The organism is Lentzea fradiae, assembly GCF_900100955.1.
Classification (GTDB): domain Bacteria; phylum Actinomycetota; class Actinomycetes; order Mycobacteriales; family Pseudonocardiaceae; genus Lentzea; species Lentzea fradiae.
In genome coordinates this window covers 1-230,686 of the sequence record NZ_FNCC01000012.1, presented here as the reverse complement: position 1 = coordinate 230,686, position 230,686 = coordinate 1, and the positions used below count along the sequence as shown (strand labels likewise).

The window sequence follows — 230,686 nt, the reverse complement described above, 5'->3', positions numbered from 1 at the left end:
CACCAAGCTCGCGGGCGCGAACGTGCTCCGCGTCCTGCGCGACGCCGACTGAGGCCGGTGCGCCCCGCGTGCGGGGAAGTGGAGGGCGGGCTCAGGGCTGGCGCTGGCCGAACATGGTCACGCCGACCGGCGGCAGGCCCACGGCGGTCGCCATCAGCTCGTAGAACGCGGTGCCGTGCTCGGCCAGCTCCCCGTCGAGCGCGGTCCACGACGCCCGCAGCTCCAGGTCGTCGGTGCGCGCCGGTCCCGCTATGTCGCCGAACCGCGCCGACGACGTCTGCGTCACGGTGCCGCCCAGCGCGGTGAACTCCGCCCCGGACTGCTCCAGCGCCTCGGTGAGCCACGACCACCCGACCTCGGGCAGCAGCGGGTCGGACGCGAGCTCGTGGTCCAGTTCGACGCGCACGTACGCCACGACGCGCAGGACACCGCCCCACGCCTCGTCGCCGTCCGGGTCGTGCAGCAGCACGAGCCGCCCGGTCGACAGCTCGTCCGACGGACCGGTGACCTCCGCCGTCAGCGCGTAGGCCCACGGGGCCAGCCGCTGCGGTGGGCGAACCTCGGTGAGTTCGATCTCGGGCCGGTGGCGAACCGACTTGAGCGTCCCCACCGCCCGGCGGAAGATTTCCGGCTCGGTCACGCAACTGACTGTATGCCTCGCAATCCGGCCGAGTGACGGCGGCACGCCGGGACGTGGGACCATGAAAGAGATATGAGTGCACAAGCCCCCCTCCTCGTGGCCGCAAGTGGCGGCACCCCGTCGCACACGCCCGTCTGGTTCATGAGGCAGGCGGGCCGGTCCCTGCCCGAGTACCGGGCGCTCCGCCAGGGCACCGCGATGCTCGACGCGTGCCTGGACCCGGAGATGGTCTGCGAGATCACGATGCAGCCGGTCCGCCGCCACGGCGTCGACGGCGCGATCCTCTTCTCCGACATCGTCGTGCCGCTCAAGGCAGCCGGTGTCGACCTCGACATCGTCGCGGGCACCGGCCCGGTCGTCGCGAACCCGGTGCGGACGCTCGCCGACGTCGAGGCGCTGCCCGAGCTGCACGCCGCGCAGGTCCAGCCGGTGGCGGACGCGATCGGGCTCCTGCTCAAGGAGCTCCCGCAGGACGTCGCCCTGATCGGGTTCGCGGGTGCGCCGTTCACGCTGGCCTCGTACCTGGTCGAGGGCGGGCCGAGCAAGAACCACGAGCGCACCAAGGCGCTCATGCACGGCAACCCCGAGCTGTGGCACGCGCTGCTCGCCAAGATCGCGGACGTCACGGCGGCGTTCCTGCACGCCCAGCTCGACGCGGGCGTGCAGGCGGTGCAGCTGTTCGACTCGTGGGCGGGCGCGCTGTCCGAACGCGACTACCGCGAGTTCGTCCTGCCGCACTCCAAGCGCGTGCTGGAGACGATCACGACGGTGCCGCGGATCCACTTCGGCGTCGGCACCGGCGAGCTGCTGCCCGCGATGCGCGAGGCCGGGGCGGACGTCGTCGGCGTCGACTGGCGCATCCCCCTCGACGTCGCGGTCGAGCGGCTTCAGAAGGCCGCTCCGCAGCTGCCGAAGCCGGTCGTGCAGGGCAACCTCGACCCGGCGCTGTTCTTCGCGGGCTTCGAGGCCGTCGAACGCGAGGTGCGCCGCATCCACGCCGAGGGCAAGGCGGCCGCCGGCCACATCTTCAACCTGGGCCACGGCGTCCTGCCCGACACCGATCCGGAGATCATCACCCGGACCGTCGAACTGATCCACAGCTTGTAATGCACGACAGAGCGCCGCACATCGCCATCGTCGGGGGAGGTGTCTCCGGGCTCGCCGCCGCGCACCGGTTGCGGGTGCTGCTCGGCCAGGAGGCCAGGATCACCGTCGTCGAGCAGTCCGACCGGCTCGGCGGCAAGCTGCGCACGACCGAGCTGGCCGGGGTGCCGTTCGACGTGGGCGCGGAGGCGTTCCTGCACCGCAAGCCCGAGGCGAAGGAACTGATCGACGAGGTCGGTCTGACCGGCGACGTCGTGCACCCGACCGGAGCCAAGGCGAGCGTGCACGCCGCCGGGCACACCCACCAGTTGCCGTCGCACACGTTCATGGGCGTGCCCGCGAACGTCGAGGCGGTCAAGCACCTGCTGTCCTCCGAGGGCGCGCTGCGGGTCGAGATGGAGCCCACGCTGCCGCCCGTAAGGCTGGACGGCGCGGACGTCTCGGTCGGCGCGCTGGTCAAGGACAGGTTCGGCCAGGAGGTCGCCGACCGGCTGGTCGGGCCGCTGCTCGGCGGCGTCTACGCGGGCAGGGCCGACGAGCTCGGCCTGCGCGCCACGATGCCGCAGCTCGCGACCCTGCTGGACAAGGGCGTCGGCTCGCTGCTCGCGGCCGCCGCGACGATCATGCCCGTCCCGCCGCAGGCGCGGGCCACGCGGCCACCGGTGTTCGCGACGCTGCGCACCGGCGTCCAGTCGCTCGTCGACCGGCTCGCCGAGGTGGCGCGGCCCGAGGTCCGGCTGGGCCTGCCGGTGCGGGTGCTGTCGTGGCTCGGCGACGGCTGGCGGCTGGAGATCGGCTCGGCCGCGACCCCGGAGTACCTGGAGTGCGACGGCGTCGTGCTCGCGGTCCCGGCGCCGTCCGCGCGCAAGCTGCTGCACGAGATCGCGCCGCAGGTGTCCGCCGCCTACGGCAAGGTCGAGGTCGCCTCGATGGCCGTCGTGGCGCTCGCGCTGCCGCCGGGCACCGAGCTGCCGGACCGCTCCGGCATCCTCATCGCGGAGGGGGAGAGGTACTCGGACCGGATCACCCCGTTCACCGCCAAGGCGTTCACGTTCTCCAGCCGCAAGTGGTCCCACCACGGCGAGCCGGTGCTGCTGCGCGGCTCGGTCGGGCGGCACGGCGAGACGGCGCTGCTGCAACGCAGCGACGCCGACCTGGTGAAGGCCGTGCGCAACGACCTGTACGAGCTGACCGGCGTCAAGGCCGAGCCGATCGACTACGCGGTGCAGCGCTGGGGCGGCGGGCTGCCGCAGTACGGCGTCGGCCACGTCGACCTGGTGGACACGATCGAGCGCGGCATCGCCGACGTGCCGGGCCTCGCGGTGGCCGGCGCCACGCTGCACGGCGTGGGCGTGCCCGCCTGCATCGCGACCGCCGACGAGGCCGCGGCCCGTGTCGCAGCCCACCTGCTGGGCCGCGTTCGCCGCTGAGAGGCCCGTGCCAAGATGGACGTATGGCGCGCCTGAACTACAACGAGCTCAACGACACCATCCGCTACACCATGTGGTCGGTGTTCAAGGTCGAACCCGGCAAGCTGCCGGAGGACCGCGGCGCGGCCGCGAGCGAGACCCAGGACTACCTGGACGCGTTGGAGGGCAAGGGGGTCGTCGTCCGCGGCGTCTACGACGTGGCCGGGCTGCGCGCCGACGCGGACTTCATGATCTGGTGGCACGCCGAGGAGATCGAGCAGGTGCAGGCCGCCTACACCGGCTTCCGCCGCACCCCGCTCGGCCAGGTCTCCACGCCGGTCTGGTCGCAGGTCGCCCTGCACCGGCCCGCCGAGTTCAACCGCAGCCACATCCCCGCGTTCCTCGCGGGTGAGGAGGCGCGCAAGTACGTGTGCGTCTACCCGTTCGTGCGGTCCTACGAGTGGTACCTGCTGCCGGAGGAGGACCGCCGCAAGATGCTGGCGGACCACGGCAAGGAGGCCCGCGACTTCCCGGACGTGCGGGCCAACACGGTCGCGTCGTTCGCGCTGGGCGACTACGAGTGGATGCTCGCGTTCGAGGCGGACGAGCTGCACCGCATCGTCGACCTCATGCGGCACCTGCGCGGCACCGAGGCGCGGCTGCACGTGCGCGAGGAGGTCCCGTTCTACACGGGCACCCGCGTCCCGGCGTCCGAGCTCGTCCTGAACCTGCCGTAGAGCGGAGGGGCCGCCGGGTGCGGCCCCTCCCGTCACGGTGTCAGCCCACCTTGTGGGCGTGGATCACCGTCACCTCGGCCGTGTTGCCCTTGGCGTCCGTCGCGGTGGCCCTCAGCGAGGCCCACCGCGCGTCCGCCGGGTGGTAGATCAGCGCGCTGTCGCCGACGACGCCCGCACGGCGCCACGTCTTGCCGTCGTCGTGCGAGTACTCGACGCCGGTGACGCGCACCTTGCCGGTGTCGCCCTGCGACTGGACGGACAGCCCGACCCGTTGCAACGTGCCCGCGGGCACCGAGCCCTTCGCGTCGAGCTTCGGCGCGAACCGCACCACCGAGAGCGGCAGCGTGTCCGCCCTGCCCTCCGCGCCGTCGGACTTGAACGTCCACGCCGCCGACACCTCGGTGCTGAACTCGAACTGCGATCTCCTGTCGACGCTCATCTCGGCGCGGAAGTCACCCCGCGCCATCGGCAGGCCGATGAACGTCCCGCTGGTCAGGGGAACTTCCCCGACCAGGGTCCCGTTGCGGTACAGGGCGGTGCGCGCGCTGTCGATCGTGGACGCGCCGGAGCCGTTGGTCGCGTCGGCCACCATCGGCACGAAGAGGTTGATCGCGTGGCCGTAGCGCTCGCCGTAGCGGTCCGACGACGGGGGCAGGCCCGGTGAGAAGACCGGCTGGACCTCGGCCTCCCGGTAGGTCTTGCCCGCCTCGTAGCGGCGCCACGCCGAGCTGGCCTGCTGGATGGCGCCGTTGGGGTAGGTGACCGTCGCGTACGACTGCCAGCTCACGTCCTCGGTCGTCACCAGGTCGACGGTCTTGTTGCCGGAGCCCACGGGGTAGATCGCCGCGCCGGACGTCAGGCCGTGCACCGAGGTCGACACCTCGCCCTTCCCGATGGTGCTGCCCGGTTCGAGGGTGCCGACGGTGGACTCGACGCGGGCCAGGTCCTCCAGCCGCGGCGCGCTGGTCAGCCCGTCGGGCAGGCCGCCGCCGAACGGGTAGGCCAGCCGGAAGTAGGTGTTCTCCTCCTCCGCGGCGTTGGCGTGCAACGTCACCAGCGACGACATCTCCTCCGGCGGCAGCTTGCCGCCGGACTGGGCGATCAGGAACCCGTCGAGGCCCCCGAACCTGACCATCGTCGACTGGTGGGCGCGGTCGCCGGACGAGCGCCGCCAGACGACCTCGCCGACGACCAGGTCGCCGACGGGCAGCGGGGCCGTGATCGAGATCGGTTTGGCGAGCCTGGCGTCCTGCTGGACGGTCTGGTCGCTGGTCAGCACGACGTTCGGCGCGATCACCGTCACCGTGCCCGCGGAGGTCCCGATCGACGAGTCGACGATGTACGTGCCCCTGGGCAGGCGCAGCTTCGAGTCGCCCTCGCCGAAGACGATCTCCAGCAGGTCGTTGTCGAGGCCGTCGATGAACGTGAGGGAGACCCCGGGGTCCTGCCCCTCGCGGTCGGTCATGTCGAGCGCGAGGGTGTAGCTCTCGCCCTCGCGCTCGAACCCGACGAGGGTGCGGACTGTCTGCGAGCCGGACGTCGCGACGACCTCACCGGAGTGGGTGCCCTCGCGGGTGGTGGCGCGCGTGTCGGCGATGACGTCGACGGACGCGGAGCCCTTGGCGGGGACGAAGAGCTTGTCGGCGCTGACGGTGAAGGAGCCCCGCGGGACGTCACCGCTGAACTTGATGTCCAGCAGGGCGGTCTCGTCGGTGGGGTTGAAGTACGTGAGCCGCTTGGTCACCGGTTCGTTGTCGTCGTGCGGCCACTCGAACCGGCCGAAGTTCAGCGTGACGGCGTCGGCGGTCAGCACCTGGTCGGATGCCTTCGCGACGTCGACGCGCCCGGCGCCCTGGTCGAACGCGCTGACGTCGGCCGTGGGCTTGGCCGTGGAGGCCAGTGCCGACTTGAGCTGCGCCGGGGTCCAGTCCGGGTGCTGCTGGAGCAGCAGTGCCGCGGCGCCCGCCACGTGCGGCGCCGCCATGGACGTGCCGTCCGACGCGATGTGGTCGCCGTTCGTGCCCGCGGCCGCCGCGACGATCCCGACGCCGGGCGCTGTCACCTCGGGTTTGAGGCCGCTGTCCCCGACGCGCGGGCCGCGGCTGGAGAACCAGGCGAGGCTGTCGTCGCGGTCGACGGCGCCCACCGTCAGCGCGGCGTCCGCCGAGCCGGGTGAGTTGACCGAGCCGGTGGAGCCGTCGTTGCCCGAAGCGATGACGAACAACACGCCGAACTCCGCGGTGAGGTCGTCGACGGCCTGTTCCAGCGGGTCGACCTCCGGGAAGTCGGTGCCGCCGAGGCTCAGGTTGATGACCTGGGCGCCCTGCTCCGCCGCCCAGCGCATCCCTTCGAGGATCCACGAGTCCTGGCAGCCGTTCAGCGAGCAGACCTTGGCGTCGATCAGCTGGACGCCGGGGGCGACACCGCCGTACTGCGCGCCGTGGCTCGCGACGGTCGCGCCGACGTGCGTGCCGTGCCCGTAGCGGTCGACGGTGTCGGGGTCGTCGGTGAAGTTCTTCTCGGCGATCTGCTGGCCGACCAGGTCGGGGTGGTTCTCGTCGACACCGGTGTCGACGATGGCGACCTTGACGCCCTTGCCGGTGATGCCGCGCTCGTGGACGGCCGGAGCGCCGATCTGGGCGACCGACCGGTCCAGGACCGGCTTGCGGAGACCGTCGAGCCAGATCTTGTCCCCGGAGGCTTTCAGCGCGGACCAGTCGCCGGTGTTCCGCGCGGCCAGTCTGGCTCTGCCGTCCACGATCAGCGGCATGCGGTCCCGGTAGCCGAACTCCAGCAGCGTCGTGACGTCGAAGAGCCTGCGGTCGAGCCGGCCCGCCGCCAGGGGCCCGAACGCGTCCTCCGGGACGACCATCGTGTGCCCGCCGGCACCGCGGTGCGTCTTGAACGTCAAGGTGCCGCGGCCCTCACCGGGCTCGATGGCGACGATCTGTTCGTCGGGGCCGAGCAGGACCTTGTCCCCGGTGACGAGGGTGACCTGGTCGACCGCCTGCCGTGCCGGAGGTGCGGCCGTCGCGACCGCTCCGGGTAACGCCGTCAGGGCGAGCGCCGTGACGGCGCCCAGTGCCGTTGTTTTTCCGCGCATTCGAATCCCCTCGTGGGTCGAATTGTCTGCGCGCTGTGGTCCGCGCAGGCCGGATGGCCTCTCGCGGGTTATGCGAAGGCATTGCAAAAAGACCCCCGACGCCTGTGAACGTATCGACGGCGGCCGGGGCACACAGGGGCTGAACGGAGGATTTGAGCTGATGAGACGCTCGTCCGTCAGTTCGGCCGCCAGAACTTCCAGCGCGCCTTGCGGCCGGTCGGGAGCTCTCCGGCGGCACGGCACCATTCGGCGAACGCGGCGGCGTCCTCGCGTGCGCGCGAGCCCGTGCGGCGGGGGTTTTCGGCGGCGTAGACGTCGAAGAGCGGCTGAAACCGGTCGCCGAGGGTGTCGGCGATGTCGGGACCGAGCATCCGCACGATGCCGCGCCGCTTCGCGAGCAGGGCGCGGCGCTCGACGTCGATCCGTCGTTCGTCGAACCCGTCCGGAGCCGGTCCGTTCGCCAGCAATGCGTTCAGCAGCGCCGCCTGTTGAGACGCGAGCTTTTCTCTCGCGGTCGGAGTGCCGCTCATTTCAGTCACGCTTTTTGTCGACGACGGCGCGGATCGCGGCCAGCTCGGACGCGATTTCGGTGTCGGACGGGTAGTTGTCGTCGCGCTCCAGCAGAACACCGGGCGGATTAACACGTGAACACAGTTCGTCGAGTAGTTCGAGCACTTCCGGGAGCACCGCGTGCGCGTGCGTGTCGTGGTAGACCTCGCCGTGCTCGACACCGCCCGCCACGTGCACGTACGCCAGGCGCTCCAGCGGGATCTCGTCGAGGAACCGCCCGGGGTCCGTGCCGATGTTGCGGGCGTTGGCGTAGAGGTTCGCGACGTCGACGAGCAGCCAGCAGTCCGTGCGTTCGACCAGCTCGGCCAGGAACTGACCCTCGGTCAGCTCGCCGTCGGGCCACTCCAGCAGCGCGGCGACGTTCTCCAGGGCGAGCGGCACCGGCAGGTTCCGCTGGGCGGTCCTGACGTTCGCGACGAGCACGTCGAGCGCGTCCCTGGTGCGCGGCACCGGCATGAGGTGGCCCGAGTCGAGGCCGCCCGCGCGGACGAAGCACACGTGGTCGCTCACCAGCGGCGCCCCGACCGCCTCCGCGACCGCGCCGAGGTGCTCGACCCTGGCCAGGTCGACCTCCTCGGCGCCGCCCAGCGACAGCGACACGGCGTGGGGGAGCACCGGCACGCCGCGGTCCAGCAGCAGCGTCACCGACTCCGGCAGGTGTCCGATGTGGAGGTTCTCGGCGACGACCTCGACGAAGTCCACGCCGGGCAGCCGTTCCACGGTCAGGTCGATCTCCGGGCGCCAGCCGATGCCGACGCCGAGGTCCGCGATGCCCGCCATCAGTCGCCCCCTCCACCGCCGCAGCCACCGCCGCCACCGCAGCTGCTCCCGCCACCGCTGTCGCTGTTGCTGTCGGACGACCAGCTGCCGCCACAACCGCCGCCGCAGCTCGATCCGCCGGAACCACCGGTGCGGCGGCGCTTGGCGGGCTTTCGCTGTCCGGAAGCGGTCTTGACGACGCCCTTCGGCAGCTCGAAGAGCTCGTGGACGCTCTGCCCGGCGACGGTGCCGAAGAAGCCGTACCGCGCGACCGCGAAGACCCGGTCGCTCGCCGGTGTGCCGGAGACCGCGGCCTTGCCCGCCCGCGTGAGCGGACGGCGGCCCCGCAGGTACAGCCCGGCCCAGAGGAAGGCGAACGCGCCGAAGAGCAACGCCGGCATCAGGAGGCTGAGCAGGCCCAGCAGCACGCCGATGGCCACCAGCAGCCACCACACGACGATCCGCTTGCGGCTGCGGCGCAGGAGCTTCGCTTCCAGCAACCGGCGGTGGAGGGCCTGCGTCTCCTGGTCCTTCGCCGCGTTCTTCACGACCTTGTGGAACCAGACGGGCGTCCGCACCTGCTTGAGGACGCGTGCTTCGAGGCTCGTCGTCGCGCCGTGGCCGTTCTGGTGCACGGCGGACACCCTGCCGTCGCGCGCCACCCTGACCAGTTCGGCGTCGAGGAGCCGTGCCAGCGCGGTCTCGGCGGCTCTGCCCGGTCCGCCGGCCAGGAAGCCGATCTCCTCCGGGGAGAGCTGTGCGCCCTGGGTGCTCGTCGGTGTGGCCATCGTCCCCTCTCAGTCGCTGGAGCTGCTGCTGCCGCAGCTACTGCTGCTACAGCTCGAACTGCTACTGCTGCTACAGCTCGAACTGCTGCCGCAACTGCTGCTGGAACAGCTCGACGAACTGCCGCAGTTGCTGCTGTGGTCGAAGTAGTCGTGGGTGCCGCCGCTGTAGCCGGTGGCGTGGTGCGAACCGGACCCCCTGGAACGGTGCCCGCCCCGGTTGAGCCCGCGGAACGCCGCGCTGTCGCGCTGGTTCCGGAAGGAGTACAGCAGAACGCGTTTGCCGTCCGGCGTGAGCCTGCCCTTGTCGCGCAGCAGGACGACGACAACGACCAACGCCAGGGCCAGCAGGATGATCCAGCCGTTGAACGCGATGGCGCCGATCGCCGCGACGATCGCGAGTAGGACCAGCAGCACTCGTACGGCGCGAACACCACCGCGAGGCTGTCCCCACTGCGGACGCACCATCCCGCGGGCCACGAGGCTTTGGTGCAGCGCGGCCATCTCGTGGCTCGCCGCGGCGACCTGGACCACCTGCGGGAGTGGACGTGCGGCGCCGTGGAGTCCGGAGAGGACGAACGCCTCGATCGGCGTCGTCGCGCCATAACCGTTCTGGTGGACGGCGGTCACGAGGCCCTCGCGGGAAACGCGCACGAGACCGCCTTCCACCAGCCGGGCCAGAGCCGCCTCCGCCGCTCTGCCCGGCCCCTTCGCCAGGAACGCGATCTCCTCCGCGGACCAGTTCGCCTGGTGCGGTGTCGAGAACGTGGCCATCAGCACCTCCCCCTCACCGAGCCGATGCCTCTTCGACGTGAGATCCACCCCCGGGTTCCTGGTGTTACGGAAAAGAACCGATCAGCCGCCGCCGCAGCCACCACCACAGCCGCCGCCCCCGCCGCAGCTGCTCCCGCTCGAACACGAAGAAGAACCGGCCGAACACGAGCTGTAGGTGGAGCCGGACGTGGCGGCGGACCCGGACGACGCCAGCAACGAGCTGCGCACCTCCAGGTCCGGGTGGACGGCGAGACCGCCGAAGACGACGAGTCCCGCCGCGCCCGCGTAGAGCGCCTCGTCCGGCGCGCCCGCGCGCAGGCCCCCGCCACGTGCCTCGTCCAGCACCCGGTTCCCCTTGCCGGTGCGGACGTGCTTGGAGCGCCGCGTGAGCAGCAGGAGCAGCAGGCCGGTGAGCACGAGCTGCATCGTCAGCCAGCCGACGGGCGCGTCGATCGCGACGCCGTTGACCCAGCGCGCCACCCCGATCACGAGCAGTGCCCACAACGGCAGAGTTCCCTTGCGCAGCGCGCTCTTCGCGACAGCGGGGTCGACGACGAGGCCCATCGCCTCCAGCCGCCGCCCGATCGCGGTGACGGCCTCTCCGGCGGCGACGGCCGGGATCATCAGGTTGACGGTGCGGTTGGTGTAGCGGCGGCAGTCGTCGACCACCGCGCGGTCCACCGGGTTCCGCGGGCTCGTGGTGGTCGTGGTGGACACCGCGCCACGCCGTGAAGTGCGGATCTCACCCGCGGTGAGAAGTCGCGCGACGGCCGTCTCGACCACGCGCCTCGGACCGCCCGCGAGATAGGCGAGCTCGTCCATGTCCAGGGAGCGCACGGGCTGGTCTCCCCGACCAGCTCGCACGCGTACCCGGACCACGACCGCGACCAGCACCGCCAGTGCCAGTCCGATCCAGTACAGCTGGAGGAACTCCGGTCCGGACAACCCCCACGGCCTCAGCATGCGACCCACCCCCTGACTGCCCCGAAGTCACTTCGGTGACGTTCATGGTGTGGTGCAGGCCACATGCCCACAAGACTTGTTGACGAAGCCTTAGGGTTGCCCGTCCCCGGTCAGCTCGACGAGCCGCCGTCGACTCCGCCGGAGCCTTCGCCATCGGTGCCGAAGAAGTTCATGGTGCCTCCCAGGGTCGATCCGGTCCGTGGTGACCGGACTCACGACCAGTCTCCTATTCGGACGGAACGAGTTTCAAGGAAACGGAGTTGATGCAGTACCGCTGGTCCGTGGGGGTGGGGTAGCCCTCACCCTCGAAAACGTGTCCGAGGTGGCTGTGGCACGTGGCGCACAGCACTTCCACGCGCTTCATCCCGAGCGTCCGGTCCTCGCGCAGCAGGACCGCGTCGCCCGCGAGCGGGGAGAAGAACGACGGCCAGCCGCAGTGCGAGTCGAACTTGGTGTCACTGCGGAACAGCTCCGCGCCGCACGCACGGCATTCGTAGACGCCCTCGGTCTTGGTCTCGGTGTACTCGCCCGTCCAGGGACGCTCGGTGCCGGCCTGGCGCAGCACCGCGTACTCGGCGGGGTTGAGCTGGGCGCGCCATTCCTCTTCGGAACGCACGACTTTCGGGGTGGCGCCGACAACAGGTTCCATGTCTCTTTATAACGCCGCGGGTGCCGTGAGGCTTCCCGGTGGCAGAGGCGCGCGAGAGCCGTAAGACCTCGACAAGGGTCAGAAGATGATGGTGATGATGTCACCGAGCGCGAACCAGATCGTGAGGATCACACCGAGCAGGATCAGGCCCACGACGACGACGGCCAGCATCCGCCGGTGCCCGGTCGTGCGGTTCGCCGAGTCGGCGAAGTCCCGGACGCCGTCCAGGTAGCCCTCGACCGTGAAGCCGGGGCGTTCCCGCTTCATCCGGTCGAGGTGCTCGGCGAACGCCTTCGTCTCGGGGTCGTGCGGATCGAGACCGATCAGTTCCTCCTGGAACTTCTCGCGCTCGTCCTTCGGCTCGCCCATGAGCCCCAGTTTAGTGGCTCAGCGCTCCCGGAGCCGCCGTGACGGGCGTCAGCTGGCCACGGCGAGTGACGGCCTGACGGCGCCGACGGCACGCCCGTGACCGAGAACCGGCACCGTCGCGAGGTCCTCCAGTCCGCTCACGTCCACGCCGAGCCGCCTCAGCACCGCGACCATCACCACCGCGCGGGCGCGCGACGACCCGTCCGCGATCTTCAGCGCGACGCCCTCGCCGGTGGGCAGGCCCACCGCGTAGACGCCCTCGGCGCCGTCCTTGGCGATGACCCCGGGGAGTGCCCTCATCAGCGCGGTGACGTCCCTGCCGGTGCCGCCGACCCACTCGGGGTGGGTGTTCATGGCGGTGGTCACGCGGTGTTCCAGCGTGCCGGGGGCGGCGCTGGCCAGCCGGCCGAACGCCCTGGCGAGACCGGTGAGGCTGATGGCGAAGATCGGGGCGCCGCACCCGTCGACACCGACCTGCGCGACGGGCTCGCCCGCCACGTCCTCGATGGTGGCGCGCGTCGCGACCTGCAACGGGTGCGTGGGGTCGAGGTAGGTCTCGGTGGACCAGCCGTTGGCGACGCAGGTGGCGAGCATGGCGGCGTGCTTGCCGGAGCAGTTCATGTACTTCGGGGCGGCACCGAGGCCGCGGGCGAGGTGCTGGGCGCGGGCCTGCTCGCCGATCGGGAGGTCCGGCGTGCAGCGCAGCGCCTCCTCGCCGAGACCGGCGGACGCGAGGATGCGCAGAGCGCCCTCGACGTGGAAGTCCTCGCCCGAGTGCGAGGCACAGGCCAGGGCGAGCAGCTCGCCGTCGAGGTCGAGGCCGCCGCGCAGCATCGCGAGGGCCTGCAAGGGCTTGTTCGACGACCGCGGGAACGTGACGTCACCCGGCCGTCCGACGGACAGCACGGGGGAGCCGGACGGATCGGTCGCCACGACGCTGCCGTGGTGCACCGACTCCAGGAAGTCGCCCCGCCAGACCTCGGCCACAACCTCGTGTCCCACCGTCACCCTCCTCCGGACGCAGACTGCCAACTGTCGACAGTTGACATGTTCGCTAGTTTAACGACCGGACAGCCGCCGCCGTCCAGATCAGGAGACGAAGGTGACACCCCCTCTGCACCTCAGCCTCGCCGGGCAGGCCGTGGACGTGCTGCGCGAGCAGGTGCTCACGGGCAAGATCCCGCCCGGCTCCCGGGTCAACGAGGTCGAGGTGGCGCAGCAGCTCGGCATCAGCCGCGGCCCGTTGCGCGAGGCGATCCGGCACCTGGCGTCCGAGCGGCTGCTCGTCCTGGTGCCGCACCGGGGCGCGTTCGTGCCCGACGCCGGTGCGGACGACGTCCGCGCGTTGTTCGAGCTGCGCACCGCGCTCGAATGCGCCGCCGCGGAACTGGCGGCGTCCCGCCGGACCGACGTGGACCTGGTGCGGCTGCGCGAGGTCTGCGCGGAGAGCCGCCGCAACTACCGGGCGGGGCAGCCGTTCCCGTACCGGCTGGACCTCGCGTTCCACCAGGCGCTGCTGGACGCGGCGCGCAGTCCGCACATCGCCGAGCAGGTCCGGCTCGTGCAGCAACGCGTGGTGCTGCTGCGCAGCGGGCTGGAGGACGACCCGTCGCACCAGCAGGCGTCGATGGAGGACCACGACGAGCTCGTGCGGGCGGTCGAGGACGGTGACGCGGCGAGGGCGTCGGCCGTGATGCGCCGGCACCTGTCGCGCGTCTGCGCGCAGATGCTGGCGAGCCTGGGGCGTTAGCGCAGCACGGTGCTCAGGAACGCGTCCGCGTCGAACCGCTCGGTTCCGGCGGGAACGAGCCGGTAGGTGGCGGCGAGGAACTTCTTCAGCGTGCTGGCCGGGAAGCGGAACACCGTGACGTGCTGCTCGGAGACGAGTTCGAGCACGGCTGTGCGGCCGGAGTGCGGCCTGACCCTGACGTCGCCGTCGCCCGCGGGCTTCGAGAGGCCCTCGGCGAGCAGGTCCCTGCCCATGATCCAGGTCGCCACGGACCCGCCGGAGTGGAACTTCATGGTCACCGCGAACGGGTCGTCGGCCTGGTAGATCAGTTCGGTCTCGACCGGGGCGGTGGTGCCGTTCAGCCGGACGAAGTCGAAGACGGTGCGTGACGCGACCCGCATCGGGACTCCCTGTGGTGTTCGTCTGTGTTCACAAGAGGTCACGTATTCCGCACCGGGTTGGTTCAGATTTCGTTGCTGTCATTGCCAATTGAAGCACCGGACGGTACAAGCGCTCACTCTGCGCGCGGCAGCAGTCCCAGCAGCGAGGTGAGGACCGCGAGCCGCAGGGCGGGCCGCAGCTCGACGCGGTGCACCGCCAGTTCCGGCTCCGACTCGTAGACCGCGAGCAAGCTCGGCGGCGGGGCCGAGTACCCGGACAGCGCGCCCGCGATCAGCAAGGCGTGCAGGCAGAACACCTCGGCGTGCTCGCCGATCTCGGGCAGGTGGCGCCGGAAGAGCTTTCCCATCACCGCGAGGTTCGCGAGCGACGTCCGCTTGTGCCGGCGGACCGACTCGACGGAGACGTTGTGCTCCAGCACCCCGCCCTGTGCGCCGAAGAGGTCGCACAGCACGGTCCTGGCCGCGAGCGACCGGCTGAGCACCTCGGCGGTCTGCTCGGCCCGCACCGCCATCGGCCCGTCCGGCGCGACGCCCTCGGCCAGTTCCCGCTCCAGCTCGGTGAGCCAGGACGCGGTGCGGTCGTCCAGCAGGTCGAGCAGCACGGCCTCGCGTGACTCGAAGTAGCGCAGCACCGCGGTCTTGGCCAGGCCGACCCGCCGGCTCAGCTCGTTGAGCGTCACCTCGGCCACCGGCATCTCGTCGAGCATCGCGGAGGCCGTGTCCAGGATCGCCCGGCGCCGGACCTCGCGCTGCTCCTCGGTGCGCGCCCGCTGGAACGTCATGCGGCCGATTTTAGGGTACCGCCGGTCCCTTGACACGGTACCGGCGGTACATTAGCGTTCCGAGCATAAGTTACCGGTGGTACCTAAGGAGACCGAGATGAAGTGGACCGAGCAGCAGATCCCGCGCCAGGACGGCCGCGTGGCCGTGGTGACCGGCGCGAACACCGGTCTGGGCTTCGAGACCGCCCGGCGGCTCGCTGAGCGCGGCGCGTCCGTCGTGCTGGCCGTGCGCGACGCCGAGAAGGGCAAGCAGGCCGCGGCGCGGATCAGCGGCGACGTCTCCGTGCAGGAGCTGGACCTGACGTCGCTGGCGTCGGTGCGCGCCGCGGCGGCGGACCTGCGCGCCGCCCACCCCAAGATCGACCTGCTGATCAACAACGCCGGTGTCATGTACACGCCCAAGCAGACCACCCAGGACGGCTTCGAGCTGCAGTTCGGCACCAACCACCTGGGGCATTTCGCGCTCACCGGGCTGCTGCTCGACCTGATGCTGCCCGTGCCCGGCTCCAGGGTGGTCACGGTCAGCAGCACGGGACACCGCATCCGCGCGGACATCCACTTCGACGACCTGCAGTGGGAGCGCTCCTACGACCGCGCCGCCGCCTACGGCCAGTCGAAGCTCGCCAACCTGATGTTCACCTACGAGCTGCAGCGCCGGCTCGCCCCGCACGGCACCACCATCGCGACGGCCGCGCACCCCGGGATCGCCAACACCGAGCTGGCCCGCAACAGCCCCGCCGTTGCCCGCGGACTGATCACCCTGCTCGCTCCGCTGCTCACCCAGCCCGCGGCGGACGGCGCGCTGCCAACCCTGCGGGCCGCCACCGACCCGGCCGTGCTCGGCGGGCAGTACTACGGCCCGGACGGAGTGGCGGAGGGACGTGGCCGTCCCAAGCTCGTCACGTCGAGCCCCGCGTCCTACGACATGGCCGTGCAGCAACGGCTCTGGGACGTCTCCGAGGACCTCACCGGGGTGCGGTTCCCGGTGTGCCAGGCCGTCAGCGCGGCGTGAGCACGACCCGGCCGACGAGCACCTGCCTGCCGTCCACGGACGTGCGGAACTCGCCGGTCGGCCAGTGCTCGACCCGGAGCTCGTCGCCGGGGAGCACGGGAGCGGTGAACCGGGCGTGCAGCTCGGTGAAGTCCTTGTCCCGCACGGTGATACCGAGCGTGGAGAGGCCGTGCAGGATCGGCCGCGGGAACCCGGCGCGGCGCGCGAACTCCGGGTCGTGGTGCATCGGGTTCACGTCACCGGTCTCGCGGTAGCGCACGGCCTGGTCCGGGCTGGTGAGGTAGAAGCTCGTCTCCGGTGCGGTGTCCGGCACCGCGAACGTGCGGGTCTCGCCGCGTTCGCCGCCGAAACCGCCTTCCCCCTTGAGGAAGCACGACGAGCGCGTCGTCGCGTGCTCCGACTCCCAGCGGCTCACGACGAGAGCGCCGGAACCCTTGTCGTGGATGTGTTCCACCGTCTTGGTGACGAGTGTGGAACCGGCCTCCGGCAACGGTCCGTGCAACCACAGCGACTGCTCGGCGTGCAGGACCTGCGTCATGTCCGCGCCGATCAGCCCGATCTGCGGTCCGCCTTGTTGCAGCAGGGGAATGGCGAACGCGGGGGAGAAGCCGCCGACCGCCGACGCGTACACCTCGGCGTCGCCGGACGACCAGGTGCGTACCTGTCGTTCGACGACGCCGAGGATGCGGTGGTCGAGCACTTAACCGAGGGTGCCACGCACGCTCGCGTGGCCCTTGAGCAGGTTCCGCGCGATCGTGCGGCGCTGGATCTCGTCGGTGCCCTCGTAGATGCGCAGCAGGCGCAGCTCGCGGTACCAACGCTCGATCGGCAGCTCACGGGTGTAGCCCATGCCGCCGTGGATCTGCAGCACGCGGTCGACGATCTCGTTGGCCTTGATGCCGCCGTAGAGCTTCGCGATCGACTGCGCCTGGCGCGAGTCCTGCTTCTGGTCGACGAGCCACGCGGCGTGCAGCACGAGCCAGCGCAGCGCCTCGATCTCGACGGCGGAGTCCGCGATCATCCACTGGATGGCCTGGTACTCGGCGATGGGCTTGCCGAACGTGACGCGGTTGCGGGCCTGCTCGACGGCCATCTCCACCAGCCGCTCGACGCTGCCGAGCGCACGGGCGGGCAGCAGGTAGCGGCCCTGGCCGATCCACTGCATCGCGAGGTGGAAGCCCTTGCCGACCTCGCCGAGGACGTTCTTCTCCGGCACCCGCACGTTGTCGAACACGAGCGCGGCGGGACCCCACTGGCCCATCGTGGGGATGGGCTCGGACTTCCAGCCCATGTCGCGGTCGACGAGGAAGCACGTGACGCCGCCGTCGGCGCCCTTCTCCTTGTCCGTCACGGCGAACACCATGACGAAGTCGGCCTCGTTGCCCTGGGTGATGAACGTCTTCTCGCCGTTGATCACCCACTCGTTGCCGTCCTTGACGGCGGACGTGCGGATGGCCTTGGCGTCACTGCCCGCGCCCGGCTCGGTGATCGCGAAGCACGACACCCGCTCGCCGGAGATCGTCGGCAGCAGGTAGCGCTGCTTCTGCTCCTCGTTGCCGTGGAACAGGATGTTGTCCGCGTAGCCGCCGAACCGGAACGGCACGAAGCTGCGGCCGAGCTCGGCCTCGATGAGGGCGGTCATCATCGCGCCGAGCCCCATGCCGCCGTACTCCTGCGGCGTGAGGACGCCGAAGAACCCGGCCTGCTTCGCCTTGTCCTGCAACGCCTTCAGCTCACCCTTGGCGAGACCGGGCTCCCCGGCGCGCTCCCGGCGCAGCACCTCCGGCTCCAGCGGGATGATCTCCTTGCGCACGAAGGTCCGCACCCACTCGCGGATCTCCTTCTGCTCCTCGTCGAGCGTGAAGTCCATTGCTCCCCTTTTCAGATGAACGCGTTCACGCCCGTGAGCGCGCGACCGATCAGCAGTTTCTGGATCTGGCTGGTGCCCTCGTAGAGGGTGGTGACGCGGGCGTCCCGCAGGTACTTGCCCACCGGGTACTCGTCGACGTAGCCGTAGCCGCCGAACACCTGGATCGCGTTGTTGGCGACCCGCACGGCCGCCTCGCTGGCGTACAGCTTGGCCATCGACGCCTCGGTGCCGAACGGCTCACCGCGGTCGGCGAGGTCGGCCACCCGCCACGTGAGCAGGCGCGCGGCGTCGGTCTCCACGGCCATGTCCGCGAGCAGCTCCTGCACGAGCTGGAAGCCCGCGATGGGCTTGCCGAACTGCTCGCGTTCCTTCGCGTACCTCAGCGCGGCTTCGAGCGCGCCCCGTGCGGCGCCGACGCACCCGGCGGCGACGGACATCCGGCCCTTGTCGAGCGCGCCCATCGCGACCTTGAAGCCCTGCTCGCTCAGCAGGGCGTCGTCCGGCACCTCGACGTCGTCCAGGGTGATCTCGGCGGTCGCCTGGCCGCGCATGCCGAGCTTGCCCTTGACCTCGGTGGCGGTGAAGCCCGGGGTGTCGGTGGGCACGAGGAACGCGGAGATGCCCTTCGGGCCGGGACCGCCGGTCCTGGCGAACACCAGCGCGACGTCCGCCCACGTGCCGTTGGTGATGAAGATCTTGCGGCCGCTGATGACGTACCCGCCGGCCGTCTTCGCGGCCTTGGTGACGAGGCTCCCGGCGTCGCTGCCGGTGCCGGGTTCGGTGAGCGCGAAGCAGCCGACCCGCGTGCCGGCCGTCAGCCCCGGCAGCCAGCGCTGCTTCTGCTCCTCGGTGCCGTGCTGGGCGATCGACTTCGCGACCAGGCCGAGCGAGACGGAGATGATGCCCCGGACGGCGCTGTCACCTCGGGCGATCTCTTCGAGCACCAGGCAGTAGGCGAGGTTGTCGCCGCCCGACCCGCCGTAGCGCTCGTCGACGCCCAGCCCCAGGAACCCGACCTCGCCGAGAGCGGGCACCAGGTCCCTGTCGATCGCCTCCTCGCGGTCCCACCGCGTGGCGTGCGGGACGATGCGGTCGTCGGTGAACCGCCGCGCCAGCTCCCTGAGCTGCCGGTGTTCCTCCGAAAGCGCCAGATCCACGACCCCTCCCGATTAACCGAACAGTGTTAGGTTAACTCACATGCCCCGGCCGAGCACCCCTCTTCTGAGCGCCGACCGCATCCGGTCGGCGGCACTGGCCATCATCGACCGCGACGGCCTGGACGGCCTGTCCATGCGCAAGCTCGCCGCGGAGCTGGGCGTGCAGGCCGCGTCGCTCTACGGCCACGTCCGCACGAAGGACCAGCTGCTGAACGACATCGCGGCGTCGATCCTCCAGCCGGTCGACATGTCGGGCTTCGACGTCGACTGGCGCGAGGGCCTCGTCCGGTGCGCCCGCTCCTACCGCGAGGCCCTGTCCGCCCACCCGAACATCGTCCCGTTCCTCGCCTACGGCCCGGCGGGCCGCGAGGAGTCGTTGCGCCGCCTGGACATCCTCAACGGCGCACTGGTGAACGCGGGCTGGTCCCGCCGCGAGGCCACGATGATCGTCGCCGGCCTGATGTTCATCGTGTTCGGCGCCGCGCTCAGCTCGTTCTCCAACGGCTTCTCCGCCGACCCGGCCGACTACGGAGACCGGTTCCCGAACCTCGACCGCGCCCACCTGCTGCCCGCCGTGGCCGCCGAGCTCGACCGCGACAGCTTCGAGCTCACGCTCGCGGCGTTCGTGCGGGGGCTCTAGTGTGCTGGCGTGGCTGCTGCGAAGTCGAAGGCGATCGAGCTCCAGGTCGGTGACCAGCTCGTCCGGGTGTCCAACCCGGACAAGCCGTACTTCCCCGAACGGGGCATCACCAAGGGCCAGGTGGTCGAGTACTACCGCACGGTCGCACCCGTCCTGCTGACCGTGCTGCGCGACCGCCCGGTGGTGCTCAAGCGGTTCGTCGACGGCGTCGAGGGCGAGGCGTTCTACCAGAAACGCGTCCCCAAAGGCGCCCCCGACTACGTCGAGACGGTCCAGGTGAAGTTCCCGTCCGGCCGCCCGGCCGACGAGATCTGCCCGACCTCCGAAGCCGTGGTCGTGTGGGCCGCGAACCTCGGGACGTTCGACTTCCACCCCTGGCCCGTCCGCCGCCCCGACGTGGACCACCCCGACGAGCTGCGCATCGACCTCGACCCGCAACCGGGCACCGACTTCTCCGACGCCGCCCGCGTCGCCGCCGTGCTGCGCGAGGTCCTCGCCGACGCGGGCCTGACGGGCTACCCGAAGACGTCCGGCGGACGCGGCATCCACGTGGCCGTGCGGATCAGGCCGGAGTGGGACTTCGTCGACGTCCGGCACGCCGTGATCGCACTGGCCCGCGAGGTGGAGAAGCGCGCGCCCTCGCTCGCGACCTCGGCCTGGTGGAAGGAAGAACGCGGTTCTCGCGTGTTCATCGACTTCAACCAGGCGGCGCGGGACCGCACGATCGCCTCCGCCTGGTCGGTGCGCGGCACCCCGCGTGCCACCGTGTCCACCCCGGTCACGTGGGATGAGCTGTCCACTGTGGACCCCGACGACTTCGATGTGCTCACTGTGCCTTCTTATCTGGCGGAGCGCGGTGACCCGCACGCCGGGCTGGACTCCGAGGCGTTCGGGATCGAGAAGCTGCTGGAGTGGTACGAGGCCGATCCCCGCGGGGAGATGCCTTACCCGCCGGACTACCCGAAGATGCCGGGGGAGCCGATGCGGGTGCAGCCGTCGCGGGCGAAGCGCTAGATCTGGGGCAACGTGTAGAACTCACGCACTGTGCGATCCAGCGTGGTGCCTGCTCGCCGGACATCTGGATGGATGACTGAGCGGCTCGCGGATCTTGCCGTGTCCTTCCGTCGTGAGCTGCGTGCCGCGGGCAAGGCCGAGCGCACGATCTGCGGGCAGTCGATCCGGTTCGTCCGATCAGGTGTTGTCACAGCCTGTGGGTTTGGCCCAGCGCGATTTTGAGCATCAAGGGATGCGCAGGGACCGGGGGGCCTGTCTGGGGAAGTATTTCACTGAGGGGACAAGATTTGTCACGCACTTCACCAGTGCGCCGCTTCATGCTGCGCGCTTTATCCCTGAGTGTGGCCGTCGTTCTGACCGCTGCGGTTCCTGCTGTTCTTCCGACGTCCACTGCGTCGGCGGCACCGGTTGTCGAGCAGGGATGGACGCCGGGCGAGGCGAATCGGACCGTGGTGGGAGGGGCGCCGCCTGCGGGCCGGGCCCGGCCCGCTGCGGATCAGCCCGGTACGGCCGGGGTTCAAAGCTTGTCGTGCCGGTCCTCGGCCTGGGGGGTGCTGCCGGACTATCCGATCGAACGGTTCCAGGTCAGTGATCGTCTTCAGTTCGGTGTGAACCTGTCCAACGGCAACCTCTGGATCGACCACCGCGACCTCACGATCCGCGGCACCGGGATCGACCTGACGCTGCGTCACTCCTACGGCTACGACGACGAGTGGTACATCAACGCCGCGGCGGGCACGAACCCGTTCCGCTGCGTCGGCGGCTACACCCTCAAAGGCGGCCTGACGCTGTTCGGCCACCGCTACTACAACTCCTCGTGGGGCCGCTTCACCGCACCGGACCCGACCCAGCAGGAGCGCAACCTGTACGCGTACGCCCAGTCCGACCCGATCAACAACACCGACCCGACCGGCGCCTACAGCGTGGACGACTTCAAGTCCGACATGGGCACGATCGCCGACACTGTGGCCGTCGTCGGCGTCGCAGGCGGTATCGGCGGGTGTGCTCTCACCGTAGCGGCCGGATGTCTGGCGGGAGCCGCCTCCGGTGCCTTCTACGGTGGCGTGGTTGGCCTTGGGCTCGGCATCGGAATCGTGATTTTCGGCTGATCTGGCAAGCGAAGGGACGATCTTCGTGCTGAAAGGCAAGCCGCAGGCGGCAGCAGTACTCGGTCTGGTGGTGATCGGAATTGTCGTAGGCGCCGTCGTGACAGTTCTCGACGTGCAGAAGCCGTGGACCTATGTGGTGATGGTGGTACTCGGCGTTGCCGCCGTGGCGTTCATGAGGTGGCGTTTCGATCGCTGAACGTGGCCCCGGACGTCGTCTCGCAGGGCATCTTCTGACTGAGGCCCGCGGCCGTTGTCAACCTTCGCGCCGTCCAGCCGTGCGCCGGCGTCGCGGGCGAACGCCGTTGAACGCCAACGAAAGCGCCGGAACGGTGATGGCGTACACGGTGCACGTCCACGCTGACTTGGTTCCTGGGGCGGATGCCGGAGGCACGCACGTTCGGCGAACCGGCCGCCCGGTGGTTCGGCGGGTGAGCCGACCGCCGGTGCGCCAACCGGTTGTACCCGGCTTGGATACCGCGAACCACCTCGTAGAATGGGAAGAACGCGAGAGGAGGTTCGCCGTGACGCAGCCTTATGTCGTGCGGTACGTCGGCGGTCCCCTCGACGGCCGTGTCGACTCACTGCCGGCCACGCCGGAGGTGCCCAGGCAGGTCGTGACGTACGTGCACCTGCATGCCGGGCCCAAGATCGTGCACATCTACGAGTTGTCGTACGCGGTCGAGTACGGCTGTGAGTACGTGCTGCGCGTCGAAGACGAGTGAGTCAGCGGGTGTGGTCGTCGTGCAACGTTGTGCGCAAGGCCAAAGAAGCCAGGTTGACCTGCCATGCGTGGCGCCAGCAGTCGGTGTCGTCGGTGCCGCACTCTGTGTAAGCCTCGCGTGACTGCAGGACTTTCACGATGCCTGCCAGCGTTCTGCTGTAGCGGCTGGAGTCCTCGCGCGACCGCAGTGCGGCGCTGAGGGCGGACACCAGGTCGGCCTGGGCGGAGATCCAGTCGGCGCATTCCGGTGAACGCGCTGTCGCCGGGCCGCACGGGTGTGGCGTGCGTTGTGCCGCGTCGAACCTGCGGTCCCACTCGTCGGCGGGGAACTCCACGGAGGTCGTGACGCGGGGGACGGGCGGGGGTTCGGGGGTGGTGCAGCCTGTCAGGACCGTGACAACAGCGAGAAGCGTCAGGCGCATCGTGGCCTCGCTCGGCGTCGGAGGGCTCGCCTCCAGTCCTACCACGCTGTGATGATCTTGAAATCGACCCTGTGCTCAGAATTGTCGGGGGTGTAGGGCATGCTGGGGCACAGGTGTTCGAGTGGTGGGGAGGGCAGCGCGATGGCGAAGAAGAGCGGGTTGTCGGCGGAGGACGTCGGCAGCCTGCGCTCGCAGCTCGACGAAGGCGCCCAGCCGATGGTGTGGTTCACGGCGGCTGCGGTGGGCATGGAGGAGGGGAGGTCGGCGAAGCTGCTCGCGGTCACCGATCCTCCCGAGGGCGACTTCATCCAGGTCCGGCCCACGGGCTCGAAGGACGAGATGTCCTTCTCCCCGGCCGAGCTGACGCTGGAGAAGCCCCCGCCGCGCAAAAAGCCGGCGACGCCGCCTCCGCCGCCGCCGGAGCCGCCGCGCACGACCGAGGTCATCCACCCCTACGTCCCGGAGGCGCCGGTGAAGCCCGCGGCCCCGAAGCCGAAGCCCGCGGCCGAGCAGGCGGCGCCCGCGAAGCCCGCGCGCAAGCCTGCGGCCAAGAACTCGGTCCCCGAGGTCACCGTCACGCTGGTGACGGCGGGGGAGGGCGAGTGGGTCGTCGAGGTCATGCAGGGCACCCGCAAGACGGTCCGCCCGACCCCGGTGGCACCGGCCGCCGTGGCGCAGGCCGCGAAGCTGCTCACGCCCGAGGTGGCCGAGATCGTCGAGGGCGTGCTGAACGCGGCGCGTGCCCAGCAGCTGGCCCGGGTGGAGCAGTTGCGCGCCGAGTTGGAGGCAGCGCAGAAGGCTCTCGAGGAGCTGGGCGCCTAGTTCGGTCACGGCCAGCGAGGTCTGGGGTGGTTGTCCCCTCGCGTTCGGGTGAGGGGCCTTCCCAGGGCTGGTGCCGGGGCGGACCGTGGAAAGCGCGGAGGTCCCGCGCAGAGGTCCGGCTTGGAGTTGGGGAGGCCCTGATGGGTACGTGTGGGTGCTGTTCCGGGTGCACGGGTCCCGGCTGCGGCTGTTGTTCCGGCTGCTGACACGAAGATTCGGCGGGGGCCTCTCGCACCACCGGTGCGGGAGGCCCCTGTGCCGTGAGTCAGAAGACCTTGTGCCCCAACAGGATCAGGGCGGGCAGACGGTGCCGTTCGACGGCACCTTCGCGTCGATCAGGTAGTCCCGCACCGCCGTGGTGGCGCACCCGGACAGGCCCAGCGCGCCGTGCCCGCTGCCCTGCCAGCCGATGAGCGCCGACCCCGGCAGCCGCTGCGCCGCGTGCTCGGTGCCCGATGCGGGCGTCTCCGGGTCGTGGGCGGTGCTCAGCACGACGATCGGCGGCGCGCTCTTCAGCGGGTCGAGCTTCTCCGCCTTGGGCGGCGGGAACGGGTTGCAGTGCAGCAGCCGGCGCGCGTGCAGGGCGCCGAACATCGAGTACTTGCCCTGCCAGTCGGCGCTCAGCGCTTTCACCCGGTCGGGTGGGATTCGGGTGGCGGTGTCGTTGCAGCCGATGATCAGGCCCGCGTCGAAGCGCGGCGGGTTCTCCTCCAGGTCGTTCACGACCGGGTTGAGGATCGCGAACAGGCCGCTCGCGTCGCCGCCGCGGGCCTTCACGATGGCGTCGCTCAGCGCGGGCCAGCGGCTGCGGTCGGTCAGGCCGGTGGTGATCGCGGTCAGGGCCGAGCCGGGGGTGAGGTCGATGTACTCGCCGCGGATGCGCTCCGTGCGCAGCTGGGTGAGCAGAGCCTGCACGTCCTCGCGCGGGTTCGCCAGGGCGCAGCCGCGGATCTGGCAGTCGCGGGCGAACGCGTCGAACGTCTCCTCCGCGGCCTTGGCGCGCGACTCCAGGACGCCGACCTGGTCGAGCGTCGGGTCGGGGGCGCCGTCGAGCACGGTGCGGCCGATGCGGCTCGGATAGCGCTGCGCGTAGGTGGTGATGACGCGCGAGCCCTCGCCCAGGCCGAGCGCGTTGAGGCGGGTCATGCCGAGGAAGTCGCGCAGGCGGTCCAGGTCGGCGGCGGCGCGCCACGAGTCGAACGCCGTCAGCCTGCCTTCGAGGTCGAGCACGCACTCCTGCGACGCCTCACCGGCGGCGACGACGAGGTCCGCCTGTTCGGAGTCGGCCGGGTCGAACTCCACCAGCTCGGCGCGCGTCGTCTGCGGCACGCACGCCAGCCCGTCCGAACGGCCCGTGCCGCGGCGGTCCACGCCGATGAGCGTGTACGTGCTGAGGATCTCCTCCGGCAACGTCGCCGCGAGCTTCGCCGCCTTCACGGTGCCGGGCTCGCCACCGGGGTCGGTCACCACGACCAGCGCGCTGTTGCCGGTGCCGACGCGCATCAGCGTGATGCCGATCGTGCCGCGTCCGGGACGTCCCGGCGGGTCTAGGACGGACGGCATGCGGGCGCACTCGTACGTCTGGTCACCCTCGGGGGCCTCGGTGCCGAGGCGGTCCTTCATCTGCTCGTTGCACGGCGACCAGGCCAGCGAGTCCTTCCGGTACTCGCCGACCGGCGGCACCGGCTGCGGCCCGGCGAGCGTGCTCTGGTCAGCCGGTCCGCTGTCCTCGCCCTTGACGGCGATCACCGGCCGGGTCGAGGGGCCCGCGCTGCACGCCGTCAGCACGCTCACTGCCAGTAGGGCCAAGGCAGCGCGACGCACAGAATTCCTCGCTCTCGTTCACACTCCGGGACGTTCACCCTCGCACGCCGAAGGTGAATTGAGGGTGAGACAGGATGGGGGCATGTCCCACTCCGATCGGCTGACCGTCACCAGGCTCGTGGACGGCATCCCGCCGACGGCGCTCGTGCTGCTCGGAGTCGTCAGCGTCCAGGTGGGAGCGGCGGTCGCGAAGCAGCTGTTCGCCACGGCCGGTGCGATCGGCACGGTCACGTTGCGCCTGGTCTTGGCCGCGGTCGTGCTCCTCGCGATCTGGCGCCCGTCGCTGCGGCTCGACCGTCGCACGCTGACGGTCGTCGTCACCTACGGCGTGGTGCTGGCGGCGATGAACCTGTGCTTCTACGCGGCGATCGAACGCATCCCGCTCGGCGCGGCGGTGACCATCGAGTTCCTCGGCCCGCTCGCGGTGGCCGTGGCGGGCTCGCGGCGCTGGCTCGACGGGCTGTGGGTGCTGCTCGCGGGCACCGGTGTGGTGCTGCTCACCCGCGTGGAGGGCGGTCTGTTGTGGACGGGCGTGCTCTTCGCGCTGGCCGCGGGCGCGTTGTGGGCGGCGTACATCTTCGTGACGGCCAAGCTCGGCACCGCAACGAACGACGGCAAGGGGCTCGCGCTCGCGATGGTGGTGGGCGCTGCGGTCGCGTTGCCTTTCGGCGTCACGTCGGCGGGCACGGCACTGCTGGACCCGGTCGTGCTGGCCGCGGCGGCAGCGGTCGCGTTGCTGTCGTCGGTGGTGCCGTACTCGCTGGAGCTGGAGGCGTTGCGGCGCATGCCGCCGCACGTGTTCGGCATCCTCATGTCACTCGAACCGGCGGTGGCGGCGCTGGCCGGTCTGCTCCTGCTCGGTGAGCACCTCTCGCTGGCGCAATGGTTCGCGATCTGCTGCGTCGTCGTGGCGTCCGTCGGCGCGACGAGATCGGCGAAGCGCTAAGCGTGCTTGCAAAAGCACTGTCCGTAACGCCGCACCCCGTTCGCAACTCTCTTTCGTGTTTCCCGCCGGGTACGCGGGGGCCCTACGTTCCGTCCAATAGGACGCGGGGGCCCCGCGTCCTACAGCCACGTCACGCGGAGGCGTTGGTGAACACTGGTGGGTGGCACACGGGCGGGTGTGGTGGGCGAAGGCGGAAGGAACTTCTGGCGCGGCGCTAGCGGGGCCGCAGCTCGCCTTTCAGCACCGACGCCACGTCGTAGCGGGCCGGGACCTCCAGCTGGTCGTAGCGGCACGACAACGGCTCGCGGTCCGGGCGCCACCGGGCGAACTGGCCGTTGTGCCGCAGCCGCACGGGCTGGTCGCCCTCGGTCTGCGTGTAGTGGATCTCCAGGACCCGTTCGGGCCGCAACGCCACGTACTCGGCCTGCTTGCCGCGCCACCGGTTGATCTCGCCGGGAATCCGCTGGCCCGGCCGCGGGGCCGCCCACGGGTGGTCGTCCGACTCGGTGATCAGCGGAGCCAGCTCGGCGGCCAGCTCGCGGCGTTCGGCGGCCTTGAACGACCCGCACACGCCGATGTGGTGCAGCACGTCCGCGTCGTCGTACACGCCGAGCAGCAACGAGCCGACGGCCGTGCCCGGCTCGGTGTCCTTGTGCCAGCGCAGCCCGGCCAGGACCACGTCGGCGGTCCGCGCGTGCTTCACCTTGATCATCGACCGCTTGCCCGGCGTGTACGGGCCGTCGGCGGGCTTGCCCATCACGCCGTCCAGGCCGGCGCCCTCGAACAGCGTGAACCACTGCCGGGCCGTCTCGACGGACGTGGTCGCGGGCGTGATGTTGAGCCCTGGCAGCTCCAGCAACGCCTCGCGGCGCGCCACCGTCGGCTCCTCCAGCAGCTCACGCGACCCCAGCGCGAGCAGGTCGAACGCGACGAACGTGGCGGGCGACGTCTCCGACAGCATCGACACGCGTGACGCCGCCGGGTGGATGCGCTCGGCCAGCGCGTCGAAGTCCAGCTCGTCGTTCCTCGCCACGACCAGCTCGCCGTCGATCACGACCCGTTCCGGCAGCACGTCCAGCATCGACGCGACGACCTCGGGGAAGTACCGGTTGAGCGGCTTGCCGCTGCGCGACTGCAGCACGACCTCGTCGCCCGCGCGGAACACGACGCAGCGGAACCCGTCCCACTTCGGTTCGAACACCAGGTCCGCGGAGTCGGGGATGCCGTCGACCGCGGTGGCGAGCATCGGCTGCAGCGGCGGTGTCAGCGGTAGGTCCACGCGGACATCCTGCCCCTTCAGCTGGAGCCGCGCCGCCGGTATCGCAGCATCAGCACGTCGTCCTCACGCAGGACGGACGCCAGTTCGAGGTCCACCGGCGGCACCACGGGACCGGTCGCGATCCGGTCGGCGTCCCCGGCGGTCAGCAGCGGCGCGACGGTCAGGTTCAGCCCGTCGACCAGGCCACGCGCGAGCATCGCCCCGAACAGCCGCGGCCCGCCCTCCAGGTCGATCTTGTGCAGGCCCCGCGCAGCCAGCTCGGACACCGCGAGACCCAGGTCGACCTCGGTCTCACCGGCGACGACCACGTCCGCGGGCAGGTCCGGCAGACGAGCGGCGGCACAGGTGATCACGATCGGCGGCACCTTCGTGTCCGTGAACAGCGGCAGGTCCGGCGACAGCGCCCCGCGCCCGGTCACGACGGCGATCGGCAACGGCCGCTCGCGGCGCGCGCCCCGGTACCCCTCCGCCCGCGCCGTCCCGGCACCGACCAGCACGACGTCGGCCAGCTCCCGGCCGAGCAGGAAGATCCGCTTGTCGGCGGGGGAGCCCAGGCCGGCCGAGCGCCCGTCGACCGACACCGCGCCGTCCACGCTGGACACGAAGTTCGCGGTCACCCACGTGCGGCCCGGCGGGTAGTCGTACAGCGCCGCCAGCTCTGTGTCGGTCATCTCACCGCCCGGTGAGGGCCACAACATCTGCACGAGCCCATCCCACCACGCCGATAGGCTGCGGACATGCGCTTGTCCGACCGGGACCCCCAGATCGGTGCCGACGAACTGATCGAGGGCCTGGTTCCTCCTCCGCGGTTCGACACCGTCAGCTTCGACTCCTACCTCCCCAACCCGGACGAGCCCAGCCAGTCCGCCGCCGTCGAGGCCGGCCGCCTGTTCGCGGCACGGGTGAGCACGCGGCGCGGCAAGAAGTGGTCGCTGTTCGGCTCGAAGGGCGACGACGAGGGCAAGCTCGGCCTCTACCTCGACGGCGGCTTCGGCGTCGGCAAGACCCACCTGCTGGCGAGCCTCTGGCACGCCGTGCCGGGCCCGAAGGCGTACGGCACGTTCGTCGAGCTGACGAACCTGGTCGGCGTGCTGACGTTCCCCGAGGCGGTCAAGCGGCTCAGCGGCCACAAGCTGCTCGCCATCGACGAGTTCGAGCTCGACGACCCCGGCGACACCATGCTCGTCACACGCCTGATCAAGGAGCTGACCGCCCAGGGCGTGTTCGTCGCGGCCACCTCGAACACGCTGCCGGACAAGCTCGGCGAGGGCCGCTTCGCCGCCGCCGACTTCCTGCGCGAGATCCAGTCGATGTCCTCGAAGTTCGACGTCGTGCGCGTCGACGGCCCCGACTACCGCCACCGCGGCCTGCCCGACGCGCCGCCGCCGATGTCCTCCGCCGAGCTGGAGGAGAGGGCCGCGGGCACCGAGGGCTCGACGATCGATGACTTCGACGACCTGTGCAAGGCGCTCGCCCGCATCCACCCGTCGAAGTACGGCAGGCTGCTCGACGGCGTCACCGCCGTGCACCTCAAGGACGTCAAACCGGCACCGGACCAGAGCGTCGGGCTGCGGCTCGTCGCTCTCGGTGACCGCCTCTACGACCGCGACATCCCGGTCGCCGTGTCGGGCCGCCCGCTGTCGGAGCTCTTCACCGGCGAGATGCTCAACGGCGGCTACCGGAAGAAGTACCTGCGCGCTGTCAGCCGATTGGTCGCACTCTCCAGGGTTTGACTCCGGCGGCGTTCGAGTATCCACTGGTGACGAGTGGGAATGATGACGTCCCGACGTCCTCCCGGAGGCACCCATGCTGAGTGAAGCCGAGCGTCGCTCCCTCGCAGAGATCGAGCAGCGGCTGTTGGCGGACGAACCAAGACTGGCCCGCACCCTGAGCCGCGGTGTGCGGCCGTGGCTGCTCTACTCGCTCCTGCTCGTCTTCGGCGGCCTCACGGTGCTGCTGACGGTGATCGGGGCGTTCGGCGCCGCCTTCCAGTGCCTGCTGGTGACAGGCGCGGTCCTGGTGTTCAAGAGGTACCCGCTGCGCCTGAAGTAGCTCCGAAACTCACTGGCGCCGGGCCGGGCAGTGCACGGACGATCTCGGGCGTGGGTTATCTGGAGGCGAACGGCCTCGCGTACGCACTGCCCGACGGCAGGGAGCTGTTCCGCGACGTCTCGTTCAAGGTGAGCGGCGGGACCGTCGTCGCACTCGTCGGCGCGAACGGTGTGGGCAAGACGACGTTGCAGCGCATCCTGTCGGGCGAGCTCGCGCCGAAACAGGGCAGCGTGCACGTGCAGGGCGGGCTGGCGGTGATGCCGCAGTTCATCGGCTCGGTCAGGGACGACTCACTCGTGCGCGACCTCCTGCTGTCGGTCGCGCCCGCCGCGTTGCGGGCCGCCGCGCAGGAGCTGGACGACGCCGAGCTGGCGCTGATGGACACCGACGACGAAGCCGCCCAGATGCGCTACGCCAACGCTCTGACCAGCTACGGCGAGGCGGGCGGCTACGACGTCGAGGTGCTCTGGGACACCGTCACGGTCGCGGCGCTGGGCCTGCCGTACGACCGGGCGCGGTTCCGCGAGGTGCGCACGCTCTCCGGCGGCGAGCAGAAACGGCTGGTTCTGGAGACGCTGCTGCGCGGCCACGAGCAGGTCCTGCTGCTCGACGAGCCGGACAACTACCTCGACGTTCCCGGCAAGCGCTGGCTGGAGGAGCGGCTGAGGACCACCGACAAGGCCGTGCTCGTCGTGAGCCACGACCGCGAGCTGCTCGCCACCGCCGCCACGCACGTCGTGACGGTCGAGGCGCACTCCGCGTGGACGCACGCCGGTTCGTTCGGCACCTGGCACGCCGCCCGCGCCAAACGCATCGAGAAGCTCCGCGAGGAGCACCGCCGGTGGAACGAGGAGCACGAACGCCTCAAGGAACTCGTGCACACCCTCCAGCAGCAGGGCAAGTTCTCCGAGGCGATGGCCCAGAAGTACCGCGTGATGGCCGCACGGCTGAAGCGGTACGAGGAGGCCGGACCTCCTCCGGAGATCCCATCGGACGAGAAGGTCACCCCTCGCCTCAAAGGCGGACGCACGGCCGTACGCGCGATCACGTGCGAACAGCTGGAGCTGACCGGGTTGATGAAGCCGTTCTCGCAGGAGATCTTCTTCGGCGACCGGGTGGCGGTCCTCGGCTCGAACGGCTCCGGCAAGAGCCACTTCCTGCGCCTGCTCGGCGGCGACGACGTCCGCACCACGGGCGCGTGGAAGCTCGGCGCGCGCGTAGTGCCGGGTTTGTTCGCGCAGACGCACGAGCACCCGGAGTGGCTTGGCCGCACGCTCGTCGACATCCTCTGGCACGGCGAGGGCCAGCGCGCCGGTCGTGACCGGGGCGCCGCGATGTCCGTGCTCAGCCGCTACGGCCTCGACAAGGCCGGTGACCAGCGGTTCGAGAACCTGTCGGGCGGCCAGCAGGCGCGGTTCCAGATCCTGCTGCTGGAGCTGTCCGGGTCGACGCTGCTGCTGCTCGACGAGCCCACCGACAACCTCGACCTCGCCTCGGCGGAGGCGCTGCAGAACGCGCTGAACGACTTCGAGGGCACGGTCGTCGCCGTCACGCACGACCGCTGGTTCGCCAAGTCGTTCGACCGCTTCCTGCACTTCCGCGCTGACGGCCACGTGTCCGAAGTGGACGAACCGGTGTGGACCTGAACGCGGTCAGGAGCCCAGGGCTGTGAGGATGCGGCGCGCCGTCCGGTCGTTCTGGTGGAAGAACGGCGCGTCGCGGCACGGCCGGGAGAACGCGCCCAGCGCCCCGCCGCCCGCGAAGAGGCCCATCGCGAGCCGACGCGGGTGCCCGAGGACCTCGAACGTGTCCGGATCAACGGGCACGCGGGTCTGTTCTCTGGTGAGAGGCTTGAGCAACGGGTGGGCGCGCGCGTCGGGGTCGGGCAGGCGCGCCTCGACGAAGTGGCGTGCGGTCACCGGAGCCGGTAGCGACGCCGTGCGGGCGCTGAAAACGTCCGCGGTGCGTTCGACGCGCAGTTCGGCGCCCAGGAAGTGCAGCACCCCCGCGCGGGAGAGGGCTTGGAGCTCCTCCAACCGGTGCGGGGGAGGACCGGAGCCCACGTAGGAGGCGAAGCTCGACAGGACCGCGGCGGTCCGGGCGGTCACCGGGCTCGGCGGTGCCTGTTCCATCACCTCGCTGACGGCCAGCAGGCCGTGCAGCACGGCCGCGTGCGCGCTGTGCCGGGGACTGGTCGCGCGGGCCACGGTGCGGTTGATGTGGTCGCGCATCCACGTGCCCAGCTCCGCCTGGCTGTCGAACCGGCCGTTCAGCGGGGAACGCAGGAAGCTCAGGTCGGCGCGGTCGTCTTCCCGCGGGACCGCCTGGGCGACCAGGTCTCCCAAAGCGGGGTCGGTCACCGGGACGGCGGCGAACCCCGCGGCGAAGTCGTGCCACGCCATGCGGGTGCGGTCGCGGTGCGCGCTGAACAGCTCGCGGTAGTGCGCCCACACCATCTCCCGGCACGCGGTGCCGACCAGCTGACCCGGCGTCGTGGCCTCGGCGACGGCGTCGGGGGTGAAGAAGCGGGGTGACGGGTCGCTCAACGGGGGCAGCAACGGCTTGGGCAGGTACGGCACGCCACGGCGCGATCCCGCGTGCAGCACCGGTTCCCGGCCGCTCGGGTGGTAGGTCAGGACGCCGTCCTCGCGCGTGAACCGGCCGCCGCGGCCTTCGGTGAGCAGCACCACGAGGTCCACGAACGCCAGGCCCAGCCCGGACACCAGCACGGGTTCGCCCGCGGGCAGCACGTCCAGGTCCTCGTCGCCGGGACAGGACGGGCCGAGGTACGTGCCGCCGATCCGCGTGGCGAACTCCTCGTGCGCGAGCTGGTCCTCGGTGCGGTGTCCGCCGACGTTCCCCTGTGCCATCACGACGAGATCGGCGACCACGCGCGAGCCGTCGGCCAGCGTGACGGTGTCGCCGGACAGGTCGACGGCGCTCGTCCGGTGCACGACGACCCGGACATCGCGGGGGAAAGCACCTACCGCGCGGTCGAAGCACCAGCGCAGGTACTCCCCGCCTTGCCGACGTGTGGGGAAGGCGTTGCCGTCCAGCCCGGCCCACTCGGCGAGCGTCGGTCCCGGCGTGATCGGGCCGGCGCAGCGCACGCTCGCGTCGGTGAACATCGTGACGTCGGACGCGCGGGAGTTCATCAGCAGCAACGGTGACTGGTCCGGCCGCCACACCCGGCCCGCTCCCGCCGGGTGCGGGTCGATCACGTGGACCTCGAACCCGGAGGGCAGCAGGTCGGCGTTGGCGGACAGGCGTTCCAGCAGGCCGGTGCCGCGCGGCCCCGCGCCGATGATGGCCAGCACGGCGGTCATACGAGCACCGCCGGTTCCTCGGCGGGCTCCGGCTTGCGGCTGACCACGACCGCCCGCACCAGGGGCACGCAGCCCACGAGCGCGAGCCCGGCGCACGCCCACACCGTCGGCCGCAGACCGATCGCGTCGGCGATCAGGCCGCCGCCGAGAGCGCCGAGGATCTGCGCCATCGTGGCGACCGTGCGCAGGCTCGCGATGGCACGGCCGAGCGCGTTCTCCGGCACCAGTTCGGTCAGCGCGCCGCTCAGGCCGACGTTGGCGATCGCGCCGAACACCGTCGGCAACGCGAGGCCCAGCACGGCGATCGCGATGGCGACCGGCAGCGGGCCGCCGGCCGACGGGAGCACGAACGCGGCGGCGACGGTGCCCGCGCTGCCCAGCACGGCCAGGGAGTTCAGGCTCATCCGCTCGGCCAGCCGTCCCGCGGCGAGCGACCCGGTGAGCCCGGCCAGGCCGCTGACCGCGAACAGCGCGCCGTACAGGCTGAGCGGCACCGACAGCTCACGCAGTAGGAACGGCGCCGCGACGGTGGACAGCGCGCCGATGCTCATCGACCGCACCGCCGTGAACACGCCGAACGTGCGCAGGAACGGGTACTTCGCGACTTGGCGGAAGCCTTCGCCGATCTCCTGCCGGAACGAGCCCGGAGTCTCGTCCTCACGCGGCGCGCCCTGGTCGGGGGCGGTGATGCGGGTCAGCAGCACGAGGCTGACGAGATAGGTCATCGCGTCGATCACCAGCGCGACGGCGCCGCCCAGCGTGGCGATCAGGACACCCGCCAGCGCCTGGCCCGCGGTGCGGGCGCCGTACTCACCCGTCTGCAACCGGGCCCTGCCCGCCGTCAGCTGGTCGGGCGGCACGAGGCTGCGCAGGTGGGTGAAGTAGACGGTCTCGACGACGGTCGCGACGCAGCCGAGCACGAAGCACAGCGCGGCGAGCCACCAGATCGTCGCCACGCCGGTCCCGATGCCGAGCGCGACGAACAGCACCAGTGCCGCACCAGCGGCGTTGCAGCCGATCAGCACCCGGCGCGGTCTGCGCAGGCGGTCACCGATGACGCCGGCCAGCAGGCCGAACACGCAGGCGGGCAGCACCGCGGCCGCGCTGACGAAGCCGAGCTCGCTCGGGCTCGCGTTGAACGCGATGACCCCGAGCGTGGCGATCGCCATCGAGGTGAAGGTCGCCCCGAACGTCGTGCTGACCTCGGCCGACCAGTAGTAGCGGAAATCGCGGTTCACGGGCGTTCCTCCTGCGGTGCAGAAGAGTTCTCGCGGGGAAAAAGGCATCGGGGCGGAGAGCGGGGAAATCCCGCTCCCGCCCCGCGGCGTTGCGTGAAGACCAGATCAGCAGACGATGCTGGCGGTGCTCTTGCCCGGCGCGACGACGCCGAGCTCACGGTCGAAGCCCGGCTCCGCGGACTCGTCGTCGGCGAGGTTCTGGAGCTCGTTGATGTCAGACATGGCTGTCTCCTTCGGTGTCAGAAACGCTTGGTGTGCTGGGGGAAGAGCAGGTGGAGCCAGATCAGCAGACGATGCTGGCGGTGCTCTTGTCGGGGGCGACGACGCTGCCGTGCTCGGTGAAGCCCGGCTCCGAGGACTCGTCGTCGGCGAGGTTCTGGAGCTCGTTGATGTCCGACATGGTGTTCTCCTTCTCTCGTGCTACCGCCCGGCCGGGTGGCCGGGGGCGAACAGGCGGTCCGGGTGGTCGCCGAGCACCGCGGCGAGCGTCGTCAGCACCCCGGCGGACCCGAACCACAGGTCTCCGCTCAGGCGCAGGGCGTGCTCGCCGGGCACGTACGTCCCGGTCCGGTGGGGCACGGCGTAGAGGAAAAGCCGCTGTGCCAACGTCTTCGCACGGTCCAGGCTCTCCTGGTCGCCGTGCCTGCGGCCGTGGTCGTGCAGGGCGAGGCTCAGCCCCGCCATGCCGTCGAACAGGCCGCCGTAGTGCGTGAAGGAACAGTTCAGGCCGGTCAACAACCCCGGGATCACGGCGGCGACGCGGTCGTCGCCCGTGGTGGCCAGGTAGCGGCTCGCCACCATCAGCACACCGGCCGTTCCCGTGCTGAGGTACGGCATCTGGCGGCGGTCGCGGTCCGAGACGGGGAACAGCAGCCCGCCTTCGGACAGCTCGGCGCGGTCCAGCTCCGCGACCAGCAGGCCGAGTCCCCTGGCGAGGTGGTCCTCGCTCAGCAGACCGAGCTCGTGGAGGAACAACGCGAGCCCAGCCCGTCCGTCGACCAGGCCGACGGCGTTGTTCCAGCCGAGGCGCTGCGTCAGCTCCTCGCCGTGCGGGATCTGCCCGGCGTGCCGGACGGCCTGGTCCAGGTGCGCGCTGTCGCCGGTGTGCCGGTACAGCGCGAGGTGGGCGAGGCCGACGCCGGCGGACCCGAAACCGAGGGTCGCCGAGCCGTGCAGCAACGGGTGTTCGTCCGCCCGTGCCAGGAGTTCCTGTGCGGCGGCGATGTCGCCGTGCTCCGCGAGCACCCTCGCGATCCCGGCCTGGCCCGCGACGAGTCCCGGTGGCAGGTCGTCCGCTTCCGCGAGGGCGCGGGTGCGGAGCCGGTCCAGCAGCTCCTCCGACGGTGCGCCGGCCACGTGCAGGGCGTGCACGACACCGGCCAGGCCGTGGCCGAAGCCGAGCTTGTTCGTGGCGTACGAGCGGGGGCCCAGCGGCACTACGCCGTCCGGGTGGCCGGTGTCGCGCAGACCGGCGATCAGGCCGTCCCGCAACGCTTCCAGCGCACCGGCCGGGTCCGCGGCGACCTCGCCGGGAGTCGGCACGGGGGCAACCTCGCCGCGCACCTTCGTCGCCAGCTCCCACAACCGTCGCGGCACCAGGCCGTTCGGGTCGAGCTGCGCCTTGAAGTGCGCGAGCACGCCGTGGTTCAGGTCGGCCGTCGTGTTGATGGGCGCGATCAACGCCAGCGCGATCGAGGAGAGCGCGTAGTCGTCGTAGCGCACCGGGTCGTCGGCGAACGCCAGCGGGTCGGCGGGAAAGAACCCCGGGGTGCCGATCGGCGTCAGCGGTCCGTCCAGGCGGGCGGCCGTCTCGAAGTCGATGAGCCGGATCCGGTCGTCCTCGTCCACGAGCACGTTGTCCGGGCTCAGGTCGATGAACGCGTAACCGAAGCCGTGCAACCGTTCCAGCAGCGCGGTCAGCTCGTCCACGATCCTCACGGCACGCGCGTAGTAGGCGCGGAAGTCCGCGTCGGTGGCGGTGGACCAGATGATCGGGTTGTGCTCGACCCACCACGAGCGCAGCGAGCGGCCCTGGACGAACTCGGTGACCAGGAACTCGTTCTCCAGGTGGCGGAAGTACCGCACCGGTTCGGGGGCGAAGCCGGAACCGTTGCGGTGCAGCTCCCGCAGCACCTCGTACTCGTTGCGCAGCCGGTCCTGGCTCGCACTGGTGGGGCTCACCAGGCCGTGGTGGCCCCGGCTCTCCTTGATGAACACCGTGCGCCCGGTCTCGACGTCGGTGCCGCGGTAGGCACCCCCGCCGTTGCTGTGGCGCAACGCCTTCTCGAACCGCACTCCGCTGAACTCCGGCGCTCCGGCACGAGCCGGTGCGTCCACAGAGGACTCGACGAACGGGTCCGTGATGCCCGAGGGCGTGCTGAACTTCGTGCCGCGCACGTCCGGAACGCTCTGGCCGGCCGCGTCGAGCACCAGCAGCTCGTGCCAGCCCTGCGGGGTGAGCCTGCGCCGGGCGACGAACGCGCCGTAGCGGTAGTGCACGACCCGCGAGTCGCCGAAGCGGCGGTCGCTGAGCACGAACGGCCCTTCCTCACCGGCGAATGCGGCGGCGAGGTCGCGCATGAGCGCCTCGGCGGTCGCGGTGTCCGGCGGGTAGGCGGCGCAGAACTTGCCCGACTGGCTGCGTTCGGCGTGCTTGTGGTGCGTGACCACGAAGTACAGCGAGCAGCTGAGGTGCTTGAACCCCACGCCGTGCGCCACGAAGATCGGCGCGGCGACGTCCAGCACGTGCTGGGCGCGGTCGGCGCGGGCCGACAGGTGGATCTTCCAGCCGTCGGTGACCCCGCCCAGCTTGTGCGGTGGGTACCAGGCCGTCCACACGTCCTGGTGGTGCTCGCTCCAGTCCGCCGGCATGTCCGACGCCGTGAACTCGGTGCCGCGGCGGGAGGAACGGCTGAGCGGGGCGTAGAAGTCCGGATCGGCGTGCACGAGAGAGATGCTCATTTCTCGGTCCCCTTCCCGGATTCTTTGGCGCTTTTCCCTTGCTCTGGAAACAATTCTGCTGCGCGGCCGCCAGGTTCGGAAGGTCGTGACGCGTCAGCTTCCGGACCGCTCGCGGGCAACAAGATGACCCCTTTGCGGGCTAACGAAAAGGGCGGGCACCCGTGGGGTGCCCGCCCTGGTCCTCGCCGACCGTCAGTCCCAGCCGAACGCGCCGATCACGTCGTCGTCCTCGCCGATTCCGTTGGTGCTCGCCTTGTGGAACATGTTTCCTCCTGAACAGTGTCACCGCTATTTCAGGTAAACGTGGTCTCAGATCCAGCCGCGCCTGGCCGCCGCCATGCCGGCCTGGAACCGGCTGTCCGCGCCGAGCTCGTCCATCAGCCGCGCGATCCGGCGGCGCAGGTGCCGCACGGACACGCCGATCTGCCGGGCGACGAGCTCGTCGGTCAGGCCGGAGGCGAGCATCCGCAGCACGGACCGGTCGTCCTCGGACGGCATGTCGGGGGGATCGGCCGCGAAGTCGCGGGCGCCCTCCCACAGCTGCCGGAACCGTGCGACGAGCTCGCTCACGATGCCCGGCTGGTGCACCACCAGCGCGCCCGAGCTGGTGTCGGCGGGGTCGGACGTGACGATCGCGATCCGTTCGTCCAGCACGATCAGCCGGGCGAGCGGGCCCGGCAGGAACCGGATCTGCGCACCGGACGCCGTGCGCTCGCCGAGCCGTGCACGGGTGCGTTCACCGCGCAGCAGCCGCTCGTCGTAGATGATCCGCATCGTCACCCCGCGGCCCAGGCTGCGGTTGTCGAGCCGGGCGGCCTCCGCGCGCGCCGCCTCGCTCGACGCCCGCGCCGGCTGCACGGCGAACACGCTGGACCGGGTGAAGAAGCACAGCTCGGCCAGGCGCTCGCGAATCCGTTCGGGCTCGGTGATGTGCTCCACCTCGACCTTGCGCGCGTCGTGCCGGAACCCCGCCGCGAGTCCCGCCAGCTCCGCCCGCGTGCCGCCGATCTTCTGCTGGCGGCGCAACGTCTCCTGCTCCAGCCGCTCGATCAGGTCGCCGATCACGACCTCCGGGTCGCCGGGCGTGTACCCGCACGGAGCGGTGGCGTCGATCTCCACCACTCCCAAGGTGAGGAGACCGGCCAGTGCCTCGCGAACGGCGCGGTCGTCGGTGAGGGTCAGCGAGGCGAGGGTTCCGGTGTCCCGCCTCGGGTCGGCGAGCAGGCTCCGGTAGACGCTCTCCTGGATCGTGTCGAAGCCGAGGTCACTCAGCGACATGTCACCACCCCGATCAGTTCCATCGCTGTCCGAGAGTCTGCGTCACCTATTTACGTAGTTGCATGGGTAGTGGGTCCCCATATTCACGCGCGGGGTGGGGGTGGCCTGCTCCACCTGCGCGAAAGCCCGGTCCCGCACGTGCGGGACCGGGCTTTTCCTTGCGGTGAACGGACTACTCGACGACCCAGGGACCGAACGCCTGCAAGGGTTCCTCGCACTTGGTCGCGTCGCCGATGACGACGGCGGCGAGCAGCTTGGGGGCCAGCAGGTGCACCCCCACGTGGTAGATGTCGGACGCGGTCACCTCGGCGAAGAGGTCGGGGCTGCGGCGGATCCAGTCGAGGTCCAGGCCGACCCCGAGCAGCGTCACCAGGGTCGTGGCGAGCCCGGACCGGGTGGCGACCGACATGGCGAGGTTGCCCGCCGCGAACTGCCGGACGTCGCGCAGCTCCTGGGGGCTGGGCCGCAGGGTCGACAGCCTGCCCAGCTCGTACCACATCTCCAGCAGCGCGGGCGCCGTCACCTCCGTGGCGACGTCCGCCTCGATCACGAGCGTCGACCCCGCCCCGCTGTGCATGATCCGGCTGCGCGGCGTGTACGTGTATCCCTTGTCCTCACGGATGTTCGCCACCAAACGGGACGAGAAGTAGCCGCCGTAGATGAGGTTCGCGAGGTGCAGCGCGGGGAACAACGGGTCGTCGCGGGGCAGTGCCGGTCCACCGATGCGGATCGACGACTGCACCGAGCCGGGCCGGTGGAAGAGCCTGGACGCGCCCGCGGGGGCCTCGTCGGGCAACGGCGGCAGGTCCGGCACCGGCAGCAGTCCCGGCCGCCAGTCCGCGAAGTGCCGCCGCATCGTCGCGACCGCCTCGTCCGGGTCGACCAGGCCGACGACGATCAGCACCGCGTGGTCGGGCACGACCCGTTCCGCGTGCAGCGCGCGCAGCTGCCCGGCGTCGACCGCGTCGATCTCCGCGCCGGTCGGCATGCTCGCGCCGTACGGGTGGTCGCCGTAGAGGTGCCGGTGCAGGATCTCCCTGGCCCGCACGGCCGCCTGCGACCGGGCCGCGGTCAGCCGCGCCGCCAGCCGCTTGCGCTCGGCCAGCACCTCCCGGTCGGGGAACGTCGCCTCGCGGACGACCTCGGAGAGCACGGCCAGCAGCTCCTCGAACCGGTCGGCCAGCACGGTGCCGCTGAACAGCAGCCGGTCGTGGTCGACCTCGGCGCGCAGGCTCGCCCCCAGTTCACCGATGCGTTCGGCGAGCCCGATCCTGCCGGTCGCCACCGTTCCGGCGAGCACCGTCTCCGACAGCAGCCACGCACGGGCCAGGTGTCCCGGCGTCAGCGAGGCGAACGGGATGCTGAGCCGGATCTCGGCCAGCGGCGCCCCCTGCCGTCGCAACGCCAGCAGCCGCAACCCGTTGGCGCACCGGTCTTCCGTGACGTCCGGGGACACGATCTCCGGCCACGGCCCCAACGCGGGGACCACGCTCGCCGTCATGCCGCCTTCTCCTGCCGGTACGAGGCGGGCAGCAGCTCCACCACTGCCCGGCGGTCGGGGGTGATGCGCGCCGCCGCGGCCGCCACCTGCTCGGGGGTGACGGAGGTGAGCAGGGCGGGCAGCTCGCCGAGCAGCTCGGCACGGCCGTGCCGCAGCTCCAGCGACGCCAGCGCCTGCGTGCGCGCCAGCACCCCGTCGACCTCGACGAGCAGCCGGGTGCTCATCCTGGTCGCGATCCTGCTCAGCTCCCGCTCGGTGGGACCCTCGCTCGCCACCAGCGCGAACTCCTCGGCGATCGCGTCCAGCACCTGGTTCGCGCCGGTGCCGGGGGTCTGCCGCGCGGTGCACACCAGCGCCGTCGGATGCCCCGTGTCGAGCGGGTCGCCGAGCATCCCCAGGTAGCTGCGGTGGCTCGTGGCGAGGCCGTCCTGGCGCACCAGCCTGCGGTGCAGGCGGCACGCGGGGCCGTCGTCCGACATCACGTCGGCGAGCAGCAGGTACGGCAGGTACTCGTCCCACTCCGCGACCGGGTCGGGCACCCGCCAGCCCGCCGCCACCGCGGGCAGGGGGGCGTGCGGGTCGTACCTCGTCGTACGCCGTTCGCCGACGAACTCGGGTTCCGCGAAGTCCGGCCGGGGAGGCTTGGGGCGGAACGGGATCGGGCCGAAGTGGCGTTCGACCATCGCGAGCGCCTCGTCGGGGTCGAAGTCACCGGACAACGTCAGCAGCGCGTTCGCCGGCGCGTAGTAGCGGTCGAAGAACTGGCGCGCGTCCTCGACGGTCGCGGACTCCAGGTCGTCGAACGACCCGTAGCCGTCGTGCGAGTTCGCGAAGCTGTCGAAGAGCACACCCGGCAGCGTCACCCACGGGAAGCAGCCGTACGGCTTGTTGGTGACGTTGGCCCGGATCTCCTCCTTGACGACGTCGATCTGCACGCGCAGGTTCTCCGCGTTCAGGTTCGGCGCCCTCATCCGGTCGGCTTCGAGGAACAGCGCGCGTTCCAAGGCGTTGCTGGGCAACACGTTGTGGTACTGCGTGTAGTCGAGGTGGGTGCTGCCGTTGAACACCCCGCCCGACGCCTGCACGTAGTGCGCGTGGTCGAGCTTCGGCAACAGCTCCGAACCTTGGAACATCAGGTGTTCGAAGAGGTGCGCGAACCCGGTGCGGCCCTCGGGCTCGGAGCGCATGCCGACGTCGTAGTGCACCGCCACGGCGACGACCGGCACGGAGCGGTCGGGTGCGAGCAGCACGCGCAGCCCGTTGGCCAGCCGGGTGCGGACCAGGTGCTGATGAGGTCTGTGCACGGCCGTCTCCTTCCGGTGCACTGTTTGCTTCTAGCGGAACGGGACGCAGAGGCCCGGAGAAGTCAGGTCCTCGTCGGCTTCGAGCAGTTCGATGTAGTTCGGCGCCGAGGGCGTCTCGTCGTCCTGGGGTTCGGGAGTGGTCATGACCGTGTCACCTCCTTCTGTGCGCCGGCCCGGATGAGGTCGAGCACTCCGGCGTCCAGCGCGTCGGAGAACGCCCGCGTGTGGGGGAGCTCGCCACCGCAGCGCCGCCAGCGCTCGTGGGAGGACTCGTGGTAGCCCGTGTCCAGGCCGCCGACCGCGAGTTCCTCCTCGCCGACGGCGTCCCAGCAGCTGAACAACGTGCCGTCCGCGCTCACCACGGCGCCCAGCCGTCCGTCGGTCTCGGAGCAGAAGTCGCAGTGCTCGTCCCGCGGCCGGACCAGCCGGAAGCCCATCTCGGACGCCTTGGCACAGGCGTCCAATGCTTGGCGCGCGGCCCGTGCGTCCGGTGCCGGGACGCCGGCGCCGTAGTCGAGCACGGGTGCGATCGCGAGGTTCGTGCCGGGAACGTCGACGACCTCGGCGATCTGGTCGAGCAGCCTCGTGAGCCCCGGCAGCACGGCCGGTATCACGTTGACGCGCAAGGTGAAGCGCAGCCGGGTGTGCTTCTGGGCGGCGGCCACGTTCGCCAGGATCACGTCGAACGTGGGCTTGCCGTTGAGCGGGATGCGCGAGGTGTCGTGCAGCTCGCGCGCCCCGTCGAGCGTGACCTGGACGTGCCCGAGCCCTGCCTCAGCAAGCCTGACGGCCATGCGCCGCGTGAGCAGCACCCCGTTGCTGATCATGCCGGCGGTGACCTGCATCCGCGCACCGAACGCCCGCAGCAACTGCAGACACCCGGCGGGGTTGAGCAGGGGTTCACCACCGAACAACAGCAGTTCGAGCTTCGTCACCCCGAGCGCCGCCATGCGCTCCTCGGCGAAGTCCAGGCACTTCTCGACGTTCCCGGCGTCGATCCGCGCGGGAGCGATGCGCCGCCGCCCGTCGGGGGAGTTCTGGAAGCAGTAGGAACACCCGAGGTTGCAGCCGGTGGACGTGACAACCGTGAGGCTGTAGTGGTCCGGCTCCGGCACGACGTCCACCCCGGCGGCCCTGACCTGGCTCAGACCTTCCGGCGTGAGCTTCCCGCCCGCCACCAGCCCTTCCGGCAGCAGTGCCGTGGCAGACCGCCCGATGCACCACCACCCGTGCGCGCCCCTCACCAGTCGCATGTCCCGCACCTCCCTCCCCGGCGCTCCGGCGTGCGGCCTGGCAACGCCAGGCCGCAGGCGGTGAATCAGATCCCGTAGTAGTCGCCGAGGTCGTGGTAGCCACCGGTGCCGACGCAGCGCACGTCCTGGTCGCCGTACTCGTCACCGAAATCCGGAGTCTTGAGCATCTGATCCACCTCCTTCCCGCGTGATTGACTCAACTCTCGCCCGGCGCGAGGACGGATGACACCCGGTCACACGGCAGGTACAGGACGTGCGGGTGGCAGCAAGGTGACCCGCCCACCCAGATGGTTTTCACCCGAACGAGCAGGTTCTAGGAGCGACTTCAATCCATAGCGTCGGCGGAATGACCCTCTCCACCGCGTACAGCAGGGACCTCGGCGACGAGCTGCGGCGCCTGCGCGAGTCCTGCACCGGACTCACCGGCCGCGCGCTCGCCGTGCAGCTCGGCTGGGACCCCAGCAAGGTCTCCAACATCGAGCACGGCAGGGCCCGCGCCAGCGAGATCGACCTGGTGCAGTTCCTGACGGTGTGCGGCAAGGACCTCGGCTTCTTCGAGGACTTCCGCCGCCGCTACAGGCACGCGTTCGATCTCTACCTCGTGCAGGTGCCCGACGAGCTGCGCACCCTCGCCATGACGGAGTCGCTCGCGTCGAAGATCACCACCTACGACGTCCTGACGATCACGGGGCTGCTGCAGACGGTCCCGTACGCGCAGGCGCTGTTCGACGAGCGGGCCATCGAGACGCCCGAGAACGTCAGGAAGGGCATCGACCTGCGCATCGAGCGGCAGACGATCATGAGGCGGCCGAACCGGCCACAGTGCGTGTTCTACCTGCACGAACTGGCCCTGCGGGTGCGGCTTGGGTCGGCACAGGTGATGGAGGAGCAGTACCGGCGCCTGCTCTTCCGCACCCATGAGCTGCGCATCGTCCCCGCCGATGTCATGACGGCCGCGTTGTTGTCGAAGTGCGCTCTGTACGAGTTCGAGAAGGTGCCTCCTGTCGCTGTCGGTGTGACCGAGACGGCCTTGGTGTTCGCACAGGCCCCCGCCGCGGTCGAACGGACGAGAAAGGTCTTTCGGCGGCTGGATGCCGTCGCCTTGGACCCGGAACAATCTCGGAGGAAGCTGGCGGAGTACGTCAGTCGGCTGCGAGAGGATTCCAATGGATCACGAACGGACCTGGCGTAAGAGCAGCTATAGCGACGGCACGGTCAACAGCGACTGCGTGGAGGTCTCACTCACCCACGACGCGCTCGTACGCGATTCCAAGAACCCCGCTGCCGCCCTCACGTTCTCGACCAACGCCTGGCAGGCGTTGATCAAGGAGGTCGGACGCCCATGACACACGAACGGACTTGGCGTAAGAGCAGCTACAGCGATGGCAAGGTCAACAGCGAGTGCGTGGAGGTCTCACTCACCCACGACGCGCTCGTGCGTGACTCCAAGAACCCCGCCGCCATCCTCGCCTTCTCGGCCGGCGCGTGGCGGGCGTTGGTCGACGATGTCGCACGCACATGACGTGCGAACGGACCTGGCGTAAGAGCAGTCGTAGCGGGGGAAGCGGCGACAGCGATTGTGTGGAGGTGTCTCTGGCGCACGACGCGCTCGTGCGTGACTCCAAGAACCCCGCTGCCGCCCTCACGTTCTCGACCAACGCCTGGCAGGCGTTGATCAAGGAGGTCGGACGCCTATGACGCACGAACGGGTCTGGCGTAAGAGCAGCTACAGCGGCGGCACGGTCAACAGCGACTGCGTGGAGGTGTATCTCGCGCACGACGCGCTCGTGCGCGACTCCAAAAATCCGGCCGTCGTCCTGGCCTTCTCCTCGAAGGCATGGCGGGCGCTCCTTGATGGGGTCGGCCGCCCATGACCTGGCGTAAGAGCAGTTACAGCAGCGGAACCGGCGACAGCGAGTGCGTCGAGGTGTCCATCACCCACGACGTGCTCGTGCGCGACTCCAAGAACCCCGCCACCACCCTCACGTTCTCGACCAACGCCTGGCGGGCGCTTCTGGACGACGTCACAGCTCCCAGCTGACGAACGCGCCGTCCTCGATCGCCCCGCCCGCCTTCTTGTACGTGGCCTGCGCCGCCGTGTCGTCCGCGGCGGTGCCGGTCCACATCGCATAGCAGCCGCGTTCGGCGGCGAGGTCGCGCAAAGCCTCGACCAGCGCCGTGCCGATGCCGCGGCGCAGGAAGGACTCGTGCACGCCCAGCTCGTAGAGCATCATCTCGGTGCCCTTGTCGGGGTGCGTCGTCTCCACGCCGGACACGAACCCGGCCGGTTCGTCGCCGATGTAGGCGATGAGCAGGTGGCTGTGGTCCTGCGCCAGGAACCGGGCGGTCGCGTCGGGCAGCGGTGGCGTGTCGAACAGGTGCACGGCTGCGAACACGTCGTCGGGGGAGGCGGCGCGGCGGATCTTCACACCGCCACAGTAAGCGACGTCTCCCGCCGGTTCCGGTCGTGCGGTGCTCGTCGGCGCGTCAGCGGTCCTCGACGACCGCGGGCAGCCTGCCGTTCTTGACCAGCTTGGTCAGCTCGGCGTGGTCGGCCTCGGTCTGGTCGGCGTAGTCGAACGCGTACTTCGCGAACGCGTCGTCCAGTTCGTCGGCGCCGCCGTTCTGGAAGTACCCGGCGAGCAGTCTCGGGTCGAGCGACCTGGTGTGGGCCCGGGCCAGCAGGGCGCCCGCGAAGCGGCCGTAGTCGTCGAGGTCGTCGCGCTTGAGCCTGGTCGCGTCGATCTCGCCCTTGCGGTTGCGGAACTGCCGCACGATGAACGGGCGGCCCTCGATCGTGGTCCAGCCGAGCAGGATGTCCGTTTCGGCCTGCACGAGGCGGGCGCCGTGGACGATGCGCTTGCCCTCGTGCTTGGCGGGGGCGGCGTCGATGAACGGCTGCAACGCGGACGGCCGTGCCTCCTTGGCCTGGAGCACGAGCGCTTCGGTGCCGTTGCCGTGCATGAGCACCAGGTAGCTGCGCAGGCCGACGCTGCCGGTGCCGACGACGCGGAACGCCACGTCCGACACGCCGTAGCGCATGATCAGGTTCCGGCGCGACTCGCGCAGGGTGTCCACGTAGGACGGCAGGGCGGCGATGACGGCGTCGGCGGTCTGCTCGGTGACGGCGGTGAACGTGGGCGGGTTCGTGATGAAGCGCCACTTCTCGCCGTCGTGCGCGGTCCAGCGGGCGGCGAAGCGGGCGCTGGTGTTCCTGCGCGACTTCTCGGCAGCCTTCGTGTAGCTCTTGAGCAGGTCGTCGGCCTTCACCTTGGACAGCGCCGACTCGTCGCCCAGCGCGGTCCACGACTCCAGGAACGGGATCTCGGCGAGGTGACGGATCGTGCCGCGGTAGGCACGCACCGCGTCCTCGGCGGCGTCACGGCATCCCTTGTCCGACACGCCACCCGTGCGTCCGGCGAGCACGAGCGACGCGACCAGGCGCTTGAGGTCCCACTCCCACGGGCCGGGCGCGGTCTCGTCGAAGTCGTTGATGTCCATGACGATCTGGCCTTCGGGCGTGCCGTAGAGGCCGAAGTTCGCGGCGTGCGCGTCGCCGCACAGCTGGGCGTGCAGGCCGGTCGAGCAGCCGGCGGCGAGGTCGCCCGCCTGGAGTCCCGCCGAGCCGCGGAAGAACGCGAACGGGCTGGCGAGCATCCGCCCGACCCGCAACGGGACCAGGTGCTCCAGCCTGCCCTCGTTGCTCGCGTGCATGAACTCGGACACGGACGGTCGCGAGTGGGCGAGCGACATCGCCCGGTGCGCCCCGAAGTCCACAGAGGACCGCAACGCGCGTCCTCGCGCGTAGACCTCTTCGGGTTCGACCCAGCGACCCAGAGCGGCGGCGGCCTCCGCTCTCACCCGTTCACCCATGCAAGTCATGATGCATGGGGCGGACGAGCTGTTGCACTCGTCCGCCACATCGTGACCTCAAGCGGTGCGAATCACACCGCGCGAATCACACCGAACCGGGACGAACCACCTCCGCGATCGCCCGGACGCCGAGGTCGATCTCGTCGCGGGTGATCACGAGCGGGGGAGCGACGCGCAGCGTGGACGCGTGCGTCTCCTTGCACAGCACGCCCCGCGCGGCGAGCGCCTCGGACGCGGCCCGGCCGACCGGTCCGCCCGGCGCGATCTCGACACCGGCCCACAGGCCGCGCCCGCGCACCTCGGCGATGCCCTGCCCGACGAGCTTGGTCAGCTCCGCGTGCAGGTACGTGCCCATCTCACGCGAACGCTCCTGGAACTCGCCGGTCTCCAGCAGTCGCACGACGGCACGGCCGACGGCGCACGCCAGCGGGTTGCCGCCGAACGTCGACCCGTGCTCACCGGGCTTCAAAACGCCCAGCACGGCGCGCGACCCGACCACCGCGGACACCGGCAGGATGCCGCCGCCCAGCGCCTTGCCGAGCGTGTAGAGGTCGGCGCGCACGCCCTCGTGGTCGAGCGCGAACAGCTCGCCGGTGCGGCCGAGACCGGACTGGATCTCGTCGGCGATCATCAGGACGTTGTTCTCGTCGCACAGGCGGCGGATGCCCGCGAGGTACCCGGCGGGCGGCACGACGACGCCGGCCTCGCCCTGGATCGGCTCGATCAGCACGGCGGCGGTGCGCGGGGTGATCGCGGACTCGACCTCGTCCAGCGCGCCGTACTTGACGACCGTGAAGCCGGGCGTGAACGGGCCGAAGTCGTTGCGCGCGGTCTCGTCGGTCGAGAACGACACGATGGTCGTGGTGCGGCCGTGGAAGTTGGACCCGGCCACGATGATCTCGGCCGTGCCCTCCGGCACGCCCTTGACCTGGTACGCCCACTTGCGGGCGACCTTGATCGCGGACTCGACGGCCTCCGCGCCGGAGTTCATCGCGAGCACCATCTCGGTGCCGGTGAGCTGGGCGAGCTCGCGGCAGAACAGGCCGAACTGGTCGTGGTGGAACGCGCGGCTGGTCAGCGTGACGCGGCCGAGCTGCTCGACGGCGGCGGCCACCAGGGCGGGGTGGCGGTGGCCGAAGTTGAGCGACGAGTAGCCGGACAGGAAGTCCAGGTAGCGGCGGCCCTCGACGTCGGTGACCCACGCCCCCTCGCCGTGCGAGATGACCACCGGCAGCGGGTGGTAGTTGTGGGTGCTCCACTCCTCGTCGAGGGCGACGTAGTCGGCGCCGGTCGGGGTTCCCGCGGTGTGGTGGGTGGCGATGGCGGTCATCCTCCAAGGCTAGGGGCCTGAACAGGCGATTTCAGCCGTGAACCGTTGCGCATGGCCTCAGTTCGTTGCGTAGATTCATCGGTGGGCGCTCTTTTCTTGCACAACGGGCACAGGCGACGGTGGATCGCTACGGTCTGGTGATGGCGAAGAAGTCGGTTCGTGAGGTGCTGCGCCTCGACGAGGTGGACCTGTCCGCGCTCGACCCCGGCAGCCGGCCGGTCGGTCCCAAGAGCAAGAAGGAGGCGGCGGAGGACCTCGCCGCCACCGGGACCGAGTTGGACGAGCTCCAAGAGGCGCTGTACGCGGAGAACACGCGATCGGTGCTGCTGGTGTTGCAGGGCATGGACACCTCCGGCAAAGGCGGCGTGGTCCGGCACGTCGTCGGCCTGGTGAACCCGCAGGGCGTGCACATCGCGTCGTTCAAGAAACCGACCGCCGCGGAGCTGGAGCACCACTACCTGTGGCGCATCCGCAACGCGCTGCCCGAGAAGGGCCGCATCGGCGCGTTCGACCGTTCCCACTACGAAGACGTTCTCGTGCCCAAAGTAGAGCGTCTGCTCTCTGCGGCGGAACTTCGCGGGCGTTACAAGGAGATCAACGCGTTCGAACGCGAGCTGGCCGACACGGGTGTCACGCTGGTCAAGTGCTTCCTGCACATCTCGCCGGAAGTCCAGAAGGAACGGTTGCTCGCCCGCCTCGACGACCCGCGCAAGAACTGGAAGTACAACCCGGCCGACATCGACGTGCGGTCGAAGTGGTCGAAGTACCAGGAGGCGTACACGCAGGCGCTGCGCAACTGCTCGGAGACGCCCTGGTACTTCGTGCCCTCCGACCGCAAGTGGTACCGCAACTGGGCAGTCAGCCGGTTGTTGCTGGAGACGCTGCGCGAGATGGACCCGAAGTTCCCGGAGCCCGCCTACGACCTGGAGGCCGAGAAGGCCCGCCTGGTGTCGAACGACCCGTTGCGGTAGACGCAATCTCGATCACACCTGTTGCTTCCCGCAGTGGTCTGGGCCAGTGTGGGACTGCCGCCGCCGACGATCAACGGAGGTGCGGACGAGTGGGTGTCGACCGGCGACGATTTCTCGGAGCCCTGGGTGTGGGAGCTGGACTGCTGATGACCGGAGGAACCGCTGCGGCGGCCGCCACGAAGAGAGTCTTCTTCGGCGCGTACACGACGTGGAACGGTGGCGCGAAGGGCATCGGCGTCGGCACGTACGACACCACCACCGGGCAGCTGGAGCAGACCGGCGTCATCCCCGGCGTCGTGAACCCGTCGTTCGTCATCGAGTCGGCGGACGGCCGGTTCCTCTACGCGGTGAACGAGACCAGCCAGGGCGAGGTCACCGCGATCGACGCCACCACGCTCCAGGTGGTCAACAAGCGGCCGACCGGTGGCGCCGACCCGTGCCACCTCACGCTCGACCCGTCCGGGAAGCACCTGATCACCGCGGACTACTCGTCCGGGTCGCTCAGCGTCTTCCCGGTCGGCGACGACGGCAGCCTCGGCGAGCGCACCCAGAAGGTGCAGCACGAGGGCTCGGGGCCGAACCCGGACCGCCAGGAGGGCCCGCACGCCCACCACATCGTCTTCGACCCGGCCGGGAAGTACGCGGCGGCCGTCGACCTGGGCGCCGACTCGGTGTTCTTCTACACCTTCGCGGACGGCCGCCTCGAACCGTTCTCCACGGCGAAGCTCGCGCCGGGCGCCGGGCCGCGGCACATCGCGTTCCACCCGGACGGCGAGCGCGCGTACGTCGCGAACGAGCTGGACTCGACGATCGTGGCCTGCGCGTACGCGGACGGGACGCTCACGCCGGGCCAGGTGCTCAAGACCGTGCCGGAGGGGGCCGGGGAGAACTTCCCGGCCGAGGTGCTGGTCTCGGCAGACGGCCGGTTCGTCTACCTGTCGAACCGCGGCCACGACAGCGTGGCGCGGTTCGCGGTCGAAGGGGAGCTGTCGCTCGTCGGCTTCACGCCGGTCGGCGGCGAGTACCCGCGGCACATCACGTTCGACCCGTCCGGGAAGTTCCTGTTCGCGGCCAACCAGAACTCCAGCGTGGTCACGTCGTTCGCGGTCGACGCCGCCTCGGGTGAGCTGACGCCGTCCGGCACGCCGCTGAAGACCGAGATCCCGGTCTGCGTGCTGCCCACCGGCCGGTGACGCGCGTGCCGGGCGGAAACCGGCTCGGCCTCCGCCCGGCATCCGTGTGATCATGCGCCGGTGAGTCTTTTGAGGGAGGTCACGGCCACCCGGTACGTGACGCCGTTCCGCGAGGGCGGGTCGATGCCGGGTCTGGTCGAGGCCGACGACCTGGGCATGTACGTGGTGAAGTTCCGCGGCGCGGGGCAAGGTGTGAAGGTGCTGGTCGCCGAGGTCGTCGTCGGCGAGCTGGCCAGGCGGCTCGGGTTCCGGATACCGGAGATCGTGCTCGTGCACCTCGACCCCGAGCTGGCGCGCGCCGAACCCGACCAGGAGGTCCAGGAGCTGCTGCGGGCCAGCGGCGGCCTCAACCTCGGGCTCGACTACCTGCCGGGCTCGTTCGACTTCAACCCGGTCGTGCGCGATCCGGGCGCCGATCTCGCGACGCGGCTGCTGTGGTTCGATGCGCTGGTGCTGAACGTGGACCGCAGCTGGCGCAACCCGAACATGTTGCTGTGGCACCGGGAACCGTGGCTGATCGACCACGGCGCCGCGCTGTACTTCCACTACTCGTGGAGCGAGGAGCGCCCGGCAACCAAGGAGTTCCGCTACGACGCGTCCGACCACGCGATGCTGCCCAACGCGACCGCGCTGTCCGAAGTGGACGCCGAGATGGCCGCGAGGGTGACGCCGGAGCTGCTCGACGAGGTGCTCGCGCTCGTTCCCGACGAGTGGCTGGAGGGTGACCCGGCCGAGCTGCGGCAGCGTTACAAGGACTTCTTCACCTACCGCCTCGCCCACCGCGGCTGGGTCGACTCGCTGGAGGCCGCGCGTGCCGCACGTGTTTGAGTACGCGCTGCTGCGGGCGGTGCCGCGGCAGGAGCGGGGCGAGTGCATGAACGTCGGCGTCCTGGTCTACTGCCGGGACCTCGACTTCCTGTGCGCCAAGACCTATGTGGACGGTGACCGGCTGCGGGTGCTCGACCCGCACCTCGACGTCGAGGTGCTCGAAAGCAGCCTGCGGCACCTCGTCGACTCGTGCGACGGCGCCGCCACCGCCGGTCCGGTCAGCGCGACGACGCTGGGGCAGCGGTTCCGGTGGCTGACGGCGCCGCGCAGCACCATCGTGCAGACCTCGCCCGCGCACACCGGCTGGACCGACGACCCCTCCGCCGAGGTGAGACGCCTTTTCGACGCACTGGTGCTGCCGCCCCGGTAGGTTTCCTCGCAACCTGAGGGGGCGCGCCGCGTCCCTAGTTGCAAAGCGGAACTAACAGCGATCGGGGTTGGCGACACATGAGTGCTGGGTATCACCACGGCTACCAGCAGCCGCGGCGGCCCATGCCACCGCAGCGGCCGATGAAGAAGAAGAGGCGTCCCGGACGCATCATCCTGGTGGTGCTGCTCCTGCTCGTCGTGGGCACCGTCGGGTTCGGGTTCTACGTCGACTCGACGCTGACCCGCATCGAGGCGCTCCCGGACTACGAGGGCCGTCCCGCGGAGACGCCGGGCACCACGTGGCTGCTCGTCGGGTCGGACGCGCGTGAAGGTCTGTCGCAGGAGCAGAAGGACGCGCTCGCGACCGGTGACGCGGCCGGGCGGCGCACCGACACGATCATGATGCTGCACCTGCCCGACAACAGCGCGGCCACGCCCGTGCTGCTGTCGATCCCGCGCGACTCGCTCGTGACGATCCCCGACAACGGGCGGAACAAGGTCAACGCCGCGTACGCGTTCGGCGGGCCGCAGCTGCTCGTGAAGACCGTCGAGGGCGCCACGGGCGTGCGGATCGACCACTACATGGAGATCGGCTTCGGCGGGTTCTCCGACATGGTCGACGCGGTCGGCGGTGTGGACATCTGCATCGACGAGCCGATCAAGGACCCGCTGGCCGGCATCGACCTGCCCGCGGGCTGCCAGGAGCTCGACGGGCCGCAGGCGCTCGGCTTCGTCAGGACGCGCGCGTTCGCCACCGCGGACCTGCAGCGCGTGCAGAACCAGCGGCAGTTCCTGTCGGCGTTGTTCACCAAGGTCAAGAGCCCGGCCACGCTCGCGAACCCGTTCCGCCTCTTCCCGCTGATGAGCGCGGCTTCGGGCGCGGTGTCGGTCAACGAGGACGACCACGTGTGGCACCTGGCGAGCGTCGCGCTCAACATGAGCGACGCCACGAGCGGCACGGTGCCGGTCGGTGGGACGCCGACGCTGCCCGGCGTGGGCTCGGTCGTGCAGTGGAACAAGGAGCAGGCGTCGCAGCTCTTCGACCTGATCAGCAAGGACGAGCCGGTGCCCGCCGAGCTGATCGCTCCTCCGAGGTAGCTGCTACTCGGCCTGCTCGGCGGTGGGCTTCGAGCTGGTCAAACCGGCCTCCTGTGCGATCTCGTCGAGTTCGCGCAGGAGGTCGTCGTAGATGGGCGTCGTGGACATCTGGTCCCCCTGTAGCTGATCTTCCCCCGTTCGGACGAACGGAAGCTTACGCCCCTGTACCCCGTTCTTTCCCGGCATATGCATCATTCGCGCTAAATGTTGGCTAAAGCCACATGATGACCAGGCGTTATGTGGCTGTGCCACATGTCGACGGCCGCTGTGGACGCCTACCGTTCCGGTCATGTCGAGTGTCACGGGTCACACCGCGCTGGTCACCGGAGCCGCGAGCGGCATCGGACTGGCCTGCGCCCGTGCGTTGGCCGCCGCGGGCGCGAAGGTCCACCTGGCCGACCGCGACCCCCGCGTGCTGGCCGTCGCCGACGAGCTGGGCGGGACCGGGCACGTCGTCGACCTGACCGGTCCCGTCGGCGACCTGCCCGCCGAGGTCGACGTCCTCGTCAACAACGCCGGCGTCCAGCACGTCGCCCCCATCCACGAGTTCCCCGCCGAGCGCTTCTCGGCGATGGTCGAGCTGATGCTGGGGGCGGCGTTCCGGCTCACCCGCCACGTCCTGCCGCACATGTACGACGCGGGCTGGGGCCGCCTCGTCCACATCTCCAGCGTGCACGGCCTGCGCGCGTCCGCGTTCAAGTCGGCCTACGTCGCCGCCAAGCACGGCCTGGAGGGCTTCTCCAAGGTCGCCGCGCTGGAGGGAGCGCCGCACGGCGTCACGTCGAACTGCGTCGCGCCCGGCTACGTGCGGACCCCGTTGGTGGAGAAGCAGATCGCGGACCAGGCGCGCGTGCACGGCATCGCCGAGGACGAGGTGTCCTCGCGGATCTTCCTGCAGCGCAGCGCCGTCAAGCGGCTGATCGAGCCCGCCGAGGTGGCCGACGCCGTGCTGTGGTTGTGCGACAACGGTTTTGTCACAGGAACGTCGTTGGCCGTCGACGGCGGCTGGACCGCTCAATGAGGAGTAGTCGATGATCAAAAAGGTGGTAGGCGCTTCGCTCATCGGGACGACCGTCGAGTGGTACGACTTCTTCCTCTACGGCTCGGCGGCCGCCCTGGTGTTCAACAAGCTGTTCTTCCCGACGGCGGACCCGCTGACCGGCACGCTGCTCGCGTTCACCACGTACGCGATCGGCTTCCTGGCCCGGCCGCTGGGTGGTCTCGTCTTCGGCCACTACGGCGATCGCTTGGGGCGCAAGAAGCTGCTGGTGCTGTCGTTGCTGCTGATGGGTGGCGCGACGATGCTGATGGGCGTGCTGCCGACGTACGCGGCGGTGGGCGTGGCGGCGCCGTTGCTGCTCACGTTCCTGAGGCTGGTGCAGGGTTTCGCGCTCGGTGGCGAGTGGGGCGGGGCCGTGCTGATCGTGTCGGAGCACGGCGACCCGAAGCGGCGCGGGTTCTGGGCGTCGTGGCCGCAGGCCGGTGTGCCGTGCGGCAACCTGCTCGCGACGGCGGTGCTCGCGGTGCTGGCGGCCGTGCAGTCCGACGAGGACTTCCTCGCGTGGGGCTGGCGCATCCCGTTCCTGCTCTCGGGTGTGCTCGTGGTGATCGGCCTGTGGATCAGGCTGACGGTGTCCGAGTCGCCGGTCTTCCTCGAAGCCCAGAAGAACGCGCCGAAGCTGGAGAAGGCGCCCGCGCTGGAGCTGCTGAAGCACAACTGGCGTGAGGTGCTGATCGCGATGGGCGCGCGGTTCGCCGAGAACGTGTCGTACTACGTGATCACCGCGTTCATCCTCGTGTACGTCGTGACGGGCCTCGGGTTGTCGAAGTCGGTGGGGCTCAACGCGGTGCTCATCGCCTCGGCCGTGCACCTCGTGACGATCCCGGTGTGGGGCCACCTGTCCGACCGGTTCGGGCGGCGGTCGGTCTACCTCGTCGGCGCGGTCGGCATGGCCGGGTGGATCTTCGCGTTCTTCGCGTTGCTGGACACCAAGGACCCGGTGCTGATCACCCTCGCCACCACGGTCGGCCTGGTGCTGCACGGCGCGATGTACGGGCCACAGGCGGCGTTCTTCTCGGAGCTGTTCGGGACGCGGGTGCGGTACTCGGGCGCGTCGGTCGGCTACCAGCTGGCGTCGATCGCGGCGGGAGCGCTCGCACCGCTGATCGCGACGGCTCTGCTGCAGGCGTACGGGTCGTCGTTCCCGATCGCGGTGTACGTCGTGATCACCTGCGTGATCACGGTCGTGTCGATCCTCTTCGCGCGCGAGACCCGTGGTGCGGATCTCGAGGAACGTGACAGGGTTGGGGTGTGACGCGACGGCGTGAGGCCGAACTGGCGGCGTTGTTCGAGACCGCGTCCGAGCTCGCGGGCATGCGCGACCCGGACGCGGTGCTCCGCTCGATCGTGCGCAGGGCGCGGACGCTGCTCGGGACGGACGTCTCCTACCTGTCGATGAACGACCCGGCCGGCACCTACATGCGGGTGACGGACGGGTCGTTCTCGCCGTTGTTCCAGAAGGTCAGGCTCGGCCTCGGCGAAGGACTGGGCGGGCTCGTCGCGCAGACCGCGCGGCCGTACGCGACCTCCGACTACTTCGCCGACGCCCGCTTCAACCACACCAGGCCGATCGACTCGGCGGTGCGCGACGAGGGCCTGACGGCGATCCTGGGCGTGCCGCTGAAGCTCGACTCGAAGGTCATCGGCGTGCTGTACGCGGCCGACCGCACCCCGCGCGAGTTCCCGCCGGAGGAGGTCGCCCTGTTGCAGTCGCTGGCCGACCACGCGGCCATCGCGATCGACACGGCGTCGTTGTTCGCCACCATCCAGTCGCACAACGAGGCCATGAGACGGGCGGAGGAGGCCCACGACCGGCTCACGGACCTGGTGCTGCGCGGCGGTTCGTCCACCGACGTGGCCGCGGCGGTGGGGGAGCTGCTCGGCGGGCCGGTCGAGGTGCTGGAGGCCGTGCCCACGCCCGCGGTGCGCGCCAACGGGCGTGCGGTGCTGGTCGGCGAGGTGTGGGTGTGCGCGGTGCTCGCGGGGTCGGAGCTGCTGGGCGGGATCGCGCTGGAGGGCCGCCCCGACCTCTCCGACGCGGACCGGCGCCTGTTCGAACGGTCGGCCGCGGTGACGGCGTTGCTGTTGCTGCTGCGCAGAACCGTCGCCGAGGCGGAGAACAAGGTCCGCGGCGAGCTGATCACCGACATCCTCGACGGCCGGGACGCCGCGGGTCTGCTGGCGCGGGCCCGGCGGGTGGGCGTGGAGCTGAGCGACCCGCACGTCGTGCTGGTGGCCGACGGGAACCTGCCCGGGGCAACGCACTACGCGTCAGTCCACAGAGGACTGGCCGGGTCGCGTGGCCGGGACGTGGTGCTGGCACTGCCGTCGTCGTCCACCGCCGTGATGCGGGACGTGGCGAAGGCGCTGGACGCCACGGTCGGCGCGTGCGGCCCGGTGTCGGGTCCGGTGGCGATCGCGGCGGCGTTCGAGGAGGCGCGGCGGTGCCTGAAGGCGTTGCGGCAGCTGGGCCGGGAGAAGGACGCGGCGACGCTGGACGACCTCGGGTTCGTCGGCGTGCTGCTGGGCGACCGGGCTGACGTATCCGGGTACGTGCGGTCGGTGCTGGGGCCGGTGCTCGACTACGACGCCGACCGCGGCACGGAGCTGGTGCACACGCTGGAGGTGTACTTCCGGTGCGGCGCGAACCTCAGCCGTGCCAAGGCGGAGCTGCACCTCCACGTCAACACGGTCACGCAACGGCTCGACCGGGTGTCGTCGTTGCTCGGCGCCGACTGGCAGACGCCGGACCGCGTGCTGGAGGTGCAGCTCGCGTTGAAGCTACTTCGCCTTCAGCGCTGATCCTCCAACGCTGAGACCGCGTCGCCCGCCGCCGTGTCGCTGTCCACCCTCGCCCGCAACGCACCCTTCCGTGCGTCATCCACCAGTGTTCACCGCTGCCTCCGCGTGACGTGCCTTTAGGACGCGGGGCCCCCGCGTCCTATGGGACGGAACGTAGGGGCCCCGCGTTCCCGGAGGGAAACACGAAAGAGAGTCGCGAGCGGGGTGAGGCGTTACGGAGAGCGCTGCTGGCAGCGCGCTTGGGTTAAGCCCAGCGAGACGTTCGCCCACGGGCTTATGTTCCGCTGGGACTCCGACGTGTACCAGAGGTCCTTGAGTCTGTCCTCCGCCGTGCCGGGAGACGTCAGGGCCACTACGCCCCCTTGATCAGGTCGGCGGCGCGTTCTCCGATTATGAGGACGGTGACCATCGGGTTCACGGTGGGCATGGTGGGGAAGACGGACGCGTCGACGACCCGGAGACCCTTGAGGCCCTTGACCTTCAGCTCACCGTCCACGACGGACCCGATCGCGCACGTGCCCGCCGGGTGGTAGACGGTGTGCGCCGCGCGCCGGCCGTACTCGGACAGCTCCTCGTCGCTCGTCACGTCCGGGCCGGGCGCGATCTCCCGCTTGAGCCACGACTTCAGCGGCTCCTGCTCGGCGATCTTCCGCGCGATCCGGAAGCCGTCGACGAGGGTCTGCTCGTCGTAGCCGTCGGGGTTCGTGAAGTAGCCGAAGTCGAGCGCGGGCTTCTCGGCGGGGTCGTTGGACTTCAGCCACAGCCTGCCCTTGCTGTGCGGGCGCGGGATGTTCGGCGTCATGCACACCCCGTGCTCCACCTTCGGGTAGCCGAGGCGTTCCGTGTTGGTGGTGAAGGGGATCTGGTAGAAGTGGAACATCAGGTCCGGCCGCGGGTCGCCCTGGTCGCGCCGGATGAACAGCCCGGCGTCCGAGTCCATCACCGAGTTCTCCGGCAACGGCCGCGTGGTCTCCCAGACGATGACCGACTCGGGGTGGTCGAGCAGGTTCTCGCCGACGCCCGGCAGGTCGTGCCTGGGCTCGATGCCGATGCCGCTGAGGTGCTCGGCGTCGCCGATGCCCGAGAGCATCATCAGCCGGGGCGTGTCGATGGCGCCCGCGCAGAGCAGCACCTCCTTGTTCGCCTCGACGTAGCCCTTGTCGGTGTGCACGCCGATCGCCTGGTCGCCGTCCAGCTCGATCTTGCTCGCCCACGTGTTGAGCAGCAGCGTCAGGTTCTTGCGGCTGCCGAGGATCTCGTGCAGGTACGCGGTCGAGGCGGACGAGCGCTGGTTGTTCTTCTCCGGGTGGTAGGCGATGGAGAAGAAGCCGGCGCCGTCCTCGAACGGCTCCTTGTTGAAGTCCTCGACCTCCGGGACGCCCGTGGCCTCGCGCGCCGCCGCGACGAAGTCCTTCGCGATCGGGTTCCTGTCCTTCTCGGCCACCGGGATGATGTTGAGCTGGACCTTGTCGTAGTACGGGCCGAGCGCGTCCCACGTCCAGCCGTGGCCCCACTCGTCGAAGTCCTGCGGCAGCGGGTTGAAGCAGATCAGCGTGTTGTGGCTGGAGCACCCGCCGAGCACCTTGGCGCGGCTGTGCCGGATGTGCGAGTTGCCGCGCGGCTGCTCGACCGTCGGGTAGTCGTAGTCGTACTCGGTCTCCAGCAGGTTGATCCAGTTGCGCAGGTTCAGGATCTTCTCGTCGCCGACGTCGGACGGGCCGCCCTCGATGACCGCGACCGTGACGGAGGGGTCCTCGGTCAGCCGCGCGGCGAGCACGCAGCCCGCCGTGCCGCCGCCGACGATGACGTAGTCGTACGCGGTCACTGGGCGTCCTTCCCCGCGGCACCGGTGCCTCGCGCGAACCAGTTCTGGGCCTGCGGCTTGAGGTTCTGGTAGACGTGCTTGGCCTCGGTGTACTCGTGCAGCCCCGAGGTGCCCAGCTCGCGCCCGACGCCCGAGCGCTTGAACCCGCCCCACTCCGCCTGCGGCAGGTACGCGCCGAACTCGTTCACCCACACGGTGCCGTGCCGCAGCTTCTTCGCGACCCGCTGGGCCTTGTCGAGGTCCTGGCTCCACACGGCGCCCGCGAGGCCGTAGTCGGTGTTGTTGCCCAGCGCGACGGCCTCCTCCTCCGACTCGAAGCGCTCGGCGGTGATGATCGGCCCGAACGTCTCGTCCTGGACCAGCCACATGTCCTTGTGGCAGTCCGCGTAGACCGTGGGGCGGAAGAAGAACCCGTTCTGCAGCTCGGGCTCGTCGGGCCGCTTGCCGCCGGCCTTGAGCGTGGCGCCCTCCTGCCGGGCGATCTCGACGTAGCCCTCGACCTTGGCCCGGTGCTCCTCGCTGACGAGCGGGCCGGACTCGGTGTCCTCGTCGAAGCCGTTGCCGAGCTTGACCCGGTCGGCCCGGCGCGCGACCTCGTCGACGAAGTCGTCGTAGATGCTGGAGTGCACGATCAACCGGGTGCCCGACGAGCACACCTGGCCGGCGTGGAAGAACGCCGCCGTGAGCGCGTAGTCGACCGCCGTGTCGAGGTCGGCGTCGGCGAACACGATGTTCGGGTTCTTGCCGCCGAGCTCCAGCGCGACCTTCTTCACCGTCTTCGCGGCGGCCGCCATGATCCGCTGGCCGGTCGCGAGGCTGCCGGTGAACGAGACGAGGTCGACGTCCGGGTGCTCACCCAGCGGCGCGCCGACCTCGGGCCCGGTGCCGAGGACGAGGTTCGCGACGCCGTCCGGCAGCCCGGCCTCTTCCAGCAGCTCGAACAGCTTGATCGTCGTGAGCGGCGTGATCTCGCTGGGCTTCGCGACCAGCGTGTTGCCCGCGAGCAGCGCGGGCGCGACCTTCCAGGACATCTGCAGCAGCGGGTAGTTCCACGGCGCGATCAGGCCGCAGACGCCGACGGGCTCGTAGTCGATGCGGCTGATGACGTCCGCGGGGGCGCCTTGGACGACCTTCGGGTGCAGCAGCCCGGCGAGGTTGCCGTAGTAGCGGAACACGGAGGTGACGTCGTCCACGTCGATGCGGCTCTCGACCAGCGTCTTGCCGGTGTCGAGCGTCTCGGTGCGGGCGATGTCCTCCTTGTCGCGTTCCAGCAGGTCGGCGACGCGGTTCAGCACGGCGGCGCGGTGCTCGGGGCTGGAGTGCTGCCAGTCGCCGTCGTCGAAGGCCCTTCTGGCCCTCGTGATCGCGGAGATCGCCTGGTCGCGGGTCTGGTCCTCGACCTCGGTGATGACGCTGCGGTCGTAGGGGTTGATGATCTGCCGCACCGGCGACACTGGGCCTCCCTCTTGATCCGTCCACGAAGGACATCGGGGTGTCTAGCCGGTCGCCGGTGGCGGTAAACCGTGACGACCGTCTCCTAGCTGAGACTCCGGCGGAGCCTGGTGAACAGCTTGGCGTTGCTCATCGCGACGATCCCGACGACATCTTCACCGTTCTCGCCGTCCCGGTAGGTTGCGACGAACTTTCTATCCTCGATGGACCCATCTTCGACGCGAACGTCCCGCGTCGCTCGTCCGATGAACTGGATCCGCGCTCCGTACTGGTCGGACCAGACGTACCCGCCGTTGGTGTGCGTCGCCACGGTCTCGCCCGCGAGCAAGTTGCGGGTCGCAACCTGCGCCTGCTCGGTCGCGGACGTCCAGTGCTCGGCGCGGTGCCCCGCGCAGTTCGCGACGTCGCCGACGGCCACGATGGTCTTCACGTTCGTCACGCCACCCGCGTCGCACACGACACCGTTGTCGACCTTGACGGGTCCACCCGCGAGCCAGTCGGTGGCTGGACGGACGCCGATGCCGGCAACGACGACATCGGCGTCAACCTTGCGTCCATCCGCGAGGTTGATTCCGCCGTCGACATTGACTGAATCAACATTGACGCCCGTAATCAACGTTGATCCGTGGTCGCCGTGCAGCTGTCCCACCGCGTGGCCCATCTCCGCACCCAGAACCCGCATGAGTGGAGCGGGCAACGCCTCGACGACCGTCACGTCCTTGCCCAGCGACCGTGCGCTGGACGCGATCTCCGCGCCGATGAACCCGGCCCCGATGACGCCGACGCTCCGTGCGTCGGCGAATGCCTCCCGGAGCTTGAGGGCGTCGTCGAGAGTGCGCAACACGTGCGTGTTGGGGATCGTCCGGGGGATGCCACCCGTCGCGATGACGACACCGTCGGCCTCGACCGTCGTGCCGTCGCTCAACGCGATCTCCTGTGTGGAGAGCAACGCGGTCGCCTGGACGCCGAGGCGCCAGTCGGCGTCGATCGCGTCGAGGTCCTCCTGGTCCGCGAGCGGCACGGCCTCGACCTTGCCGAGGAGGAAGTCCTTCGAGAGAGGCGGCCGGTCGTAGGGCAGATGCACCTCATCACCGATGAAGACGATCCGGCCGTCGTACCCCTGCCGGCGCAGTGCCTGCGCCGACCTCAAACCGGCCAGTGAAGCACCGATGATCGCGATCGTCCTCACGCCACGTCCTTGTTCACCTCGACATCGACATAGACAACTCCATCTTCCACAAGAACGGGGTAGGTCCTCACCGATCGCTTGGCGGGCAGGCACGTGGGCTCACCCGTGCGCAGGTCGAAACTGGCAGCGTGCAGCGGACATTCGACGAAGCACCCCTCCAGCCAGCCTTCGCTGAGCGAAGCGTCTTGATGGGTGCAGGTGTCGTCGATGGCGTAGATGGCGCCGTCGGCGTTGAAGACGGCTATCGGCGCGTGAGGGCCGACGACGCGAACTGCCTCACCTGAGGGCAGGTCCACCAGAGCGCAGGCGCGGATCATCGACGGCCTCCGTTGCGTGACTCGGCACACGTTCCGAATGACGCAACACAATGTGAGGCTCCCGTGCCACGACGTCAAGAGTTCGAAAGGTTGGTTGTTCTGCCTGCCGGATAGTGTTGCGCGATGAGCAACTCCGACTCGGCAGCTCAGGTGCAGTCCGTGGACAGGGCCATCAGCGTGCTCGAACTGCTCGCGCAGGGCGAGGCGGGCATCACCGAGATCGCGGGTGAGCTGGGCGTGCACAAGTCCACGGTCTCCAGACTCGTCTCCGTCCTGGAGTCGCGCGGCCTGGTCGAGCAGCTCGGCGAGCGGGGCAAGTACGCGATCGGCTTCGGCGTCGTCCGCCTGGCCGGTGCCGCCACCGGCCGCATGGATCTGTCCAAGCTGGGCCAGCCCGTCTGCGAGACCCTCGCCGACGCGTTCGGCGAGACCGTCAACATCGCCGTCCACGACGCCGGCGTGGCCATCAACATCACCCAGGCCCGCGGCTCCGCCGCGGTCTCCGCCGTCAACTGGATCGGCCGCCGCACACCCCTGCACGCCACCTCGTCGGGCAAGATCCTGCTCGCCTACCTGCCCGCCGACGAGCGCAAACGTCTCGCCTCCCAGCCACTCGACGCCTACACCGAGAACACCGTGGTCGACGGCGAACGCCTGCTCGCCGAGTTGGACACCGTCGCGGCCCAGGGCTACGCGGAGTGCTACGAGGAGCTCGAGCTCGGCCTGCACGCCGTGGCCGTGCCGGTACGTGGCCACCGCGGCGAGGTCGTGGCGGCGATGAGCGCCTCCGGGCCGTCGTACCGGCTGTCGCGGCAGCGGGTGGAGGAGATCGTGCCGGCGATGTCGTCGGCGGCCGACGACCTCTCGGCGCAGCTCGGCTACTTCGCGGGCTGACCGTTCGGGCGCGGCGGCGTCGCAGGGTGTGGGCGCAGGCGCGCCGAGGTGCGGTTGTGGCGCCGCTGGGCGGCTCGGGCTCGCCGTTCTACCGGCTGGGTGGGCTTGGTCGCGGGCTGAGAGGGTGGCCCCGCCCTGGCCGGTTGTGGCGGCGCTGGACGATCTGGCTCGCCGCTGAGGCGCGACACCCCGCCCCCGCCCCGAAGACCCCGATCGCCCACCTCTCGCCCTCGTTCGACCACGAACCTCCCGGAATGCCCGATTTTCGGGCCCCTCCAACGACTTGCGCCCGAACGGCAGCATTGACAGCCGCCCTCGCTGGCCGCACTTTGTTGCTGATGGCGGAACGGGTTCCGTTGCGCGCAACGACGGCGAAGGGGTGTCCTGATGCCTGGTGCTGTTCCTCGCGTGGTGCTCGTGGGGGCGGGGATCGTCGGATGCGCGCTGGCCGACGAGCTCACCGAACGGGGCTTCACCGACGTCACGGTGCTCGACCAGGCGGACGGGCCGGCGGCGGGCGGGTCGAGCGGTCACGCCCCGGGGCTGGTCTTCCAGACGAACGCGTGCCGCAGCATGACCCGGTTCGCCCGGTACACGGTCGAGAAGTACACCGCGCTGGGCTGCTTCGACCAGGTCGGCGGCCTGGAGGTCGCGACGACCGAGGCGCGGCTCGCGGACCTGTCGCGCCGGCACGGCTGGGCCACGTCGTGGGGTGTGGACAGCCGGGTGATCGACGCGGACGAGGTGGCGGAACTGCACCCGTTGCTGGACCGCGAGCAGGTCCTCGGCGGGTTCCTGATCCCCAGCGACGGGCTCGCGAAGCCGGTGCTCGCGGCGGAGGTGCAGGCGGGCAGGGCGACCGCGCGCGGGGCGCGGTTCGTGTTCGGGCAGAAGGTCGTCGCGGTCGAGACCTCGGGGGACCGGGTCACCGGGGTGCGGACCGAGACGGACACGTTCCCGGCGGACATCGTGGTGTCGTGTGCGGGCATGTGGGGGCCGGTGCTGGGGGAGATGGTCGGGTTGACCGTGCCGCTGGTGCCGATGGCGCACCAGTACGCGTTCAGCGGGGACCTCGACGTCAGCGCGGAAGCGCTTGCGCGGCAGCCGATCCTGCGGCACCAGGAGGCGGACCTGTACTTCCGGTCGCACGGCAGGGCGTTGGGCATCGGCGCCTACGGGCACCGGCCGATGCCGGTCGCGGCCAAGGACATCACCGGGTCGGAGCTGCCGTTCACCAAGGAGGACTTCGAGCCGTCCTGGGAGGCGGCCGTCGACCTCGTCCCCGCGCTCGCCGAGGCCGGGGTCGACCGCGGGTTCAACGGACTGTTCTCGTTCACCAGCGACGGGATGCCGCTGCTCGGCGAACACCCGCGGCTGCACGGGTTCTGGGTGGCGGAGGCCGTGTGGATCACGCACTCCGCCGGGGTGGCGCGGGCGATGGCCGAGTGGATCGTCACCGGGCAGCCGGAGCTGGACCTGCACTCCAGCGACCTCAACCGGTTCGAGCAGGCGCAGCTCGCGCCGGACTACGTGCTGGAGCGCAGCTGCCAGAACTTCGCCGAGGTCTACGACCTGCTGCACCCGTTGCAGCCGATGGAGAGCCCGCGGCCGATCAGGACGAGCCCGTTCCACGAACGCCAGAAGGCGCTGGGGGCGTTCTTCCTGGAGGCGTCCGGCTGGGAGCGGCCGCACTGGTACGAGGCCAACGCGGACCTGCCCGAGGTCGCGCAGGTGCCCGCCAGGAACGAGTGGGCGAGCCGGTACTGGTCGCCGATCTGCGGTGCCGAGGCGATCGTGACGCGCAAACGCGTGGCGATGTTCGACATGACGCCGTTGAAGCGGCTGGAGGTCAGCGGGACGGGGGCGCTGGAGTTCCTTCAGCGCATGACGACGAACAACCTCGACCGCAAGCCCGGCGCAGTCGTCTACACGCTGCTGCTCGACGAGCAGGGCGGGGTGCGCAGCGATCTCACGGTCGCGCGGCTCGACCGGACCACCTTCCAGGTCGGCGCGAACGGCAACCTGGACCTCGACCGGCTCACCCGGCACGCGCCCGAAGGCGTGCACGTCAAGGACATCACGGCCGGTACGTGCTGCATCGGCCTGTGGGGACCGAAAGCACGCGATCTGCTCGACGGGGTCTCGCACACGCTCGACACCCACAAGGGTTACTTCACGGCGCAACGGGCTTACGTCAAGAACGTTCCGGTGACGGCGCTGCGACTGTCCTATGTGGGCGAACTGGGCTGGGAGCTGTACACGACCGCGGACCTGGGCGCCAAGCTGTGGGACACGCTCTGGGAGGCCGGGCAGGAGCACGGCGTCATCGCCGCCGGGCGCGGGGCGTTCAACAGCCTGCGGCTGGAGAAGGGCTACCGGTCGTGGGGCACGGACGTGACGACCGAGCACGACCCGTACGAGGCGGGTCTCGGGTTCGCGGTCCGCACGGACAAGGACTTCGTCGGCAAGGCCGCGCTGCGGAACCTGACCTCCACCAAGAAGCTCACCTGCCTCACCATCGACGACCCGCACGACGTCGTGATGGGCAGCGAACCCGTCTACCACCAGGGCGAGCCGGTCGGGTACGTCACGAGCGCCGCCTACGGTTACACGACCGGCCTCAACATCGCCTACGCCTGGCTGCCGACCGAGATCGACGACGAGGTGGAGATCGAGTACTTCGGCCGGCGCGTCCCGGCGCGTCCGGCGGAGGAGCCGTTGTTCGACCCCGGGATGAAGCGGCTCCGGGGCTGAGATGGCCTCCGGGAGACCGTACGACGTCGTCGTCATCGGGTTGGGCGGGATGGGCAGCGCCGCGGCGTACCGGCTCGCCCGGCGCGGCCTCAGGGTGCTGGGGCTGGAGAGGTTCACCCCGGCGCACGCGCGGGGGTCGAGCCACGGCGGGTCGCGCATCACGCGGCAGGCGTACTTCGAGGACCCCGCGTACGTGCCGTTGCTGCTCAGGGCGCACGAGCTGTGGGACGAGATCGAGCGCGACAGCGGTGAGCACGTCTTCCACCGCGTGGGCGGGGTCCTGCTCGGGGTGCCGGACAGCCGGGTGGTCAGCGGCAGCCGTGCGAGCGCCGAGCGGTACGGGCTGAAGCACGAGCTGCTCGACGCGTCCGAGATCCGCAGGCGGTTCCCCGCCCTGAACCCGGCCGCCGACGAGATCGCGCTGTACGAGGACGGTGCCGGGTACGTCGTGCCGGAGACGGCCGTGCGGGCACATCTCGAACTGGCCCGCCGTGCGGGTGCCGACCTCCACTTCGAGGAACCGGTGACGCACTGGGAGCAGGGCAGGGTCACGACCGCCCGCGCGACCTACGAGACGGGACACGTCGTCGTGTGCCCGGGCCCGTGGGCGCCGGAGCTGCTGCGCGACCTGGAGATCCCGTTCGAGGTCGAACGCCAGGTCCAGCACCACTTCACGCCCGCCACGCGGGACCTCGACCACCACCCCGTCTACATCTGGGACCCGGCGGACGGCGAGGGCTTCTACGGGTTCCCCAAGATCGACGGGACGGTCAAGGTCGCCTTCCACACCGGCGGCCAGGTCTGCACTCCCGACACGGTCGACCGCACGGTGCACGACCACGAGGTGGACGCCGTCAGGGCCGCCACCGCGCGGCCGGTGCCCGGTCTCGCCGACACCTACCGGCGTGGCGTGACCTGCATGTACACCAACACCGCCGACCGGCACTTCGTCATCGCCCGCCACCCAGGGCACGACGGCGTGACCGTGGCGTGCGGGTTCTCCGGGCACGGCTTCAAGTTCGTGCCGGTCGTCGGGGAGATCCTCGCCGACCTCGCGACCGACGGGGCCACGCGGCACCCGATCGCCCTGTTCGACCCTGCTCGCTTGAGAGGCGGAGCATGACCGGCAGCCTGATCTCGACCCTCGAGGGCCGCTACTACACCGACACCGCGATCTTCGCCAGGGAACAGGAGCGGATCTTCGAGCGGATGTGGTTCTGCGCGGTCCGCTCCGACGACCTCGCGAAGCCGGGCGACTTCCGCACCGTGCAGGTCGGGCGGGAGAGCGTCCTCGTCGCACGGGACCGCACGGGTGCGCTCAACGCGTTCCTCAACGTCTGCCGGCACCGCGGCGCGCGCATCTGCGTCGACGAGGCCGGCAGCGTCAAGCGGGCCTTCCAGTGCCCGTACCACGCGTGGACGTACGCGCTGGACGGCAAGCTCGTCGCCGCGCCCAACCTCACCTCGATGCCGGACGTCGACCGCGTCGAGTACGGCCTCACGAAGGTGCACCTGCGCGAGTGGCTCGGGTACGCCTGGGTGAACCTCGCCGACGATCCGCCGAGCTTCGAGGACGACGTCCTGAGCGCCGTCACGGAACGGCTCGGCAGCCTCGACGCCATCGACGGGTACGAGATCGACCGGCTGTCCGTGGGCCGCCGCATCGTCTACGACGTCAAGGCCAACTGGAAGCTGATCATCGAGAACTTCATGGAGTGCTACCACTGCGCGACGATCCACCCCGAGCTGACCGAGGTGCTGCCGGAGTTCGCCGACGGCTACGCCGCCCAGTACTACGTCGGGCACGGCGCCGAGTTCGGTGACGAGATCAAGGGCTTCACGGTCGACGGCGGCGAGGGGTTCGGGAAGCTCTCTTCCCTGGAGGAGGAACGCGACAGGAAGTACTACGCGATCACGGTCAAACCGCAGGTCTTCATCAACCTCGTGCCCGACCACGTGATCCTGCACCGCATGTACCCGCTCGCCGCCGACCGGACGGTCGTCGAGTGCGACTGGCTCTACGCCAGGGACGTTGTCGACACCGGGCGTGACGTCTCTCGCTCGGTCGAGTTGTTCCACCGGGTGAACGAACAGGACTTCGAGGCATGTGAACGGTGTCAGCCCGCGATGGCCTCCCGCGCCTACGCGCAGGGCGGAGTGCTGGTGCCGTCCGAGCACCACATCGGCGAGTTCCACGCGTGGCTCGTCGGGAAACTGGAATCAGCCGACTAGGGGATCGACGCATCACCCGTGCACGCGAAAGCTTGCACGGGTGATGGAGCAGAGTGGCTTCATGCTCCCGGACGGGGAGCACGATCTCCTCCGCCGCCTCCGGCAACTGGCCGAGCGAGCGGAACGGACGGCGCACAACAGGTCCAACTTCGTGGGACCACCGCCGTCGCAGGAGCACCTGGACATCCTCGCGGAGATCAGAGCGCTCTCCGAGGAGATGACGGCGTCCAGGCGCAAGACCGGCAGACCTGGGGTCGTCCCCCACCCCGCCAGAGCCGCGGACGAGCTGATCCCGCACCGGAACTGACCGGCCCGGCCGCGACCGCGCGGCCGGGACACCGGCGGGTGTGTCAGCGGCGCTGGCCGCGCACCATCTTCACGAGACCCTTCATCGACTCCTCCAGCCCGGAGCCGAACGGGTTGTCGTGCACCAGGTACGTCCACGTCGAGCTGGGGCGCTTCACCCCGGCACCGGCGAGGTCGTAGCCCTCGTCGGTGATCTCGGCCGCCTCGTACTTCTCCTTGGTGAGCTCCCACGACTCCGGCACGATCTTGTTGAACGCCGGGATGGCCTCGCGGTGGAACTCGTCCAGCGGGTTCTGCCTGGCCAGCGCGCGCAGGTGGATGCCCTCGCGCAGGTCGGACAGGAACGTCAGGTGGTGCGTCCACAGGTCGTCGAGGAAGAACAGCGTGATCTTGCGGGCGGCCTCGGCGGCGATCTCGTCGGACACACCCTCCTTCGGGCCGACCTTCTCGAACGCGACGTCCGTGCGCAGCACGACGTCGCGGTGCTTGAGCAGGATCTGGCGCTGGTGCTCGATGAGCTTGTTGTAGCGCCAGGTGTTCCGGTGGATCTCCAGGTTGACGCCCTCGGCGACGCGCTGCGCGTGCTCGAAGGTGTGCAGCAGGCCCTTGTCGCGCACGCGGCCGTCGTTGTCCACTTCGGACGGCTCCTCGGCGTCCGGCGCGTACTGCGTGATGAGGTCGTCGTGCATCGAGGAGAAGAACACCGAGCCGCCGGGGTCGCCCTGACGTCCCGCGCGGCCGCGCAGCTGGTCGTCCAGGCGTGAGGACGAGTGGCGCCCGGTGCCGATCACGTACAGGCCGCCCAGCTCGGCGATGCGGTCGTGGTCCTCGCCCTCGTGGCCGCCGAGGCGGATGTCCGTACCGCGACCGGCCATCTGCGTGGAGACCGTGACGCGCCCGAACGACCCGGCGTCGGCGATGATCGAGGCTTCCTCGGCGTCGTTCTTCGCGTTCAGCACCACGCACTCGATGCCGGCCTCGCGCAGCTTGGAGGAGATCCGCTCGGACTCCGCGACGTCGAGCGTGCCGACGAGGATCGGCCGCCCGGTCTCGTGGACCTCCTTGATCTCCGCGACGATCGCGTCTTCCTTCTGCTCCAGCGTCGCGTAGAGGCGGAAGTGCTCGTCCTCGCGGATGTTCTCCTTGTTCGGCGGGATCACGAGCACCTCGAGCTCGTAGAACTCCCGCAGCGTCTCGGCGACGGCGACGGCGGTACCGGTCATGCCGCAGCGCGTCGGGTAGCGCGACAGCAGCGCCTGCACCGTCATCGAGTCGAGGATCTCGCCCGACTCGGTCGTCTGCACGTTCTCCTTGGCCTCGACCGCGGCCTGAAGGCCGTCCGGCCACCGCTGCAGCTTCGCGACGCGGCCGCGGGTGTCGTTGATCAGGTGCACCTTGCCGTCGCGCACGATGTAGTCGACGTCGCGGTGCAGCAGCACCTGGGCGTGCAGGGCGACGTTGACCTTCGACAGCGTCGAGGTGACGTGCTCCTGCGAGTACAGGTCGATCTCGCCGAGCGCCCGCTCGACGGCCTCCGAGCCCGCACCCGTGAGGAAGACGTTGCGCTCCTCGTCGTCGATCTCGTAGTGCAGGTTCTGCCGCAGCCGCTTCACCAGGTCGGCGATGACGGGGTCGGCGGCCTCCGCGCTGGTCGAGCCGGCGAGCACGAGCGGCACGCGCGCCTCGTCGACCAGCACCGAGTCGGCCTCGTCGATCAGCGCGACCTCCGGCTCCGGCACGATCAGGTCGTCGGGGCTCGTGACGATCCGGTCGCGCAGGACGTCGAAGCCGATCTCGCTGACCGGTGCGTACGTGACCTCGCACTGGTACGCCTCGCGGCGCTCCTCGGCCTTCGAGCTGCCGTTGATCCAGCCGACCGTGACGCCGAGCAGCCGGTACAGCGGCCCCATCCACTCCGCGTCGCGCTGGGCCAGGTAGTCGTTGACGCTGACCACGTGGACGCGCTTGCCCTTGACGGCGAACCCGGCCGCGGCCATCGCACCCGCGAGCGTCTTGCCCTCACCGGTCGCCATCTCGACCACGAGCCCGCTGAGCATGCCCAGCGCACCCAGCACCTGCACGTCGAACGGCCGCTGCCCGAGGGCGCGCTCGGCGGCCTCCCTGGTCAGCGCCACGAGCTCGGTGTCCGTGCTCTTCTCGCGCAGCTTCTTCGCGTGCTCGGTGAGCTCCTCGTCGCTGAACGCCTTGAACGCGTCAGCGTGTTTCTCCACGTCCTTGAGCAGTGCCTGGAACGGGGCGAGGTCTACCGACGCCGGTTTCTGAGCGAACCGGCGCATCCGCTGCTTGAAGCGCGCCATGAGAGTGGTCACGACGCAGGAACGTACGGCATCGCCTCGGGGTTCCGCAGCGGTCTTGACTGTGAAGGCTCCTTTTGTCCGGATTGTCCGCCGGTTCGGGGGTGTTTGCCCAGTTCAGCGGTCGAAGCCGAGATTCCGTGACACCTTCACCCACGGCTCGGCCACGGTCACCCATCCGCGCGGAGGTCAGGCGAGAAGCCGCGCCAAGGCGGCGGCGCGGGCAGCCGCGTCCGCCGGCGGTTCGGGCACTCCGACGCCCGCCGCGACGAGGTCCGCGCGGATCCGGGCCAGTTCGTCCGCGTCCGGTTCGCCGAAACGGTCCGCGTACTCCCGTGCGGCGGCCACCGCGCTCCGCACGTCGTCTTCAGCGGTCACGAGCCGATCGTAGGGCGGTTGGCGCCACGGGCGCGGCACCAACCGCCCGCGATTCACCCCTGTGTGGCCACCCGGCGCGTCTCCGGCAGCTTCAGCACCGAGTACAGCGTCACCGCCCCCATCAGGCACAGGAACGCCGACACCGACATGGACGTGGCCGTCCACCCCAGCAGCGCCGTCATGATGACCGGCGTGCCACCACTGACCAGGATCGACGCCAGCTGGTAGGCGAGAGAGGCGCCCGAGTACCGCACGTGCGGCTCGAACAGCTCACCCAGGTAAGCCGCGATCGGCCCGTACACGAGCGAGGACGCCACACCGCCCACGGCCGTGGCGACGAACAGCAGGAACAACGACGCCGTGTCCACGAGCAGGAAGTACGGGAACGCCCACACGATCAGGCCGACGGCTCCGGCGATGATCAGCGGGCGGCGGCCCATGCGGTCGGACAGGTGGCCCGCGTAGAGGATCACCGGGATGCCGATCAGCGACGACAGCAGGCTGACGATCAGCACCGAGTCGCGGGCCAGGCCCAGCGTCGTCGTGGCGTAGGACAGCACGCCCGCGATCGACACGTAGAAGATCGCGTTGGAAGCGAACATCAGGCCCGCGCCCAGCAGGATCGGCTTGCGGTGCGTGCGCAGGGCCTCGCGCAGCGGCGCGTGCGCGACGGCGGGGGCGGTGGCGCGGCGTTGCTGCATCTCGCGGAAGACCGGGCTGTCCTCGACCTTGAGCTGGATGAACAGCACGACCGGGAACAGCAGGGCCGAGGCCAGGAACGGCACGCGCCAGCCCCACGACGCGAACGCCTCCGCGGACATCGTCGTCGATGCCAGGATGAACGCCACGTTGCCGAGGAACACGCCGATCGGGACACCGGCCTGGCCGAACGTGCCCGCGAAGCCGCGCCGGTTCTCGCCCGCCGACTCGGTCAGCAGCAGGACGACGCCGCCCCACTGTCCGCCGACCGCGATGCCCTGCAGGAACCGCAGCAGCACGAGCAGCAGCGGAGCGCCGACGCCGATGCTGCTCGACGTCGGTAACAGGCCGATGAGGAACGTGGCCGCGGCCATCATCGCCAGGCAGATCACGAGCGCGGGCTTGCGGCCGACCTTGTCACCGACGTGGCCGAAGACCAGGCCGCCGATCGGGCGCGCCACGAAACCCGCCCAGAACGTGCTGAACGACAGCAGCACGCCGACGATCGGGGTGGCCTCGGGGAAGAACAGCTTCGGGAAGACGAGGGCCGCGGCCGTCGCGTAGATGAAGAAGTCGTACCACTCGATGCTGGAGCCCACGAGCCCGGCCGCCATCAGTCTGCGCAGGCTCTTCTTTTCCGTTGGGGCGACACTGACCACAACTTCTCCTCACCACGTGTCGATGAACGGGCGTTTCGTCCCGGCGGGCCGGGAAAGCGCGGGGGCCAGCGCCGTGGTGATCCAACGGCGCGTGTCGGCGGGGTCGATCACGTCGTCGATCTCGAAGGAGGACGCGACGTTCAGCGCCTTGCCGTGCTCGTAGGCCAGGGCCACCATCTGCTCGAAGCGCTGCTTGCGCTCGGTCTCGTCCTCGATGGCTTCGAGCTCCTTGCGGAAGCCGAGCTTGATGGCGCCTTCCAGGCCCATCGGCCCGAACTCGCCGGTAGGCCAGGAGACGGCGAACCGCGGAACCTTGAGGCTGCCCGCCGCCATCGCCTGCGCGCCGAGGCCGTACGCCTTGCGCAGCACCACGAGCCCGAAGGGGACGGTGATGTTGGCGCCCGTCACGACCATGCGGGTGAGGTGGCGGACGGTGGCGGTGCGCTCGGCGTCCGGGCCGACCATGAAACCGGGCGTGTCGCACAGCGAGACGACGGGGAGGTCGAACGCGTCGGCGAGCTGGAGGAAGCGGGCGCACTTGTCGGCGGCGTCGGCGTCGATCGCGCCGCCGAGCACCTGCGGGTCGTTGGCGATCAGGGCGATCGGGCGGCCTTCGACGCGGACCAGGGCGGTGACGATGCCCCTGCCGAAGCCCGCGCGCAGCTCCAGGACGCTGTCCGCGTCGGCGAGCGTGTGGATGACGTGGCGGATGTCGTAGGCGCGGAGGCGGTTCTCGGGGATCGCGTGGCGGAGCAGGCGCTGGTCCGCGCACGTCCACGGGGCGCTTTCGCGCGGCCCGGAATTGTCGGTGCTGTCTGGGATAATTGGATTTAGGGGTTCCCCCGAGGGCGCGGACGAAGGCTGCGCGTGCGCGAGGGGGACGCCTGCGGCGGCGTGCGTGTTCGCGTGAGGGACGCCTGCGGCAGCGTGACCAGGGGCCCCGGCCGGCCCCTGGAAGTACGACAGGTACTTCCGCGCGACGGCCACCGCCTCCGCCTCGGACCCGACCACGACGTCCACTACCCCGTTGGGCACCTGCACGTCGAGCGGCCCGATCTCCTCCGGCCGGAACGAGCCCAGCCCGCCGCCCTCGATCATCGCCGGGCCGCCCATGCCGATGTTCGCGCCCTCCACCGCGATGATCACGTCGCACGTGCCGAGCAGCACCGCGTTGCCCGCGAAGCACCTGCCCGCCACCACGCCGACCAGCGGCACCTGGCCGCTCAGCGACGCGAAGGCGTGGAACGAGCCGCAGTCCAGGCCGCTGACCATGCTGTGGTCGGTGTCGCCGGGACGTCCGCCGCCACCTTCCGCGAACAGCACCACCGGCAGGTTCTCCTGCTGCGCCAACGCGAACAGCCGGTCCTTCTTCTGATGGTTGCGCATGCCCTGGGTGCCGGCGAGCACGGCGTAGTCGTACGACATCGCGACGATCCGCTGGCCGTTCACGACACCGATGCCTGCCACGAGACCGTCGGCGGGCGTGCGTTCGATGAGGTCTTCCAGTGACCGCCGCTGCCGTTGTGCCGCGATCGTCAGGCCGCCGTACTCGACGAACGACGTGCAGAGGTCCGCGATGTTCTCCCGCGCGGTCCTGCCACCCCGCGCATGTCGTCGAGCCTCGGCGTCGGGACGTGCGAAGTCGTGACGTGCCAGCACTTCGGCCAGGTCCGGGCGCACCAAGTCGAGATCGACCTCGACAACGTCCTCAGTGGACTCGCCAGAGCCGGAGGCGAGCAGCTGTCCTTCGGACACGGTGTCGCCCACCGCCACCAGTACCTCGCCAGACACCCGCACGACGTGTTGCATCTTCATCGCTTCCAGCACGACGGAGCCGTCAGAGACCTCGACCACCGTGGCGGCCATCGGTGCCCGCATCCCGGAAACCGGTTCGTCGGAGATGAAGTCGGTGGTGGCGCCGATGACGTCCTTGGCCAGCAAACCCCGCAGGAACTCCAGGTTCGTGGCGACACCCTCGATGCGGAACTCGCGCAACGCCCGTCGCGCCCGGTTCAGCGCCACGTCCAGGTCCTCGCCGTGCACGACGAGCTTCGCCAGCAGCCCGTCGTACCGGGTGCCGACGCGGTAGCCGACGTACCCGTGCGTGTCGACGCGGATGCCTGGTCCGGCCGGCAGTGCGAACGACGACAGCACTCCGCCCGAGGTCTGGTTCACCCGCACCTGCACGGCCGCGCCGCGGTTCGACGGCGTGCAGTCCGCATCACGGCCCCACGCCAGCAGCAGCTGGGTGCGCACCAGGTCCACACCGGACACCATCTCGGTCACCGTGTGCTCGACCTGGAGCCGCGGGTTGGCCTCCAGGAACGCGAACTGCCCGCCGGTCACCAGGAACTCGACCGTGCCGACGCCGGTGTAGCCGACGGCGGTGGCGAGCGAGGTGGCCGCGGCGTGCAGCTCCGCGCGCAGCGCCGGGTCCAGCAGGGGAGCGGGCGCGATCTCGACGACCTTCTGGTGCCGCAGCTGCAACGAGCAGTCGCGGTCGCCGATCACCGTCGTCCCGACCAGCTGCACCTCGATGTGCCGGGCGGAGGGCAGCAGTCGTTCGAGGTAGACGTCGTCCACCCCGAACGCCGCCAGCGCCTCCGCCCGGCACTCCTCGACGGCGCTGTCGAGGTCTTCCGGGGCGTGCACCGCGCGCATGCCCTTGCCGCCACCTCCTGCGACGGCCTTCACCATCACGGGGAACTCGCCGGGCACGGCGTCGAGCACCGGGATTGCGAGCGACGCGGCCAGCTCCCTGGCCCGCCGCTTGTCGCCGAGCAGCTCCAGCACGTCCGCGGACGGCCCGACGAACGTCAGCCCGCGCTCCTCGCACGCCCTGGCGAACGCCGCGTTCTCCGACAGGAACCCCCACCCCGGATGCACCGCCCGGCAGCCCTCGGCCGCTGCCAGCAGCTGGTCCGCGTCGAGGTACGGGGCAGGACCACGGAGGGCGACGGCTCGGTCCGCCAGCGTCACGTGCAGGGCGTCGGCGTCGTCCTCCGCGTACACCGCCACGGTGCGAATCCCCAGGTCAGCGGCCGCGCGCAGCACGCGGACGGCGACCTCACCCCGGTTGGCGACGAGCAGCACGGCAATCCTCCTGAGCGACCGCTTAGTATGTGACGGCGGTCGCATGTTGCCATCCCAGGTGAACGAAAGTCCATACGGAACCGATCGTGGGGCTGAGGCGTCAACGGAACACTTCCACCCGAGCGGGCGATTGTGTTGACGAACTTCCCCCGCCAACCGAAGGGCTTCAGGAGGCCGCAGTGGTGTTCAAGAGGATGATGCGCGCGTTCGGCGTGGGCGGGCCGACCGTCGACACGGTGCTCACCAACCCGAACGTCCGCCCTGGTGAGGTGCTGTCCGGTGAGGTGCGGATCGCCGGCGGCGACCACCCCGCCGAGATCGACCACGTCACGCTCGCGCTCCTGACCCGCGTCGAGGTCGAGAGCGGCGACAACGAGTACAACACCAACATGGAGTTCCACAAGTTCTCCGTGGGCCAGCGCATCCTCGCCCAGCCGCACCAGAACCTCACGCTGCCGTTCCAGGTCCCGGTGCCGTTCGAGTGCCCGATCAACGTCGTCGGCGGCATGCAGCTGCACGGCATGCAGCTCGGCCTGCGCACCGAGCTGGAGGTCCGCGGCGCCCTCGACCCCGGCGACCTCGACCCGATCTGGGTGCACCCGCTGCCCTCGCAGGACGCCGTGCTCCAGGCGTTCGGGCACATGGGTTTCCGCTTCACCAAGGCGGACAACGAGAAGGGCCGCATCTACGGCGTGCCGCAGCAGCTGCCGTTCTACCAGGAGATCGAGTTCTACCCGCCGCCGCAGTTCGCGGGCCGTCTCAAGCAGGTCGAGCTGACGTTCGTCACCACACCGGGTGAACTGCACGTGATCCTGGAGGCCGACAAGCGCGCCGGGCTGCTCCGGTCGGGCGGCGACGTGTACGGCCGGTTCGCCGTGTCCCACCAGCAGGCGGTGGGCACGGACTGGACCGCGACCATCAACCAGTGGATGAGCCAGGTCAGCGGAAGCCGCTGGTAGCTCTCGCGCTGCGAACCGTCCACTGTGGCTGGATGATGCCCGTGAGATCCCCGGGGTGCCCCGGGGAGTGGCGGGAGGAGACGGTCATGTCGGTCGGCGGTGTCATCAGTGCGCTCGTCATCGGTCTGATCCTGGGTTTGCTCGGCAAGCTGCTCGCGCCGGGCAAGCAGAACATCCCGATCTGGCTGACCATCCTGGTCGGCATCGTGGCGGCGTTCGTCGGGACGTGGATCGCGCGCCTGCTCGGTGTGGAGGACACCCCCGGCATCGACTGGATCGAGGTGATCGTGCAGCTCGTGCTCGCCGCGGTCGGCGTCTCGGTCGTCGCGGGGATGTACGGCAAGAAATCGGTCAGGTAGGCCGGACCATCCTCAGGACGAGGTCGGCGTACATCGCGCCGATCTCGTCCGGGGTCCGCCTGCCTCCCGGCTGGTACCACCGTGCGACGTCGATGCACAGCGACAGCACGGCCAGCGTGGTGCCCTTGAGGTCCGGCACCTCGAACACATCCTCTTCGACGCCGTCGGCGATGAACGACCGCATCGTGCGCTCGATCTGCCTGCGCAGCTCCGCCACTTCCGCGTGATGCTCCGGCGTGAGCGCGCTCAGTTCGTACTGCACCACCCGTGCCGTCGTGTGGTGCTCCGCGTGCCATCCCGCGAACGCCGCCACCGCGTTCCGCAGCCGCTCCGCCGCGTCGCCTCCCTCGATGCGCGTCAGCACGGCGAGTGACGTCTCGTGTCCGACGAGTGAGATGTTGAAGAGAAGCTCCTCTTTGGACCGGTAGTGGATGTACACCGCCGCCGGGGACATTCCCGCGAGCGCGGCGATGTCCCTGGTGGTCGTGGCGTGATATCCCTTGCCCGCGAACGCGTGCGCGGCGGCGATCAGCATGCGGCGCGCGGCCTCCGGCGTGATCGCGTGCCACGTCTCGTCGAGCAGCGCGAACTCGTCCAGTCCGGTCGTGGTCATCGGGCCGCTCCTCGCGTGTTGACAGCGCATGGAATCGTACTGCACGCTAAGCGTGCGCTTAGCGCTAAGCAACCGCTTAGTATGGAGGTAGTGGTGCAGCGAACGCTGTTCAACGAGGATCACGCCGCGTTCCGGGAGTCGGCGAAGGCGTTCGTCGAGCGCACGGTCACCCCGAACATCGAGAAGTTCATCGAGGAGCGGGTGATCGACCGGGACGTGTGGCTCGAGGCCGGTCGCCAGGGCCTGCTCGGCCTGGAGATCCCCGAGGAGTACGGCGGCAGCGGGGCGAACGACTACCGCTTCAACACGGTGTTCGCCGAGGAGCTGTGCCGCGTCAACGCCGCGGTCGCGTCGAGCTTCGGCATCCACGGCGACGTCGTGGCGCCGTACATCGTCGACCTGTGCACCGAGGAGCAGAAGCAGCGCTGGCTGCCCGGCATGTGCACCGGCGAGCTCAAGACCGGCATCGCGATGACCGAGCCGTCCGGCGGCTCCGACCTCGCCGCGCTCAAGACCACCGCGGTGCGCGACGGTGACGACTGGATCCTCAACGGCTCCAAGACGTTCATCACCAACGGCTACACCGCCGACATGATCGTCGTCGCGGCCCGCACCGACCCGTCGAAGGGTGCGCGCGGCATCACGCTGTTCGCCGTCGAGACCGGTATGGCCGGCTTCGAGCGCGGCCGCAAGCTCGACAAGGTCGGCCAGCACCCGTCCGACACCGCGGAGCTGTTCTTCTCCGACGTCCGGCTGCCCGCCGCGAACATGATCGGCGAGGAGGGCCAGGGCTTCATCTACATGATGGAGCGCCTGCCGCAGGAGCGCATCGGCGCCGCCATCTCGAACCTCGCGCACGCGCAGGGCATCTTCGACGAGACGCTCGAGTACGTGAAGGAGCGCAAGGCGTTCGGCCAGGCGATCGGCAAGTTCCAGCACAACAAGTTCCTGCTGTCGGAGCTGCGCACCAAGCTCGACGTCACGCAGGCGTTCGTCGACAACCTGACGATGCAGCACGTCAAGGGCGAGCTGACCGCGGTCGAGGCGGCGCAGGCGAAGTACTGGAGCGCCGACATCGAGAACGAGGTCATCGACGCCTGCGTGCAGCTGCACGGCGGCTACGGCTACATGACCGAGTACCGCGTCGCCCGCGCGTGGATGGACGCCCGCGTCACGAAGATCTGGGCGGGCTCCAACGAGATCATGAAGGAACTCATCGGCCGCGACCTGGGCCTGTAGGGAGAACACCATGACCGAAGCCGTCATCGTCTCCACCGCCCGGTCGCCGATCGGCCGTGCCCGCAAGGGCTCGCTCGTGTCGCTGCGGCCGGACGACCTGGCCGCGCAGGTGGTCTCGGCCGCGCTCGGGGACATCCCGGCGTCCGAGATCACCGACCTGCACCTCGGGTGCGCCGAACCGCAGGACGAGCACGGGCAGAACATCGCGCGCCGCGTGGCCGTGCAGCTCGGGCACGACGGGCTGCCGGGCACCACGGTCAACCGGTTCTGCGCGTCGTCCGTGCAGACCGCGCGGATGGCGTTCCACGCGATCAAGGCGGGGGAGGGCCACGCGTTCATCTCCGCCGGTGTGGAATGCGTCTCCCGGTACCTGCACTCCGGTGTGCCGTCGGACAACCCGCTGTTCGACGAGGCGCAGCAGCGCACCAAGGACACGGCCGAGTCCAACGCGCCGTGGACCGACCCGCGTCTCGAAGGACAGCTGCCCGACTACTACATCTCGATGGGGCAGACGGCCGAGAACGTCGCCACCCGGCTCGGGATCTCGCGGCACGACCAGGACGAGTTCGGCGTGCGGTCGCACAACCTCGCCGAGAAGGCCATCGCGGACGGCTTCTTCGCCCGCGAGATCACGCCCGTCACCCTGCCCGACGGCACGGTGGTCTCCACCGACGACGGGCCGCGGTCCGGCGTGACGCTGGAGGCCGTGTCGGCGCTCAAGCCGTCGTTCCGGCCGGAGGGCACCGTCACGCCCGGCAACTGCTGCCCGCTCAACGACGGCGCCGCCGCCGTGGTGATCATGAGCGACGTGCGGGCGCGCGAGCTGGGCCTGACCCCGCTGGCGCGCATCGTGTCCACGGGTGTCTCCGGCCTGTCGCCGGAGATCATGGGCCTCGGCCCGGTCGACGCCACCAGGCAGGCGCTCGCGCACGCCGGGATGTCCGTCTCGGACATCGACCTCGTGGAGATCAACGAGGCGTTCGCCGTGCAGGTGCTCGGCTCCCAGCGCGAGCTGGGCATCGACATCGACCGGCTGAACGTGCACGGTGGTGCCATCGCGCTCGGTCACCCGTTCGGCTCGACCGGCGCGCGCATCATGACGACGCTGATCAACGGCATGCGGGCCCGCGACGCCCAGTTCGGGCTGGAGACGATGTGCGTCGGCGGTGGTCAGGGCATGGCGATCATCCTGGAGAGGTTGCAGTAGTGGGAATTCTCGACAAGTTCCGGCTGGACGGGAAGGTCGCGATCGTCACCGGCGCGTCCTCCGGGCTCGGTGTCGCGTTCGCCAAGGGCCTCGCGGAGGCGGGCGCGGACGTCGTTCTCGCCGCCCGCCGTGCGGACCGGCTGAAGGAGACCGCCGCGCTGGTGGAGGCGGCCGGGCGGCGCGCCCTGGTCGTGCAGGCCGACGTGTCGAAGCCAGAGGACTGCCGTGAGGTCGCCCGTGCGGCGGCCGAGTTCGGCACGGTCGCCGTGCTGGTGAACAACGCGGGGGTCGCGTCGGCGGTGCCGGCGTCGCGCGAGACGCCGGAGGAGTTCCGCGGCGTCATGGACATCAACCTCAACGGCGCCTACTGGATGGCCCAGGCGGCCGCGGCCGTCATGACCTCCGGCGGCTCGATCATCAACATCTCCAGCGTGCTGGGGCTCGTGAGCGGCGGCATCCCCCAGGCCGCGTACTCGGCGTCGAAGGCGGGCCTGCTCGGCCTGACGCGCGACCTCGCGCAGCAGTGGACCGGGCGCAAGGGCATCCGCGTCAACGCCATCTGCCCCGGCTACTTCGCCTCCGAGATGACCGAGCAGTACCCGCCGGGGTACCTGGACAAGGTCCAGGCGTCCCTGCCCGCCGGGCGAACGGGTGATCCCGAGGAGCTGGCCGCCGCCGTGGTCTTCCTGGCCTCCCCCGCGGGCGGCTACGTCACGGGCGAGACGCTCGTCGTCGACGGCGGTGCCGTGATCGTCTGACGCACCCCGGATTTCCGCTGGACAGGTGCGGGACGATCAGCAGGTGATAGCGCTCGACGAGGTGCTGGTGGTCGACGTGGAGTCGACCTGCTGGGAGGGAACCCGTCCGGACGGCGAGGTCTCGGAGATCATCGAGATCGGCATCTGCCCGCTCTCGGTGGCGACGGGGGAGCGAGGCGAACGGCGGTCCGTCCTGGTGCGGCCGACGAGGTCGTCAGTCAGTCCGTTCTGCACCCGGCTGACGACCTTGACGGCCGACGACGTGGCGGACGGCCTGTCGTTCGCCGACGCGTGCGCGGTGCTGCGCAAGGACTACCGCTCCGACCGGCGCGTGTGGGCCTCGTACGGCGACTACGACCGCAAGATGTTCGAACGACAATGCGCCGACTACGGCGTCCCCTACCCGTTCGGCCCACGGCACCTGAACGTCAAGACGCTGTTCGCGCTGACCCACGCGTTGCCGCGCGAGGTCGGGATGGCCGAGGCGCTCCGCATCGCCGGACGACCCCTGGACGGCACGCACCACCGCGGCCACGACGACGCCTACAACATCGCGGGCCTGCTCGCCGGACTGCTCCGCCGCTGAGTTCACCTCTTCGAGGGATTCCAGTCGAGCCCGACAGTGCAGACCCGCGTCTCGCCCCGCCACACGGACACGGCGAACGTCCCCGCCTCCGCCGCCACGCGGGTGAGGTACTCGGTCGCGCAGGCCGTCGTGTAACGGGACTTCCAGTCGTCTTCTTTCCTTATGTACCAACCATGATCCGTGACGATCTCGGTGTAGGCGAGCGTGAGCCGGCCGTTCTGGCTCCGCCGGTGGTACCGGATGCTGTGGACGTACTCCATGACCGGGACAGTCCTCATGGGACCTCGCCACCGTGATTCACGAATGTCAGATCTCGTCCGTACCGTTCGGGACATGTCCGACCCCACGTTCCGGCAGGTGCGCCTCGGCGAGGCGTTGAAGAGACTGCGCGAACGGGCTGGGCTGAGCCAGCGGGAGGCCGCCCACCGGCTCCGCTACAACTACCAGAAGCTGAGCCGCATCGAGAACGGGCAGCTGCCGGAGTTCCACGGGCTGCGGGCGATGCTCGACCTGTACGGCGTGGTGGTGTCGGAGGAAGCGCCGTTCGTGGAGATGTGGGAGCGGGCCAGTGAGAAGGGCTGGTGGCACCCGTACGGCATCGAGGACCAGGGCTACCTCAGCTTGGAGCATGACGCGGTTCGGGTCAGCACGTTCCAGCTCGGCTACATCCCGGGTTTGCTGCAGACCGAGGACTACATGCGTGCGGTGTTCCACGGGTGGCAGGTGCAGCATTCCCGGAAGTGGATCGAGAACCAGATCGCTGTCCGTACCCGGCGCCAGCAGCGGCTGTCCGGCGACAGGCCCCTCGAATACCACGCGGTCATCGCGGAGGCGGCACTTCGCCACGCGGATGGGCAGCAGTTGTCGCACATCAATCGGACAGCTCTGCTGCCGAATGTCACAGTGTGGGTGCTGCCGGACGCTGCAGGGCTGACCGACGGCCAGAACGGATCATTCACGTTGCTGGACTTCGCCTATCCCGGCGAGATGTCCGTGCTCTACGTCGAGCACCCAGCGGGAGCCACACACGTCGAGGACACCGGGCGGGTGAAGGCCAGTAAGCTGGTGTTCAAGCACCTCTCGAAGCTGGCGCTGACGCCCGACGAGTCAGCCGAGTGGATCGGGAGGCTGGCTGCCGAGAGGTAGGGATCGACGTGTCTGCTGTGTGGCGCAAGAGCAGCCGCAGCAACGGCGGCGGCAACGGCGACTGCGTGGAGATCGCGCTGGACGGCTCCGCTGCTCGTATCCGCGACTCGAAGGGCAGGGCCGACGCGACGGTCGCGGCGCCTGCTTGGGGCGCGTTCCTCGCCACGGTGAAGGGTGATCTCTTCAAGAGGTAGGAGTCGGCATGTGGCACAAGAGCAGCCGTAGCAATGGTGCGGAGAACAGCGACTGCGTTGAGGTCGCCCTCGACGGCTCCGGTGCCCGTCTGCGCGACTCCAAGGGCAAGGCGGACGCCACCGTAGCGGCGCCCGCCTGGGGAGCGTTCCTGGCCGCCACCAAGGGCGACCTGTTCAGAAGGTGATCACGTCGGCGTGAGCCGGGTCCGTCTTGCCAGTCAGCACGGACTGCCACACGTCCGTGAGCCCGTCCGGGCCGCTGTGCCGTGTGACGGCCACCCATCCGGCGGCCTCGGTGGTGAACGCCTTCAGCGCGTCGCCCGTGCGGTGGGCGAAGCCGTCCGCGCCCCAGTCCGCGACGCGCTTGCGCAGCTGTTCCGGCGCGAAGAAGAACTCGGACCGCGGGTCCGGTGACGAGGTCTGGTGCGTGAGGCCGATGGACACGTCCTTCACCAGCTGCTCGCCGAGCCGTGCGTGCAGGGTCTCGCGCACCGCGGCCGAGCCGCTGAAGTCCAGGTACACCGACGGTTCGAGGTCCACGGCGTCGTCGTAGGTGAGCACGGTGTCGTAGAGGCCCAGGCTCTTCGTGAACTCCACGTTGCGGGGCGAGGTGAGGCCCACCAGCCGGACGCCCTTGCCGCGCAGGCAGTGCGCGGTGCCGAACGCGGTCTTGCTGGACGCGGACGAGACGACGACCGTGCGGGCGCCGTGGAAGTCGTCCTCGGCCAGCTTGTCGGCGAGCAGGTACGACGTGAGGAACAGGGGCCGGTACAGCACCTGGAGGTCCTCCCGCTCCGCCTCGTAGGCCGGGTCCCGGGTGGTGACGAGGTAGCTGTTGTACACGGCGGGCAGCTCGGCTCGGTGGTCGCTCGCGTCCGCGAAACCGCCGTGGGTGAGCCGGGCGCGCACGACGAGGTGGCTCGCCATCGGCAGGTAGCCGTAGACGCGCGTGCCCTCGGGTATCGCGTCCACAGTGGAGGCGACGACGTCGGCAAAGCCCCACAACGGGACGATTCCCCGGTTCTTCGCATCGGTCGGGAAGAACTGCCAGTAGCCGATGCGGTCGCCCACGACGGCGTAGGTGACGTTGTTCGCGGTGAGACCGGTGAGGTCCACGCGTAACAGCAGCTCGCAGTCCGAGAGCACGGGCAGCTCGTCGTGCAGCACTTCGGTTCGGGTCAGGTCGTCGCGGTCGACGACGACGGTCCAGCGACTGATCATTGCCTCGAATCTCCTGGTTCTGGCGGTACGCTCCGGGACGTGACCGTGCCTGAAAGACTGATCGATGCCGCCACCCGCCTGTTCGCGGAAAAGGGCTACGAACGGGTCGCCGTGCAGGAGGTCGTGGAAAGCGCGGGCGTCACCAAAGGCGCCATGTACCACTACTTCGGGTCGAAGGACGACCTGCTGCACGAGATCTACGGGCGGTTGCTGCGCCTGCAGACCGAGCACCTGGAAAAGATCGCCGCGGCGGACGGGCCGGTCACCAAGCGTTTGCGCGAGGCGGCGGTCGACGTGATCGTCACGAGCATCGAGGACTTCGACGCCGCCAAGGTGTTCTTCCGCTCGATGAACCACCTGTCCGAGGAGAAACAGCGGGAGGTGCGGGCCGAGCGGCGGCGGTTCCACGAGAAGTTCCGCGGGCTCATCGAGGAGGGGCAGCGCGACGGCACGTTCCGCTCCGACGTGCCCGCGGACGTGGCGACGTACTACTTCTTCGGCTCGTTGCACCAGCTGGGCACGTGGTACCGCCCGGACGGGGACATCCCCGCCGGGCGGCTCGCCGAGTACTACGCGGACCTGCTGATCCACAGCCTCACGGCACGATGACGCTGACGATCTCGGCCACGCACGCGGGCTTCTCGCTGCCCTCGATCTCGATGACGACCTTGGTCACCAGCTGCTTGCCCAGCGCGATGTCGGTGACGTCCAGCAGCTCGACCCCGGCGCGCACCTTGGCGCCCACGAGCACCGGCTGCGGGAAGCGCACCTTGTTGCTGCCGTAGTTGACGCCCATCTTGATGTTCTTGACGGTGTAGACGTCCTTGACCAGGTACGGGACCAGCGACAACGTCAGGTAGCCGTGCGCGACCGGGCCACCGAACGGGCCCTGCTTCGCCTTCTCGACGTCGATGTGGATCCACTGGTGGTCGAGCGTCGCGTCGGCGAACAGGTTGACCTGCTCCTGCGTGACCTCGTGCCACTCGCCGTACCCGAGGTGCTCGCCCTTGGCCGCGACCAGCTCGGCGATGTTCTCGAACGCGCGCATCCGCCTCAGTCCTTCGGTCCGCCGGCGACGTAGACGACCTGGCCGGACACGAACCCGGCACCCTCGCTCACCAGGAACGAGGCCGTGTGCGCGATGTCCTCGGGCTGGCCGACGCGCGCGACCGGGATGGCCTGGGCGGCGCCCTTGATGAAGTCGTCGAACGAGATCTTCATCCGCTCGGCGGTCGCCTTGGTCATCTCGGTGGCGATGAAACCGGGCGCGATCGCGTTGACCGTGACGCCGAACTTGCCGAGCTCGATCGCGAGGGTCTTCGTGAAGCCCTGCAGACCGGCCTTGGCGGCGGAGTAGTTGGCCTGGCCGCGGTTGCCGAGCGCGGAGGTGGAGCTGAGGTTGACGATGCGGCCGAAGCCTTCCTTCGTCTGGTACGCCTGGACGGCCTTGCTCATCAGGAACGCGCCGCGCAGGTGCACGTTCATGACGGTGTCCCAGTCGGAGGAGGACATCTTGAACAGCAGGTTGTCCCGCAGCACTCCGGCGTTGTTGACCAGCACGGTCGGCGCGCCCAGCTGCTCGGCGACCTGCGCGACCGCGGCGTTGACCTGGTCCTCGTCGGCGACGTCGACCTTGAGGCCGAGCGCGCGCCCACCGCCCGCGACGATCTTGTCGGCGCCGTCGAGCACACCCTGCTCGTCGAGGTCGAACAACGCGACGGCCATGCCGTCCGCGGCGAGGCGCTGCGCGACGGCGGCGCCGATGCCGCGAGCCGCACCGGTGACGATCGCAACCCTGTCGGCCACGGGTCCTCCTTACGTGGGGGTTTGTGAGCTAAGCAAGCGCTTAGTAACGTACCGATACGCCAGCTTGACGTCCAGCGCGGTGCGGACGACCATACCGACTGGTCGGAATGTTATCCGAAGATTTCCTGGCTGCGAGGAGGCAGTTCCCGTGGAACTCACCGGCAAGGTCGCGCTCATCACCGGAGGGGCGAACGGCATCGGTGCCGCCGCGGCCCGCCGCCTGGCCCCGCTGGGCGTCAGCGTCGTGATCGCCGACGTGGACGAGGAGCGCGGCAAGGCGGTCGCCGACGAGATCGGCGGCGTCTTCGTGCGGTGCGACGTCACGCGGCCCGAGGACTCGGCCGCCGCCGTGGACGTGGCCGTCAGCGAGTTCGGAGGGCTGGACATCGCCTTCCTGAACGCGGGCATCGGCACCGGGTGCTCGCTCGGTGAGGACTTCGACGTCGAGAAGTACCGCCGTGCGATGGCCATCAACCTCGACGGCGTCGTGTACGGCGTGCACCACGCCCTGCCCAAGGTGCGTGAGCGCGGCGGCCAGATCATCGCCACAGCCTCGATGGCGGGCCTCATGCCGATGCCCGGCGACCCCGTCTACGGCGCCAACAAGGCCGCCGTCGTCGGCCTGGTCCGCTCGCTCGCCGGCGGCAACCCGGACGTCCGCATCAACGTGCTGTGCCCGGCGTTCGCCGACACCGACATCATCACGCCGCTGCGCGGCACCCTGGACGAGCTCGGCGTGCCGATCATCCCGGTGTCCGTCGTGATCGACGCCTTCATGTCCATCGTGGAGGGTGAGGGCACGGGAGAGGCCACGTTCGTGCAGGCGGGCCGCCCGTACGAGACCTTCCGGTTCCAGAACCCGCCGGGGCCGCGCACCGAGGACGGCCAGCCGATCGAGAACGCCCGCAAGGACGCCGTGTCCATCGCCATCGAGGAGAACTGACGTGCGCGCCATCCAGATCACCGAGTTCGGCGGGCCCGAGGTCCTCCAGCAGGCGGAGCTGCCCGACCCGGTCCCCGGCGAGAACGAGGTGCTGATCAACGTCTCGCGTGCGGGCATCAACTACGCGGACACGCACCAGGCGGAGAACTCGTACCTGGCGAAGGCGACGCTGCCGATGACGCCCGGAGGCGAGGTCGTCGGCACGACTTCCGATGGTCGCCGGGTTGTCGCGCTCACCAGTTCCGGTGGGTACGCGGAGAAGGCCCTTGCGCATGTCGGCGCCACGTTCGACGTTCCCGATGGTGTGGACGACCTGACGGCGCTGTCGTTGATCGTGCAGGGGGCCACGGCTTGGTTGTTGCTCCGCAAGTCCGCTCACCTGGAGGCCGGTGAGTCGGTCGTCGTCCACGCAGCCGCTGGTGGGGTGGGGACGATCGCCGTGCAGCTGGCCAAGTTGTGGGGGGCCGGGCGGGTCATCGCCACCGCTTCGTCCGATGACAAGCGCAAGCTGGCGTTGGATCTCGGGGCGGATGTCGCGATCGACTCTCGTGCCGAGGACATGAAAGCGGCGCTGCTCGAGGCCAACGAGGGGCGTCGGGTCGATGTCGTGCTCGACATGACGGGAGGGGCCACCACTGACCAGTCGTTGGCCGCGCTGGCTCCGTTCGGGCGGCTTGCGTTTTATGGCATGGCCTCACGGGAGGCGCCGCAGGCGGTTGAGCCCCGGTCGTTGCTGCTGCACTCCACGACCGTTGCGGGTATGTGGTTGCCGCACGCCCTGAAGGTTCGGGACGCCGAGTACGGGACTGTGGCTCATCGGGCCATGGCGGAACTCTTCCAGCTGGTCGTCGACGGCAAGTTGAAGGCCGTTCCGGGCGGGGAGTACGGGCTTTCCGAGGCCCGCCAGGCCCACGAGGACCTCCGGTCCCGGAAGACGACGGGCAAGCTCCTGCTCGACCCGTCCCGCTGAGCACGGTGCCGGAAGGGCCGTCCGAGCCGGACGCCCTTCTCCGGTCCGTGTAGCTCTTTCGCGTTTCGCTGTGCACGCGGGGGCCCTGCGGCCGTAGCGCGAAACGCGGGAGTCCTACGTTTCCTCCGGCAGACGGAAGGGGGCGGTCCGCAGCGTGCGGACCGCCCCCTTCGCGATACCGCTTACTCGGAGAGCTCTGCCAGCTGGGCCTTCACCCGTGCCAGCTCGGCCTCCAGCTCCTCCATGCGGGTGCGGTGCTGGTCGCGCGCCGCCTCGAGCACCGTTTCGATGCCCTCCGCGATGTCCGCGTGCAGCTCCTTCGCTGCCTTGGCCACGGCGATGGCCGGGATCACCAGGCCCGACACCACGCGCTGCGTGCCGTGGACCAGGTCGGCCTGCCACTCGCCCTCGGCGGTGCCGGTCACCGTGAGCGTCAGCTCGACGGTGCGGGTCTTCTTCGCCGTGCTCTTGGTGCGGGCCGCCTTCGGCTTCTCGGCCTTGGGGGCCTCGGCCGGCTTCGGTGCCTCCACCGGCTTGGGAGCCTCGGCCTCGGCCTTGGGCTTCTCAGCGGCCGGTGCGGGAGTTTCCTCCACGGCGGTCGTCTCGACTGCCTGCACCTCGGTGAGCGTGTCCGACACGATCAGGTTTCCTCTCTGCGCAACGACGTGACCCCGAGCACAATTGTAGAACACGTGTTCGATCAAAGGTGAAAGGGGTCGACGCAGAGCCTAGTCAGTACGGCGGGAGCTGCACGCGCCACTGCCGTTCGACGTCGAGCACGCCGGGGATCGACTGGAGGGCCGGGATGGCTCGCACCTCCGCCGTTCCGGTGATGACGCCCAGGGCCTCCAGGACCGTGTCCACGACCAGGCCCGCCTCCCTCAGGTCGTTCAGGACCTTCGGGAGGCTGCCCTCGGCCACGGAGACCATCACCTGGTCCACCGAGGAGGTCATGGCGCCTGGACTAGCCCGCCGCCGATGTCGGTGGACGGCAGTGGCAGGCGCAGGGCCGTGGAGGCCAGGCGCGACCACAGCTCGTGGCCCCTGGCGCCGGTCTTCTCGGCGATCAGGGCCGCCACGCCCGAGACGTGCGGGGTCGCCATCGACGTGCCTCGCAGGCGGCGGTACTTCTCCGGGAGCTTGAACGACGAGTAGACGTCCACGCCGGGGGCCGCCACGTCGATCTGGCCGATCTTGTCGACGGTGCCCGACGAGAACGAGGCGATGGCCCGGTTCACGTCGATGGCGGCCACCGCGATGATGCTCGGGCAGCGGGCCGGGTGGCCCACCGGGGCCACCCGGCCCGGGCGGGACGAGGCGTTGCCCGCGGCGGCGATGATGAGCGTGCCCTTCGCCAGGGCGCGCTGGGCGACCGTCTCGTAGATCTGCGAGTACGGCGTGCCCGCCGGGACGTCGGCGCCCAGCGACATCGAGATGATGGCGCAGCCGTTCGCCACGGCCCAGTCGATGCCCGCCAGGATGCCGCCGTCGGAGCCGGAGCCCGCGTTCGACAGGACCTTGCCCGCGAAGATCTCCGCCTCGTACGCGACGCCGTAGCCGGGCAGCGTGGACGGCTTGCGCGGGCCGCACGCCGTGCCGATGCAGTGCGTGCCGTGGCCGTGGCCGTCCTGCACGCTCTCGCCCGTGATGAACGACTGCGTCGTGATGGCCCTGCCGGTGAAGTCCGGGTGGTTCTGCTCCCAGCCGGTGTCGAGCACGGCGACCTTGATGCCCTTGCCGGTGGCCGTGCTGACGTCCGCGCCCACCGCCTGCAGGCCCCACGTCGTCACCGACTCGTCGGCGGACGGCTCCAGCTCCTCCACCGGGGCCGCGAACGCGTGCACGACGCGTTCGGGCTCCACGATCTGAACCGGGCCGGTGCCTTCCGCGGCGCCGTTCAGCTCCCTGAGAACGTTCGGGTCCGCGGTCACGACCGCGACGCCCAGCTCGGGGAACACCTGCACCTGCTCGGTGTCCAGGTCACCGCTGTTCGGGTCGAACCCGGCGATCGCGCCGAGCTCGGCCACCCCTTCGTCGACCGCGTCCTCCTGCAACAGCACCAGGAAACGGCCCGTGGTCTCCACTTCCGCGGGTTCGGTCATGGCTGGCCCCCTACTCTCCGATAGCCCTTACTAGAGAGTCGTCACATCGGGGCGGTTGTTTCAGGCCATCTGCCGTCTCCGTTGGAAGAATTCACCGATCGGCTCAACGTACTTGGACACGATCGGCCCGAGAACGGCCATCAAAAGCACGTAAGCGGTAGCCAAGGCGGCCAGCTGTCCGTCCACCTGGCCGGACGCCACGGCGAGACCGGCGATGACGATGGAGAACTCCCCGCGCGCCACGAGCGCCACACCGGCACGCATGCGTCCCATCTTGCCGATGCCCTGACGGCGTGCCGCCCACCAGCCGGTGACGATCTTCGTGACCGTCGTGACGACCGCCAGCGCCACCGCGATCCCGAGGACCGGCGGGATGGTGCGCGGGTCGGTGTTCAGGCCGAACACCACGAAGAACATCGCGGCGAACAGGTCGCGCAGCGGCTCCAGCAGGCGCGTCGCGTTCTCCGCCGTCGAGCCGGAGATCGCGATGCCGAGCAGGAACGCGCCGACCGCCGCCGACACCTGCAGCTGCGAGGCGATGCCCGCGACCAGCAGGGCCGAGCCGAGCAGCTTGAGCAGGAACACCTCGTGGTCGGGACTGTCCACAACGGCCGAGATGATCCGCCCGTACTTCAGGGCCACCACGAGCACGACGGTGATGGCGAGCAGCGAGATGCCGACCGACGTGAGACCGCCGAGGAAGCTCACGCCCGACAGCACGGCCGTGAGCACCGGCAGGTACACGGCCATCGCCAGGTCCTCGAACACCAGGACCGACAGGATCACCGGCGTCTCGCGGTTGCCCAGCCGGCCCAGGTCGCCGAGGACCTTCGCGACGATGCCGGACGACGAGATGTAGGTGACGCCCGCCATCGCGAGCGCGCCGACCATGCCCCAGCCGAGCAGCAAGGCCGCGATGGCGCCCGGTGCCGCGTTCAGCACCAGGTCGAGCACTCCCGCCATCCACGAGCGCTTCAGGCCCGTGGTCAGCTCGGCCGCCGAGTACTCCAGGCCGAGCAGCAGCAGGAGCAGCACCACGCCGATCTCACTGGCGAGGTGTGAGAACTCCTCGATTCCGTGCAGCGGGACGAACCCGCCCGCGCCGAAGCAGAGGCCGCCGATGAGGTAGAGAGGGATCGGCGAGATGCCCACCCTCCGTGCGACGCGGCCCAGAAGTCCGAGACCGAAGAAGACCGCGCCGAGCTGGATGATGGCGATTGTCGTCTCGTGCACTGTTGTTAACCGCCGTGGAGGATCTCGGCGGCGGAGTCGAGGCCCTCCGCGGTGCCGACGACGACCGCGAGGTCGCCGTTCTCGAACAGGAAGTCGGGACCGGGGGACGGGTGGGCGTTGCCGGCGCGCACCACGGCCACGATGGACACACTGGTCCTCGTGCGCAGGGCGGTCTCCCCGAGCGTGCGGTTCGCGAACGCCGTGACCGGCAGCTGCCGGGTGGTGATGCCGGCGATGTCGCGGTGCTCCTCGCGCAGGTGAGCGACGAGCTGAGGCGCGCCGAGCAGGCCCGCGAGCGTGTTCGCCTCCTCCGCCGACAGCGGGATCGACGCCGTGCAGGAGTCGGGGTCGTCCGCCTTCGACAGGATGAGCTCGAACTTGCCGTCCCGGTAGGTGATCACCCCGACGCGGCGGCCGGCACGGATCATGAAGTCCTGACGCGTACCGATACCCGGCAGGGGCGTGATCTCTACGTTCACGCCGTCGATGATACGACCATGTTTCCTCCAGTTGGCCCGGTACGCCGGGGGTGGGTGGTGCGTGATCGCGTACCTGGTCCGGACGTCGACGAGTTCGCCGAGGCAGGGCAGGTCATCGGGGCGCTCGCGAGGGCCCCGCACGGCACGTTGCTGGCCGTCCAGCACCCCCACCGCACACCGGCCGCGCTGGCCGCGGGGACGGGGTTGCTCGACGCCCTGCCGCACGCCCGCGCCGAGCTCGCGGCGTTGATCCGCCGTGCCTACCGGGAGGTCACCGACGTCGTCGCGCCGTACCGGGTGGACGGTCCGGACGGGACGGCGTGCGGGCTGCTGTGCCTGGTGGACCCGGACGCCATCGCGCACACCGAGGACGTTTATCCCGATGTGGTCGAGGAACGCGGCCAGGTCCTGGCCTCGTTGGGCATCGCGACGAGCGCGGCGATGCTGGTGCCGGTGACACCGCACGACGCGTTGACGCCGCTCGTGCTCGGGATGACCGGCGAACCGGCGGCGTCCGTCGTGGACTCGGGCGGGCGGCGGCACTGGCTGTGGCTGGTGGGGCCGGGTCCGGAGCAGGACGCCTTCCTGGAGGCGGCGGGCGCGCACCCGTTGCTCGTCGCGGACGGCAACCACCGCGTGGCGGCGGCACGTTCGGCGGGTTTGTCCGGTCTGCTGGCACTCGTCACTTCTGGGCCTGGTGTGCGGGTTGGTCCGATCCACCGCGCTCTGAGCGGTACCGGGCTGGCCGCGTCCGATCTGGTGGCGGCGTGGGAACGGGCAGGGCTGAAGGTGTCGTCGTTGCCGTACGTCGTCGACCCGGAACCGGGTGTCGTCGTCGTGCGTTGCGTCGACGACGTGCTGCGCGTCGAACTGCCCGCCGGGCGGGGGATCGACCACGCCGTCGTGGAGTCGTTGCTGCTGGAGTCCGCGCTAGGGCTGGACCCGGAGAGCCCGTTCGTGCGGCCGGTCGTGGACCCGGCGGTGGACGCCGAGGCGGTGCTGCTGATCGCGCCGGTGCCGCTGGGAGAAGTGCTGGCCGGAACGAAGATGCCGCGCAAGAGCACGTACTTCACCCCGAAACCGCGCAGCGGGCTGTTGCTGGCCGACCTGACGGCCTGACGGGTCCCTGGGTCCTGGGAGAGCCCTCCGGCCCTGGTGGCGGACGGGCCGGCGTCTCATGGTGGGAGGCCAGGTTCGCGGTCAGGCGGGTGTAGCCGTTCCGGCGATCGAGGTGGCAGCCGGAACGGCCGATGCTCCACTGCCGAGACCGGCGACACCGCCGCCAGACCCGTGAGGCACCGCATGGAACCGAAGCCAGGCTTGCTGGAGGTGCGCCGCCGGGGAGCGTCCGTGGCGCTCACCGGCGAGGTCGACCTGAACACGAGCGGCCTGCTCCGGTCGGAGCTGGAGCTGGCCTGCGCGTCCGGCGACGGCGACGTGGTGGTCGACTTCACCGACCTGACGTTCATCGGGTCGAGCGGCCTGCACGTGCTCATCGAGACGGCCGCGGCGCTGCGGGAACGCCGGCTCGTGCTGCTCGGCGGCGGGTGGGCGGTCTACGTGGTGAAGCTGCTGGACCTCACCCTGCGCTACCCCAACATCGTGGTGGGCGACGACGTCCGCTGAAAGCTACTGTCGGTCGTATGGCGGTGCGAGCGGTCAGAGGTGCCACGCAGATCGACGAGGACAAGCGGGAGCTGCTGCTGGAGGCCACCGCCGAACTGGTGCGGGAGGTCATGTCCCGCAACGGCCTCACCCCGGACGACCTGATCAGCGTCGTCCTCACCGCCACACCCGACCTGGTGTCGGAGTTCCCCGCCTACGCCGCCCGCCAGGCGGGCCTGTCCGACGTGCCGCTGCTGTCCGCGACCGAGATCGCCGTGCCGGGCTCGATGCCGCGCGTCATCCGCCTGCTCGCGCACGTCGAGACGGACCTGCCGCGGTCGTCGGTCAAACACGTGTACCTGCGCGGAGCCGCGGCGTTGAGGACCGACCTGAACCAGTGACCGGCCTTCGCCGGAGATCTTTTCCCTTGCCACGAGGAATCTTTCAACTCACCCGGTTGGGTGTTTCCCGGTTGTTCCGCGACCGCTAGGAAGAGAGGGAAACCACCCGTCCCTTTCGTAGCGCGCGTTGTTCTGGGCCGACTTGGGGAAGTCATGGCCGGCGTTGGCGCGAAACCGGCGGGTTCTCTGGGGGCAGGGGGAGACGTGGGGATCCGTGTGGCGCGCCGTGCGCGCCTGATCGCGCTGAGCTGTGTCGTGGTGGTGGGCGCGAGCCTGCTGCAGGCCATCACCTACGGGCAGGCCGCGGGGGCCGCGCCGGGGGTGACCTCGGGGGCGGGACCGGTGGACCGGCCCGCACCCGCGTCCGCCCGCCCGGACGAGGCCGTGCCGCCGGACCGGTGGCCACCGGTCGTGCCCGCGGGGCTGAAAGCGGGCGGTCCACCGGCCACAGTGGACGGGGCGCGGCTCGCGCAGGTCCGGGCCGAGGAGGACGAGGTCTTCGCCAACGTCGAGCTGCGGTCCGGCTTCGTGCTCGGCGACACCTCGCTGGTGGCGTACTTCGACGTGAAGGACGATCCGCGGCCTTGGCAGTCGTGGCGCGTCCGGCTGTTCGACACGCAGACGAGCACCGAGCAGGCGTCGGTCACGCTGCCGCGGTCCGACTTGGACGTCCGATGTGGAGCGGTGCGGCAGTTCTGCCGGTCGTTCGGCGCGTCCGACGGCTGGGTGCTCGACCCCGGCAAGGACTACTTCGTCACGATCGCCGCGGTGCTGGACGAGGGCGGCGAGCTGGTGTCGGCGCGCAGCCGGGACAGCAGGCCGCGCACCACCGACCTGCCCGACCCGCTGCCGGTCGAGCAGGTCTCCGGCTGCGGCTGCGGCACGGCGCTGAGCAGTACCGGCGCGCGGCCGGCGTTCCGGGGTGACGGCGTCAACACGGCGACCGGCGCGTACAACAGGGTCGAACCGGACCTCGCGATGGCGTCGTTCGGCGTCCCGTTCAGCTCGAACCGGGTGTACTCGTCGAGCCTCACGGCCCCCGGCCCGTTCGGACCCGGCTGGGCCTGGTCGTACAACGTGCGCGTCACACCGACCGGCGAAGGCGCGCTGGTGCTCGCCGATGACGGTGCCCAGGTGCTCTACAAGAGCGACGGCGCCGGCGGCTTCCAGCGACCACCGGGAGTGCGGTCGACGTTGCGCAAGACGGGAACCGGCTGGGAGCTCGTCACCCTCACGCAGCTCACCTACGAGTTCGACGGCGACGGCAGGCTGCTCTCCATCCGCACGCCGCGCGGCGTCGCCACGAAGCTCGCGTACACCCGCCAGGGCATCGACATCACCGACCCGTCCGGCCGCGTCGTGAAGGTGCGCGTCGAGAACGAGCGCATCCGCTCGATCGAGCTGCCGGACCACCGCAAGGTCTCCTACGACTACGACGCCGCCGGGCGGCTGACGGCGTTCAAGGACGCCCGCGGCAACAAGTGGAAGTACGGTTACGGCGCAGATGGCCGTCTCACCGAGGTGCACAGCCCGCAGCACCACAAGCGAATCATCTTGATCCGCAACGAGTACAACGCCGACGGCCGCGTCACCAAGCAGCTCGACGCGCTCGGCAACGCCACGTCGTTCGAGTGGAACAGCGAGACGCAGGAAGCCACCACCACCGACGCCGACGGCGTGATCGTCCGCGACGGCTACCGCGGCAACGTGCTGCTGTACACGCGTCGCGGAGCCGGTGACACCGACAACCACAGGTACGACAAGTCGCTCAACCGCGCGTTGGTCGTCAACGGCAACCACAACCAGCACGAGTCGCTCTACGACCTCAACGGCAACCCGGTCACCCGTCGTGCCCCGGCGCCGATGACGTTCGACGAGAAGACGAAGTACGACGCGCACAACAACCCGATCGAGTTCACCGACGCGAACGGCAACGTCTGGAAGAACACGTACAACGAGTTCGACGAGCTGGTCCGCAGCACCGACGCGGAACAGCACTCGATCACCTACGCCTACGACGACCGCGGCCTGCGCGTCAGCCAGACCGACCAGCGCGGCAAGGTGACCCGCTACGAGTACTTCCCCGCCGGACACCCGAACTCCGGGCTGCTCGCCGCCGTCGTCTCGCCCGAGGGCAGGCGTTCGGAGCTGGGCTACGACCGGACCGGCCGCCAGGTCACCGAGACCGACCCGCGCGGCACCGTCCGCGGCGCGGACCCGCGTGACTTCACCACGAAGACCGGGTACGACGAGCAGGACCGGGTCGTCGAGGTGCGGGAACCGGGCAAGCACCGCTCGTCCCGCACGTTCTACGACGAGGTGGGGCGCGTCGAGAAGACGATCAACCCCGAGGGGCTGGAGATCCGGCACCGCTACCTCGACAACGGCCGCCTCGACGCGGTGACCGACCCGCGCAAGACCACGTCGATCACCTACACCAACGCGGGCAGGCGCGCGGCGGTGCGCGTCGAGATGCGCGGTGACGGTCCCGACCTCGTGACGTCGTACAAGTACAACGCCAAGGGCCTGATGCAGTCGACCACGTCGCCACGCGGCAACGTGCCCGGCGCGAACCCGGCCGACTTCACCACCACGTACCGCTACGACGCCAACGACAACCTGGTCAGGATGTCCCGGCCGTATCCCGGTGGCCAGGTCGTGCACCGCGACATCAAGGTCGACGAGCTGGACCGCACGACGTCCACTGTGGACGAGTTCAACAAGACGTCGTCCAACGCGCGCAGCAACACCGGTCAGGTCGTCGCGGCGACCGACACGCTCGGCCGTGAGATCAAGATGGGCTACGACCGCAACGGCCGCCAGGTCTCCCAGACCGACGCCGGCGGCGAGTCCGCGAAGTTCACCTACGACGAGGCGGGCAACAAGACCAGCCGCACCGACGCCTCCGGCGGCAAGACGACCTGGGAGTACAGCGACGACGGTCTGCTCGTCGCGACCACCGAACCGCGCGGCAACGTGCCCGGCGCGGACAAGGAGCGGTTCACCACCCGCCTCGAGTACGACCTCGCGGGCAACCGCACCAAGGTGATCAACGCGCTCGACCAGGTCACCACGTCGACCTACGACGCGAACAACCGGATGACGTCGGTCACCGACGCCAACAACCACACGACGCGATACCGCTACCGGGAGGACAACCAGGTCCACAGCGTCCACCAGGCGGACGCGAAGTACCACCCGCACGCACCGGACATCAACGCCACCGTCTACGACTACTACGAGGACGGCCTGCTGAAGTCGGTGCGGGACCCCAAGTTCCACACCACGAAGCTCGAGTACGACCGCGCCGGGCGGCCCGTGAGCACCGTGGACCCGTTGGGGCGCAAGGTCGAGGCCGGGTACGACGCCGAGGCGAACCTCGTCACGATGCTGACCCGCCACCAGGGCGAGCACCTCTCCGCCGACGAACGCGCCCGGCGCACGATCGTGAACACCTACGACATCGTGAACCGCCGCGAACGCCGCGAGCTGGGAAGTGGCGGCCCCGCCTACACGTGGGGCTACGACGCCAAGGACCGCATCACGTCGTACGGCGACCCGTTGGGCGTCCGCGAGGTCACCTACGACGACGAGGACCAGATCACGAAGGTCGTCCGGCGCGAGGCGAACGGCCGCACCGAGACGTTCGGCTACGAGCACGACGTCCGCGGTGACATCACCGCCCGCCAGTACCCCGACGGCACCCGCGTGACGTCGGAGTACGACAAGGACGGCCGGATCACCAAGGTCACCGCGGGCGGCGCGACGTGGGGCTTCGGCTACGACGTCGCGGGCAGGCGCACCACCACGACCCTGCCCGGCGGCACCGGCCTGGTCGAGAACAGGACCTACGACGACGCCGGCCGCCTCACCGGCATCGGCACCGAACGGGTGGGCCCTGCCCGGCCGGACGTGCAGGACCCGGTGTCGGACTTCCGGCTCACGCTCGACCCGGTCGGCAACCCGACGAAGGTCGTCACCACCCGCGGCGGCGTCTCCGAGTCGGTGGCCTACTCCTACGACGAGGCGGACCGCGTGACGTCGGCCTGCTACGCGGCGGCCGACTGCGGCAAGCACACGCCGTCGGCGGGACGGATCGACTACGAGTACGACCTCGTCGGCAACCGCACCTCACAACGGCGGACCGGCACCGCGGGCGACGACGTCACCCACTACCACTACGACGCGGCGAACCAGCTCACCAAGAAGATCTTCGACCCGCGCGGCGCCGCGCCGACCAGCACCGACTACGACTACGACCTCAACGGCAACCAGACCAAGGCAGGCCGCGAGAAGTTCACCTACAACCTCGACAACACCCTCGCCACCGCGACCAACGCCGGTGGCCAGCGGACGACGTTCTCCTACGACGCCACCGGCCTGCGGCTCACGGGCACCAGCGGCGAGCACACCCGGCACTGGTCGTGGGACGTCAACGGCACGCTGCCGCAGATCGCGGTGGACTCCGTCACCGACGCCTCCGGCGCCGTGGGGGAGAAGCGCGCGTTCGCCTACGGCCCCGACGACGAGCCGCTGGCGTTGATCGACCCGGCCGCGGGCGTGCACCCGTACACCCACGACTGGCTCGGCGGCATCGCGAACATGCTGTCGCCCGACGGCAAGCCGGTGGCGGGCTACGACTACGACCCGTTCGGCAACCCGCGCCAGGGCCCGACCCTGACACCCGGCGAGCCGCAGGGACCCGCGAACCCGCTGAAGTTCACCGGCCAGTACCAGGACTCCAGCTCCGGTGAGGGCAACTACTTCCTGCGGGCCCGCAACTACAACCCGGACACCGGCCGGTTCACCTCGACCGACCCGATGCCGCAACCGGGACCCGCGATCTCCGCGTACGCCTACGCCGAGAACAACCCGCTGGCGTTCACCGACCCGACCGGAGCGGTGGTCGACGCGGGCGGCGGCGGTGGCACGACCCTGGAGAACGGCGCCACCGAGCAGACCGGCCCGAGCCCGGAGGACGTCGCCAAGGCACAGCAGCTGCAGAGCAAGAGCGTCCTCGACGTGATCCTGGAGGCCGGCGGCCAGATCCTCATGGAGTTCCTGGGGATCAACGACCTGATGAACTGTCTCAAGGGCGACCTGGGCGCGTGCGTCTCGATGGTCATCGGCGCCCTGCCGTGGGGCAAGATCTTCAAGGCGCCGAAGATCGCCACCGCCATCTTCAAGGCGGGCAAGGCCGTCGTCTCCTTCTTCCAGGAGCTGAAGTGGGCGCGCGCCATCATCCAGGGCGCCGAGAAGGCGGCGGAAGCGGCCAAGGCGGCCGCGGCGGCAGCGGCGAAGGCAGCGGCAGAGAAAGCCGCCAAAGCCCGTGCCGCGGCCGAGGAAGCCGCCCGCAAGGCCGCGGCCCAGGTGGCCGAACGCGCCAAGGCCGCCGCCGCGAAGGCGAAGGCGGCCACCAAGAAGAAACCCGAGACGTGTCCGACCAGCGGCAGGCACAGCTTCCCGGCTGGGACGCGGGTGCTGCTCGCCGACGGCAGCACGAAGCCGATCGAGGAGGTGCGGCCAGGCGACACCGTCGTGGCCACCGACGAGAAGACCGGCAGGTCGGCGGCGCAGCAGGTGTACTACGCCATCCGCACCGACCACGACAAGTCCTTTGTGGACGTGACGGTGCGGTCGGAGGACGGTTCCACGTCCACGATCACGGCGACGGACAACCACCCGTTCTGGTCGGTGACCGCCGGTCGCTGGGCCGACGCGGGTGAGCTGCGGACCGGTGACCTGCTCAGGACCGCCGCCGGGACGTTCGTGCAGATCACGGCGGTGCGCGCCTACCACGCGCCGCAGCGCACGTACGACCTGACGATCAACGGCACGAGCACGTACTACGCGCTTGCGGGCGCCACCCCGGTCCTCGTCCACAACTGCGGCACGAACCTCGCGGACGAGGCGGCCAACCTGCCGAAGGACTACCCGCGGAGGTCCACGGGCATCCTCGACGTCGGCACCGAGCAGATCCCGCTTTCCAGCGGTCCGGGAGGACCCTCGCAGCTGCTCGCGAACCTCCCCGGCCGGACCAGGCAGAACTTCGACCACGTCGAGACGCACGCCGCGGCGTTCCTGAGGAGCAACCCGGGAATCAGGAAGGCGGTTTTGTACGTCCAGAACGCCAAGGGCCAGATGTGCCCCGGCCCCAACGGGTGCGCCGCGAACATCGAGGACATGCTCCCGGAAGGCGTGCAGATGTGGCTCTACATGAACGGAAAGCCCTGGGCCAGGTTCACCGGCAACGCCAACTGACGGGTGACATGATGGGGAAGTGGAAGAACTGCTTTCGATATCCGATGACAGTGTCGAAAGATTCCTGAGGAGATGGCACGGCGCGCCGGACCGGCCGGCGCGCCCCGTGCCGGAGGGCGCACCCCTTCCGGACCGGCTGAGGGCCTGGTTCGCGCTCACCTCCCGGTGGTCCGCCGAGGTCGTCGCCGTCAGCGGGCCGGTGGACCCCTCCGAGCTCGTCGAGGAGGCTGGGAAGCTCGTCTTCTGGGTCGACGGGCAGGGCTCCTGGGAATGGGGCGTGCCCCTTTCCGGGGACGACCCGCCGGTGTTCGGCAGGGAGGTGGGAACGGACTGGGCGCCGGTCGAGGAGTCCCTTTCCGAGTTCCTCCTCCACGTCACCGTGCTCGAGTCCGCGATCGGGTCCCCGCACCAATGCTGTGCGCACGGGGTCCCGGCGGCCCGGTTGAACGAGATGATCTCCGACGTTCCCGCGCTTCCCCTGCCGGCGTCGCCGTGCCCGTCCATGGACGCGCGGATCTTCGTCGGCCCGGACACCCTGGTCCAGGTCTCGGAGAGCGTGAGCGACCTGACCCCCTCACAGGAGCGGACGTTCGACGTCACGGTGTCGGCCGCGGGGAGAACGCCGATCGACGAGGTGGTCGACGGGCACCCGGAGATTCCCTGGAAACGGCACACCGCGTTCGTCCCGCAGGGGTTCTCGCCGGACGATCTCCCGGGTTTCCTGCGCTGACCGGGCCCGCCAGAACCGTCCCGCCTGCGGTGTGAGCGTCCACACCGGGCACAATGAGCACCGTGGGCGTCTCGGAGGGAGCTGTGGTGGGCCAGGGTCAGTTGCGCGGCGTAGTGGCACTCGACGGACCGTCCGGCACCGGCAAGTCCACCGTGGCGAAACGGCTCGCGGCGGCGCTGGGCGCCCGCTACCTCGACACCGGCTCGATGTACCGGGCCATCACGGTCGCCGTGCTGCGCGCCGGCGCCGACCCCGCGGACCAGGCCGAGGTCGCCGCGGCCGCCGACGCCGCCGTCCTCGTGGTCGGCACCGACCCGGCCCGTCCCGGCATCACCCTCGACGGCGACGACGTGGCCGCCGAGATCCGCGGCCCCGAGGTGACGCTCGCCGTCTCCCCGGTCTCCGCCACCCCGCACGTCCGGGAGCTGCTCGTGGCCCAGCAGCGCGCGATCATCGCCGACGCGCTGGACCACGTCGGCGGCATCGTCGTCGAAGGCCGCGACATCGGCACCGTCGTGTCGCCCGACGCCCCGCTCAAGGTCTACCTGACGGCGTCCGCCGACGCGCGGGCCGCACGCAGGACCAAGCAGGACAACGCCGCCGGTCGTACGTCCACTGTGGACGCCGTGCTGGCCGACGTGCGGCGCAGGGACGCCTACGACTCGTCGCGCGCCGTGTCACCGCTCAAGCCCGCCGACGACGCGGTCGAGGTGGACACCACCGACCTCGACCTCGCCGGCACCGTCGGCGCGCTGCTCGACCTCGTGGAACGGCGCGGGCTGCGGGTGACCGGGTGACCCTGCCGGCTGGAAGCCTGCCGTGGCTCACCGACTTCGGCAGGTGGATCGCCCGTGTCCCGTACGCGTGGCAGTTCCGGATTCGGGTGCACGGCCGCGACCGCGTACCCTTGAGCGGCGGCGTGGTGGTCGTCGCCAACCACAGCTCGATGGCCGACGGGCCGATCCTGTTCGGTGTGCTGCCCCGGCGCGTGACGTTCCTGATCAAGCAGGAGATGTTCCGCGGCGTCGCAGGCCACCTGCTGGGCCGGATCGGGCAGATCCCCGTCAAGCGGGGACAGGCCGACCGCACCGCGCTGACCAGCGCGTTGTCCGTGCTCAAAGCCGGTGGCGTGATCGGGGTCTTCCCCGAGGGCACCCGCGGCGAGGGCGACGTGGCGAACGCGCGGAACGGCGCGGCGTGGCTCGCGAAGACGTCCGGCGCCGTCGTGCTGCCGGTCGCCTGCCGCGGGACCTACCAGGCCGAGGGCTGGCGCCCCGAGGTCGACGTGCTGATCGGAGAGCCGTTCCACCTCCCCGAGGGGAAGGGACGAGCGGCCCTCGGCGTTGCCACCGAGCAGGTGCGCGACCGCCTGGCGACACTGGTCGCCGAACTCGATGGACTTCGTGTGAGTGAGGGAAGACGATGACGGACCTGGACGGCACCTGGGAGGACGAGGCCGACTGGTCAGCCTTCGACGGCCTCGACTCCGAAGACGGCGAGGACACCACCCCGCCGCAGCCGGTGCTCGCGGTGGTCGGACGGCCGAACGTCGGCAAGTCCACGCTGGTCAACCGCATCATCGGCCGCCGGGAGGCCGTGGTGCAGGACGTGCCCGGCGTGACGCGCGACCGAGTCGCCTACGACGCGCTGTGGAACGGCCGCAAGTTCACCGTGGTCGACACCGGAGGCTGGGAACCCGACGCCCAGGGCCTGCAGGCCGCCGTGGCCGCGCAGGCCGAGCTCGCCATGGCCACCGCCGACGTGATCCTCGTGGTCGTGGACGCGACGGTCGGCGCGACCGCCACCGAGGAGGCCGTCGCCAAGGTCCTCCGCCGCTCCAAGAAGCCGGTGATCCTCTGCGCGTCCAAGGTCGACGACGACCGCCTGACCGCCGACGTCGCCTCCCTGTGGTCGCTCGGCCTCGGCGAGCCCTTCCCGGTCTCCGGCCTGCACGGCCGCGGCTCCGGCGACCTGCTCGACGTGATCCTGCAGAAGCTGCCCGAGACCCCGCGCGACGACTTCGGCGCTCGCAGCGGCGGCCCCCGCAGGGTCGCGCTCGTCGGCAAGCCGAACGTCGGCAAGTCCTCCCTGCTCAACCGCCTGACCGGCGAGAACCGCTCGGTCGTCGACTCGGTCGCGGGCACCACCGTCGACCCGGTCGACTCCCTGGTGGAGCTCGACGGCGAGATCTGGCGCTTCGTCGACACCGCCGGCCTGCGCAAGCGCGTGAAGTTCGAAAGCGGCGCCGAGTACTACGCCTCCCTGCGCACCAAGTCCGCGATCGAGACCGCCGAGGTCGCGATCGTGCTCCTGGACGCCCACGAGCCGCTGTCCGAGCAGGACCTCCGCGTGCTGACGATGGTCGTCGAGTCGGGCCGCGCCTGCGTCCTGGCGTTCAACAAGTGGGACCTCGTCGACGAGGACCGCCGCAACGAGATGATCCGCGAACTGGAACGGGGCCTCGTCCGGGTCCCGTGGGCCGACAAGGTCAACATCTCCGCCCTGACCGGCCGCGCCGTCCACAAGCTCGCCCCGGCCCTGCGCACCGCCCTGAACTCGTGGGACACCCGAGTCCCGACCGGCCGCCTCAACCAGTGGCTGTCCGACCTGATCGCCGCCACCCCGCCCCCAGTCCGCGGCGGCAAGCAGCCGAAGGTCCTGTTCGCCACCCAGGCGTCCACCCGCCCGCCGACGTTCGTGCTGTTCACGACCGGTTTCCTCGAGGCGTCCTACCGCCGCTTCATCGAGCGCAAGCTGCGCGAAGAGTTCGGCTTCGAAGGCAGCCCGGTCCGCATCTCCGTGCGCGTGCGCGAGAAGAAGAAGGCCGGCTCCGGCAAGAAGTAGTTCGTCAGGACCACCTGGGTGACCTATTTGCCCGAGACCGCTCGTGCGGTTGGTTGGTCAGGTGGCCGTACGCGTGGTGCTAGCCGACGACGAGGCCCTGCTGAGGCGGGGCCTCAAAGTCCTCCTGGAAGCCGACGGACGAGTCGAGGTGGTCGGCGAAGCAGCCGACGGCGCCGAGCTCGTCGAAGTCGCCCTGGCCCACCTGCCCGACGTGGTGCTGGTGGACGTCCAGATGCCCGGCGTGGACGGCCTGGAGGCCGTCAGACGCTTGAGAACCTGGGCCACCCCACCCGCCATCGCCGTCCTGACCACGTTCGACCTGAACGACTACGTGGCCACGGCCCTGGACCTGGGCGCCCAGGGCTTCCTGCTGAAAGACGCGGAACCAGACACCCTCGTCCGCGCCGTGGTGGACCTGGCGGCAGGCGGCGCGGTCCTGGACCCCCGCATCACAGCCCGCCTCCTCCCACGCCTGCGAGGTTTCCGAGCCAACCGCCAACTCGACAAACTCTCCGCCCGAGAACGCCAAGTCCTCGAACTCGTGGCCGGCGGCCGCTCCAACCACGCGATAGCCGAAGCCCTCTGCCTGTCCGAGGCCACCGTGAAGAGCTACGTCTCCACCGTCCTCACCAAACTGGGGGTGGAGAACCGCGTGCAGGCGGCCCTGGTCGCCCACCAGGTCGGTGACTGGTGAAACCCCTGCTCCGCGAACTGCTCACCGTCCTGCTGACCACAGGCGTGGTCCTCCTGAGTCAGGACCGCCTGTTCCCGTGGTCCCTCTGGACAGCGGTGGCAGCAGCCGTGTGCCTCCCGATCCGCCTCCGCTGGCCCTGGCTGGCCTCCCTGCTGTGCATCCCGGCCGTGGCAGGCGGCCTCGGCTGGGCCCCAGCGCTGGTGGCCCAGTACCGCCTGGGCCGCACGGAAAAATCCATCCCGTTCCAACTCTTCTGGGCCGCCCTCCTGACATTCGCGGCCCTGCTCCCGTCTGTCCTGACCGAGGTGATCCCCCTCGGCACCCTCCTGCTGGCCACCGCCTTCGCCTTCGGCCTGGCAGCGGCCCCCACAGCCCTCGGCGCCCTGGTCACCACCCGCAAGGACCTGACCCAGTCCCTGTACGAAACCCGAAGAGCCCAAGCCGCAGAACTGGAGGCCAAGGAAACCTCAGCCCGAGCAGCCGAACGAGCCCGGATAGCCCGCGAAATCCACGACTCCGTAGGCCACCACGCCACCCTCATCGCCGTCGAGTCAGCCGCCCTCGCCGCCACCGCACCCGACCCGTCGACCCGTGAGGTCGCGCTGCGCTTGCGTTCCCTGGCAAAGGAATCCTTGTCCGAGATGCGCGCAGCTCTTGGCTTGCTCAACACCGGCACGACCTACCCGTCCGTGCAGGAGCTTGTTGACCGAGCTCGCGTCGCCGGAGTGTCCGTGACGCTGTCCGAGACGGGCGATGCCGCTGTGTCTCCGGCTGTGTCCAGGGCTCTCTTCCGGGTGGTTCAGGAGGCGTTGACCAATGTGACGAAACATGCGCCTGGGGCCGTTGTGACTGTGAGTGTGGACCGGTCTTCGCCCGTTCGTGTGTCTGTGGTGAACGGGCCTGGCGTCTCGCCTCCTTCTGATGAGCGCGGCGGATCTGGGCTGCATGGGTTGTCTGAGCGTGTCCGGCTGGCTGGGGGCACCTTGACCACCGCCTATCGGCCTGATGGGGGGTTCAGCGTGAGCGCGGTGCTTCCTGGGGCGGATGTCGGGGGAGCTTCGTTGGATGACGGGTAGCGTGGCCTGGGTTGGGTTCTGTGTTTGCCCTGGTCAGGGTTGGTTTGGGGGTCCGTTTTTGATCTCTGTCCGGGGTGTTGTAGGATTCTCATGCACGCCGGGAGACCGGGAGTGTGGCCGGGACGTGGCGCAGTTTGGTAGCGCACTTGACTGGGGGTCAAGGGGTCGCAGGTTCAAATCCTGTCGTCCCGACGGTCTGAATCAGCCCGCTGATTCTGGGTGAAAGCCCAGGTCGGCGGGCTTTTTCGTGTCTTCTTTTCGATCTTGATTCGACTGTCCACAGTGGTCTGTACTGGCCGGCAACATCGTGTTTGGGAGGATTTTGGGAGGATCGGTTTGCGCGGGGCGAAATGTGGTCGCGTTGGCTAAAGCGAATCGTGTCCTCCGTTCAGGTGTTCTTTCTGGCCGTGATTGGGGTGTGCAGCGGCGCCGTCCAGGCGGTACTGCCATCGCGACTTGTTGGCTGCCGGGACGTGAGAATAAGAGCCCGTTGTTCCAGCATGAAGAGGGCGGTGCATGGTGATGCCCGGGCCGCCGGGTACACGGACAGTTCTATTGACTGCATCCCAGCCTGACCACCGGTGACGCAAGATCGGCGGGCGGTTCTCGTGGCGAGGCCACATCGCCAAGCGGTACTGGTCCATGCCGATAGCTCCACCAACGGCTTCGGCGTAGCCGCGGTGGAGCCGGTCGCATCGTCGCCGTGGGGCAAGACGGTAGTGACCCCATCGATGGTGTCGGACACCGCATACGCAGGGCAGGACCGAGTGCACGATGTGTTCGACGGGCGGGCGTCGGTGGACGCGGTGCCGGAGGACTTCCTCGCCGAGCAAGTGCGTCAGGCCATCAGCCCGAAGGCGGAGCTGTTCGTGGGCTGGTTACGCGAGTGCCTGGCCCGCGGTAAGCGGCTGCGGTCGTTGCTGCGCCTTTGCGGATGGCCGGCCGCGGATCCGCGCCGCGGCCGGCCGATCATGTCGGCGTCGACGCCGGGCAGCAGCACCGCGAACTCCTCGCCACCGCAGCGGGCGGCCAGGTCATAGCCGCGCACCGCATGCCGGATCGCGTCGGCGACCGCCCGCCGGGGCCTGTGGCAGGTCGGGCTAGTGGTGCGTCACGCAGCCTTGGCCAGGTAATAGGTCCAGGTTCGGATGGGTGAGTCGGTGGCGAACCCGGTTTTGGGCTCGGCTCGGGCGTTGTGCCAGCGGATGTAGGAGCCGATCGCGGTGTTCTGTTCGGTGTGGCTGCGGTGGTCGGTGCCGTTCAGGGCGAAGTAGCGCAGGGCGGCGAACTCGGACTCGATCCAGTTCAGCCACGACGAGTAGGTGGGGACGAACACCAACTCGACCTGGTTGCCGGCGCACCAGGTGCGGACGTCGGTGTGGCGGTGCGGGGAGAAGTTGTCGCAGATGATGTAGAGCTTCTCTCCGGGCCAGCGTGTCCGCAGGGTCTTGAGGAAGGACAGGAACTCCTGTCGGCGTTTACGGGGTCGGATCCGGTAGGAGATGTGGCCGGTGGCGAGGTCGAGTGCGGCGAGCATGTGCATCACGCCGTCGTTGCGGTTGTAGGTGGCCCGCAGCCGTTGCGGCCTGGTCCGCAGACGCCACGCCTTGCCCTTGCGGGGCATGAGGTTCAGTGGGCCGAACTCGTCTACGCAGATCACCCGCCCGTCGCCGGGCGGATGGTCGTAGAGGTCCAGAACTCGGTGCATCTTGGCGATGAAGTCCGGGTCGGTCGACGCCTTCCACGTGGTGGTGCTCTGCCAGGAGACACCGCCCGCGTGCAGGATGCGGCGCAAGGTCTCCCGGCTGATCGTCGCGACGGTGCCACGGGCGAGCAGGTGATCGCGCAGCTTCGACAAGGACCAGGTGGAGAACGCGGTGATGCCCCAGTCTGCGGGGGACGTCCGGGCGATCAGGCAGATCCGCTCGCGGATCTTGTCACCGATCGTCTTCGGGCGTCCCCCGCTCCATTTTGGGTCCAGTGCCGCGAACCCCCGTTCGTTGAACGCGTGGATCACATCACGCACGTAGTCCTCGCTGACCTGCATCAACGAGGTGATATCGCGGACGGCCTGGCCTTGGCCGGACATCAGCACCACGATCGCCCGCCGCAGCTTCACCGGGTCCTTCGCGGTCCTGGTGACCCGCTGCAGCTTGCGTCCCTCTTCCATCGATAACCCGCGGACGAACACGCCCGGACGACGAGCCATGACACCTCCCGCACTCGACACGCGGGACCAGCCTGACCCGATCAGCACGGAAGATCAATTACCTGGTCAACCATCTGGGCAGCACCACTAGGCTGCCTCCGAACACGCGAAACCTGGGGGGAACAAACGTGAACGCGCGTATTTGTGCTGCCGTCGCGGTGGTAGCCGTCCTGACCACGGCCTGCGGTGGTGAGCCGGTGGCCGCGCCGCCGGCCGCGACCACCACGACGACCACTGTGCCATCGACTCCGGCGGAACTGGACCAGCGAGCGAAGGCGGCGATCGCCCCACCCGGCGCGTTCGATGCGCTCGGCGGCCAGTTGAGTCAGAGCACGCCGGCCAGCGACAACGAGCCCGGCGCGGACGGCGAGATCGTCACCACGCTCTGTGGGAGCAGCGAGATGCGTGTCGACGGTACCTCGGTCGCCCGGACCCGCGTCTGGACGGGCCAGGTGAGTTTGTTTCAGCGGGTCCATGCCATGTCCGACCGTACGGCGGCCACGCTGGTGGGGGCTGTGCAGACCCGGCTCAACAGCTGTGCCAAAGACCGCGTCGAGCAGGCGAAGGCTGTAGCCAAGCCGGACGGTGTGGACGATTTTTTCGCGCACTGCGAGGCGAATCGGGATCCGGAACTGGTTCCGTGGTCGTGTCACGCGATGATGGGTCGCGGCACGCTCATCACCGTCGTGGTGGCGTCCGGCCAGACCAAGGTGGCGGCCGAAGCCCAGCTGAGCTCGGTGCTGCCGATCTTCGCCGAGTCGTTCGTCAAAGCTTGATCGGTATTCCCGGACGATGGACGCGTTCCGCGACCGGAGCGCGTCCTGCCTGAGGGCGACCGAAGAATCGCCGGGTACGGCAGCAACTGGGACGGCATCCCCGTGTCTGCCACGGCGGCGGCAACCAGCAGTGGCGTTTCGCCTGAGCTGACAGCCTGACACCGCGTGCGCCGCGTCATCACTGATCCTCACCCCGTTCGGCGGAGTCGGGTTGCTGGAGCTCAGGCTACGGGAGTGATCCTGGCGTGTCGGAGTTCGTACTCAATCGGTGTGAGCATTCCGAGTGCGGTGTGGCGTCGGCGGCGGTTGTGGAACATCTCGGGGTACTCGAACAGGGCGTTGGCCAACTCGAGGCGGGTGCGCCATCGTCGGCGGTCGAGCAGCTCGGTCTGCACGCGTCCCCAGAACGATTCGATCATGGCATTGTCGTAGCAGTCGCCGATCGACCCCATCGACGGCAGAAGCCCGGATTCCTTGGCACGTTTGGTGAAAGTCCATGACGTGAATTGGACTCCGTGGTCGGAGTGGATCACCGTGTCCGACAGCGGGGCCCGGTTCGAGATGGCCATGCCGAGCGCGTTGGTGGCCAGGGCTGCGGTCTGACTGGAGTCGATCGACCAGCCGACGACGCGCCGGGAGTGCACGTCGAGTACGACCGCGCAGTACACCTTGCCTTCCCGGGTGGGATGTTCGGTGATGTCGGTGACCCACAGTTGGTTCGGCGCGGCGCGGGCGAAGTCGCGGTCGACCAGGTCCACCGCAGTGGGCGTGTCGTGCTTCGGTCGCGGCCGGCGCCGGTTGGGCAGGCCCTTGATTCCGTTGCGGCGCATGAGAAGCGCGATGGTGTTGTGTCCGACGGTGATCCCGCGGCCCAGGGTAAGTTCGGCGTGTACCCGTGGAGCGCCGTAGACCTGGAACGACTCGACGTGGATCTCGCGGATCAGGTCGACGAGCCAGGCTTGACGGATCGCCCGCGGCGAAGGAGCGCGGCCTCGCCAGTCGTAGAAGCCGGACTCGGACACCCCAAGCACGCGGCAGGCGAGCTGGATCGACCGCTCTTCGGAGACGATCACCGTGACCGCCTCATATCGCCTTTTGGGCTACTGCTCTCCTTGAGCAGTTCGGCAGCACGGCGGTGGACAGCGACCTCGGCCTCGAGTTCGGCGATCCGTCGACGCGCGGCGACCAGTTCGGCGTTGTCAGCGCTGGTCGTCCCTGGCATCTGTCCGGTGTCGATGAGCTCCTGGCGGCGCCAGGTGTAGATCGTCTGGTCGCTGATGTCGAGATCAGCCGCGACCTGGGCGACACGGCGACCGGACGCGATCAGGTCGAGCACCTTGCGCCGAAACTCGGGCGGGTATCTCTTGGGAATCGTGGGTTGTCCTCCGGGCTACTGAAACGAGTGATCATCCAGTAACCCGACTCCGAACAACCAGGGGAGGATCAAAGTCTCCGAGCTACCGGGGGAACCTCAGCCTGCACGTGGACTCCCGGCTGCGTGCGATCGTGCAGGAGTCACGCGCGTACGTGGTGAACTTCCTCGCCGTGCGGCAGAAGCCGCTGGCGTGGGCCTTCGCGAACACCCGGATCCGATTGCGGAACTCGTCGCCGAGTGATATGCGGAGAGTGGTGAAAACGTTCTCGCTATTCGTCCCGTGTGGACTATCGGGAGGTGGTCGGCGCTTCTGAGGTGCGATTTATCGGACGTGCTACGTGGAAACTGCTAAAACGCAATGCGCGCCCAGATCTCCCGCTCTGTGATCGTGCGGTTACGAGAAGTGGCGAGGTGTTCGTTCCGATGTGGGGTTGCCGGAACTGTTGAACAGTTTGCTTCGTTCTGAGTAGGTTCTGACGCAGGCGCTGGAACCGCTTGGGAGCGTGGTGGCGACTCTTTGCGTCTACGCGCAAAGTCTCCCGAGTGGACGGACCGGCGTGGTGGGAGTGATGGCGCCGCAGGTGGGAAAGGTCTGGATCTTGGTCAGAATTATCGATGAACGATGAGTCGCGGTGATCCTTCAGTCCTGGCTTAAATAGGGCGGAACTGCTTCGCAATGAGAAGCTCTTGAACGCTTCGATGATCTGCGGCGGTTTCCGTCTTCGGTCTGTAGTGTGAGGGGCGCACCTGATGCGCGGTCCTGGGGAAGTGTATGCCCGCGCTCGGGTGGTCGGTGCATGCGAAAGGCGGACTGGGGAGTTCGAACTGCAGGTGCTCCGTTCAGTCCACGTTGGAATGGTCCTGATGCGGCCGTGCTCGCGATCGATGCTGCGGCCGGGCGGGTCAACAACTGGGGGGAAGGTTGCAGAGGATTCATTTCACCAGCGAGGATCTCGCGAGGGTGAGAGTCTCGGCGACGCTGGGCATGGGTGCTGAGACGGTGTTCGCCATGGAGTCGCTCGGACGAACGCGCGGCGGTGGGTTCTTCGGGATCTGGCGCGACCGCGTCGGTGAGCGTCTTGGTCGACGTGCCGTTCGCGTCGAACGGATGTTGCAGGTGCTACGGCCGGTTCCTGACCTGCTGTGGTTGGTGGACGGAGGGTTCAAGGCCGACGAGAGAGCGCTGGGCAGGGTCGGGCTCAGTCGTGAGGAAGTGATGGAGGCTGCCCAGGGGTTCGGGCGGGTGGCCGTGTCGCCCTACTGGCGGCAGGTGCGCGGGTACCTGGAGACCGTGCGCGACGTCCGGGGGCGGTTGGCCATGACCGGAGGTGTTGAGCGCCTGCTGGGGACGTTGCATCCCAAGGTGCGATGGCGTTCTTCGGTGCTTGAGGTGCCGCACGAGCGGGATGTCGACGTTCATCTCGGTGGACGCGGGTTGTTGCTGGCGCCCTCATTGTTCCTGTACGACAACGCTGCCGCCGTGCTGATCGGTGCGGAGTGGGCCGAGTCCAGTCCGATTCTCGTGTTCGCCGCGCCGCCCGTCACCGCGGCCACGAACGCCGCCGCGGCTTTCTGGGACGTCACCGAACGCGGTGAGCAGGCGCTGGCGGCGCTGGTCGGGAAGACCCGGGCGGCGGTGCTGCAGGAGTTGGTGGAGAGTTGTACCACCGGTGAGCTGGCCGAACGGTTGAACATCTCGTCGGCCAGCATCAGCCAGCACACGTCGGTGTTGCGGGAGGCCGGCCTGATCACCAGCCGCCGCAACCGGAACACGGTGCTGCACAGCGTGACGCCGCTCGGCACCGCGCTGCTGGAGTACACGGCGTACCAGTTCATGGAAGCGGCGGCCGGTGAGTGAGCGTCACGCCCGTGCGGCGGCCTCACGCGGACGAAGGTCGGTCCAGTGGCCCGACACGTAGTCGAGGCACTCCTGCCTGGTGCCTGGCCCGTGGACCTCGGTCCACCCGCCGGGTACCGGGATCGCCCGCGGCCACAGCGAGTGCTGGCCCGCCGAGTTCACCAGGACGAGAAAGGTGCCGTCGGGGTCGTCGAAGGGGTTACCGGTCATCGGAATCTCCTTTGGCTCAGACGAAGGTGCGGGCGACCGCGAGGAAGGCGTCGTTGTCCGCGGGGCTGCCGATGGTGACCCGGACGCCCTCGCCGGCGAACGGGCGCACCATCACGCCGTCGGACATGCTGTGGGCGGCGAACTCCGCCGCGCGGTCCGCCAGCGGTAGCCACAGGAAGTTGCCCTGCGACGGCACGAACGCGTGGCCGAGCGCGTGCAGCGCCGCTCCGACCCGGTCGCGCTCGGTGCGCACCAGACGGCAGCGCTCGGCCAGTTCTTCCGCGGAGTCGAGGCTTATCAGGGCCGCGGTCTCGGCCAGGGTGCTGACGCTGAACGGGACGCCGACCTTCGTGACCGCCTGGATCAGGTCGATCGGGCCCGCGCAGTACCCGATGCGCAGGCCCGCCAGGCCGTATGCCTTGGAGAACGTCCGGAGGCTCACGAGGTTGCCGCGCCCGGCCGCCTCGCGCACGAGTTCCAGCCCGTCCGGGACGTCCGGGTCGGTGACGAACTCGTGGTATGCCTCGTCCAGCACCACGACGACGTGTTCGGGCACGGCGGCGAGGAACTTCGCGAAGGCGTCGCGGTGCAGCGCGGTCCCGGTGGGGTTGTTGGGGTTGCAGACGATGATCATGCGCGTCGTCGGCGTCACCGCTGCCAGCATGGCGTCGAGGTCGTGCACCAGGTCGCCGGTCAGCGGCACGGGTCGCGGTTCCGCTCCCGCCACGCGCACGAGGATCGGGTATGCCTCGAACGAACGCCAGGCGTACACGATGCTGCTCGGGCCGTGCACCACCGCCTGCATCAGCTGTAGCAGCAAGGTGGCGGATCCGGCGCCCACGGCGACGGACCCGGCGGGAACGCGGAGGTGCCCGGCCAGGTGCGTGGCCACCGCGTGCGGGCTCACCGGTGGGTACCGGTTGATGTGCGCGAGCCCTTCCGTGAGCGCGGCGGCCACCCGCGGCAACGGCGGGAAGGCGGTCTCGTTGTTCGACAGCTGGACCCGCGCGGTGGAGGGCAGCTGCTGGTAGAGGGGGAGCGCGCCGAGGTCGGGGCGGAGCAGGACGGTCATCGGTGCCTCAGCTCAGCTCGAACACGACAGCCCCGGCGAGGCTGTCGACGAGGTGCGCCTCGACGCACTTCCAGCCGGCCTCGTCGAAAACATCCAGCCATTCGTCCAGCGTGGGCAGGTACACGTCCATCATCGCGTGGCCGAATTCGAACGCGAGGGTGAACACCGGGATTTCGTCGTCCGGCACGTCGGTGGTGCGCACGTTGTCGCCCAGCAGCAGCCTGCGGGCGGACGGGAATGCTTTGCGCAACTGCTGCAGCGAGGGGATGCAGCGTTCCCTCGGCCAGAAGTCGTGACCCATCATGAAACAGGTCAGCAGATCGACGTCGGAGAATTCCGGTGACGGTTCGAGCTGCCGCACGTCGGCCTCGATGAACGTGAGCCGGTCACCCATGCCGGACTGGTTCGCTTCCAGTCGTGCCATGTCGATCGCGGGACTCGCGATGTCGATTCCGATACCACGTGCACGGGGGTGGCGCTTGAGCATTTGCAGAAGTCGCTCACCACTTCCCGAACCGAGGTCGGCGACCGCGGCCGGGGTGAAATCGAGACCTTCGAAGACCGGCCAGAAGACCGGGTCGTAGAACTGCGTGTTCGCCTCCCGGCACGCGGTGCTGATGGCCTTCGCGTCACGCCGGTAGTAGGCGCCCTCGCGGTTGCCGTTGCGCAGCACCGACGGGATCTCGGCGAACAGCGGCGCCGATCCTCTCATGAGCCAGTGGAACAGCGATTTTGCCTGGTAGACGGCGTCGAACTGTTCGCCGGCGGTCACGGTCGACCCGTCCCGCCGCACCACCCCGACGCTCGCCAGCGCGACGAACAGGCCCTGTGTGGACTGCTCGTGCAGGTCGTTTGCCGCGGCGAACTCCGGCACGTTCAGCGTGCCCGCCTCCCGCAGTTCGTCGAGTGCCCCCAGTTCCCATGCCGCGGCGATGGCGGACGCGGCCACCGCCGAATTGAAGATCTGCGCGGTCGCCCGCGTGGTCGTGCTGGTCATGGACAGCCTCCTGTCGCGCGGCGGCGCCGCGACTCCGATTTCGGAAACGGTGGAACCGGCGGGCGTCGAGAACTCGCTCGGCGTTTGCCAAATGTTCGCCCGCGATGCCGGAACACGTGTCCGGTCGATCTGGGGCGTTGCCGCGTGCAGGACTTCGAACGGCGCCATTGCCCGGCTGTGCCAGCCTTGCGCAGGACGGCCCAGGATTCCACCTCCTTTAGCCACTGCCGAAACTCCCAGCTCGCACAGTCGCTCTCAGGAGTTGTTTTCAGCCTCAGCTTAAACACGTTGCCGAGGTGTCGATGCCGAACAAGACTTCGGTGAGCGGGTCCCGCAGGGGTCGTGGCGCCCGCACATTCTTCTCGGGGAATCCGGCAGAACGGAGCGGCAGCGTGGATACCGTCATACCCACGGTCGTGCACGAGTTGTTCGAGCAGTGGGCTCGGCGCACGCCCGGGGCGATCGCGGTGTCCTCAACCAGCCAGAGCCTGACCTACGCCGAACTGGACGAGCGGGCCTCGCGGCTGGCGCGGTTCCTGGCCGGCCGCGGCGTCGGACCTGGCGTGGTCACCGGCCTGTGCCTCGACCGCGGCACCGACCTGGTCGTCGCCGAACTGGCCGTGCTCAAGGCCGGCGGTGCCTACCTCCCGCTCGATCCGGGTTACCCGGCGGAACGGCTGGCGTTCATGCTCGCCGACACCGCCGCGCCGCTCGTGCTGAGCGAACAACGGCTGCGCGACCGGATTCCACACGGTGCCACCGAGATCGTCTGCCTCGACACCGACGCTGACCTGATCGCGGAGCACCCGGCCGAGGTTCTCGAGACCGACGTCGAGGGCCACGACCTCGCGTACGTCATGTACACCTCCGGCTCCACCGGGCGGCCGAAGGGCGTGCTGGTCGAGCACCGCGGGATCGTGCGGCTTGTCCAGGGACAGGCATACGCCGGACTGACCGCTGACGACGTGGTGGCGCACCTGGCGTCCGTGTCGTTCGACGCGTCGACGTTCGAGGTGTGGGGTGCGCTGACGAACGGCGCGCGGCTCGCCGTGGGACCGCCCGGAGCGGTGTCGGTGGCCGAGCTCGGCCGGTTCCTGTCCGGTTTCGAGGTCAGCGTGCTCTGGCTGACGGCGGGCCTGTTCCACGAGGTCGTGGACGCCGACGTGACCGTGTTCGGTGGCCTGCGCCTGCTGCTCGCGGGCGGCGACGTGCTTTCACCCGGCCACTGCGCGCGGGTGCTGGAACGGTTCCCGGACCTGGCGCTCGTCAACGGCTACGGGCCGACCGAGGGCACGACCTTCACCGCCTGCCACCGGATCACCGAGGTGACCGGGCCGGTGCCGATCGGCACGCCGCTGGCCGGCACCACCGTGCGGGTGCTCGACGAGCAGCTGCGACCGGCGTCCGAGGGCGAGCTCTACGTCGGTGGCGATGGTGTGGCGCGCGGCTACCTCAACCGTCCCGATCTCACCGCCGCCCGGTTCGTCGCCGCACCGTCGGGCGAGCGGCTGTACCGCACCGGTGACCTGGTGCGGGTGGACGACGCCGACGTGATCGAGTTCCTGGGCCGGACCGACGACCAGGTCAAGATCCGCGGTTTCCGCGTCGAGCCCGGCGAGACGCAGACGCGGCTGCGGCGTTGTCCAGGCGTCGCGGACGCGGTCGTCGTGGTGCGCCGCGACGACGTGGAGGGCGCCCGCCTGGTCGCCTACGTCGTCCCCGACAGCGGTGCGGTCCTCACGCAGGCGCTGCTGCGGGACCGGCTGGCCGGAGTGCTGCCGGATCCGTTCGTGCCATCGGAGTTCGTGCTGCTGGACCGCTTCCCCCTGACCCCCAACGGAAAGGTGGACCGGGCCGCACTACCGCAGCCGCGCCGCGGGGCAGAGTCGGGCCACCAGGCGCCCGAGAACGAGACCGAGGCCGTGCTGGCCGAGATCTGGGCCGAGGTGCTGCCGGTCGACCGGGTGGGCACCGGGGACGCGTTCCCCGCGCTCGGTGGCGACTCACTGCTGGCCGTGCGCGTGCTGGCCCGGATCCTCGCGCGGTTCGGCGTCGAACTCACCGTCGCCGACCTTTTCGACGCGCCGACGCTCGCGGATTTCGCGGCGAAGATCGCCGCACGTCCCGCGACTCCTGTCGCCGAGACACCGCACCACACGCCCGGTTCGGTGTTCCCGTTGTCGTTCCCACAGGAACGCCTGTGGCTCGCCCACGAGCTCGACCGAGACGCCGTCGACAGCAACGTGCACTTCGCCTACAGCGTCACCGGCCCGTTCGACGCCGCCGCGCTCGACCAGGCGTGGCGCGAGGTCGTCGAGGCGCACGAACCGTTGCGCACCAGGGTGGACAGCGGCTCGCGCCAGGTGATCCACCGCAACGAGGCCGCCATCACGGTGACCGATCTGCGCGGCCAGGACGCCGCCGAGCTGGACCGCCTGCTGCACCAGGAGGTCTCCACCCCGTTCGACCTCGGCACCGGGCCGGTCTGGCGGGTCCGCCTGATCAGGATCGCCGACGAGGAGCACGTTCTCGTGCTGAGCGTGCACCACATCGCGATCGACGGCTGGTCGATGGGTGTGCTCGCGGGCGAACTGGGGGAGCGGTACGCCGCCGCGATCGAGGGGCGCACGGTCCGCGTTCGGGAACTGCCGGCGCGCTACGCGGACTTCGCGCTGTGGCAGCGATCCGCGCAGACCGCGGGACAACTGGATTACTGGCGCCGGACGCTGGAGGCCGCGGCACCGCTGCAGCTCCCGACGGACCGGCCGCGGCCCGCGCTGCGCACTTCCGCGGGCGCCGAACACCGGTTCCAGCTGCCCGCCGGCCTCACCGCACGGCTCGGGTGGCTCGCGGAGGCGCACGGGACGACGGTGTTCACCGTCCTCGTGGCCGCCTGCCAGGTGCTGTTCGCCCGCTACAGCGGTCAGCGCGACGTGGTGGTCGGCACGGCTGTGGCCGGTCGCGGCCGGGCCGAGTTCGAACAGCTCATCGGCTGCTTCATCAACACGGTCGCGCTTCGGTCCACAGTGGATGCCGCGCTGCCGTTCACGGAGTTCCTGGGGCACGTGCGTACGACCGTGCTGGAGGCGTTCGCTCACCAGGACGTGTCGTTCGAGCGCGTCGTCGCGGAGGTGCGCCCCGAGCACGACCCGAGCCGCACGCCGCTGGTGCAAGCGCTGGTGGTGCTGCAGAACACCCCGGCCGAGCCGCTGCGGTTCGCGGGTGCGCGGGTCGAGCCGCGGGTGTTGCCGCACGTGTCGTCCATCTTCGAGCTGACCGTCGAGTTCACCGAGCACGACGAGGGCATGGACGTGATGGTCGAGTACAACACCGACCTCTTCGACGCCGCGCGGATCGAACGCATGGCGGGCCACCTGCACGTGCTGCTGGACCAGCTCACCACCACGCCGGACCTGCCGGTCGGGGAGCTGTCCGTGCTGACAGCGGGCGAACGCAGGCAGCTCGCGGAGTGGAACGACACCGCCGCGAGCCACGATCTCGCTGTACCCGTGCACGAACTCGTGGCCCTGCAGGCGCAACGCGACCCCGGCGCCGTGGCGGTGGTCTGCGGGGACAGGGTGCTGACCTTCCGGGAGCTCGACGAACGGGCCAACCGCATCGCGCACCACCTCGTCTCCCTCGGCGTCGGCCCGGACGTACCCGTGCCGGTGTTCCTGGACCGCGGTGCCGACTTCGTGGTGGCGCTGCTGGGCGTGCTCAAGGCCGGTGGCGCGTACGTGCCGCTCGACCCGGACAGCCCGGCGGCCCGGCTCGCGTTCGTCGTCGCGGACACCGGCGCGCGTGTGGTGCTGACCCAGCGCTCCGTCGCCGCACGCATGTCCGAAGTGGACGTCGAGGTCGTCCGGCTGGACGAGGACTGGGCCACGATCGCGCAGAACCCCTCCACGACACCGGAAACCTGTGTCACGTCGACCGACGTCGCGTACGTCGTCTACACCTCGGGATCAACCGGCAGGCCCAAGGGCGTGATGGTCGAGCACCGCTCGCTGACCAACCTCTGCCGTTGGTACCACGAGTTCTACGACGTCACGCCGCGCGACCGGTCGTCGCACCTCGTTGCGCAGGGGTTCGACCCCGTCGCGCTGGAGCTCTGGCCGGCCCTGACCGCCGGCGCCTCGGTCGCGGTGGCGACGCAGGACGTGCTGGACGACCCCGCCGTGCTGGTCCGCTGGATCGCGGAGCGGGACGTCACGCTGTCGGTGATCATCACGCCGCGCGTTGACGCAGTGTTCGACCAGCTCGGCCACGTCGGCACGAGCCTGCGGGTGGTGATCGCGGGCGGTGACGTACTGCGCCGCCGACCGAGCGCGGGGTTCGGGTTCCTGATGGTGAACCACTACGGCCCGACCGAGGCGACGGTTCTCGCGACCGGGAAGGAGGTCGAGCCGGAGGGCGCAGTCGAACCCGGTGTGCTGCCGACCATCGGCGTGCCGATCGCGAACACGACGGTGCACGTGCTCGACCCGCACGGCAACCAGCTGCCGGTCGGCGTGCCCGGAGAACTGCACATCGGCGGTGTCTGCGTCGCCCGCGGTTACGTCAACCGGCCCGAGCTGACCGCGACCCGGTTCGTGCCCGACCGCTTCTCCGCCGATCCGGACGCACGGCTGTACCGGACCGGTGACCTCGTGCGCCGGTTGCCCGATGGTGAACTGGACTTTCTCGGCCGCGTCGACAACCAGGTGAAGATCCGCGGCTACCGCGTGGAACCCGGTGAGGTCGAGGTCGTGCTCGTCGAGCACCCCGAGGTCGCGGCGGCCGTCGTCGTGACGCGGGAGGACGCGCGGGGACGCGTGCGCCTCATCGGGTACGTCGTGCCGGTCGGGGCGGACCCGGAGGTCTCCGCGCTGCTCGACCACGTGCGCGGTGTGCTGCCGGAGTACATGGTCCCGGCCACGGTCGTCGTGCTGCCGGAGTTCCCGCTCACGTCGCGGGAGAAGGTGGACCACGCCGCGCTGCCCGAACCCGAGGCCGCCGCCGACCGGCACGTCGAGCCGCGCACGGAGGTGCAGCGGGTGCTCGCCGGGATCTGGGCCGACGCGATCGGCGTGCCGCGGGTCGGCGTCGAGGACAACTTCTTCACCCTGGGCGGCGACTCGATCGTCGCCATGCGGGTCGTGGCGAAGGCACGCGATGTCGGGCTGCGGCTGAGCGCGCGGGACCTGTTCCAGCGGCCGACGATCTCCTCGCTGGAACTCGTGGCCACCGGGGAACCGGTCGCCACGCGGTCCGTCCGGGTCGAGGGCCGCGCCCCGCTGACACCGATCCAGCGGTTCTTCTTCGACACCTTCACCCCGTCCGCGCCCTTCCACCAGCACGTGACGCTGGCACTGCCGGACGTCGCGCCCGCCGTCGTCCGCGTAGCGGTCGAGGCTCTGGTGGCACACCACGGTGCGTTGCGCACGCGGTTCGGTGCGGAGAACGGCGTGTGGTGGCAGGAGGAGACCACCGCGAGCGTCGAGTTCGTCGAGGAGACGGACCCGGACCGAGCCGTCGCCATCGCCTCGGCCTCGACCGACATCACCGAGGGCAGGCTGCTGGGAGCTGTGCTGGCACAGGGGAACTTGACGCTCGCGGTGCACCACCTGGCCGTGGACGGCGTGTCGTGGCGCGTGCTGATCGAGGACCTGCGCAGCGCGATCGAGCAGGCGCGGCGCGACGAACGGATCGTGCTCGGCACCGCCACCGACTCACCGGCGGCGTGGGCGAGCAGGCTCACCGGTCACGCGGCGGCGGGTGGCTTCGACGACGAACTGGCGCACTGGTCCGGGCTGAGCGGCGCCGACGTGACCCTGCCCGTGGACGGAACCGGGTCGAACACGGTGGAGAGCACCAGGATCGTCCGTGCCGGGCTCGACGCGGACACCACCGGGAAGCTGCTGCGCGAGGTGCCCGCGGCGTACCGGACCGAGGTCGCCGACGTGCTTGTGACGGCACTCGCGCGTGTGCTGTCGGCGTGGACCGGCCAGCAGCGCGTGCCGCTGGGCATGGAGGGACACGGCCGCGAGGAGCTGTTCGACGACCTGGACGTCACGCGCACCGTCGGCTGGTTCACGACGCGGTTCCCGGTCGTGGTCGAGGCGGGCGGTGACTGGGGTTCCGCGCTGAAGTCCGTGAAGGAACGGCTGCGCGCGGTTCCCCGGCGCGGACTGGGTTACGGCGTGCTGCGCGACGCGGGCCGGGTGCCCGAACTGGACCCGCCGGTGGTGCTGAACTACCTCGGCCAGTTCGACGACACCGTCTCGGAGATCGGGCTGCACCAGCACCCCGGCGACATCAGGCCGCACCTCGTCGACGTCGTCGGCACGGTGCTCGGCGGAAGCCTGGAGTTCCGCTGGTACTACTCGGAGAACGTGCACGACGAGCGGACGATCACCAGGCTCGCCGACGACTTCGTGGCCGAGCTCGCCGCCGCCGTGGTGCACTGCCTCACGCCGGGCAACGGCGGGCGCACGCCCTCCGACTTCCCGCTGGCGGAGCTCGACCAGTCCACCGTGGACGAGATCGTCGGCGTGCGCCGGGACGTAGAGGACGTCTACCCGTTGACGCCCACGCAGAACGGCATGCTGTTCCACAGCCTGATGGACAACAGCGGCACCGCGTACTTCGAGCAGATCTCCGCGGTCCTGGACGGCGTGCGCGACCCGGTGGCGTTGGCGGGCGCGTGGCAGCGGGTGGCCGACCGGATCCCGGTGCTGCGCACCGCCTTCGTCTGGGAGGACCTGCCGAGGCCGTACCAAGCCGTGTACGAGCATGCCCGGATCCCGGTGTCCGAGCTGGACTGGCGAGACTTGGGCGGAGCCGAGCTGGACGCCGCCGTGGCGCACTACCTGGACCAGGACCGGAAGGCAGGGCTCGATCTCGGCGAGGCGCCGCTGGTGCGGGTCGCGATCATCCGCCTGACCGACACCAGGGTTCGTCTGGTGTGGACGTTCCACCACGCCCTGCTCGACGGCTGGAGCGGGATGCAGGTGCTCGCCGAGGTGCTCGGGGAGTGTGCGGACGAGCCCGTTCCCGTTCCCAGGCGCCCGTACCGCGATTACGTGGAATGGCTGGCGAACCAGGACTTCACCGCCGCGCGTGAGCACTGGCGTCGTGAGATCGGTGACTTCGAGGCGGCCACGCCGCTTCCGTTCGACCGGCCCAAGTCCGGCCTGCACCGCACCGTGTCGTCGGCACGGCTGGTGGTCAAGCTGCCAGAGGAGCTCACCACCCGCGTGTACGGGATGGCGAAGCGGGCGCAGGTGACGATCAACACGGTCGTCCAGGGCGTGTGGGCGCTGCTGTTGTCGCGCTACAGCGGTGAGGCCGACGTGTGCTTCGGCGCGACCACGGCCGGGCGTCCGGCCGGGCTCGCCGGCGTCGACCAGATGGCGGGCATGTTCATCAACACCCTCCCGGTGCGGGTGGACGTCGACCCGGACGCCGACGTCGTCACGTGGCTGCGCGAGCAGCAGGCGGCGCAGGCGGCGGCCCGGCAGTACGACCACGTCTCGCTGACGGAGATCGTGGAGTGGTGCGACCTGCCGCGCGGCCGGGACCTCTTCGACAGCATCGTGGTGTTCGAGAACTACCCGGTCGAACCCGCCGCCGGCGACGTCCCCTCCATTGTGGACATAAGCTCGACGAGCGGCACCAACTACCCGCTCAACGTGGTCGTCTATCCCGAGGACGCGCTGTCGTTGTTGTTGCACTACGACCCGGCGTTGTTCGACCCGGCCACCGTGCGGCGGATGGCCGGGCACCTGCGGACGTTGTTCGAGGCGATCGCGTCCGGTGGCGGACGGGTCGGCGAGCTGCCCGTGCTCACCGAGGCCGAGCGGACCCGGCTGACCGGCTGGGCGAGCACGGGGCCTGCCCGGACCGGCGGCCGTCTGCACGAGGTGATCAGCGCCCGTGCCGCGACCGCGCCGGACGCCGTCGCCGTGGTGCACGACGGTGTCGCCACGACCTATGGCGAACTGGACGCCGCGGCGAACCGGCTCGCGCACCACCTGTCCGCGCTGGGCGTGGGCAGGGACGTGCTCGCCGGGGTGTCGGTGCCGCGCGGCACTGACCTGGTCGTCGCCGTGCTCGCGGTGCTCAAGGCTGGTGGCGCGTACGTGCCGCTGGATCCCGACTACCCGGCCGACCGCCTGGCCACGATGCTCGCCGAGACCCGGCCCCGTGTGCTGCTGACGTTGCAGGACCAAGCGGACCGGTTCACCGAGTCCGATGCGGACGTGGTGCTGCTCGACCGTGAACGTGAGGTTGTCGCGGCACTTCCGGCGACCGCACCGGACGTCGAGGGTGACGATCGAGACCTGGTGTACGTGATGTTCACGTCAGGTTCCACAGGCACGCCGAAGGGTGTCATGGTGGAGCACCGGTCGCTCTTCAACGTCGTGCGGGCGATCAACGAGACGTACGGCCTGGCCGAGAACAGCAGCGTCCTGCAGGTCTGCTCGATGAGCTTCGACGGTGGTGTGCAGGACATCTTCTCCACCCTGGTCGCGGGAGCCACGCTCGTGCTCTCCGGCCCGGACGCGCTGCACGACCCGGCGGCACTGGCGAGGCAGCTGCGCGCGGACGGCATCACGGTCGCCTCGCTGCCGCCGGCCGTGCTGGCCGCGCTGGACCCGGCCGAGCTCGACGGGCTGAAGTGCGTCGGCACCGGTGGTGACGTCTGCCCGGTCGAGCTCGTCGAGGCATGGGCGCCGGGCCGCACGTTCGTCAACATCTACGGCCCGACGGAGTCCACTCTCGCGGTGACGCTGTTCCCCGCGAGGACAGGTGCGGGACAGCGCAGCGTGCCACTGGGCGAACCGATTCCCGGTGTGCGGCTGCACGTGCTCGACACCACGCTCTCTCCGGTGCCGGCCGGTGTGACCGGGGAGCTCTACATCGGCGGCGCCGGCCTGGCGCGCGGGTACGCGGGCCGGCCCGACCTGACGGCGGAACGGTTCGTCGCCGACCCGATCGGCGCTCCCGGTGAACGCCTCTACCGGACGGGCGACCTGGTGCGGTGGCGGCCGGACGGGCTGCTGGAGTTCGTCGCGCGCGTCGACGACCAGGTCAAGATCCGCGGGTTCCGGGTGGAACCGGGTGAGATCGAGAACACGCTCGTCAGACACCCGCTGGTCGCCGAGGCGGTGGTCACCGCGCCCAGGACCGAGTCCGGGACCAGGCAACTGGTCGCGTACGTGGTTTCGGCGCCGGACGCCGTCGAACCCGTCGGCGACACCCTGCGCAGGCACCTGGCGAAGTCGCTGCCGGACTACCTGGTGCCGTCGGCGTTCGTGCGGCTGCCCAGGCTGCCGCTCACCCCGAACGGCAAGGTCGATCGCCGGGCGCTGCCCCGGCCGTCGCGCGCCGACGTGCTCACCGCCGCCTACCGGGCTCCCGTCACCCCGACCGAGGAGGCGCTGTGCCGGCAGTGGGCCGAGGTGCTCGGCCGCGACGAGGTGGGGGCGGACGACGACTTCTTCGCGCTCGGCGGCGACTCGATCAGCAGCCTGCGTCTGATGTCGCGGGTGCGGCGGACGTTCGGCGTCGAGGTGACGCCGCGCGACCTGTTCGACGCGCCGACCGTGGCGGGGCTCGCGGAACGGGTCGTCGACCTGGTGCTCGCGAAGCTCGAGAACGACCTCGCGCTCGGCGCGAGCGGCCGGAACTGACGTGGGGGACGAAATGGGCCTGACGCCCGAACAGGAAAAGCGGATCGCGTCGCTGCCGGAGCACCTGCGCGAGCTCGCGCGGCGCACGCTGGCGGGCGGCGCGGCCGAGTCCGCCGGCCTCATCCCGGCGGTGCGAGGGGACGACCTGCCGGCCTCGGCCGCGCAGGAGCGGCTGTGGTTCTTCCAGGAGTTCGAGCCGGAGAGCGTCGAATACAACGCCCCGCTGATGCTGCGGCTGACCGGTGAGCTCGACCTCAGGGCGTTGCGCCACGCGCTGGACCTGGTGGTGCGGCGGCACGAACCGCTGCGCACGACGTTCGCCTCGGTGGGCGGGCGGGTGCGGCAGGTGGTGCGTCCGCCCGCCGAGGTGCCCGTGCTCGTCACCGACCTGACCGGGACGGCCGGGCGGGAGGCCGCGCTGGAACAGGTGCTGCTCGCCGAGGTCACCACGCCGTTCGACCTTCGCACCGGACCGCTGTTCCGGGTCGGTCTGGTCCGGCTCACCGCGACCGAGCACGTGCTGGTGCTCGGCATGCACCACATCGTCGCCGACGGCTGGTCGACCGGCATCCTGCTGAACGAGCTGACCGCCGCGTACTCGGCGGAGGTCCGGGGCGATCGCCCGGCTCTGCCCGACCTGCCGGTGCGGTACGCGGACTTCGCTGCCTGGCAGTGGGAACGCCTGCGCGGCGACGCCCTCACGGCTCAGCTCGACCACTGGCGCACGAAGCTCGCCGGGCTGCCTTCGGTGGACCTGCCCTCGGACCGTCCCCGTCCCGCCGTGCGCACGTCGGCGGGCGCGGTGCACCGGTTCGAGATTTCCGACGACCTCGTGCAGGCGTTGCGGGCACTGGCGAAGCTGCGCGGGGCGACGCTGTTCATGGTGCTGCTGGCCGCGGCGAAGGTGGTGTTCTCCCGCTGTGCGAGGCAGCCCGACATCGCGGTGGGCACGGTGACCGCCGGCCGCAACCGCGACGAGCTGGAGAACCTGGTCGGCTTCTTCGTCAACACAGTCGTCGTGCGGTCCACTGTGGATGAAGAGCGGTCGTTCGCGGACTTCCTCGACTCGGTGCGGGACAACGTCACCGACGCGCTCTCCCACGACGAGGTGCCGTTCCAGTCCGTGGTCGAGGCGCTGCGACCGGAACGCGACCCCAGTCGCCCGCCACTGGTGCAGGTGATGGTGAGCCTGCAGAACGCACCGGCCGGGCTCGGCGAAGCACCCGGTCTGGTGATCGAGGACGTCCGGCCGCCCGCGCTCGCCACGAGCCTTGACGTCACGATCGACTTCCAGGAAGGGGCGAACGGCCTCACCGGGTTCCTGGAGTACAGCACCGACCTGTTCGATGAGTCCACTGTGGACGCCGTGGCACGCGGTCTCGCGTTCGTGCTGGAGAACGCCGTGGAGCAGCCGGACCGGCCGCTGCGCGAACTGCCGTTGCTGTCTGCCACGGAGCTGGAGCAGCTGATCGAGGACGGCATCGGCGAGACCGCGGACTTCGGCTCGCCGCGCCCCGTGCACGAGCTGGTCGACGCGCGGGCCAAGGCCACGCCGGACGCGATCGCCGTGAGGTCCGGTGACGCCGAGCTGACCTACCGCGAACTGCGGACCCGCAGCACGAAGCTCGCCCGCCACCTCGCCGGACTCGGCGTGGGCCGGGGCACGCTGGTCGCGCTGTGCCTGCCCAGGGGCGTCGACGTGGTCGTCTCGCTGCTCGCCGTGCTCGAGGCGGGTGGGGCGTTCGTACCGCTGGACCCCGCCCACCCCGCGGGCCTCCTCGCCCGGCTGCTGAGTGACGCGGGCGCTCCGGTGCTGATCACCGCGGACCGGCTGGCCGACCGGCTGCCGGACACCGGCGCGCGGATCGTCCGGGTGGACACCGCCGAGTGGAAGGCCGAGTCGTCGGAACCGCTCGGCGTCGCGGTGTCGCCGGACGACCTCGCCTACGTCATCTACACCTCCGGCTCGACCGGCACGCCCAAGGGCGTTCTGGTCGAGCACGGCAACTGCCACCACACCGCGCACGCCTGGAACGAGCGCTACGGCTTCGACGTCCGCCCGCCGCGCTGCCTTTCGGTCTCGAACCCGTCGGTCGACCTGTTCGTCGGCGACGTGCTGCTGTCGCTGCTGTTCGGCGGCACCCTGATCATGTGCCCGCAGGACGTGCTGGGCGACCCGCGCGCGCTGGTCGAGCTGATCGAGGACAGCGGCGCCGACGTGCTCGCCACCGTGCCCTCGGTGGCCAAGGCGATCACGCGGGAGCTCGTCGCGCGGAACCGGCGCCTCGACGGGCTGCGGCTGCTCGCCGTCGGCTCCGAGGGCTGGCAGGTGCGCGACTGCGCGGAGCTCGTCGAGCGGTTGTCGCCGGACACCACCGTGGTCAACGCCTACGGCGTCACCGAGGCGACCGTGGACAGCACGGCCTTCCCCGTGACGGACGGCGTCGGCGCGGGCCCGTTCGTGCCAATCGGCAGGCCGCTGCCCAACACCAGGACCTACGTGCTCGACCCGCACGGCCGCCCGGTGCCCGACGGTGTTCCCGGCGAGCTGCACCTGGCCGGTCCGGGAGTCGCGCGGGGATACCTCGACCGCGACGAGCTCACCGCGGAACGGTTCGTGCCGGACCCGTTCGCGGACGGGCGGATGTACCGCACGGGCGACCTCGTGCGCCGGTCGGCGGGCACCCTCACGTACCTCGGCCGCACCGACCAGCAGGTCAAGGTCAACGGCTACCGCGTCGAACCCGGCCAGATCGAGCACGTGCTCGGCGAACATCCCGGCGTGCGCGCGGCGGCCGTCGTCGCGCGGACTTCAGGTCGAACGCGCATCGACGCGTACGTCGTTCTCGCACCTGGCGAAGAGATCACGCTTCAGGACCTGCGCGCCCATCTCGCCGATCTGCTGCCCGCGCCCGCACTGCCCGCGACCCTCACCGTGCTCGGCGAGCTTCCCCTGACCGCGAGCGGCAAGACCGACTACCTCGCGCTGCCCGAGCCGGACGCGGCCGACCGGACGGTGAGCCATACGCCCGCCGTCACCGACGCGGAGATCGCGCTCGTGCGGGTCTGGGCCGAGGTGCTCGGCCTCGACCCGCGTGAGCTGGGCACCACGCACAACTTCTTCGACCTCGGCGGTGACTCGATCCTCGGGCTCCAGGTCGTGGCGCGGGCGCGGGAGGAAGGCATGCTGCTGACGTCGAAGCAGCTGTTCCTGCACCAGACCATCGGCGAACTCGCCGCGCGGGCCGGAGTGGCTGCGGCGGACACCACCGAGCGGCAGGCAGCCGAGGGCGAGGCACCGCTCACGCCGATCCAGCGCAACTTCTTCGAGGAGACGCCGGATGCGTGCGAGCACGCCGTGCAGTCCGTCTACTTGGAACTGGTGGAACGCGTCGACGCGGACGCACTGCGCGTCGCTTTGGGTGCTCTGGCCGAGCAGCATGACGCTCTGCGGTTGCGGTTCGTGCAGCGCGCGGGGGAGTGGCGGCAGAGTTACAGCCGCACCGGCGAGCACGTCGTTCTCACGACGGCGACGGACGACGACCAGGTCGTCGCCATAGAGGACGCCCGTTCCGGTCTGCGGCTGGACGACGGACCGCTGATGCGCGCCGTCCTGGTCGAATCCGCTGAGACACAACGGTTGTTCCTCACCGCGCACCACCTGGTGGTCGACGCGGTGTCGTGGCGGGTGTTGCTGGCCGATCTCGAACGCGTCCTCCGCGGTGGCGAGCTCGGCCCGAAGTCCACCTCGTACGGCGAGTGGGCGCGGCGGGTCCGGGACAGTGCGACCGCGGGTGAGTTCGACGCCGAACTGGACCACTGGCGCGACGCCGAGCACGAGGGCACCGCGCTGCCGGTCGACGGGTCGGGCGAGAACTCGGTCGCGTCCGAGCGGGAGGTGACCGTCCGGCTGTCCGAGGCAGACACCTCGGCGTTGCTGCGCGACGTGCCGCCGGTCTACCGGACGCAGGTCGACGACGTGCTGCTGACCGCCTTGGGCGCGGTGCTGACCGAGTGGACCGGCGACGACACCGTGCGGGTGCTCCTGGAGGGCCACGGCCGGGAAGACCTCTTCGACGGCGTGGACGTCAGCCGCACGGTCGGCTGGTTCACCACGCTGTACCCGGTCGCACTCACGGTGTCCGACCGCGCGGACTGGGGCGTGGTCCTCAAGTCCGTCAAGGAACAGCTCCGCTCCGTGCCACGGCGAGGCTTCGGCTACGGCGCTCTGCGGTACCTGTCCGACCACGGCCTCGGGGCCGGTTGGCCCGCAGTCTCGTTCAACTACCTCGGCCGGTTCGGCGCCTCGGACGGCGGCCTCTTCGGGGCCTGGCTGGACGCGCCGGGCAGCGACCGCGCACCGCACCACGCGCGGTCGTGCCTGCTGGACGTCACCGGGGTGGTGCGGGACGACCGCCTGGAGTTCCGGTTCTCGTATTCGGCGAACCTGCATCGCGAGGACACCGTGCGCCGCCTGGCGGACCGGTTCGCCGACGCGCTGACCCGCATCGCCGAGCACTGCGCCCTGCCGGGGGTGGGCGGCCCGACGCCGTCGGACTTCCCGCTGGCGGCACTCGACCAGTCCACTGTGGACCTCATCGCGGCCGGTCGTCCAGTGGAGGACGTCTACCCGCTCACGCCCGTGCAGCAGGGCCTGCTCTTCCACTCCTTGTCGGAACGCGAAGCCGGCGACGTCTACCTCAGCCGGTTCAGCATGGTGCTTGACGACGTCACCGACCACGAGGCGCTCGCCCAGGCGTGGCAACGAGTCGCCGACCGCACGCCGGTGCTGCGCACCGAGGTCGTGTGGCAGGACGTGCCAGAAACGCTGCAGGTCGTGCGCGCGCCCGGACTCCCGCTCCCGATGGAGCACCACGACCTGCGCGGCCTCTCGCCGGACGAGCGGCATTCTCGCGTGCGGTCGTTGTGGGACGAGCACTCCGCCCGTGAGCTCGACCTCGGCACGGCGCCGCTGATGTGGCTCGTCTTCCTGCGCTTGGACGACTCGCGCGTGCAGATCTTCTGGTTCTCGCACCACATCCTGCTGGACGGCTGGAGCTTCGCGGGCGTGCTGTCCGACGTCTTCGAGCAGTACGCCGGGTCTGCGGCGACCCCGAGGCGTCCGTTCCGCGACTACGTGGCGTGGCTCGCGGACCAGGACCTGCCTGCCGCGGAGGAGCACTGGCGTGGCGTGGTCGCCGGGCTCACCGCCCCGACGCCGTTGCCGTTCGACCGCGCTCCCGCCGGCGCGCACCGGTCCCGCACCTCCGGCCGGATCGAGGTCTCCCTGCCCGAGGGCTGTTCGGAGCAGGTGCTGCGGTTCTGCCGCGACGCACGGCTCACGCCGAACACCGTGATGCAGGGCGCCTGGGCGGCGTTGCTGTCGCGCTACAGCGGGGAGTCCGACGTGTGCTTCGGCGCGACGGTCTCCGGGCGGCCCGCCGACCTGGCGGAGTCGGGCGACATGCTCGGCTTGTTCATCACCACCGTGCCTGTCCGTGTGGACGTGACGGGAAGCGACGACCTCGCGGGCTGGCTGCGGTCGGTGCAGGACTCCGTCGCCGGGTCGCGCCAGTACGAGTACGTGTCGCCCGGCCAGATCCAGGGCTGGAGCGAGGTGCCGGGCGGGACGAACCTGTTCGACAGCATCGTCGTCTTCGAGAACTACCCGTACGACGAGGCGGCGGCGTCGCGAAACGGGATCACCGTCCGCGAGTACACCGGCGACGAGCAGACCAGCTTCCCGCTCGCGCTCACCGCGCACCTGAGCGACTCGCTGCACTTGTTCCTCAACTACGACCCCGAGTTGTTCGACGACGAGACCATCCGTGCCATGGCGGGACACCTCGTCGCCTTGCTGACCGCGTTCGCGGCAGGTGCCGAGGGTCCGGTCGCCGCGCTGCCGTTGCTGGACACGCGGGAACGCGAGCAGGTCTTGGTCGACTGGAACGGGCGGGAAGACTCGGCGGTGGCCGAGACGTTGCCCGCGTTGTTCGAAGCCAGGGTGCGTGCGGTGCCGGACGCGATCGCGGTCACCGACGGTGCTCGCGCTCTGACCTACGCCGAGGTGAACGCCGCTGCCAACCGGCTGGCCCGTCTGCTGGTTTCGTCCGGTGCCGGGCCGGGACGGTTCGTGGCGCTCGTGCTGCCGCGGTCCGCCGAACTGGTGGTGGCGGTGCTGGCCGTGCTGAAGGCGGGCGCGGCCTACGTGCCGATCGACCCGGACTACCCCGAGCAGCGCATCCGCGAGGTGCTGGCGGACTCCGCGCCCGCGGCGGTGGTCTCGGCGTCCGCGATCGAGGCGGACGTGCCGGTGGTGGCCCTGCCCGACGCGGACCTGGGTGATCAGTCCGATGTGGACCTCGACCACGCCGGCCTCACGCCTCGGCACCCCGCCTACGTCATCTACACCTCCGGCTCGACGGGCCGGCCGAAGGGCGTGGTCGTCCCGCACTCGAACGTCGTGCGCCTGTTCACCTCCACGCAGCCGTGGTTCGAGTTCGACGAGAACGACGTGTGGACGTTGTTCCACTCTTATGTCTTCGACTTCTCGGTATGGGAGCTGTGGGGGCCGTTGCTGCACGGCGGCAGACTGGTCGTGGTGCCGCACGCGGTGTCGCGCACACCGCACGAGTTCCTGCTGTTGCTGGAAAAGGAGCGCGTCACCGTCCTCAACCAGACCCCTTCCGCGTTCTACCAGCTGATGCGCGCCGACGCGGAGAGCACCGGCCGCACCCTGTCGTTGCGGTACGTGGTCTTCGGTGGCGAAGCGCTCGACCCGCGCCGGCTGACCGACTGGTGCGCGCGGCACCCGGCATCTCCCGTCCTGATCAACATGTACGGGATCACCGAAACGACGGTGCACGTCACCTACACACCGCTGACCGAGGCGACGACCGGCGGCGTGATCGGCGTGCCGATCCCTGACCTGCGGGTCTACGTGCTGGACGAACGGCTCGCGCCGGTGCCGGTTGGCGTCGCGGGCGAGATGTACGTGGCGGGCGCGGGACTGGCTGACGGCTACCTGAACCAGCCCGGCCTGACCGCCGGTCGGTTCGTGGCGGATCCCTTCGGGGAGCCGGGAACCCGCATGTACCGCACGGGTGACGTGGCGAAGTGGACCCGCGCGGGAAAGCTCGAGTACCTCGGGCGGTCCGACGAGCAGGTCAAGATCCGCGGCTTCCGCATCGAACCCGGTGAGATCGAGGCCGTTCTCACCGCGCACTCCGCGGTCGCCGAAGCGGCGGTCGTCGCCCGTGAGGACGGCTCGGGCAAGAGGCTGGTGGCGTACGTCGTCGGTGAGCCGTCGCTCGGCGACTTGCGCGACCACGCTCGCGCCCTGCTGCCGGTCCACATGGTGCCGTCCGCGTTCGTCGTGGTGCCGGAGATCCCGCTGACCCGCAACGGAAAGCTGGACCGGCGGGCGCTGCCCGCACCGGAACAGGAGCAGACGTCGTACACGGCTCCGGGCACCGCCGCCGAACGCGCGGTCGCGGACGTCTGGCAGGAGGTCCTCGGCGTCGGCCGGGTCGGCGCCGACGACGACTTCTTCGACCTGGGCGGCGACTCCATCCTGAGCATCCAGGTGGCGTCCCGGCTGCGGTCCGCGCTCGGGGCGGACGTGTCACCCCGGCAGCTGTTCGACACGCCGACGGTGCGGGCGCTCGCGGACGCCCTCGTGCCAGGCGAGGCCGGTGATCACCGGATCCCGAGGCTGGACCAGCAACCGGAACAGGCGCCTCTGTCCTTCTCCCAGCAACGGTTGTGGTTCCTCGACGAGTTCGCGCCGGGCACCGCCGAGTACAACGTGCTGTTCGCCGTCCGGTTGCGCGGAGACCTGCGCGCGGACCTGCTCGCCGAGGCCCTGGAGGTGCTGACCGAGCGGCACGAGTCGTTGCGCACCACCTTCGACTACATCGGCGAACGCGCCGTTCAGGTGGTGCACCTGACCGGCGCGCTGCCGTTCGAGCGCTTCGCGGTGCAGAGAGAGGAGGAACTCCAGCTCCGGCTCCGCGAGGAGATGGCCCGTCCGTTCGACCTGCGCACCGGTCCGCTGGCGCGCGCGTCGCTGGTCGAGGTCGCTCCGGACGAGCACGTGCTCGTGCTGACGCTGCACCACATCATCACCGACGGCTGGTCGATGGGCGTGCTGGCCGAGGAGCTGACCGCCTGCTACACCGCCGTGCTCGACGGACGCCGGCCGGAGCTGCCGCACCTCCCAGTGTCCTATGTGGACTACGCGGTGTGGCAGCGGGAGCGGTTGTCCGGGGACGCGCTGCGGGAGCAGGAGGACTACTGGCGGCGACAGCTGGCCGGGGTGACCTCGCTGAACCTGCCGACGGACCGTCCCCGACCGCCGGTGCGGACCTCCGAAGGCGCGGCGTGCACGTTCGAGATCGGCGCCGAACTGCTCGGCGGCCTGCGGGCGCTGGCCCGTGACCGGGACGCCACGCTGTTCCACGCGCTGGTGGCCGCCGTCCAGGTCCTGCTCGCGCGATACTGCGGGCAGCGCGACGTCGTGGTCGGCACCGCGACCGCCGGTCGCGACCGCGCCGAGCTGGAAGGCATGGTCGGCTGCTTCATCAACACCGTCGCCATCCGGTCCGACGTGGACGAGACGCTGTCGTTCGCGGACTTCCTCACGGTGGTGCGGGCGACGTCGCTGGAGGCGTTCGCGCACGGCGAGCTGCCCTTCGAACGGATCGTGGACGTGCTGCGTCCCGACCGCGACCCCAGCAGAAACCCGATCGTCGAGGCGATGGTCGTGCTGGACAGCACCCCCGAGCACCGGCTGGAGCTGCCCGGCCTGCAGGCGCAGGAGGTCGAGTTCGACGGTGGCGACGCGAGCCACGACCTGAGCGTGGACTTCACCGAACGCGACGGGCGGCTGCTCGGCCGCATCAGCTACAGCACCGGCCTGTTCGACGAGGCCACCATCGCCCGACTCGGCCGGCACCTGCTGCTGGTGCTGGAGAGCGCGGTGGGCCGGCCGGACACGCCGATGCGGGAGCTGCCGCTGATCACGGCCGAGGAAGAGCATCGGATGCTCACCGAGTGGGGCGGCGTTCCCGTCGACTTCGGGCCGCCGGAGCTGCTGCACGACGTCTACGACGCGATCGCTGCCCGGCACCCGGACGGTGTCGCGGTGCGGTGCGGCACCGACAGCCTGACGTTCGCCGAACTGCGCGCGAGGGCCAACAAGCTCGCGCACCACCTGGTGAGCAAGGGCGTGGCCGTCGGATCGCTCGTCGGTGTCTGCGCCGACCGCGGTGTCGATGCGGTGGTGGCGTTGCTCGCGGTGCTCAAGGCCGGGGCCACGTTCGTGCCGCTGGAACCGGGCTACCCGGCCCGGCTGCTCGCGGACATGCTGGCCGACGCGGGCGCCGAGGTGCTCCTCTCAGGCGACGGGCTGGCGGAGGAGTACGGTCTGACGGCTCGCCACGTCGTGCCGCTCGACGAGTCCGTGGTGGACCACTACCCGGACACGCCGCCCGTCACGGCGGTGACTCCGGAAGACCTCGCGTACGTGATCTACACGTCGGGTTCGACCGGGAAGCCCAAGGGCGTCATGGTGGAGCACCGCAACGTGCACCACCTGGCACGCGTCTGGGACCACCGGTACGGCCTGAGCGGGACACGCCCGAGCTGCCTGTCGGTCTCGGGCTTGGGCGTCGACCTGTTCTTCTCCGACTTCGTGTGGTCGACGCTGTTCGGCGGCACGATGGAGATCTGCCCGACGGACCTCGTGACCGATCCGCCCGCGCTCGTGGACCTGCTCGAACGCACCAGGGCCGAGCTCCTCGTGACGGTGCCGGTGCTGGCCACGGCGATCGCCCGCGAGCTCGCGCGCCGCGGCACTCGCGCCGAGTCGTTGCACGTGCTGGCGGTCGGCTCGGAGGCGTGGCTCACCGGTGAGTGCGCCGAGCTCCTGGAACGGGTCGGCCCGGACACGATCGTCGTGAACGCCTACGGGGCAACCGAGAACACCGTGGACGCGACGCTGCACGAGGTCTCCCGCGACCCGATCGGCGCCGGGCCGTACGTGCCGATCGGAAGGCCGCTCGCGAACACCGGAATCTATCTGCTCGACCCGCACGGTCGCCCTGTTCCCGTTGGTGTGACGGGAGAACTGCACATCGGCAGCGCCGGAGTCGGCCGTGGTTACCTCAACCGGCCGGAGCAGTCGGCACGCGCCTTCTTGCCCGACCCGTTCCGGACCGACCCCCACTGGCCGGACTGCCGGATGTACCGCACCGGTGACGCCGCGCGGTGGCGGCCCGACGGGGTGCTGGAGTTTCTCGCCCGCACCGACGACCAGGTGAAGATCCGCGGTCACCGGGTGGAGCTCGGTGACGTCGAGCAGGCGCTGACCGGGTATGCCGGGGTGCTGAGCGCGGCGGCGGCGACCCGTGCCGACGGCGGCGCGGTCCGGTTGCACGGCTACGTGGTGCCGTCGGGCGAGCTCGACCTGGCCGACCTGCGCAGGCACCTCGCCGGGGTGCTGCCCGCGCACGCCGTTCCCGCGACGATCACCGTGCTCGCGGAGCTGCCGCTGACCCAGAGCGGCAAGACGGACCGGCGGGCACTTCCCGCGCCCGAGCTGGAGGACACAACCGGAACCCCCTACCTGGCACCGGGAACCCCCGCCGAGCAGACCCTGGCGGGGATCTGGGCCGACGTGCTCGGACTGCCCGGGCGGAGCGTCGGAACGGGGCACAACTTCTTCGAGCTGGGCGGTGACTCGATCCTCGGCATCCAGCTGGTGTACCGCGCACGGGAAGCCGGTCTTCAGGTCTCGTCGCGGGAGCTGTTCCTGCACCAGACGCTTGGTGAGCTGGCCGCGGTCGCCCAGCCCGTCGAACGCGGCGGGCCGGTGGACGAGCCGGTGGTGGGCGAGGTGCCGCTGACGCCTGTCCAGCTCGAGTACCTGACCAGCGGCCAGGTCGCGCCGCACCACTTCACCCAGTCGTTCCTCGCGGAACTGGTCGAGGACGTCGACGAGCAGGCCCTGCGCAGGGCGCTGGACGCCGTGACGGCGCACCACGACGCGTTGCGCGCCCGGTTCGTGCGCGAGGGCGGCCGGTGGCGGCAGTTCTACGTGCCGCCCGCACCGGTGGACGTGCTCGCCCGGCAGGACCTGACCGCGACCGCCGACCAGGAGGTGCGCGCCGAGGTGGACAAGCGTGCGGCGGAGCTCGACGCGAGCTTCGACCTCGCGACGGGTCCGCTGCTGCGCGCGCTGCTGTTCGACCTCGGCCCGGACCGGCGTCCCATGCTGTTCGTCACGGCTCACCACCTGGTGGTGGACACGGTGTCGTGGCGCATTCTCGTGGACGACATCGAGTCCGCCTACCGGCAGGCGCTGGCGGGCGAGATCTGCCTGGGCACCAAGACCTCGTCGGCAGGGGCCTGGGTGCGTGCCCTCACCAAGCACGTCGAGGACGGCGGCTTCGCGGACGAGGTGGAGCACTGGCAGGCACTACCGCCCGCCGCCCCGTTGCCCGCCGACGGGCCGGGACCGGACGTGGAAGCCTCGACCAGGACCGTGTCGTTCTCCCTGACCGAACGGGAGACGCGCGCTCTGCTCACCCTGGCACCCGGCGCGTTCCGCAGCCGGATCAACGACGTGCTGCTGGCCGGCCTCGCTTGGGCGCTGACGAGGTGGACCGGCGAGGACCGCGTCGCCGTCGACCTGGAAGGCCATGGCAGGGAAGAGTTGTTCGACGACGTCGACCTGTCGAGGACCGTCGGCTGGTTCACCGCGATCTACCCGGTGGGGCTGCACGTGCCCGCGGGCGAGCCGGACTGGCCGTCCCTGGTCAGGAACGTCCGGCGGCAACTGCGCGCGGTGCCGGGCAACGGCCTCTCGTACGGAGCGCTTCGCCACCTGGGCGCACCGGGCATCCTGCCGGACCGCCCCAGCTCCGGGGTGCTGTTCAACTACCACGGCCAGTCCGGTGCGGGCGGCGCGGAAAGCCCGCTGTACCGCAGCTTCCACGATCCGGTGGGCGCACCCCGGCACCCGGCCGAGCGCAGGAGCCACGTGCTGGAGGTCGTGGGCGCGGTGAGCGACGGCGTGCTGGCGTTCGACTGGCTCCACTCGGCCGACGTGCACGAGGAGGCGACGGTCCGGCGGGTCGCGGACGAGCACCTGGCCGCCCTCCGCGCGATCGCGCACCACCTCGACCCGGAGGCGACGGCGTGAACCCCTCCGAGTTGCTGGAACGGTTGGCGCGCAAGCACGATGTGCCGGGTGCCCAGCTGGTGATCCAGCAGGGTGGCGAGGTCGCCGAGGCATGCCACGGTGTCACGAAGGAGTCCGCGTTCCCGCTGGGATCGCTGACGAAACCGTTCACCGCGGCACTCGTGCTGACGCTCGCCGACGATGGAGACCTCGGCCTGGACGAGGAACTGCCCAAGCTACCGGTGACACCGCGCCGGCTGCTCACCCACACCGCGGGCCTCGCGGCGAACGTCGAGCAGCCGGAGAAGATCTCGCGGCGGCGCTGGGCCGCCCGTTGCAGGCCGGACGACCTCGTGCACCGGCCGGGCGAGCTGTTCTCCTACTCGAATGCGGGCTACGTCCTCGCCGGGCACCTCGCCGAGGACGTCACCGGCGTCAACTGGTGGGACGCGGTCGAGTCGATCCTGTTGTGGCCGCTGGGAATCACGCCGTCCTTCGTGACCGGCCCCACCGTGCGCAAGCCGGTGCCGGGGCACAGCGGCGCGAGGGTCATCGCCGAGCAGGCGTTGCCGGAACTGGAGGCACCGGCGGGCGGGCTCGCACTGAGCGCGGCCGACCTGGCCCGGTTCGCGTCGCAGCACAACGCCGCGATGCGCCGCGACCACCTGGCCGGACACCCGGCAGGCCCGTACGGCCTCGCCGACGGCTGGGGTCTCGGCTGGGCGGTGTACCGCGCCGAGGGCCGGACCTGGTTCGGCCACGACGGCACCGGCGACGGCACGTCGTGCCACCTGCGGTTCGAACCGCACTCCGGGACGGTGGTCGCGCTGACCACCAACGCTGCCACCGGTTCGGCGCTGTGGCAGGACCTCGTCGACGACCTGCGCGCGGACGGGATCGCCGTGGCCGACCACCGGCCGGTGCCGGACGGACCGGAAGCCTTCGCGGCCCAGGCCGCGGAGCTGACCGGCCGGTACGCCAACGGTGACGCGCTCGTCGACGTCACCCACCACGGCGGCGGACGGCTCGGCCTCGTGATCGACGGCGGGCCCGGCGTCACCGTGACCTGCCACCGCGACCTGACCTTCACCGTGCCCGGAAGTCCCGCCACACCTGGGCGCTTCCTGCCGGGACGCCTGCTCCAGCTCGGTGGCCGGACCGCCCGGCCAGTACCACCACCAGACGGGGGAACAGCACAGTGACGGCGACCGAGGCGGGAAACGCGGTACGGCCCGTGGTCCCGTTGTCCCGCAACCGCGACTACAACGTCCTGTGGATGAGCAGGCTCGTCTCCGAACTGGGCAGCGAGCTCGCGCTGATCGGTTTTCCGCTGCTGATCCTCGCCACGACGCGGTCGGCGGTGGAGATCGGCCTGGTCGCGACCACCATGGCGGTGGCGCTGCTGATCGGCTCGGTGCCCGCGGGGTTCCTCGCGGACCGCTACGACCGCAAGACCGTGATGGTCGTGTGCGAGATCCTGCGGGCGGTCGCGATGGGCAGCGTCGCCGTGGCGCTGTACTTCGACGCCTACTCGTTGCCGCACATCCTCGTGGTGGCGGCGATCGACGGACTGCTCGTGTCGGTGTTCGGTCCCGCGGAGGACGCCGCGCTGCCGAGCGTCGTCGCGCCGGAACAGCTTTCCCAGGCCGTGGCGCGCAACACCGCGCGCCCGTACATCGCGAATCTCGCGGGCCCGTTGCTCAGCGGCGTGCTGTTCACCATCGACCACATGCTGCCGTTCGCGCTGAACGCGGCCCTGCTCCTGGTGTCCTGCATCGCGTTGCTGACGCTCCGCCTGCCGAAGGGTGCGGCCCCGGTGGCGGAGGACGAAGACGGCGACGGCGCTCCGGTCGGGTTGCGCTGGGTGTGGCGGCACCGTCCTATCAGGACGACACTGGTGTGGGTCGCCCTGGTGCAGCTGGTGTTCAGCGCGCTGGTCGTCATCGTGCTGGCCGTCTCCGGTGAGGACCAGGTCGGTCCCGGCGAGATCGGCCTGATGATGGCCTGCTTCGGTGCCGGTGGTCTGATCGGCGCCGCGATCGCCGCCCGGCTGCACGCCGTGCTGCCCGCGTCGGTGATCATCATCGGCTTCTCCTGGCTCGCCGCCGTGCTGATCCTCGTCATGGCCTTCACCCCCAGCGGCGTGCTGCTGGGGGTGGTGCTCGGCGTGGTCGCGATGTTCATGCCCGTCACCGTCACGACGGTGATGACCTACCAGATGTCCGTCACGGTCGACGAGCTGCGCGGGCGGCTCAGCGGCATGGTCGGTCTCTTCACCGGTGCCGCGGGTGCGCTCGGCCCGATCGCCGGCGGCGCGCTCGCCGGCACGGGCGACGGCACGACCGGCCTGATGGCGTGCGCGGCAACGGCCGCGGTGATCGCCGTCGGAGCCACCCTCAGCCCCACCCTGCGCCGTTTCCCGGCGCCCGGCAGGCAAGCGTCTTGACCTGCTTCCACCACCCGTTAAGGAGTTCGTGAGCACATGCAGGACACTCGGCCACCAGTGGTCACCGACGACGAGCTGGGCAACCTCACCCAGTTCGAGTTCCTGGCCCTCAGCAGTTCCCTGAACCTCGCGGACGGCCACGCCCGCCAGGACCTGACCCTCGGCCAGCAGCGGGTGGTCGACGACCTGCCGCAGCTCTGGGCCCAGGCGGTGAAGCAGCCGGTCGACGAGATCGAGCGCGAGGCCATCGGCACCTACTTCGAGGTCCTCGGCCAGCGCTCGTACCCGGCAGCGGAGGGGCGCGTCCTCAGCTGCTACTCGTCGTCGGTCGCGATGGAGATCTTCGCCCGGTCGCTCGCGACCGTGACGGACCGGATCGCGTTGGTGCACCCCACCTTCGACAACATCCCGGACATCCTGCGCGGTGTCGGGCTGGAGCTCGTCGCCGTCGAGGAGGAGCAGCTGCACGGCGGCGACCTCGACGCGGCGCTCCTCGACTCGGTGGGGTGCCTGTTCGTCACCACGCCCAACAACCCCACCGGAAAGGTCGTCTCCCGCGAACGGCTGGCGCGGCTCGCCGAGCAGTGCGCCCGGCACGATGTCGTGCTGACGCTCGACACGTCGTTCCGGGGGTTCGACCCGGCCGCGCACTACGACCACTACGAGGTGCTGCGGGACAGCGGCTGCCGCTGGGTGGTCATCGAGGACACCGGCAAGCTCTGGCCGACGCTGGAGCTCAAGGTCGGCTGGCTGGTCTCCTCCGAGCACAACGGGCTGCCGCTCGGCAAGGTCTACTCCGACATCCTGCTCGGCGTCTCCCCGCTGGTGCTGCTGATGATCAAGCGGCTCGCCGAGGACGCGGCCGACGGCGGTCTCGCCGACCTGCACCGGTTCATCGCGACCAACCGCGCGATCGTGCGCGACGGGCTCGCGGGCGTGCCGGGGGTGACCTTCCCCGACCCGCTGAGCCGCGCGAGCGTCGAGCGGGTGCACCTGGGCTCCCGCTCGGGTCTCGCCGTGTGGCAGGAACTGCGGCAGCACAACCTGTTCGCGCTGCCGTGCGGGCCGTTCCACTGGGCCCGTCCGGAGGAGGGCGGGAACTGCCTGCGGATCGCGCTGTCCCGGTCGGCGACCGCGGTGGAGGCGGCCACCCGGCTGCTGCGGTCGGTCCTGGTGGCCCCGTGACGTTCTTCCCGCCCGCCTGGCGCCTCGGCGTCGTGCAGGAGGTGGCCCCGCCCGGCGTGCTCGACCTCGGGCCGGGCTATCCCGGTCCGGACCTGCAACCGGTCGGACTGGTGCGGCACGCGTACGCGAGGGCGCTGGAGGAGTTCGGATCCGCCGCCCTCGCCTACGGGGACAACGCGGGAGCGCTCCCGTTGCGGGAGGCGCTCGCCCGGCGGGCGCACCTGCCCGATGCCGGCCGGGTGGTGCTGACGGCCGGCACCTCGCAGGCGTTGCACTTGCTCGGCACCACGCTGGCGGCACCGGGGCGGACGGTCGTGACCGACCGCCTCGGCTACGACTACGGGCGGGCGATCCTCACCAGTTGCGGGCTGCGGCTCGCGCACGTTCCCGCGGACGCCGACGGCATGGACCCCGGCGCCCTGGACGACGCGCTGGCCGCGCGGGACACGGCGTTCGTCTACCTCAACCCGACGTTCCACAACCCGACCGGGCAGGTGGTGCCCGAACGCAGGCGCCGGGAGATCCTGGAGGTGACGACCCGGCGCGGGGTGCTCGTGGTGGAGGACGACGCGTACGCGGAGCTGGGCCTGTCCGCGGCCGCGTTCCCGCCGCCGCTGGCCGAGCTGGATCCCGACGGAGTGATCCGCCTGGGCACCTTCTCGAAGACCATCGGTCCCGGCCTGCGGCTGGGCTGGCTGACCGCCGGACCGGCCGTGGTGACCCGCTTGCTGAGCCACGGGTTGTTCCACAGCGGCGGTTCGCTCAACCACCTGGCGTCGCTGGCGGTGGCCACGATGATCACCGACGGCGAGTACGACCGCCACCTGGACCGGGTGCGCGACGAGCTGCGCGTCCGTCGTGACGCGTTGCTCGGCGCGCTCGGCGACCTCGACGTCACGACGCCGCACGGCGGGTTCTTCCTCTGGCTTCGGTTCGGTCCGGAGCAGAGGGAGGAAGAGTTGGTGGCCGCCGCAGCCGCCGGCGGGGTCCGGGTCGCCGCCGGTTCCCGGTTCGGTGCGGGCCAGGCCCCGCGCATCCGGCTCTCCTACAGCCTCAACCGCCCTGCGGAACTGGCCTCCGCAGGCCATGCGATCCACACGGCCTGGGCGCGCTCCGGGCTACTACACGAACGGGTTTCCTCATGACCGCAACGAGTCTGCCCGCACCCACCGGCTACAGCCTGCCGCTGTCGCCGAGCGGCACGTCGGCGATGATCACGCCGCCGCCGTGGCACTTCTCCGGTGACGTGATCATGGTCGACTACCGGGTGGACCCGGAGGCCGCCGCCCGGTTCCTGCCACCGGGACTGGACCTCGGTCCCGATCCGGGCGCGGCCGCAGCGGTGTTCGCCGAGTGGCAGTGGTGTTCCGAGTCCGGCGCCGAGCTCGCCGATCCGGCGACCTGCCAGTTCTCCGAGTTCCTGCTGCTGATCGGCTGTAGCCACGACGGCAGGCCCATGGCCCGCTGCCCGTACGCGTGGGTCGACCAGCCGGTGCCCATGGTGCGCGGCTGGATCCAGGGCATGCCGAAGCAGTTCGGCGCGATCCACCAGACCCGGCCCAAGCCCGTGGGAATCGCCGGACAGCGGCCCGCACCGGGGGAACGCCTGCACGGGTCGCTCTCGGTGTCGGGCAGGCGGGTGGCCGAGGCCGGCGTCGAGCTGACGGGACTCGCGGACGAACCGCCGTTCCTGCACACCGTGCCGTTGGTGCACACGCGGCACTTCCCGGCGTGGACGCCCGACGACGAGCCGGTGAGCGACCTCGTGACGTCGGAGGTCACCGGCGTCGAGTTCACGCCGGTGTGGCGGGGCGAGGCCGACCTGCGCCTGTTCGACGTGCTCGACGGGGACTTCGCGGCGCTGGCACCGGTCGAGATCGGCGCGGGGTACGTGTTCTCCTACGCCGAGACGCTGCGCGGTGGGCGCCTGCTCGCCCCGGCGGCAGATCCGGGAAGATAGTCACCGGGGAGGTGGCACCGGGGTGAAGGCGATCTGGGGAGCGGTGCGGCGCACCGTGCCGGCCATGGTGCTCATGGCGCCCTCGTCGGTCGTGACGGTGCTGTTCCCCCTCGCCCTGTTCCTGGCCGCGCTGACGATCGTCGCGGGCGGGGTGGGTCTCGTCTTCCTGCCGCTGGTGCTGGTGGTGCTGCGGCTCTGGACCGACGCGCACCGGATGCTGGCGGGCCGTCTGCTCGGCAGGCCGGTGCGCAGGCGGTTCCGGCCGTTGCGGGGCGGGGTCCTCAGCTGGTGGCGCGGGGTGTTCGGCGACCGGACGACGTGGCGCGACCTCGCCTGGCTGCCGGTGCAGGTCGCGATCGGACTGCCGCTCGGCCTGCTGACGGTGCTGTCGCTGGGACTCGTGCTCGCGTCGTTCGCGGGCACGTTGTTCTGGTGGGCGCTGCCCGACTCCGACCCCGTGCAGCTGCTGCCGGGCGTGACGATCGCCGACTGGGGCACAGCGGTGCTCAGCGGCGTGCCGGTGCTGCTGGTCTCGGGCGCGGCGCTGGTGTTCGTGCTGCCGAGCCTCGCTCGTTGGTGGGCGGCGCTCACGCTCGCGGTGCTGGACCGCTCGGACGCCGAGCAGCTCGAGGAACGCGTCGAGGTGCTCACCGAGTCACGGGCGGGAGCGCTCGCCGCGCACGGCGCCGAACTGCGCCGCATCGAACGCGACCTGCACGACGGCATCCAGGCCCGGCTCGTGTCGATCGCGCTGCGGCTTGGTATCGCGCGCCAGACGATGGACACCGAGCCCGAGGTGGCGAGCACGCTGCTCGCGGAGGCGACCGAGGGCGTCGAGGCGGCGATGGCGGAACTGCGCACCATCGTGCGCGGGATCCACCCGCCGATCCTCTCCGACCGGGGCCTCGCCGGCGCGGTGCGGTCACTCGTGGCCGACTGCCCGGTGCCCGCGCACCTCGACCTGGACGAGACCGGCGCGCTGCCGGCGGCGGTGGAGACGGCGGCCTACTTCACGCTGGCGGAGGCGCTGACCAACGTGGCCAAGCACAGCGGCGCGAAGTCGGTGGACGTGCGGCTGCGCACGGTGGGGGAACGGCTGGTCGTCGAGGTGACCGACGACGGCAGGGGTGGCATCGACGAGGCGGGAGGCAGCGGTGTGGTCGGCATCCGGCGCCGCGTCGCCGCGCTGGACGGAGTGGTGGCTGTGGACAGCCCGGTGGGCGGACCGAGCAGGATCGTGGTGGAGCTGCCGTGCGGGCGGTGATCGCGGAGGACAACGTCCTGCTCGCCGAAGGGCTCGCGCTGCTGCTGTCGCGGGCAGGGTTCGAGGTGGTGGCGAGAGTCGTCGACGGCGAGAGCTTCGTCGAGGCCGCGGTCGAGCACCGCCCCGAGGTGGCGATCGTCGACGTGCGGATGCCGCCGACCTTCCGCGACGAGGGCATCCGAGCCGCCCTGGAGGCGCGGCGGCGCGTACCGGGCCTGCCGGTGCTGGTGCTCTCGCAGTACGTCGAGACCAGCTACGCCTCCGAACTGATGGCCGGCTCGGCCGGCGGCGTCGGGTACCTGCTCAAAGACCGGGTTTCGCGGGTGGAGGAGTTCGTCGACGCGCTCGTCCGGGTCGCGGGCGGCGGCACGGTGATGGACCCCGAGGTGGTGCGGCAGCTGCTGACCCGCCGCGCCAGCGACCCGGTCGACACCCTGTCCCCGCGCGAACGCGAGGTGCTGGGGCTGATGGCGCAGGGGCAGGACAACACGACCATCAGGAACCGTCTGCACATCACCGAGTCCTCGGTGCAGAAGCACATCGGCGCCATCTTCACGAAGCTCGGCCTGCAACCGACCGACAGCGGCAACCGGCGGGTGCTGGCGGTGCTCGCGTACCTCGACAGCGAACGCGAGTAACCCGATCGGGGGTGTGGCCAGCTGCACCTCCGAGATCGCAGCGGACCCCGATGTCACGAGGCCGCCGACCGCGTTGACTTGAGGCATGTTCGGCACAAGGGGAGACACGACCGCAATGGTCGGCAGGTCGATCGGCGACGCTGTCACGCTCGTGGACGTCACGATGAACTACGGCACGAAGTACGCCGTGGTGCACGCCGTCCGCCAAGTGGCGCTGGGGTTCGGCCGCGGCTCGATGACAGCGGTGATGGGCCCGTCCGGTTCCGGCAAGACCACGCTGCTGCACTGCGCGGCAGGGTTGATCAGGCCGAGTGCCGGACAGGTGTTCATCGGGGAGACCGACATCAGCAGACTCGACGAGGACTCGCTCGCACGGTTGCGCCGCAGCCGCATCAGCATGGTGTTCCAGGCATACAACCTGTTGCCCGCTCTGACCGCCGAGCAGAACGTGATGCTGCCGCTGCGTCTCGCGGGCCAGCGGCCGGGCCCGGCCCAGGTGATCGAGGCGTTGCGCCAGGTCGGGCTCGCCGATCGCGCCAAGCACCGCCCGGCCCAGCTCTCCGGTGGTCAGCAGCAACGCGTCGCCATCGCTCGTGCGCTCATCACCAACCCGGAAGTGCTCTTCGCCGACGAACCGACCGGCGCGTTGGACGTCCACAACGGACGCGAGGTGCTGGGTGCGTTGCGGCACCTCGTCGACGTGCGGAGACAGACGGTCGTGATGGCGACCCACGACCCGATGGCAGCTGCGTGTGCGGACCGGGTCGTGTTCCTCAGCGACGGTGTCGTGGTCGCCGAACAGCGGCGGCCCACGCCCGAGTCCGTTGCCGCCAAGCTCGCCGCGCTGGGGGGCTGAGGTGTTCTGGATCTCCGTGTTGTCGGTGCGAACACGCTGGAAGCTGTTCACCGGCCTGATCGTCGTGGTCGTGCTCGGCGTGACGATGCTGGCGGCGACCGGTCAGATGTTGCTCGCCACCAGGGACGCATCGCTCGTGCGCGACCAGATCGGCGCGGGGCGGTTCGAGGCGACGTCGGTCGTCGTGCGCGCCCAGCAGCGCGCGCACATCCCGACCGACGACGGCGACACCACGTACGACTACGCGCCGCTCCTGCTGGAGCCGCGCCGGATTCCCGCCGGCATCGCGTCCAAGGTGGACGCTGTGCCGGGTGTCGGTTCCGTCCTGGCGGACCGCACCTTCTCGGCGACTCTGGTCGGGGGAGCGGACGGCACGCGGGCGGGGCACGGGTGGTCGAGCGCCGCGCTCGCGCCGTACCGGCTGACCGCCGGCACCGAACCCCGTGCGCGCGACGAGGTGGTGCTGGACGAGGGCACCGCGCAGGCGCAGGGCCTCGAACCCGGTGACCGCACCGAGGTCATCACACTCGGCGGCGTCCGCGAGGTGAAGGTCGCCGGCGTCGCGAAGGGACCTGGTGGGGACGGGCGGTTCACCGACACCGCGGTGTTCTTCACCGACCAGACGGCGGCTGAGCTCTCTGGTGCGGGCGACCAGGTGGACGCGCTCGGCGTGTTCGGCGAGGCGGGCACCGCGCCCGAGGTGCTGGCCGAGCAGGTGCGCCAGGCCGTCGCGGATCCGTCCCTGGTGGTCGTGACGGGCGTGGACAGGCTCGATCCCGCGACGGTCGGCGACTACACCCGCGCCGTCACCGACTCTGGTTCCTTCCTGGCGATCACCGCGCTCATCTCGGCGTTCGTGTCCGTCTTCGTTGTCGCGAGCACGTTCGCGTTCGTCGTGGCGCAACGCAGGCGCGAGCTCGCGTTGCTGCGCACGGTCGGCGCCACGCCGAAGCAGGTGCAGCGGATGATGATCGGCGAGTCGGCCATCGTCGGCGTGGTGGCGTCGCTGGCCGGATGCGTCCTCGGTGCCATCGGCGGGCAGGTGCTGGCCGGGCTCACCGTGAGCTTCGGCATCGCGCCGCCCGGCTTCAGCGCACCGGTCGCGCCACTGGCGTTGATGATCGCCTTCCTCGTGGGAGTGGGTGTGTCGGTGCTCGGCGTGTTCGCCGCGTCCCGTCAGGCGGGCAGGGTCGCGCCTGTGGAAGCGTTGCGGGAGGCCGATGTCGAGCAGGGCGTGATGACCCGCGGCCGGTGGCTGATCGGCCTCGGGTTCTTCGGCCTCGCGCTGCTGATGATGCTGCTGATGGCACGCGTCGGCGGCGAGGCATCGGTGGTGTTCGCGATCGTCCTGACCGAGGTGCTGGTCATCGCACTCGCCGCGCTGGCACCGCTCTTCGTGCCGCCGCTGGTGTGGCTGCTGGCCAGGCCGCTGTCGGCGTGGACGGACGTGACGGGCCTGCTCGCGGGCGCCAACAGCCGTTCGGCCCCGCGCCGGGTCGCCGCGCTGGCCGCCCCGATCCTCATCACCGTGGCGATCGGCTCGTCGATGCTCGGCGTGATCGCCACGACCAGCGCGACGGCGGCGGCGGACGCACGTGCTCACCTGTCCGCGCAGTTCGTCGTGACGGCGGAGAGCGGGGCGGGCCTGCCGCAGGACACCGTCGACAAGATGCGGTCCGTGTCCGGTGTCGAGGGCGTGGCGGGTGTGGTGAAGACGAACGGCTGGGCACCGAACCTCGGTGAACCGGACCAGGTGACCATGGGCGTCGCCGACCCCAGGACGCTCGGCACGGTGTTCAAGGTGGCACCGGCGTCGGGTTCGCTGGAGCAGTTCACCGGAGCCTCCGTCGTCCTGACCCGCGAGGCGTCGGGCCTGCTCGACTGGACCGCGGGCCAGCGCGCGACGGTGTACCTGGGCGACGGCACCGCGGCCGAGGTCACCGTGGCCGCGGTCCTGGCCGCCGACGCGGGCCTGCCGGACATCGTGCTGTCACCGGACATCGCCCGCGGCCACGTGCACGACCCGTTGATCAGCGAGGTCTACGTGACCCTGGCGCAGGGCGCCGACGCGGGCGACGTGCGCGACGCGTTGGCCGGACTCGCGGGCGTGACCGTGGTGACGGCGGAGGAGTGGCTGTCGAGCCAGTCCCAGAACGCGCAGCAGGACAACCTGATCGCGATCGCGCTCCTGTTCGGCATGGCCATCCTCTACACGGGGATCTCCATCGCGAACACCCTCGCCATGTCGATGGGCGAGCGGACGGAGGAAATCAGGCTGATGCGCCGCGTCGGCGCCACGGGCAGGCAGATCACCGGCGTGATGCTGGGCGAGATCATGGCCGTCGTCCTGGTCGGCGTGGTGCTGGGCCTGCTCGTCGCCGCCATCACCATCGTCGGCGTGTGGCGAGGGCTGGCGTCGACCGGCGCCGAAGCTGTCATCGGCGTGCCCTTCCTGCAGCTCATGGTCGTGGTGGTGGCGTGTGTGGCAATCGCCCTGGCCGGCGGGATGGTGCCGACGTTGCGCGCGCTGCGGGTAACGTCGGCGGCCCGGCCCGCCGAATGATCGTGGCGGTGCGCCGGCCTCCCTCCGGCGCACCGCCGCCCGGCCTGCGTGCGGTGGATGTGAACTGCGGGCAGACCGCACACGGACAGCAGCCAGTGAGTCGGAGGAGCTGCGCCGCCTGCGGCGGGAGAACGCGAAACTCAAGTGCGCCAACGAGGTCCTCAAAGCCGTGTGCGCTTTTTTCGCCTCGGAACTCGACCCGACCGGCGACGGTCGTGAAGCTCGTGCAGCAGCTTCACGGCTGCTTCAGGGTCGAGCCCATCAATGCGGATCGTTTGATCGGCGTTTGGTCCACGCGCTACATGTCCGCCATGTACGGCTGGCAGTTCTGGGACAACGGCATGGGCGACGGCGAGTATGCGTGTTTCGGGCGTAAGGTCTGCCAGATGGCGCGGATTCATTTCGCCAAGGATCCCGCCGGTATCGGCGGCGCTTCTGCCGGGACAACTGGAGGGGTTGTGCGAATTCGCAGCGCTGGGAGGATTAGGCGGGGAAATCCTCGGCGTGGCTGCAGGCGGTGTGACTAGGCTGCAACTCGGATTCGAGCGGCCTGTGGCGGCAACAGCTTCGCCGGCGAGACACAGGTGTCGATGGCGGACCGCTCGATCAAGCGGATTGATGAGGTCGAGGTCGGTGACCTCGTGCTCGCCGCAGACCCTGGAACCGGCGAGTCGGGGCCACGGGAGGTCGTCGCCACGATCATCCGCGAGGGCGTCAAGCACCTCGTCGAGATCGAGACCGACGGTGGCAAGATCATCGCGACAGGAGGGCAGTGCCGGCGTGGTGACCGCTCGATCGCACAGGTCGCGAGAGACTTCGACCTGACCGTGGCAACCGCGGCGAGGTCGTCGGCGTTCTAGCGGAAGAGATCGGTTCTTTGGGAAAGTACTCTCGCAGTAGGCCGTTGGTGTTTTCGTTCGTGCCACGTTGCCGGGTGAGGGCACGTACCGGTGTCCACACCACCACCTGCCCATTGGACTCTTCAAATCAGATCATGTGGGAACGCACCGGCACCGGTATCCGCCCCGGCGACTTCAACACGGAACTGGTCTCATCACCCTGTCGACCGACACCGAACTTCCTCGTCCTCAACCGTGCCGGGACACCCGACAAGCATTTCCTCGGCATCTCGGACGGGAAATTCGTTTCCCCAGGCTGCTTGCCGATGCTGAGCATCGAACTGCACCTCACCAACCAATGTCTCCCAATCTGAAGCCTGGGTGGATGAAACACAATGGACACATATTAATTTCGAAACCACGACTTGCTTGTGTTGTCGCCACAATACGCGGATCGGGGCCACGTCGGAGGGGTTTCGGTCCGCAGAAATCCGGCCTGGCGCCAGTCGATGACCTTGAATTCACTTCGGAAGCTCATAAACGTGATCTCAGCTGGGTGGTGGTTGTGGACTCGAACGGACCGCGCGGGGTGTTGCTCGGCCGATCGTTGCGCCACTGATCCCAGGTGATTGGGCACATGTTTCAGTCGCAGGCCGGGTGCCGCTCGAGTCGGGCGATTTGGCGACGCCGAGGGGACGCACTGTGGCAGTCCCATCGGCTTACACGAGATCACCTGCCCGTCCGGGCTCAGTGCACGCTGACCGGTGAAAGTGCGAGTGCCGACATCCTCAAGGCCCTATTGGGGCGTGTCCGCCGGATTGTCGGTGCTGCGCTGGGCGGACCGCAGGTAGCGCGCCAGCCCGTTGAGGTTCTGGTCGGCGATGAACGTGGACCGCTCGGTGATGATGACGTTCTCCGCGTGGTGGATGCACGCCCACGCCGAGTCGCCCCACGGGTCGGCGACCTTGACCTCCACGGGCTTGTCGCACGGGCCCGACAAGCCGAGTTCGCACACCAGAGGATGCTCGCCGTCGAGGTGGCCGGCCGCGAGGTGCCGCAGTTGGCCCGCCAGCTTCGCCGACGCGGTGGAGCGCTGGCCGGGAATCTGGTCCAGGCCGCGTTCCGCGCGCACCGCTTGGATGGCGGCCAGGCGCAGCTCCAGCTGGTCGGCGACGATCCCGGCCAGCGCGGTGAGCGTTGCCATTTGGGAGTCGGTGATGTCGCGGGGTTCGCGGTCGATCACGTTGACCGTGCCCAGTCGGTGCCCGTCGCCGGTGATGATCGGGGCGGCGGCGTAGAAGCGCAGGCCCAGCTCGCCGCGCACCAGCGGGTGGTCGAGGGTGCGGGGGTCGATCGCGGCGTCGTTCACCACGTACGCCTCGTCCTGCAACACGGCCGAGGCGCACAGGCCAGGGTCGGTACCGATCTGGCTGACGCCCGACAGACCGTGGCAGGCCGCGAACCACACCCGGTCGACGTCCACGATCGTCACGGTTGCGATCGGCGTGCCGAAGACCCCTGCGGCCACGCGGGCGACGTTGTCGAAACTGCCGTCGGCGGGCGCGTCCAGGATGTGGTAGCGGCGGACCGCCGACAGGCGCTCTGGATCGGTATGGGTGAGCACGGGAGCAGGATAACCGACGATCACCGCAGGTCCGCAGCGCCAACGATCTGTTGGGATACGTCGTCGAGGCGGTCCTGCCACGCTCCGCACGCGATCGGACTTCTCCGCGGTGACACGGACGAGCCACTCCCGCTCCATGGGAGAACGAGGGCATCCTGTCCGCGTTCGGCTTGGCTGGGGGCCTTCCGCGTGCGCGAGGAGAACGCCGCAAAGTATGCGTCGGGTGAGCTGGTGGAGGGATCCTTGCGTGCGGCGGGGAGAACCTCGGCAACACGAGCGCGATGCGCTCCCAGTTGGGACCATCCCCGCATGCGCGGGGAGAACACACGGACGCCTGCCGCGTGCGCTCGCACACGAGACCGCCCGGCGCCCTCCGCCGCGGTGATCGCTACCCCAGGGTCCCCGATGGAAGCCGTTCAAGAAACCTGGGGCCGCGCCGGTGACAGGCGCCATCGCGGCCCCGAACCACTTCGCTCGGGCCGACACCGAGGACGTGCTCGTCTACGAGCGGCGGAGCAGTTTCCGCACCGCGGTGACCGCGACCGCGACGGCCAGCACCCACGGGCCGGCCACGATGACCGGGTCCAGGACCTGGTGCTTGACGTCGGACCGCTTCTGGCCGACGCGGGAGGAGATGCCGTGTCGGGAGAACTCGCTCAGCACTCCCGTCTCGGTGACCGGGTTGTCCGGCCGGGCCGTCAGGAAGGAGCTCAGGTGGCTCTCCCACGCGTCCACCCGGTCGGCTGCCAGCAGCAGCAGCCAGTGCGCGGCCCGTCCCTCGCTGAACTTCCGGTAGGCGAGTCGGCGGATCATTCCGGACGCCCCTTTGGGCGGGCAGGAGGTGCCGAAGACGGGGGTGAGGAACTTGTGCTCGATCGAGCGTTCCCGTGGCCACTTCTCCGGTTGGCGGTCCGGGAAGTCCCAGTGCGCGCCGGTCCGGTCCTCCTGCCACTGCAGCTTCGGCACCGACGGGCGGTCCTTCGGATCCAGGTCCGCGCCCCAGCCCGGTATCCGGGCCCGCAGCTGGTCGGCGGACTCGGGCAGCGCCGGCTTGTCCGACGTGTAGGTCATGGCGGTCGTCTCCTTCAGACGGCGTTGGGCACGATCAGCGGCTTGATGCAGCCGTCCAGCTTGGCCGAGAACATGTGGTAGCCCTCGGCGATGTGCTCCAGCGGGATGCGGTGGGTGACGATGTCGCTGGGCTTGAGGTAGCCGTTGCGGATGTGCTCGAACAGTCGCGGCCACTGCCGCTTGACGTGGCACTGGTTCATCCGCAGCGTCAAGCCCTTGTTCATGGCGTCGCCGAACTTCACCGCGCTGAACATGGGGCCGTAGGCGCCCATCACCGAGATCGTGCCGCCCTTGCGGACCGAGTCGATGGCCCAGTTGAGCGCTACCGGGGAGCCGCCCTGGAGCTTCAGCTTGGCCGCGGTGACGTGCTGGGTGAAGTTGCCGTCCGCCTCCGCGCCCACGGCGTCGATCGCGACGTCCGCGCCGAGATGGTCGGTGATCTTCTTCATGTGCACCACGATGTCGTCGCACTCGGTGAAGTTCACGGTCTCGGCGTGGGCGAACGTGCGGGCCTTGGCCAGGCGGTACTCGAGGTGGTCGACGACGACGACGCGGCCGGCGCCCATCAGCCAGGCCGACTTCGCCGCGAACAGGCCGACCGGCCCGGCGCCGAAGACCACCACCACGTCACCCTCGACGATGTCGCCGAGCTGCGCTCCGAAGTAACCGGTGGCCAGCGCGTCGGTGAGCAGGACGGCGTCCTCGTCGTCCATCCACTCCGGGATGACGGTTGGCCCCACGTCGGCGAACGGCACCCGGACGTACTCGGCCTGGCCGCCGTCGTAGCCGCCGCAGGTGTGGGAGTAGCCGTAGATCCCGCCGACGGCCGTGGCGTTGGGATTGACGTTGTGGCAGTTGGCGTACAGGCCACGTGCGCAGAACCAGCACGTTCCGCAGAAGATGTTGAACGGCATCATCACGCGGTCGCCGGGAACGAGGTTGCGCACCGCGGGCCCGACCTCCTCGACCACGCCGATGAACTCGTGCCCGAACGTCATGCCCACGCGGGTGTCAGGCATCATGCCGTGGTAGAGGTGCAGGTCGGAGCCGCAGATCGCAGCCATCGTGACCCGCACGATCGCGTCGTTCGGGTGTTCGACGACCGGCGGGGCCTTCTCCTCCACACGGACCTTGTAGGGACCTCGGTAGACCATCGCACGCACGGCGTCTCCTTCGACCGTCACTTCGGTGGGCACCGACCGATGCAACGGCGGGCCACTCGCCAAACCGGCAGGTACCCGCTGTCTCGGTGCATAACCCGCTGCGCGCAGGCCAATGTCGACCGCGGTCGGTGATGGAGACCTTCCGGAGTGGTCCGCTCCGACATGCGTCGGCCCGACCTGCTGACGCGGCGTGTCGAGTGCTGCGGCCGTGTTGCGCGGGGACGATTTTGGTCACTTGGTTCACGCGTAGGCGTTCGATGCATGCAGCAATTGACACGTATCTGCCGTGGAGGAAATTGGGAGAAGTCAAGGCGTGGCAACAGGATCGAGCTGCGCTCAAGTGCGTCCAACTGCGCCGTCGTGAACTGCCGGTTCGAAATATTTGCAGGGCAATTTTTGTTTCGGCCTACCCTGGAGTCAAGGGGTCGCAGCTTCGAATCCTGTCGTCCCGACGGCCAAGAGGGTTCTCGCAGTTCGGATACTGCGAAGGCCCTCTTTCTGTGATCTTTCCGAGTTCTGCCAGGTCGAGCACGCCGCTCATCGACCCCTTTACTCGGAGGGCTTTCAAATGCCCCTTCTCGACCTCGACAAGATCACTTTCGGTCTCTCGAAGACGTGGGCCGGATATCTCCGCGACTGGGACCGCACTCTGCGCTCGGCCAGCCATCCGGAGACCACTCGCTACAACTATCTACTCGCCGCCGCCCAGTTCGCTCGGTACCTCGCCGAGTACTCGCCCGACCCGGACGCCGACGACGCCGCTGACGACCCGTGCGGGGTGACGCGAGCGCACATCGAGTTCTTCCAGGTGTGGATGATCGAGACCGGATCGGGTGCCACGGCGCTGAACAAGCACAAGGGGCTGCAGGCGATCGGTGTGACGAGGTCGTCCATGGACGATGTTCCGGAAGTCGTCCATGAGGTCCTGCGGGGTGAAGCGGAGCGGCGGATCGTTCCGCTGCTGGGCAGATAGAGGTGGAACTGTAGTACTTCAGAGCGAAGCTGCGTGAGCGTTCCGATAAGAATTTTGTTGGCAAAACTCCAAGGCATTCTTTCTTGCTCCAGGCGCAGGCCCTGCTCAACCTCCTCGCACATCGCGTTGTCCTACTCGTCGGTATTGGTCTCTAGGGAACGCAACAACCTGCTTCCCGTCGAGGCCACTTGTCTGTCCAAATCGGACTTCAGTGCGGAAAGGTGGCTCGCCGGGCTGTGGCGAACTCGATCACGAGGACGTCGGACCCTGCAGTCCTAGTTGGCCTGTTTTCGCTCGGGGCAAAAGCATTGCGGGGTCTCACACCGGAGATGAGACTTCGTCCGTGCGGTAGGGGCCGGTGACGAAGTGTCTTCGGACCGCACACATTGGGGAGGAATGCCATGGTAGCCAGACGGACGCAGCCGCGTCCTGTGCTCCGCCTCGCCGTCGCGACGACCGCGTTGTTCAGCGCGTTCGCGTTGGTGCCGGTGCAGTCCGCGCAAGCCATCGGGAACAACCGGGACGTCTCCCGCAGTTGCGGGGTGAACCACGTGGCCAGCGGCCGGTACAGCAACACGAGTGCTTGGGCGCAGACCACGCGTGTGAGCGGCAACTGCTCCGGCACGCTGGGCGCAGGTCTGCGTGCCAGCGACGGCTACACCTGGCCGAGGGTGAACGGCAACAGGGACAGCGCGTACACCCAGCGCACCGACTCCGCCGGCTTCGGCTCCGGCATGCACTGGGGTTGCCTCGACTGCAACGTGACCTACAGCTGACGATGCGCAACACAGTCGCGTGCGTGCTCGTATCAGCGCTCGCGGCAGGCTGCTCCACACCCGCTGTGGAGCAGCCAGCCGAACCCGCCTATCCGGCCGCACAGTCCTGGGCCCTCGACGACGGCGTGGTCACCGAGACCGAGTACCGCACAGCCATAGACGGCTTCGTGTCCTGCATGCGGAAGTTCGACTACGACGTGACCGACCCGGTGCTCAGCCCGATCGACGGCCTCACGCTCCTGTACGACCTGCATCCCACGGGGGACCCCGACACCTGGAACAAGAACCTCGACGGGTGCGACTCGTCTTTCGTCTCGCAGATCGAACCGGTCTACGTGGAGGCCAGAACGCAGGTGATGGAACCGTCCCTCCGGGACGCCACCGCACAATGCCTCGCGGAACGCGGAGCCGACCTCGGCGGGGAGGAGCGGAACGTCAAGAACTTCGTCGATACCACAGGGAACAGCGACAACATCGTGATGCGGTGCGTCTCGGACGCCATGAAGCGGCTCTTCCCCGACTATCCGGGCTTCCTCAAAATCCGTTGGTGAACGTAGTCATCGCCTCGCCTCTCGCGCGTACAGCCTGACCAACCCGGCAGTCCTAAGTGGGCAAGGCACTGCCGGGTCAGGGCCGATCGAGCGGGCATAGTCGGTGGGTGTGCGGCCGAAGTCCTTCTCGGACTCTCTGGTGAAGTGGCTGCTGTCGGTGAACTGTCAGTGGGCGGCCAGTTCTGATCGCCGGGCCGACTGTTCCGGGCACGGGATCCTACGGATCGCGCCGGACGCCACGCACACCCCTGGCCAGGCCGCCGTCCTCGGCGGGGTGTGGCCCTGCTGAGGTTCGCGTCCGTGAGACCGGTAGCGGTCTCGTCGTCCGCCCACGCGAACGGAAGGCCGGACGCGATCACGGGCCCGCGATGTCCGCGCCGGAATCCGGTGGCGGCAGGTAGTAGAACCGCCGCCGGCTCAGCAGCAGCGAGTCGTCGGAGAGGGTGAAGAAGTCGGCGAAGTCGAACCTGCCCGGTTCGTGGCGGGGTGCGGTGTAGCGGCCCACCGCCACCACGCAGTGGCCGTCGCCGATCACCTTGAACAGTTCGTGCGTGCCCCTGGTCGTGACCGCCAGGCGCAGCGCGTCGTCCCTGCCGCGGCCCGGTGGCCCGCCCGGGGTGCGGACCTGCATGTCCTCGTGCAGCAGGGATGCGTAGGCGTCCAGGTCGCCCTCGTCCAGGTACGCGTAGGACAGGCGGACGTGGTCCACGCCGGCGGCCACTGCCGCCGCGCTGGGGGGCGTGCGCCGGCCGTCTCCGGTCATGGCGAACTCCTTCTGAGTGCTCAGAATGCGATACCCAGGCTTTCAGCTGCCGATAACCTCTGCCTATCCCGGCGCTTTCCCGGCGCTGTCCCGGCCGGTGGTGCTTCCAAACGCCGGAATGATCGAGCATCCGCCGGATGTACAAGTACATGCAGCCGTGCATAGTGAAGATGTCGGTCGCTGGGGGATGCTTGTGGGAGGGCGACGGATGTGAGTGCCGTGCTGCGCAGGCCCGGTGATTCGGTGTTCCGGATTCTCGGGCCCATCGAGATCGAGGGGCCGTCGGGGCCGGTGTGGGTGACCCCGGGTCGTCAGCAGGTGGTGCTCGCCCTGCTGCTGATGGAGGCCAACCAGGTCGTCAGCACGGACCAGATCGTCGACACGCTGTGGGACCAGCTTCCGCCGGAAACCGCGCGCACCCAGGTGCAGATCTGCGTGTCCCGGCTGCGCAAGAAACTGGCCGACGCGGGCGTGGACCTGCCGATCGTCACGCGAATGCCGGGCTACCAGCTGTTGCTGGGCGAGAACACGCTCGACATGCACGTCTTCTCCGGCAAGCTCGCCGAGGCCAGGGTGCTCGTCAGGGAGGGCCGCGCGGCCGACGCGGTGACGATGCTGCGGTCCGCCGTCGCGTTGTGGCGCGGTCCCTGCCTGAGCGGGCTGTCGAACCCCGCGTTGCGCAGCCGGGCGGCACGGCTGGACGAGGACCTGCTGACCGCCACCGAGGACTACCTCGAGCTGGAGCTCGAGCTCGGCCGCCACCACCAGATCATCGGCGAGGTCACCCGTCTCGTCCACGAACACTCGATGCGCGAACGGCTGCGCGCGGTGCTGATGCTCGCGCTGCACCGCGCGGGCAGGCAGGCGGAGGCGCTGGAGGCGTACCGGACGGGACGGCACCTGCTGGTCGAGGAGCTCGGTCTCGAACCGGGGGAACGGTTGCGGCTGCTGGAGTCGGCGATCCTCTCCGGCGACGCCGCGCTGGCCCAGCCCGAACCGAGCCGGTCGGCCGCCACGCCCGCGCCGGCCTTCGAACGCCCGCGCCAGCTGCCCGCCGACACCGCCGACTTCATCGGCAACGAGACCCTCATCCGCACCGCCGAGGCGGTGCTGGCAGGCGGCGACCGGACGGCCGTGGGCGTCGTGGTGATGATCGGCAGACCGGGCAGCGGCAAGACCACCGTCGCCGCCCACATCGGCCACCGCGTGGCCGACCGGTTCCCCGACGGCCAGCTCTACTGCGACCTGCGCGGCACGCGCGAGGAACCGGCCGCCGCGGCCGACGTGCTGGGGCGGTTCCTGCTCGCGCTGGGCATCCCCGGCCCGGTCATCCCGGTGGGCCTGGACGAACGTGTCGAGATGTACCGGACGCTCATGGCCGAACGGCACACGCTCGTGGTGCTCGACGACGCGTCCACCGAGAGCCAGGTGCTCCCGCTGCTGCCGGGCAGCAACACGTGCGCCGTGCTGGTGACGAGCCGGTCGCGGCTCACGGGCGTGCCGGGCGCGCGCCAGGTCGAGGTCGAGGTGTTCGACCAGAGCCAGTCACTGGACCTGCTGGGCCGGATCATCGGCGCGGAACGGGTGTCGCGCGAGCTCGAGGCGGCCGTCGCGCTCGTGCGCACGGTCGGCGGGCTGCCGCTGGCGCTGCGCATCATCGCGGCCAGGCTCGCCGCGCGGCCGCACTGGTCGCTCGCCTCGATGGTGCACCGCCTCGCGAGCGAACGGCACCGGCTCGACGAGCTCGCGCACGGCGAGATGACCATCCGCGCGAGCCTGTCGCTGACCCACAACGGAATGGACCAGCGCTCGCGCACCCTCTTCGGCCTGCTCGGTCTCGCCGAGGGCCCCGACCTGCCGGGCTGGGTCGCGGGCGCGGTGCTCGACGACGACTCCCGTTATCCGTCGGATCTGCTGGAACCGTTGGTGGACGTGCAGATGCTCGACGTGACCACGGTCGAGCGCAGCGGCGAGTTCCGCTACCGCTACCAGGACATGGTCCGGCTCTTCGCGCTGGAGAAGCTGAACGCCGAGGTGCCGCCGGACATGCGGCGGCGTGCCGTGGAACGCGTCCTCGGCGGGTGGCTGGCGCTCGCGGAGCAGGCCCACCGCTCGGTGTACGGCGGTGACTACGCCGTGCTGCACGGCACCGCGCTGCGCTGGCTGCCGCCGTCGACGTACGTCGAGCAGGTGACGGCCGACCCGCTGGAGTGGTTCGACGGCGAGCAGGCCAACCTGTGCGAGGCCATCAGCCAGGCCGCCGAGGCCGGGTTCGACGAGGCGTGCTGGGACCTGGCCGTCACGGCCGTGACGCTGTTCGAGTCGCACGGCTACCTGGACGACTGGGAGAAGACGCACGAGAAGGCGTTGCAGGCCACCAAAGCCGCCGGGAACGTCCGCGGCACGGCGGCGCTGCTGAGCTCACTGGGCACGTTGCACATCAACCGGGGCCAGACCGGCCGCGCGCGCGAGGCGCTGACGGCGGCGCTGGCGACGTTCGAGGAGCTGGACGACCCGCGCGGCCTCGCGCTCTGCCGCCGCGACCTCGGCCTGCTCGCGCGCTGGGCGGGCGACGACGACGGGGCGCTCGCCCTCTACGCAGCCGCGATGCACGACCTCGACCGGGCCAAGGACATCGTCGGCAGGGGCATCGTGCTGACCCACCGGACCGAGGTGCTGTGCCGGCGCGGCCTCGTCGACGAGGCCACGGCGCAGCTGCACGAAGCGATCATGATCTTCGAGGGGGTCGGCTACCGCAACGGCATGCCGCACGCGTTGCGCCGGATCGGTCAGGTCCAGGTGCGGGCGGGACGGCACGACGACGCGCTGACCACGTTCACGCGGGTGCTGGGCATGGTGCGGGAGAGCCGCGACGTGATCGGGGAGGGGCACCTGCTGCGCAACCTCGGCGAGGTGAGCGCCCTGCTGGGCCACGACGGCGATGCGCGGGCGTACTTCGAGCAGGCGCTGGCGGCACGGGAACGGATCATGGACCACGTCGGCGCTGCGGCGATCCGGGTGGACCTGGCGCCGGTGCTCGCCCGTCTCGGCGAGTCGAGCCGGGCGTCGGAGCTCGTGTCGCACGCGGCGCGGATCTTCGGCGACCGCGGGATGGAGCGGGAGCGGGTGGCGGCGGAGGAGACGCTGACCTGTCTCGGGGCGGGGCATCAGCGCACGCTGCTGTGACCCCACGCGGGCTCGCCCTCAGTTCCAGGGGTTGCTGGAGGCGGGAACACCGTTCCACGGGTTGCTGTCGTCCTGGCCGCCGTTCCACGGGTTGCTGTCGTCCTGCACCGAGTTCCACGGGTTGCTGTCCGCGGCGATGTACGCCGGAGCGGCCTGTGCGACCGCCGCGCCCAGCCCCAGCACGAGGGCGGTGCCGGCGGCGAAGGTGGCGATCCGGGTGAAGGCGGCGTGCGTCATGACGATCTCCTTGCGTTTCGGGGCGGGGATTTCAGCGGCTGTTTCCGGCTGATGTGAAAAACGTTATTGACCGCGGTAATCCCGTCCCTATCTCGCTGACAATCCCGCCGCTATCTCGGGTGCCGGTTCCACTCCCGCCGCGATAGCGGACGAGATAACCGCAGCTCATGGCGGTCGGATCGGGATGGCCGAGCGTGTTTCCGGTGCGTTGTCCCGAGTGGATTGCTCCGGGATGCCGCCGAGATAGCGGCCTGTCCGAGATTGGTGTCGTCCCGCCAGCGACAGCCGGAAACGCCTCGGAGGAATGATGTCCGCCACCAGTTGTCGACCGCCCGTGCCCGCCGGGACCCTCCGGTGACCGCGGTTCCCCCGGTGGACACCGCGCCGGCCGAGGCCCCGAAGACGCTGTGGCGCGACCGCCGCGCGCTGGGCTGGGCGTTCGCCACCGGTGTCTCGTCGGTCGGCGACGAGATCTGGTACGTCGCCCTCGCGTTCACCGCCGCGCAGCTCGGCAACGCCGGGCTGGCCGGACTGGTCCTCGCCTGCGCCACCATCCCGCGGGCCCTGCTGACGATCGTCGGTGGCGCGCTCACCGACCGCTTCGACGCGCGCCGCATGATGATCGGCGCCGACGTGGCCAGGATCGTCGTGCTGGCCGGAGCGTTGACCGCGCTCGCCGCGACCGGCGTCTCCGCGGGCCTGCTGATGGTCGTGGGGCTGCTGTTCGGGGTGGCGGACGCGTTCTACGGGCCGGCGGCGGGGGCGTTCCCCCGGCAGCTGGTGCGCAGGACCGAGCTGGTGCGGCTGTCGGCGTTGCGGCAGCTGCTCGACCGGCTCGCGGGGGTGCTCGGCGCGCCGCTGGGCGGCCTCGTGCTGGTGGCGTGGGGACTGGGCGGCGCGATGCTGCTCGACCTCGTGTCGTTCGCGGTGGTGCTCGTGGTGCTGGTCGCGGTCCGGCCGAGGTGGGCGCTGGCGCGCTCGACCGGCGGCACGGTGCGCGCCGACATCGGCGACGGGCTGGCGTACCTGCGGCGCACGCCGAAGGTGCGGGACCTCGTGATCACGTTGTCGGGTCTCAACGTCTTCGTCAGTCCGGTGGTCGCGGTCGGGCTCGCCCTGCACGCCGTGCAGCGGGGCTGGGGCGGGGTGGGGCTCGGCTGGCTGACCGCCGCGATGGGCGGTGGTGCCGCGGTGGGCACCCTCATCGCGTTGAAGTGGCGCCCGGGACGGCCGCTGCGCGCCGCCGTGCTGCTGCTGTTCGTCCAGGCCGCGTCGCTCGCTCTCGTCGGGAACGCGGGCTACGCGGCGACGCTCGGCGGGATGGTCGCGGTCGGCGTCGTCGCGGGCCTGGCGTCGCCGATGCTCTCCGGCGCTTTCCAGGCCGTGGTCGACGAGGAGTACATCGGCCGGGTCGGCTCCGTGCTCACACTCACCGACGACGCGCTGACACCGGCGACGATGGTCGGTTTCGGCTTCCTGGCCCAGGTTCTCGGCCTCGGCATCGCCGCCCTGCTCTTCGCCGGCGGCTTCCTGGCCCTGCTGCTCTACGCCTTTTCCCGCCCACACGTGCGGGACCTGCGGATCCCGGACGAAAGGAACTCCTGATGACCACGCAGCTGAGCTCGCCCGTCACCGGCAACCCCGGCCACGGCGACGCTTTCACCGACCACATGGTCAGCCTCTCCTGGAACGCCGTCGACGGCTGGCACGACCGCCGCGTCGGCCCGCTGGAGCCGTTGCCGCTGCACCCCGCGACGATCGGCCTGCACTACGCCCAGGTCATCTTCGAGGGCCTCAAGGCCCACCGCGGTCCCGACGGCTCGGTGTCGGTGTTCCGTCCCGACCGCAACGCCCTGCGGTTCCAGAGCTCCGCCCGCAGGCTCGCGATGCCGGAGCTGCCGGTCGAGGACTTCCTGTCCGCGGTCGACGACCTGGTGCTGATCGACGGCGCCGGGCTGCCGGACGACCCGTCGATCAGCCTCTACCTGCGGCCGTTGATGTTCGCGACGGACCCGAACCTGATGTTGCGCCCGTCCGACGAGTACCGGTTCCTGCTGATGGCGTTCGTGGCGGGCGGCTTCTTCGGCGACCAGGAGCTGACGCCGGTGTCGGTGCTGGTCAGCCGTGAGCACAGCCGCGCGGTGCTCGGCGGCACCGGCGACGTCAAGTGCGCCGCGAACTACGGGCCGTCGTTCGTCGCGCAGAACCTCGCCCGCCAGGCCGGGTGCCAGCAGGTCGTGTGGCTCGACGCCGCCGAGCACCGCTGGGTCGAGGAGATGGGCGGCATGAACCTGTTCTTCGTGCGCCGCACGGCTTCCGGCACCGAGGTCGTCACGCCGGGACTGACCGGGACGCTGCTGCCCGGCGTCACCCGCGAGTCGCTGCTCGTGCTGGCGGACCGCCTCGGTCACACGGTCCGCGAGGAGCGGATCTCCGTCGACCAGTGGCGTGAGGAGTGCGCGGCGGGGCTCATCACCGAGGTCTTCGCCTGCGGCACGGCGGCCGTGGTCACACCCGTCGGCACCGTGAAGGACCGCGACGGCGACTGGGTGGTCGGCGACGGCACCGCCGGACCGGTCACCCGCGAGCTGCGCCAGGCGCTGGTCGACACCCAGCGCGGCGTCCTGCCCGACCCCGGTGGCTGGCGACGCGTGGTCGTCCCCGCGTCCGGCAGCTGACCGTCCGACCGAAGACCGAGGGTGGGAAAGAGAACATGGAACACGCAACGAGCGTCGTGACCGAGCAGGCCGCCCGCAGGACGCCGCCCCCGCTGTCCGAGCACCTGGGCTCGGACACCACCAGGGCCGCGATGCGCATCCAGCAGGAGGTGCTCGGCGCCGCGCGGGACTTCCTGCGCGGCGAGGGTTTCGTCGAGCTGCTGCCGCCCGTGATCGGCCCGGTGACCGACCCCGGCGCACGGGGGTCCAAGCAGCTCGACGTCGACTACTACGGCCACAGGTACAAGGTCATGACGAGCGGCATCCTCTACAAGCAGGCGTCGCTGCTGGCGTTCGACAAGATCTTCTACATCGCGCCGAACGTGCGCGCCGAACCGGTCGAGACCTGCAACACCCGCCGCCACCTCGCGGAGTTCCACCAGATCGACGTGGAGATCGCGCACGGCACCCGCGCCGACGCGATGGGAGTGGCGGAACGGCTGCTGACCCACGTCGTGCGGCACGCGCTGGCGGCGGTGCCCGAGCAGTTCGAGCTCCTCGCCAGGGACCCGCTGGCGTTCGCCTGGCTGCTGTCCGGCCCGTTCGACGTGCTGACCCACCGCGAGGCGGTCGAGGCGCTGCACGGCCTCGGCTACGCGCAGAGCCCGGACGCGGAGATCGAGTGGACGGGCGAGGAACTGCTGTCCTCCAAGAAGGACCGCCCGTTCTTCGTCACCGACTACCCGAAAGGCTCGCGCGGGTTCTACGACCGGGAGAGCACCACCGAACCGGGCCGGCTGCGCAACTTCGACCTGCTCGCGCCCGAGGGCTACGGCGAGCTGGTGAGCGGCAGCGAGCGCGAGTCCGACTACGCCACGATCGTGACGCGGATGCGCGAGACGGGGGAGAACCCCGCGAAGTACCGCTGGTACCTCGACGTCATGCGCCAGGGCGTGCCGCGCAGCGCCGGGTTCGGCATGGGCCTGGAGCGGCTCACCCGCTTCCTCACCGGCCTGGACGCGGTGTGGCAGGTCAACGCCTACCCGAAGGTGCCCGGCGAGGTGGCGCCGTGAGAGCGGGCGGCTTCCCCGAGGAGCAGGTGCGCGCGAGGGCGCTGGGCGGTGCCGCGGAGGCGTTCCCGCCCGTGGAGACCTACGGCCACGAGGTGTTCGGCCAGGACGTCTCCGGCCCGCACCCACCGCGAGACGAGCTCGACGCGGCCAGGCTGGTGCCGCCGGTGTTCATGCCGCTGCGGCTGGAGAAGCTCATCGACCTCGGCCGCGAGCCGTTGCAGTCCGATGTGGACCTGAGGACCGCGGTCGGCGGGTTCTCCTCGGCGCTGCCGGTGTTCCTGTCCGCGTTCGGGTCCACCCGGATCGGCAGCTCCGAGGTGTCGGTCGCGGCGAGCAGGCAGGCGGGCGCGCTGGGCATCCCGATGGTGATCGGCGAGAACGTCGTGCCCGTCACCGGGTACCGGCGCGACCCGTCCGCCACCACCGGCATGCTGGCTCGCCTCCGCGCCTACCTCGACGCGGCGGACCCGTCGCTGGGTGGCGTCGTGGTGCAGCAGAGCACCGAGGACGCCGACGCCGAGGTGTGGAACCTCGTCTACAGCGACCCGGCCGCGGAACCGCTGCTGGCGGGCGGAAGGCTCGGGTTCGAGCTCAAGGTGGGCCAGGGCGCGAAACCCGGGCTGGGCGGCCTGACCGTGCTGGACCGCGCGACGGCGGCACGGGTGTCCGAGCAGTTCGCCCTCGACGACCTGTGGTCGCGGGGGCCGGGAGTGCTGCGCTCCGGCAGTCCCGGCACGTTCACCGACGAGATCCTGCGCCAGCAGATCCGGTTCATGCGCAACAACTTCCCGCGGGCGCGGATCTGGGTGAAGCTGCACCCCGGCCGCGACGTGGCGCGGGCGGCGGCCTGCGCCTGGGAGGCGGGCGCGGACGCGGTGACCGTGGACGGCGCCGAGGGCGGCACCGGGTGGGCGCCACGCGCGTTCCTCGACCACGTCGGCCTGCCGCTCGCGGAGTGCCTGCGGCGCATCGGTTCTCCGGCGGGCTGCCTGCTCGCCACGGGACGCGTCTGGGAGGGCGTGCGCGCGGTCAAGGCACTCGCGCTCGGCGCCACCGCCGTCGGGCTCGGGCGCGCCGCGCTCACCGCCGTGGACGCCGATCCCGAGCACGGCCTGCGCCGGCTCGTCGAGTGCCTCGCCTTCGAGGTCCAGCTGCTCACGAGCGCACTGGGCAAGTACACGCCCGCCGCGCTGAGCGGCGAGGACGTCTGGTTCCCCGGCGCCGCCGACGCGGCTCCCGTCTTCGAGAAAGCCTGACCCGCCATGAACAACCTCGTCCTGCTGTCCGGCACCGCGTCGGACTCGCACACCTGGAACCTCGTCTACCTGCAGCTGCTGCTGGAGGAGACCGGGTACCGGGTGGTCAACCTCGGGGCGTGCGTGCCGCCCGCGCTGCTCGCCGACGAGTGCGAGGCCGAACAGCCCGCCCTCGTCGTCCTCAGCACGGTCAACGGCCACGGCTACCAGGACGGGCCGCGCGCACTCGTGGAGCTGCGGAGCCGGCCGGGCCTCGCCGCCGTGCCGGTCGTGATCGGCGGCAAGCTCGGCATCGGTGGCCCCGAGCCCGACCGGGCCGACGCCCTGCGGGCAGCGGGGTTCGCCGAGGTCTTCGACGACGACACGGCCATCACGCGGTTCCGCGAGTTCATCGCCTCCCACGCTTTGTGCCGCACAGCGGGAACAGCGTCATGACCGGGTTCGCGGCCTTCGTCGGGCGGGCCGCCGCGGAAGGCAGGCTGGTGGTGCAGCCCCGGATGGGGATGGCGTCACCGGGGCAGATGCGGGCCGGGCTGCTCGCGGTGCTCGGCGCCCGCGCCACCGCGGCGGGCACCCTCACCGTCGACAGCTACACCAGGGTCGGCGACCACCGGGCGGCGCTGACCGCGTTGCGCGACGGCGCCCGGCTCAACGGCTACCCGATCGTCTCGCACCACCCGGACACCACGCGGGCCGTGCTGGACGGGCTCGCGGGGCTGCCCGTGCAGGTGCGGCACGGCTCGGCGGACCCGCGCGCCATCTTCGGCGCGCTGGCCGCGGCGGGGCTGGACGCGACCGAGGGCGGCCCGGTGTCGTACTGCCTGCCGTACAGCCGCAAGCCGCTGCGGGACTCGGTCGGGCACTGGACCGAAGCCTGCGAGGGGTTCTCCGGCCACCTGGAGACGTTCGGCGGCTGCATGATGGGCCAGCTGTGCCCGCCGAGCCTGCTGGTGGCGCTCAGCGTGCTGGAGGCGGTGTTCTTCCGCCACTGCGGTGTGCGGAGCGTCTCGCTGAGCTACGCCCAGCAGACCAGCCCCGGCCAGGACGCCGAGGCGATCCGCGCCCTGCGCGCGCTCGCCGGCCGGTTCCTGTCCGATGTGGACTGGCACGTCGTGGTCTACGCCTACATGGGCGTGTACCCGCGGACACCGTCCGGTGCGCGGTTGCTGAACGACAACGCTGCGCGGCTTGCCGTCCGCGCGGGTGCCGAGCGGCTGATCGTCAAGACCGTGGCCGAGGCGCACCGCATCCCGACCGTCGCCGAGAACGTGGACGCACTGGAGAGCGCCGCCGCGGCGGCGGAGGCGGCCGGGTTCGAGGAGTCCACAGAGGACACCGGGGTGCTCGCCGAGGCCACGGCCCTCGTCGAGGCGGTGCTCGACCTGCCGGGCGACCCTGGCGCGGCCTTGCTCGCCGCGTTCCGGCGGGGCCTGCTCGACGTGCCGTACTGCCTGCACCCCGACAACGCGGGCCACGCCCGCTGCCACATCGACGACACCGGCCGCCTGCGCTGGTCGTCCGTCGGCGCCATGCCGATCCCGCGGTCCGTCGTGGACCGCGACAGCCCTTCCGGTTCGGCGAGCCTGCTCGCCGCCCTGCACCGCGTCGCGCACCTGCACGACGCCTGAACCCATCAGAGGAGAAGAGCCATGTCCACCAACCCGTTCGAGGACGCCGACGGCGTGTACCTGGTGCTGGTCAACGAGGAGAACCAGCACTCCCTGTGGCCGCAGCGCATCCCCGTGCCCGAGGGCTGGACGCAGACCTTCGGCCCGGACGGCCGCGACGCCTGCCTCGCGTACGTGGAGGAGCACTGGACGGACCTGCGTCCGGCCAGCCTCATCGCCTCGCTGTCCTGACCTCTCTCCGACCTTCCCAGGGGGTGCCACCGTGCTCGACGATCTGCAGACCCTGCCGTCCGTGGTAGACCGGGCCGTGCGCTCGGCACCGGACGCTCCCGCCGTCGAGTGCGACGGCGCGGTGCTGACCTACGCCGAGCTCGACGCCAGGGCCGGCCGCCTGGCCGCCGCCCTGACCGGCAGGGGCGTCGGGCCGGAGGACGTGGTGGCGGTCGCGGTGCCGCGCTCGGCCGAACTGGTCGTCGCGCTGCTCGCGATCGTCCGGGCGGGGGCGGCGTACCTGCCGCTCGACCCCGACCACCCGGCCGAGCGGACCGCGCACGTGCTGGAGGTGGCGCGGCCGTCGCTGACGCTCGGACCCGGCGAGGTGACGCGGTGGTCGGCGGAAGGCTGTGCGGAGGCGGTGCTCACGCCTCCGCTGCCCGACCACCCCGCCTACGTCATGTTCACCTCGGGCACCACCGGCAAGCCCAAGGGCGTGGTGATCACCCACCGCGGCATCCTGCGGCGGATGACCGACGTCCAGGCCCACTACCGCCTGGCGCCGGGTGACCGCGTGCTGCAGAAGACGCCGTCGGGGTTCGACCCGTCCGTCATCGAGGTCTTCCTGACCCTGGCCGCCGGGGCGACGCTCGTCATGGCCCGCCCCGGTGGCCACCGGGACCCCGCGTACCTCGCGAGGACCGTGCGCGCCGAGCGGATCACGATGATCCGGTTCGTCGCGTCGATGATCCCGCTGTTCCTGGACGAGTACCTGCGCGACGGCAGCGGCGGGCCGTTGCGGCTCGTGGCGTCGGAGGGCGAGGGACTGCCGATCGCGGTCGCGGACCGCTTCCGGGAGAGCCTCGACGTGGTGCTCTACAACGAGTACGGGCCGACCGAGGTCTCCGTCGGCGTCACGTGCCTGCCGTGCCGGGAGGTCGGGGGCGGTGGGCTCGTGCCGATCGGCCGTCCCACCGCCGGTGCGGGCATCCGGGTGCTGGACGCGCGGTTGCGGCCGGTGCCGGACGGAGAGGTCGGTGAGCTGTACCTGACCGGCGTCCAGCTCGCCCGCGGCTACCTCGGACGGCCGGGGGAGACGGCGGCGCGGTTCGTCGCCGACCCCTTCGGGGCACCGGGCGAGCGCATGTACCGCACCGGCGACCTGGGCCGCGTGCGACCGGACGGGGACCTGGACTTCGCCGGGCGCACCGACGACCAGGTGAAGATCCGCGGCTTCCGGATCGAACCCGCCGAGGTGGCGGGCGCCGTCGCGGCGCACCCGCGGGTCGGGCAGACGGCGGTGACCGTCCTGACCACCCCGGCGGGCGAGAAGACGCTGGTGGCGTACGCGGTGGCGGACGGTCCGGCGCCGGCGGAGGCCGAGGTGCGCGAGCACTGCGCGTCGATCCTGCCCGCCTACATGGTGCCGTCGGACGTCGTGTTCCTCGAAGCGTTGCCGTTGACCCCCAACGGGAAGCTGGATCAACGAGCGTTGCCGGTGCCAGTGCGCGAACGCGTGCCGCTGGGCGGGCCACCGCGAGATCCGGTGGAGGAGAGCGTCTGCGCGTTGTTCGCCGAGGTGCTCGGGGTCTCGCCGATCGGCGTGGACGACGACTTCTTCGCGCTGGGCGGGCACTCCCTCGCGGCGGCACGGCTGGTCGGCAGGCTGCGGGCGGTCGCGGGGGTCGAGGTGCCCGCGGCGATGGTGTTCGAGGCGTCCACGCCATCCGCGCTCGCGGCTGTCGCGGCGACGGCCGGTGGCGCGCGACCCGGTCCGCTTCCGGTGCCGCATCCCGCACGTCCCGCGCTCTCGGCGGCACAGCGGCGGATGTGGTTCGTGCAGCAGTCCGACCGCGGTCCCGCCTACAACGTGCCGATGGCCCTGCGTCTGCGTGGCCCGCTGGACGTCCGTGCGTTGACGGCGGCACTGAACGACGTCGTCGCGCGGCACGAGCCGTTGCGCACGATCTTCCCGGTTATCGATGACGAGCCGTACCAACGCGTTCTGGACGCGGCCGAGGTGAGACTGTCCACACCGGACGTCATGCGGCCGTTCGACCTGGAGACCGAGATCCCCGTCCGGGCGGGGCTGGTTGCCGAGGGTGAGAACGAGCACCTACTTGTTCTGGTCGTGCACCACATCGCGATGGACGGATGGTCGATCACGCCGCTGTGGCGCGACCTGGCCCACGCCTACGCCGCGCGGGTCTCCGGCCGTGCGCCGCGGTGGGCCTCGTCGCCCGTGCGGTACCTCGACTTCGCGGCCTGGCACCAGGACCTGCTGGCCCGCCACGACGACCTGACGGCGTTCTGGAAGGCCGAGCTCGCGGGCATGCCCGAGGAGATCGTGCTGCCCGCGGACCGGTCCGTGCGGTCGGCGGGTGTCCGCGAGGCGGGCGCGATCGACTTCCGCGTGGACCCGGCGGCGCACGGTGCGCTGACGGCACTGGCCCGCGAGTCGAGGGCGACGGTGTTCATGGTGCTGCGCGCCGCGCTCGCCGGGCTGCTGTCGCGGCTCGGGGCGGGCGAGGACGTGCCGGTCGGCGGGATCGTCGCCGGACGCGGGCACGAGTCGCTGGCGGACCTGGTCGGGTGCTTCGTGAACACCCTGGTGCTGCGGACCGACGTGTCGGGCGAGCCCACGTTCCGGGAGCTGCTGGCCAGGGTGCGGGAACAGGACGGCCGAGTGCACCTGCACGGCGAGCTGCCGTTCGACCGGCTGGTGGAAGAGGTGCAGCCGGTGAGGGCTCAGGGACTGCACCCGCTGTGCCAGACGTTGCTCGTGCTCCAGCCGCCCTCGGTCGTGCCGGACTTCCCCGGACTGTCCTGTGAGGACGTTCCGGTGCAGGTCGGTGCGGCCAAAGCGGACCTGGTGTTCGACTTCACCGAGGACGACGGGCTGCGCGGCACCCTCAAGTACGCCAAGGACCTGTTCGACGACGCCACGGCCCGTGCACTGGCAGGCCGGATGGTCCGTCTCCTGGAGGCGGTCGCGGTCGCCCCGGACACACCCGTGGCGGAGATCGACCTGCTGCTGCCCGGTGAGGGCGCGGCCGTACCCACTCCGCATCCGCGTGCGGCGGCGACCCTGCACGACGTCATCGCCCAGAACGCCGCACGTGCGCCGCACGCCACCGCGCTCGTCTGCGGAGAGTCCACACTGGACTACGCGGGGCTCGACCGGTGGGCCAACCACGTCGCTCACGAGCTGGTCGCGGAGGGCGTCCGGCGCGGTGACGTGGTCGGTGTCCGCCTCGAACGCGGCATCCCGCTCGTCGTGGCGGTCCTGGCGGTGCTCAAGGCAGGGGCCGCCTACACGGTCCTCGACATCGCGTTCCCCGCCGCCCGGCTGGAGGCCGTGACCGCGCTCGCCGGCGTCCGCACGGTCGTCACGACGGTGCCGGTCGGATCGGCCGACGCCCCGCCCGAGGTGACGGTGACACCGGCGGACTCGGCGTGCGTGATGTTCACGTCGGGCTCGACCGGCAGGCCCAAGGGCGTGCTGACCCCGCACGGCGCGGTGACCGGCACCCTGACCGGGCAGGACTACGTCTCGTTCGATGCGGACGAGATCTGGTTGCAGTGCTCGCCCGTGTCGTGGGACGCGTTCGCGCTGGAACTGTTCGGCGCCCTGCTGTCCGGTGCGACCTGCGTGCTGCAACCCGGCCAGTCACCGGAGCCCGAACGGATCGCGGAGCTGATCGCCGCACACGGCATCACGACCGTGCACGTGTCGGCGAGCCTGCTGAACTACCTGCTCGACGAGCACCCGGACGCGTTCACCGGCGTGCGGCAGGTGATGACCGGCGGCGAGGCGGCCTCCCCGGCACACGTGCGGAAGGCGTTGACCCGCCACCCGGACCTGCGCCTGGTCAACGGCTACTCGCCGGTCGAGAACACGATCTTCACGCTCTGCCACCGGATCGCCCTGTCCGACACCGGGCTGCGCAGCGTCCCGGTGGGCCGGGTGCTGGCGGGCAAGCGGGTGCACGTGCTGGACCGGTGGCTGCGCCCGGTGCCACCGGGCACGCCCGGCGAGCTCTACATGGCGGGCGACGGGCTGGCGCACGGCTACCTCGGGCAGGGCGGCGCGACGGCTCTGCGGTTTGTCGCGAACCCGTTCGGCGGCGGGCGGATGTACCGCACGGGCGACCTGGTGCGCCAGGGCGCGGACGGGGTCGTCGAGTTCCTCGGCCGCGCGGACGACCAGGTGAAGATCCGCGGCTTCCGGGTCGAGCCGGGTGAGGTGCGGGCGGTGCTCGCGGATCACCCGGACGTCCGGCAGGTCGAGGTCGTGGTCCGGGAGGACCGGCCCGGCGACAAGCGGCTCGTCGCGTACGTGGTCGGCAGAGCCGACGGTTTGCGGGACCACGCTCGGGCACGGCTTCCCCAGCACCTCGTGCCGTCGGCCTTCGTGGTGCTGGACGCGTTGCCCCGCACCGACACCGGCAAGCTCGACCGCCGCGCGCTCCCCGCCCCCGAGACCGTCGTCGTGGAGGGCCGTACCCCGCGCACCGCGGACGAACGGGCGCTGTGCTCGCTGTTCGCCGAAGTGCTGGGCGTGCCGTCGGTGTCCGTCGACGACGACTTCTTCCGGCTGGGCGGCCACTCGCTGCTGGTGATGCGGCTGCTCGGCCGGATTCGCCGGGAGCTGCACGCCGAACTGTCCGTCGCGACCGTGTTCGACGCACCGACCGTGGCCGACCTGGCCGACCGACTCGTCCTCGCGAAGAAGGCCAGACCCGCTCTGCGGGCGCGGGCCCGGCAAAAGGAGACGTTGTGAGCCCCCTGTCCTTCGCCCAGCGCCGGCTGTGGCTGCTGCACCGCCTCGACCCGTCGGGCGCGCTCTACAACGCCACGTACACGCTGCGCCTGCGCGGCCCGCTCGACGTGGACGCGCTGGAGGCCGCCCTGACCGACGTGGCGTGGCGGCACGAGACGCTGCGCACCGTCTTCCCGGACGTCGACGGCGAGCCGCACCAGCTCGTGCTCGACACGGTTCCGGTGCTGCACAAGGTTTCCGCGGCGGACGTGCGGGAGGCGATGGCCGAGGCGTCCGCCTGGGAGTTCGACCTCGCCGCCGGACATCCGTGGCGCCCCAGCCTGTTCCGGGTCTCCGGCCAGGACCACGTGCTGCTCTTCGTGATGCACCACATCGCCACGGACGGCTGGTCGTGGGGACCGCTCACCCGTGACCTCGCCGCCGCCTACTCCGCGCGCGTCGAAGGACGGGAGCCGGACTGGGAGCCGCTGCCCGTCCAGTACGCCGACTACACGGTGTGGCAGCAGGAGGTGCTCGGCTCGGCCGACGACCCGGACAGCGAGCTCGCGGGCCAGCTCGCCTTCTGGCGCGACGCCCTGGCCGGTCTCCCCGAGCAGATCACCCTGCCGACCGACCACCCCCGCCCGGCGGCGGCGACCCACCGCGGCGCGGCCGTCGAGGTCGTGCTGGACGCCGAGGTGAGCGCGCGGCTCTCGGACCTGGCCGCGCGGACCGGCTCGACCCTGTTCATGGTGCTGCAGGCCGGTCTGACCGGGCTGCTCTCGCGGCTCGGCGCGGGCACGGACGTCCCGCTGGGCACGGCCGTCGCCGGCCGGACCGACGAGGCGCTGGACGACCTGGTCGGGTTCTTCGTGAACACCCTCGTCCTGCGCACCGACCTCACCGGTGACCCGACGTTCCGCGACCTCGTCGAACGGGTCCGCGCGACGGACCTCGCCGCCTACGCGCACCAGGACCTGCCCTTCGAACGACTCGTGGAGGAGCTCAACCCGGAGCGCTCGAGGTCGCGGCACCCGCTGTTCCAGACCATGCTCGTCCTGCAGAACGCCCCGGAGGAGGCGCCGCGGTTCGCGGGCCTGGAGGTGGAGACCGGCTCGGTCGAGCTGCACCCGGCCAAGTTCGACCTGACCTTCGACCTGACCGAGTCGGCCGATGGCGTGCGCGGCTGGCTCACCTACGCGCTCGACCTGTGGGACGAACCGTCCGCCGCCCTGCTCGCACGCCGGTTCACGGCGCTGCTGAGCGCGTGGTCCGCGAGCCCCGGCGTGCCGCTGTCGCAGGTGGGTGTGCTGCTCGACGAGGAGCGGGAGGCGTTGGCGCGGTGGAACGACACCGCCGCCGACTACCCGCGCTCGCGGACTTTGGTGGAGTTGTTCGAGGAACGTGTCGACGCGGACTCCGCGAGCGTGGCGGTCGTGTTCGAAGGCGCGGAGGTGTCCGCGGGCGAACTGGACGCACGGGCGAACCAGGTCGCGCATCGGCTGATCGGGCGTGGGGTCCGCCGCGGGGACCTGGTCGGGGTGCTGGTGCGGCGGTCGCCCGAGTTCGTGGCGGCGATCCTCGGGGTGCTGAAGGCCGGGGCGGCCTACGTGCCGCTGGACCCGGGGCACCCGGACGACCGGATCGCTTCGGTGGCCGGGCAGGCGGGGCTGGACCTGGTGGTCACGGACGACCCGGAGCGGGTGGCCCGCGTGGTGCCGGGTGCCGGGGCCGTGGCCGCAGGTCTCGGCACCGAACCCACCACCCGTTCGTCCGTCCCCCTCACCGCCGACGACGTGGCCTGCGTGCTGTTCACCTCCGGCTCCTCCGGCGTGCCCAAGGGCGCCATGTCCTCCCACCGCGCCACCGTCCGCACCTTCTTCGGCCAGTCCTATGTGGACTTCGGTGGCGCGTGGCTGCAGTCCGCCCCCGTCTCCTGGGACGGACTGAGCCTGGAGATGTGGCCACCCCTGCTGCACGGCGGGACCTGTGTGCTCGCCCCCGGCCAGGTGCCCGACCCCGCGGTGATCGCGCGGCTCGTCGCCGAGCACGAGATCGGCACGCTGTGGATGTCGGCCGGGCTGTTCGCGGCCGTGCTCGACACGCACCCCGAGGTCTTCCAGGTCGTCCGGCAGGTGATGACCGGCGGCGAAAGCCCGTCGGTCGCGCACCTCGCCCGCGTGGTGCGGGAGTTCCCGGACGTGCGGCTGGTGCACGGGTACGGCCCGGTGGAGAGCATGGTGTTCGCCACCACGCACCAGGTCACCGAGGTCGGCGGGCCGGTGCCGGTGGGCGCGCCGGTCGCGAACACGTCCGTGCACCTGCTCGACGGCGACCTCGCCCCGGTGCCGCCCGGTGTGGCGGCCGAGATCTACCTCGGCGGGGACGGGCTCGCGCACGGCTACCTGAACCGGGCGGGCACCACGGCCGAGCGGTTCGTGGCGTGCGCCGGTGGCCGGCGGGTGTACCGCACCGGTGACGTGGGACGGTGGCGGGCGGACGGGACCGTCGAGTTCCTCGGCCGGGCCGACGACCAGGTCAAGATCCGGGGCTACCGGGTCGAGCCCGGTGAGGTCGAGGCGGCTCTGCTGGCTCATCCCGGCATCGAGCGGGCCGCGGTCGAGGTGCGGGCGGACGGGGCCACCGGCAAGCGGCTCGTCGCCTACGTCGTGGGCGACGCGGACGGGCTGCGGGAGCACCTCGCGCGGCGGCTGCCCGACTACATGGTGCCGTCGGCCGTGGTGGCGCTGGACGCGTTCCCGTTGACGCCCAACGGGAAGCTCGACCGGCGTGCGCTGCCGGAGCCCGAACGCGCGGAGAGCCGCGGACGGGCACCACGGACCGCGCGGCAGGAAGTCCTCACCGGGATCTTCGCGGACCTCCTCGGCGTGCCGGTGGTCGCGCTGGACGACGACTTCTTCGCGCTCGGCGGGCACTCGCTGCTCGCGGCCCGGCTGGTCGCGAAGGCGCGCACCGCGTTCGGCGTGGAGATGGCGCTCCGTGACGTGTTCGACCGGCCGACGCCCGCGGCGCTCGACGCGTTGCTCGACTCGCTCGGCACCGCACGGGAAGCCGTGGCGCCGAGGACTCGCCCGCGACGAATGCCGTTGTCCCACGCGCAACGCAGGCTGTGGCTCCTTGAGGACGTGCACGGCCCCAGCGCCGCCTACAACGTGCCGATCGCCTTGCGCATCAACGGTTCGCTGGACCGTGACGCGCTGCGCCTCGCCCTGGTCGACCTCGTGGAGCGTCACGAGCCGCTGCGCACGGTCTTCCCGGACCACGACGGCGAGCCGTACCAGGTCGCGCTGCCCGCGGACGTCGACCTCGTGCCGCTCGACCCCGCGAAGCTGGAGGAGGCCGCAGCCCTGCCGTTCGACGTACGCACCGAACCGCCGCTGCGCGCGTACCTCGCGGAGGAAGAGCCCGGCCGGCACGTGCTGCTGCTCGTCCTGCACCACATCGCCGCGGACGGCTGGTCTGTCGCGCCACTGCTGCGTGACCTCTCCACGGCCTACGCGGCGCGACGAGAACACGCGGCGCCGCAATGGAAAGCCCTGCCCGTCGAGTACGCCGACCACGTGCTGTGGCAGCACGACCAGGACTTCGGCGACCAGCTCGGCCACTGGCGCACGGCACTGGCCGGGCTGCCGGACGAGGCGAGCCTGCCCGCCGACCACCTGCGGCCCGCCACCCCCAGCCGGCGTGGCGGCCTGGTCACCGCGCGCACCGGTGCCGACGTGGCCGGGCTCGCGCGGGCCGCCCAGGCGACGCAGGCGATGGTCGTGCAGGCCGCGTTCGCCGCGCTGCTGTCCCGCCTCGGCGCGGGCACCGACGTGCCGGTGGGCGTGCCCGTCGCGGGCCGCGGGGACGAGGCGCTCGACGACCTCGTCGGGCTCTTCGTCAACACCGTGGTGCTGCGCAACGACGTCTCCGGCGACCCGACGTTCCGCGAGCTGCTCGACCGCGTGCGGGAGACGGGCCTGGCCGGGTACGCGAACGCCGACGTGCCGTTCGACCGCGTCGTCGAGGAGCTGAACCCGGCCCGCACGCTGGCGAGGCATCCGCTCTTCCAGGTCATGGTGGTGCTGCAGAACAACGCCGAGGGCGAGGCCGTCCTGCCCGGCTGCGTCACCGAGACCCTCGACGTGGAAAGGCACACCGCCAAGTTCGACCTCACGCTCACCCTGCACGAGACCGGTGGTGGGCTCACCTGCCACCTGGAGTACGCGACCGACCTGTTCGAGCACCGCACCGCCATCGCGCTGCTCGACCGCTACGTCCGCTTCCTCGACGCCGTGGCCGCGAACCCCGGCGCGCGTGTGTCCGAAGTGGACCTGCTGACTCCGGAAGAACGAAGCAGGATCGCGGTCGAGTGGAACGACACCGGCACCACCGGCAGCGGTGAGTGCCTGCACGAGATCTTCACCCGCCACGCCCGCGCGACCCCGGACGCGACCGCGTTGATCCACGAGAACGGCCGCACCACCTATGCGGAGCTGGATGCCCACGCGAACCGGCTCGCCCGGCACATCGACGCCGACGCGGGCGCGCTGGTGGCGATCTGCCTGCCACGGGGGCCGGAGCTGGTCGCGGCAGTGCTCGCGGTGCTCAAGCTCGGCGCCGCCTACGTGCTGCTCGACCCCGACCACCCCGTGGAGCGCCTCGCGACCCTGCTGGTCCAGGCGCGCCCTGCGGTGACGGTCGTGAACGGGCCGTCGCTGCTGGCCGAACGCCTGGCACGCCAGGCAGGTCCCGTCGTCGAAGGCCCGTCGTACCTGCCGAGCCGGCTGGTCGACGCCGGCGGCGCCGCGCACCTGAGCGCGCAACCCCTGGACCGCCCGGTGCACCCGGACGCCGCGATGTGCGTGATGTTCACGTCGGGCTCGACCGGCAGGCCCAAGGGCGTGCAGACCTCGCACCGCGCCGTCGTCGCCACCCTCACCGGCCAGGACTACGTGGCCTTCGGCGCGGACGAGGTGTGGCTGCAGTGCGCGCCGGTCTCCTGGGACGCCTTCGCGCTCGAACTGTTCGGCCCGCTGCTCTCGGGCGCGGCCTGCGTGCTGCAACCCGGCCAGTCACCGGAACCCGCGCGGATCGCCGAGCTGGTCACCGAGCACGCGGTCACGACCGTGCACCTGTCCGCGAGCCTGCTCAACTTCGTGCTCGACGAGTACCCGGACGCGCTCGCCGGTGTCCGCCAGGTGATGACCGGCGGCGAGGCGGCCTCCAAGGAGCACGTGCGCACGTTGCTGGAACGCCATCCCGGCGTGCGGCTCGTCAACGGCTACTCGCCGCTGGAGAACACCATCTTCACGCTGTGCCACCGAATCCTGCCCGAGGACTCGGCACGCCGCAGCATCCCGGTCGGCCGCCCGCTGAAGGGCAAGCGGGTCTACGTGCTGGACGAGCACCTGCGGCTGGTCCCGCCGGGCACGCCCGGTGAGCTCTACATGGCGGGCGACGGCCTCGCGCACGGCTATCTCGGCCAGGGCGCCGCCACCGCGGAACGGTTCGTGGCGTGCCCGTTCGGCGGCCGCATGTACCGCACCGGCGACCTGGTCCGCCAGGACGCCGACGGCGTCGTCGAGTTCCTCGGCCGCGCCGACGACCAGGTGAAGATCCGCGGCTTCCGGGTGGAGCCCGCCGAGGTCTCCGCCGTGCTGAACGCCCACGAGGACGTCCGGCAGGCCGAGGTCGTGGTGCTCGCCGGTCCGCGGCTCGTCGCCTACGTCGTGGGCACCGCCGACCCCGCCGCACTGCGCGCCTTCGCCGCCACCAGGCTGCCCGAGCACCTCGTGCCCTCGGCGTTCGTGGTGCTCGACGAACTGCCCCGCACCGCGAACGGCAAGCTCGACCGGGCCGCGCTGCCCGTTCCCGAGATCACCACCGCCGCGGGCCCCGCCGCGAGGACGCCGCGCCAGCAGATCCTCTGCGGCGTCTTCGCCGGACTGCTCGGCCTGCCGGAGGTGTCGCCGGACGACGACTTCTTCGCGCTGGGCGGGCATTCGCTGCTGGTCGCCCGGCTGGTCGCCAAGGTGCGGTCGGTTCTGGGCGTGGAACTCGCGATGCGCGACGTCTTCCGCACGCCGACCGTGCGCGGCCTGGACGCCCGCGTCGACTCCCTCGCGCAGGCACGCCCGTCCGTGCGGGCAGGGGAACGACCGGAGCGGCTGCCGCTCTCGGCCGCCCAGCGGCGCCTGTGGTTCCTCAACCGCATGCAGGGCGAGGGAACGACCTACCACGTGCCGATCGCCCGGCGGCTGCGCGGACCGCTCGACACCGCCGCGTTGCAGGCGGCGCTCGGGGACGTCCTCGCCCGTCACGAGGTGCTGCGCACGGTCTTCCCGGACACCGGCGGCGTGCCCGAGCAGGTCGTGCTGCCCGACACCGAGGTGGCGCTGGACCTGATCCGCTGCGACACGGCCGAGCTGGACGACCTGCTCGCGGCCGAGTCGGCCAGGGAGTTCGACCTCGCGACCGACCTGCCGTTGCGGGCCAACCTGTTCCGTCTGTCCGAAGAGGACAACGTGCTGCTGGTGGTCATGCACCACATCGTCACCGACGGCTGGTCGTGGGGGCCGCTGCTGCGCGACCTCGGCCACGCCTACGACGCCCGCAGGGCCGGGGTGGAACCGGACCTGCCGCCGCTCGCCGTGCAGTACGCGGACTACGCGCTGTGGCAGCAGGACCTCGACCTCGGCGGGCAGGTCGAGCACTGGCGCACGGCGCTCGCCGGCCTGCCGGAGGAGATCGCGCTGCCCGCCGACCGGCCGCGGCCTGAGACCCCGAGCCACTGCGGCGAGCAGCTGGCGGTGCGGCTCGGCGCCGAGGTGCACCGCCGCCTGCTCACCATCGCCAGGGAGTGCGACGCGACGGTGTTCATGGTCGTGCAGGCCGCGCTGGCGCTGATGCTGTCGCGGCTCGGCGCGGGCACGGACGTCCCGCTGGGCACCGCGGTGGCGGGCCGCACCGACGAGGCGCTGGACGACCTGGTCGGGTTCTTCGTCAACACCCTGGTGCTGCGCACCGACCTGGCGGGCGACCCCACGTTCCGCGAGCTGGTCGGCCGGGTCCGCGAGACCGACCTGGCCGCGTACGCCAACCAGGACGTGCCCTTCGACCAGGTCGTCGAGGAGCTGAACCCGGTCCGCTCCCCGGCGCGGCACCCGCTGTTCCAGGTGTTCGTCACGGTCCAGCCCGCGGCACCGGCCGCCGCACTGTCCGGACTGGACGGTGAGGAGGTGGACATCGCGGTCACCGCCGCGAAGTTCGACCTCGCGCTGATGCTGACCGAGACCGCGGACGACGACGGCCCGTCCGGCATCACCGGCACGCTGGAGTACGCGGCGGACCTGTTCGACCGCGCCACGGCCGAGACGCTGGTCGAGCGGTTCGAACGGGTGGCGGCCGGTCTCGACCCGGAGGTGCGGGTCTCCCGGGCGGAGGTGCTGTCCGCCGGTGAACGCGAGGCCCTGGCCCGGTGGAACCGCACGAGCGCCGACTACCCGCGCGACCGGTCCCTGGTCGGCCTCTTCGAGGAGCAGGCAGAGCTGCGGCCCGGCGCGGTGGCGCTCGTCTTCGGCGAGGAACGTGTCACGTTCGCGGAGCTCGACGCGTGGGCGAACCAGGTGGCGCACAAGGTCCTCGAACACGGTGCCGGCCGCGGCGACCTCGTCGGTGTGCTGGTCGAGCGGTCGCCGGCGTTCGTCGCCGCGCTGCTGGGCGTGCTCAAGACCGGCGCGGCCTACGTGCCGCTCGACCCGACGCACCCGGTGGCGCGCGTCGCCGACGAGGCAGGACTGGACCTGGTGGTCAGCCACCCGTCCGTCGCGGGCCTGCTGCCCGGCCACCTGGACGTGGTCCGCGTGGACGACGTCGCGGGCGAGTCGGCGACCAGGCCGGGCTTCCCGGTCGGCGGCGACGACGTGGCGTGCGTGATGTTCACCTCCGGCTCGTCGGGCGTGCCGAAGGGCGTCGTCACGACCCACCGCGCGGCCGTGCGGATGTTCTTCGGGCAGGAGTTCGCCTCGCCGGGAGGGACCTGGCTTCAGGTGGCGCCCGTGGCGTGGGACGCGGCGGCGTACGAGCTGTGGCAGCCGCTCGTGCACGGCACGACGTGCGTGCTCGCTCCGGGGCAGGTGCCCGATCCGGCGCTGATCGCCGAGCAGGTCGTCCGGCACGGCGTCACCAGGATGTTCCTGTCGGCGGGCCTGTTCGCCGCGCTGGCCGACACCCACCCCGAGGTGTTCGGGCACCTGCGCGAGGTCAGCACCGGCGGTGACGCCGCGTCGCCCGCGCACCTGGCCCGCGTCCGGCGCGACTGGCCGGACCTGCGGCTGGTGAACGGGTACGGTCCCGTGGAGAGCATGGTCTTCGCGACCACGCACCGGATCACCGAGGTGGACGGCCCGGTGCCCATCGGCGCGCCGATCGGCCACACCACCGTGCACGTCCTGGACGAGCACCTGAACCCGGTGCCGCCCGGTGTCGCGGGGGAGATCTACGTCGGGGGCGACGGCCTCGCCCTCGGCTACCTCGGCCGGCCGGGTGCGACCGCCGAACGGTTCGTCGCCTGTGCGGGCGGACGCCTGTACCGGACCGGTGACCTCGGCCGGTGGACCGCGGACGGGGTCGTGGAGTTCCTCGGCCGCGCCGACGACCAGGTCAAGATCCGCGGCTACCGGGTCGAGCCCGGCGAGATCGAGGCGGCGCTGACGCGGCACGACCGGATCGCCCGCGCGGTCGTGGTCGTGCGGGACGAACCGGTGGTCGGCAAGCGCTTGCTCGCGTACGTCGTGCCGGTGGCGGGGGAGCAGGTGACCCCCGAAGAGGCCCGCGAGCACGTCGGCGCGGTGCTGCCCGCGTTCATGGTCCCCGCGGTCGTGACGGTGATGGACGAGCTCCCGCTGACCCAGAACGGCAAGGTCGACCGCGGGGCGTTGCCCGCACCCGTCGTGGCGGTGGGCGGTGGCGCGCCCCGCAACGCCCGCCAGGAGGTGCTCTGCGGGATCTTCGCCGACCTGCTCGGAACTCCGAAGGTGGGCGTGCACGACGACTTCTTCGCCCTCGGCGGGCACTCCTTGCTCGCCGCCCGGCTGGTGGCGCGCGTCCGCGTCGCGTTCGACACCGAGATCGCGCTGCGCGAGGTGTTCGACGCGCCGACCGTCGCCGCGCTGGAGGCCCGCCTCGACACCGGACGCCGTGCCAGGGAACGGGTCACGCCCGCCGAACGGCCGGTCGAGCTGCCCGTGTCCTCGGCGCAGCAACGGTTGTGGGCGGTCGAACAGGTCCAGCGACCCGGTGCCGCCTACCACGTGCCGATCGCCCTGCGCCTGACCGGCGACCTCGACGTGCCCGCCCTGCGTGCCGCGTTCGACGACGTGGTGGGCAGGCACGAGGCGCTGCGGACGGTGTTCCGCCAGCGCGACGGCGTGGTGCACCAGGAGGTGCTGCCGGTGGCGGTCGACTTCGCCGAGTCGTCCGGCACCGTCGAGGAGGAGTCCCGCCGCCCGTTCGACCTCACCGCGAGCCCGTTGCGGGTCAGGCTGTTCCGCACCGGCGACCGCGAGCACGTGCTGCTCGTCGTGGTGCACCACATCGCGGCCGACGGCTGGTCGATGCGGCCACTGCTGACCGGCCTCGCCGAGGCGTACGCGGCCCGCGCCGACGGCCAGGCTCCACAGTGGACGCCGCTGCCGGTCCAGTACGCGGACTACGCCCTGTGGCAGCAGCGCAACCCCGGTGACGAGCAGCTCGCCCACTGGCGCGAGGCCCTCGCCGGGCTGCCGGAGGAGGCGACCCTGCCTGCCGACCGGCCCCGTCCCGCCAGACCCTCGCACCAGGGCGACGTCGTGCCGTTCACGGTCGGCGCGGACCTGCACCGCGACCTCACCGCGCTGGCCCGCACGTCCGGCGTCACCTCGTTCATGCTGCTGCGCGCCGCGTTCGCCGCCCTGCTCTCCCGGCTCGGCGCGGGCACCGACGTCCCGCTCGGCACGCCGGTCGCGGGGCGCTCCGACGAGGTGCTCGACGACCTGGTCGGGTTCTTCGTCAACACCCTGGTGCTGCGGACCGACCTGTCCGGCGACCCGACGTTCGCCGAGCTGCTCGACCGGGTCCGCGAGCACGACCTCGCCGCCTACGACCACCAGGACCTGCCGTTCGAACGGCTGGTGGAGGAGCTGAACCCGGCCCGCACCACGGCCAGGCACCCGCTGTTCCAGGTGATGGTCGTGCTGCAGAACAACGCCGAGGGCGAGCTCACCCTGCCGGGCCTGGAGGTCGAGGCGCTGCGCACGGACACCGGTGCGGCGAAGTTCGACCTCACTCTCGGCCTGCGGGAGTCGTTCGCCGAGGACGGCACACCCGCCGGCCTGGTGGGCGAGCTGGAGTACGCCACCGAGCTGTACGACCGCCCCACTGCCGAGGCGGTCGTGACCAGGCTCGTCCGCTTGCTGACCGCGGTCGCCGACGATCCCGGCGCACCTCTGTCCACAGTGGACGTCATGGACGCGGACGAGCTCCGCACCGTGACGGTCGAGTGGAACTCGTCCGGCGAGAGCCCGCACCGCGACGCCACCCTGCCGCGGCTCATGACCGGACGGCCGGACGCCGTGGCGCTGGTCGACGACCACGAGACCGTCACCTACGCCGAACTGCACGCCCGCGCGAACCGGCTCGCCCGGCGCCTGGTGGAGCAGGGCGCCGAGATCGGGGACACGGTCGCGGTGTGCCTGCCGCGCGGCGTGGACCTCGTCGTCGCGATCCTGGCCGTGCTCAAGGCAGGCGCCGCGTACGTCCTGCTCGACCCGGACCACCCCGCCGACCGCAGGCAGGCGTTGCTCGACCAGGCAGGACCGGTGTTCGTGCTGGAGGACGCCGAGGGCGGCCACCACGCCTCCGGCGACTTCACCCGCGCGTTCACCGCGGACAGCCCGGCGTGCGTCATGTTCACCTCCGGCTCCACGGGACTGCCCAAGGGCGTCGTCGTGTCGCACCGGGCGCTGGTCACGACGCTGACCGGCCAGGACTACGTGAGCTTCAGCCCGGACTCGGTCTGGCTCCAGTGCTCACCGGTGTCCTGGGACGCGTTCGCCCTGGAGCTCTTCGGACCTCTGCTCTCCGGCGCTACCTGCGTGCTGCAACCCGGACAGACCCCGGAGCCGGCGCAGATCGCGCGGCTGGTCGCACGGCACGGCGTCACCTCGCTGCACGTGTCGGCCAGCCTCCTCAACTTCCTCGTCGACGAGACGCCCGAGGTGTTCGACGGCGTCCGCGAGGTGATGACCGGCGGCGAACCCGCCTCGGTCCCGCACCTGCGGACGTTGCTCGACCGGCGTCCCTCCCTGCGGGTCGTGAACGGCTACTCGCCGCTCGAGAACACCATCTTCACGCTGTGCCACACCGTGGAGCTCCGCGACCTGGAGCGGGTGAGCGTGCCGGTGGGACGGCCGGTCACCGGCAAGCGGGTGTTCGTGCTCGACCGCCGGCTGCGGCCGGTCCCGCCGGGCACCCCCGGTGAGCTGTACATGGCGGGAGACGGTCTAGCGCACGGTTACCTGGGCCAGACCCCTGCCACGGCGCAAAGGTTCGTCGCCAACCCGTACGGCGCGCCGGGCGAGCGGATGTACCGCACGGGAGACCTGGTCCGCCAGGACCGCGACGGCGTGGTGCACTTCCTCGGCCGCGCCGACGAGCAGGTCAAGATCCGCGGCTTCCGGATCGAGCCCGGCGAGGTGCGGGCCGTGCTCGCCAATCATCCCGGTGTGCGGCAGGCCGAGGTGGTCGTCCGCGAGGACACCCCAGGGGACAAGCGGCTCGTCGCGTACGTCGTCGGCGAGGCGGACGGCCTGAGGGAGTTCGCCGCGCGGCAGCTGCCCGATTACCTCGTGCCGGCCGCGATCGTCGCGCTGGAGTCGTTGCCGCGCACGCCGAACGGGAAGCTCGACCGTGCCGCCTTGCCCGCCCCGGACGTGCGCAGCGTCGCCGGTCGTGCGCCGCGCACCCCGCACGAAGAGGTGCTCTGCGGCCTGTTCGCCGAGCTGCTGAACGCGCCCGACGTGACCGCGGACGACGACTTCTTCGCGCTGGGCGGCCATTCGATCCTGGTGATGCGCCTGGTGAGCCGCGTGCGGTCGGTCTTCGGCGCGGAACTGGCCGTGCGCACCGTGTTCGAGCACCCGACGGTCGCGGGCCTGGCCGCCCAGCTGCCGGTGGCCGCCTCCCGTCCCGCTCCGAGGCCCGTGCTGCGGGCCCGTCCGAGGTCCAAGGAGACGTTGTGATCCCCCTGTCGTTCGCCCAGCAGCGGCTGTGGTTCCTCGATCGGCACGAGGGCACCGGCGCCGCCTACAACATCCCGGTCGCCGTCCGCCTGCACGGCACGCTCGACACCGAGGCCCTGGAGCGCGCGCTCACCGACGTGGTCCTGCGGCACGAGGCGTTGCGCACCACGTTCCCGAGCAAGGACGGCCTGCCGTACCAGGAGATCCTGGACGACGCGAAGGTCGTGCTCGCCGCGCTCGAACCCGGCGACCCGGCCGCGCTGAGCCGGGCGGCGCGAACGGCCTTCGACCTCGCCGCCGAGCCGCCGTTGCGCGCCCACCTGCTCCGGGAGGGACCGCTCGACCACGTGCTGCTGCTGGTGATGCACCACATCGTCAGTGACGGCTGGTCGCTCGGGCCGTTGCTGCGCGACCTCGCGGCCGCGTACACGGCGCGGGTGGCGGGGGAGGAGCCGGACTGGGAGCCGTTGCCGGTCCAGTACGCGGACTACACGTTGTGGCAGCAGGACCTGCTCGGGTCCCCCGACGACCCGGCGAGCCTGGTCAGCGCCCAGCTGGCGCACTGGCGGACGAGACTCGCCGGGCTGCCGGAGGAGATCGTGCTGCCGGTCGACCGTCCGCGTGACGCGGGCACCGGCACCGCGGGCAGGGTGGTCGGCGCCGTGCTGGACGCCGGTACGGCACGAGGACTCGCCGCCCTGGCGGAGGAGTCCGGCGCGACGCTGTTCATGGTCGCGCAGGCCGCTTTCGCCGCGTTGCTCGCCCGCAGCGGCTCCGGTGAGGACGTCCCGATCGGCACGGTCGTCACCGGCAGGGACGAGGAGGCGTTGGACGACCTGGTCGGGTTCTTCGTCAACACCCTGGTGCTGCGGGTGGACCTGTCCGGCGACCCGTCGTTCCGCGCGCTGCTCGGCAGGGTGCGCGAGGAGTCGCTGGACGCCTACGGCAACCAGGACCTGCCGTTCGACCGCCTGGTGGAGGAGCTGAACCCGGTGCGCGCACCGGGCAGGCACCCGTTGTTCCAGGTGATGGTGCTGGCCGGGTCCGACGACGCGGCGAGCCTCGCGCTGCCCGGCCTCACCGCCACCGTCGAGCCGATGGGGCAGGGCGAGGTGAAGTTCGACCTCACCCTGTCGCTGGACGAGGGCCGCGACGGCGTGAGGTGCTCACTGGAGTACCTCACCGGTCTGTTCGACGACGCGACCGCCGAGATGCTGCTGGCACGCCTGGTGCGGCTGCTGGACCAGGCCGCCGCCGACCCGGACCGGTCGTTGTGGGACCTCGACGTGCTGTCCGCCGAGGAACGCGCGGCGGCGCTGTCGACGACGGAGACACCGGCACCTCCTCTGACGGTGCACCGGCTGTTCAGCCTTCAGGCCGCGCGCACCCCGCACGCCGTGGCGCTCGTGTCGGGTGACGAGGAAGTGAGCTACGCGTCACTGGAGGCCGAGTCCGAGGCCCTCGCCGGTTTCCTGGTGTCGCAGGGAGTCCGGCGCGGCGACATCGTCGGAGTCCACATCGGACGCGGCGTGGGCATGGTGACCGCGTTGCTCGCCGTCCTGAAGGCGGGCGGCGCGTACCTGATGCTCGACGTCGGCTTCCCGCCGGCGCGGCTCGCGTCGATGGTCGCGTCGCTGCCGGTGCGGCTCGTGCTGACCGACCGGCCGTTCGACGCCGGCGTGCCGGTGGTGGAGCTGGACCAGGTGCGGCCGATGCCGTTCCTGGCACCGGACACCGGCCCGGACGACCTGGCGTGCGTCATGTTCACCTCCGGCTCCACCGGTGCCGCCAAGGCCGCCGCCGCACCACATCGGGCGCTGACCGGCACGCTCGTCGGTCAGCGGTACGCGGGATTCGGTCCCGGCGAGGTGTGGCTGCAATGCGCCTCGGTGTCGTGGGACGCCTTCGCCACCCAGCTGCTCGGGCCGTTGCTCGCGGGCGGGACGTCCGTGCTCTACCCCGGTCAGCGGCCGGAACCCGCCGTCGTCGCCCAGCTCGTGGTGCGCCACGGCGTGACCGTGCTGGACGCGTCGGCGAGCCTGTTCAACCACCTCTGGGACACCAGCCCGGAGATCTTCTCCGGCCTGCGCTGGGCGCTGACCGGCGGCGAGGCGGCGTCCGCCGTCCACGTGCGGTCGGTGCTGGCCGCCGTGCCGGGCATCGGTGTGGTCAACGGCTACGGGCCGGTCGAGAGCATGGGGTTCACCACGTCGTTCACCGTGCCGTCCGGCTGGGACGGGGCCGTGGTGCCGATCGGAACCCCGTTGCGGGGCAAGACCGCCCTGGTGCTGGACCACCGGATGGCGCTCGTGCCGGTCGGCGCGGCGGGGGAGCTGTACGTCGGCGGAGAAGGCTTGGCCTACGGCTACCTCGGGCGGCCGGGACTGACCGCCGCACGGTTCGTGGCCTCGCCGTTCGGGGCCGGGGCGAGGCTGTACCGCACGGGAGACCTGGTCCGCCGCCGCGCCGACGGCACGCTGACCTATCTCGGCCGCGCCGACGACCAGGTGAAGATCCGCGGTTTCCGGGTCGAGCCCGCCGAGATCGAGGCGGTGCTCACTTCCCACCCGGACGTGACGGCCGCGGCCGTGGTGGCCCGTGAGGACGTGGGCGGCAAAAGACTCGTCGCCTACGTCGTCGGTGCCGCGGGGAACCTCCGGGCGCACGTGGCGGAGCGGCTGCCCGACCACATGGTGCCCGCCGCGTTCGTGGAGCTCGACGCGCTCCCCCTGACTCCCAACGGGAAGCTGGACCGCCGCGCGTTGCCCGCGCCGACCTGGACCACGGGTGGCTCGCAGCCCCGCACTCCCCGCCAGGAGATCCTGTGCGGGCTGTTCGCCAAGGTGCTCGGACTCCCGGCGGTCGGTCTCGACGACGGGTTCTTCGACCTCGGCGGGCACTCGCTGCTCGCGGCCAGGCTGCTCGCCTCGATCCGCACGGTGTTCGGCGTCGAGCTCGGCATCCGCGTGCTGTTCCGCGACCCCACGCCCCGCGGCCTCGACGGTCACCTGGACGGCGGGCCCGCGGTGCGTGCCGCGGTTCGCCCGGGGCAGCGGCCGGACCGGGTGCCGCTGTCGTCGGCCCAGCTCGGCGTCCGGCTCGCGATGGAGGTCGCGGACCACGCCTACACCGCCCCGCACGCGTTGCGGTTGCGCGGAGAGCTCGACCTGGCCGCGCTGCGGGCCGCGTTGCTCGACGTGGTGGACCGGCACGAGGCGCTGCGGACGGTGTTCCCCGAGGACGACCAGGGCTGGCACCAGGTCGTGCGGCCGGCGGACGAGCTGGTGTTCGAGGTCGAGGACTGCGCAGGGGAATCGCTGGACGACACCCTGGCCGCACTGGTGACGCGGCCGTTCGACCTCGCGTCGGAGCTGCCGTTGCGCGTCCACGTGTTGCGCGTCGATGCCCGCGATCACGTGTTGCTGCTGGCACTGCACCACATCGCCACGGACGGCTGGTCGACCGGCGTGCTGCTGCGCGACCTCGCTTCGGCCTACCGCGCTCGCGTCACCGGCACGGCACCGGACTGGCGGCCGTTGCCGATCCAGTACCCGGACCACACCCTGCGGCAGGAGACCACGTTCGACGACTCGCTCGAGTTCTGGGCGTCCACTTTGGAGGGTGCCCCGGACGAGCTGCGTCTCCCCGTCGACCGCCCGCGTCCGGTGGTGTCGGAGAACATCGGCGACGAGGTCCGCGCACACGTCGGACCGTCTACCCACCAGGGCCTGGTCGCGTTGGCACGCGCCAACAACGCGACGGTGTTCATGGCGCTGCACGCGGTCGTGGCCACGTTGCTCGCGAAGCTGGGCGCGGGCACGGACATCGTGCTCGGCACCGTCGTCGCCGGCCGCGGCCCCGAGGACCTGGACGACCTCGTCGGCCTCTTCGTGAACACGCTGGCGCTGCGCGTCGACCTGTCCGGCGACCCGGACTTCGCCACGGTCCTGCGCCGCGTCCGCGAAGCCGACCTGGCCGCATACGCGCACCAGGACGTGCCGTTCGACCGCGTCGTCGAGCGGGTCAACCCGGAGCGGTCGAGCACCCGGCACCCGCTGTTCCAGGTGTCGCTCGCCCTGCAGGACGGTGTGGACGGCGTGGAGGACGACTCGCTCGGCCTGCCCGGCGTGGACGTGAGCACGGTCCGGACCACCACCGGCGGCGCGAAGCTCGACCTGTCACTGGGCTTCGGGCAGAGCGACACCGGACTGCAGGTGGTCCTCGAGTACGCCGTCGACCTGTGGGACCGGACCGGCGCCGAGACCCTGCTGGCCCGGCTCGTCCGCCTGGTCGAGGCGGTCGTCGCCGACCCCTCGGCGCCGCTGAGCCGGGTCGAGGTGCTGACCGACGCGGAGCGGGACACCGTGCTGCACCGCTGGAACGACACGGCCGTCGAGCACGACGTGACCCGGCCGGTGCACGAGCAGATCGCCGAGGTCGCGCGCCGCACCCCCGACGCGCCCGCGGTCGTGGCGCACGACGGCACGCTCACCTACCGGGAGCTGGACGAGCGGGCCAACAGGCTCGCGCACCACCTGATCGCACTTGGCGCGCGACGCGGCACCGTGGTCGGCGTCTGCACGGACCGAGACAGCAGCAGCATCCTGGCGTTGCTGGCGGTGCTGAAGAGCGGGGCGGCGTACCTGCCCGTCGACACCACCTACCCGGCGGAACGGCTGCGCTACATGCTCGCCGACGCCGGGGCGCCGGTGGTGGTGACGCAGCGGCGGTTCGCGCACCTCGTGGAGTCGAGCGACGCGGCGAAGGTGGTGCTGGACGCGGGGGTGCCGGACGGCGGTCCCGTGAGCGCACCGGCCGTCACCACCCACCTCCGCGACGCCGCCTACGTCATCTACACCTCAGGCTCCACCGGCCGTCCGAAGGGCGTCGTCGTCGAGCACCGTGCCTTCGCCTACCAGACGGCCTGGCTCGTCCCCGCCCTCGGACTCGTCCCGTCCGACCGCTCCAGCTACCTGTCCGCGCAGGGCTTCGACGCGGCGGTGGCGGAGATCTGGCCCACCCTCGTCTCCGGTGCGGCTCTGCACCTGCCCGCGCAGCACGTGCTGGAGGACACCGAGGCACTGGCCGAGTGGATCAGGGACAGCCGCATCACCGTCTCCTCCCTCGCCACACCGCGGCTGGAAGCGATGCTGGACGAGCCGGCGCTGGCCGCCTCCGAGGTACGCGTCATGCACACCGGCGGCGACGCGCTGCGCCGCCGTCCGTCCACCGGCATGCCGTTCGAGCTGTACAACCTCTACGGACCGACGGAATGCACGGTGAACTCGACGTGCGGCCTGGTGCTGCCCGGCGCGGACACCGACCTGCCCGACATCGGCACACCGATCGACAACTACCGCGCCTACGTGCTCGACGACGACCTGCGGCCGGTGCCGCCCGGTGTGGTCGGCGAGCTCTACATCGGCGGCGAAGGGCTGGCCCGCGGCTACCTGGGCAAGCCCGCGCTGACCGCGACCCGGTTCGTCGCCGCGCCGCGGGGCCGGATGTACCGGACCGGCGACCTGGTGCGCTGGCTGCCGGACGGCCGGCTCGCCTTCCACGGCCGTGCCGACCAGCAGGTGCAGCTGCGCGGCCTGCGCATCGAGACCGGTGAGATCGAGGCGGCGCTGTGCGCGCTGCCGGAGGTCGCGCAAGCGGCGGTGATCGTGCGGGACGACCGGCTGGTCGCCTACCTCGTCGCCCCGGACGGCCTGGACGCGGCGGCGACCAAACGGGCGCTCGCCGAGTTCCTGCCGCGGTACATGGTGCCCGAGGCGTTCGTCGTGCTGCCCGCGTTGCCGTTGACCCCCAACGAGAAGCTCGACCGCAAGGCCCTGCCGGCGCCGGAGGTCGTGACCACCGAGGCACGTCAGCCCGCGACAGTGCTGGAGGCGACGCTCTGCGCGTTGTTCGCCGAGGTGCTGGGCCGCGACCGGGTTGGCCCGGACGACGGGTTCTTCGACCTCGGAGGCCACTCACTGCTGGCGGCCAAGCTGGTCAGCAGGATTCGCGCGGAGCTGGGGGTGCGCCCGGACCTGCGGCTGCTCTTCGACGCACCGAGCCCGGCCGCGCTGGCCGAGCAACTGGGCACGTCCGAGGCGAGCGACCCGCTCGGCGCGCTGATCCCGTTGCGCACCGGCGGCGACCTCGCACCGCTGTTCTGCGTCCACCCCGGCGCGGGCATCGGCTGGGAGTACTTCGGCCTGCTGCCGCACCTCGACCCGCGCCGCCCGGTGTACGCGTTGCAGGCACGCGGCCTGACGGACCCGTCGGCCATGCCCGGCAGCGTCGCGGAGATGGCCGCCGACTACGCCGGCCTGGTCAGGAGCGTCCAGCCGGACGGCCCCTACCACCTGCTCGGCTGGTCGTTCGGCGCGGTCGTCGCGCACGAGATGGCCGCACAGCTGGAGGACGTCGGCCTGCTGGCCCTGCTCGACGGCTACCCCGAGACCGGCGACCACCCGGAGGTCTCGCCGGACGACCCGGACCTGCTGACCCCGCTGCTCGCCTCCCTCGGCTACGAGGCCGAGGTCGCCTCCCGCGAGGAGTTCGACGAGGTGATCCGCGACCAGACCGGTCCGCTGGCCGCCTTCAGCGGCGCCGCGCTGCCCGAGGTGTTCGCGGCCAACGTCAACCTCCACAACCGGCACGAGCCGTCACCGCTCACCGCCCGCGCGCTCGTCTTCGAGGCCACGCAGGGCAAGTCCCCGTCCGACCCCACCCCGGCCTCGTGGCTGCCGCACCTCGGCGGCCACGTCGAGATCCACCCCGTGCACAGCACCCACGGCGGTATGACCGCCCGCCGGCCTCTGGCGGCCATCGGCGCCGTCCTGTCCGCCCACTTGTCCGCTCATCCGTCCAGCGAGGAGCCCCGCCCATGACCGCCGTCCTGAACACCGCCCACGTCACCTCCGTCCACCGCTACTACGAGCTCGTCGACGCGGGCGACGTGGCGGGCCTGGTCAACATGTTCAGCCCGGACGCCACCTACCGCCGCCCCGGCTACGCACCGATGGTCGGCCACGACGAGATGAGCGCCTTCTACGGCGGCGCGCGCGTCATCCGCGAGGGCCGCCACACCATCGACAAGGTCGTGGAGAGCACGAACGAGGTCGCGGTCTACGGCAGGTTCGCCGGCGTCCTGCACGACGGCAGCAACGTAGACCTGAGGTTCTCCGACTTCTTCGAGTTCACCGACGACGGCCGGTTCGCCCGCCGCGACACGTTCTTCTTCGCGCCGCTGGTCTGAACTCCCCGGCCTGACGGCCCGCCTCTGCGGGCCGTCACAGGTCGCGCGGGTTGAGGACCGTGCCCATGAGGGCTGCGGCGTCCTGTCGCCTTGGTCAGTCCCGAGACTCGTTCTCGATCCCGCTGACCGGCTCGAGGTCCTCCGGCGCGGGCATGTGGCGGATGCTGTCACTGCCCTTGTGGTCGTGGGCGCGGCTGTACCGGGAATCCAGCACCCGCCCCAGCTTCTGCGCCGCCCCGGCGTAGGCGTCGTCCACAGTGGTCGCGTGATGGGTGACCGCGACCGGCTGCTTGCCTCCCGGGCGCGCCTCGATGACGCACTTCTTGTCTTCCGGCTTGCTGCCCCCGTCCTCACTGAGGTGCACTTCCACGCGGGTCAGCCATCCGCTGAACCGGGACAGGCCGCTCTCCAGGTCCGTGGTCACATAGGTGGCCAGCCGTTCGCCACCGTGGATGTTGTGGTCGGTGTTGACCTGGATCTGCATGAGCACCCTCCAGAACGGTACGGAAACGGTCCTGGTCGATACCACGGGAGCGGCCGGTTCAAACTTGAGGGCCTTCCGGCGGCGATCACGCCGCTGCCAGGTGCGGCGGCGTGATCGGCTTCTGGCACAACGCTGTTCCCGGGTTCACTCACCGGCCGGGGATGTCGGGACCCCGCGCCGGCAGGCTCGCCCGGTTCACCGCGCGGATCCGGGACCTGTCGAACGCGTACTGGCCCGAAGTGCCGCGTGTGAACAGCGTCGAGGAGAAGCTGGAACTTGTCGCCGCTGGAGCGGGGATCTGCGTCATTCCCCTGTCGACGGCGGCGTTCTACACCCGCCAGGACGTCATCGGCATCCCGGTCGAGGACATCGGACCGAACCAGGTGTGCCTGGCTTGGCTTGCGGCGCGCCGGTCATCCCTCATCGACGCCTTCGTCGATGCCGCAGCAAGCCTGGTGCCCTGATCTCGACAAGCACGCAAGTCGGCTTGCGCGAACGCACCTGGTGCCCTCGCCTGGTGCTGTCGACCACGCTCCGAACCCCGAGCCCGAACTCAGCTCACCCGGCAAGTGGCTGGATGCCACCTGTCGCGGTTCCGGCACACCCGCGACATGGACGTGCGCGCATGGGCGCGGGACGTTCGCCTATTCTGCGCGCCGCCACAGAGCGTTTGACTGGGCGTATGACCATCGTTCATCCGCCGAAGCCGGACACCGCTCTGTGGGTGTATGCGCACCCGCGCCGTGACTCGCTCAACGACCGCCTGCTGCAAGCCGGGACCAAGGCTTTGGCGCAACGGTACGAGGTGGCGGTGTCGGACCTGTACGCCCAAGGGTTCGATCCCGTGTTGTCGCAGCGTGACCTGGGGGATCTGGCGGAGCGTCCGGGGAACATCTCCGAGTTGGTGGGGGAGGTGTACGCGAGTGGCCAGCTGCCCGACGACGTGCGGGAGGAGCAGGCGAAGCTCGCGAAGGCCGAGTTGCTCGTGTTGCAGTTCCCGTTGTGGTGGTACGGGCCGCCGGCGATCTTGAAGGGGTGGTTCGACCGGGTGCTCACCAGCGGGTTCGCTTATGGCGACCTCGACGCCGAGCTGGGGGTGCCTCGCCGGTACGGCGATGGTGGGCTGGTGGGGCGCAAGGCGCTGGTGGTGGTTACCGCCGGCGAGGACGAGCGTTCTGTCGGGCCGCGTGGGATCAGCGGGGATCTCGACTCACTGCTGTTTCCGATCACTCACGGTGTGCTCTGGTATGTCGGGATCGAGACGTTGGATCTGCATGTGGTCCACGACGCCGACTCGCTGGGGGCCGAAGGGGTCGAGCGTGAGGTCGAGCGTCTGGTGAGCAGGGTCGGAGGGCTCGCTGACGAACGTCCGCGGCGGTTCCGGCGTCTGCGTGACGGGGAGTACGCGGGTACGCGTGCGCTGCGGGAGGATCTGTTGCCAGGGCGCACCGATCTGGGGATTCACCTGGCTGATCGCGACTGAGCCGGGAGTCTCACGGGTGGCGGGTCGCGTTGACCAGCATGCGTACCAGTTGTTCGACGCTGACCTGCCACTTGTCCTTTGCCAGGTGGCCGCTCAGTTCCATCCCCGCGATGCCGTGGGCGCTGGACATCAGCAAGGCGCACCAACGGGGTGCGTCGGGTTCGCCCACCACGTCCGCGATGAGGGCGAGGAAGTTTCGTTCCAGGCGGTCCGCGGCCTCGGCGGCGGCCGGTGTGCTCGCCGGGGTGCTGAACATCAGGGCGTAGCGATGTGGCTGCCGCCGGGCCATGCCGATGAACGCGAGGACGGCCTGCTCCAGCCGGGCTTGCGGGGTGGGGGCCGTGCGGGTCTGTTCGACCTCGTCTGCCAGTGAGTTCCACGCGTTGATCGCGAGCTCGGTCAGCAGGTGGTCCTTGTTCTCGAAGTGCCCGTAGGGCGCGCCGCGCGAGACACCGGCCCGGGAGCCCACCTCGCGGAGGGTCACGGCGCCGGGGCCTCCCTCGTCGAGCAGGTCGGAGGCGGCGCGGACCAGGGCTCGTCGGGTGGCCGCGGCGGTCTCGGTCCGTGTCATGCGGGCAGCTTAGTTGACAACGTCATATGAAGTGGGGACAGTTGTTCGTATGACACTGTCATATGAACTGCCCGATCTCGCGGGGCGCAGCATCGTCGTCACCGGGACCACGTCCGGTCTTGGTCTTGCTCTTTCCGGGGAGCTGGCCGCGGCCGGTGCGCGTGTGCTCATGACCGTTCGGGACGCTGAGCGTGGAGCGGTGGCTGTCGAGCAGGTCCGGGCGCGGGGGTCGGCGGAGGCTGTCCTGCTCGACCTGGCTGACCTCGGCTCGGTGCGCGCTGCTGCCGCGGACATCCGGGAACGCACTGGTGATCGGGTTGACGTGCTCATCAACAACGCCGCGGTGTCGCTGGGGCCGCATGAGCGGACGCGTGACGGGTTCGAGCTGCAGATCGGGACCAACCACCTGGGGCCGGCCGCGTTGACGTGGTTGCTGATGCCGGCGCTGCGGGCGGCGGGAAGTCCCGAACGGCCTTCGCGGGTGGTGACGACGTCCAGCCTGGGGCATCGCACTGGCGGGCTCGATCTCACCGATCTGCACTGGGAGCGGCGGCGGTACTCGCCCACGCGGGCCTACGGGGCCTCGAAGGTGGCGAACCTGTTGTTCGCCGCGGAGCTCGACCGGCGGTTGCGGCTCGCCGGTGACCCGGTGCTGTCCGTCGCCGCGCATCCGGGGCTGACGTCGTCGGAGCTGTTGAACAACGCCCTCGCCCGTCGCAACACGTGGAGGGCGCGCCTGCTCGTGGGGCCGGACCGGTTCCTCTCCCAGCCGGTCGCCACCGGTATCCGGCCGCAGCTGCTCGCCGCGACCGGGCCGGTGTCCGGTGGCAGCTATCTGGGGCCCACCGGGCCCTTCGAGATCCGTGGTCCGGCCGGGCCTGCCCGCCGCTCGGCGACGGCGCAGGACCCGGTGCTCGCTCGTGCTCTGTGGGAGATCACGGCTTCTGCCACCGGAGTCGCGCCGGACCCCGGCGGGCAGGCGGGGGCGTCACCAGCGCAAGGCGCTGAGATGCCTGGTCAGGACCGGTGAGAACGTTCCGTCGGCCGTGGTCATCGCGTGGCCCGCATCGGGCAGGACGACGCGGTGGCGCACGACGGCGGCGAGCTGGTCGGTGGTGTGACAGGGCACCTGGGGGTCCAGGGCGCCGCAGGTCAGCAGCACGGGCATCGGGCGCAGGCGGCGTGCGACGTCGGGCGGGTGGACGGCGTCGATGGACGTGATGAACTTCCGGCTCGGTCCCGCCAATGCCTGGAACAGCGCGGCGAGCGCGGGTGGCATGGCGGTCGTGTCGACGGGCCGGTCGGCTCGCAGGTCGGCCACGGCGGTGTCGATCGCGCGGTCCAGGGCTTGGGCTTCCGCCTCGGTCATCGCTCCCGACTCGACCAGTTGCCCGGTCTGGTCGTGCAGCTGCATGGCCAGCACGTCCAGCATTCGCAACGCGAGCGGTTGCAACATGATCAGCGCGGCGGCTCGCCGGTGGTGAGGAGCGTCCGCGGCGAGCATCAGCGCCGTCAGCGCTCCTTCGCTGTGACCGGCGAGTGCCACCCGGCCCGGAGCTACTTCCCTTCGGCCGTGCAGGAAATCGCGGGCGGCCGCGGCTTGCCGGACGAACGCCGGGTGGTCGAGCTCGTGGGGACGTTCCGCCCACGCGCCCAGTCCCGTGCGGCCGGTGCCGTACTTGTCGAACCGGAGGGTCACGACCCGGTCGTCGCCGAGCACGCCGGCCAGGTCGCGGATGGTGTTCGGCGTGAACGCCGGAGGCTGGTTGCCGTCACGGTCGGTGGGGCCGCTGCCGGGCAGCAGAAGGGCCGCGGGTAACCGTTCGCCGCGGCGACGGGCCGGGACGTGCAGCGTGCCGTAGGTGGTCGTGCCGTCGACGACGAAGGAGACTTCTTCGTCCTGTGCGGGCAGCCAAGCCCTCGTGTCGTGGTGGGGAGCGGCGGTGGCGATTCCGGCTATCGCTGTGGAGATGAGCGCTGCCAGGGCCAATGCCGCTTTGACGGTCATCGGCTGGTCGCCTCTTCGATCATGGCCACCACGGCGCGCGGGTCGTCCACCTCGACCACCAGGCGGGTGTAGTCCTCGTCGGCCAGTTCCACGACCACGGCGTTCTGCGCGTTGCGCACCGCCCAGAAGACCTTCTCGCCCTCGCGGTGGAACGTGCCCGCGGTGATCACCTTGGGCACGTGCGTGCCCGGTGCCCGGATTCCCTTCGGCTCACCCACGATTCCCGGGTCCACCGTGGCTCCCCGCACGTTCGCCAGCGGGATGGTCAGCTGGCTCTTCAACGCCCACAGCTTGTCGAGCCCTTGCATCTCCACCATCAGGTCGGTGCCTTGCACGCTGACGACCGCCATGTCAGCTCTCCTTTTCTGACGCCGTTTCCGGCAGCTTCTGTCCGGTTGGGACGGTGAGGGCACCGCGGTTGCGTAGCCATCTGCCCAGCAGTGCCTCCGTGACTCCCGGATCGCCGGTCGCCTCGTCGAGCTCGGTGAAGACCGTCGACACCAGTTCGGCGACCTCGGGGTCGTCCGGCGCCCGGTCGACCGCGGCGAGCAGCAGCAGGTCCCAGGCCGGTGTCCGGTCCGAGCGCGCTGCCTGAGCCAGGTGCGGGCGCACGTCGTGATCCACGTGCCGGCGCAACGCGGTCAGGTACAAGCCGCGCTTGCTGCCGAACACGCCGTAGAGGCTGTTGCGGTGCACCCCGAGCCGGGTCACCAGGTCGTCGATCGAGACGCCGTCGTAGGAGCGGCCGGCGAACAGCTCCGCCGCAGCCTCCACGACCTCGTCCACGTCGAAAGACCGTCGTCGTCCCATGACGTCGACGCTAGCGTTTTTAGGAACGATCAGTCAAGAACGAGCGTTCCTAAATATGAGGCGCGGGTTCAGGAGGTCGTGGAGTACCGGGCGGCGGTGGTGCGGACGGCCTCGTCGACCACCTGGGCGGCGCGTTCGGCGCTCACTTCCCAGCCCGGCACCAGAAGTGCGGGCCAGAAGACGTAGTTGGAGATCATGCCGAGGAACTGGGTGGCCGCGAGGTCCGCGTCGTCGACCCGGATCGTCCCCGCGTCCTGTTCGGACAGCAGGTAGTCGCGCACGGACTCGAAGTAGGGCAGTTTCCCTTGGGAGAACTGGGCGTTGGCGAGTTCGGGGAACCGTGGCAGCTCGGCGATGACGATCCGGAACAGGTCGGTCATCTGGGCGCGGCTCAGCAGCTCGGCGTAGCGGCGGCCGATGGTGGTGAGGCCGCCGGTGATGTCGCCGGGAGGGGGCGGGGCCTCTTCGGCGGCGGCCGACCACGACTCGGTGACCATCGCGTCGAACAGGGCGGCCTTCGTCGGGAACTGCTTGAACAGGGTGGCTCGCGACACGCCCGAGCGTTCCGCGATCCGGGCCAGCGACGTCCGGTCGTAGCCCAGTTCGAGGAACAGCTCGGTCGCGGCCGCCAGGATCAGCGCCCGCTTCTCCCGGGCGATGCGCTGGTGATACGTCGTCACGACCCCGAGCATACGAGGTGAGTCACTTGACTCACCATTGCCGCCGACCTACTGTCGTGAGTGGTGAGTCGAGTGGCTCACCACTGGTCGCTCGTCGATGACGACCCCGGCCAGTCGCTCACGCATCGGAGGAACAGCTGATGCTTCGCTTCGACGGCCGGACCGTGCTCGTGACCGGTGGGGCCGGTGGCCAGGGGTCGAGCCACGTCCGCGCCTACCACGCGGAGGGGGCGAACGTGGTGATCGGCGGCATCGACGCCGGACGCGGCACCGCTCTCGCCGACGAGCTCGGCGACCGCGCTCGCTTCGTCTCCCTCGACGTCACCGACGAGAGCTCGTGGTCCGCCGCTGTGCAGGACACCGAGAGCGCCTTCGGCGGGCTGAACGTGCTTGTCAACAACGCGGGCGTGCAGAACCCGCCGGCGCTGATCGAGGAGACGGACCACGCCACGTGGTCGCGCATCCTCGACGTCAACCTCACCGGGACCTTCCTCGGCATCAAGGTCGCCGCCCCCGCCCTGCGCCGCGCGGGAGGGGGTGCCATCGTCAACATCGCCTCGGTGATGGGCGTGGGTGGCACCGCGCACTACGCGCCGTACGTCGCCAGCAAGTGGGCCGTGCGGGGGCTGACCCGGACGGCGGCGCTCGAGCTCGGACGGGACAACATCCGTGTGAACACCATCCATCCCGGCGTGATCGCGACCCCCTTCATCCAGGAGCCGGCGGCGGGAGCTACCGCGGCGATCGCCGACTTCTACTCGCCCGAGCCGTTCGCCGTCCCGCGGCTCGGCGAGCCGGTCGACGTCACCCGGCTCCTCCTGTTCCTCACGTCGTCGGACGCCTCGTTCGTCACGGGGTCGGAGTACGTCATCGACGGCGGGCTGCTCCTCGGGCCCGCGCTTCAGGCCGCGTGAGGGCGGCGTCCGGCGGGTGACCTCATCTCGGCCAGACCCTTCTCCAGGGTCACGTCCGGCGAGTAACCGAGCTCGGTCCGCGCGGCGGTGATGTCGTAGGAACGGTCGCGGCCGGTCCAGCTCACGAGCCAGTTCGTCAGCGGCGGTGCGGTCTTCCGGCGCAGCAGGCGTGCGGTGCGGTCCATCATCGCCGCCATCGGGGCCGCGATCGTCATGGGAACGCTGCGGCTCTTGGACAGGTCCACGCCGCGCGTGGCGAGCAACGGGGTCAGGAAGTCGCGGATGGGCATCGGGGTGCCGTCGGTGACGTAGTAGACGCCGCCGTGACGGCCTCGCGTGAGCGCGAGGAGGATCGAGCTGACCAGGTTCTCGACGTGGACGAAGTCGACGGTGTGCCTGCCGTCGTCGATCCAGGAGAACCGTCCGGCCTCGGCGACCTTCGTGAGCTCGTCGAGGGTCGCCATGCCTCGGCCCCAGATGAACGGTGGCCGGAGCACCACCAGTTCGGTCTCCCCGCCGCGGGCCTCGAGCAGGGCGCGCTCGGTGGCCAGCTTGACCCGGCTGTAGGCGATGTTCGCCTTCCCTTCCGGCGTCGACTCGTCCACGACGGGACGGCGCTGGCTGCCCGTGGAGACGGACGCGGCGCTGACGAGCACGAACCGCCGCACACCGGCGGCGACGCTCGCCTCGTGCAGGGCCACGGTCGGCACGTGGTTGGCCTGCTCGAAGAGGGCGTCCGGTCCCCAGAACTCCATGTGGGCCGCGACGTGCACGACCGCGTCGACCTCCCGCAGCCTCGCGTGCCACGGCCGGTCGGTCCTGCCGAGGTCGGCGAGGTCGCCGGGGACCGGGTCGCCCCCGGCCGCGCGGACGCGCTGGATGCTCGAACCCGACCTGGCCAGCGCCAGAACCTCGTGTCCTTCGGCGACGAGCCGGTGGACGAGCGCACTGCCGACGAAACCGCTGCCGCCGGTGACGAAGATCTTCATGCTTCCACTCCCACAGTTCGCATCGACATCGAATAGTTTGGCATCGATGTATCTACGTCTATGTAACCTGCCGTAGGATGGGGCGTCAAGCGGGAGGTGGCGGATGTCCGGCGCGAAGGAGCGCGTGACCGCGGCGAGGGTGGCCGACGAGTTCAGCCGTGCGGCGAAGGTCCTCGTGCGTCATTTCAACGAACGCCTGGGCGAGCACGGCGTCTCGACGCCGCGGTCCCGCCTGGTGGTCGAGGTGGCGCGGTCGCAACCGGTGCGCGTCACCGAGCTGGCCCTCGCGGTGGGCATCACCCAGGGAACCGCGTCGTCGCTCGTCGACGCGCTCGTCCGCGACGGGCTGCTCGAACGCCAGGCCAGCGCGGAGGACCGCCGGTCCGTGTTCCTCCGGGTGACCCCGCAGGGCGCCGCGCTGGCCCAGGAGTGGACGGCGGGCTACGAGCTGGCGGCGGAGGAGCTTTTCAGCCCGCTCACCGCGGAACAACTGTCCACTTTGGTCGAGATCCTGGAGGTTCTCAGCGCGGGCGAGGAGTGACCGCCGGCGCTCCCGCCAGGAGATCCCAGGTTTGCGATATCAGCTGCGGAACCTCCCGGCGGCTTTCAGGACCCTGTCGTAGGGTTCGCGCTGGCTGTGGTCGCCGAACTCGTTGATGCGCACGATCAGCCCGTCCCGCACCTCGACCAGGAGGCACCGCGGGATGCGGACCGGTGTGCCGTCGGGCAGTTCGCCTTCGAGCGTGGCGGCCAGCGTGAAGCCGTCCGGGCTCACCTGCATCGCCCACACGGTGTCGCGGTGGCCGCGGACGACCTCGGAGGCCGCGCTCACCATGCGGATCATGACGTCCGCCAGCTCCCGGCCGGGTACGGACATCTCGCTTTCGTAGTTGTGCCAGACCACGACGGTGTCGCCGAAGAGGTCACCGAAGTCCGGGTCGATGCTCTCGCACGAGTACGTGAGCCGAAAGCGTTCTGCCACAACGTCAACGGTGGTTTTCATCCACCCAGTGGATCATCGGAACGGGACTGCGCGAAGGTTTTTTGCCTGGGTGGCAAAGTCGCCGGCATCGCGAGGACGGCCAGCAGGTGGGTGAGGTCCTGCCAAGGGCAGGACCTCACCCACGTCCCCCCATCTGCTCTGGCCGACGCCTTCGCCGCCGCGTCGGACGCCTGAGCGTCAGCCCGCCGCCGTGACGCCGGGTGTGACCGCGACTGCCGCGTCGAGCAGGGCGGCCAGTTCGGTCGGCGCCGAGAGCATCGGCCAATGTCCCGTGGGCAGGTCGAAACGCCGCCACGGCGGCTGGTTCAGGGCGGCGAGCTGCGGCACCCCGGCGTCCAGCAGTGCCGTGAAGTCGTGGCAGGCGATCAGGACGCGGTCCACTCCGGAGCCGGGGTCGACCGGGCCGGTGAGACGTTCGGTGTAGGTGCCGAACGGGTGCGGGGTGGCCCGCGCTGCGAGCCGCTCCAGTTCGGGCTCGCCGAGTCCGTCGAGGCTGCCGGACAGGCCGAGGACGTCGATCGGCGGCATGGCCAGCCGCCAGCCGTCCCCGACCTGCTGCCGCAGCTGATCGGCCGCCCCCGGTGCCAGGAGGTCGAGCATGCACATGCCGTCGAAGAACGGGGCGCTGTCGACGTAGACCACGCGTTCCAGCCGGTCGCCGAGGCGTCCCGCGGCGCCGGTGACCGGAGCGGCGGCGTAGCTGTGGGCCACCAAGGTGACGTCATGCAGGTCCTGCTGCTCGACCAGTGCGGTGATGTCGGCGATGTGGGTGCTCAGATCCGTCCGAGGCCCGCCCTGTCCGGCGCGCTCGGCCAGGCCCGTCAGTGTCACCGCCACCGCGGTGTGGCCGCGCTCCCGCAGAGCGCGTGCCGTCTCGTCCCAAGCCCATGCCCCGAGCCAGGCGCCGGGAACCAGTGCGAACGTAGCCATGTGATCTCCCTGAATGCGGTGTGATCCCGACCGTAAGCTCCATTCAGGACACAATCCGCCCTGAATGATGGGTGACCCGTGTCGCATCGCCTCACCCGTGTGCTGACGCTGCTGGAGCTCCTCCAGTCCCACGCCCGGCTCACCGGAACCGACCTGGCCGAACGCCTGGGCACCGACGTCCGCACGGTGACCGGGTACAGCTGCGCGAGCAGTTCCGGCAGCGCGCTGGGGTCGAACTTCGAGCGCAGGCCGGAAATCTCGGCGGAGTCCGGGCGGTGGGCACCTCCGCCGGTGGCGATCCCGTTGAGGACACCTCCGCACAGCGCGTTCATGAAGTAGTTGCCTTCGACCTCGTAGAGCCGGGAACCTGTCGGCTCGGTGACCGCGGCCTGGTTCGTGTAGCCGGAATCGGAGACGCCGTGGTTGTAGACCGCGATGAATCCCTTGCCGGGAAAGGCGCCAATGCGTACTGATCCGCTGATTGTGCCCACACCAGTGGGAACGATCAGACCCCCTGTGGTCCGGGGCCTCCAATCCGTTGACGAGGACGACGGTATGCGGCCCGGCGGCACTCGGATGTCGGGTGTTCACCTGACATGTCCCGCGCTTCCTCCGGACGGCCGTGTGGGTCTTGAGTGGAACGCGGCGCAGACACGCGCGTCCATGAAAGGGGAGGCGGGGGACGGCTGCTGTTGTGTGCCCGCGTCTGGAACAGGCACCGGATTTTCACGACGGGACAACGGTCATGCGAGACGTTGCGGGCTTCGCCACGCAGAAATTGCCGACGGACATGACGACAGTGCCGTTGCGGGTGCGGCGGAGGCGGAACAGGTGGGTCATCCCCTCGGCGCTGGTGATGGTGCTGCTGGTAGTCATCGTGGTGGCGATCCGGCAGATCGGCGCGGAGGACTGGCGGACCGGCTGCACCGAGTTCACGCCTGCTCCGGAAGAGGCGCCCGGCTTGCAGGACGCCCGCACGGCGTTGCTGGACGTGGGCCACGATCCGGTGCTGTCCATGGAGATCCTGGACCTCGACACGTGCGTGACCGCCTTGTCGTGGAAGAACGAGCTCGCGCATCCCACGGCGTCGGTGGTGAAGTTGCTCATCGCGTTGGACCTGCTGCAAAGGACACCGTCGAACTCCGAGGCGGTGCGGAACGACGTCACCGCGATGCTGTCTCGCAGCGATGACGCGGTGGCGAGCCGGTTGTGGCAGGAGGCAGGGGGACCGGCGATCGTCACGCGTCAGGCCCAGGCGCTCGGTCTGACCCACACCCGGCCGCCCGCCGCCGCGGGCCGGTGGGGGAGCACGATGATGTCGGCCTCGGACGTCTCCCGCGTGTACCGGCACATCGCCGGTTCGCTCGATGCGGAAGACCGGGCCTTGCTGACGTCGGCGATGGGGGAGGCGCCGCGCACCGCGGCCGACGGGTTCGACCAGCACTTCGGCGTTCCCGATGGTGTGCCGGGTGCGACGTGGGCGGTCAAGCAGGGCTGGGGCAGCGCGGACGGGCGGCGGGTGCTCCACAGCACCGGGTTCGTGAAGCTCGGCCACGTCTACGCGGTGACGCTGCTGAGCTCGTGGCGCCAGGACGTGGACCTGGCGGCGGCCAGTGCCGCGCTGACCAAGGCCGCCGGCGCCGTGCGTGCCGCGATGAGCTGAGTCAGGCGGCCAGGACGGCGCCGACCATCGGGGTGAGGACCTTCTTGGGGCCCGCCTCGATCCAGCCGGTCTCCCCGCGCCCGGCCAGCAGCCGCACGCTCTGCACCCACCTGACCGGGCCGGAGATCTGCTCGCCCAGGTCCAGGCCGAGCCGGTCGGCGGTGTGGAGCCTCCCGGTGCTGTTGCTGACGACCGGGATGCGCGGCGCCCGCAGGACCGCCCGGTCCAGCACGCGGGCGAACTCCGCCTTGGCGCTCGCCATCAGCGGGGAGTGGAAGGCGCCGCTGACGTTCAGCGGCACGTAGGACCGGGCGCCCGCGTCGAGGAAGTGCTGCCGGGCTGCCCTCACCTGCTCGGAGGAGCCGGAAAGCACGGTCTGGTCCGGTGTGTTGTACCCGGCGGCCCAGAGCCCGCCGCCGCTCCAGCTCGCGAGGGCGTCGTGCACCGCGTCCGCGTCGAGCCCGATGACCGCGGCCATACCGCCCCCGGCGGCGTCGGCCATCAGCTCACCGCGCCGTGCCACCAAGGCGAGTCCGCTGGCGAAGTCGAAGACGCCCGCGACGTGCAGCGCACAGTACTCACCGAGGCTGTGGCCGAGGAGCGCCGACGGTTCGACTCCGCACTCGCGCCGGAGGCGCAGGTAGGTCAGCACGTTCACGACGTACAGCGCGGGCTGGGCGTACCTCGTGGACGCCAGTCTGCCGTGCTCGTCGTGCAGGCACAGGTCCCTGACCGAGTAGCCGAGCACCTCGTCCGCCTGGGCGAGGTGCTCGGGGAACTCGTCGAGCACGTCCCGGCCCATGCCGGGGAACTGCGAGCCCTGGCCCGTGAACATGATCACCGGCATGGTGTCCCCCTTCGGTCGGCGGTCACGCGAACAGGCGGTCGAGGTAAGAGTCCAGTGTGGACAGAGACGATCCGTCCGCGACCGCGCCGACGAAGCCGTCCGGACGGACGACCACGACGTCTCCCGGCAGGAGACCGAGGCGCTCCCGGCACCGCCCTGCGATGTCGACCAAAGCGTGCGGTCCTTCCGGCATCCCGTACCGCTGGCGGGCCGAAATCCGTTCGTGCACGGTGAAAACGCGCACCGCGTCGTCTCCCAGGCGCTCCCGGTACCTCTCCAGCGTCCGGCCGGGCGACGACCCGCCACCCGCGAACGCGAGGACGACGTGCCGCCGCACGCCCAGTTCCTGCAACAGGTCGAACGGGCCGGACGGCGAAGTCAGTGAGCAGGAGGGCATGCGTCGGCCCGCGACGACACCGGACCGCGTGACGGACCCGGCCAGTGCCGGGTAGGTCACGGCGAACTGGCTCAGCTTCGCGATCTCCTCGGCGTGGTAGGCGGGTTCGTGCAGCCGCTCGTTCTGGCTGCGCAACCGCCGCCGCTCCTGCTCGTCGCGGCCGAAGACGCGTGCGCTCAGCATGTTGTTGTAGTCGAACAACGCCTGCGCCACCGGGAACCGTTCCGCGTGGTAGCTCTCCAGCAGGGAGTCGCCCGCCTTGGCGCGCAACACGAGCGCGATTTTCCAGGCGAGGTCCGTCGCGTCCTGGATGCCGGTGTTCAGGCCCTGTGCGCCGATCGGGCTCTGCACGTGCGCGGCGTCACCGGACAGGAAGATCCCCTGGTGCCGGAAGCGTTCCGCGATGAACTGGCGCGGGTTGAACCGGCTGATCCAGTACGGGTCGCCCAACGCCACGGCGTCGAGCTTGAGCGTCTTCAGCAGCTCGGTGAACCGGCGCAGCACGAACTCCTCGTCCACCTCCTGCGAGGCGACCCGGCACGTGGAGACGAGCCGGAACACCCGGCCGTCGATCGGCAGCACGGCGAGGAACGTGCCCTCGTCGAGCCAGAACTGGTGCCGTTCCTCCGGTTCGTGCGGGAAGCCGCTCATCACGATGTCGGCCATGATGAACGTCTCGTCCTGCTCGGCGCCGTCGAAGACCGCGCCGACGATCTCGCGGACCCGGCTGCGGCCGCCGTCCGCGCCGACGACGAACCGCGCGGTGACCGTGGAGGTCCGGCCGTCCGTGTCGCGCAGGTGGCAGCGGTGCGCGTCGCCCTCGACCTCGATGTCGACGAGCGCCCGGCCGCGTTCGACGGTGAGGCCCCGACCGGCCGCCGCCCGGTCCAGGATGCCCGTGGTGGCGCTCTGGCTGATCTGCAGCAGGCCGAGGTAGTCGCCTTCGAGCTGACCGAGGTCCGCCACGCCGATGAGGCCGCCGTCCTGCCCGTGGTGGTTGATCCGGCGGGACATGATGCCGTCGCGCAGGCACTCCTCGGCGACGCCGAGCATGTGGAAGCACTCCAGCGTGCGCGGCGTGAGTGTCATGGCCTTGCTCATCGGTGACCAGTGGCCGGACTTGTCGATCACCCGCACCCGCACGTCGTTGTCGGCGAGCGCGCAGGCGAGCGTCAGGCCGACCGGGCCCGCGCCGACCACCAGCACCTCGACCTCGGCCGTGTCCTCTGTCGTCATTTCAGAACCTCGCGAATGATGTCGAGCAGTTCGAGCTGCCGCTGGTCGGGGTGCAGGAAGAAGTGGTCGCCCGCCAGGGCGTGGAAGTCGAACCCGGCGGTGGTGCGGTGGCGCCAGGCGCGCATCTCGTCCTCGGTCACGCGGTCGTCCCGCACGCCGTGCACGGCGGTGACCGGGATGTCGAGCAGGCCGGCATCGGCGGGCCGGAAGCTGCCGACGAGACGGATGTCGTTGGCCAGGACCGGAAGCATGAGCCGCAGGAACTCGGTGTCCACGTCCTGTGGTGTGGGCAGGCGCAGGAGTTTCGCGAGCGCGTGGAGCGCTTTCGCGTCCAACGCCTCGATGACTTCGGTGCTCGGCACTCCGTCGTACCCCGCGGCTGCGAGTGCGCGGGAGCAGTCGCGGTAGAACGGGTTCTCCGACGTGCCCGGGCTGCTGAACGCACCGGCGACGAGGTGCCGCACGACGGTGACGCCGTCCCGCCGAAGCCGCAGTGCCAGCAGGTAGCCGATGAGGGCGCCCGCGCTGTGACCGTAGATCACGACGGGCTTGTCACAGGCCGCGGCGACTTCCGGCGCGAGAGCGTCCACGACGTCGTACACGTTGGGCAGCAACGGTTCCCTGATGCGCTCACCACGGCCGGGAAGCGCCACGGGACACACGTCCACGTCGTCGCCGAGCAGTCCTTGCCACCGCTGGAACAGGAGCGTGCTGCCGCCGCCGTAAGGGAGGCAGAGCAGCCGGACCGCGGCCTTTCCGGCGCGAGGCTTCAGGTAGCCGGTGGAAGCTCGCTCTCGTTTCACGGCAACGCCGTTGCGCCCGTGGAGCAGCCGTGCCGCCAGGTCGGCGACGGAGATCCCGGCGACGACGTCACCGAGCTGCACCCGTCCATCCGGATCGAGCGGGCGCAGGGCCCGGTGCAGGGTGGTGGCCTGCAACGAGTCGACGCCGAGCGCGGTCGTCGAGTCGCGCGGTCCGATGCTGTCCGGCGGTGCGCCGGTCAGCGCGGCCAGCAGGCGCCGCACGGCACCTTCGACGGCGGGCCGGTCGCCTGCGGCGGCGGCAGCCAGTTCGCCGGGGGTGACGCCCAGCTCGGCGCTCACCGGGCCCGCGGCGGCCAGCACCGACGTGACGCCTCCCTCGACGACGCGCATGGTGGCGGTGGCGCACTGAAGCACCACCGCACGGTCCGCATCGTAGACCACGACGCGTCCGGAGAGGCCGTCGCCGTCGGCCCGCACGTCATCGAGGTGCAGCTCGGACGCCACGGCAGGTGCTCCCGCGTGCACGACCAGGCCCTGCAACCGTTCCACCATCAGCGCGGCGGACCGGTTTGAAGGAGGCAGCGCGGCGTGGAAGAGCTGCGCGCACGCGTCCAGCAGCCCGGGAGCGACACGGGTGACCGCTTCCTCAGTGACGATACGGTGGCCGGCGGCAACACTTGCCCAAGTCCTGGTGCCGTCGCGGAAAACATCTCCGACAGCGCGCACGCTCGGTCCGAGCGGCATACCGCGAGCTTCCATGTCGGCGTAGAACTCGGCACCGGAGCACACACGTTCGCCAGTCGTCGAACGAGCGGAGACCGGCCGCAGCACCGGGTCGGCACTGAGTTCGCCGTGCACGTGTTGCTGCCATTGGTTGTTCGCCGCGTCGGTGAGCGAGTGGAAGGCGAACGTCGTTCGGGCGCCAGGAAACCCGTCGAACACGAGCCGGATCGTGCGGGGCGCGTCCGGCACCACGAGCGCGGCGCTGAACCGCATGTCGGTCACCTCGAACGTGCGGTCCGGCGCCACGGTCCTGAGTCCCCGCAGCAGCATCTCGACGAAGTAGCCGATGTGCACGACGTGGTGGGTGTCGGCGAGGTCCAGCTCAGCGGGGTCGAGCTCGAAGCCGACCTCGACCGCGCCACCGGGGGACAGGTGCCGCACCGGTTGCAGGGCGGGCGCGACGACCGGACGTGGTGCGGTGACCTCGAAGGCGTGCGCGGTCTCGTCGAGAGGGCTCGTGGGCACGCTGGTCCGGCGCACTGCGGTGTGTTCGTAGAGGGGACGCCAGTCGAGGTCGAACCCCAGCTCGTACAGGCGCACCAGCCGGAGCAGGAGGGCGTGCCGCGGGTCGTCGGTGTCCTCGGACCCGCCGATGACGCCGAGCACCGGTTCGAGGAGCTGCCGGTCGCCGTCGCCGATCGTCATGCCCAGGTGCACGTCGTGCTCCACGCACAGCCGCGCGGCGGCGGCGAGATCGGCACGGGCCGTGGTGGCTGAGGCCCAGTACGCCGGGTCGGCGAACTGCCGCGGTCCGGCGAATCCGCCGTCGCGTGGGCAGATCACGGCCGCGTCGACGGACCGGCCGGGTGTGCCGGGAAGTGCCCGCGGCCCGCTGAGCGGCACGGTCCCGTCCGGGCCCACCCCGGCACCCTCGGCCAGCAGGCTCAGCTCGGTGACGGCCTCACCAGGGGTGCGGGCGCCGGTCTCGACGGCGACGGCGAAGCACCCGATGCCCTCGGCCGCCCAGATCGCGGGCTGGACGCCGAACGCCCGCCACAGCCGCACGGTGCCGCACAGCAGCGCGAGGTGCAGTGCCGCGCACTCCGCCGCGTCCTCGGGATGGGCGTCCGAGTCGAGCCAGCGGGTCAATGCCGGTGCGCCCGTCGCGGACCAGGCCGCGCCGATCCGGTCGAACCCGTCGCGGAAGGGCGAGAACAGGCCGTACCACCGGCGGGTGTGCCGGCCGCGGTCCGCCGCCCCCACGAAGAAGCCGAGCTTGGCCGTGTCCGACTGGAAGAGGCGCGACGGGGTCACGAGCGGTGCGGCGGCGAGCCGGGCCCGCAGCGCGCGCACGACCTGGTCGCGTGACTCGCCGAGCAGGTACGTGCGGAACGGGCCGTGGTCCCTGCCGACGGCGAGGGTGAAGCCGATGTCAGCCAGATCGGCGTCGCTGTCCGCCAAGAAGTCGGCCACGTGGTTCATCCTGGCGGTCAGCGCGGCGGCCGACCGGGCCGACAGCAGCACCGGCTGTGTACTCAGCCGCTGTCCCGTCCGCGTCGTCTCCTCCGGCGGGGCGGCGGACAGGATCGCGTGCCCGTTCGTGCCGCTGAAGCCGAAGGAGCTCACGGCACCGACCGGCCGCGCGGACGTCAGCCGTGTCTCCGCCGCCGGTGGCCGCAGCCCGAGCCGGTCGAAGTCGAGGGCCGGGTTGGGGTTCCCGGCGACGGGCTGGGCCGGGACGAAGCCGTTGCGCAGCACCAGGACGAGCTTGATGAGCGACGCGATGCCCGACGCGGCTTCGAGGTGCCCGATCTGGGCCTTCGCGGAGCCGACGACGAGCGGCCGGTCCGCGGGGCGGTCGCGGCCGTAGACCTCGCTCACAGCCGACATCTCGATGGGGTCGCCCAGCCGGGTGCCCGTGCCGTGGGCCTCCAGGTAGTCGACGTCGGAGGCCCGCAGGTCCGACCGCCGCAGCGTCTGCTCGATCAACGCCCGTTGCGCGCGCCCGTTCGGCACCGTCAGCCCGCTGCACGAACCGTCGTGGTTGATCGAGGTGGCACGGACCACGGCCAGCACGTCGTCGCGGTCGCGCACCGCGTCGCTCCAGCGCTTCAGGACCACCGCGCCGCCGCCCTCGCCGCGGCCGTAACCCTCGCCCTCCGCGGCGAACGGCCGGCACCGCCCGTCGGCGGACAGCGCGCCGAAGCCGGACAGCACGGTGAAGATCGACGGGTCGAGCAGCAGGTTCACCCCGCCCACCACGGCCACGTCGCAGTCCCCGGAGCGGATGCCCTCGCACGCCAGGTGCAACGCCACCAGCGAGGAGGAGCACGCGGTGTCGACGGCCACGGCGGGACCGGAGAAGTCGAACGTGTGGCTGATCCGGCCGGCCACCACGCTGTTGAGCGAGCCCGTGGCGACGTACGAGCCCGGCTCGGCCGACTGGCGGGCCAGCGCGCCGTACTCGCCGCCGATCACGCCGAAGTACACCCCGACCCGGCCCTCCACATGCCGCGGCCGGTACCCCGCGCGTTCCAGCGCCTGGGCCGTGAGCTTCAACGCCAGCCGTTGCGTCGGGTCCATGTCCCGCGCTTCCTTGGGCGAGACGCTGAAGGCACGCGGGTCGAACAGGGTGACGTCGTTGTCGAGGAAGTTCGCGCGGGCGTTCCGCGCCGCGCGCGGGTGCTGCTCGAAGTAGCGGCGGTAGACGTCCGCCACCCACTCACCGGCAGGCTGGTCCCGCGAGCACTCGCGGCCGGAGCGCAGCAGCGACCAGTACTCCTCGGGTGTGGTGACACCACCCGGAAGTTCGCACGACATGCCGACGATCGCGATAGGGTCGGGCTCCGCTTGGTTCAGCTCGCGGATCGTGTCGAGCGACTTCCGCAGCAACGCCTTGAGCGTGCGGATCTCGTGGTCGGCGTCCAGGTAGCCGGTCATGAAGTCGCCTCGACGAGCGCGCGTTCCAGGTCGTGAACGGACAACCGGTCGATGTCGTCCTGGCTGAGGGTGTGCAGCAGCGCGGGCTGCGGCGCAGGTCTTGGACCCGCCAGCTCCTGAGCCAGGTAGGAGGCGAACCCGGCGATCGTCGGGTGGTCGAACGCCGACGTCTCGCCGGGCTCGAACCCGGTGTCCTCGACGATGGCCTGACGCACCTGGCCGAGGTGGATGGACGACATGCCCAGGTCGAAGAACCCGAGGTCGGTGCGCGGCAGCTCGCCCTCGGGGTAGCCGAGCAGCGGGGCGATCCGGCCTTGCAGGTAGCCGCTCAACCGGCGCACGCGCAACGCGACCGGCAGTCCGGCCAGCTCGGCGGCGAACCCGTCGTCCGGAGGTGCGGCAGGCTGGGGTGGTTGTACCGCAACGGCTTCCCGTGGTGGTTGGATGACTTCCTGCGGTGCAACGGCTTCCTGGGGTGCAGGCCGGGGCCAGTGGCGGCGCCGGTTCAACGGGGTCGGTGGCAGGTAGACCGGCCGCACCCCGGCGAGAGCGGGGTAGACGGGTCGCCAGTCGATCGGGAACCCGGCCGACCACAGCTTAGCGAGCTGCTCGTGCCGTGCGTTCGCGGCGAGTGCCAGCAGGTACTCCCGATCCTCTGCCTCGCCAGTGAAAACGTTGTGCCGCACGACGTTCGCGTACAGCCCCTGTGGTGCCAGGAACTGGGGCTCGGAGGCGTTCTCGGTGAAGGCGGTGAGCCGGTCGGCCGCCTCCTGCACCGTCGCCGCGGTGAACGCGAGCCGGTGCGTCGCACTGCGCCGGAAGTTCAGGAGCGTCACGGCGACCGCCGGCAGCGTCGTCGCGTGGGCGAACAGGCGGCGCTCCGGCCGCGATCCGCCGGAGAGGAAGGCCGCCAGGTCGTGCGCGTGCGCGGCGAGCGACTCCTCGCTGCCCGCCGAGATCGTTAGGACGTAACGGGCTGGGCTCGTCGGCGCTCCGGTGCTCATCCGCGGTACTCCTCCATGACGAGGTGGACGTTTGTGCCGCCCGCGCCGATCGAGGTGACCCCGGCGAGCAGCGGGACGCCGCCGCGTGCGGGTCTCCAGTCCTCCAGGCGTTGCTGCACGTAGACGGGCGAGCTCGCGAAGTCGATCGCGGGGTTCGTCCGCTCGGAGTGCAGCAACGACGGCACGAGGGTGCGGTGCTGCATCTGCAGGACCACCTTGGCGACCTGGGCCACGCCCGCCGCCGCCTCGCCGTGCCCGATGTTGGACTTCACCGAGCCGATGGCGCAGTACTGCCCGCGCTGCGAGCCGAACGCCGCCGTGAGACCGGCGACCTCGATCGGGTCGCCCAGCGCGGTGCCGGTGCCGTGCGCCTCGACGTAGCTGATCGCACCGGGGTCGACGGCGGCCTGGCGCAGGGCCCGTTCGATCGCCCGCGCCTGCGCGGCCGGGCTGGGGACGGTGAACCCGGTGGTCCTGCCGCCGTGGCTGAGAGCGCTCCCTCTGATGACGCCGTGGATGCGGTCGCCGTCGCGTTCGGCGGCGGTCAGCGGTTTGAGCAGGAAGCTGCCGACGGTCTCGGCGGGGACGTAGCCGTCGCCGCCCGCGCCGAACGCCCGGCACCGGCCGTCGGAGGACAGGAACCGGTAGCGCGCCATCATCTGGAACTTCGACGGGTGCAGCGTCAGGTTCACCCCGCCCGCGAGCGCCAGCTGGCACTCGCCGCGGCGCAGGCTCTCGCAGGCCACGTGGAGGGCGTAGAGCGACGACGAGCACGCGGTGTCCAGCGTGAGGCTGGGACCGCGCAGGTCGAACGTGAATGACACCCGGTTGGAGATGGCGTAGGTCTGCGAGTTGAGGACGCCGTGCCCGGCCAGGTCGGCTTCGTGCTGGAGCAGCTGGTAGTTGTTGAAGCTGGCACCGGCGAACACGCCGACCTCGTTGTCGTGCTCGGCGCTCAGCCGTTCCCGCGAGTAGCCCGCGACTTCGAGGCACGCGTGCGCGGACTCCAGGAACAGCCGCTCCTGCGGGTCCATGAACTCGGCGTCGGCCGGCGCGATGCCGAACGCCGCCGCGTCGAACAGGTCGACGTCGGACAGGAACCCGCCCCACCGGGCGTACACCTTGCCGGGGACGCCTCGGCGGGGGTCGAAGTAGCGGTCGTGGTCCCACCGGTCGCGCGGGATCTCGGTGATCGCGTCGCCGCCGTCGCACAGCAGGGACCAGAACTCGGCGAGCGAGTCGGCGCCGGGGAACCTGGCGTCGAGGCCGATGATCGCGATGGGCTCGGCGGCGCCGGGCGCGGTCTCGGCCCGGCGCGGCGCCGGTGCGAGGGCCACGGGCTGGTCCCGTTGTGGCGCGGGGGTCTCGGGTCGTTCCTGTCGCGGTGCGGCGGGCTGGCCGGTGAAGTAGGTGGTGACGGCCGGTCCGTGGTCGCGGAGCACGCGGTCGGCGAGCGAACGGATGTCGCGGCACTCGAAGAAGAGCGTGGCGGAGACGTCACCGAAGCGCTTGTGCAGCTCGCCGTTGAGCGAGTGGATGATCAGCGAGTCGATGCCGAGGTCGGCGAACGGGGTCTCCGCCTGCACGAGCGGGAGCGGGTTCTTGGTGCCCTCGCTGACGAGCTCGCGCAACAGGTTCCGCAGGTCGTCGAGCTGGTCGGTGGAGGGGTCCGCCGGTCGCCCGGTCACCGGCGGCTGAGCGGCGGGTGCCTGGCGTTCGTGCACCTCGTGCCAGTGCTCGTGCGCGTCGAACGAGTAGCCGGGCAGCCCGGGAACGCGGCGGGTCCCGAGCTGGGAACCGGCCCAGTCGACCGGGCAACCCGCGTACCAGAGCTGGATCAGGCCGTCGGCGAACGAGTCCGGTGTGGACGGATCGACCCGCACCGCACCCGGTTCGGTACCACCGATGACGGCCAGACAAGTCGTGTCGAGGCTGGGAAAGTCTTCGGCGGTTGCGGGAAGCGTGACGTGAAGTCTGCGGTAGCGTTCTTCGGTCCGGTGCCGCAGCAAGGGCAGATCGGTGAGCGCCGAGGAGCGGACGTCGCGGTGGTCGCGGGCCTGCGCGGCGATCGCCACGGGGTCGGCCTCACCGGTGAGGAGGTCCAGTGCGGTCGCGGGCGAGATGATGCCGCGACGGACGAGGCCCGCCAGCTCGTGCGTGCCCGCGTCGAGCCACCGGGCGGGCGTCAGGCCCCAGGCGTCGTCGATCTCCGCCTGCGCCACGTCGATCGCGAGGGCGAGCATCGCCCGGTGCCCCGGCGTCAGCGACTCGGCTTCGACGTCGAACGCGTGCACGGTCTCGATCAGGTCGAAGCCGTGAGCCCGGACCGGATTCACCCAGCCGCTCAGCGCACGCGTGAAGGTGTGCTGGTGCCCGAGCAGCCCGGCCGCCCGCGCCGCGTAGCTCGCGACCGCCTCCACCGAACGGGCGCAGCTGCCGGACAACTCGGTCAGGTAGTCGGCCGTGAACTCGTTGGGGAGAAACAGCTTTCCGCCGATATGCACGGCGGCGGCCGGTGGCGCCGTCGCGACGAGAACGCCGTTCGCAAGCGCGTCGGCGGCGTCGGCGACCGATGCCATACCTGTGTGCACCATCGCGGCAGCGGCACCATCGGCGCAGAGCGCGACCAGTTCGGCCGCGTGCACCTTGCGTTCGGCCAGCGCTCGCAACACCGCGAGGCGCGCGACGAACTGTTCCCGTGCGGGGCTCGCACTGGCTTCCGCCAGCACAGCCGTGGCGTCGAAGGCGTCTGCGCTCAGCACGACGGTGAGGTCGGGGGAGGACTCGCTGTGCCGGATCTCCGCACGGCCGAGCGCCGCGACGAGTTCTTCGGCGCGGGCCGCGAAACGGTGGGGCAGCGAGGAGTCCCGTTGGTTCGACGCACGGCAGAGGTCGGCGAGGGTCTCCGGCGACGCGGGCCGCACGTGCTCCGCCCACTCGCCGAGCGCCCGCCGCAGTGCGGCAGGTGTCTTGGCCGCGAGGGTGAACACCGGCGGGCCGGCGGGTGCGGGTTCCTGCTGGTGTTCGCTCGGCAGGTGTTCCGCCACGATGGCGTGGCAGTTGACGCCGCCGAAACCGAACGAGCTGATGCCCGCCGTCCGCGGCCCGTCACCCGGCCACGGCACGGCCTCGGCGGGGAACTCGATCCGGTCCGCCGTGTCCTCGATGAGCGGGTTCACCCGCTCGATGCCGAGCGTGGGCGCGATCGTCCCGTTCCGCAGCATGAGCAGGACCTTGATCAGCCCGGCCATGCCCGCGCCGGCCTCGACGTGGCCGATGTTGGTCTTGACCGAGCCGACCGCCAGCGGCGCCGCCCGGTCGTGCCGGGCGTAGGCGACGTCGAGCGCCTCCACCTCGATCGGGTCGCCCAGGCTGGTGCCGGTGCCGTGGGCCTCCACGTACGACACCTCGGACGGGTCGACCCGTGCGTCGGCCAGCGCGCGCCGGATGACGTCGACCTGGGCGGGCACGCTCGGCGCGGTGATGTTCCGGTTGTGCCCGTTGTGGTTCGTGGCGATGCCCTTGAGGACGCCGTAGACGTGGCAGCCGAGCCGTTCGGCGTTCGCCAGGGTGGTCAGCAGCACCACACCGGCACCCTCGCCGGGCACGTAGCCGTTGGCCCTGGAGTCGAAGGTGAAGCACCGGCCGTCCGGGCTCAGCATCCGGGACTGGGTGAACGCGAGGTACCGCCACGGCGAGGACACCAGGTTCACCCCGCCGACGAGGGCGAAGTCGCAGTCCTCGTGCAGCAGGTCCTGGCGGCCGTGGCTGAGCGCCACCAGCGAGGACGAACAGGCGGTGTCGACGGCGCGGCTGGGCCCGTTGAGGCCGAGGAAGTACGAGATGCGGTTGGCGGCTACGCAGTGGTAGTTGCCGATCGGGTCGAACACGTCGACGGGCTTGTCAGCGGCCGTCGACCTGAGCAGGTAGTCGTGCACGGACAGGGCGATGTTCACCGACGTCCGCGAGCCGCGCAGCAGCTCGGGCGGCAGGCCGGAGTCCTCCAGGCAGTGCCAGGCTTCCTCCAGCAGGATCCGGTGCTGCGGGTCGAGCGCGACCGCCTCCCGCGGGGAGACGTTGAAGAACGCGTGGTCGAAGTCGCGGGAGCCGCTCAGGGCGCCGATCCACTTGCTGTTGACCCGTCCGCTCCCGGCACCGCCGGGCGAATAGAAGTCCGCCGCGCTCCAGTGGTCGGGGCCGACTTCGGTTATCCCGGACCGGCCGTTCGCGAGATTCTCCCAGAACGCGCCCGCGTGCGTGGCCCCGGGAAATCTGCATGCCATGCCGACAATAGCGATGTCTTGGCGCAAGATTCAGCCCCCAGGTGAATGTCCTCGACCACGCCCGCGACAGCCGCTCCCACTGTGTGCCCAGAGCGGTGCTGCGCGGTAAAACCCCTGGCAGTGACCTTGTCGCGGAGTTCGGAACGCGTGTCGAACCCGGCTGGATTGCATTCTCCGCACCGGCTTGACGCAACTTAAGAAACGGGCGTCGAGACCGTCAAGGTGGAGAGATCCACGTCACACGGGCGTGGCTTGGTAAGGACTCGTACGATTTTTCGGGGGTGCTCATCGAATTTGTCGAAATACCCCATCGGGTGCGTCGATGACCGCCTTGACGAAGTATCGGGCCCGGCTGATGCTGCAGGAGAAGCTGAGCGGAAATGAGGTGACCCATGCGCGCTGATCCCCGCCTCGCGGGTGTTCTGGAGCTCCTCGGGCTGGGCGGCGGCGCGCCCGTGCGCGCCTTTCCTCCCACCCCCACGCCGTGGGCGTGCGCCTACGCGGTCGGGAGCGGTGCCACCCGCGGGGTCGCCCGCCTGATCGACCTGGACTTCGCCGAGGAGGGCGTCGTGGCCACGGAGTTCGCCGCCGCCACGCTGCTGGGAGACCACGGCATCGGCCCGCGCGTGCGGCACGCCGACGCCGAGGCCGGCGTGCTGGTCATGGACGAGATCGACGGCGCTCCCGCCGAACGGCCCGTGGCGCTGTGGCAGGCCCTTTCGCTCGCACGGGTGCTGCGCGCGCTGCACGCCCTCGACATGCCCGGCGAGCCGCGCCTGCACGTCGCCAAGGAGCAGGCCGCCACCGCCGCGGTGGCGGCGATCGCGGACGGTGTGCCGGAGCTGGCCCTGCACCGCGAGGCGTCTCGGCGGTTCGACGACCTGCGGGCGGCGCTCGCCCGGCTCGGGGTCCCCGATCGCCTGTGCCACAACGACCTCAACCACGGCAACGTCGTGTTCGACGACGTGCGCGCGTGGCTCATCGACTTCGACCACCTGGGCGTCGGCGACCCGTTCTACGACCTCGCCAACGCCGTGCTCTCGCTGCACATGGACGACGTGGTGCGCCAGGAGTTCGTGAAGGCGTATCTCGGGCGTCCCGCCGACGCAGGAGAGGAGGCCCGGCTGGAGCTGATGTCCTGCCTGGTGCAGCTGCGCTACGGCCTGAGCGCGCTCTCGCTGGTTCCCACCCACTTGCACGACCGCCTCGGCACGTGGACCTCCGACATGGTCGGGGACCCGTTCGACTTCCGCAGGCGCGACGGCGAGGAGGTGGGCTGGCTGGTGTTCCGGCTGAGCCTCTCGTTCGTCCACAAAGGACTCGAACGGCTCGGCGCCGAGCCCGCCACGCGTGCCGCCGAGACGCTCGGGCTGCTCGGCGCGCGAGTGTGAGCGGGGCCGCCATGACTCACGTCGTCGCCACCGTCGGCCCGGCCTGCTCCTCGGAGGAGGCCCTCGCCGACCTGCTGAAGGCCGGGGTGGGCGTGTTCCGCTTCACGGCCTCGAAGACGCCCGTCGACCGGCTCTCGGTGCTCGCCGGGACCGTCAGGGACCTCGCGGACGGCCTCGACCTCCCGGTCGAGCTGGTGCTGGACCTGCCGGGAGCCAAGCCTCGGCTCACCAACGAGGAGTACCTGGACCTCGCCGGTGTCACGGAGCTGGTGCTGCGCTTCGACGGCGGCCCGTCCGCGGTCACCGGTCCGGTGCCGGAGCTGGGGGTGTCCGGCTTCGGTCCGTCCGACGCGCTTCCGGACGCCGGTGACCTCGTCGTCGTCGGCGACGGGGAGGACGCGCTGCGGATCGTCGGCCGGTCCGGCGGCACGTGCACCGCTGTGCCGTTGACCCGCAACGTCGTCGGAATCCGGCGAGGCGTGTCGTTCCCCGGCGCCGGTCGCTCGGGCAAGGCGCAGGAGCTGACCGAGTACGACCTCGCCGGGCTGCGGGCCGTGGCGGGCACGCCGTTCGACGCGGTGGTGCTCTCCTTCGCCGAGTCGGCGGGCCTCGTCGAACGGGCGCGCGTGGTGCTGCGGGAGAGCGCGGGCACGGGTCCGCTGCCCGCGGTGGTCGCCAAGATCGAGACCGCGGCCGGTGCCGCCGCCGCGGCGGAGATCGCCGAGGCCGCCGACGGGATCCTGCTCGGCAGGGGAGACCTGCTGCTCGACACCGGCCCCGTCGAGTTCCACGCGGCCTGCCGCCAGGTATTGGACGCGGCGCGCACGGCAGGACGCCCGGTCCTCGTCGGCACGCAGCTGCTGACGAGCCTCGCCGCGGGCTGGCTGCCGCACCGCTCGGAGCTCGCCACCGTCAGCGAGCTGCTGGAACAGGGCGTGGCCGGGCTGATGCTCGCCGAGGAGACGGCGGGAGCCGCCGACCCGGTCCGCGCGGTGACGCTGCTCAACGAGCTCCGCACCCGCTACGCGCCCACCGCCGTCCGCACCGCGCTCTTCCCGAGGCGCCCGTGACCCCCGACCCGACGCCGGCGCACCGCCCGTTCGTCCAGGGAATCCTGCTGGACGGGCACGAGTGCAGCGGCAAGACCACCATCGCCCGGCTGATCACCGACGGCCTGCGCGCGCGAGGCCGCGGCGTCACGCTGTCGCACGGCACGCTCACCAAGGGCGGCCTGGTCGACGCGATGCTCCGCGAGGCGGTGGCCACCTTCGACGGCGCGCAGGACCGGCCGTTCCGCGACCCGCGGCTGTGGCGGCGCTTCAACGGCATCCGCTCGGCGCAGCTCGTCGTCGACGCCGAGCTGGCCGCCGAACGGGGCCCGGCCGAACCCGGCGCGGTGCACGTGCAGGACAGGTACTGGCTCACCCAGCAGTCGTTCAACACCTTCCTGACCCCCGGCGAGGTCTACCTGGCACCGGAGTGGGCCCGCACCAGGGCCCCGCGCTTCGCCGTGCAGGTCTACCTCACCTGTTCCGCCGCCGCCCGCCGGGAGCGGATGGCGGCCCGCACCGGACCGGCCAAGCACTCCGTCAACGCGTTCCTGCACCGCCACCTCGACGAGATCGTGCGCCTCGACGAGCTGACCACCCGGCTGGTCGCGGACGATCCGGAGTGGACGGTGCTGCGGTCGGACCTGTGCTCCGAACGCGAGCTGGCGGAGCAGGTGCTCGGCCTCCTCGACGCCGCGGAGCGCGCAGGTGAGTCCACTGAGGACGGAAACCGCGTCCTCGCCCACTCCGCCAACGGAAAGGCCCTCGGTTCGTGAAGGAAAGCACCCTACTGGCCCCGCCCCTGCGGGACTACATGCTGGCGCACAGCCAGCCGCTCGACGCCGTGCAGCGCAGGCTGATCGAGCGGACCTCGGCCCTCGTCGAGGTCGCGCACTGGCAGACCGCCCCCGAGCAGAGCGCGCTCATCACGCTGCTGGTCCGGCTCCTCGGCGCCCGCAACGCCGTCGACGTGGGCAGCTTCACCGGCATGTCCTCCCTCGCGATCGCCCGCGGCATGGGACCGGACGGCCGGGTCGTCGCCTGCGATGTCACCGACAAGTGGACCGAGGTGGCCAGGGAGGCGTGGCAGACGGCGGGCGTCGCGGACCGCATCGAGCTGCGGGTCGCGCCCGCGATCGAGACGCTGCGTGCGCTGCCGTCCGAGCCGTACCTCGACTTCTCCTTCGTCGACGCCGACAAGGAGGGCTACCAGGACTACTTCGAGGAACTGGTCGTGCGGACCCGTCCGGGCGGCCTCATCGCGTTCGACAACTTCTTCCGCAGCGGCCGGGTGCTGAAGCCGGTCAAGTCCGCCGACCACGCGGTCATCGAGTTCAACGCGCGCCTCGTCGAGGACGAGCGGGTGGAGGTCGTCGTGCTGCCCATCGCAGACGGCATGTCATTGGCGTACCGCAAATGAGCGCCCGGAACGCCGTGGTGGCGCCCGCACCGCACCCCGCCGACTGGCTCGCCCCGCTGCGGGCGCGCGACCTGCTGCCGGACGACGCCGTCGCCGCGTTCGTCGTGGGCTCGGTCGCCCGCGGCTGGGAGAACTCGCGCAGCGACTTCGACATCTACGTCGTCACGACCGAGGAGTGGCGGACGGAGACCTCCAGCGACACCCTCATGCCGCTCGACCCGCCGCGGGTGCGCAGCGAGGTGTTCTACGAGAACAGCCGTCGCTGGGAGGTCACGTACTGGCTGGAGAGCCAGATCGACCAGATGCTCGCCAAGATCACCTGGGAGCGGTACACGAGCGGCGTCTTCGCCGGTGAGATCCTCTCGCCGCGCGAGGAGACCACGCTGGCCCGCCTCGCCCACTGCCTGCCGTTGCTCGGCATCGAGTGGATCGAGGCCAAGTACGAGGTGCTGAAGCAGTCGGCCTTCCGCTCCATCGTGGTGGTCCGCTCGCTCGGCTTCGCCGACGACGCCGCCGAGGACGCGCTGGGCCAGCTGGAGTCCGGGCACCTGGAGAGCGCCGTGCTGTCGGCGCGCAGGGCGCTGAGCCACGCCGTCGACGCGTTGCTCGAAAGCGCGGGCGAGTACGGCAGCCACATGCCGAAGTGGCGCCCGAACCGGTTCCGCGCGGCGGCGCCGGAGGTGCTCTCGTTCGAGCGGTACTGGGAGCTCGAGACGATGCGCGGCCTCGACCCGGACGACCCGCGGCCGTGGGTGCGGTCCGTGCTCACCACCTGCCAGGACATCGCGATGCGAGTGGAGACCTCATGACCTCCGGACCGCGCGTGCCCCGCCGCGCCCTCGGCGTCCGGGTCCGCCTGGTCGCGGGCAACCTCGTCCTCGGCGTCGACGCGGAGGGCATGGAGCTCGCCGACGTGGCGAAGCTGATCTACGAGTCGGCCGACGGGCGCAACAGCGTCAGCGACATCGCGGGCATCGTCGCCGCCGAGTACGGCGCCGAGCCCGAGGAGGTCGGCGAGGACGTGACCGAGTTCCTCGACGAGCTCGCGGCCAGCGGTGTCGTCGAGTGGGTCACCGAGGAGTCGCCGCGGTGATCCGCCTGCGGGTGGACGACGACAGCCTGGGCCGGGTGCGGATCGCGCTCAGCCCGCTGTGGGAGACCATCGGCAGCCTGGCGATCCTCGCCCGCTACCCGGGCGAGGCGCCGTCGCCCTACACCCGCTGGGCGGGCACGGTGCGCGCCGGGATGCCGCGCGAGCTGCTGGAGGGCCTGGTGGAACCGATGCGGCGGCCCGGCCCGCCGCTGTTCCCGCCGGGCGCCGTGCCGCTGCCAGACCCCTCGCGCGGCACGCTCGCGGCGGAGCTCACCGAGCTGCGGGCCCGGTTCGAGGGGGCCGGCGCGGACCGGCTCTGCGCGTTGTTGCGGCGGTACTGGGACTGGGCCATCGCCCCGCACTGGGCCAGGATGCGGGCGTCGCTGGAGGAGGAGGCGCTCTTCCGCGGCCGGACCCTCGTCGTGTCGGGGCCGGAGGCGATGCTGGAGGAGCTCGACGGACGGGTGCTGTGGTCCCGGCCGGTCCTCACCGCGCCCTACCACTGCGACCTCGACGTGGCGGTGACCCGCTCGCAGCTGCTGCTGGTGCCGACCGTCTTCGCGGGAGGCGTGCGGCTGTTCCACCGGGAGGCCGGCGTCGTGGCCCTGTCGTACCAGGCGCGGGCCACCGGGTTCTTCCAGGTGCTGACGGCGCCCGACCGGGACTCCAGCGCGCCGGACCGCCTCGCACTGCTGCTCGGCACCGGGCGGGCGCAGGTGGTGCGGGCCCTGGAGGTGCCGCAGACGACGACCGCGGTGGCGGCGTCGCTGGGAATGGCCAAGAGTACGGTGTCGGAGCACCTGACCGTGCTCTCCGCGTCCGGTCTGGTGTGGAAGCAGCGGCTCGGCGGCCGGGTGTTCTACCAGCTGGACCGGGGCGGTGCCGCACTTCTCGAACGATTGGGGCTGTGACGTGGGACAGGCCGGGGACGAGCTGCGTCCGGAGCTGACCAGGCCGGACACGAGGCTGTACGCCTCCTGGCTCGCGACCTACGAGCAGTGGCCGGCCGGGTCCCACATGGACGGTGCCGGGCTCACCCCCGACGACGACGTGACGACGCCGGAGGGGTTCGCGGCCTGGGTCGCCCGGCTGCACCGCTGCGCCGACCCGGAGGTGCCGCCCGCACCCGGCAGGGCGCACTCGACGTACTGGTGGATCACGCACGGCGACACCTGCCTGGGAGCCGTCGAGCTGCGGCACGGGCTCACCCCGCTCCTGCTGGAGGCGGGCGGCCACATCGGCTACAGCGTCTGCCCCCGGTACCGCCGCCGCGGGCTCGCCACCTGGGCGCTGGACGCGGCGCTCGGCCAGGCGCGGGCGAGGGGGATGGACCGCGTGCTGCTGACGTGCTCGCCGGACAACCACACCTCCGCCCACATCATCCAGCGCGCGGGCGGGGTGCTGGAAGACGTGCGGGACACCGTGATCGGCCCGAAGCAGCGCTACTGGATCACGCTCTGACGAGCCCCGGCTCCGCGTAGCGCGCGATCAGGTCCGCCATCAGTCCCGCGGCACCGAGCGGGTCGCGGCCGAAGGTGGTCTCCGTCGTGAGCAGCAGACCGTCCACACCGGACTCCAGCAGGCCGCACAGGTAGCTCAGCTCCGAGCGCAGCGGCAGCCACGAGCTCTGCATCCCCGACAGCAGCTGGGTTCCCACGACCACCGGCACGGACAACCGCCTGCACTCCCGCACCGCCGCCGAGCACAGCGCGTGGAAGTCGAGCACCCCGCTGTCCATGAGCAGGTCGCCGCGGCCGACGAGCACGCTGTCCGCCGCACCCGCGACCTCCGCGACGGCCGCCACGCCCGCCCTGGTCTCGACCTTCGCCATGACGGAGTTGGCGCTGCGCCCGCCCCACCGCGCGCGGACGGGTTCCAGGACGGCCGCGTTCTCGGCGAACGAGACGATCGCACCGGTGAACGCCGACGAGGTGAGCCCGTCGAGCAGGGCGAGGTCCTCGTCCGGTGAGGACGCCGGGAGGCGGCGCGACCGCCCGGTCACCCAGACGCCCTTGCGCGGGCCGAGCAGGCCACCCTCGAGGGCCTCGGCCACGCAGTGGGTGCCGGACGCCGAGATCACCCGTGCGGCGATCTCACCGTCACCGATGAGCAGCACGTCGCCGGGGGAGATGACGTCACCGAGGCCGGGGTCGGACAGGCCGACGTCGGGCAGGCCGTCGTCCTCGCCGGTGGGCTTCAGGGCGTACGACACCCGGAACCGCGGGGTCGCGCCGAGGTCGATCGAGTCCGCGTTGGTGAACCGGATCTTGGCGCCCGGCAGGTCCAGCAGCAGCTCGACGCTCCGTCCGGCGGCGCGGCCCGCTGCCTCGGCGTCGGCGGCTTGGGCGGCGAGCTCGGCCACGCCGAACTTGGAGGCGGAGAAGCGGAAACCGGTGACGCCCAGGCGGACCAGGGCGGTCATGGTCTCCGGTGCGCGGGTCGCTGGACCGATCGTCGCGTACATGGTCGTCATCGGGACGGTGCCACCTCGTCGAATCGGTGCCGGAGCGGGCAATCGCGGGTCGTGCTCCGATCGTCATCGACGGGCGTGGGTCTGGCAACGCGGTCGTGCGCACCATTGCCGATGACCCGCATCACCGCGTTCGATGTGGACGGTTCAGCCGAGGTCGCGGCGGGAGCGCAACGGGCTGAGGAGCAGGACGAGCGGGGCGGTCAGCGTGCCCGCGCACACCAGCCACAGCGCGGGGGAGAGGCCGGCGGCGTCCGCGACGAGACCGCTGACCGCGGCCCCCAGCGGAAGCGCGCCCCAGGAGACGAACCGCGTCGTCGCCATCACCCTGGACAGCAGCTCGGGCGGGCTCTCGGTCTGCCGGTAGGTGCGGGTCAGGATGCTGCCGACCACCACGCCCGCGGACAGCCCGGCGTTGCCGATCATGAAGTAGAAGATCGTGCCGGAGCTGGTCGTGAGGGGGATGAGCAGGGCCGTCAGACTGCCCACGGTGCTCGCCACGATCAGCGCGCGGGCGGTGCCGAGGGCGCGGGCGAGCCGGGTGGCCAGCGCGGACCCGATCACGGCGCCGAGGCCGTCCATCGCGAGGACCACGCCGACGAGGGCGGCCGGTGTGTCCGCGGCCCGCACCAGGTAGACGGGGGTCAGCGCGAGGATGGCGCTGCAGAAGAAGTTCGTGGCCATCGCCCACACGAGCGTCGGCCCCATCACGTGGTGCCGGACGACGAAGTTCCAGCCCTCCCTGATGAGCCTTCCCGGTGAGACCTGCGACTTCTGCGGAGCGGTGCGCTCGGGAAGGGTGCGCAGGGCGATGGCCGACACCAGGTAGCTGACGGCGTCGAGGACCAGCGCGCCGACCGGTCCCATCACCTGCACGAGCACCGCTCCCGCCGACGGGCCGCCGGTCTGGGTCACCGCGTGCGTGCCGGACATGAGGCTGTTGCGGGCGTTGAGCTCCTTCTTCTCGACGATGGCCGGGAGGAAGGTGGCGTTGCCGATGTCGAACAGGACGTTCGCGAAACCCACGAGCAGCGCCGCCAGCAGCAGGTGGGTGTAGGTGAGCCCGCCCAGCCACCAGGCGAGGGGGATCGAGCCGATGGCCGCGAGCCGGACGACGTCCATCACGACCTGCAGGCCGCGCAACGGGTAGCGCTGGACGATCACCCCGGCCGGGAGCCCCAGCACCAGCCAGCCAGCCTGGCCGGCGGCGTTGAGCAGCGTGACCTCGAAGACCGAGGCGTCGAGCACCGTCAGCGCCACCAGGGGGAGCGCGACCATCGTGATCGCGGACCCGGCCCCGCTCACCGTCGTCGCGACCCAGAACCGGCGGAAGATCGCGGCCGGGCTCATCGTGCGGCCGAACCGGCTGTGCTCCGGTACCTCGGTCGTGCTCTCGCCGCTCGTCACGACGCCATCCCTTCGGTCCTGCCGTCGAAGTCCCGGCCCCACAAGCCGGTGCGCTCGAACGAGTCGCGCGTGCGGCTGTCGTCGAGCGCTCCCGCCTCCGCGAAGTAGCGGACGACGGGACGCGCGGCCTCGGCGATGGTGCGCCGCACCTCGTCCGCGGGCCACGACTCGGCGATGACCTGCGCGCACTCGTCCTCGGTCAGGCCGATGCCGCGCAGGTGCCGGAACGTCTGCTCGTAGTCGGGTTCGAGGAACGCGTACACGGCGGCGGGGACGTGCGGCCCGACTGCCCGGCGCTCGTGCGGGGTGAGCGCGGGCCACAGGTGCTTGAGGACGGTGCGGAAGTACTGGTGGTGCCTGCCTTCGTCGGCGGCGTGGTCGCGGACCAGCTCGCGCACGCTGAAGGGCAGCCGGGTGTCGCGCGGGATGTCCGACAGGATGCCGGAGATCAGGGTCTCGCTGACGATGGCGAACAGCAGCGCCTCGACGCCCCGCACGTCCTGCGGCAGCTCGTCGCGCAGCTCGTCGAGCCGCAGCACGAACGACGGCGCGGGCGCGTCCTCGGGGAGGTGGTGCGGGACGTTCGTGCTCGCCTCGATCTCGCGGGCGAAGTCGTGGGAGAACTGGGCGTGCCACGCCTCGTCCGTCACGATCTTGTACGCGTCGGCCTTCATCTGCGGCGGCAGCAGCAGTCCCGACCGGCCGCGGCTGATCTTGGTGGCCACCGGGATGACGGCGAGGTTCTCGAGCTCGGTCGTGAAGTCGAGGTAGTCGTACAGACGGCACAGCAGCAGCGCTTTGACGACGACCTCGCCCTTCGCGGCGACCAGCGGGTGCAGCACGACCGGGTAGAGCTCCGGCGGGAAGAAGAGGTCTGACGTCTCGTCCTCCGCGACGAAGTTGCGCCGGGGCTTGCGCCGCACACTCGCGAGGTCCTCCCACCGCTCGTACCGGCTGGCGTAGGTGGTCACGGGCGGACGTGAGTGGGGGTCACCCCGCAACAGCTGCTGCTGCGCCATCGACTCGTACATGGCCGTCTCACACCTCGAACGTCAGAAGTCGCTCGGTGAGGAGGGCGTTGAGGTCGGCCCTGACCTCGTCCGCGTCCACTCCGGACTTCTCGACCACCTCGTCGAACGGGGTGGTGCCGTCGAGCAGGGCCAGCACCCGCAGGACCGCGCTGTCCTGCTCCAGCTCGTACTCGATCTGGCCGGAGGAGAGCAGGAACCACGTCTCCCGGGCGTCGGTGAGGAGCTGGACGTTCTCCGCGAGCGCCAGCACCCTGCGCGACGGCTCGTCGCTTCCGGGGGCGAACAGCTCGTCCTCGTCGTGGACGTGCGGCGCGGCCGTGACGCTGAGCCTGACCGGACCCGCCGACATCCGCGCGAGCTGCGGCGGGGCCGCCGCCATCTCCGCCAGCAGACCCATGTTGACCACGCGCATCAGCATCTCGACACCGGGCGCGTTCGTGTCGCCGTCACCGAACTCCGCGAGCCTGCGGCGGATCGCGCTGCCGTCGAGGTACAGGTCGGCGCCCGGAGCGGCCAGCGCCCGCTCGACCAGCTCGCCGTCGTCGCGGCGCAGCAGCCGGACGAGCATGCGGTAGGCGTACCAGGTGCCAGAGCCGTAGAAGAACGGTCCCTTGGTGCGTTCCGCGATGCGCTCCGGCAGCAGGTCGCGCACCGCCTCGCGGAGGATCCGCTTGTCCCACAACAGCCGCGGGCGCAGGTGCGGCGGGATCACGGCGGTCAGCTCGACGAGCCGGTGGTCGAGGAACGGCACGCGGGCCTCGGTGCCGCTGCCCGCCGCCGTGCGGTCCTCGTGCCACACGTTGTACTGCTGGACCTTCGCGTACTCCGAGGCCACGTAGGCGTGGTAGACGTCCGGGGTGGCGACACCGGTCGCGTGGGTGAGCGCTTCCTCGGAGAAGAAGTCGTGACCCTCCGCCCACCAGCGGCGCAGGCCGGGGTGCCGGTCCAGGCGGGTGCCGCGGTCGAGCTGGCCGAGGCTGTCCAGGAAGGACTCCCAGCCCTCGCCGCCGCTCAGCTCGTCGGAGTAGCCGCCGTTGAACTCGTCGCTCGCGGCACCGAGCAGCATGCCGCGCATCCCGGGGCGTTCGGCTCGGGCGAACCGGTGCAGCTCGTGCTTGTAGTAGATCTCCGGACCGGCCATCGGCGTCTCGGACAACCACACCAGGCGGCGCCACTCCTCGGGCGTCGGCACGTGGTCGCGGTCGAAGACGACCTGGTGGTTGTGCACGCCCATCGACTTCGCGAGCCAGTCCGCGTGCTCGGCGTCGCCGTTGACGCGGGTGCCGCCGGACAACGCCGTGAACGTGTGCACCTCGGGCAGTTGGGGGGCTGCCAGTGCCAGCACGGCCGAGGAGTCGATGCCGCCGGACAGGAACAGGCCGAGCTCGGTGTCGGCGGTGGCGCACTCCTGCACGGAGTGCTCCAGGATCTCGCGGTAGCGCTCGATGAACGTCTCGGCGCTGGTGCCCTCCTCCGCCCGGGTGGGCATCTCCCAGTAGCGGTGGCTGAGCGTGCGTCCGTCGTTGAGGTCGATGCGCAGGACCGTGGCGGCGGGAACGGACTCGACGCCTTCGAACCAGGTGACCAGGTCGGGCTCTCCGAAGCGGGGGGAGGCCGCGAGGAGGGGGACGGAGAGGGACCGCTCCCAGTCGAAGGCGCGCGGCGTCTCGGCGTCCGCGAAGAGACCCTTGATCTCGGAGGAGAGGGTGATGCGCCGGGCGTTGCGGTGGTAGTACAGCGGTTTGATGCCGAACCTGTCGCGGGCGAGGACGAGCTGGTTGCGGGCGCGGTCGAACAGGATGAGCCCGAACATGCCGCGGACGTCGCGCAGGAAGTCGAGACCGTGCTGCCGGTAGAGGTAGAGCAGCACCTCGCAGTCGGAGCCGGTGCTCATGCGGGTGCCCGCGGGCAGCTGTGCCGCGAGCTCGCGGTGGTTGTAGACCTCGCCGTTGGCGATGAGCACGAGGTTGCCGTCGTCGCTGACCAGCGGCTGGCTGCCGTCCTCGGGGTCCACGAGGGAGAGCCGGGTGAAGGCGAGGCCGACGGGGCCCGTGCGCAGGCAGTCGCGCTCGTCGGGGCCGCGGTGGTGCAGCGTGTCGGCCAGCAGTTCGAGCAGGGCGTCGGCTTCCGGACCGAGGTCTTGCCCGTCGATGCGGGCGGTACCGGCGATTCCGCACATGGTTCTTCCTCACGACAGGCGGGTCGGACGACGGTGCGCGCCCTGCCGGGGGCGAGGGCGCGCACCGGCTGATGCCGGAGTGCCGGTCCTCATCGCTGCGGGCCGGCGTCCAGATCGGCTCAGGTGTGAGCCTTGAGCACCGTGGACTGCGAGACCTTGGCCGCGGCCGGCTTGGCGTACTTCTTCATGTCGTGTCACCCCCTCACCCTGTGTTCCCGGACCCGGTGCGGAGCGGCTGTCCGCCCCGCCTTCCGTCCGGTGACCCAACGAGACCACCGGCCGCACGGGCCGGTCCAGGGATTCGGTTCCCGCCGAACACGTGCCGCGGCACGGGGGATGTGTCCGGTTCACGAAGAAAAAGCTGTCCCGGAGCCCGTTTCTTCACCTGGATGTTAGATGGCGCGTGTTATTGCGCGGCGGTCGGCGATGATCTTGGTTTCAGGTGGCTGTGAACTGGGAATATTCCAAACCGGGGGTGCTGCCTCGCGCGCGCGTGTATGCTCCCGGGCGGGGAGGTAACCATTGATCCAGCAGGCGCACAATCGGGATGTGGCAGTACTCCTGAATCGTCGGGAAATGGCCGCACGGGCAATCTTGAGAATGCGCGCATTGGGGGATGCGATATGGACCTGAAGCAACTGAGCACCTTCTACCGGGTTACGACCCACATGAGCTTCACGAAAGCCGCGACCGAGCTGCGGTACGCGCAGTCGAGCGTGACCGCGCAGATCAAGGGCCTCGAAGCCGCACTGGGGTCCGAGCTCTTCGAACGGCTGGGCGGGAAGATCCGGCTCACGCCCTTCGGTGAGCGGCTCGTGCCCTACGCGGAACGCATCCTCGCACTCGTGGACGAGGCCCGGTGCTCGCTCGCCGAGCAGGCGGAACCGTCGGGCACGCTGACCGTCGCCGCCGTCGAAAGCGTGATCTCGTACCGCATGTCCGGGCTGCTGGAGTTCTTCCACCACCGCTACCCGCGGCTGCAGCTCGTCGTGCAGGCGGCCACCTCCGAAGACGCGCGGGAGTCCGTGCGCAAAGGCGTGCAGGACCTGGGTTTCCTGGTCGAGGTCGAGACCCGGCACGACGGGTTGGAGACCAGGGTGCTCGGGCCGCAGCACCTGGTGGCCGTGGTCGCGCCGGGCCACCCGCTGCACCGCACCTCGCCGGTGCTGACGTCGGACCTGCGGGCGTTCCCCGTCCTCGTGCCGGGAACGGACTGCTCCTACCGGGCGTCGTTGCAGGACGAACTGCGCCGCGGCGCGGAGGAACCCGTCTCCGTCCTGGAGTTCGGCAACATCGAGTCGGTCAAGCAGGGCATCGCGGCCGGCGTCGGCGTGGGCGTCCTGCCCGAGGCGGCCGTCGCGGGCTCGGTGCGGGACGGCCGGCTGAGCGTGCTCGACTGGCAGCCCTCCTTCGAGGTGTCCGCCCAGATCGTCTGGCGGCAGGGCCGGCAGCTCACCCGCGAGGCGCGGATCTTCGTCGACCTCGTCACCCAGACCGCGGGCGTGGACGACGAGTCGCTGGCGGCCACGTCGTCCTGACAGTCCACTTCCGACGGTCCACTTCGGACTCTCTTCTCGGCTGAGACGGTTCGTCGGGCGTGGCGGCCCGCATCCTGCGCGGGCTGGATGGCCGGGTGCTGCACCCTGAACCTGGGCTGAACGGCCGTGCCCGCTCCTGCCGCACGTGGCAGGAGCAGGCAGCCACCTACTCGGTGAACATGGTGAACGAGCGCATCTTGTCGAACCGCTTGACCGCGAGATCAGCGGAGTCGATCAGGAAACACCCGTAGTAGACCTCGTCCCGCGTGAGGAACTGGGCGAGCACCGTCCATTCCCGGGACAGCCGGTACTGCTCCTCGTCCAGCAGGCGGTACTCTTCCTGACTCGAGACACCGCTCGTCCCGCCTCGGTTCCGGAGGTTCTCCACCGCCATGTCGTACCACGGTCCGGACGAGCTTCCTATTTCCTGGCAGTGGCCACCGATGTGGAGTGTGTGCAGTCCCTTCGGCGACGGCCAGAGGTTGTCGACGACGTCGCACAGCTCGTCGAGGTGTTCCAGCTCCTCGGCGAGCTGCCGCACGCTCTCCGGCTGGGACTCGATGAGGGCTTCGAACTCGTCCTCGTCCTCCGCCTCCATCCACCCCGGCACGGAACCCAGGACCCGCGCGGACAGCTCGTACTCGGGGAGGACGAAGGGCACACCCTCCTCGTGCATCCCGCTGTGGCCCGGCGGCAGCGACCCCACCACCGTCTCCGTTCCCGCCGGGACGTACAAAGCGCGTGCGAACTCCGGTTCGCCGGAGTGGCAAGAGCGCCCCAGGTCCTCCTCGTGGTCCAGGAACAGCGACAGCGAGCCGTCCGCCGGCAGGGGAAGCCCTTCGACACGGGGAAGGGCCGCGTAGTCGACGGAGGCGATGAACGGCAACGGGTAGCCGCTCCCGGCGCCTGGCCACTCCACGCCCACCGGTAACCGCGGCAGCCCACCGGCACGCCCGACGACCTCCTCGCCGGGATGCGCGCCGCCCAGGTAGATCGCGAACCGGAGATGTTCCGCGAACCCGTCGATCTCGTCTTTCGGAATGCCCTGCTCGGTCGCGGCCTGCCGGAACTGCTCATAACGATCGGTGGCCGAGTCTGTTCGCATGTTCACAAAAGCGCTTTCTTCGGTGATGGATGCATTTCCGGGCGATGTCACCTGCCACGCAGAAGGCGGCCGGGACCGATGGTGAAGCCGATGGTCGCTCCGCCCCCCGCCCGGTTCCTCGCGAAGGTGGTGCCGCCGTGGGTTTCGGCGATACCGGCCACGATGGCCAGGCCGAGGCCGGAGCCGGGAAGCGACCGGGACCTGTCCGCGCGGTAGAACCGGTCGAAGATCCTGCCGAGGTCGTGGTCGCCGAGACCGGGACCCCGGTCCGACACGGTGATCGTGCCCGCGCGGACCTCGGCCTCGATCGGGTCGGTGCCGTCGGTGTCGAACTTCGCGGCGTTCTCCAGCAGGTTGCCGACCGCGCGTTCCAGGGCGAGGCGCTGGCCGCGCACCCGCGTCCGGTCGGCGTCGACGCGGATCTCGCGTTCGGTCCGGCGCCGTGCCCGTGCCGCCGCGCTGTGGACGACCTCGGCCAGCTCGAACTCGGTGTCCTCCTCGTCGGTTCCTCTCGCGAGCGCCAGCGCGATCAGCTCGTTGACCAGGTGCGAAAGCTCCCTGGTCTCACCCTCGACGTCGGCCAGCAGGCGTGCGCGGGACTCGGGCCGGAGCTGGTCGAGACGGTGCAGCACGCGGGCGTTGGTGCGCAGGCTCGTGAGCGGTGTGCGGAGCTCGTGCGCGATGTCCTGGACCAGTCGTTCCTGCGCTTCCCGGGAGTCCGCGAGCCGGCGCAGCATGGTGTTGAACGACGACGACAACCGCGCCACCTCGTCCCGTCCGACCACCGGCACCTCGGCGGCGCCCAGACCGGTGGCGCTGACGTCCTCGGCGATCGCGGTCAGCCGCACCAGCCGCCGGGTGATCCGGCGCGCCAGCACCCAGCCGAGACCCGCGGCGACCGCCGTCACGAGCAGCGTGAGCGCGGTGACCTCCTTGGCCATCCCGCTCATCACCTGCCTCGACTGGTTGACGTCGATCCCGACCTGCACCGCGCCGGCACCGTCTCCCAGCGAGGTGGTCAGCACCCGGTAGGTGTCGTGCAGCACGATCACCTCCGCGGTGTTCGTGGCGCCCCGCGCGGGTCCGGCGGCGAGGGCGCGGTCCGCGGCGCCGACCGGGAAGACCACGGGCCGCCCGCCGAGCGGGGTGACGCTGCCGTCCGGCTCGATCCGTTGCGCGGTCAGGGGAAGCGGGTGCTCCAGGCCCAGGTCGCCGAAGACCTCGCCGGACGGCTCCCGCAGCACGCCGTGGTGCCCGTCGATGATCGCGGCGGAGGCGGTGTGCAGGCCGCGGTTCACCTCCCCGATCACGCGCTCGACCGCAGACTGGAAGGTGAGCACGCCGACCACGCCCGCGGTGAGCGCGACGACGAGGGCGAAGGCGAACGCGAGCCGGGTCCCGAGGTTCACGGCCGCCGCACCGTGTAGCCGACGCCGCGCACCGTGTGGATCACCGACGAGGCGCCCGCCGCCGCCAGCTTGCGGCGCAGGTAACCGACGTACACCGCGAGGTTCTTCGAGTCGCCGCCGAAGTCGAAACCCCAGATCTGCTCGTAGATCGACGTGTGGTCGAGCACGACGCCCTCGTTGCGCATGAGCAGCTCCAGCAGGTCGAACTCGGTCTTGCTGAGGCTCAGCTCGGTCCCGGTCCACCACGCGCGCCTGCTCGCCGGGTCGAGCCGCAGCGCCCCCACGGACAGGGCGCGGTCCCCGGTGTCCTCCGCCGGGACGGCCCTGCGCAGCAACGCGCGCAGCCGTGCCAGCAGCTCGTCGAGCTCGAAGGGCTTGGGCAGGTAGTCGTCGGCGCCCGCGTCGAGGCCCGCGACCCGGTCGGACGTCTCGACCCGCGCCGTGAGCATCAGCACCGGCACCCGGTCGCCTTCCGCCCGCAGCAGCCGCACGACCCCGAGGCCGTCGAGCCCCGGCATCAGCACGTCGAGGACGAGCACGTCGAACTTCTGCCGGCGGATGCTCGTCACCGCCTTCACCCCGTCGTCGACCTCGACGACGGAATAGCCCTCCAGTTCCAGCGCGCGCCCGAGCGACTCGCGAATCGCGCGGTCGTCATCGGCTATCAAAACCGTGCATGTCATCCGTTCGCTTCTCCCCGTTCAGCCACTGCGGATGATTCTCGCCGAGCGACACGCCGTGCCGCACAAAAGTTCCCCCTGAGAAAGGTAGGAACCTGGTGAGAATCCACGGTCGAGGCGCCCTTCGCCATTGCCGTCGAGTGAGGACGATTCTTACATTCGGTCCCGAGCGAGCACTTCTCCCGTTGTCCACGGGTGCCGCATCCCCCCTCACTCAAGGAGTTTCGTGGATACCACCCTGAGCACCCACGCCCCGCCGGCAAGGCCACCGCACACGCGGTGGAACCCGAGGCTCGCCGGGCAGATCGCCGCGTTGCTCCTGGCGAACGTCGCGGCGGACTCAGTGATCGTGATGCCGTTGTTCGTCCTGCCGCAGATGCTGGAGCACTTCGGCACCACCCAGTCGGCGTGGCTCGGCTCCACCGCGATGCTCGCCGGGGCGATGTGGGCGCCGTTGTTCGGCAAGAGCGCGGACATCCACGGCAAACGCCGGATGCTGACGATCGCGTTGCTCGTCGCCTGCTGCGGTGCCGTGGTGTGCCTCGTGGCGCCGAACCTGTGGGTCTTCGTGCTCGGGCGGATGGTGCAGGGCGCCGCGGTGGCGGCGGTGTTCCTGACCGTCTCGCTCGTCCGCGACCTGTGCACGCCGCGGGTCGCGATGCCCGCGGTGGGCGCGGTGACCACCTGTGCGGGAATCGTGGGGATCGCCTCGACCACCAGCGTCGAGCCGCTCGTGGCGCGGTTCGGGTTCCAGGTCGTGTTCGTGGCCTCGGCCGTGTTCTCGGTCGTCGCGGTGGTCTGCATCCGCGCCTTCGTCCCGGAGTCACCGGTGCGGACGCCGGGACGGGTCGACGTCGGCGGGACGCTCCTGCTCGGCGGCGTCGTCGCGGTGCTCGGCTACGTCAGCCTCGGCTCGGACCTCGGCTGGCTCAGCGCGGGAGCGCTCACGCTGCTCACCGCGGGCGTCGTGGCGCTGGTCCGGTGGTACCTCGTCTCCAGCCGGGTTCCCGAACCGGTGGTCGACGTCAGGAACCTCGGCAGGCCGATGGTGCTCACCCTGCTCGTGGTCGTGCTGGCCACCGGCGCGGGGCAGAGCATGGACCAGCTGCTCAGCCTCATCGCCCAGGTCTCGGCGGACCAGGGGCTCGGCTACGGGCTCGACGCCCAGGGCTCGCTCGCGTTGCTGTTCGGCCTGCCAGCACTGGGGATCATGGCGGGAGGGCTGGGCTCGGGCTGGCTCGCGGCCCGCACCGATCCCGCCGTCGCGCTGGCCTCCGGTGTCGTGGTGGGCACCGCGGGAGCGTTCGGGATGTTCCTCGGCGCGTCCTCGTTCCCCTTGGCCGTCTTCTTCGCCGTCATGCTGAACCTGAGCATGGGATCGCTGCTGGCGTCCGGGTTCAACATGGCGTCCGTCCTCACCGCGCCGGACCGCCAGGGCGTGACCGCGAGCGTCGTCTCGGTCATGAGCGCGATCGGCTCGGTGGGGGTGAGCTTCGCCGGTGCGGCGGTCCTCTCCGGCACGAGGGTCGAGTCCGGCGGGACGACGGTCAACTCCGCCACCGGCGTGTACAGCTACATCGCGACGTCCGCCGGGCTGTTCGTGACCGCCTCCGTGCTCGCCTTCCTGCTGCTCGCCCACCGGCGAGCCGACCGGCCACAAGGGACTGACTGACGTGTCGGGGGTGGTGCGGGACAGGGGAGGACTGCTCACCGGCGGACTGGTGCTGTCGCTGGTCCCGGTCCTCTACCTGCACGTGGTGTCGGCGGACGAGCTGAACCCGGTCACGGACGTGATCAGCGACTACGTGTTCGTGCGCAACGGCACCAAGTGGCTGGCGGTCGCCTCGCTGTCGCTGGCCGCGGTGAGCGGTCTGCTGGGGTGGCGGCTGCGGCACGTCCCCGGGCCGGCGAGGTGGCTGATCGCCGGGTGGACCGTCGGGCTGGCCGTCGCGACGGTCTTCCCGACCGACCCGACCGGTGAGCCGACGACCTTGTCCGGTCACGTGCACCGGTACGCGGCCGGGGTGATGTTCGTGTGCCTGCCTGCCGCCGGTCTGCTGATCGCCCGGCAGTTCCCGGCGCTGAGGACGGTCGCGGTCACGGCCGGTGTGTCGAGCGTGGCCTTCCTGGTCAGCCACGTCTCGTTCGAGGGCTTCACCGTTCGCGGACTGGCGGAACGGCTGCTGTTCGTGGCGCTGTACGTGCTGCTCTTCGCCATCGCCGGTCTGCACAGGCGGACGACGTGACACCGCTCGCCATCACGCTCGCCGTGCTCGGTGCCGTGTGTTTCGCTTTCGCGGCACGCCTGCAACACGACGCGATCGCCTTGTGCGGTGCGCAGTTCAGCACGGTCCGCGATCGTCGCTGGCTCACCGGGCTCGTCCTGTTCGTCGCAGGCTCCGGAGTGCACGCGGCGGCGCTGGGTATGGCGCCGTTGACCGTCGTGCAGCCGATCGGGGTGCTGGCGATCGGTCTGACCGCGTTGCTGGACAGGCGTTTCCGGGAGATTCCGGCGATCCTGCTCACGACCGTGGGCGTGGGTGCGTTCGTGCTCCTCGCCTCCGGCAGCGCCACGGCGACTCAGGTCGTACCGGATGCGGAGTTCATGGCCGGACTGTTCGCTTTGGGTGCGATCTCGATCCCCGGTGTCATCGCCGCGTTGACCACGAACGCGCGCATTCGTGCGGTGGCGTTCGCCTCGGCCGGTGGTGTGGCTTACGGCTATGTGTCGGTGTTGATGCGGGCGGTGTCGCAGTCGGTGCAGCAGGGCGGTTTCGGCCTGTCGCACATCGCCTCGGTGCTCGGTATCGCGTTGTCGCTGGCGGTGGGCGGCTGGCTGGTCCAGCACGCCTACGCCGGCGGACCCCCTCACCTGGCCGTCGCGTGCCTGACCGTGGTCGACCCTCTGGTCGCGGTCGGCCTCGGCGCCTTCCTGCTCGGCGAGGCCGCGCACCTGTCCCCGTGGACCGGTGCCGCGCTGATCGCCTGCGCACTCGCCGCCGCCGGCGGCGTGTTCGCCCTCGCTCGTCACCCCCGTCCCACCC

183 protein-coding genes, 1 tRNA gene and 2 pseudogenes (1 of these 186 cut by a window edge) are annotated in these 230,686 nt (G+C 70.7%); 107 read left to right on the top strand and 79 right to left on the bottom strand.

Going from position 1 to position 230,686, the window contains the following annotated elements:
• A protein-coding gene (locus BLT23_RS28210) for a dipeptidase (RefSeq protein WP_090054236.1) crosses the window boundary here: on the top strand, positions 1–52 show its 3' end. Its footprint begins 1,091 nt before the window's first position; the window shows 52 of its 1,143 coding nt (coding positions 1,092–1,143); the start codon falls outside the window, past its left edge; the stop codon is at positions 50–52.
• A 39-nt stretch (positions 53–91) separates the two neighbouring features.
• On the opposite strand, the gene BLT23_RS28205 is transcribed toward BLT23_RS28210, so the two are convergent.
• Positions 92–640 carry a DUF3000 domain-containing protein gene (locus BLT23_RS28205; protein WP_245744265.1) on the bottom strand — a complete coding sequence of 183 codons (549 nt, stop codon included), beginning with the start codon at positions 638–640 and terminating at the stop codon, positions 92–94.
• A 72-nt stretch (positions 641–712) separates the two neighbouring features.
• Here BLT23_RS28205 and hemE point away from each other — a divergent pair, with 72 nt between their 5' ends.
• From hemE to hemQ, 3 genes are read left to right on the top strand one after another with little or no spacing between them, the layout of a single operon-like run.
• Positions 713–1,747, top strand: a complete 1,035-nt coding sequence (gene hemE / locus BLT23_RS28200; protein ID WP_090054232.1) for a uroporphyrinogen decarboxylase — start codon at positions 713–715, stop codon at positions 1,745–1,747.
• Positions 1,747–3,174: a protoporphyrinogen oxidase gene (gene hemG, locus BLT23_RS28195; RefSeq protein WP_090054229.1), complete on the top strand. Its 1,428-nt coding sequence runs from the start codon at positions 1,747–1,749 to the stop codon at positions 3,172–3,174. Before hemE ends, hemG begins: the two co-directional genes overlap by 1 nt.
• A gap of 23 nt (positions 3,175–3,197) precedes the next feature.
• Complete coding sequence (gene hemQ, locus BLT23_RS28190; protein WP_090054227.1) at positions 3,198–3,890, top strand: hydrogen peroxide-dependent heme synthase; 693 nt, start codon at positions 3,198–3,200, stop codon at positions 3,888–3,890.
• Between the two features lie 40 nt (positions 3,891–3,930).
• Here the strand turns inward: hemQ and BLT23_RS28185 are convergent, their stop codons facing one another.
• From BLT23_RS28185 to BLT23_RS28145, 9 genes are all read right to left on the bottom strand, one after another.
• Positions 3,931–6,993, bottom strand: coding sequence for a S8 family serine peptidase (locus tag BLT23_RS28185; RefSeq protein WP_090054225.1), 3,063 nt, complete (start codon positions 6,991–6,993; stop codon positions 3,931–3,933).
• Positions 6,994–7,169: 176 nt separating this feature from the next.
• On the bottom strand, positions 7,170–7,523 hold the full coding sequence (locus tag BLT23_RS28180) for an SCO6045 C-terminal-like domain-containing protein (RefSeq protein ID WP_090054223.1): 354 nt from the start codon (positions 7,521–7,523) through the stop codon (positions 7,170–7,172).
• A 1-nt stretch (position 7,524) separates the two neighbouring features.
• Positions 7,525–8,343, bottom strand: a complete 819-nt coding sequence (locus BLT23_RS28175) for an MbnB/TglH/ChrH family RiPP precursor modification enzyme (protein WP_090054220.1) — start codon at positions 8,341–8,343, stop codon at positions 7,525–7,527.
• The gene (locus tag BLT23_RS28170; protein WP_090054218.1) at positions 8,343–9,110 is read right to left on the bottom strand and encodes a TIGR04222 domain-containing membrane protein; all 768 of its coding nucleotides are present in this window, start codon (positions 9,108–9,110) and stop codon (positions 8,343–8,345) included. The genes BLT23_RS28175 and BLT23_RS28170 overlap by 1 nt, the downstream gene beginning before the upstream one ends.
• Positions 9,111–9,119: 9 nt before the next feature.
• Complete coding sequence (locus BLT23_RS28165; protein WP_090054216.1) at positions 9,120–9,929, bottom strand: TIGR04222 domain-containing membrane protein; 810 nt, start codon at positions 9,927–9,929, stop codon at positions 9,120–9,122.
• A gap of 33 nt (positions 9,930–9,962) precedes the next feature.
• Positions 9,963–10,844 carry a TIGR04222 domain-containing membrane protein gene (locus tag BLT23_RS28160; protein WP_143036074.1) on the bottom strand — a complete coding sequence of 294 codons (882 nt, stop codon included), beginning with the start codon at positions 10,842–10,844 and terminating at the stop codon, positions 9,963–9,965.
• A 226-nt stretch (positions 10,845–11,070) separates the two neighbouring features.
• Complete coding sequence (gene msrB, locus BLT23_RS28155; RefSeq protein ID WP_090054211.1) at positions 11,071–11,493, bottom strand: peptide-methionine (R)-S-oxide reductase MsrB; 423 nt, start codon at positions 11,491–11,493, stop codon at positions 11,071–11,073.
• A 78-nt stretch (positions 11,494–11,571) separates the two neighbouring features.
• The gene (locus tag BLT23_RS28150) at positions 11,572–11,862 is read right to left on the bottom strand and encodes a hypothetical protein (protein ID WP_090054209.1); all 291 of its coding nucleotides are present in this window, start codon (positions 11,860–11,862) and stop codon (positions 11,572–11,574) included.
• 48 nt (positions 11,863–11,910) lie between these two features.
• The gene (locus BLT23_RS28145) at positions 11,911–12,864 is read right to left on the bottom strand and encodes an asparaginase (protein ID WP_090054208.1); all 954 of its coding nucleotides are present in this window, start codon (positions 12,862–12,864) and stop codon (positions 11,911–11,913) included.
• 100 nt (positions 12,865–12,964) lie between these two features.
• Here BLT23_RS28145 and BLT23_RS28140 point away from each other — a divergent pair, with 100 nt between their 5' ends.
• The gene (locus tag BLT23_RS28140; RefSeq protein WP_090054206.1) at positions 12,965–13,612 is read left to right on the top strand and encodes a GntR family transcriptional regulator; all 648 of its coding nucleotides are present in this window, start codon (positions 12,965–12,967) and stop codon (positions 13,610–13,612) included.
• On the opposite strand, the gene BLT23_RS28135 is transcribed toward BLT23_RS28140, so the two are convergent.
• Entirely contained in the window at positions 13,609–13,992 is a 384-nt protein-coding gene (locus BLT23_RS28135) for an SsgA family sporulation/cell division regulator (protein ID WP_090054204.1), read from the bottom strand. The two genes, BLT23_RS28140 and BLT23_RS28135, sit on opposite strands and share 4 nt — an antisense overlap.
• A gap of 113 nt (positions 13,993–14,105) precedes the next feature.
• Positions 14,106–14,774 carry a TetR/AcrR family transcriptional regulator gene (locus BLT23_RS28130; RefSeq protein WP_090054202.1) on the bottom strand — a complete coding sequence of 223 codons (669 nt, stop codon included), beginning with the start codon at positions 14,772–14,774 and terminating at the stop codon, positions 14,106–14,108.
• A 97-nt stretch (positions 14,775–14,871) separates the two neighbouring features.
• On the opposite strand from BLT23_RS28130, the gene BLT23_RS28125 reads away from it, so the two are divergent.
• Positions 14,872–15,786, top strand: a complete 915-nt coding sequence (locus BLT23_RS28125; RefSeq protein WP_090054199.1) for an SDR family NAD(P)-dependent oxidoreductase — start codon at positions 14,872–14,874, stop codon at positions 15,784–15,786.
• Here BLT23_RS28125 and BLT23_RS28120 read toward each other — a convergent pair.
• Genes BLT23_RS28120 through BLT23_RS28110 form a run of 3 tightly spaced genes read right to left on the bottom strand, consistent with a single transcriptional unit; the run spans position 15,773 to position 18,813 of the window.
• Complete coding sequence (locus tag BLT23_RS28120; protein ID WP_090054197.1) at positions 15,773–16,486, bottom strand: MaoC/PaaZ C-terminal domain-containing protein; 714 nt, start codon at positions 16,484–16,486, stop codon at positions 15,773–15,775. The two genes, BLT23_RS28125 and BLT23_RS28120, sit on opposite strands and share 14 nt — an antisense overlap.
• Positions 16,487–17,656, bottom strand: coding sequence for an acyl-CoA dehydrogenase family protein (locus tag BLT23_RS28115; RefSeq protein ID WP_090054195.1), 1,170 nt, complete (start codon positions 17,654–17,656; stop codon positions 16,487–16,489).
• A gap of 11 nt (positions 17,657–17,667) precedes the next feature.
• Positions 17,668–18,813 (bottom strand): acyl-CoA dehydrogenase family protein, encoded by a 1,146-nt coding sequence (locus BLT23_RS28110; RefSeq protein WP_090054193.1) that lies wholly within the window; start codon positions 18,811–18,813, stop codon positions 17,668–17,670.
• A gap of 40 nt (positions 18,814–18,853) precedes the next feature.
• Here BLT23_RS28110 and BLT23_RS28105 point away from each other — a divergent pair, with 40 nt between their 5' ends.
• From BLT23_RS28105 to BLT23_RS28090, 5 genes are all read left to right on the top strand, one after another.
• Positions 18,854–19,453: a TetR/AcrR family transcriptional regulator gene (locus BLT23_RS28105; protein ID WP_090054190.1), complete on the top strand. Its 600-nt coding sequence runs from the start codon at positions 18,854–18,856 to the stop codon at positions 19,451–19,453.
• A gap of 9 nt (positions 19,454–19,462) precedes the next feature.
• Positions 19,463–20,467, top strand: coding sequence for a non-homologous end-joining DNA ligase (gene ligD / locus BLT23_RS28100; protein WP_090054188.1), 1,005 nt, complete (start codon positions 19,463–19,465; stop codon positions 20,465–20,467).
• A gap of 305 nt (positions 20,468–20,772) precedes the next feature.
• Positions 20,773–21,576 carry an RHS repeat-associated core domain-containing protein gene (locus BLT23_RS28095; RefSeq protein WP_218133918.1) on the top strand — a complete coding sequence of 268 codons (804 nt, stop codon included), beginning with the start codon at positions 20,773–20,775 and terminating at the stop codon, positions 21,574–21,576.
• A gap of 25 nt (positions 21,577–21,601) precedes the next feature.
• Positions 21,602–21,772, top strand: coding sequence for a hypothetical protein (locus BLT23_RS40990; RefSeq protein WP_176946959.1), 171 nt, complete (start codon positions 21,602–21,604; stop codon positions 21,770–21,772).
• 325 nt (positions 21,773–22,097) lie between these two features.
• The gene (locus BLT23_RS28090; RefSeq protein ID WP_090054186.1) at positions 22,098–22,298 is read left to right on the top strand and encodes a hypothetical protein; all 201 of its coding nucleotides are present in this window, start codon (positions 22,098–22,100) and stop codon (positions 22,296–22,298) included.
• A 1-nt stretch (position 22,299) separates the two neighbouring features.
• Here BLT23_RS28090 and BLT23_RS28085 read toward each other — a convergent pair whose 3' ends face one another.
• Positions 22,300–22,764 carry a hypothetical protein gene (locus tag BLT23_RS28085; RefSeq protein ID WP_143036073.1) on the bottom strand — a complete coding sequence of 155 codons (465 nt, stop codon included), beginning with the start codon at positions 22,762–22,764 and terminating at the stop codon, positions 22,300–22,302.
• Positions 22,765–22,860: 96 nt separating this feature from the next.
• On the opposite strand from BLT23_RS28085, the gene BLT23_RS28080 reads away from it, so the two are divergent.
• Positions 22,861–23,541, top strand: coding sequence for a DUF6319 family protein (locus BLT23_RS28080; protein ID WP_090054182.1), 681 nt, complete (start codon positions 22,861–22,863; stop codon positions 23,539–23,541).
• 291 nt (positions 23,542–23,832) lie between these two features.
• Here BLT23_RS28080 and BLT23_RS28075 read toward each other — a convergent pair whose 3' ends face one another.
• Positions 23,833–25,335 (bottom strand): alpha/beta hydrolase, encoded by a 1,503-nt coding sequence (locus BLT23_RS28075; RefSeq protein ID WP_245744263.1) that lies wholly within the window; start codon positions 25,333–25,335, stop codon positions 23,833–23,835.
• A gap of 112 nt (positions 25,336–25,447) precedes the next feature.
• Between BLT23_RS28075 and BLT23_RS28070 the strand changes: the two genes are divergently transcribed.
• Positions 25,448–26,311, top strand: coding sequence for an EamA family transporter (locus BLT23_RS28070; RefSeq protein WP_090054178.1), 864 nt, complete (start codon positions 25,448–25,450; stop codon positions 26,309–26,311).
• Positions 26,312–26,525: 214 nt separating this feature from the next.
• Here BLT23_RS28070 and BLT23_RS28065 read toward each other — a convergent pair whose 3' ends face one another.
• Positions 26,526–27,590 carry an ATP-dependent DNA ligase gene (locus tag BLT23_RS28065; protein WP_090054176.1) on the bottom strand — a complete coding sequence of 355 codons (1,065 nt, stop codon included), beginning with the start codon at positions 27,588–27,590 and terminating at the stop codon, positions 26,526–26,528.
• A 17-nt stretch (positions 27,591–27,607) separates the two neighbouring features.
• Positions 27,608–28,261: a pyrimidine reductase family protein gene (locus BLT23_RS28060; RefSeq protein ID WP_245744261.1), complete on the bottom strand. Its 654-nt coding sequence runs from the start codon at positions 28,259–28,261 to the stop codon at positions 27,608–27,610.
• A 66-nt stretch (positions 28,262–28,327) separates the two neighbouring features.
• Here BLT23_RS28060 and zapE point away from each other — a divergent pair, with 66 nt between their 5' ends.
• The 3 genes from zapE (at position 28,328) to BLT23_RS28045 (ending at position 31,288) form a co-directional block, all read left to right on the top strand.
• Entirely contained in the window at positions 28,328–29,323 is a 996-nt protein-coding gene (zapE, locus tag BLT23_RS28055) for a cell division protein ZapE (protein WP_090054172.1), read from the top strand.
• A 73-nt stretch (positions 29,324–29,396) separates the two neighbouring features.
• Positions 29,397–29,642: a DUF3040 domain-containing protein gene (locus BLT23_RS28050; protein WP_090054170.1), complete on the top strand. Its 246-nt coding sequence runs from the start codon at positions 29,397–29,399 to the stop codon at positions 29,640–29,642.
• A gap of 50 nt (positions 29,643–29,692) precedes the next feature.
• Positions 29,693–31,288, top strand: a complete 1,596-nt coding sequence (locus BLT23_RS28045) for an ABC-F family ATP-binding cassette domain-containing protein (RefSeq protein ID WP_090054168.1) — start codon at positions 29,693–29,695, stop codon at positions 31,286–31,288.
• A gap of 6 nt (positions 31,289–31,294) precedes the next feature.
• Here the strand turns inward: BLT23_RS28045 and BLT23_RS28040 are convergent, their stop codons facing one another.
• The 7 genes from BLT23_RS28040 to BLT23_RS28010 all read right to left on the bottom strand — a co-directional run bounded on the left by BLT23_RS28040 (position 31,295) and on the right by BLT23_RS28010 (position 42,503).
• Positions 31,295–32,968: an FAD/NAD(P)-binding protein gene (locus BLT23_RS28040; protein ID WP_090054166.1), complete on the bottom strand. Its 1,674-nt coding sequence runs from the start codon at positions 32,966–32,968 to the stop codon at positions 31,295–31,297.
• Entirely contained in the window at positions 32,965–34,206 is a 1,242-nt protein-coding gene (locus tag BLT23_RS28035; RefSeq protein WP_176946958.1) for an MFS transporter, read from the bottom strand. The genes BLT23_RS28040 and BLT23_RS28035 overlap by 4 nt, the downstream gene beginning before the upstream one ends.
• A gap of 420 nt (positions 34,207–34,626) precedes the next feature.
• Positions 34,627–37,167 (bottom strand): class III lanthionine synthetase LanKC, encoded by a 2,541-nt coding sequence (gene lanKC / locus BLT23_RS28030; protein ID WP_090054162.1) that lies wholly within the window; start codon positions 37,165–37,167, stop codon positions 34,627–34,629.
• A 309-nt stretch (positions 37,168–37,476) separates the two neighbouring features.
• Positions 37,477–38,445: a hypothetical protein gene (locus BLT23_RS28025; RefSeq protein ID WP_090054160.1), complete on the bottom strand. Its 969-nt coding sequence runs from the start codon at positions 38,443–38,445 to the stop codon at positions 37,477–37,479.
• A gap of 172 nt (positions 38,446–38,617) precedes the next feature.
• Positions 38,618–39,946 (bottom strand): M16 family metallopeptidase, encoded by a 1,329-nt coding sequence (locus tag BLT23_RS28020; protein ID WP_090054158.1) that lies wholly within the window; start codon positions 39,944–39,946, stop codon positions 38,618–38,620.
• Positions 39,943–41,250, bottom strand: a complete 1,308-nt coding sequence (locus BLT23_RS28015) for a M16 family metallopeptidase (protein WP_218133917.1) — start codon at positions 41,248–41,250, stop codon at positions 39,943–39,945. The genes BLT23_RS28020 and BLT23_RS28015 overlap by 4 nt, the downstream gene beginning before the upstream one ends.
• 140 nt (positions 41,251–41,390) lie before the next feature.
• Positions 41,391–42,503 carry a radical SAM protein gene (locus tag BLT23_RS28010; protein WP_090054156.1) on the bottom strand — a complete coding sequence of 371 codons (1,113 nt, stop codon included), beginning with the start codon at positions 42,501–42,503 and terminating at the stop codon, positions 41,391–41,393.
• Between the two features lie 346 nt (positions 42,504–42,849).
• Between BLT23_RS28010 and BLT23_RS28005 the strand changes: the two genes are divergently transcribed.
• The 6 genes from BLT23_RS28005 to BLT23_RS27980 are packed head-to-tail and all read left to right on the top strand — an operon-like array spanning position 42,850 to position 44,544.
• Positions 42,850–43,695 carry a helix-turn-helix domain-containing protein gene (locus BLT23_RS28005; RefSeq protein WP_090054154.1) on the top strand — a complete coding sequence of 282 codons (846 nt, stop codon included), beginning with the start codon at positions 42,850–42,852 and terminating at the stop codon, positions 43,693–43,695.
• Positions 43,595–43,849, top strand: a complete 255-nt coding sequence (locus BLT23_RS28000; protein ID WP_342713704.1) for a DUF397 domain-containing protein — start codon at positions 43,595–43,597, stop codon at positions 43,847–43,849. Before BLT23_RS28005 ends, BLT23_RS28000 begins: the two co-directional genes overlap by 101 nt.
• Complete coding sequence (locus BLT23_RS27995) at positions 43,846–44,025, top strand: DUF397 domain-containing protein (RefSeq protein ID WP_090054150.1); 180 nt, start codon at positions 43,846–43,848, stop codon at positions 44,023–44,025. The genes BLT23_RS28000 and BLT23_RS27995 overlap by 4 nt, the downstream gene beginning before the upstream one ends.
• Positions 44,022–44,201 (top strand): DUF397 domain-containing protein, encoded by a 180-nt coding sequence (locus tag BLT23_RS27990; RefSeq protein WP_090054148.1) that lies wholly within the window; start codon positions 44,022–44,024, stop codon positions 44,199–44,201. The genes BLT23_RS27995 and BLT23_RS27990 overlap by 4 nt, the downstream gene beginning before the upstream one ends.
• Positions 44,198–44,377, top strand: coding sequence for a DUF397 domain-containing protein (locus tag BLT23_RS27985; protein WP_090054146.1), 180 nt, complete (start codon positions 44,198–44,200; stop codon positions 44,375–44,377). The genes BLT23_RS27990 and BLT23_RS27985 overlap by 4 nt, the downstream gene beginning before the upstream one ends.
• Entirely contained in the window at positions 44,374–44,544 is a 171-nt protein-coding gene (locus tag BLT23_RS27980) for a DUF397 domain-containing protein (RefSeq protein ID WP_090054144.1), read from the top strand. Before BLT23_RS27985 ends, BLT23_RS27980 begins: the two co-directional genes overlap by 4 nt.
• On the opposite strand, the gene BLT23_RS27975 is transcribed toward BLT23_RS27980, so the two are convergent.
• The 3 genes from BLT23_RS27975 to rocD form a co-directional block, all read right to left on the bottom strand.
• Positions 44,528–44,932 carry a GNAT family N-acetyltransferase gene (locus BLT23_RS27975; protein WP_090054142.1) on the bottom strand — a complete coding sequence of 135 codons (405 nt, stop codon included), beginning with the start codon at positions 44,930–44,932 and terminating at the stop codon, positions 44,528–44,530. The genes BLT23_RS27980 and BLT23_RS27975 overlap by 17 nt on opposite strands.
• Positions 44,933–44,990: 58 nt before the next feature.
• Complete coding sequence (locus BLT23_RS27970; protein ID WP_090054140.1) at positions 44,991–46,376, bottom strand: DUF2252 domain-containing protein; 1,386 nt, start codon at positions 46,374–46,376, stop codon at positions 44,991–44,993.
• 85 nt (positions 46,377–46,461) lie between these two features.
• The gene (gene rocD / locus BLT23_RS27965; RefSeq protein ID WP_090054138.1) at positions 46,462–47,706 is read right to left on the bottom strand and encodes an ornithine--oxo-acid transaminase; all 1,245 of its coding nucleotides are present in this window, start codon (positions 47,704–47,706) and stop codon (positions 46,462–46,464) included.
• A gap of 140 nt (positions 47,707–47,846) precedes the next feature.
• Between rocD and BLT23_RS27960 the strand changes: the two genes are divergently transcribed.
• The 8 genes from BLT23_RS27960 to BLT23_RS27925 all read left to right on the top strand — a co-directional run bounded on the left by BLT23_RS27960 (position 47,847) and on the right by BLT23_RS27925 (position 56,027).
• Entirely contained in the window at positions 47,847–48,677 is an 831-nt protein-coding gene (locus tag BLT23_RS27960) for a PPK2 family polyphosphate kinase (RefSeq protein ID WP_090054137.1), read from the top strand.
• 146 nt (positions 48,678–48,823) lie between these two features.
• Positions 48,824–49,870 carry a lactonase family protein gene (locus BLT23_RS27955; RefSeq protein ID WP_090054135.1) on the top strand — a complete coding sequence of 349 codons (1,047 nt, stop codon included), beginning with the start codon at positions 48,824–48,826 and terminating at the stop codon, positions 49,868–49,870.
• A 60-nt stretch (positions 49,871–49,930) separates the two neighbouring features.
• Positions 49,931–50,698, top strand: a complete 768-nt coding sequence (locus BLT23_RS27950) for a HipA family kinase (RefSeq protein ID WP_090054133.1) — start codon at positions 49,931–49,933, stop codon at positions 50,696–50,698.
• Positions 50,682–51,068 (top strand): DUF3037 domain-containing protein, encoded by a 387-nt coding sequence (locus BLT23_RS27945; protein ID WP_090054131.1) that lies wholly within the window; start codon positions 50,682–50,684, stop codon positions 51,066–51,068. Before BLT23_RS27950 ends, BLT23_RS27945 begins: the two co-directional genes overlap by 17 nt.
• Positions 51,069–51,145: 77 nt before the next feature.
• A complete protein-coding gene (locus BLT23_RS27940) occupies positions 51,146–52,165 on the top strand; it encodes an LCP family protein (protein WP_090054130.1) in 1,020 nt (339 codons plus the stop codon).
• Positions 52,166–52,454: 289 nt separating this feature from the next.
• On the top strand, positions 52,455–53,186 hold the full coding sequence (locus BLT23_RS27935) for a 3-hydroxybutyrate dehydrogenase (protein ID WP_090054128.1): 732 nt from the start codon (positions 52,455–52,457) through the stop codon (positions 53,184–53,186).
• A 10-nt stretch (positions 53,187–53,196) separates the two neighbouring features.
• Entirely contained in the window at positions 53,197–54,480 is a 1,284-nt protein-coding gene (locus tag BLT23_RS27930; RefSeq protein WP_090054126.1) for an MFS transporter, read from the top strand.
• Positions 54,477–56,027: a helix-turn-helix domain-containing protein gene (locus BLT23_RS27925; RefSeq protein ID WP_245744259.1), complete on the top strand. Its 1,551-nt coding sequence runs from the start codon at positions 54,477–54,479 to the stop codon at positions 56,025–56,027. The genes BLT23_RS27930 and BLT23_RS27925 overlap by 4 nt, the downstream gene beginning before the upstream one ends.
• Before the next feature lie 352 nt (positions 56,028–56,379).
• Here the strand turns inward: BLT23_RS27925 and BLT23_RS27920 are convergent, their stop codons facing one another.
• The 4 genes from BLT23_RS27920 to BLT23_RS27905 all read right to left on the bottom strand — a co-directional run bounded on the left by BLT23_RS27920 (position 56,380) and on the right by BLT23_RS27905 (position 60,810).
• Complete coding sequence (locus BLT23_RS27920) at positions 56,380–57,852, bottom strand: GMC family oxidoreductase (RefSeq protein ID WP_090054124.1); 1,473 nt, start codon at positions 57,850–57,852, stop codon at positions 56,380–56,382.
• Complete coding sequence (locus BLT23_RS27915) at positions 57,849–59,306, bottom strand: aldehyde dehydrogenase family protein (RefSeq protein ID WP_090054122.1); 1,458 nt, start codon at positions 59,304–59,306, stop codon at positions 57,849–57,851. Before BLT23_RS27915 ends, BLT23_RS27920 begins: the two co-directional genes overlap by 4 nt.
• Before the next feature lie 83 nt (positions 59,307–59,389).
• Positions 59,390–60,493, bottom strand: a complete 1,104-nt coding sequence (locus BLT23_RS27910) for an NAD(P)/FAD-dependent oxidoreductase (protein ID WP_090054120.1) — start codon at positions 60,491–60,493, stop codon at positions 59,390–59,392.
• Positions 60,490–60,810: a bifunctional 3-phenylpropionate/cinnamic acid dioxygenase ferredoxin subunit gene (locus BLT23_RS27905; protein WP_090054118.1), complete on the bottom strand. Its 321-nt coding sequence runs from the start codon at positions 60,808–60,810 to the stop codon at positions 60,490–60,492. Before BLT23_RS27905 ends, BLT23_RS27910 begins: the two co-directional genes overlap by 4 nt.
• Before the next feature lie 123 nt (positions 60,811–60,933).
• Between BLT23_RS27905 and BLT23_RS27900 the strand changes: the two genes are divergently transcribed.
• The 5 genes from BLT23_RS27900 to BLT23_RS27880 all read left to right on the top strand — a co-directional run bounded on the left by BLT23_RS27900 (position 60,934) and on the right by BLT23_RS27880 (position 66,997).
• Positions 60,934–61,704 (top strand): IclR family transcriptional regulator, encoded by a 771-nt coding sequence (locus tag BLT23_RS27900; protein ID WP_090054117.1) that lies wholly within the window; start codon positions 60,934–60,936, stop codon positions 61,702–61,704.
• 387 nt (positions 61,705–62,091) lie between these two features.
• Positions 62,092–64,458 carry a GcvT family protein gene (locus BLT23_RS27895; RefSeq protein ID WP_090054115.1) on the top strand — a complete coding sequence of 789 codons (2,367 nt, stop codon included), beginning with the start codon at positions 62,092–62,094 and terminating at the stop codon, positions 64,456–64,458.
• 1 nt (position 64,459) lies between these two features.
• Complete coding sequence (solA, locus tag BLT23_RS27890; protein WP_090054113.1) at positions 64,460–65,581, top strand: N-methyl-L-tryptophan oxidase; 1,122 nt, start codon at positions 64,460–64,462, stop codon at positions 65,579–65,581.
• On the top strand, positions 65,578–66,690 hold the full coding sequence (locus BLT23_RS27885) for an aromatic ring-hydroxylating oxygenase subunit alpha (RefSeq protein WP_090054111.1): 1,113 nt from the start codon (positions 65,578–65,580) through the stop codon (positions 66,688–66,690). Before solA ends, BLT23_RS27885 begins: the two co-directional genes overlap by 4 nt.
• A gap of 43 nt (positions 66,691–66,733) precedes the next feature.
• Complete coding sequence (locus BLT23_RS27880) at positions 66,734–66,997, top strand: hypothetical protein (protein ID WP_245744275.1); 264 nt, start codon at positions 66,734–66,736, stop codon at positions 66,995–66,997.
• Between the two features lie 43 nt (positions 66,998–67,040).
• Here the strand turns inward: BLT23_RS27880 and secA2 are convergent, their stop codons facing one another.
• From secA2 to BLT23_RS27860, 4 genes are all read right to left on the bottom strand, one after another.
• Positions 67,041–69,326 carry an accessory Sec system translocase SecA2 gene (secA2, locus tag BLT23_RS27875; RefSeq protein WP_090054107.1) on the bottom strand — a complete coding sequence of 762 codons (2,286 nt, stop codon included), beginning with the start codon at positions 69,324–69,326 and terminating at the stop codon, positions 67,041–67,043.
• 174 nt (positions 69,327–69,500) lie between these two features.
• Positions 69,501–69,689 carry a hypothetical protein gene (locus tag BLT23_RS27870; RefSeq protein ID WP_090054105.1) on the bottom strand — a complete coding sequence of 63 codons (189 nt, stop codon included), beginning with the start codon at positions 69,687–69,689 and terminating at the stop codon, positions 69,501–69,503.
• Between the two features lie 53 nt (positions 69,690–69,742).
• The gene (locus BLT23_RS27865; protein WP_245744257.1) at positions 69,743–71,047 is read right to left on the bottom strand and encodes an MFS transporter; all 1,305 of its coding nucleotides are present in this window, start codon (positions 71,045–71,047) and stop codon (positions 69,743–69,745) included.
• A 9-nt stretch (positions 71,048–71,056) separates the two neighbouring features.
• The gene (locus BLT23_RS27860; RefSeq protein WP_245744255.1) at positions 71,057–74,185 is read right to left on the bottom strand and encodes a carboxyl transferase domain-containing protein; all 3,129 of its coding nucleotides are present in this window, start codon (positions 74,183–74,185) and stop codon (positions 71,057–71,059) included.
• Between the two features lie 134 nt (positions 74,186–74,319).
• Here BLT23_RS27860 and BLT23_RS27855 point away from each other — a divergent pair, with 134 nt between their 5' ends.
• Complete coding sequence (locus BLT23_RS27855; protein WP_090054101.1) at positions 74,320–75,099, top strand: sporulation protein; 780 nt, start codon at positions 74,320–74,322, stop codon at positions 75,097–75,099.
• A gap of 86 nt (positions 75,100–75,185) precedes the next feature.
• Entirely contained in the window at positions 75,186–75,458 is a 273-nt protein-coding gene (locus tag BLT23_RS27850) for a GlsB/YeaQ/YmgE family stress response membrane protein (RefSeq protein ID WP_090054099.1), read from the top strand.
• On the opposite strand, the gene BLT23_RS27845 is transcribed toward BLT23_RS27850, so the two are convergent.
• A complete protein-coding gene (locus BLT23_RS27845; protein ID WP_090054097.1) occupies positions 75,451–76,071 on the bottom strand; it encodes a TetR-type transcription factor C-terminal domain-containing protein in 621 nt (206 codons plus the stop codon). The two genes, BLT23_RS27850 and BLT23_RS27845, sit on opposite strands and share 8 nt — an antisense overlap.
• A gap of 93 nt (positions 76,072–76,164) precedes the next feature.
• On the opposite strand from BLT23_RS27845, the gene BLT23_RS27840 reads away from it, so the two are divergent.
• The 4 genes from BLT23_RS27840 to BLT23_RS27825 are packed head-to-tail and all read left to right on the top strand — an operon-like array spanning position 76,165 to position 79,861.
• Positions 76,165–77,310, top strand: coding sequence for an acyl-CoA dehydrogenase family protein (locus tag BLT23_RS27840; protein ID WP_090054325.1), 1,146 nt, complete (start codon positions 76,165–76,167; stop codon positions 77,308–77,310).
• A gap of 10 nt (positions 77,311–77,320) precedes the next feature.
• A complete protein-coding gene (locus tag BLT23_RS27835; RefSeq protein ID WP_090054095.1) occupies positions 77,321–78,517 on the top strand; it encodes an acetyl-CoA C-acetyltransferase in 1,197 nt (398 codons plus the stop codon).
• Entirely contained in the window at positions 78,517–79,275 is a 759-nt protein-coding gene (locus BLT23_RS27830; protein ID WP_090054093.1) for an SDR family NAD(P)-dependent oxidoreductase, read from the top strand. The genes BLT23_RS27835 and BLT23_RS27830 overlap by 1 nt, the downstream gene beginning before the upstream one ends.
• A gap of 25 nt (positions 79,276–79,300) precedes the next feature.
• On the top strand, positions 79,301–79,861 hold the full coding sequence (locus BLT23_RS27825; RefSeq protein ID WP_245744253.1) for a 3'-5' exonuclease: 561 nt from the start codon (positions 79,301–79,303) through the stop codon (positions 79,859–79,861).
• Between the two features lie 2 nt (positions 79,862–79,863).
• On the opposite strand, the gene BLT23_RS27820 is transcribed toward BLT23_RS27825, so the two are convergent.
• Entirely contained in the window at positions 79,864–80,139 is a 276-nt protein-coding gene (locus BLT23_RS27820; RefSeq protein ID WP_176946957.1) for a hypothetical protein, read from the bottom strand.
• Between the two features lie 55 nt (positions 80,140–80,194).
• Here BLT23_RS27820 and BLT23_RS27815 point away from each other — a divergent pair, with 55 nt between their 5' ends.
• Genes BLT23_RS27815 through BLT23_RS27805 form a run of 3 tightly spaced genes read left to right on the top strand, consistent with a single transcriptional unit; the run spans position 80,195 to position 81,386 of the window.
• The gene (locus tag BLT23_RS27815) at positions 80,195–81,007 is read left to right on the top strand and encodes a helix-turn-helix domain-containing protein (RefSeq protein ID WP_176946956.1); all 813 of its coding nucleotides are present in this window, start codon (positions 80,195–80,197) and stop codon (positions 81,005–81,007) included.
• Positions 81,008–81,015: 8 nt separating this feature from the next.
• Positions 81,016–81,201: a DUF397 domain-containing protein gene (locus BLT23_RS27810; protein WP_425434419.1), complete on the top strand. Its 186-nt coding sequence runs from the start codon at positions 81,016–81,018 to the stop codon at positions 81,199–81,201.
• An 8-nt stretch (positions 81,202–81,209) separates the two neighbouring features.
• Entirely contained in the window at positions 81,210–81,386 is a 177-nt protein-coding gene (locus BLT23_RS27805; protein ID WP_090054086.1) for a DUF397 domain-containing protein, read from the top strand.
• On the opposite strand, the gene BLT23_RS27800 is transcribed toward BLT23_RS27805, so the two are convergent.
• Positions 81,376–82,422, bottom strand: a complete 1,047-nt coding sequence (locus BLT23_RS27800; protein WP_090054084.1) for a DUF2855 family protein — start codon at positions 82,420–82,422, stop codon at positions 81,376–81,378. The two genes, BLT23_RS27805 and BLT23_RS27800, sit on opposite strands and share 11 nt — an antisense overlap.
• Before the next feature lie 39 nt (positions 82,423–82,461).
• Between BLT23_RS27800 and BLT23_RS27795 the strand changes: the two genes are divergently transcribed.
• Positions 82,462–83,031, top strand: a complete 570-nt coding sequence (locus BLT23_RS27795) for a TetR/AcrR family transcriptional regulator (RefSeq protein ID WP_218133916.1) — start codon at positions 82,462–82,464, stop codon at positions 83,029–83,031.
• Here the strand turns inward: BLT23_RS27795 and BLT23_RS27790 are convergent.
• Complete coding sequence (locus tag BLT23_RS27790; protein WP_176946955.1) at positions 83,018–83,470, bottom strand: MaoC family dehydratase; 453 nt, start codon at positions 83,468–83,470, stop codon at positions 83,018–83,020. The genes BLT23_RS27795 and BLT23_RS27790 overlap by 14 nt on opposite strands.
• Before the next feature lie 5 nt (positions 83,471–83,475).
• Positions 83,476–84,228 carry a 3-oxoacyl-ACP reductase FabG gene (gene fabG / locus BLT23_RS27785; RefSeq protein ID WP_090054080.1) on the bottom strand — a complete coding sequence of 251 codons (753 nt, stop codon included), beginning with the start codon at positions 84,226–84,228 and terminating at the stop codon, positions 83,476–83,478.
• Between the two features lie 148 nt (positions 84,229–84,376).
• Between fabG and BLT23_RS27780 the strand changes: the two genes are divergently transcribed.
• A complete protein-coding gene (locus BLT23_RS27780; protein ID WP_245744251.1) occupies positions 84,377–85,171 on the top strand; it encodes an SDR family NAD(P)-dependent oxidoreductase in 795 nt (264 codons plus the stop codon).
• Position 85,172: 1 nt separating this feature from the next.
• On the top strand, positions 85,173–86,141 hold the full coding sequence (locus BLT23_RS27775; protein ID WP_090054075.1) for a quinone oxidoreductase family protein: 969 nt from the start codon (positions 85,173–85,175) through the stop codon (positions 86,139–86,141).
• Between the two features lie 182 nt (positions 86,142–86,323).
• On the opposite strand, the gene BLT23_RS27770 is transcribed toward BLT23_RS27775, so the two are convergent.
• The 5 genes from BLT23_RS27770 to BLT23_RS27750 form a co-directional block, all read right to left on the bottom strand.
• Positions 86,324–86,779: a DUF6319 family protein gene (locus BLT23_RS27770; RefSeq protein ID WP_245744249.1), complete on the bottom strand. Its 456-nt coding sequence runs from the start codon at positions 86,777–86,779 to the stop codon at positions 86,324–86,326.
• 94 nt (positions 86,780–86,873) lie between these two features.
• A complete protein-coding gene (locus BLT23_RS27765) occupies positions 86,874–87,095 on the bottom strand; it encodes a hypothetical protein (protein WP_245744247.1) in 222 nt (73 codons plus the stop codon).
• Positions 87,092–88,243 carry a S8 family peptidase gene (locus BLT23_RS27760; protein ID WP_090054071.1) on the bottom strand — a complete coding sequence of 384 codons (1,152 nt, stop codon included), beginning with the start codon at positions 88,241–88,243 and terminating at the stop codon, positions 87,092–87,094. The genes BLT23_RS27765 and BLT23_RS27760 overlap by 4 nt, the downstream gene beginning before the upstream one ends.
• Positions 88,244–88,303: 60 nt before the next feature.
• Complete coding sequence (locus BLT23_RS27755; RefSeq protein WP_090054069.1) at positions 88,304–89,476, bottom strand: cation:proton antiporter; 1,173 nt, start codon at positions 89,474–89,476, stop codon at positions 88,304–88,306.
• Positions 89,477–89,481: 5 nt separating this feature from the next.
• The gene (locus BLT23_RS27750) at positions 89,482–89,955 is read right to left on the bottom strand and encodes a cation:proton antiporter regulatory subunit (protein WP_090054067.1); all 474 of its coding nucleotides are present in this window, start codon (positions 89,953–89,955) and stop codon (positions 89,482–89,484) included.
• An 18-nt stretch (positions 89,956–89,973) separates the two neighbouring features.
• Between BLT23_RS27750 and BLT23_RS27745 the strand changes: the two genes are divergently transcribed.
• The 11 genes from BLT23_RS27745 to BLT23_RS27695 all read left to right on the top strand — a co-directional run bounded on the left by BLT23_RS27745 (position 89,974) and on the right by BLT23_RS27695 (position 103,758).
• Entirely contained in the window at positions 89,974–91,074 is a 1,101-nt protein-coding gene (locus BLT23_RS27745; protein WP_090054065.1) for a DUF1015 family protein, read from the top strand.
• A gap of 183 nt (positions 91,075–91,257) precedes the next feature.
• Complete coding sequence (locus tag BLT23_RS27740) at positions 91,258–91,581, top strand: STAS domain-containing protein (RefSeq protein ID WP_090054064.1); 324 nt, start codon at positions 91,258–91,260, stop codon at positions 91,579–91,581.
• Positions 91,582–91,598: 17 nt separating this feature from the next.
• A complete protein-coding gene (gene aroH / locus BLT23_RS27735) occupies positions 91,599–91,961 on the top strand; it encodes a chorismate mutase (protein ID WP_090054061.1) in 363 nt (120 codons plus the stop codon).
• Between the two features lie 204 nt (positions 91,962–92,165).
• Complete coding sequence (locus tag BLT23_RS27730) at positions 92,166–98,222, top strand: RHS repeat-associated core domain-containing protein (RefSeq protein ID WP_176946954.1); 6,057 nt, start codon at positions 92,166–92,168, stop codon at positions 98,220–98,222.
• Between the two features lie 106 nt (positions 98,223–98,328).
• The gene (locus tag BLT23_RS27725; RefSeq protein WP_090054057.1) at positions 98,329–98,952 is read left to right on the top strand and encodes a hypothetical protein; all 624 of its coding nucleotides are present in this window, start codon (positions 98,329–98,331) and stop codon (positions 98,950–98,952) included.
• Positions 98,953–99,038: 86 nt separating this feature from the next.
• Positions 99,039–99,749, top strand: coding sequence for a (d)CMP kinase (gene cmk / locus BLT23_RS27720; protein WP_245744273.1), 711 nt, complete (start codon positions 99,039–99,041; stop codon positions 99,747–99,749).
• A complete protein-coding gene (locus BLT23_RS27715) occupies positions 99,746–100,378 on the top strand; it encodes a lysophospholipid acyltransferase family protein (RefSeq protein WP_090054052.1) in 633 nt (210 codons plus the stop codon). The genes cmk and BLT23_RS27715 overlap by 4 nt, the downstream gene beginning before the upstream one ends.
• Positions 100,375–101,796: a ribosome biogenesis GTPase Der gene (gene der / locus BLT23_RS27710; protein ID WP_090054050.1), complete on the top strand. Its 1,422-nt coding sequence runs from the start codon at positions 100,375–100,377 to the stop codon at positions 101,794–101,796. Before BLT23_RS27715 ends, der begins: the two co-directional genes overlap by 4 nt.
• A gap of 73 nt (positions 101,797–101,869) precedes the next feature.
• The gene (locus tag BLT23_RS27705; RefSeq protein WP_245744245.1) at positions 101,870–102,490 is read left to right on the top strand and encodes a response regulator; all 621 of its coding nucleotides are present in this window, start codon (positions 101,870–101,872) and stop codon (positions 102,488–102,490) included.
• On the top strand, positions 102,487–103,566 hold the full coding sequence (locus BLT23_RS27700) for a sensor histidine kinase (RefSeq protein ID WP_176946952.1): 1,080 nt from the start codon (positions 102,487–102,489) through the stop codon (positions 103,564–103,566). The genes BLT23_RS27705 and BLT23_RS27700 overlap by 4 nt, the downstream gene beginning before the upstream one ends.
• 118 nt (positions 103,567–103,684) lie before the next feature.
• Positions 103,685–103,758: transfer RNA gene (locus BLT23_RS27695), tRNA-Pro, on the top strand.
• Between the two features lie 646 nt (positions 103,759–104,404).
• Here the strand turns inward: BLT23_RS27695 and BLT23_RS42315 are convergent.
• Together BLT23_RS42315 and BLT23_RS27685 are read right to left on the bottom strand one after the other, a co-directional pair.
• Complete coding sequence (locus tag BLT23_RS42315; protein WP_425434416.1) at positions 104,405–104,614, bottom strand: hypothetical protein; 210 nt, start codon at positions 104,612–104,614, stop codon at positions 104,405–104,407.
• A gap of 63 nt (positions 104,615–104,677) precedes the next feature.
• The gene (locus BLT23_RS27685; protein ID WP_176946951.1) at positions 104,678–105,775 is read right to left on the bottom strand and encodes an IS630 family transposase; all 1,098 of its coding nucleotides are present in this window, start codon (positions 105,773–105,775) and stop codon (positions 104,678–104,680) included.
• Between the two features lie 128 nt (positions 105,776–105,903).
• Here BLT23_RS27685 and BLT23_RS27680 point away from each other — a divergent pair, with 128 nt between their 5' ends.
• Positions 105,904–106,551 carry a hypothetical protein gene (locus BLT23_RS27680; RefSeq protein WP_143036072.1) on the top strand — a complete coding sequence of 216 codons (648 nt, stop codon included), beginning with the start codon at positions 105,904–105,906 and terminating at the stop codon, positions 106,549–106,551.
• A gap of 221 nt (positions 106,552–106,772) precedes the next feature.
• Here the strand turns inward: BLT23_RS27680 and BLT23_RS27675 are convergent.
• Positions 106,773–107,923 (bottom strand): annotated as a pseudogene (locus tag BLT23_RS27675) (IS3 family transposase).
• Positions 107,924–108,887: 964 nt separating this feature from the next.
• Here BLT23_RS27675 and BLT23_RS27670 point away from each other — a divergent pair.
• A complete protein-coding gene (locus tag BLT23_RS27670) occupies positions 108,888–109,784 on the top strand; it encodes an ArsR/SmtB family transcription factor (protein ID WP_143036071.1) in 897 nt (298 codons plus the stop codon).
• A 3-nt stretch (positions 109,785–109,787) separates the two neighbouring features.
• On the opposite strand, the gene BLT23_RS27665 is transcribed toward BLT23_RS27670, so the two are convergent.
• From BLT23_RS27665 to BLT23_RS27655, 3 genes are read right to left on the bottom strand one after another with little or no spacing between them, the layout of a single operon-like run.
• The gene (locus tag BLT23_RS27665) at positions 109,788–109,994 is read right to left on the bottom strand and encodes an MbtH family protein (RefSeq protein WP_090054036.1); all 207 of its coding nucleotides are present in this window, start codon (positions 109,992–109,994) and stop codon (positions 109,788–109,790) included.
• A gap of 16 nt (positions 109,995–110,010) precedes the next feature.
• Entirely contained in the window at positions 110,011–111,066 is a 1,056-nt protein-coding gene (locus BLT23_RS27660) for a histidinol-phosphate transaminase (RefSeq protein WP_090054034.1), read from the bottom strand.
• Between the two features lie 7 nt (positions 111,067–111,073).
• On the bottom strand, positions 111,074–112,063 hold the full coding sequence (locus BLT23_RS27655) for a class I SAM-dependent methyltransferase (protein ID WP_090054032.1): 990 nt from the start codon (positions 112,061–112,063) through the stop codon (positions 111,074–111,076).
• Between the two features lie 416 nt (positions 112,064–112,479).
• Between BLT23_RS27655 and BLT23_RS27650 the strand changes: the two genes are divergently transcribed.
• The 13 genes and pseudogenes from BLT23_RS27650 to BLT23_RS40220 all read left to right on the top strand — a co-directional run bounded on the left by BLT23_RS27650 (position 112,480) and on the right by BLT23_RS40220 (position 146,049).
• On the top strand, positions 112,480–121,740 hold the full coding sequence (locus BLT23_RS27650; protein ID WP_218133915.1) for a non-ribosomal peptide synthetase: 9,261 nt from the start codon (positions 112,480–112,482) through the stop codon (positions 121,738–121,740).
• Position 121,741: 1 nt separating this feature from the next.
• Positions 121,742–133,945: a non-ribosomal peptide synthetase gene (locus BLT23_RS27645; RefSeq protein WP_143036069.1), complete on the top strand. Its 12,204-nt coding sequence runs from the start codon at positions 121,742–121,744 to the stop codon at positions 133,943–133,945.
• Complete coding sequence (locus tag BLT23_RS27640) at positions 133,942–135,126, top strand: serine hydrolase domain-containing protein (RefSeq protein WP_176946949.1); 1,185 nt, start codon at positions 133,942–133,944, stop codon at positions 135,124–135,126. Before BLT23_RS27645 ends, BLT23_RS27640 begins: the two co-directional genes overlap by 4 nt.
• The gene (locus BLT23_RS27635; RefSeq protein WP_218133914.1) at positions 135,123–136,370 is read left to right on the top strand and encodes an MFS transporter; all 1,248 of its coding nucleotides are present in this window, start codon (positions 135,123–135,125) and stop codon (positions 136,368–136,370) included. The genes BLT23_RS27640 and BLT23_RS27635 overlap by 4 nt, the downstream gene beginning before the upstream one ends.
• Positions 136,371–136,406: 36 nt before the next feature.
• Positions 136,407–137,555, top strand: a complete 1,149-nt coding sequence (gene mppP / locus BLT23_RS27630; protein ID WP_090054024.1) for an enduracididine biosynthesis enzyme MppP — start codon at positions 136,407–136,409, stop codon at positions 137,553–137,555.
• A complete protein-coding gene (locus BLT23_RS27625; protein ID WP_176946948.1) occupies positions 137,552–138,700 on the top strand; it encodes an aminotransferase class I/II-fold pyridoxal phosphate-dependent enzyme in 1,149 nt (382 codons plus the stop codon). Before mppP ends, BLT23_RS27625 begins: the two co-directional genes overlap by 4 nt.
• Complete coding sequence (gene mppR, locus BLT23_RS27620; RefSeq protein ID WP_090054019.1) at positions 138,697–139,515, top strand: enduracididine biosynthesis enzyme MppR; 819 nt, start codon at positions 138,697–138,699, stop codon at positions 139,513–139,515. The genes BLT23_RS27625 and mppR overlap by 4 nt, the downstream gene beginning before the upstream one ends.
• 22 nt (positions 139,516–139,537) lie before the next feature.
• A complete protein-coding gene (locus BLT23_RS27615) occupies positions 139,538–140,779 on the top strand; it encodes a sensor histidine kinase (RefSeq protein ID WP_218133913.1) in 1,242 nt (413 codons plus the stop codon).
• Positions 140,767–141,417 (top strand): response regulator transcription factor, encoded by a 651-nt coding sequence (locus BLT23_RS27610; RefSeq protein ID WP_090054017.1) that lies wholly within the window; start codon positions 140,767–140,769, stop codon positions 141,415–141,417. Before BLT23_RS27615 ends, BLT23_RS27610 begins: the two co-directional genes overlap by 13 nt.
• A gap of 115 nt (positions 141,418–141,532) precedes the next feature.
• Entirely contained in the window at positions 141,533–142,273 is a 741-nt protein-coding gene (locus BLT23_RS27605) for an ABC transporter ATP-binding protein (RefSeq protein WP_090054015.1), read from the top strand.
• 25 nt (positions 142,274–142,298) lie between these two features.
• Positions 142,299–144,836 carry an ABC transporter permease gene (locus BLT23_RS27600; protein ID WP_143036068.1) on the top strand — a complete coding sequence of 846 codons (2,538 nt, stop codon included), beginning with the start codon at positions 142,299–142,301 and terminating at the stop codon, positions 144,834–144,836.
• Positions 144,837–145,375: 539 nt separating this feature from the next.
• Positions 145,376–145,582 (top strand): annotated as a pseudogene (locus BLT23_RS42310) (Hint domain-containing protein); the annotation flags it as partial.
• Positions 145,583–145,830: 248 nt separating this feature from the next.
• Positions 145,831–146,049: a hypothetical protein gene (locus tag BLT23_RS40220; protein WP_143036067.1), complete on the top strand. Its 219-nt coding sequence runs from the start codon at positions 145,831–145,833 to the stop codon at positions 146,047–146,049.
• Between the two features lie 422 nt (positions 146,050–146,471).
• On the opposite strand, the gene BLT23_RS27590 is transcribed toward BLT23_RS40220, so the two are convergent.
• The 3 genes from BLT23_RS27590 to BLT23_RS27580 form a co-directional block, all read right to left on the bottom strand.
• Positions 146,472–147,299 carry a GAF domain-containing protein gene (locus BLT23_RS27590; protein ID WP_218133912.1) on the bottom strand — a complete coding sequence of 276 codons (828 nt, stop codon included), beginning with the start codon at positions 147,297–147,299 and terminating at the stop codon, positions 146,472–146,474.
• Between the two features lie 501 nt (positions 147,300–147,800).
• On the bottom strand, positions 147,801–148,370 hold the full coding sequence (locus tag BLT23_RS27585) for a hypothetical protein (RefSeq protein WP_090054007.1): 570 nt from the start codon (positions 148,368–148,370) through the stop codon (positions 147,801–147,803).
• 14 nt (positions 148,371–148,384) lie between these two features.
• Positions 148,385–149,524: a zinc-dependent alcohol dehydrogenase gene (locus BLT23_RS27580; RefSeq protein WP_245744271.1), complete on the bottom strand. Its 1,140-nt coding sequence runs from the start codon at positions 149,522–149,524 to the stop codon at positions 148,385–148,387.
• A gap of 577 nt (positions 149,525–150,101) precedes the next feature.
• Here BLT23_RS27580 and BLT23_RS27575 point away from each other — a divergent pair.
• From BLT23_RS27575 to BLT23_RS27565, 3 genes are all read left to right on the top strand, one after another.
• Positions 150,102–150,506, top strand: coding sequence for a phage integrase N-terminal SAM-like domain-containing protein (locus BLT23_RS27575; RefSeq protein ID WP_245744243.1), 405 nt, complete (start codon positions 150,102–150,104; stop codon positions 150,504–150,506).
• 401 nt (positions 150,507–150,907) lie between these two features.
• A complete protein-coding gene (locus BLT23_RS27570; RefSeq protein ID WP_143036066.1) occupies positions 150,908–151,282 on the top strand; it encodes a hypothetical protein in 375 nt (124 codons plus the stop codon).
• Between the two features lie 125 nt (positions 151,283–151,407).
• Positions 151,408–151,833 carry a hypothetical protein gene (locus BLT23_RS27565; RefSeq protein ID WP_143036065.1) on the top strand — a complete coding sequence of 142 codons (426 nt, stop codon included), beginning with the start codon at positions 151,408–151,410 and terminating at the stop codon, positions 151,831–151,833.
• A gap of 355 nt (positions 151,834–152,188) precedes the next feature.
• On the opposite strand, the gene BLT23_RS27560 is transcribed toward BLT23_RS27565, so the two are convergent.
• On the bottom strand, positions 152,189–152,596 hold the full coding sequence (locus tag BLT23_RS27560) for a nuclear transport factor 2 family protein (protein ID WP_090054000.1): 408 nt from the start codon (positions 152,594–152,596) through the stop codon (positions 152,189–152,191).
• A gap of 210 nt (positions 152,597–152,806) precedes the next feature.
• Here BLT23_RS27560 and BLT23_RS27555 point away from each other — a divergent pair, with 210 nt between their 5' ends.
• The gene (locus BLT23_RS27555) at positions 152,807–155,782 is read left to right on the top strand and encodes an AfsR/SARP family transcriptional regulator (protein ID WP_245744241.1); all 2,976 of its coding nucleotides are present in this window, start codon (positions 152,807–152,809) and stop codon (positions 155,780–155,782) included.
• Between the two features lie 18 nt (positions 155,783–155,800).
• Here BLT23_RS27555 and BLT23_RS27550 read toward each other — a convergent pair whose 3' ends face one another.
• A complete protein-coding gene (locus tag BLT23_RS27550; protein ID WP_090053998.1) occupies positions 155,801–156,019 on the bottom strand; it encodes a hypothetical protein in 219 nt (72 codons plus the stop codon).
• A 354-nt stretch (positions 156,020–156,373) separates the two neighbouring features.
• On the opposite strand from BLT23_RS27550, the gene BLT23_RS27545 reads away from it, so the two are divergent.
• Genes BLT23_RS27545 through BLT23_RS27495 form a run of 11 tightly spaced genes read left to right on the top strand, consistent with a single transcriptional unit; the run spans position 156,374 to position 187,141 of the window.
• Entirely contained in the window at positions 156,374–157,624 is a 1,251-nt protein-coding gene (locus tag BLT23_RS27545) for an MFS transporter (RefSeq protein WP_176946947.1), read from the top strand.
• Positions 157,624–158,697 (top strand): branched-chain amino acid aminotransferase, encoded by a 1,074-nt coding sequence (locus BLT23_RS27540; RefSeq protein WP_090053993.1) that lies wholly within the window; start codon positions 157,624–157,626, stop codon positions 158,695–158,697. Before BLT23_RS27545 ends, BLT23_RS27540 begins: the two co-directional genes overlap by 1 nt.
• 35 nt (positions 158,698–158,732) lie before the next feature.
• Positions 158,733–159,749 carry an asparagine synthetase A gene (locus BLT23_RS27535; protein ID WP_090053991.1) on the top strand — a complete coding sequence of 339 codons (1,017 nt, stop codon included), beginning with the start codon at positions 158,733–158,735 and terminating at the stop codon, positions 159,747–159,749.
• A complete protein-coding gene (locus tag BLT23_RS27530) occupies positions 159,746–161,005 on the top strand; it encodes a glutamate synthase-related protein (protein ID WP_090053989.1) in 1,260 nt (419 codons plus the stop codon). Before BLT23_RS27535 ends, BLT23_RS27530 begins: the two co-directional genes overlap by 4 nt.
• Positions 161,006–161,011: 6 nt before the next feature.
• Positions 161,012–161,440, top strand: coding sequence for a cobalamin B12-binding domain-containing protein (locus BLT23_RS27525; RefSeq protein WP_090053986.1), 429 nt, complete (start codon positions 161,012–161,014; stop codon positions 161,438–161,440).
• A complete protein-coding gene (locus BLT23_RS27520) occupies positions 161,437–162,633 on the top strand; it encodes a methylaspartate mutase (RefSeq protein ID WP_090053985.1) in 1,197 nt (398 codons plus the stop codon). Before BLT23_RS27525 ends, BLT23_RS27520 begins: the two co-directional genes overlap by 4 nt.
• Positions 162,634–162,654: 21 nt before the next feature.
• The gene (locus BLT23_RS27515) at positions 162,655–162,864 is read left to right on the top strand and encodes an MbtH family protein (protein ID WP_090053983.1); all 210 of its coding nucleotides are present in this window, start codon (positions 162,655–162,657) and stop codon (positions 162,862–162,864) included.
• Between the two features lie 31 nt (positions 162,865–162,895).
• Positions 162,896–167,629: a non-ribosomal peptide synthetase gene (locus BLT23_RS27510; protein ID WP_090053982.1), complete on the top strand. Its 4,734-nt coding sequence runs from the start codon at positions 162,896–162,898 to the stop codon at positions 167,627–167,629.
• Complete coding sequence (locus BLT23_RS27505) at positions 167,626–179,892, top strand: non-ribosomal peptide synthetase (RefSeq protein WP_090053980.1); 12,267 nt, start codon at positions 167,626–167,628, stop codon at positions 179,890–179,892. Before BLT23_RS27510 ends, BLT23_RS27505 begins: the two co-directional genes overlap by 4 nt.
• Positions 179,889–186,773 (top strand): amino acid adenylation domain-containing protein, encoded by a 6,885-nt coding sequence (locus BLT23_RS27500; protein ID WP_090053979.1) that lies wholly within the window; start codon positions 179,889–179,891, stop codon positions 186,771–186,773. Before BLT23_RS27505 ends, BLT23_RS27500 begins: the two co-directional genes overlap by 4 nt.
• On the top strand, positions 186,770–187,141 hold the full coding sequence (locus BLT23_RS27495; RefSeq protein ID WP_090053977.1) for a nuclear transport factor 2 family protein: 372 nt from the start codon (positions 186,770–186,772) through the stop codon (positions 187,139–187,141). Before BLT23_RS27500 ends, BLT23_RS27495 begins: the two co-directional genes overlap by 4 nt.
• 94 nt (positions 187,142–187,235) lie before the next feature.
• Here the strand turns inward: BLT23_RS27495 and BLT23_RS27490 are convergent, their stop codons facing one another.
• Positions 187,236–187,625: an HPF/RaiA family ribosome-associated protein gene (locus BLT23_RS27490; protein WP_090053975.1), complete on the bottom strand. Its 390-nt coding sequence runs from the start codon at positions 187,623–187,625 to the stop codon at positions 187,236–187,238.
• 110 nt (positions 187,626–187,735) lie between these two features.
• On the opposite strand from BLT23_RS27490, the gene BLT23_RS27485 reads away from it, so the two are divergent.
• Together BLT23_RS27485 and BLT23_RS27480 are read left to right on the top strand one after the other, a co-directional pair.
• A complete protein-coding gene (locus BLT23_RS27485) occupies positions 187,736–188,089 on the top strand; it encodes a LysR substrate-binding domain-containing protein (protein ID WP_245744239.1) in 354 nt (117 codons plus the stop codon).
• Positions 188,090–188,307: 218 nt separating this feature from the next.
• Positions 188,308–189,108 carry an NAD(P)H-dependent oxidoreductase gene (locus BLT23_RS27480; RefSeq protein WP_090053973.1) on the top strand — a complete coding sequence of 267 codons (801 nt, stop codon included), beginning with the start codon at positions 188,308–188,310 and terminating at the stop codon, positions 189,106–189,108.
• Positions 189,109–189,118: 10 nt separating this feature from the next.
• On the opposite strand, the gene BLT23_RS27475 is transcribed toward BLT23_RS27480, so the two are convergent.
• On the bottom strand, positions 189,119–189,679 hold the full coding sequence (locus BLT23_RS27475; protein ID WP_090053972.1) for a TetR/AcrR family transcriptional regulator: 561 nt from the start codon (positions 189,677–189,679) through the stop codon (positions 189,119–189,121).
• A 49-nt stretch (positions 189,680–189,728) separates the two neighbouring features.
• Between BLT23_RS27475 and BLT23_RS27470 the strand changes: the two genes are divergently transcribed.
• Positions 189,729–190,709 (top strand): SDR family NAD(P)-dependent oxidoreductase, encoded by a 981-nt coding sequence (locus tag BLT23_RS27470; RefSeq protein WP_090053970.1) that lies wholly within the window; start codon positions 189,729–189,731, stop codon positions 190,707–190,709.
• Here the strand turns inward: BLT23_RS27470 and BLT23_RS27465 are convergent.
• The 4 genes from BLT23_RS27465 to BLT23_RS27450 all read right to left on the bottom strand — a co-directional run bounded on the left by BLT23_RS27465 (position 190,668) and on the right by BLT23_RS27450 (position 193,177).
• Positions 190,668–191,687, bottom strand: a complete 1,020-nt coding sequence (locus BLT23_RS27465; protein WP_090053968.1) for an alpha/beta hydrolase family protein — start codon at positions 191,685–191,687, stop codon at positions 190,668–190,670. The two genes, BLT23_RS27470 and BLT23_RS27465, sit on opposite strands and share 42 nt — an antisense overlap.
• On the bottom strand, positions 191,684–192,037 hold the full coding sequence (locus BLT23_RS27460) for a hypothetical protein (RefSeq protein WP_090053966.1): 354 nt from the start codon (positions 192,035–192,037) through the stop codon (positions 191,684–191,686). The genes BLT23_RS27465 and BLT23_RS27460 overlap by 4 nt, the downstream gene beginning before the upstream one ends.
• 1 nt (position 192,038) lies before the next feature.
• Entirely contained in the window at positions 192,039–192,497 is a 459-nt protein-coding gene (locus BLT23_RS27455; protein WP_090053964.1) for a TetR/AcrR family transcriptional regulator, read from the bottom strand.
• A gap of 68 nt (positions 192,498–192,565) precedes the next feature.
• Positions 192,566–193,177: a TetR/AcrR family transcriptional regulator gene (locus tag BLT23_RS27450; RefSeq protein WP_245744238.1), complete on the bottom strand. Its 612-nt coding sequence runs from the start codon at positions 193,175–193,177 to the stop codon at positions 192,566–192,568.
• A gap of 140 nt (positions 193,178–193,317) precedes the next feature.
• Between BLT23_RS27450 and BLT23_RS27445 the strand changes: the two genes are divergently transcribed.
• A complete protein-coding gene (locus BLT23_RS27445; RefSeq protein WP_090053960.1) occupies positions 193,318–194,091 on the top strand; it encodes an SDR family NAD(P)-dependent oxidoreductase in 774 nt (257 codons plus the stop codon).
• Here BLT23_RS27445 and BLT23_RS27440 read toward each other — a convergent pair.
• Positions 194,079–195,080 carry an NAD-dependent epimerase/dehydratase family protein gene (locus tag BLT23_RS27440; protein WP_090053958.1) on the bottom strand — a complete coding sequence of 334 codons (1,002 nt, stop codon included), beginning with the start codon at positions 195,078–195,080 and terminating at the stop codon, positions 194,079–194,081. The two genes, BLT23_RS27445 and BLT23_RS27440, sit on opposite strands and share 13 nt — an antisense overlap.
• A 103-nt stretch (positions 195,081–195,183) precedes the next feature.
• Here BLT23_RS27440 and BLT23_RS27435 point away from each other — a divergent pair, with 103 nt between their 5' ends.
• On the top strand, positions 195,184–195,621 hold the full coding sequence (locus BLT23_RS27435; protein WP_090053956.1) for a MarR family winged helix-turn-helix transcriptional regulator: 438 nt from the start codon (positions 195,184–195,186) through the stop codon (positions 195,619–195,621).
• Between the two features lie 39 nt (positions 195,622–195,660).
• On the opposite strand, the gene BLT23_RS27430 is transcribed toward BLT23_RS27435, so the two are convergent.
• Positions 195,661–196,062, bottom strand: coding sequence for a nuclear transport factor 2-like protein (locus BLT23_RS27430; RefSeq protein WP_090053954.1), 402 nt, complete (start codon positions 196,060–196,062; stop codon positions 195,661–195,663).
• 198 nt (positions 196,063–196,260) lie between these two features.
• Positions 196,261–197,013, bottom strand: coding sequence for an alpha/beta fold hydrolase (locus tag BLT23_RS27425; RefSeq protein WP_090053952.1), 753 nt, complete (start codon positions 197,011–197,013; stop codon positions 196,261–196,263).
• A gap of 78 nt (positions 197,014–197,091) precedes the next feature.
• On the opposite strand from BLT23_RS27425, the gene BLT23_RS41375 reads away from it, so the two are divergent.
• Together BLT23_RS41375 and BLT23_RS27415 are read left to right on the top strand one after the other, a co-directional pair.
• The gene (locus tag BLT23_RS41375; protein WP_090053950.1) at positions 197,092–197,352 is read left to right on the top strand and encodes a winged helix-turn-helix transcriptional regulator; all 261 of its coding nucleotides are present in this window, start codon (positions 197,092–197,094) and stop codon (positions 197,350–197,352) included.
• Between the two features lie 406 nt (positions 197,353–197,758).
• The gene (locus BLT23_RS27415) at positions 197,759–198,676 is read left to right on the top strand and encodes a serine hydrolase (protein ID WP_143036064.1); all 918 of its coding nucleotides are present in this window, start codon (positions 197,759–197,761) and stop codon (positions 198,674–198,676) included.
• Between the two features lies 1 nt (position 198,677).
• Here the strand turns inward: BLT23_RS27415 and fabD are convergent, their stop codons facing one another.
• From fabD to BLT23_RS27390, 5 genes are read right to left on the bottom strand one after another with little or no spacing between them, the layout of a single operon-like run.
• Positions 198,678–199,523, bottom strand: coding sequence for an ACP S-malonyltransferase (fabD, locus tag BLT23_RS27410; RefSeq protein ID WP_090053946.1), 846 nt, complete (start codon positions 199,521–199,523; stop codon positions 198,678–198,680).
• A 22-nt stretch (positions 199,524–199,545) separates the two neighbouring features.
• Positions 199,546–201,156 carry an FAD-dependent monooxygenase gene (locus tag BLT23_RS27405; RefSeq protein ID WP_090053944.1) on the bottom strand — a complete coding sequence of 537 codons (1,611 nt, stop codon included), beginning with the start codon at positions 201,154–201,156 and terminating at the stop codon, positions 199,546–199,548.
• Positions 201,153–205,583 (bottom strand): beta-ketoacyl synthase N-terminal-like domain-containing protein, encoded by a 4,431-nt coding sequence (locus BLT23_RS27400; RefSeq protein ID WP_090053942.1) that lies wholly within the window; start codon positions 205,581–205,583, stop codon positions 201,153–201,155. Before BLT23_RS27400 ends, BLT23_RS27405 begins: the two co-directional genes overlap by 4 nt.
• A complete protein-coding gene (locus tag BLT23_RS27395; protein ID WP_090053940.1) occupies positions 205,580–206,587 on the bottom strand; it encodes an acyl carrier protein in 1,008 nt (335 codons plus the stop codon). The genes BLT23_RS27400 and BLT23_RS27395 overlap by 4 nt, the downstream gene beginning before the upstream one ends.
• Entirely contained in the window at positions 206,584–210,897 is a 4,314-nt protein-coding gene (locus BLT23_RS27390; RefSeq protein ID WP_281248903.1) for a beta-ketoacyl synthase N-terminal-like domain-containing protein, read from the bottom strand. The genes BLT23_RS27395 and BLT23_RS27390 overlap by 4 nt, the downstream gene beginning before the upstream one ends.
• A 365-nt stretch (positions 210,898–211,262) precedes the next feature.
• Between BLT23_RS27390 and BLT23_RS27385 the strand changes: the two genes are divergently transcribed.
• The 8 genes from BLT23_RS27385 to BLT23_RS27350 are packed head-to-tail and all read left to right on the top strand — an operon-like array spanning position 211,263 to position 217,284.
• On the top strand, positions 211,263–212,261 hold the full coding sequence (locus BLT23_RS27385) for an aminoglycoside phosphotransferase family protein (RefSeq protein WP_090053936.1): 999 nt from the start codon (positions 211,263–211,265) through the stop codon (positions 212,259–212,261).
• Positions 212,262–212,272: 11 nt separating this feature from the next.
• On the top strand, positions 212,273–213,331 hold the full coding sequence (locus BLT23_RS27380; protein ID WP_090053934.1) for a pyruvate kinase: 1,059 nt from the start codon (positions 212,273–212,275) through the stop codon (positions 213,329–213,331).
• Positions 213,328–214,086 carry a hypothetical protein gene (locus BLT23_RS27375; RefSeq protein ID WP_090053932.1) on the top strand — a complete coding sequence of 253 codons (759 nt, stop codon included), beginning with the start codon at positions 213,328–213,330 and terminating at the stop codon, positions 214,084–214,086. The genes BLT23_RS27380 and BLT23_RS27375 overlap by 4 nt, the downstream gene beginning before the upstream one ends.
• Complete coding sequence (locus tag BLT23_RS27370; RefSeq protein ID WP_218133911.1) at positions 214,083–214,730, top strand: O-methyltransferase; 648 nt, start codon at positions 214,083–214,085, stop codon at positions 214,728–214,730. Before BLT23_RS27375 ends, BLT23_RS27370 begins: the two co-directional genes overlap by 4 nt.
• Positions 214,727–215,539 (top strand): hypothetical protein, encoded by an 813-nt coding sequence (locus BLT23_RS27365; RefSeq protein WP_143036063.1) that lies wholly within the window; start codon positions 214,727–214,729, stop codon positions 215,537–215,539. Before BLT23_RS27370 ends, BLT23_RS27365 begins: the two co-directional genes overlap by 4 nt.
• Positions 215,536–215,823, top strand: a complete 288-nt coding sequence (locus tag BLT23_RS27360) for a PqqD family protein (RefSeq protein ID WP_090053926.1) — start codon at positions 215,536–215,538, stop codon at positions 215,821–215,823. Before BLT23_RS27365 ends, BLT23_RS27360 begins: the two co-directional genes overlap by 4 nt.
• A complete protein-coding gene (locus tag BLT23_RS27355) occupies positions 215,820–216,734 on the top strand; it encodes an ArsR/SmtB family transcription factor (RefSeq protein ID WP_090053925.1) in 915 nt (304 codons plus the stop codon). The genes BLT23_RS27360 and BLT23_RS27355 overlap by 4 nt, the downstream gene beginning before the upstream one ends.
• A 1-nt stretch (position 216,735) precedes the next feature.
• Entirely contained in the window at positions 216,736–217,284 is a 549-nt protein-coding gene (locus tag BLT23_RS27350) for a GNAT family N-acetyltransferase (RefSeq protein ID WP_218133910.1), read from the top strand.
• Here the strand turns inward: BLT23_RS27350 and BLT23_RS27345 are convergent.
• The 4 genes from BLT23_RS27345 to asnB all read right to left on the bottom strand — a co-directional run bounded on the left by BLT23_RS27345 (position 217,274) and on the right by asnB (position 222,910).
• Entirely contained in the window at positions 217,274–218,296 is a 1,023-nt protein-coding gene (locus BLT23_RS27345) for a pyruvate kinase (protein ID WP_090053923.1), read from the bottom strand. The two genes, BLT23_RS27350 and BLT23_RS27345, sit on opposite strands and share 11 nt — an antisense overlap.
• 144 nt (positions 218,297–218,440) lie before the next feature.
• Positions 218,441–219,700, bottom strand: a complete 1,260-nt coding sequence (locus BLT23_RS27340) for an MFS transporter (RefSeq protein ID WP_218133909.1) — start codon at positions 219,698–219,700, stop codon at positions 218,441–218,443.
• Complete coding sequence (locus tag BLT23_RS27335) at positions 219,697–220,731, bottom strand: diiron oxygenase (protein ID WP_090053921.1); 1,035 nt, start codon at positions 220,729–220,731, stop codon at positions 219,697–219,699. Before BLT23_RS27335 ends, BLT23_RS27340 begins: the two co-directional genes overlap by 4 nt.
• Positions 220,732–220,738: 7 nt before the next feature.
• The gene (gene asnB / locus BLT23_RS27330; RefSeq protein WP_090053919.1) at positions 220,739–222,910 is read right to left on the bottom strand and encodes an asparagine synthase (glutamine-hydrolyzing); all 2,172 of its coding nucleotides are present in this window, start codon (positions 222,908–222,910) and stop codon (positions 220,739–220,741) included.
• Positions 222,911–223,533: 623 nt separating this feature from the next.
• Here asnB and BLT23_RS27325 point away from each other — a divergent pair.
• A complete protein-coding gene (locus tag BLT23_RS27325; protein ID WP_090053917.1) occupies positions 223,534–224,448 on the top strand; it encodes a LysR family transcriptional regulator in 915 nt (304 codons plus the stop codon).
• Between the two features lie 166 nt (positions 224,449–224,614).
• On the opposite strand, the gene BLT23_RS27320 is transcribed toward BLT23_RS27325, so the two are convergent.
• Genes BLT23_RS27320 through BLT23_RS27310 form a run of 3 tightly spaced genes read right to left on the bottom strand, consistent with a single transcriptional unit; the run spans position 224,615 to position 227,645 of the window.
• Positions 224,615–225,553: a DUF1963 domain-containing protein gene (locus BLT23_RS27320; RefSeq protein WP_143036062.1), complete on the bottom strand. Its 939-nt coding sequence runs from the start codon at positions 225,551–225,553 to the stop codon at positions 224,615–224,617.
• A 47-nt stretch (positions 225,554–225,600) separates the two neighbouring features.
• Complete coding sequence (locus BLT23_RS27315; RefSeq protein ID WP_090053913.1) at positions 225,601–226,962, bottom strand: sensor histidine kinase; 1,362 nt, start codon at positions 226,960–226,962, stop codon at positions 225,601–225,603.
• The gene (locus BLT23_RS27310; protein ID WP_090053911.1) at positions 226,959–227,645 is read right to left on the bottom strand and encodes a response regulator transcription factor; all 687 of its coding nucleotides are present in this window, start codon (positions 227,643–227,645) and stop codon (positions 226,959–226,961) included. The genes BLT23_RS27315 and BLT23_RS27310 overlap by 4 nt, the downstream gene beginning before the upstream one ends.
• 223 nt (positions 227,646–227,868) lie before the next feature.
• Here BLT23_RS27310 and BLT23_RS27305 point away from each other — a divergent pair, with 223 nt between their 5' ends.
• The 3 genes from BLT23_RS27305 to BLT23_RS27295 form a co-directional block, all read left to right on the top strand.
• Positions 227,869–229,314: an MFS transporter gene (locus BLT23_RS27305; RefSeq protein ID WP_245744236.1), complete on the top strand. Its 1,446-nt coding sequence runs from the start codon at positions 227,869–227,871 to the stop codon at positions 229,312–229,314.
• A 1-nt stretch (position 229,315) separates the two neighbouring features.
• On the top strand, positions 229,316–229,888 hold the full coding sequence (locus BLT23_RS27300) for a DUF998 domain-containing protein (protein WP_245744234.1): 573 nt from the start codon (positions 229,316–229,318) through the stop codon (positions 229,886–229,888).
• On the top strand, positions 229,885–230,686 hold an 802-nt coding region (locus tag BLT23_RS27295), incomplete at its 3' end, for a DMT family protein (RefSeq protein ID WP_483868421.1). The genes BLT23_RS27300 and BLT23_RS27295, both read left to right, overlap by 4 nt.

Excerpts from the sequence above, each read along its gene's own strand:
- BLT23_RS27435 (WP_090053956.1), top strand. The coding sequence starts at position 195,184 with ATGTCCGGCGCGAAGGAGCGCGTGACCGCGGCGAGGGTGGCCGACGAG.
- BLT23_RS27335 (WP_090053921.1), bottom strand. The coding sequence starts at position 220,731 with ATGTACGAGTCGATGGCGCAGCAGCAGCTGTTGCGGGGTGACCCCCAC.
- BLT23_RS27930 (WP_090054126.1), top strand. The coding sequence starts at position 53,197 with ATGATCAAAAAGGTGGTAGGCGCTTCGCTCATCGGGACGACCGTCGAG.
- BLT23_RS28130 (WP_090054202.1), bottom strand. The coding sequence starts at position 14,774 with ATGACGTTCCAGCGGGCGCGCACCGAGGAGCAGCGCGAGGTCCGGCGC.
- rocD (WP_090054138.1), bottom strand. The coding sequence starts at position 47,706 with ATGACCGCCATCGCCACCCACCACACCGCGGGAACCCCGACCGGCGCC.
- BLT23_RS27740 (WP_090054064.1), top strand. The coding sequence starts at position 91,258 with ATGGAACCGAAGCCAGGCTTGCTGGAGGTGCGCCGCCGGGGAGCGTCC.
- asnB (WP_090053919.1), bottom strand. The coding sequence starts at position 222,910 with ATGTGCGGAATCGCCGGTACCGCCCGCATCGACGGGCAAGACCTCGGT.
- BLT23_RS27515 (WP_090053983.1), top strand. The coding sequence starts at position 162,655 with ATGTCCACCAACCCGTTCGAGGACGCCGACGGCGTGTACCTGGTGCTG.
- BLT23_RS28150 (WP_090054209.1), bottom strand. The coding sequence starts at position 11,862 with ATGGGCGAGCCGAAGGACGAGCGCGAGAAGTTCCAGGAGGAACTGATC.
- BLT23_RS27880 (WP_245744275.1), top strand. The coding sequence starts at position 66,734 with ATGGAGCAGAGTGGCTTCATGCTCCCGGACGGGGAGCACGATCTCCTC.
- BLT23_RS27535 (WP_090053991.1), top strand. The coding sequence starts at position 158,733 with ATGGAACACGCAACGAGCGTCGTGACCGAGCAGGCCGCCCGCAGGACG.
- BLT23_RS27940 (WP_090054130.1), top strand. The coding sequence starts at position 51,146 with ATGAGTGCTGGGTATCACCACGGCTACCAGCAGCCGCGGCGGCCCATG.
- BLT23_RS27905 (WP_090054118.1), bottom strand. The coding sequence starts at position 60,810 with ATGATCCGCGCCTGCGCTCTGGTGGACCTGCCCTCAGGTGAGGCAGTT.
- BLT23_RS27760 (WP_090054071.1), bottom strand. The coding sequence starts at position 88,243 with ATGACCGAACCCGCGGAAGTGGAGACCACGGGCCGTTTCCTGGTGCTG.
- BLT23_RS27960 (WP_090054137.1), top strand. The coding sequence starts at position 47,847 with ATGGCGAAGAAGTCGGTTCGTGAGGTGCTGCGCCTCGACGAGGTGGAC.
- BLT23_RS27885 (WP_090054111.1), top strand. The coding sequence starts at position 65,578 with ATGACCGGCAGCCTGATCTCGACCCTCGAGGGCCGCTACTACACCGAC.
- BLT23_RS28185 (WP_090054225.1), bottom strand. The coding sequence starts at position 6,993 with ATGCGCGGAAAAACAACGGCACTGGGCGCCGTCACGGCGCTCGCCCTG.
- BLT23_RS27540 (WP_090053993.1), top strand. The coding sequence starts at position 157,624 with ATGACCACGCAGCTGAGCTCGCCCGTCACCGGCAACCCCGGCCACGGC.
- BLT23_RS27820 (WP_176946957.1), bottom strand. The coding sequence starts at position 80,139 with ATGAGGACTGTCCCGGTCATGGAGTACGTCCACAGCATCCGGTACCAC.
- BLT23_RS27425 (WP_090053952.1), bottom strand. The coding sequence starts at position 197,013 with ATGGCTACGTTCGCACTGGTTCCCGGCGCCTGGCTCGGGGCATGGGCT.
- BLT23_RS28025 (WP_090054160.1), bottom strand. The coding sequence starts at position 38,445 with ATGTCGCTGAGTGACCTCGGCTTCGACACGATCCAGGAGAGCGTCTAC.
- BLT23_RS27445 (WP_090053960.1), top strand. The coding sequence starts at position 193,318 with ATGCTTCGCTTCGACGGCCGGACCGTGCTCGTGACCGGTGGGGCCGGT.
- BLT23_RS27685 (WP_176946951.1), bottom strand. The coding sequence starts at position 105,775 with ATGGCTCGTCGTCCGGGCGTGTTCGTCCGCGGGTTATCGATGGAAGAG.
- BLT23_RS27475 (WP_090053972.1), bottom strand. The coding sequence starts at position 189,679 with ATGACACGGACCGAGACCGCCGCGGCCACCCGACGAGCCCTGGTCCGC.
- BLT23_RS27325 (WP_090053917.1), top strand. The coding sequence starts at position 223,534 with ATGGACCTGAAGCAACTGAGCACCTTCTACCGGGTTACGACCCACATG.
- fabD (WP_090053946.1), bottom strand. The coding sequence starts at position 199,523 with ATGCCGGTGATCATGTTCACGGGCCAGGGCTCGCAGTTCCCCGGCATG.
- hemE (WP_090054232.1), top strand. The coding sequence starts at position 713 with ATGAGTGCACAAGCCCCCCTCCTCGTGGCCGCAAGTGGCGGCACCCCG.
- hemQ (WP_090054227.1), top strand. The coding sequence starts at position 3,198 with ATGGCGCGCCTGAACTACAACGAGCTCAACGACACCATCCGCTACACC.
- BLT23_RS27480 (WP_090053973.1), top strand. The coding sequence starts at position 188,308 with ATGACCATCGTTCATCCGCCGAAGCCGGACACCGCTCTGTGGGTGTAT.
- BLT23_RS27585 (WP_090054007.1), bottom strand. The coding sequence starts at position 148,370 with ATGACCTACACGTCGGACAAGCCGGCGCTGCCCGAGTCCGCCGACCAG.
- BLT23_RS27815 (WP_176946956.1), top strand. The coding sequence starts at position 80,195 with ATGTCCGACCCCACGTTCCGGCAGGTGCGCCTCGGCGAGGCGTTGAAG.
- BLT23_RS28005 (WP_090054154.1), top strand. The coding sequence starts at position 42,850 with ATGACCCTCTCCACCGCGTACAGCAGGGACCTCGGCGACGAGCTGCGG.
- BLT23_RS28000 (WP_342713704.1), top strand. The coding sequence starts at position 43,595 with ATGCCGTCGCCTTGGACCCGGAACAATCTCGGAGGAAGCTGGCGGAGT.
- BLT23_RS28020 (WP_090054158.1), bottom strand. The coding sequence starts at position 39,946 with ATGACGGCGAGCGTGGTCCCCGCGTTGGGGCCGTGGCCGGAGATCGTG.
- BLT23_RS27310 (WP_090053911.1), bottom strand. The coding sequence starts at position 227,645 with ATGACATGCACGGTTTTGATAGCCGATGACGACCGCGCGATTCGCGAG.
- BLT23_RS27395 (WP_090053940.1), bottom strand. The coding sequence starts at position 206,587 with ATGAGCACCGGAGCGCCGACGAGCCCAGCCCGTTACGTCCTAACGATC.
- BLT23_RS27440 (WP_090053958.1), bottom strand. The coding sequence starts at position 195,080 with ATGAAGATCTTCGTCACCGGCGGCAGCGGTTTCGTCGGCAGTGCGCTC.
- BLT23_RS27465 (WP_090053968.1), bottom strand. The coding sequence starts at position 191,687 with ATGACCGTCAAAGCGGCATTGGCCCTGGCAGCGCTCATCTCCACAGCG.
- BLT23_RS28170 (WP_090054218.1), bottom strand. The coding sequence starts at position 9,110 with ATGGCCACACCGACGAGCACCCAGGGCGCACAGCTCTCCCCGGAGGAG.
- BLT23_RS27660 (WP_090054034.1), bottom strand. The coding sequence starts at position 111,066 with ATGACCGTCCTGCTCCGCCCCGACCTCGGCGCGCTCCCCCTCTACCAG.
- BLT23_RS27470 (WP_090053970.1), top strand. The coding sequence starts at position 189,729 with ATGACACTGTCATATGAACTGCCCGATCTCGCGGGGCGCAGCATCGTC.
- BLT23_RS27405 (WP_090053944.1), bottom strand. The coding sequence starts at position 201,156 with ATGACGACAGAGGACACGGCCGAGGTCGAGGTGCTGGTGGTCGGCGCG.
- BLT23_RS27990 (WP_090054148.1), top strand. The coding sequence starts at position 44,022 with ATGACGTGCGAACGGACCTGGCGTAAGAGCAGTCGTAGCGGGGGAAGC.
- BLT23_RS28125 (WP_090054199.1), top strand. The coding sequence starts at position 14,872 with ATGAAGTGGACCGAGCAGCAGATCCCGCGCCAGGACGGCCGCGTGGCC.
- BLT23_RS27845 (WP_090054097.1), bottom strand. The coding sequence starts at position 76,071 with ATGACCACGACCGGACTGGACGAGTTCGCGCTGCTCGACGAGACGTGG.
- BLT23_RS28080 (WP_090054182.1), top strand. The coding sequence starts at position 22,861 with ATGGCGAAGAAGAGCGGGTTGTCGGCGGAGGACGTCGGCAGCCTGCGC.
- BLT23_RS28160 (WP_143036074.1), bottom strand. The coding sequence starts at position 10,844 with ATGCTGAGGCCGTGGGGGTTGTCCGGACCGGAGTTCCTCCAGCTGTAC.
- BLT23_RS27745 (WP_090054065.1), top strand. The coding sequence starts at position 89,974 with ATGTTTCCTCCAGTTGGCCCGGTACGCCGGGGGTGGGTGGTGCGTGAT.
- BLT23_RS27985 (WP_090054146.1), top strand. The coding sequence starts at position 44,198 with ATGACGCACGAACGGGTCTGGCGTAAGAGCAGCTACAGCGGCGGCACG.
- BLT23_RS27970 (WP_090054140.1), bottom strand. The coding sequence starts at position 46,376 with ATGGGTGAACGGGTGAGAGCGGAGGCCGCCGCCGCTCTGGGTCGCTGG.
- BLT23_RS27360 (WP_090053926.1), top strand. The coding sequence starts at position 215,536 with ATGACCTCCGGACCGCGCGTGCCCCGCCGCGCCCTCGGCGTCCGGGTC.
- BLT23_RS27995 (WP_090054150.1), top strand. The coding sequence starts at position 43,846 with ATGACACACGAACGGACTTGGCGTAAGAGCAGCTACAGCGATGGCAAG.
- BLT23_RS27380 (WP_090053934.1), top strand. The coding sequence starts at position 212,273 with ATGACTCACGTCGTCGCCACCGTCGGCCCGGCCTGCTCCTCGGAGGAG.
- BLT23_RS27805 (WP_090054086.1), top strand. The coding sequence starts at position 81,210 with ATGTGGCACAAGAGCAGCCGTAGCAATGGTGCGGAGAACAGCGACTGC.
- mppP (WP_090054024.1), top strand. The coding sequence starts at position 136,407 with ATGCAGGACACTCGGCCACCAGTGGTCACCGACGACGAGCTGGGCAAC.
- BLT23_RS27525 (WP_090053986.1), top strand. The coding sequence starts at position 161,012 with ATGAACAACCTCGTCCTGCTGTCCGGCACCGCGTCGGACTCGCACACC.
- BLT23_RS27560 (WP_090054000.1), bottom strand. The coding sequence starts at position 152,596 with ATGACCGGAGACGGCCGGCGCACGCCCCCCAGCGCGGCGGCAGTGGCC.
- BLT23_RS27320 (WP_143036062.1), bottom strand. The coding sequence starts at position 225,553 with ATGCGAACAGACTCGGCCACCGATCGTTATGAGCAGTTCCGGCAGGCC.
- BLT23_RS28070 (WP_090054178.1), top strand. The coding sequence starts at position 25,448 with ATGTCCCACTCCGATCGGCTGACCGTCACCAGGCTCGTGGACGGCATC.
- BLT23_RS28135 (WP_090054204.1), bottom strand. The coding sequence starts at position 13,992 with ATGCGGGTCGCGTCACGCACCGTCTTCGACTTCGTCCGGCTGAACGGC.
- mppR (WP_090054019.1), top strand. The coding sequence starts at position 138,697 with ATGACCGCAACGAGTCTGCCCGCACCCACCGGCTACAGCCTGCCGCTG.
- BLT23_RS27900 (WP_090054117.1), top strand. The coding sequence starts at position 60,934 with ATGAGCAACTCCGACTCGGCAGCTCAGGTGCAGTCCGTGGACAGGGCC.
- BLT23_RS27460 (WP_090053966.1), bottom strand. The coding sequence starts at position 192,037 with ATGGCGGTCGTCAGCGTGCAAGGCACCGACCTGATGGTGGAGATGCAA.
- BLT23_RS27490 (WP_090053975.1), bottom strand. The coding sequence starts at position 187,625 with ATGCAGATCCAGGTCAACACCGACCACAACATCCACGGTGGCGAACGG.
- BLT23_RS27850 (WP_090054099.1), top strand. The coding sequence starts at position 75,186 with ATGTCGGTCGGCGGTGTCATCAGTGCGCTCGTCATCGGTCTGATCCTG.
- BLT23_RS27605 (WP_090054015.1), top strand. The coding sequence starts at position 141,533 with ATGGTCGGCAGGTCGATCGGCGACGCTGTCACGCTCGTGGACGTCACG.
- BLT23_RS28115 (WP_090054195.1), bottom strand. The coding sequence starts at position 17,656 with ATGGACTTCACGCTCGACGAGGAGCAGAAGGAGATCCGCGAGTGGGTG.
- BLT23_RS27765 (WP_245744247.1), bottom strand. The coding sequence starts at position 87,095 with ATGACCTCCTCGGTGGACCAGGTGATGGTCTCCGTGGCCGAGGGCAGC.
- BLT23_RS27790 (WP_176946955.1), bottom strand. The coding sequence starts at position 83,470 with ATGCGCGCGTTCGAGAACATCGCCGAGCTGGTCGCGGCCAAGGGCGAG.
- BLT23_RS27550 (WP_090053998.1), bottom strand. The coding sequence starts at position 156,019 with ATGACGCACGCCGCCTTCACCCGGATCGCCACCTTCGCCGCCGGCACC.
- BLT23_RS27520 (WP_090053985.1), top strand. The coding sequence starts at position 161,437 with ATGACCGGGTTCGCGGCCTTCGTCGGGCGGGCCGCCGCGGAAGGCAGG.
- BLT23_RS27345 (WP_090053923.1), bottom strand. The coding sequence starts at position 218,296 with ATGACGACCATGTACGCGACGATCGGTCCAGCGACCCGCGCACCGGAG.
- BLT23_RS27495 (WP_090053977.1), top strand. The coding sequence starts at position 186,770 with ATGACCGCCGTCCTGAACACCGCCCACGTCACCTCCGTCCACCGCTAC.
- BLT23_RS27400 (WP_090053942.1), bottom strand. The coding sequence starts at position 205,583 with ATGACCGGCTACCTGGACGCCGACCACGAGATCCGCACGCTCAAGGCG.
- der (WP_090054050.1), top strand. The coding sequence starts at position 100,375 with ATGACGGACCTGGACGGCACCTGGGAGGACGAGGCCGACTGGTCAGCC.
- BLT23_RS27860 (WP_245744255.1), bottom strand. The coding sequence starts at position 74,185 with ATGCGACCGCCGTCACATACTAAGCGGTCGCTCAGGAGGATTGCCGTG.
- BLT23_RS27415 (WP_143036064.1), top strand. The coding sequence starts at position 197,759 with ATGCGAGACGTTGCGGGCTTCGCCACGCAGAAATTGCCGACGGACATG.
- solA (WP_090054113.1), top strand. The coding sequence starts at position 64,460 with ATGGCCTCCGGGAGACCGTACGACGTCGTCGTCATCGGGTTGGGCGGG.
- BLT23_RS28180 (WP_090054223.1), bottom strand. The coding sequence starts at position 7,523 with ATGAGCGGCACTCCGACCGCGAGAGAAAAGCTCGCGTCTCAACAGGCG.
- aroH (WP_090054061.1), top strand. The coding sequence starts at position 91,599 with ATGGCGGTGCGAGCGGTCAGAGGTGCCACGCAGATCGACGAGGACAAG.
- BLT23_RS27835 (WP_090054095.1), top strand. The coding sequence starts at position 77,321 with ATGACCGAAGCCGTCATCGTCTCCACCGCCCGGTCGCCGATCGGCCGT.
- BLT23_RS27895 (WP_090054115.1), top strand. The coding sequence starts at position 62,092 with ATGCCTGGTGCTGTTCCTCGCGTGGTGCTCGTGGGGGCGGGGATCGTC.
- BLT23_RS27365 (WP_143036063.1), top strand. The coding sequence starts at position 214,727 with ATGAGCGCCCGGAACGCCGTGGTGGCGCCCGCACCGCACCCCGCCGAC.
- BLT23_RS27385 (WP_090053936.1), top strand. The coding sequence starts at position 211,263 with ATGCGCGCTGATCCCCGCCTCGCGGGTGTTCTGGAGCTCCTCGGGCTG.
- BLT23_RS27575 (WP_245744243.1), top strand. The coding sequence starts at position 150,102 with ATGCCCCTTCTCGACCTCGACAAGATCACTTTCGGTCTCTCGAAGACG.
- BLT23_RS27455 (WP_090053964.1), bottom strand. The coding sequence starts at position 192,497 with ATGGGACGACGACGGTCTTTCGACGTGGACGAGGTCGTGGAGGCTGCG.
- BLT23_RS27980 (WP_090054144.1), top strand. The coding sequence starts at position 44,374 with ATGACCTGGCGTAAGAGCAGTTACAGCAGCGGAACCGGCGACAGCGAG.
- BLT23_RS27800 (WP_090054084.1), bottom strand. The coding sequence starts at position 82,422 with ATGATCAGTCGCTGGACCGTCGTCGTCGACCGCGACGACCTGACCCGA.
- BLT23_RS27935 (WP_090054128.1), top strand. The coding sequence starts at position 52,455 with ATGTCGAGTGTCACGGGTCACACCGCGCTGGTCACCGGAGCCGCGAGC.
- BLT23_RS27955 (WP_090054135.1), top strand. The coding sequence starts at position 48,824 with ATGACCGGAGGAACCGCTGCGGCGGCCGCCACGAAGAGAGTCTTCTTC.
- zapE (WP_090054172.1), top strand. The coding sequence starts at position 28,328 with ATGCGCTTGTCCGACCGGGACCCCCAGATCGGTGCCGACGAACTGATC.
- lanKC (WP_090054162.1), bottom strand. The coding sequence starts at position 37,167 with ATGAGCATCTCTCTCGTGCACGCCGATCCGGACTTCTACGCCCCGCTC.
- BLT23_RS28105 (WP_090054190.1), top strand. The coding sequence starts at position 18,854 with ATGCCCCGGCCGAGCACCCCTCTTCTGAGCGCCGACCGCATCCGGTCG.
- BLT23_RS28050 (WP_090054170.1), top strand. The coding sequence starts at position 29,397 with ATGCTGAGTGAAGCCGAGCGTCGCTCCCTCGCAGAGATCGAGCAGCGG.
- BLT23_RS28010 (WP_090054156.1), bottom strand. The coding sequence starts at position 42,503 with ATGCGACTGGTGAGGGGCGCGCACGGGTGGTGGTGCATCGGGCGGTCT.
- BLT23_RS27570 (WP_143036066.1), top strand. The coding sequence starts at position 150,908 with ATGGTAGCCAGACGGACGCAGCCGCGTCCTGTGCTCCGCCTCGCCGTC.
- BLT23_RS27580 (WP_245744271.1), bottom strand. The coding sequence starts at position 149,524 with ATGGTCTACCGAGGTCCCTACAAGGTCCGTGTGGAGGAGAAGGCCCCG.
- BLT23_RS40220 (WP_143036067.1), top strand. The coding sequence starts at position 145,831 with ATGTGGGAACGCACCGGCACCGGTATCCGCCCCGGCGACTTCAACACG.
- msrB (WP_090054211.1), bottom strand. The coding sequence starts at position 11,493 with ATGGAACCTGTTGTCGGCGCCACCCCGAAAGTCGTGCGTTCCGAAGAG.
- BLT23_RS28175 (WP_090054220.1), bottom strand. The coding sequence starts at position 8,343 with ATGGCGGGCATCGCGGACCTCGGCGTCGGCATCGGCTGGCGCCCGGAG.
- hemG (WP_090054229.1), top strand. The coding sequence starts at position 1,747 with ATGCACGACAGAGCGCCGCACATCGCCATCGTCGGGGGAGGTGTCTCC.
- BLT23_RS27665 (WP_090054036.1), bottom strand. The coding sequence starts at position 109,994 with ATGACCGGTAACCCCTTCGACGACCCCGACGGCACCTTTCTCGTCCTG.
- BLT23_RS28060 (WP_245744261.1), bottom strand. The coding sequence starts at position 28,261 with ATGACCGACACAGAGCTGGCGGCGCTGTACGACTACCCGCCGGGCCGC.
- BLT23_RS27655 (WP_090054032.1), bottom strand. The coding sequence starts at position 112,063 with ATGACCAGCACGACCACGCGGGCGACCGCGCAGATCTTCAATTCGGCG.
- BLT23_RS28040 (WP_090054166.1), bottom strand. The coding sequence starts at position 32,968 with ATGACCGCCGTGCTGGCCATCATCGGCGCGGGGCCGCGCGGCACCGGC.